The sequence below is a fragment of the Microbulbifer agarilyticus genome (assembly GCF_019800665.1).
Lineage (GTDB): Bacteria > Pseudomonadota > Gammaproteobacteria > Pseudomonadales > Cellvibrionaceae > Microbulbifer > Microbulbifer agarilyticus_C.
The window spans coordinates 748,489-979,174 of sequence record NZ_JAHVKO010000001.1; the positions used below are offsets into that span (position 1 = coordinate 748,489).

Genomic DNA, 230,686 nt, shown 5'->3' on the forward strand with positions numbered 1-230,686 from the left:
TTGTACAACATCATAACCGCTATGTAGAGGCTTCTGCATTGCACACACAAAAATGCCGGGTATCACCGCAATGGATAATACCCGGCAACAGGGCCTGCCGATTCCCGAAGCGCTGCCATCGAATGTCAGGCTCGGGCGCAGGCTGCCAAACCTTACCGATAACTCGCTATTAATAAGTCACAGTCACCGGCATACCTACACGAGAATACTGGTAGAACTTGCGTGCCATATGCGGAGGCATACGTACACAGCCGTGTGAGGCAGGATAGCGCGGTACATGGCCAGACGCATGCAGACCGATACCACCATTGAAGCGAATGTAGTGGTTCATCTTCGCACCGCGATAGTAGGTACCCGCAGGACGACGATGTTTGCGCGTATCAACATCCGCTCTCACTACACGTCCGGTATTGCGATCTACATAGCTGCCATAAATGCTGGAACGGTGGTTGGGACGTTTCGCCAGCACCCGGAATTTACCGGTACCGGTACGAAAACCTTTCTTGCCAGACGAAATGAATGATGAACCCACCAAACGACCGCCTTTGTAGAAATAGGCTTTCTGCTCACTCAGGTTAATACGTATGGAGGGCGCGCCGGAAGAATTCATCGCCGCAGTATCGTCAAACCAGTTGCCTCCGCGGTTGGCTTCGGCAAAGGAAGGCCAGAGCGTACCAACCAAGCCACCAACGAGAAGCATGACCGTGGCAATAAACCGGCGGGAAGCAATTGATACGCCGTCGGCGACACTCACATCCCCTCCCGATTGGTCAAGCAGGTACTGGCTACTTCGCTGGCTGTTTGAATGGGTTACTGGATCGTCGTCGGGAGAGAATTGAAAATGTCTAAGCATGATCACACCTCAGTCAGAACTTGAATCGTTGGCTTCTGCTTCGAATAGGCAGATTTGGATTAACCGCTCTCACGGTCACAAATGACACTTATGTGAGAACTCTTTCGATTCTATTGATGTGAAATTGTGTGCTTAGATTGATTTTATCGGGCGTATAGCAGTTTTATGGAATTTGGCAATTCACTTAGTCTCGCACCTGTATTTCCACAAGGCCTAAGCGGTGAAATGACCACACCCACTATCTTCAAAAGTAGCCATTAGCAGAGAACATTTTCCTAACGGCAAATAACAAAAAAGCGCCTTAAAAAAGGCGCTTTGCTTGAAATTTCCCAATCAGTACGCAAACAGCCGCACAAAAGCTGCGGGAATGCTTACGGGGTATCGCTCTGGTTGGCGAGGTACAGCCAGGTATCAACCGCGGTGTCCGGGTTAAGGGATACGCTGTCAATACCTTCGTCCATCAGCCACTGCGCAAAATCTTTGTGATCTGACGGGCCCTGGCCACAGATACCGACGTATTTACCCGCCTTTTTACAAGCCTGAATCGCACGGGACAACAACATTTTTACCGCCGGGTCACGCTCATCAAACAGCTCCGCGACCAGTCCGGAGTCGCGGTCCAAGCCGAGGGTCAACTGGGTCAGGTCATTGGAGCCAATGGAGAAACCATCGAAGTACTGCAGAAAATCCTCCGCCAGCAAGGCATTTGAAGGAAGTTCACACATCATGATGACTTTCAGCCCATTCTCACCGCGCTTGAGACCGTTCTGTTCCAGCAGCTCGATGACCTGGCGAGCCTCGTCCGGTGTGCGGACGAACGGCACCATGATTTCCACATTGGTAAGGCCCATCTCGTCACGGACCTTCTTCAGCGCCTTACACTCGAGCGCAAAACACTGGCGGAAATCCTTGGAGCGGTAACGTGCAGCACCGCGGAAGCCCAGCATCGGGTTTTCTTCGCTCGGCTCGTACATCTGGCCACCCACCAGGTGCGCATATTCATTGGACTTGAAGTCCGAGAGGCGCACGATGGTGCGATTGGGTGCAAATGCGGCGGCGAGAGTGGAGATGCCTTCCACCAGTTTTTCGACAATAAAGTCTTCCGGGGATGCGTAACCGCCAATGCGATTGCGGATGGTGTGCTGCAATTCCTGCGGCAGGCGGTCCAGCTCCAGCAGTGCGCGTGGGTGGATACCGATCATCCGGTTCAAAATGAACTCCAGGCGCGCGAGACCAACGCCCTGGTTCGGTAGATTGCTAAACGCAAATGCGCGGTCCGGGTTGCCCACATTCAGCATGATTTTGAACGGCAGGTCGGGCATATCCGCGACTTCGGTGAGCGAGCGCTCGAAATCCAATTGCCCGGACATCACGAAACCCGTATCGCCTTCGGCACAGGTCACGGTAACGGGCGTGCCAGTGGACAGCTTTTCGGTGGCGTCACCACAACCAACAACCGCCGGGATACCCAGTTCGCGCGCAATGATTGCCGCGTGGCAAGTACGGCCACCACGATTGGTGACGATGGCACTGGCCTTCTTCAGCACTGGTTCCCAATCCGGGTCCGTCATGTCGGTGACCAAGACGTCGCCGTCTTGCATTTGCGCCATGTCTTCAACCGAGTCCAGTACCCGCACAGGGCCCGCACCAATGCGCTGGCCAATGGCACGCCCCTCACACAGTACTTCACTGCGTTCCTGGAGCTTGTAGCGCTCGATGCTGGTACCCGTGTCGCGCGAGCGCACGGTCTCCGGACGCGCCTGCACGATAAACAGCTTGCCGCTGTCGCCGTCCTTCGCCCACTCAATATCCATCGGACGCTGGTAATGCGCTTCAATCTTGCGCGCCTGATTGGCCAGCTCCGTGAGTTCTTCATCATTCAGGGCAAAACGCAGGCGGTCTTCCTCATCCACTTGCACGGTTTTGACCGAACGGCCACAGTCACCGCTGGCGTCATAGACCATTTTGATGGCCTTACTGCCCCGGTTTCGGCGCAAAATCGCCGGGCGGCCCGCTTCCAGCGCCGGTTTGTACAGGTAGAACTCGTCCGGGTTCACCGCACCCTGCACCACTGTCTCACCCAGGCCGTAGGCGGCGGTGACAAAGATGACATCGCGGAATCCACTTTCGGTATCGAGGGTGAACATTACGCCGGAAGCGCCGGTTTCACTACGCACCATGTGCTGGATGCCCGCGGAGAGATATACGCCGACATCCGCATAGCCAGTGTGTACGCGATAGGCAATAGCGCGGTCGTTGTACAGAGAGGCGAATACTTCGCGCACCGCCTGCAGTACGGACTCAATACCGCGGATGTTCAGGAACGTCTCCTGCTGGCCGGCGAACGAAGCGTCCGGCAAATCTTCGGCAGTCGCCGAGGAGCGTACCGCTACAGCCGTCTCGCCGCCGCCCAGAGCCTCGTAACCTTCGCGGATCTCTTTTTCAAGCTGTGCGGGGAATGGCGTGTCTAGCAGCCACTGGCGTATCTCTTCACCCGCAGCGGCCAGTGCGGTGACATCATCCACATCCAGGTTCTGCAGGCGCTCAGCAATACGTGTGTCCAGGTTCGCGCCGCTCAGGAATTCACGAAATGCCTCCGCAGTGGTGGCGAAACCGCCAGGCACACTCACACCAGCCCCAGACAATGAGGAGATCATTTCACCAAGAGAGGCATTCTTTCCGCCAACCTTGTCGACGTCCGCCATGCCGAGTTTCGCGAAATCGAGAGTATAAGTGGTCAATGATCTGTCCTCTAAGACTGCGTTTCTGGCGGCAAATTATAAGGAAGGGTTTTGTAAATAATACCCCGCAAATACCACTGAAAATCGCCAATATTTGTTGTAATTTTTCTACAAAGTACGCGCATGCAATCGGAATTCGACTACATCAAGTATGTGTATGCATAAAGCACAGCGTCGATTGACTGTTGTATGATTGGATAAACAGGCGGCCGAAGCCGTTCTGCCTAAAGCAGAAAATTTGCGAGTAGCTTCGGGATCGCAATCAATGTATTTGCAAAGACAAAATTATGACGGATTCCACACCGAGCCATGCATCTGCTATTCAGGCGCAGAGCGCAGTAACGGGTAGCACTAAAAAACGTACAGCGTTTTTTATTTCAGATGGTACCGGTCTTACGGTAGAGGGTATTGGCCACAGCCTGCTTGCACAGTTTCGCGACCAGCATGTTGAGCAAGTTACCGTCCCCTACGTGGACTCAGAGGCGCGAGTGAAACAGGTGTTGCAGCGTATAGAGCGTGCCGCCGAGGAGTCCGGCCTGCAGCCGATCATCATTACCAGTATTGTCTCAGACCAGATACGCAACCAGTTGCACGAAAGCTCTGCACTGATGCTGGATGTCTTTGAAAGTTATCTAGCGCCGCTGGCAAACCTGTTCGGAACAAACCCGGCGCGCACGGTAGGCGTTTCCCACGGCATTTCCAACGACAGCCGCTATAGCGCGCGCATGGAGGCCGTGCACTTCGCCATGGATAATGACGATGGCCGCCGCACGCGAGAATTTGAAAGTGCAGACGTGATCCTCGTTGGCGTATCGCGCTCGGGCAAGACACCCACGTGCCTGTATCTTGCCCTGCAGTTCGGGTTGCGTGCAGCAAACTATCCGATCACCGAGGAGGACATGGACTCCACCTCCCTGCCGAAAATCCTGCGCCCCTATCAACACAAACTCTTCGGCCTCACCATCGACCCCCGCCGCCTGATGAGCATCCGCCAGGAACGGCGCGCCAACAGCCGTTACGCGTCCCCTGAGCAGTGCGAATTTGAAGTGCGCCAGGTTGAGCAAATGCTGCGGCGCGCACAGATACCCTACCTCGATGCGACAGAGCTGTCGGTGGAAGAGCTCGCGACCCGACTGATGTCGCAGGCGGGAATTGAGCGCAGAATCAGCTAGATTTTCATAGTGCCCAGTGAACGGACTCAGCTAACGCAGCGTATTACTACCTGTCGCAACACCCTGTGGTGGCGTTTCGATAGGCTCAGCGGGCAAATTGGAGTAAAGTAGCGCCGCCCAAAAGGCTACGCCTATTGCCTGAGAGAAACCTGCGCGGTAAACCCGCCCGGAAGTTTGGTTGACGTTTTGCAGATCATTTCCCTGCCCTATTCCCGAAATCTCGGCGCCGCCTTCGCTGCGCTTGGTGACCTGCCCTGCCCGGTCTGGCTGGATTCGGGGCAACCCCGCGCCAGTGGCGGACGGTTTGACATTATTAGCGCGGATCCCATCGCATCGCTGACTCTGAATGCAGACGACCCGGCCCCCTTCACGGCACTGGATGATTTGCTCTGCGAACTGGCGCCACAGGAAGTGGACCAGCAAATCCCCTTCTGTGGCGGCGCCATCGGCTTTGCCGGCTACGAGCTGGGTAACAACTGTAATTTCTTGCGGCCGGATCTGCGGCCAACCCCCTTGCCGGCAGGTGCATTTGGCCTGTACAGCTGGGCGCTGATCGTCGACCACCAGTTGCGCGCAAGCCATCTGGTTTTCCATCCCGCGTGTACGCGCTACCAAAAACAGGACCTGCAACAGCGCTTTGAAGCCGTTGACTGGGAAAAGCCTGCGCCAAATCTCGATTCGTTCAGGCTCACGACACCATTCCAGCATGAATATGACGCAGGGGAATACGCACGACGTATCGAATCGATCCTCGATTACATCCGTGCCGGTGACATCTATCAGGCTAACTTCACCCAACGCTTTCATGCCACCTGCGAGGGCGACCCGCTAACCGCGTATCTGGCGTTACGGGAAGTCGCCGCAGGACCATTTTCGGCGTACCTCTCTCTTCCCGAAGGTCAGTTGCTTAGCCTTTCGCCCGAACGCTTTATCCTGGCTGACGGCCGCTTCCTGCAGACGGAACCCATCAAAGGAACGGTACCGCGTGGAGAGACCCCCGCCGAAGATGCGGCACTGGCGCAACAATTGCGGGACAGCCCCAAAGACCGCGCCGAGAATCTGATGATTGTGGACCTGCTGCGAAATGACTTTGGCAAAGTCTGTGAGCGCGGCAGCGTGCGGGTGCCAAACCTGTTCGAGCTGCAGAGTTTTGCCAACGTGCATCACCTGGTGAGCACCATCAACGGGCAGCTGCCGCAGGACATCGAGTACTCTGACGTGCTCGCAGCATGCTTCCCCGGTGGCTCAATTACCGGTGCCCCCAAGCGCCGCGCCATGCAGATTATTCGCGAACTCGAGGACAGCCCCCGTGGTGCCTACTGCGGCAGCATTGGTTATCTCAGCAGCTGTGGGCGCGCGGACACGAATATTGCCATTCGTACCCTTACCGCAAGCAATGGCAAGATCAGTTGTGCCGCCGGTGGCGGGATTGTTGCGGACTCAGATCCTGCGGCCGAACATCGCGAGTGTCTGGACAAGGTGCGTATCTTGCTCGACACATTGGAAGACCGCTTTTCCTGATTACCGCCACCGGTTATAGATCTATCGCCCTTCGATATTTCCCACTGTTTCTCTTCTTTGCTAGATTCCGCGCCAATCATTAGATTCACTGGATTTGAGCTGTCCCCGGAACGCGTCAACGAGCATGCCGAGGCGACAGCCCTACACAATAAGGCTGTGTTTCATGCGTATTACGCTGGTAAAGAAAATTCTTGCGGATGGCTCCCCATGTGGGAAATGCCGCGACGTTGAGCAAAAGCTCAAGGAAAACGACCAGGAAAAGTTTCTGGACGAAACGTTGATTGCCGATGAGCGTGACCCAGAAAGTGCCGGTATGGCGCTGGCCCAAAAGCTGAATGTCCAGCGAGCGCCATTTTTCGTGGTGGAAGAGGAAGGCAAGGAACCGGAGGTCTACACGGTGTACTTCAAGTTTGCGAAGGAAGTGTTGGCCAAACTGGCAGCCTGATTGCGATTGTTGCGGCGACCCATTGCCGGTGTCGCCGCGCCAAGCTTTACGACTTAGTAAACCGGCAAATCAATATGTGAAAACAGTTCATCCACCTCCGCACGGGAGGATGCCTGCGCCGCTTGATCAACAAGCTCCCGGGTAAGATGCGGTGCGAACTGCTGGAAGAACTCGTACATAAAGCCGCGCAGGAAAATCCCTTTGCGGAAGCCAATTTTCGTCACGCTCGATTCAAACAGATCACTGGCATCCAGCGCGACAAGGTCACTATCCTCATCCTCAACCGCCGCCATATCCGCGACAATCCCAATGCCTAGGCCGAGGCGCACATAGGTTTTAATGACGTCGGCATCCGCTGCGGTGAACACCACTTTGGGTGACAACCCCTTCTCGAGAAACGCCTCGTCCAGCTTGGATCGACCGGTAAACCCGAATACATAAGTCACGATCGGGTACTTGGCCACCTCTTCCAGCGTCAGCTTGGATACCTGCGCGAGCTCATGGCCCTTGGGCACCAGAATACAGCGGTTCCAGCGGTACACCGGCATCATCACCAGATCACTGAACAGCTCCAGGGCCTCGGTGGCGATGGCAAAATCCGCAGTGCCGTCTGCAGCCATTTCGGAAATTTGCATTGGCGTTCCCTGATGCATATGCAGGGCAACTTCGGGGTAGCGGGAGATAAAGCCTTTAATAACGGTCGGCAGCGCGTAACGTGCCTGGGTATGGGTGGTGGCAATGGCAAGGCTGCCGCGCTTGTCATTACTGAATTCCTGCGCCACCTGCTTAATATTTTCCACCTTGCGCATAATCTCGCCGGCGGTTTTGAGGATGGCTTCCCCTGCCGGGGTCACACGGGTGAGGTGTTTGCCGCTACGCGCAAAAATCTCTACACCGAGTTCGTCTTCGAGCAAACGTATCTGTTTACTGATGCCGGGCTGGGACGTAAACAGGCTTTGCGCGGTGGCCGACACGTTGAGGTCATGGTGCGCCACCTCCCAGATATATCGCAACTGCTGCAGCTTCATAGCCTCTCTCCCTGCCTGCCCTTTCGGTCTCCGGCACTATCCGATCAGCGGTAATGTGATCTTTTTTGCGCCAGTAAATGGTTATAAAAACTGTGCAACTATATGCGCGAAAAGCATAGCAGTGAAAGTGATGAGGAGCCAACTAATCGTGATAAGGCTAGGGAAAAAGTGAACAAATGGTTACGAAAGGTGACCGAAGGCAAGTGAAATTCGTGTGATTTCTGGGCACCCGGGAAGACCAAGGTGTCGGCTGACGCGCTATTTGCCCTGATTGGCGATACCGTGCGGTACATGCCCGGTGGCGACATGGGCACCAGCGGAAGCGCAGTGCACCGGCTGATCGTCGAAAAATACATCGGCACCGAACGCCCGCAGGAACTCTCCCTTGGGTAGGCCACCAAGAAACATGGACTCATCAATTCGAATATTCCATGCCCGCAGTGTGCGAATCACCCGCTCATGTGCGGGCGCGGAACGCGCGGTGACAAGCGCGGTGCGGATTGGACAATCCTCGGGATCGAATTCGGCCTGCAGCTGTTGCAGCGCCTCTAGGAAGCCCTTGAACGGGCCGCCCTGTAAGGGTTTTTTCGCAGATGCACGCTCTGCATTGGTAAACGCGTCGAGGCCATCGCGCTTGAAGATTTGCTCGGCCTCGTCGGAAAACAACACCGCATCGCCATCAAACGCAAAGCGCAGTACCTCATCGCCACGCTGGCGTGCGCCGCCCGGGATCAACGTCGCCGCGGCAACGCCCTGCTCCAGCGCTCTGCGGACATCTTCACCATCGGTCGACAGGAAAAGGTGACAGCCAAACGGAGAGATATAGCGATAGGGACTGCCGCCATTACAAAACGCCGCACGGCTTATGCTTAACCCGTAGTGTTCAATCGAATTAAACACGCGCAGGCCGGTATCAGCACTGTTGCGGGATAGCAGTATCACCTCAACCCTGGGCTCACCGGGCAGCCGCTCGTTGATTTGCAGAAATTTTTCCACGAGAGAAAACGCCTCACCTTTCGGCAAAATATCGTTTTCCCGGTCAATCTGGTAGGCCGAAAACGCCTCTACGCCCTGCTCTTCGAAAATCTGATGACTCTCGCGCAGGTCAAACAATACCCGCGATGAAATCGCGATGATCAAACGATTGGGATGGGATTTTCCTGTCGGGTGCTGTGCGCTGGTCATTTGAACTCCCTACGGAGCCTCAATATCGTCGAGGCCCGATGGCCGTTCATCGTTACGATGCGGCTCAAGCAGAACCATCAGCATGTTAAGTAAGTCTTCGCGGGTCCGCTCCGAACGGACACCCGCCTGATTCACCACAACCAGCAGCATGGCATGGCAGGTTTCCAGCGTGGCGCGCGCCAGGCGATTAGACTCGTTTGGCGGACAGGTAAAGCCGAGTCGACTAAACATCCGCATCAGATGATTGATTACCAGCTCGTCATGACGCTCATCCAGCTCATGCAGTTCCGGTACGCCCCACATGGCCTGAACCAACGGCAACAGACCGCGCTGTTCGCGGTACACGGATAGCCAACGGGACAAGAGTTCGTCGAGGAATTCACGCAGGCTGAGACGTTCGAGGTGGCTTGCAGCGAGCTCGTTCAGACGCTCGGTAAGGCTGGCGAGCCACTGCTCTCCCATCGCATAGAGGATCGCATGCTTATTGGGAAAGTAGTGATATACGGAACCAACGGAAACACCAAGCTCCTTGGCGATCAGAATGGTAGTGAGGTCGTTCAGGCCGACCCGTTCGAGCAAATAGCCGGTGGTGTCCAGAATCTGACGGGCGCGCTCGCGTGCCCTCGCCTGAACGGGCTCTCGGCGCGGTGACAACTGGTTTCTACGGCGTTGATTGTCTGAGCTGGACACTTCCATCTTCCCTGCTACTGAACGTGCTTTTTAACACAATTAGCCAAACCACTCACCAAAAAAAAGGCCGGCATTTCTGCCGACCTTTTATTCCCATCCTGTGAGACGCGAATGGAATCGATTAGAAGCGGTAATCCATGTTGACCCCAACAACGCGACCACGCGAGGGATCGGTCTTGGTGGCCGGCAGGTTATACAGCGCATCTGCGTAACCCCAGTGGTAGAACTCTTCGCCGGTCACGTTCTCGGCGTAGATACCAGCGGTCCAGTTCTCTGCCGGAGAAGTCAGGGCTACACGCAGGTTCACCACGTTGCGGGCATCCAGCTTCACCGCTTCGGTGTTTTCCAGCTCGGACCACTGTTCACCGGTGTAGGTGTATTCACTGGAATAAGACAGCTCACCGAAGCCGGTTGCCTGGGTGTACGTCAGCACGGTGGCGGAGGAGAACTTCGGAGAGAAGGCCATCTCGTTGCCGTTACACGCATCACACAGTTCTTCCGGCGCACCATTGAACTCGGTGTCGAGCAGTGCTGCACCGAAGTACAGATCCAGGTTGTCGGTGATCAGCCAGCGCGCGTCCACTTCCAGGCCGCGACCTTCAGATTCACCCACGTTGCGGGTGATCGCTGCCGCACCTACCCAGAATGCCTGCTGCATGTCTTCATAGGTGTACTGGAACGCGGCGGCGTTCAGGGCCAGGCGGTTGTCCAGCAAGCGAGCTTTCACACCCAGCTCGTAGGACAGCACGGTTTCCTCGTCGAACTTGCTCGGCTCGGCGTTGCCGGCGTTGACCTCGTAACCCTGCTCCCACAGCCAGTCAGCCTGGCTCTCGTAGGTGTCGCCGTACGCCGGGTCGGTAATGTTGTAGGACAGGTAGTCGAAACCACCGGACTTGTAGCCGGTTGCAACGCTGGCGTAGGTGGTCAGCTCGTCGCTCAGCTCGTGGGTCAGGGTTGCACGGCCGGACACGTTGCTCCAGGTGTTGTCTCCGGTAATACCATCCTCATCGGTATACATGGCCTGGTAGTTCCAGCCACCAGTCCAGGTTTCCGGCCACGGAGAAACTACGGTGTAGGTCTTCTGGTCTTCGGTGTAACGCACACCCAGGCCAAGCGTGGTTGCTTCGGTGATATCGAAGGTGGTGTTGGCAAATACACCCCAGCCCTTGTAGTCACCGAGGGTGTCGGCGGCTTCGATGGACAGGTTGTCGGTGGCGTACTCCCACGGCTCGCCTTCGAAGCCAAAGGCTTCATCGAGCACGTCCTGCGGCAGTGCATCACAGGTTACAAAACTGTCGAGGCCCTCTTCCCACTCGTCCGCGTAGATACCGTCACAGATGAAGTCTTCGTTATCGATACCGGCAAAATCCGCATCCACTTCTTCCTGGTAGTAGGAAGCACCCAGAACATAATTGAACGGACCGCTGCTGTTGGAAGCGATACGGAATTCCTGGCTGAAGAAATCGCCAGTCTGCTCGCGGGTATAGGTATCGATCGGGTACGGGGTACCGTCGAAGTCCTCGCGGTAGGAGTAGTTGTGGGACTTGTAACCGGTAATGGAAGTGAGGGTGTTACCACCGGCGAGCTCGTGCTCCACGGTGAGGACCACGTCGGCGATCTCAGACTTGTCGAGACCATCCACGTCGTTGTACACCTCGTCGTAGGCACCTTCCGGAATGTCGTAGTTGTAACCGGCATCGTTGTCGAAGGCGCGATAAATGGAGCCATCGCTCTCGCGGTCTTCGTACTGCGCCAGCAGGGTCACCGTGGTGGCCTCGGAGGCTTCGTATACCGCGGTGATACGCGCGGCGTTCAGCTCGCTGGCGCCCAGGTCGCTACCGGTAGTGAGGTTCTTAACGTGACCGTCTTCAGAGAAGTGCTTACCGGCGATACGCACGGAAAAGTCTTCGGTTACCGGAACATCGACACCACCTTCCAGTTCGGTGCGACCGTACTGGCCGGCACCCACGGAGATATCGCCAGCAAAGGCTTCACCAGGCTTCTTGGAAACCATGGAGATAGCACCGGAAGCGGTATTGCGGCCGAACAGGGTGCCCTGCGGGCCCTTGATCACTTCCACGCGCTCGAGGTCATACATGCTTGGAGTGGCACCGGTGCGGCTCTGGTACACACCGTCGAGGAAAATACCCAGCGCCGGATCACTTCCGCTACCGAAGCTGTTGTTGTTGACACCGCGCACGGAGACGGAGTCAAAGTAGGAGTCGTTGGTCTCGCCGGAGATGCCCGGGGTAAGGGCAAACAAGTCCTTAAAGTCGCTCAGGTTGCTGTTCTTAACGGTTTCGCCAGTGAATGCGGTGACCGCTGCGGGAACGTCTTTCAGGGACTCTGCACGCATCTGTGCAGTTACCGTTACTTCTTCAATCTCTGCGGCCACCGCGCCGGCACCGACAGTGAAAACTACTGCGCCGATGGTAGAGGAAAGCAGGTTCTTTTTGGCCATGAAAGACCGGTCTGATAGCGTCATCGTTACTCCCCGTGGGTTATTTTTGTCGGGTTTGTGCCCATAGATACCGCTCGGACGGACCCAGTGCTTGTAAACTGATCGGTCTGTTATTTCATAAACCGAACAATTCTTCAACTTTTATTTGTACCCGCACCCTGCCGAAGCATGGCAATAACGACACAGGATTTTCGCTGTGCCGCACGGCCACAAAGCAAAGAAATCGAGTAAGTCTACCGGCCCAGCTTGTCCATCATGCTGTAGTACAGCATGCCCGCGACAAGCCCAGGCCAACGCAGCAAGGTACCACCCGGGAACCTTGGCGTCGGAATGCGCGACAATATATCAAATCTCTCCTCCGTTCCGGCAATAACTTCCGAAAGAATTTTGCCGGCGAAGGTAGCCGTGGGAACACCGTGACCGGAATACCCCTGGCTGTAGTACACATTTGGCTCCAGACGGCCGATGCTCGGCATCCGGTTCATGGTGATGGCAAGGGTACCGCCCCACCCGTAATCGATACGGGTATCCGCAAGCTGCGGGTAGATTTCCAGCATGTACTTACGCACGAACGCCCTGATGTCCTGAGGGAAGCGCGACGTGTAGTTTTCTCCACCGCCAAACACCAACCGGTTATCACCGGACAGCTTCCAATAATTGATCACAAACAGGGTGTCCTGTAGCGCGTAGTCGTTCGCTATCAATTCCTGTGCCAACCCATCGCTCAGTGGCTCGGTGGCAAGCACAAAGTTGTTGATGGGCATGATGCGTCCGGCCATGCGAGGCTCTAGGCCACCAAGGTAACCGTTGCAGGCCAGCACCACATTCTTGGCATATACCCGTCCACCGGAGGTGCTGACTACGCAGGGGTTGCCGCCGTGATAACTGGTTACGCGACTGTGCTCATAAAATTGCACACCCGCCGCGGCCGCTGCATCGGCGAGACCGAGGGCGAAATTCAATGGATGCAGATGCAGTGACCCGCTATCTACCTGGCCGCCGTAAAACCGTTCAGATCCCACCAGCTCGCCGACCTCGTGGCGGTCTGCATAGCGGATCTGCTCATAGCCGTAGCGTTCATTCAGCAGGTCAACTTCGGATTTCAGCTCGTCATCGTGACTCTCTTTGGCCGCGAGGTGCATGATGCCCCGTTTTAGGTCACATTTGATGTCGTGCTTGTTAATCAGTGACTCGACCAGCTGCACGGCCTCAACGCCCATATCCCAGAGGACCTTGGCCGTATCGAGACCGAGCATCTTCTCCAGGTCTTCCTGACCCTTGCGCTGCCCTACTCCCACGTGGCCTCCGTTGCGGCCGGAGGCGCCCCAGCCAATACGTTCGGCCTCGAGCACGACGACTTTGTAGCCGCGCTCGGCAAGGTGCAACGCAGACGAAAGCCCGGTATAGCCTGCACCAATAATGCACACATCGGCCTCTACATCACCCTGCAAGCGCGGATGGTCACTTGTGGGATTGGCGCTGGCAGCGTAATAGGAATCGGTATGGCCGAGCAGCTTTGAAACGCTTCCGCTAGCGGTCATGAAGGATCTCCAAAGTCAATTAGACGCAACTGGTTCTGTCTTGCACCCGGGCATTATTAAGGACATAGCCCCATTACTAACCACCTGGCGGTTGCGCTGGCGGAAACCCTGCAAAACAAAACCGAATCATTATTCGGTATTTCTTGAATGATAATTCGGTTTTTTGTCATAATCAAAGCCCTGGCGAGAAAAATTGTTGTACGCCGGCTGCCAAACCTTCGCTCACCATAAGAATCTACGCTAATGTTTTGGCGAATTTGGCAAGATACCTATAAACAAGCCTTCCAATCTCAAGGTGTAACATGGACAAGATAACCCAGTGGCTCGCGGAACATTCCATCTCCGAAGTCGAGTGCCTGGTACCGGACATGTCTGGAAATGCACGGGGTAAATTCACCCCTACCGACAAGTTCCTTACCCAAGACAGCCGTCTGCCGGAGAGTATCCTGGTGCAGACCGTAACCGGCGACTACGTTGACGAGCACAACGAACTGGTCGATCCCGCGGATACTGACATGCTGCTTGTGCCTGACCCAGACTCAATCCGCCTCAACCCTTGGGCAAACGAGCCAACCGCGCAGATCATCCACGACTGCTACACCCGCGATGGCAAGCCCCATCCGATTAGCACACGTAACATTCTGAAATTTGTTCTGGATAAATACGCTGAGCAGGGCTGGAAGCCTGTGGTCGCGCCAGAAGTTGAATTCTATCTGGTAAAGAAAAACCTCGACCCCGACGAGAAGCTTTCTGCACCGGTCGGCCGCTCAGGCCGTACCGAGAAAACCCGTCAATCCTACAGTATTGATGCGGCAAACGAGTACGAGTCCATCATCGAGGACATGTATGACTTCTCGGAGGCCCAGGGCCTGGACGTGGACACCCTGATTCACGAATCGGGCACCGCGCAGATGGAAATCAACTTCCTGCATGGCGACCCATTAAAGCTGGCCGACCAGGTATTTACCTTCAAACGTACGGTACGTGAAACCGCCCTGCGCCATGGCATCTATGCCACGTTCATGGCAAAGCCCATGGCCGATGAACCTGGCAGTGCATTGCATTTGCACCAAAGCATTGTGGACGTTAATACCGGCAAGAACATTTTTGTGGACGACGAAGGTGCGGAAAACGAACGCTTCATGCACTTCATCGGCGGCATGCAGAAATATACCCCGGGATTCATGACGTTCTTTGCGCCCAACGTAAACTCGTACCGTCGTTTCACCAAGGAAAACGCGGCACCGATTAGCCTGCATTGGGGCTACGACAACCGCACCACAGGCCTGCGCGTACCGGATAGCTCCCCGCAGGCCAAGCGCCTGGAGAACCGCTTCCCCGGTGCGGACTGTAACCCGTACCTGGCAATTGCCACGTCGCTCGCCTGCGGCTATCTGGGCATGATGAACAAAATTGAGCCCAGCAAGCCTTATGAAGGTGATTGCTCGGTTGAGCCAATCTCCCTGCCCCGCACCCAGGAGCACGCGCTTAGCTTAATGGCCGAATGCCCTGAAGCAGTGGAAATGTTCGGCGACACCTTCGTGCGCGCATGGGCGGCAATCAAACGGGATGAGTACGAAGAATTCAACCGCGTAATCAGTTCGTGGGAGCGTGAGTTTCTGCTACTGAATGTTTGATTACATAGTTATGCGCAAATAAAAAAGCCCGGCATTAGCCGGGCTTTTTTATGCCAGGAATTGATCTCAACCTACTTATGGCTGGGATCTTTCCAGTAGTCCTTCACGGTATCTTTCATTTCCCGGGCAAGGATCGAAATACCGAACAGGTTGGGCAGCGTCATTAATACAATAGCCACCGCCGACAGGTTCCAGATAACCGTTGTATCCTCAATGGCCGCCCAAAAGAAGGCGACAACGTATACCAACCGGTAAGGCATCACCGCCTTCGGCCCGAAAAGGTAAATCATCGAGCGGTCACCGTAATAGGACCAGGCGATAGCGGTGGAGAATGCAAACAGCAAAATCCCCAGCGTAACAATGTAACTACCGTATTCGCCGAAGAAACCTTTCTGGAACGCGCGGTTGGTCAGTGCCACCGAGTGCAGCAGTGAGTTACCCCAGACGTCCACATTCGGGTTTACCAAGCGTCCGTTGTTCACATTCAGAACGCCGGAGAAATTATCACCGGCAACACGGAACTCAACATCTTCCGCGACGGAGCGGGAGTTCAGCACGGTGAATTCATTTTCGTTCAGCGGGCGACCGTCGGCGACAACAATAGCACCGGTGTACGCGGTGACCTCACTGCTCTGGTTGCTCAGGAAACCAAACAGCTGCTTAACGTCGGCCTCGTCCTTGTCCGAGTAGGTGCCGGCAACAACCATCATGTCCGCGCGTTCGAACTGGTTCATGTGCTTCTCGGTCCACACGCCGGAAGACAGGATCACCAGACCAGTCAGCGTACAAATAATCAGGGTATCAATAAACGGTTCCAGCAGAGACACCATGCCCTCGGATACCGGCTCGTCCGCACGGGCCGCGGCGTGCGCAATCGGCGCGGAGCCCTGACCTGCCTCGTTCGAGAACAGGCCGCGGTTTACACCGCGGTTGAATGCGTAAGCGAAGCTCGCGCCCAGGAAACCACCAACAGCCGCGCTGCCGTTAAAGGCACCGGCAAATACCGCCTGGAATGAAGGAATAATGTTCTGGTAGTTGTACAGAATCACCGCGAGAGCGCCGATGATGTACAAGGTTGCCATTACCGGAACAATGGTCGAGGTAACCTTGGCGATACGGGTGATACCACCAATAATCACCATGCCCAGCAGAATCGCCAGCACACCGCCGGTAACCATTTTGCTCAGGCCGAAGGTGTCATGCATTGCCTGGGCAATGTTGTTTACCTGGGGCAGGCTTCCGGTACCGAAGGAGCTGATTACGGTTGCGATCGCAAAAATGACCGCGAGCCATTTCATATTGAGACGGCGCTCCATGTAAAACATGGGGCCACCTGCGTAGAAGCCATCCGCAGCTTTAATACGGTATTTATGGGAAAGGGTTACTTCCACAAATTTTGTGGTCATACCGAGGAAAGCGGTAACCCACATCCAGAACAGTGCCGCGGGGCCACCGAGGAAAATGGCCAGACCAACGCCGCCGATGTTACCGGTACCCACGGTGCCGGAAAGCGCGGTAGAGAGTGCCTGAAAGTGAGAGGTATCACCGGGGTCGCCCGGCTTGTCGTACTTACCACGGACAATCTTGATTGCGTGGCCAAAATAGCGGATCTGGGGAAAGCCCAAATAAAGGGTAAAAAAGAAGCCGACCCCTAACAGCACCCACGGAAACCAGACTGCCGAACCCAGCAGCCCATCCAGGGTCAACAAAAATTGATTGAATGATTCCAAATCAACCCCCACAACTTTATCGTTTTGAATGAAATATCGTCAGAGCCATACATTGGCTGGACGCGCGAGCGGAACTTCCAGAGACAGAGTCACGCACCGCGCAAATCAGAGAATATTTTTATAAACCAGCCCCTGACGTTGGGCGCCAGAGTAGCAGCTTCCATACGAAGTGAACAGTAATCCGCCAATTATCAGCATCAAAGTCCTGTTTTCTGCCAAAAAATCGATTAACCACCAAATTTCTCGCTAAAACAGCAAATCCTGTCGTCGCCCTCACCCGATGTTCGCAAAAGCATTATCGCAACCGCTACATCTAGCCGAACAAATTGACGCCAAATTGCTTATTTATCACCCCAACTGCGCTGAAACCCATCGCGTTGCGGAAACACGCCGAATTGTCCACCGGTATGTACGAATACCAGGTTTTCGCTGTTTTTATAGCGCCCCTTTTCGATATCTTGCAGCATGCCGTAAAACGCCTTGCCGGTGTACACAGGGTCCAACAGTAAACCCTCCTGCTGTGCCAGCATCGCAATCGCCTGATAGATTTCATCGGTGGCGATGGCGTACCCAGGTCCGATGTACTCATCAACCACATTCACCTGGTCTTTATTAAATTCAAACCCTCGCGGAACCATTTCCGGGTAGCGCCTGTTCCAGTCGCATACATCTTCGGCAACTTTGTTTACAAAATACTCTTCGTCATCGCATACCGCGTATCCGGTAACCTGCGCGCTTTCTCCAAGCAACTGGCAGCCCAACGTCATACCTGCTTGCGTCCCCCCGCTACCACTTGCGCACACCAGGTGCTGGGGGGCGAAACCTTCACGCCGACAATCCTGAATAAGCTCTTCAACACCCGCGATATAACCCCACACACCGAGCCCATCACTACCGCCCGTGGGGATGGAAAGCGCTTTGCTGCCTTGCTCCAGATAATGCTGTTCCCATTCTTGGAACAGCTCTGGAAGCCGGGAAAGGTATTCTTGTAATGGATACAAGCTCACCTGGGCACCAGCGAGGTAATCCACCAATAGATTGCCGTCCGGTGCATCACTGAGCTTGCTTTTCGGGCGGCTTTGCCGCAACAGCACGTGGGCACGGAGACCGCACTTTGCGGCGGCAAGTGCAGTGGCTCGGCAGTGATTCGATTGCTCACCACCGCAGGTAATCAGCGTATCCGCTCCAATTCTCTTGGCCTCTGCGACAATGAATTCGAGCTTGCGGAGCTTGTTGCCTGACATGGCACTCTCCGTAAGGTCATCGCGCTTAACCCAAATGCGCGGCCCTCCAAACGGCTTGGAGAACTTCTCGCTAATACGATCAAGTGGCTGTAATGGCGTCGGCAGGTTCGCAAGCCGCTCTCTCGGCGGATAAACAATCGTCACGGTCAACTCCCCTTTCACTCGTGGCCTAGCGGACTACTTACAAAAAAACCCGGCGATCGCCGGGTTTTTTGCGTGAAGCCACACTGCTTTTATAACTGCACTTAGCGAACGACTAAGGCAAAGCATGTGTCTTCAGATGTTTTTAATGGTGCCTTTAGGCAATACCGCGTGTACGGCAACCTTCTGGAACTTCAGCTTCATGTTATCGGCCACTTCCAGAATCAGGTAATCGTCGTCTACTTTCTCGACACGACCCAGCATACCGCTGGTCATTACCACTTCGTCACCTTTTTTCAGCGCGCCAACAAGCTCCTGATGCTCTTTTTGACGCTTGCGCTGCGGACGAATAATGAACAGCCACATGAATACAAACAGGCCGCCGAACATCAGCAGGGTAATCAGCGGGTTACCCTGAGGAGCCGGTGCAGCCTCTTGCGCCATTGCAGCAGGAATAAAGAAATCCATGGTCTAAACCTCGATAGAGTCAGTCAAATTCTGGGGCACAACTCTAACGGCTTTGACAAAATGAGGCAATCCAGAGCACCGCAATTGCGGGCCCTGGATCATGTGATGCGAGGGATCTGTTAGCGCCGATTAATAGCGCTGTCGAACTTGCCGGCGGTATCCTGTCGGTGACATTCCGGTCCAGCGCTTAAATGCACTGGTAAAACTGGTTCTGTCAGAGAAATCGAGGATTCGAGAGATACCGTCAACACTCAATGCAGTGTCTTTCAAAAAGTGAACTGCGTGACGGAAGCGAACGTGATCCCGCAGAGATGCAAAACTGAGGTTATGCTCCTGCAAACGGCGCTGCAGGGTGCGGGTGGACATGCTGAGATCAGAAGCCACCGGGCGAATCGCCAGAGATGCCTTACCAATCCGTTGTTCCAGCACGTCGATTACACGGGCGGCGATACCGAAGCTGGTCGCTTCCGGTGGTGCCAGCAACTGGTCGAGAATGTTCGGATCACCGGACAGACGCGCCTGTTGCAATGGTTTGTCTTCTGACAAAGAAGCCTGATCTGGCTGAATGTGATTCATTAAGCTGCTCCTTTATGGATTCCTTGAGCCGCGGTTATTGTTCTACGCCCGCTTCCTGCGAGACCCTTTATACCACCGCCAGTACTATTGCCGATCTGATTAGCGTTTACAAATCCAGCAATCTCTGACTACAACCTTGGGTGCTGGGCGCACCTGAAAAACAAGCAACGAAGCCTACCCAGAGTGAACGTTTTTTGTACTGCTTCCTCGCACCACACCCAATCGCTCTGGGCAAAACGTTTGAGCGGCGCTCCTTTACACAAGCCAGTATAGACCATCTAGGGATAATGCAAGGGGCGACAGGCAAATTTTTTTAAGCAATGCACAAAAAGAGTACACCGAGCCCGATACCGCCCTCCTTTTATAGCCCCGATATGGCCTCGATATGGCCCCTTGGGGCTAAACGCAAGGTCACCGCGGCCTCAGACCGCCGCGTGTCCCTGATTAAGCCAGGTTTTCGTCAATCCAGTTCAGAACATCGTCATGATGCGTCTTGGTCTTAACCTTATCGATGACGTGTTGCAGACGCCCCGCCTTGTCGATGATAAAAGTGGTGCGAATCAGGCCCATATATTCTTTACCCATAAACTTCTTGAGGCCCCAACAACCATACTTGTCGGCGATCTTGTGGTCCTCATCGGCAAGCAGGTCAAAATTCAATTCATACTTATCATTAAACTTCTGCAGCTTTGCTTCAGGGTCTGGGCTAAGACCGAAGACAACGGTGTCACGCTTGGCAAACTCCTTGGCACTATCGCGGATACCACACGCCTGCGTTGTACAGCCTGGTGTTAATGCCTTGGGATAGAAATACAGCACCACATTTTTGTTATCCCGAAAATCTTTCAAAGCAACCTTCTCGCCGTTTTGATTCTTCAGGGTAAAAACAGGTGCGAGATTGCCGATTTTAGGATGTGCCATGGTGCCTCCCCTTATTGAAATACAAGTAATCGCAAGCGCAGCATTGGAACCTTACCTACAATGCAAGCGCGTATACATCGAGCGCAATATTATATCGAGTTTATCGATGGGCGCGATCTTCCAGAAAATATTTGTTGAATGCGGTCTGATTATTTAAATCCCTTTGGGATCAAAAATCTTGCAAGCGGAAACATTGCTCTTTGCGTGCACGTAAACCGCAAGTGCCGAGCTTTTCCACGAGCGCAGCCTTTTCCGCGTCGGTAAGGAACTCGCCTACTTCCAAACAGCCTTCGGGCCCACTGAAGGTCACCGCCGTAGGTTCGGCAGGTGTGGCTCCCATGCGCACGAGTACCGCCAAGCTGTCGCGATCAAACTCGGTGTGATACACCGGCCGCTTCAGGCTGCCGCGGCTGGTATCGAGGACTACGCGCTCATCGGTTATGCGGATCACTTCCCGGCGTGTTCCTTCCATATATACGTAGCCAAACAGTGCTCCCAGCAACAACATCTCCAGGCCAGCGAATGGAATGACCATCCAGGCCCCCGCAAGCGCGAATGCGATACTGATACCGAGGGACACCGCCACCAGGGAAATGAACACCCAAAGGTTGCCGGCAAAAGACAGGGATTGATTGGGCGCGAGAAGGATACAGGCCCGACGCCCGCGTGCGCCGCCGACTTCTTTGACCATGAGTACATCATCCATCACTGTGACTATTTCAGTGTAGGACAGGGTAAAACTGAACCAAGAGTCAGCTTGTGCCAGCGTGGGCTTCTATACTGTTGCGGCACCGGTGGCCCGTATTCCAATGGCCCATTTTGCCCCCCTCTTCTTATGTACTCTGCCTTCTGGCCCTTCCGGCCGTATCAGGGGTAGATTTTCCCGCACACAGGGGGCAAGATGCGGCGGGAATACGCGTCCAAAAGCCGCGTGCATTAACCGCCTGGCCCGTTTCCGGCAAACCCATGGCCGACACGTAAACTGGCAGGCGCGAACGACAACAAGAGCACCATCATGCAAGTTGAGTCCATCGAAAAACTATTAAAGTCCACTCAGCGGGAAGGTGAAACCGCCCGCATCCAGGGCTGGATCCGCACCCGTCGTGATTCCAAAGCGGGCCTGTCCTTTCTCGCCGTGCACGACGGCAGTTGCTTCGACCCGATTCAGGTGGTGGTTGAAGCCGACATCAACAATTACCAGTCTGAAATTCTGCGCCTGACCACTGGCTGCGCCGTGGATATTGAAGGCACGATCAAGGCCTCCGAGGGCAAGGGACAGTCCATCGAACTGCTGGCCAACAGTGTGACTGTGGTTGGTTGGGTGGAAGACCCAGATACCTATCCGATGTCTCCCAAGCGTCACAGCATGGAACACTTGCGTGAACACGCCCACTTGCGCCCGCGCACCAACGTCAGTGGTGCGGTGGCGCGCGTGCGTAACTGTATTGCGCAGGCCGTGCACCGTTTCTTCCACGAGCGCGGCTTTAACTACATTCACACCCCGATCATTACCGCTTCCGACTGTGAAGGTGCGGGCGAAATGTTCCGCGTGAGCACGCTGGACCAGACCAACCTGCCCCTGACCGACAAGGGTGACGTGGACTACGGCGAGGATTTCTTCGGTGAAGAAACCTTCCTAACGGTATCCGGCCAGCTCAATGTAGAGAGCTACTGCCTCGCGCTCTCCAAGGTCTACACCTTTGGCCCGACCTTCCGCGCGGAAAACTCCAACACTACCCGCCACCTTGCGGAGTTCTGGATGGTGGAGCCAGAGATTGCCTTCGCGGACCTGGCCGACTGCGCCAACCTCGCCGAAGAAATGCTCAAGTACATCTTCCGTGCGGTTCTGACCGAACGTGCCGACGACATGGCATTCTTCGCCCAACGCATCGATAAAGAAGCCATCTCGCGCCTGGAAAACATCGTCGATAACGACTTCGCTCGCATCAATTACAGCGATGCCATTGAGATCCTGGAAAACTGCAAAGAGAAGTTCGAATTCCCGGTTTCCTGGGGCATCGATCTGGCCTCGGAGCACGAGCGTTACCTGGCAGAGAAGCACTTCAAAAAGCCCGTTATCGTGCTGAACTACCCGAAGGACATCAAAGCCTTCTACATGCGCATGAACGACGATGGCAACACCGTCGCTGCCATGGACGTACTGGCACCCGGCATCGGTGAAATTATCGGCGGTTCTCAGCGTGAAGAGCGTCTCGATCGTCTGGATGCGCGTATGGACGAAATGGATATTCCCAAAGAGCACCTGGATTGGTACCGCGACCTGCGTCGCTACGGTACTGTTCCGCACGGTGGCTTTGGACTGGGCTTCGACCGCATCGTGTCCTACGTGACCGGTATGGGCAATATCCGCGACGTAATCCCATTCCCGCGCACACCGCGCAACGCGAAGTTCTAACTTTGCGCTGCCAGCGATTACTGCAGGCAGAAACAAAAAAACCCGCACCAAGGTGCGGGTTTTTTTATGGCTTTTACTCGGTTGAGTAAAAGCTTACGGCAGCAGGTGCGCTACAGCGTCGCGCTCTTCAGCCAGTTCCTGCTCAGTCGCGGTCATCTTCTCACGAGAGAAATCATTGATGTCCACACCCTGAACAATTTCCCAGTCGCCGTTTTTGCAAACAACCGGGAAGGAGTAGATCAGGCCTTTCTCAATACCGTAAGAACCATCGCTGTAAACACCCATGCTGGTCCAGTCGCCTTCGGCGGAACCCAGGGCCCAATCGCGCATGTGGTCGATCGCAGCGTTAGCTGCAGAAGCTGCGGAGGAAGCACCACGTGCTTTAATGATGGCTGCACCGCGCTGCTGAACAGTCGGGATGAAGTCAGTCTCGTACCACTCCTGCTCTACTTTACCCATGGCGTCTTCGCCATTCACCTTGGCCTGGTGCAGGTCAGGGTACTGAGTCGCAGAGTGGTTACCCCAGATGGTCATGTGGGTAATGTCGTTGACGGTGGAATCGGTCTTGTTCGCCAGCTGAGTCAGGGCACGGTTGTGGTCCAGACGGGTCATGGCGGTGAAGTTACGCGGATCCAGGTCAGGCGCATTGCGCTGAGCGATCAGTGCGTTGGTGTTAGCCGGGTTGCCAACAACCAGTACTTTTACGTCGCGGGAAGCTACGTCGTTCAGAGCTTTACCCTGCGCAGAGAAGATTGCAGCGTTGGCTTCCAGCAGGTCCTTACGCTCCATGCCCGGGCCACGCGGACGCGCGCCAACCAGCAGAGCGTAATCGGCGTCTTTAAAGGCAACGGTTGCATCGTCGGACTGAACGATTCCTGCCAGCAGCGGGAAGGCACAGTCTTCCAGTTCCATCGCTACGCCTTTCAGGGCTTCCAGAGCGGGAGTAATTTCCAGCAGCTGAAGAATAACTGGTTGATCCTTACCCAGCATTTCGCCAGAAGCGATGCGGAACAGTAGGGAGTAGCTGATCTGACCGGCGGCGCCGGTAACTGCAACACGAACAGGTGCTTTCACGATGTATCTCCGTTGTTTTCAGGCGCCCGCATTATAGGGCCTTGCAAATTAATTTCATTATCCTTTGGTCTATATCTCTATACAAAAGAGACCAAATTAATCACGCCAAATCCTTTTTCGCGCCCGGATAACGAACTTTTAAGGCCTCATACAACTGAACGCTGAAATTTTCTGCTGCAGCGTCTAAAGATTGAACAATCTCAGCCAGATGCTCGTTGTCTTCCCTGCCCTGCCACTGCTTCTGGTAGCTACCGTCTTGATAACCGTGATCCTGGCGGAACCGATTCAGCACATTTTTGCCGACATAACGACGATAGAGTTCGTCGAGATCCATCGCACAATCGGCTAATAATTGAGCAAATCCGGGCAGGTCAAACTGCTTGGTGGCAAGCGTATTCAGGGTGAATGACTCCAGGTTTTCTCTGAAGTCGCCGGCGGTGACCTCGATAGCGTCGAGCTGCTGCTGCATTTCTTGAGCAACAACCTCGGGGGCACCCTGCTGCAGCTCCAGGCTCAGGCCGAAGTGCCAGATATCCACGAGTTCCAGCTTAACCTGCTCGATTTCCGGCTCCTGTTTCTTCCACCACTTCCAACCGTAATGGTCCAGCAGCTCGGCGCTCTCTACCCAAATTGCCCGGTACCAGGCGAAATTCTGTTCACGCCAATTCTCATTTACGACCGTGTTGATGGCGTCCTGCAGGGCCAGCATGGTCTCCAGTTGTTGTTGAGACATAGTTATTTCCTAAAATCAGCCCGGCCGGATTTATGCAGCGCGCGGGAAAAGTCGGTAAAAATTTTCAGTGGTGATGCGGGCAAGCTCTTCGTAAGGGAGCCCACGCAAATCGGCAATAAATTCGGCCACTTCCCGCACGTAGGCGGGAATATTCGGTTTGCCGCGGTGTGGCACCGGTGCGAGGTACGGAGAATCGGTTTCCACAAGCAGGCGATCCAGCGGCACTTGCTTGGCAACTTCACGAAGCTCTTCCGCATTTTTGAAGGTGACGATGCCAGACAGGGAGATGTAGTAGTTGAGGTCTAACGCGGCCTTCGCCATGTCCCAGGATTCGGTGAAACAGTGCAGAACCCCCGCATGTTCACGGCTGCCATGCTCTTTGATCAGATCGATGGTGTCCTGACGCGCATCGCGGGTATGCACAATGACGGGCAAGCCTATTTGATTGGCGGCCTGCAAATGCGCCACAAAGCTTTCCTGCTGCACTTCTCTGGTTTCGGTGCTGTAGTAGTAATCCAGGCCTGTTTCACCGAGTGCAACTACGTTGGGCTGCGCCGACAGGCTTTTTAGCTTGTCGACATCTGCCAGGCCTGAATCAACGTCCAGCGGGTGTACACCGACGGAACAGACCACATCCGGATAGGTGTTGGCGATGGAAACTACCTGGTCGACGTTATCCAGGCTAATCCCCACACAGAGAAACTTGCTGACGCCGCGGCTACGCGCAAGGTCGAGCACCGCGTCCAGATCACCGTCAAACTTGTCGAGCTTGAGCCTGTCGAGGTGACAATGAGAATCTACCAGCATAAATCACAGCCTATCACCCTGTATTCGAGACAATGAATCAGGGAAAGTGAATCAGGGGAAAATGACGTGGGGATTATACAGACATGGCCAGCGATATGCCTGTCTCGGTAAGCGCTGGTGGCGCGCCGGAATGTGGCTGGCAGCTGCCGGGCCGAAGCGCCCGGCAGGATAAAGACAACGGAAAGTCTTTACAGTGTGTGCGTTGGACGGCTCGACTCCAGAGAGCCTGCCAGCAGCGTTTCAATCTTGTTCTGCGCGGTATTTTCCTTGTCGCTGAACTGGATACCGATACCGGGAGTGCGGTTGCCTTGTGCTCCTCCTGGTGTAATCCAGACCACTTTTCCTGCAACCGGAAGCTTTTCCGGCTCATCCATCAGGCTCAACAGCAAGAAAACTTCGTCGCCCAAGCTGTAAGACTTGTCGGTATTGATAAACAGACCACCGTTTTTCACGAACGGCATATACGCTGCATACAACACGGATTTGTCTTGAATCTTCAGTGACAGGATGCCGTTGCGGGCACCGCCCCCCATACCTTTCATGCTAAACCCCACCGCGGTTGCGTGTAACTCGCCAGCCTTGCAAAGGATAGCTGGCCACACGCCACTTCTTGTACATTATTTAACCGCCGCCTGAATCCCTAACCCTGTGTAGAGCCGACGACCGTATAGGAATTGTCGTGGTAAGTTACCCCGATGGCCAGCGACCTGTCCACATTCCTGTGAAATATCAGCGGAACAGCGCCGCCCAGCGAATCATCAGCTCTTCCAGCAGTAACCGCTTGTTCGGGTTGCTGTTGCCGGATAGCAGCGCGCGGGCTTTGAGCAGGTGATCGTAGAATCCAAATACCGGCCGCATACTCTCCGGTCCCGTGCCAGGCAAACGCTGCAGTAAACCCATAATCTTGGGATCCGCGGCAACGTCGGTACTGCGGGATTTCAGCATCAGTGCCACCCAGCTCTGCCAGAATTGCAGCAGCATATTGAGATCCGCCCCTTCAGCGGGCTTTTCCCATTTGCCTGCCAGCACCACTGGGTTTTCATCACCGCGTGTCAAGCCACTCAGATCCGCAAAAAACGTTTGCCGAGTCTCTTCGGCCTCAGGCTCCATCAGGCGAATAGCCAGCAGCGGCGCACCGCCAGCGAGGTTGAGGGCACTATCAGCATCTTCGTTTTCAATGCCACTTTCGCGCAGCCAGCGCAAAGCAGATTGCTGCGGCGGTATCGGGAAAGCGATGGTCTGGCAGCGGCTGCGAATTGTCGGCAGCAGTCCGGAGGGATGATCCGTGATAAGTAGGAAAATCACCGATCCGGATGGCTCCTCAAGGTTTTTCAGGAGCGCATTTGCCGCATTAACATTCATTGCCTCGGCTGGCGCAAGAAGCACAACACGGGCGCCTTCTCGGCCACTGGTGCGACCAACAAATTCACCCAACTCGCGAATCTGCTCAACCTTTAAAGGCCCCTGCTCTTTCTCCGGTACCACACGGGTAAAGTCTGGATGGGAACCCGCAGCGCGCAACTGACAACCGCGGCACTCGCCGCAGGCCAAACCATGACGAGGCTGGTCGCACAACAGCAGCGCGCTGAACGCTTCCGCAAAACGGCGCTTGCCGAGGCCGGATTGACCACTGATCAACAGCGCATGCGGGCAACGTCCTGCAACCCATTGTGCGCCCAGACGCTGCCACTGCGCCGCCTGCCACGGCAGGGGCGATGGAATCTGAGACTGCGCGAAACCTTCGGATTCTACTGCCACGGATGTCATAACGGGCTCGCAATCTGACGCAACGCCAGCGCCAGGCTCTCCTGAACCTGCTCAAGTGGCACCGAAGCGTCAATTACCGTGTATTGATCCGGGGCGCTTTCCGCACGTTTGAGGTAAGCCGCACGGACCTTGTTAAAGAAGTGAATCTGCTCGCTTTCAAATCGGTCTGCCTCACCGGTACTGGCCGCGCGCTGCAGGCCAATTTCTGGGTCGACATCAAGCAACAGAACCTGATCAGGACGCAGATCACCCTGCACGGTTTGTTCGAGCTGCGCGATCAGGTCCCAGTCCAGTTCACGACCACCTCCCTGATACGCATAGGTCGCGTCGGTAAAGCGGTCACAAACAACCCACTTTCCGTCGGCGAGTGCGGGCAATATCACGCGCTGCAAATGCTGGGCACGAGCGGCAAAAACCATCAGTAGTTCCGCCGTGGGGTCCACGCTTTCCTCGCGTTTTTCCAGCAGCAGGTTCCGCAGTTGTTCGGCGAGGGGGGTACCACCGGGCTCCCGTGTTTGGATAAACGGAATCCCCTGCTCCGTTAGCCACTGGGTGATAAAGCGAAGATTCGTGGACTTACCCACGCCCTCTCCGCCTTCCAGAGTAATAAATTTACCGTTTGGTAGATCGCTCATTGATGTTCCGGCCGTCAAAACGGGCAACCGTTTAATTAATTTTCTTGTACTTTTCCTGGGCTCGAACGGTAATCCGAACGACGCCTCAACTGATACTGGCGCACCGCCTTGTTGTGCTCAGACAGTGTTTCCGAGAAGTAATGCGAGCCATCCCCTTTCGCCACAAAGTACAAACTTTTTCCGGGTTTGGGGTGCAAGGCCGCGTGAATGGCTTCCCGTCCCGGCAGAGCGATAGGTGTCGGCGGCATCCCACTGATCACGTAAGTGTTGTACGGCGTTGGCTGGCGCAAGTCAGCGCGGCGTAAATTACCATCGTATTTAGCGCCCATGCCATAGATAACCGTAGGATCGGTTTGCAGGCGCATGCCCTTGCCCAGGCGTCGGACGAAAACACCGGCAATTTCATCGCGCTCCCAGGGTACACCGGTCTCTTTCTCGACAATGGATGCCATGATCAAAGCATCATAGGGAGAATCATATGGCAGGTCATTTCCGCGTTTTTCCCACTCTTCCGCAAGCACTTTGCTCATACGTTGGTTGGCCTGACGCAACAGGTCTAAATCACTGGTGCCAGAGCGATAGATATACGTATCTGGGAATATCTGACCTTCCGGATTGCCGTCTATGCCCAAGGCTTGCGCAGCGGATTCGACGGTGGCCCCCGCATCCGTTGCTCGAATTTTTTGTGAGGCGCGTATCTGATTGAGCGCCTGCTGGAATGTCCACCCTTCGACCAGGGTGACACGATAACGCGTGACATCACCTCGATTGAGTCGCGCAACCAGATCCATGGCGTTACTGCCAGCTGGGATCATGTATTCGCCAGGGTGAATATGGCCGAGTTTTTTAATTCGGGCATAACCCAGTACGAGGCGCGGGTGTTTTACAACTCCGTCTGCCGCAAGGCCGTGCACCACCCGTGAAAGGTTACTGCCGGCCTCCACATCCATTCGCAACCCCTGCGCCGGAACGGATAAAGGCGCTATGAGAGCACTGTTAATGAACCACAGGGACGCGCCGCCGGATATGACACCGAGCACCAGTAACACGAGTGCACCCCGAACGAACTTGCCAAGCCTGGAGACCTTGGTCGTCTTTCCTTTGCCTGAATTCGCGGAAGCTTTTTTCCGGTTTTCTTTCTTCGCTACCATAACTCTTCCGAAATTAACGCTTGCAGCACGCTTGTTGCACGCCCTGGGCGTACCGGGCTCTGTATCTGGGGATCCATTTGCAAGACTTGTGGAGTGCTTGCCAGCAATCGCGCGGGAATCACGCCCCGCACACTGTTACAGATCGCCAGTTCGTCGGCTCTCGCCAGATCCGATGGATAAAGCGTATCTTCGCTGATTTCGACCTGACCGGCCAGCCAGCGCAACATGACCCCGCGCACTCCAAACTGATCCAGCCTCGGTGTTACCCAATCTGAGCCGATCCGCAGCAACAGGTTGCTACGAATGCCCTCAATCACCGCACCTTTTGGTTCCAGCAGCACCGGCTCGAGCAGTGGCTCGCCGGTGGTTGCGCGTGCCGGCCACTCGGCTGCAGCCCCCGTATAGACATCTCTTACGAGTAATTTACAGCCGTAGAGTTCGGCATGCTCTGAACCACCGCCCAAACTTCGCGTGCCCGGCGCAAACGGCGATCGCGTAGCATCACGGGTGAGTCTGGTGCCGCACAACCCCAACAGCACGCCATTAGTCCATGGAGAGGCTTTCTCTAATGGCTCCACTCGAAAATCCCACACGGGTTTATCGGTGTCGGTATCTTGCAGTACACCGTAACGCAGCCTTACCCGAGCACCTTCCGGCCAATTTTGCGTACGCGACGTCACCTGCTCCAAGGATGCGCTGATTGCATTTAGGTCCTCGGATGGCGGGGAAGCGCTGCGCTGCAAACGCGCACGGTGAAATTCCCACAGCGGGATCTTCCCGTGGCCGGCCCGCATTGTCTCCAGTACGCCAAACTGAAACGCACTATCCGGCACGAGCGTGTGCAGCTCGCCGGCAGCGGAAAAATAGAAAGGGTAGATATCCGTCACGGATCAAGGAGGGCAGCAATAGAGCGGACTGTTAAAACACAGCCGCTCCATCGCGTATTGCACGGTTAAACGCGCTGAAAAATCAGCGAGCCGTTGGTGCCGCCAAATCCAAATGAATTGGATAACGCAGCATCAATTTTCATCTCTTGCGCCTTATGTGGCACCAGGTTAACACCGGTACAGTTCTCATCGACGTTATCGAGATTCACGGTGGGTGGCGCGACCTGATCCTGAATCGATTTAACCGAGAAAATTGCTTCGATTGCACCCGCAGCACCCAGCAGGTGACCGGTCATAGACTTAGTCGAGCTTACCGCCAGCGCATCCAAGGAGTCGGAAAACACGGAACGTACCGCAGCAATCTCTGCCTTATCGCCCAGCGGCGTAGAGGTACCATGCGCGTTAATGTACTGAATAGCCGCAGGTTCGAGGCCCGCGTCATTCAGCGCATTCGACATGGAAAGCGCTGCGCCAGCACCGTCTTCTGGTGGTGACGTCATATGGTGTGCATCACCGCTCATACCAAAGCCACTCAGCTCAGCGTAAATCTTTGCTCCACGTGCCTTGGCATGCTCGTACTCTTCGAGTACCAGTACACCCGCGCCCTCACCCAGTACAAAGCCATCACGGTCTTTATCCCAGGGGCGGCTGGCTGCCTGCGGGTCATCGTTGCGAGTGGAGAGTGCGCGCGCTGCGCAGAAACCACCAAGACCAACCGGCGTGGTAACCATCTCCGCACCACCGCAAACCATCACATCGGCATCACCATATTGAATGGTACGCAAACCGATTCCGATCGCGTGGGTTCCGGTTGTACATGCAGTTGTTGTCGAAAGGTTCGGGCCTTTCATTCCGTATTTGATCGACAGGTTACCGGCAACCATATTAATAATGGCACCGGGAACAAAGAAAGGAGAAACGCGGCGGGGTCCCTTCTCTGCAATCAACATTGCATTATTCTCAATGGCGGCAATACCGCCCATACCAGACCCGATACAGGCACCAACTTTCGAGGCCATTTCCTCGGATACTTCCAAGCCACTATCTTCCATGGCCTGAATAGCGGCGCTCAACCCATACTGCAGAAACACATCCATTTTGCGTGCTTCTTTCGCTGGGATATGAGGCTCCGGTGAAAAATCTTTTACTGTCGCTGCAAAGCGTGTGCTGAATGCAGAAACATCAAATGTGTCAATCGGCACAACACCGCTGGTACCTGCCAACAAAGCAGACCAGGTATCTTCAAGGTTGTTGCCCAGAGGGCTAACCATGCCCATACCGGTAATAACGACTCTTCTTTTCGACACTGATGTCTCCCCGATATAAATGCTATGCGCCGTAACCCTATCGCCGTTATCGGTCGCAAATTTATCAAGTTTCAAATATGCCGAGAGCCGCGCTATGCAACATAGAACGGCTCTCGTAAAGCTTTTATACCGACCAGTGCGCGTGGCACTGGTGGTAAAAGTAACGTGTATTGGTCACGCGCTACTTAAGCTATCCAGCAGGAATCAACCCAGGTTCTGGTTGATGTAATCGATGGCCAGCTGAACAGTGGTAATTTTCTCGGCTTCTTCGTCCGGGATTTCGGTCTCGAATTCCTCTTCCAAAGCCATTACCAGCTCAACAGTGTCGAGGGAGTCAGCGCCCAGATCTTCAACAAAGGATGCTTCAGGTTTTACATCTTCTTCCTTCACGCCCAGTTGTTCAGCAACGATCTTTTTTACGCGCTCTTCAATGCTGCTCATGATTCAATTTAACTCCTAGTGGATAAAAATCTAATTTGGTCACTGCTTAAAATTTATTCGTCATTTTTTGACGATTCAGCAACCGGCTTACACAGCTAACGGTTTATGCGAGGCGGCATTGTACCCTGATTTTTTCGGGATGTAATGCACCGCCTCACCGCAACCATTGAATGATAAATTTTTCTTTACCAATCAATCAGTTATGTTGATTTTCTCGAAAGAAAATCAACCCATATACATGCCACCATTCACCTGAATGGTCTCTCCGGTCACATAACCGCCAGCATCACTGGCCAAAAATGCAACAACGGAGGCAATTTCTTCAGGTGCGCCCAGGCGCCCCAGAGGGATCTTGCTCAGCAGCGCTTCACGCTGTGCTTCCGGCAACACTTTAGTCATATCGGTATCGATAAAACCTGGTGCTACGGTGTTCACCGTAATCCCGCGAGAACCCACCTCTGCGGCAAGAGCCCGAGCAAAACCACCGACACCAGCTTTGGTGGCAGCGTAATTACTCTGGCCAGCATTACCCATGCTGCCGACCACAGAGCTGATATTGATAATACGGCCCCAGCGCGCCTTGGTCATATCACGCAAACACGCCTTGCTGACACGGTAGACAGCGGTCAGGTTCGTATTCAGAACGTCCTCCCACTCGTTATCTTTCATGCGCATCAGCAGGTTGTCTTTGGTAATCCCGGCGTTGTTTACCAGGATGGTCGGCGCACCAAATTCACTTTTTACTGCGTCCAAAACGCCAGCAATACTTTCAGCGTTGGTTACGTCCAGCTCTTTACCAGAACCTTTGATACCTTTTTCTGCAAAACGTGCCGTAATTTTTTCTGCGCCGCCAGCACTGGTCGCAGTGCCGATCACAATGGCACCCTGCGCACCAAGTAGGTCTGCAATCGCCGCGCCAATTCCTCGGCTGGCGCCAGTAACCAGTGCAACTTTCCCTTCCAGTGAAGTTGTAATTGTCATAATTTCTCCAGATCGCCAACAACCGACCCATTAACAAAACGGGGCGGAGGGGCGGGGTTCTTCGTCAACTATTGAGCTGTTTTATGCGGCTATTAGCTGGCCGTAGCGGTAACCGCTGCGGATAGCTGCTCGGATGATTCAATATTGTGCGCGGTAAGGCTGCGGTCAATGCGCTTTGCGAGGCCGGCCAGGACCTTGCCCGGACCGCACTCAACCAGCTGCTGCACCCCAGAGCTCGCCATCGACTGAACACAGGCAGTCCAGCGTACCGGGCTGTAGATCTGTTCGACCATCAAGGCCTTGATCGCAGCTGGGTCACTTTCGGTTTTGGCGTGCACATTATGAATAATCGGTGTTGCGGGCGCGTTAAACGCGGTCGCTTCGATTTGTGGAGCGAGTTTGTCTGCCGCTGGACGCATTAGCGCGGTATGGAACGGTGCGCTCACTGGCAATGGCATGGCGCGCTTGGCACCAGCCGCCTTGCAGGCATCGATGGCGCGACCGACGGCCGCTGCGCTACCGGCGATTACAACCTGACCCGGCGAGTTGTAGTTCACGGCTGCGACTACCTCACCCTGCGCGGACTCGGCGCAGGCCGCTTCGACCGCGGCATCGTCGAGACCGATAACTGCAGCCATGGCGCCTTCGCCTGCAGGAACAGCTTCCTGCATCAGGCGCCCGCGCTCGCGCACCAAACGCACACCGTCTGCGAAATCGAGCACGCCGGAGCATACAAGTGCAGACCATTCGCCAAGGCTGTGGCCCGCCATGAACGCAGGAGCCGCCCCGCCCTGTGCCAACCAGGCGCGGTAAAGCGCAACGCTAGCCGTTAATAGAAGCGGCTGGGTTCTTTCGGTGAGATTGATGTCTTCCTGGGCACCATTTTGGCAAAGGTCCCAAAGATCGTAACCGAGAACGGAGGAAGCTTCAGAAAAGGTCGCAGAGACCTCAGGAAAGGCCTGGGCAGCATCGGCCAGCATGCCAATTTGCTGGGAGCCCTGCCCGGGGAAAACGAACGCCAATACTGAGTTGGTCATTGAACATCCTTTAACCAAATAAATTAAGCCACTAATTCCAGGGATGGCTATACAGCAGGCGCCTGCTGGTCGAACCTTGGGGCGAAAGACCGGGAATCAATCACACCCGGTCTGACGCTGGGCCTGGTAGGCCAGAGCCCGCCCTACAAGATGTGCCAGGTCAGATTCGGCACACTCTTTTGCGGTCAACATAGCGCGGTAAAACGCCTCGCTGCTGGCACCGCCATGACTTTTGATGACGTTGCCTTCCAGCCCTAAAAAGCTGGCGCCATTATAGCGGGACGGCTCCAGCTGTGACCGCCATTTTCGCAACAGATTTATGGCTAATTGGCCAAAATACCGCTTCAGGGGAGCCTTCTTATCGATGGTGAACGTCTTCTGACCAATAAGTCGTATGACGCCCTCAGCGGATTTCATGGCCACATTTCCCATGAGTCCGTTGCACACCACCACGTCCACAACACCCGTGAAGATGTCGTGCCCTTCCACAAAGCCCGCGTACTGAATTGATGGGTCAGCCTGAAGAAGCTGACCGGCGCGGCGAATCTCTTCGGTGCCCTTGTGCTCTTCTGCACCAATATTCAGCAAGGCAACAGAGAGATCCTGCCGACCTGAAAATACCCGCTGCGCCTCAACACCCATACGTGCAAACTGCACCAGATCTTCTGCGCTGCAATCGATATTGGCACCCAAGTCCAATAAAAAGCAGGAGCCTTCCGAGGTGGGCACCGATTTGCCAAGTGCCGGACGACGCACACCCTCAACCGTACCCAGAATGCTACGACCCAACGCCAACAATGCGCCGGTATTACCGGAAGTCACCATGGCACCGCACTCACCGGAGGATACCGACTGCAACGCTTTTGCCATTGATGATTCGCGCTTGTGACGCAAGGCGTGAACCGGGTTACAACCCTGGGTAATCACTTGAACGCAGTCCACCACTTCCACGCGCTCGCGGACAGATGGAGGTTCACTATTCAGGAGGGATTGGAGTTCCGAGCGGGGACCGAACAGCTTGAGCGCTGCACGAGGATAGCGGATAAGAAATCTTGCGCAGGCCGGAACGACAGAGCGGGGACCTAAGTCCCCGCCCATCGCATCCACGGCCAATCGAAATTGGCTGGACAAAACTTACTCTTCTTCGGAAGAGCCGCCAACGTCTACCACTTTGCGACCACGGTAGAAACCGTCTTTGGTCACGTGATGACGGTGGTGCTTCTCACCGGTGGTCGGGTCTACGGACAGAGTTGGTCCGCTCAGGGCGTCGTGAGAGCGACGCATGCCGCGACGGGAACGGGTTTTTTTGCTCTTCTGAACAGCCATTTGGTGCTCCTAAACATAACTAACAGTTTAAACCGGAACCGGGGCGCCTACCGGCGAGCCCAAACCCTTCAAACAGCCCTCAAGACTTGTTTGACGAACCCTTCAACTGTTCCAGTACTTTAAAGGGGTTTTCTCGTTGCTCTTCCGCTTCCGGTTCCTCACTCTGACTTTGGAATGCCTCATGCGCGACGCAATCCCAGTCGTGGTAAGCCACCATTGGCAGATTGAGCAAAATCTCATCTTCCAATACCTGATACAGATCCAGCTCATCGCCATCCTGTATCACCGGGTCCAGAGACTTAGGTAAGGCATTACCCTGCTCTTCAGACCACACAAACCCCAGTGCGACATCCGCTTCAATCAACTCGCTCACCGGCTGTAAACAGCGTTGGCAAAGCAGGTTGACCGTCAATTCAAGATGACCAGTGGCCACCTGATGGCGCTGCAGGTCTCGGGCAAACGCCAGAGAGACCGTTACGTCACCCTCGATCGATTCCGTAGATGCCGTCAGCCGAGGCAGAGCATCGTGGGGCACAATACCGTCCAGTTCTTGCCCGCGCTGCACCAACTTTCGTGCGTCTATGCGGCGTGGCAGCGCGGACTTCTGAGAGGAATTCTGCGCCATTTTTTGACCGGACTTCTGGGGGGGTATCGACATAAGCGCGCAATTCTATGGACTCACCTGAGGCTTGTCAAAACAAATCATCCACCGCATGATCAGCGCCCGAAAACACTCGCTCTCCCATGATTTCCCAGGGAGGGACAACCAGTGGAGAAGCTTCATGCGCAACCTAATTCTAGCGTCCAGTTCGAGCTACCGCCGCGAGCTCCTGTCAAAGCTGCACCTAACGTTTGAAAGCTGCGCACCCCATATAAATGAAGAAGCATTGCCCGGGGAAGCGGCCGGTGATCTCGCCAGCCGGCTCGCGCGCGAAAAGGCACTGGCGTTGGCAGGCAAGTATCCTGACCACCTCATCATCGGCTCCGACCAGGTCGCGGAGTGTCGCGGCACACTACTGGGCAAGCCCGGTACCAAGGAGCGCGCCATAGAGCAGCTCACCCAGAGCTCGGGCTACACGGTAAACTTTCATACTGGCCTATGCCTGGTGGACACGCGCGACATGAGCCACGAGACCGTATGCGAAACCTATTCAGTACACTTTCGCGAGCTCAACAGAGAAGAGATCACCCGCTACGTTGAGCTCGACCAGCCTCTGGATTGTGCGGGTTCGTTTAAGTCGGAAGGTCTAGGGATCACTTTGTTCGAAAAAATGGAAGGAACTGACCCCAATACACTTATCGGGTTACCACTAATTCGATTGGTTGAGCTACTAAGACACAAGGGAATCAACCCCCTCGGCCGATAACCTGGCCGACTCAGGTGCAATTAGCGGGCATCAAGGGACTAACGGTGGCCAGGCGAGAAGCTCGGTAAAGTGATCAATGACCTTTAGTGGGGAACAGTCGTGCAGCCGCTCACGACTGTGCACGCCGTAGCTGACACCTATCGCGGGCATATCAATTGCCGCCGCCATCTTCAGATCAAATTCCGTATCCCCCACCATTACCGCTTCCGAGACGGGCAAATCTGTCTCGGACAATATCTCACGCAACATGGTCGGATTCGGTTTTGAAGCAGTTTCATCCGCACAGCGACTCGTGGCAAACAAGTGCCCTATTCCATGCTCGGCAAATTCGCGATTCAGGCCACGGCGACTCTTCCCGGTCGCAACCGCCAACTGGTGACCAGACCCAAGAAGCTGATCAAGAGTATCCAAAACCCCATCAAACAACGGCAGTGGTTCACCGCGCGCAGCCAACCACTCTTCGGTATAGTACTCGCGTAAGTCTCCGCGCTGCTGGCTATGCGCTTCGGGAAATAACGTGGCAATCGCCTCAGGGAGACCAAGACCGATGATATTGCCGATCGCGGAGGGCTCGAGCACCGGCAAGCCGGCGCGATCAGAAGCGCGCTGCATACAGGCCACAATTCGGGCCTCCGAGTCGCATACCGTCCCATCCCAATCGAGAATAACCAGCATCGGCAACCGCTCCCTATCAAAAACTCTTAGCGCAACTTACCCAGAAGCCCAGCCAGCTCTGCAGGCAGTGGCGCCTCAACACTCACACGAGTACCGTCAGGCAAGCTGCAGCCCACCCGGGCAGAGTGCAAAAATAGGCGCTTGAGACCCAGCTGCCGGAAATGCGCGTTAGCTTCGTCGGGCGTATATTTGGCATCCCCCGCCAATGGGCAACCGACAAACTGTGCGTGCACTCGAATCTGGTGGGTACGCCCGGTCACCGGCTCCGCGCGCAACAAAGTGGCGCCGTTGAGTCGCTCCTCAACCTGAAACCGCGTCGTCGAGGGCTTACCCTCGCCGTCCACGACAACCATGCGCTCGCCGCTCTTCAGCGTGTTTTTACGCAGTGGAGCCTCGACCAGCTTTTGCGCGCGCGGCCATTTACCCACACCGAGTGCCAGATAGGACTTATCCATTTTCCCGGCACGCAATTCACTCTGCACATGTAGCAGAACGGACCGTTTCCGCGCGACGAGGATGGCACCACTGGTATCGCGATCGAGCCGATGCACCAGCTCCATAAACGGGCTTTCGGGATACATCTGGCGCAGCGCCTCAATCAGACCAAGCCGCACACCGCTACCACCGTGGACCGCCAGTCCCGAGGGCTTATTCACCACCAGCAGACCACCCTTATCGTAAAGAATGGCCGCCTCAAGTGTGCGCCGCAGCTGATCCCCCGCCACAGCGGGCGGTGTTTCCTCTGAAACGCGAACCGGGGGTACACGGACGAGATCCCCCGCCTTCAGGCGATATTCCGCCTTTACCCTTCCTTTATTTACCCGCACTTCACCCTTGCGCAGAATGCGGTAGATACGCGAGCGTGGCACACCCTTAAGGCGCGCCTGCAAGAAGTTGTCCACGCGCTGGCCAGCCAGCTCTTCCGGAACGGTAATAAACTGCACACCAGCGCCCCCCTTGGGGGAATTGGCGCCAGAACGAGATTCTTTGGCCTGAGCGGCCTTGTTTGGAGGGGTACTTCGCATGGGGCGCATGATAACGGCATGCACAACCCATTTGAAGCACACAATTGATGCCCAAGATAGGCCATGTTATATTCGGCCCGCCTAAGTTGGGCTGGTTTTCGGCGGTGCACGGTTTTTCTGCTATATAAAAACCCAGGTGCCGTTCTCGAGAAAATACCGCCAATCAGGCCGGTGCGCGGAAAACCGCGTTATCAACAAAACTTTGTCGGTGAGACCCTTCGAGAGCGCGTCGAAAGATGGTGCCAAGGAAGTACAAAGGCAGCGAGGAGCTGTCACTTCCGAAGTTCTCGCCGACACCAACCCGAAGAAACGGGATTTTTGCGAAGGTAAGACGGGCTGACGCCCGCAGCGCTTGGAACAGACTCAACTCGTTACATATCGCTCTGAGAATGCGCGCCAGCGACCGAACTGGCCCCCGGCCCGTGCCTGAGATGGAAAGCCGTCCCTGCACCGCCGGCAACAATTAGACAACACAGGGCCCAGCCACGAGCCGGCCCCAGAGCGGAAAACAATGTAACCCATGCCAGCCCCATATGGCCGGCAGCCAGGAACCGCCCAAAGAAACACACTGGGCCCGGACTGGCAGGACCTGAATACACCCGAACACGAAGGGGTATTCTGAGTTAAATCGGTATGTGCGCCGACCGCCGTGACCACGATTGATGGCACGTGCGCTCTGCAACATATACGAAAGCTGTACGCCCCCGCCCTACCCGGCGCTGGGCCAATACAGCCAAACCACCAACGCCTGCGAGCTTCAGTGGTGTTTTACCTTTGCGTAACGCAAGGAAAATACCAACGCATGAAGAGAATGCTGATTAACGCGACCCAGCCGGAAGAGCTGCGCGTTGCTCTGGTTGATGGCCAATGGCTGTACGACCTGGATATCGAAAATCGCACTCGCGAACAGAAAAAAGCCAATATCTACAAGGGTAAAATTACCCGTGTAGAGCCCTCTCTGGAAGCCGCATTTGTCGACTATGGTGCTGAGCGCCACGGCTTCCTGCCCCTGAAAGAAATTTCCCGCGAATACTTCATCAAACAGCCCAAAGACATTGAGGGCCGCATCAAGATCAAGGATGTGGTCAAAGAGGGCATGGAAGTTATCGTTCAGGTCGACAAAGAAGAGCGCGGCAACAAAGGTGCCGCTCTGACGACCTTTATCAGCCTGGCCGGCCGCTATCTGGTTCTGATGCCAAACAACCCGCGTGCCGGTGGTATTTCTCGCCGTATCGAAGGCGAAGAGCGCAGCGATCTGCGCGATGCCCTGTCCAGCGTGGAAGTTCCTTCCGGCATGGGCATCATCGTCCGCACCGCTGGAGTTGGCCGCAGTGGCGAAGAGCTGCAGTGGGACCTCAACTACCTGCTGCAACTGTGGACCGCCATCAAGAAAGAAGCGGATGAGTCGAAGGCGCCCCACTTCCTGTTCCAGGAAAGCAACGTCATCATCCGTGCGATTCGCGACTATATGCGTGATGACATCGGCGAAGTAATCGTTGATGAAAACGGTGCTTACCAGCTGGCGGCCGAATTTGCCCGCCAGGTCATGCCGAACTACGCCAACAAGGTGAAGTTCTACGATGACAGCATTCCCCTGTTCAATCGCTACCAGATCGAAAGCCAGATCGAGACCGCGTTCGAGCGTGAAGTGAAGCTGCCGTCCGGCGGCTCCATCGTAATCGATGTGACCGAAGCGCTGATCTCTATCGACATCAACTCCTCCCGCGCCACCAAAGGCGGCGACATTGAGGAAACTGCACGCACCATCAACCTGGAAGCCGCAGACGAAATCGCTCGCCAGCTGCGCCTGCGTGACATGGGCGGCCTGGTGGTGATCGACTTTATCGACATGCAGAGCAAGTCGAGCCAGCGCGAAGTTGAAAAGCGCATGGAGAAAGCGCTGGGCATGGACCGTGCCCGGGTACAGGTTGGCCGCATCTCTCGCTTCGGCCTGCTTGAAATGTCTCGTCAGCGCCTGCGCCCATCTCTGGGTGAAACCACGTTCCGTGTGTGCCCGCGCTGTAGCGGTACCGGCACCATTCGCGGCACCAAGTCACTCGCCCTGTCCATCCTGCGACTGGTCGAGGAAGAAGCGAAGAAAGAGCGTAGCGCTGAAATTCGTGCAATTGCACCGGTTAACGTTGCTACCTACCTGCTGAATGAAAAGCGTGGAGCAATTTCCGACATCGAGTCTCGCAACAACACTCGCGTTGTTGTGGTTCCGAATGCTGATCTGGAAACCCCGCACTTTGAAGTACAGCGCTTGCGTGACGACGACTCCGCCACCCTGGAAACCTCTTACAAGATTTCCGGCAGCATCGAGGAATCCCTCGAAAAGGCGGATGAAGAGCCGGCACGTCCGGTAGCACAGCCTGCGGTGCAGCAGATTGCCCATACTGCCCCAGCCCCAACACCACCTGCGAAGCCCAAGGCCAAAGCAAAGACCAAGCCGAAAGCCGAAGCGAAGCCAGGATTGTTCAGCCGCCTAATCAGCGCGATCGCCGGCCTGTTTGGCGGTGAAGATGAAGATAGCCGCAAGAAGCACAAGAAAGGCAAAGGCCGCGGCAAAAACTACCAGCAGCGGAATCGCAGCCAGCGCGGTGGCCGTGGACGCGGCCGCGGAAATCGTGGCAGAGGTCGCGACGATCAGCGCAGCGAAGAGCGCAAAGAAGACAATCGCGGTAAGCGCGGTGACAAACGCCGCGAAGACAGCGATTCGGTCGAAAGCGCGCGCGACAGCAACCGTGAACAAGGCCGCGACAACGCGCGCGGTGGCGAAGGTCGTGAAGGCGGCCAGCGTCGTAGTCGCCGTCGTCGCGGTGGTGATCGCCGCAACGACCAGCAAACTGCGGTTGCGGAAGCCGAAGTAAATAACCTGGAAGTGACCGAAAGCAGCGAATCTGGTGAAGAGCAGCAGCGCCCGTCACGTCGCCCCAGCAACGTACGTGGTCGCCCGCAGCCCCGTCGTCGTGGTCGCCGCGGTAGCGATCAGGCTCAACCGTTTGCTGACGCCACAGCCGCACCAGAAGCTGCAGAATCCAAGCAAGGCGAGGCAGAAGCCGCCAAGCCTGAACAACCTGCACAGGTAGAAAGTAGCACTGAAGCGAAGCCTGAAAGCCGTGGCGCGCGCTCTGATAAGCCGCGTCGTCAGCGCAAGCCTCGCCCGCCGCGTGCCGAACAGGAACAGCAGCCAGAATCGCCTGCAGCGGAAGTAGCAGCGCCCAAGGCCGAACCGGAAGCTATTGCGCCAGCGCCTAAACAGGAAGCCCCCGCAGCACCTGAAGTTGTGGCCCCCAAGGCCGAGCAACCAGCGGTAGAAGCGGTAGCTGAAGTAACCGAGTCTCCCGTCGAGCAAGCGCCAGTTGAGGTTGAAACTGCCAAGGCTGAAGTTCAGGAAACTGCCGCAGCCGAGCAACCAAGCGAGAGCAAACCAGAAACCGCTGAAGCCCCGGCAGAGGCTCAAGAAGCCGCCCCGGTAGCTGACGAAGAAGTTGCGACCACCGTAACGGAAGCACCGGTTCAGGAAGAACCTGTGCAAGAAGCGCCGGTGCAGGAAGCGCCTAGCGCGACTACTGGCGGCAAGCCTTCCCGTGCGAGCAACGACCCGCGTGTTAACCCGAAACCGCTGGTTGATATTCAGGTCGTCACCAAGCAACTGGAAATTGGCGAACTGCGCCCGCTGGATACCGCGCAACCCGCGAACATCGATCACAGCCCTCGCGCACTTGCGCGGCCGGCAAATGATCCGCGTGTTCAACGCAGCAACGAGGTAGCCGAAGGCTAAGTGCTGACGTGACAACAGAGAGTTAGCTGTTCAAAATTGCAGCTAACTCTTTGAAGTTACTAAAAAAATTCGGATCGCACTTGTACCTGCAAAACAGCTCGGTATAATGCGCCGGACAAATTGGTGGGATGGCTGAGTGGTCGAAAGCGGCGGTCTTGAAAACCGTTGAGTGTAACAGCTCCTAGGGTTCGAATCCCTATCCCACCGCCATATTAAAAAGCCCGGCCTCGTGCCGGGCTTTTTTGTGCCTGCAATTCCACTCCTGAAGTACAGACGGAAATTCCTGCAGCAACCTGCTGAGGGTGACGGCTCGCCCTTCGATGGTTTAGCTGATTACCGCGCTGGTCAAATCAAGACTGAAAGCTTCCGCACGCTCACATTGCATGCCCACATAGGTTTACGCCCCACTCCCCTGTTCTGGATGTGCCCGCAAACGAAGCACAAGGCACATCACCAAGACCACTGTTAACCAGACGATGCCATACGGAAGCCAGCCACAGGCAAGAAGGAACGGCACCGCAAGCAACATAATCCAGCACCGACTGTCTTTCGCTGCGAACTGGTCGCGCACAAACCACAACCCCAGGACGTAGACCGATACTGCGACCGATGTGGTAAGCGTTGCAATTTGTGAGACGCCGTGTCCGCCGTGAAGCTGTTCCACCGCGACCACCAGCCCCGCACCCACCGCAGCACCACCTGCAAAAATAAGGAAATGGCCGTACGCCCAAACGAAGACACGTTCAAGTTTCTCGGAGGCCAAGTGGCCATCCACAGAGAAATAGAGCCACCACATGCAAAACGCGAGCACCGCGCCGCAGGCAAACACCAGTAGATAATCCCCCCAAAAGCCGGAATGAATCGCTTCAGAAAGGGCCTCTTTACTGCCGAGCAGCACTTCACCCAATACGATTATGTTCAGCAGCCCGAACCGCTCGACGATATGGTGTCGGTGCCACTGAGTGGTACCGGCCTTCTCTCCCAGAAACGGAATCAGCATTTCTAAGGCAATGCCGACGACAAAGAGCAACGTGAAGTGGTCGTGGTCGCGCGGGACAATAAAGACCAGCCAGGCCCAATAAGCCTGCATCAGTACCTGACCACCCGCGTAAATTAGTGCTGTGTTTCGATATTCATGCTTCGCCCAGGCGACCCTCAGCCATAGAGAAGCAAATGCCAGGCGCATGATCATGTAGCCACTAAACATATAGCGCAGGTCACGATCCTCAAAGAACCCTGGAGCACTGGCAGCGATAAACAATGCTCCCAGCATCAGCACCATCACCGTAATTCGATACCCGACATCGTCGTTGTCAAAACTCGATGCAAACCAGGTAAACAGGTTCCATGGCCACCACACACACCAGAACACCAGCAGGAACTTGATAACACCTTCCTGCCAGTGCCCGTCCGCAATCGCATGCCCTAGCCCATGCGCTGCAGCAGAAATAGCGATGACAAACACCAGGTCAAACAGCAGTTCTAACTGTGTCGCGGCCCTGTGTGCTTCGGCTTTATCCCGCGGCAGCAGTGGCCTTAGGTATTTTGGCGAACGAGATTCCGTCACGTTTTTGAACCTGCATCGAAAGATCCGGCAAGCGGGGCTGAATCACCATCTGGTGTTCAAGATCTCAGCGTCACCTCGGGCGCTGCTACTCAGCACACAGCTGCGTTCAAGAAACTTTAGTTCCAATAGAGAACCGACTGAAATTTTGGCGGTCGCTTATCCCCATTAAGTGATCCAGTCATTTTTCTATCTATTCTCATACACATGTCCCAACAGTCGACCTCCACAAGAGCCGAGCGCCATGCAGCAAGGCTCAATCTCGATTCAGGGATTGCACGAAGTTCTCCCAACTGATGTACAACCGAGTAAGTGGCCCATTCGATGAAACGAAGAAATTTCTGTCAGGCAGCGGTACTCATTCCCGCGACCAATATCATTCTTCCGACTAAATCGGAGGCACAAGCAGCAGACAAGGCGAACGAAGCTAAAAAAGCCAGTAAGCCAGCAGCCCACAAAGCACAGGCCAAGAGCGGCACCATCCGGCAGGGAATTTCAGCGAAAGAAGCGGATGGAATGACCTATTCCGATATGAGCAAACCATCCGGCAAAAGTGTTGTTGCCGGCGGACCGGCAGAAAAGACGGATAGCAAGCCGTATCAAATGCCGCTGACCCAAGAAGAGCAAGACATGCTCGGAGGGTCAAAGGGCCCTGAAATGGCCAAACTCATGAAGATTTTGGTGGCGCACGGCAATGCCTTTGGGGCTGACAAACTCGTAAAGCTGGGCGGGCGACCCCACTCCTCCATGTACTTCGGCACCGAATACATGGCTTCGCTGATTGGCATTTTCGATGAAGTGGCCAAGGCCGGGCTCAAATCCTACGCGCCTTACACGGTTAACCCCCGCCCCTACGATGCTTACAACGTCAACAACAACCCAACCGATATGCAGCTGATTTACGAGGGCTATGCCCGGCAGCGGGATGTTGACTGGGTACATGTACGCCTCGGCTCACCCGACCTCAACTACCGCAGCTGCGCCTGCTACGTACCTGAAATCGGTAATGCGCCGAAACCGGGAACCTATGTCGCCTGGGCGGAATCCTCCGCGGTGAACTACGGAAACTCCGCACTTGGTCTGCGCACCAACCGCAATGCTACCGGCATGGAGTTGCTGTGTGCGATTGTTGGCAAGGCGCCCCGCTTCGGATTAATGACGGATGAGGGGCGCAAGGCGAAATGGCTGATCGATGTAAAAACAAGTAAAGAACCGGACTGGGGTGTGATCGGTACGGCAATCGGCCGTAAATGTGTAGAGGATGTGCCGTTTATTGCCGGGCTGGATAGTTACTTTGGCGGCAAGATCACCAATGAAAATATGCACAAGCTGAAGGCAATGGGTAGTGCCACCGCCTCCAGTGGCGCAGTGGGTCTGTACCATGTGGAAGGCGTCACACCGGACGCACAACAGCACGAACGCAAGCTGTTGCTGGACGGCTATCAAACCTATGTCATCGACGACGCAGAACAAGAGCGCATACGCGACACCTTCGAAAACCAGTGGACCAAAAAAGATCATGCGCCCACCCACTGCTTTATTGGTTGCCCGCACAATACCTATGACGAAATCCTTCAATGGGGAACCAATGTTACAAAGGCATTGGAGAAGAATGGCAAGAAAGAAGCCGCCATCCCCGTCTACCTGTTTTGCGCCAACGTCGTACGCGATCACCTGGTAGAGGAGCACCCGGAGCTCGTCGGGCGCATGAAGCAAGCCGGGATGAAATTTACCAACATGTGCTCGGTTTCCTATGCCGGTATGAAAGGTTTCTCCGAGCGCGTCTTCGGCGTGACGAATTCTGCAAAAACCCGCAACTATTCGACATTGCGATATTTTCCAGACGACGTTCTGCTGGAGATCATTGTTACCGGAGAAATCCCCAAAAACGCCTAGTTGAACCAAACACGATACATCCGTTAAAGCCTACAGATAACGCTGGAGAATGAAATGGCAAAGAAGAAGTTTCAGGGCCGCGCACTATTACCAGGTAAGTTGGAAGGGAAAGCTCTCGTATCAACGGTGCCATTCAACACAAGTAATTCTTACATCAAGAATATGTTTGGTGGTGAGACAGAAACCGCACCCTGTACCGATGCGGCCAACAAAGACCTTTATCAGAAAGACCTTAAGGGAGCCATTATCTGTACCACCCAGACCGTCGGCTCAACTCTCGGGGGCTGCGTGCTGATGGGAATGAGCGAGATTGGTGTGGGCCCACAGGCAATGCTATTCGCATGGCCGATTGATTCCGTTTCCTCAGCCGGACTGTTTATGAACGACATCTGGTATGACCGCAGAATCATCACCGTTGACAAGCTCGGTGACGATTTCCTCAAGTCGGTGAAGTCAGGAGATCCCATTGCGATCTATGAAGACGGTACGGTTGAGGTTGGCTAAAACAATCTTGAATGCATCTCGCTTCGACTGATACAGGGCAGCCAATGAAGTGCATGCGCGCACCCGTGGTCAACTTACTTAGTGTTTGCGTCCTCTGTGTGGCCCCGGCAGCGGTTGCCTCGGGCACCCATACAAACGCAAGCACAAAAGACGCCGTCAGTAGCGACCCAACGGACCCCTCGGTAGTACTGCCGGACATTACTATTCGACGCGCGCAGCGGGACTCCCTACTCGGCATTTCACCTCTCAAGGGTGCCCACGACGCATTCGGCAATTTCTCGGACATGATTTACCGCGAAAATTGCGTACGTGTCGGGGTAACGTTTAATCATGCTTCCCAAGGTATTACCGAATCGGTAGACGATGATTCCAAGAGCGGTAGCACTACGGATATGGATCTCGTCGCTCAATGGGATGCCTATAAGCGTGGCGAACCGACTGCGGGCAAGCTTTACGTGCACATTGAAGGCCGCTGGGACTACGGCACAACCGGGCCACAGGACCTCGGCTTCGTGAGCATGGCGACAGCGGGTGGTACTGCAAACGCATTCTCAGCCTATACCCCGACGTTTCTTCCGTTCAGAAACCTGTATTGGGAGCAAGGCAGTAAAGAGGCTGGCTGGGCGTACCGTATCGGCAAGATTACACCCGATGCCATCCTTGCCACCTCGCAGTACATTGCCCCGGTAACAACCTTTCTGCCGAATGCCGGTACGGGTCTATTTGTCAGTGGTTATTCTGATTCCGGGCTCGGCATTGTTGCGGTAAGGCACCCTAGCCCACGCTGGCGTTTTCTCGGACTCGTTTCAGACGCCAACGGCGACCGCCAGAATTTCGGCGACATTGGTGCTAAGGATTTCTATAAGGCGGTTGAGATAGGTTTCAAGCAATGCCCAAAGACCGATAAAGCCGGATATTCAAAGATAACCTTCTGGCACAATGATGGCACCAAGGACCGACAGCCTATTAATGCCAGTACCGGCCTGCCCGGCCATGGTGTTACCGTAAAGCTGGAACAAGAGCTGGACCCACGCGGGAAGAACGTTGCCGTGCTTCGCTGGGGGCGTTCCTGGAACGATGCGGCCATCTATCGCCAACAGGCGGGGCTCTCTTTTATATTCAACAATCCCAGTGGCCCTCTTGGAATGCAGAACGACATGATGGGTGCCTCCGTCAACTGGATCGAGTCCGTAATGCCCACCGCGCGCGAAGAAGTGAACTTCGAGCTGTTTTATCGCTTTCCGCTATTTGTTGGCCTCGACACAACGTTCAGCATCCAGCACATCAGGAACCCTGCATTTACGGATGAATTCAATGAGGCACAGGCATTTAGCATCCGCATAAGATCAGTATTCTGAACACTCCGCCTCCCAATACGGCGGCTCGCCGTAAAACCCCGCAAGGAAGTCAACAAACGCTTTTACCTTTAACGCAAGTAAACGCGACGAGGGATAGACCGCCCAAATGGACGTGTCTGACAGTGACGGGTAATCGGCCAATACCTCAACCAGCTCCCCGCTGGCTAGCTGCTGGTACACACACCAGACTGAACTCTGCGCAAGCCCTAGACCCGCAACACAGGCATCTCGCACCACCTCGCCGTTATCGGCGCGCAGTGTACCCAGTGTCTTAATGCGGACCGAGCCAGCACCGTCTCCGAACTCCCAGGTATCCAGGCCACTGAGATGAAGACAACGGTGTTGTTCCAAATCCCGCGGAGATTCGGGAGTACCGTATTTTTCGAGGTAGGAAGGCGCCGCACAGACGATCCGTCGATCCGACGCGAGCTTTCTTGCGATCAGTGATGAATCCAGAAGCTTTGCGTTGCGTATCGCAACATCAAAGCCCCCCTCCACCAGATCGACCATCGCATCGGATAAACGTAGATCCACGCGCAGGTTTGGGTACTCCGCCATAAAATCGGCCAGCGCCGGCACCAGGTGCATACGCCCAAAGGATGCGGGCGCGGCAATCCTGAGCACGCCGCTGGGCATGGTGCGCGCGGAGCCGACAGAAGCCTCGGCAGCCGCAACGCTTTCGAGTACGTCCTCGGCATGGGGCAGGAACGCTTCCCCCTCCTCCGTAAGAGATACTTTACGTGTGGTGCGATTAAGCAGCCGCACTCCAACACTCTCTTCCAGTTTGTTCAGATGCGCACTGGCAACCGCTGCCGACAGGCCGAGCTCCTTGCCCGCCTGACTGATATTGCGTGTCGCTGCGACCCGCACGAATAGCTTCAGGTATTGGATATTCATCTTGCCGATTATCAACGAAATCTAAAAGCTGATTACTCAGAGTTAATTATTATCAATTTTTCAATTAAAGACTAATCTTTACCCCATCGACAAATGAAGGGCGTCAGAAGTCGTTTCTGGCGATGACAAGATGGAATTTCCACCAATCAACCGGGCTTACAACCAGACCTATCGCCCAGGCAGGCTCAGCCTGGGACTGGTAGTGCCCATCGAAAATAGTGGCGCTTCTGCGGTCCCGCAAATGCGCGATCACCTGGAGCGGGTACAACTGGCGGAGACGTTGGGCTTTAGTGCCGTCTGGCTGCGCGACGTACCGTTTAACGTCCCCTCCTTCGGCGACGCCGGACAGCTATTCGACCCTTTTGTCTATCTCGGCTATCTAGCCGGCAATACCGAGCGCATCGCATTGGGTGTCGCGAGTATTGTCCTGCCCTTGCGCCACCCGGCCCATGTTGCGAAATCGGCCGCGAGCGTGGACGTACTCTCCAACGGCCGAGTACTGCTCGGCGTTGCCTCCGGCGATCGACCGGAAGAATATCCAGCCTTCAACAAACCATTTGAAAGCCGCGCGGAAAGCTTCCGCTCGAGCATCGACTATATCAATAACGCCTGGAAGGACACCGCCAGCTTCGCCAACGAATTTGGCAACCCAAGTGGTGGCATCGACCTGTTACCGAAACCAATCACCGGGCGGTTGCCGCTGCTGATCACGGGTTCGAGCCGCCAGTCTCCGGAGTGGTTGGCACGCAATGGCGATGGCTGGATCACCTACCCGCGCGGGATCGATGCGCAGGCAAGCATTATCAGTCAGTGGCGTACGGGTATTAAGGAAGCCGGTGGCCGCGACAAACCGGCCACACAATCCCTGTATATCGACCTCGTCGACGAGCCCGACGCGACACCGCAACCGATCCACCTGGGCTTTCGCTCTGGAGTGAATTACCTGCACCGCTATTTATCGTCACTGCAGGGAATCGGCATTAATCACGTCGCGCTCAACCTCCGTTTTAACCAAGCGGATATTGAATCAACCTTGAAACGTCTGGCGGAAGAAGTCTTGCCAGACTTTAGCTAACACGGAATCCACTATGACAAAACGGATATTGATCACCGGCTCTACCGATGGCATCGGCCTGGAAACGGCAAAGCTATTTGCGAAAAATGGCCACGAAGTGATTCTGCACGGTCGCTCTCAGGAAAAGCTGACCGCGGCAGAAGAAGCGATCAAAGCGAGCACACCGGATGCAGTTGTCAGCGGCTTCATTGCCGACTTCTCAAGCGTACCGGCGGTCAACGCGTTTGCGGACAAGATAATCTCCCACTTCGACCACATCGATGTGTTGATCAACAATGCAGGAATATTTCGTACCAGCCACACGACCACCGCAGACGGTCTTGATATCCGCTTTGCGGTAAACACCATCGCCCCATGGGTGCTGACCCAGCGACTACTGCCATTACTTGGCAAAACGGGTCGCGTGGTGAATCTCACTTCCGCCGCTCAGGCCGGTGTGGATGCCGATGCGTTTCTCGGCAAGAAGCCGCTCGATGCGATGGATGCCTACTCGCAAAGCAAACTCGCGCTGATCCAGTGGTCCAGACATCTGGCAAATGCACTCGGCAACGAAGGTCCGGTGATTATTCCCGTCAATCCGGGCTCGCTGCTCGCCACCAAAATGGTGAAAGAAGGCTTCGGCGTCGCTGGTAAATCCACCAGCATTGGCGCGCAGGTGTTGGTCGACGCGGCCCTCTCCGACACCTTTGCTAACGCCTCCGGACGCTACTTCGACAATGACGTAGGCCAGTTTGCCGACCCGCATCCCAGCGCATTAGACGAAGCGCAGGTGCAAGAAACCATGCGCATCCTTAAATCACTGGTTTGAACACACCCAATTACCGCCTCACGGACGAATCAGGAGCCCGACATGAAAGCAATGATTATTAATTCTTACGGCGCGAGCGATGTATTTGAGCTGGCCGAAGTTGCCACGCCCAGCGCTGGCCCGGGACAAGTTTTGGTCAAAATCGCCGCGACGAGTGTCAACACCGTCGATACCATGATCCGGCAGATGGGCAAGGAGCTGCCGCTATCCCCCGACTTGCCCGCCATCCTAGGGATGGATTTTGCTGGAACCGTAGAAGCGGTGGGCGAAGGTGTGGACGCCTTTGCCATTGGCGATGAAGTCTATGGATGCGCAGGCGGGCTTGCGGACATCCCCGGCGCACTCGCCGAATACATGGTTGCAGATGCCAAGCTGATCGCACTGAAACCAAAATCCGCCTCCATGCGTGAGGCAGCCGCCCTGCCGCTGGTCGGCATCACCGCCTACGAAGGTTTAACCCGCGCTGGCGCATCTCAAGGTCAGAAGGTACTGGTGCACGGTGGCTCCGGTGGTGTTGGGCATGTCGCGCTACAAATTGCCAAAGCCTTTGGTGCAGATGTGTACTCCACCGGTGGCGGTTCCAGGCAATTGGCGCTCATCGAGGATCTCGGCGCTACCGGAATCAACTACGTCGACGAGTCGGTGGAAGCCTATGTGGCGAAACACACCGATGGTGTGGGATTTGATGTGGTATTCGACTCCGTGGGTGGGGCTAACCTCACCAATTCCTTCGAAGCGGCCGCGCTGAATGCGCAGGTAGCCACCACCGTGTCGATGGTGGAGCTGGACCTGACACCCATGCACTTTAAAGGGCTGTCGCTGCATGTCGTGTTTATGTTGATCCCAATGCTCCATGATCACAAACGTGAAGAGCACGGAGTGATTCTACAGGAGCTCGCCAAGCTCGTAGACAACGGTAACTTGCGCCCGGTCGTGGATGAAAAGACCTTCACCTTGCAAGAAGCTGGCAAGGCACACGACCATCTGACCAGCGGAAAGGCGATCGGCAAGGTCGTTATCTCGGTTTAAGCGTACTCAGTCCGCCAGGGCAAGATTGACTTGCCCTGGTTACCTTCTGTTGTTCCAGCCCCTACTGCTACACGGCCAACGACGATGGTTAGCCCCTCCGCGCCAACCTGATTCAATATAACGCTGCGTATACGTCGTAAGCATTTCCCTTCTTATTAGACATATTGAAATTCGTGTCAGCCCAACAAAACCCCCGCCCCATATCGTTCAATTTTTAGACTTCCGCCTACGATTAACAGGTAGTCAAAAACTAACCACTAAGTCTTTTGGTGACATCGCTACACCCGTCCCTCGTTTTTCCGTCGCAGCATCGCGAATCGCACTTCACTACATGCCTGGCAAAGGGGAACAAATACATGGGCATGTATGAGGGTGCGGTTTGCCCGCAACGTAACCTTCCAGAAGGGACGTCGTTCGTTTAGAAGTTAAGAAGTACAGAGGTACAAGGAGCAACTCTATGGATAGGACGGATAGATTTCGAAGGCGTGCCCTACTGGCACTGATCTTCAGTATTCCATTAACTAGTCTCAACGCCACCGCCCAAGAAGAATCGGAACAGGTCTTACGGGACCAAGCGCTCAAGCTTTTGGGTAAACATGTGTTTTTCGATTCAGAACTCTCCAATCCAAAAGGTAATCAGGCCTGCGCCAGCTGCCATGAGCCGTTTGCCGGAGGTACGTCCGGCTTTTCGGACGTAAATGAAACAAGCGTGGTCGTGCCAGGCGCAACCGCACCCAATATCGGGAACCGCAAGCCGCCAACAAATACCTATGCATCTTTTACTCCACCGTGGCAACCAGCGGTGCCCGGTTCGCCCTGCAACCTGTTTGCCGGCATACCCTTTTGCGGAGGAAACTTTTGGGATGGCCGTTCACAGGGGAATGAATTCCCGCTGGGCAACACCGCGCCTGCCCCGCACCTGGGCGATGAGGTGTTCTACGACATTGAGAACGCTGCGATTGTGGCGTTCGGACAGTACAAGGGGCCAACCTCTGATCAGGCGTTAAACCCCATGCCGAATCCCGCAGAGCAAAACATTGCGCGCATCGATGTTTGCGAGCGGGTAAAAAACTCAATCTATGCACCGCTGTACAAACTCGCATGGGGTGTGGACCTGGATTGCAGTGCAACACTCGCTTACAACGACAACACCCATTACGACATTTCCTTTAAGCGGCTGATGTTATCGGTTGGTGCTTATCAGCACTCCGAGGACATCAATGCATTCTCATCCAAACGGGATATGGCACTGCGTGCAGAACTCGCCTGTGACGGGAGCAGTTATCCCGAGCATTACGATGCGGAGTTCTGTGCGCTGCTAGCTGAGAGCAATAAGGATGCCGGCCAGTTTCCTCTCTTGTTGCTGACCGAAGAGGAAAACCTGGGCCACGATATCTTCTATCAAAGCCCATTTGGGCCTCCCGGCCCGGTCGCTGCAGGTGCCTGTGCTCTGTGTCACTCTGGCCCTGGAGAGGATGGCTCTGAACCGTTACAGCTATACAGCGATCACAGCTATCACAATATCGGTGTGCCCCACAATCCGCATATCCCAAATACACCCGACCCAGGGCTCAGCAACCATTTGCTGGATGCCCTGCCCGGTCCAGTACGCACGCCGACTTTGCGCAATACCAGTAAAGGCGCGCAACCCGGCGTATTTACCAAGGCATACACACACAATGGCTGGTTTAAAAGCCTGGAAACCCTGGTGCACTTTTACAACACGCGCGACGTAAAAGTCCGTTGCGAGGCACTCATCCCGGAGACGATCCCTGAAGGTACGGAACTCACCGAAGCGGTAGCCCTCGCGAACGATTGCTGGCCGAGTCCGGAATTCCCCGATACCGCGGTGGGTGGACCAATACTTGGTAACCTTGGCCTGACAAGTGACGAAGAAGCCGCACTAGTGGCCTACATACATACACTGAATGATGCGCATACTGCTGAAGCGCCCGTCCTGCTCGATGAGAGCAACATCCGCGCGCGCCGGATCTTTACCATGTTTCAAATGCAGAAATGGGATCGAGAGGTATGTGTAATCGGCGGGGTAACCTCGAGTGCCCAAGCGGCGAGTCATTCACAAAGACCTTGCCTGCCACTCTCGGAGATAATCGAGTTGCTTGAGGAGGACGACTGGCTGATGCAATAAGGCCAGTTACACCCCAGTTACACTAGGGTAGTTGTCTACCTGTCTCATCTTTCTATTACATCTTACCGCTGCCGGTGGTCACAGCCAGTGAGGCCAAGACCCCGGCAGTGCTTTCAGCATAAAAATGTCAGGCCGCAGCTTTCCAGGTCACCACCGTGCCGGCCTTCTGGAAGGTGACGGACTCGGCAGGTGCGAACTTGCCAGACACTTCTCCCGCTGCCTCCAGATCCGAAGCAAGATCAAACATCATCACCGGTGCACCTTCGGATAAGTCCAGCTTGTCCATGTCAATCCACACTACATTTGGCAATCGTGAGAACTCAAAATAGTAACGCTTGTTGGTGAGATCACTGACGGATTGCCACTGGGTGGGAGAAACATTTGGTTGCACAGGATCAACATACCCCAGTGGGGTTGCCATGTTGCGCATGACACTCAACACACCGGCCACCGCCTCCTGATAGTTGGCGGGATGCTCCGGTAACGTCGTCAGGTAGTAGGCACCACGGGCAAATCGATCCTCTGCCTCAGCGCTGCCGGGGAGTGTTTTTTTGCCGCCGAGCCCCTGGTACTGCTTCATAAGAACCAGCTGCTCATCGTACACAGGCGAATTGGTCATCACACGATATTGCGCGCCGTGATGGATAACCGGTTTGCCGTGTAGAATCTCGATGATCGCTGAATCCCCGGATGCGTCGGAAACGCACATATGCATAGGCGAGTCGACATTGTCTCCGCGGTGCACAATCTGTACAGGGCGTATCTGCATTGCACGCGTCGCTGCGACGACCTCATCAACGGTGGCGAAACAATCCAGATAGTACTGGACCCACTCGGAAATAGAGAGTCCTGGCAGGCCCTCTTCACGCGCTCCGTACTCCGCCTCCGCGAGGTACAGTAACCGCACCGAAAGACCCGCTTCATTGAGCCCGTCGGCGGTGGCACAGTCCCAGATGACGGCACCGATGCTTCCGTATTTTGAAGTCCACTTCAACGTGTTACCGTCGGTCAATCCCTCGCGCTCAGCGCCGCGCGGGAAGACATACAACTTTGTTCCCATTTGTTCGGTCCAGTCCATATTGCGACCCACAATGACTGCCTGCCCTTCTTGCGTCCAGAGAATCGTTGAGCACATAAAGTTTCACCCCGTGATCAATCTGGTTGATGTCATTAGAAAGCTGATTCCGCTCGTTGCGGGCGCAGCTTGACTAGGTAAGGTTATTGTCGGGCGCTGGAATAACCAAGCCGCCTTCTAGGACTAAAACAAGGACGAAAAAGGAGTGCAAAAAGGAAGGAGCGAGAAAACTGCCAGCACAAAGCTATTTTTCTGTCTCCTTACTATCGACGGGTCGTGTAAGCAGGAAATCCGGGACATACAAGCGCCAGTGAATCGCGGCACCACGCAGGCAGAATATCAACAGCATGCTGAGGGCGCCTGATATGAGACCGGATCCGGGAAACATCGCCAAAAGAATGACGTAGGTGATACAGCCCAAAGTAACCGGTACTGCATACAACTCTTTGCGCATAAGCAGGGTCTGGTTGCCAGCAAGCACGTCACGCAACAGGCCGCCCCCAATCGCGGTAATGATTCCGAGCAAAATTGGGCCCAACGGCTGCGCGAACGAAAGGTCTATCGTTTTCTGTGTTGCCTGGATAGCGAATAAGGCGACGCCCGCGGCATCCAGGTACAACATTGCCCGATAAACCTGTCGACCAGTCATTCGCTTGTTAGCGATAAAGGCCACTAAACTCGCCGCCAGCGCTACCCAAATGTAATTCAGGTCTTCCGACCAGAAAACGGGCACACCCAAGATGAGGTCGCGCACGGTGCCCCCGCCGATTGCGGTGATAACACCCATAACAAGTGCGCCGAATAAATCGATGCGTTTTGGTGCAACAGCGGCGACTGCGGTCGCTGCAAATGCGACAGTTCCCGCCATGCCAAGTGCATATTGCAGCCCTTCTACTGTCATCAAGTCCTGTTACTCTTTCGCAATTTCGCCACACTAGAGAGCAGAGTTTAGAACGACTGACTCTGTAACCATGCTGTGCGGAACATCGTGTCACGCCGAGCCGCAGGTTACTGGCAAAATATGCGCAAATTTCGACTAGGCTAAGAGAATGACGCGCCTTTGATGGGGCGCGCTCCTCACGGGATCAATATATGAAGGGGAAGCATGCCTCAGCACTCTTTATGGCGGCTTGTATCGCCGGTGTGTGCATTGGCCTGGGACTAATTTACTACTTCGACCTCGACGAGCAGATTCTCGAAATCCTGCAATGGCTTGAAGATCAAGGCTGGCAGGCCAGCCTGTTGTTCATTCTTATTATGGCGGCGGCCATTATCTGCCTGGCACCCGGGGTGATTTTCACCATGGGTGCCGGATTCGTATTCGGGGTAATCAAAGGCACCGTGCTGGTTGTCGCTGGCACTGTCCTGGGTGCCGGTATTGCCTTTTTAATTGCGCGCTACCTGTTTGGAAAACGTCCGTCCGAATGGGTCATGTCCAAGGTCAAGCCAGCCAATATCGGAGACGTCATACGGGATGAAGGCTGGCAGATGATCATGTACACCCGTTTGGTGCCCCTGTTCCCATTCAAGCTTTCAAATTACTTCTTTGGCTTAACACCCGTGCGCTTCAGGGATTTCCTACTGGGCAACTTCCTGGGGGTCATCCCGCTCACCCTCACCAACGTGTACGTCGGGTCGATTGCTTCCGACCTCACCACACTCGGGAGCAGTGAGGTGGAAAGAACCCCGATTGAGTGGGCACTCTACGGAATGGGTTTTGTCCTGGCGATTGTGGCCCTGGTTGGTCTGACCCGTATTGCGCGACGCGCACTTGCTCCGTTGAAGCAATAAGTATCCGCAGGGTGGCACGCCATGCTTTTTATTGATTGTCTAACCTAAACAATGATGCCTGGAGCTATTCAGTGCCACCATCCGCTATTGAGCGGCCAGGAAAATGCGTGGCGAAACTTGAATTTGGCGATGAACGGAGGAGAACTCTCATGCCCTGGATGAAATGGCTTCCCTGGCGGTTCTTCGTGCGCAAGTTTGCGACGTCCCACGGTTTCCTCGATCCTTTGGCGGTCATGGCGCGCATGCAGCGCTTTGCCGAGCCATCGGAAGTCAGCGAGCCAATCGAGCTATTGCGCGCCGGGGTTATCTTCCATGCGCGCGCGCTGATGAACAGCAAGGTGATCCAGCACAATCTCGACTGGGTATGGCCCTACTGGATCGAACGCCAGTTCGACCCGGCGGATATATCCTTCATTCCGCGCGCCTTCTCTATTACCCACTGTAATCTCAGTCACCGCAACTGGACCGCCGTAGGCGTACCCGGCAGTGAGGAAATGCCCATCGTCGACCCTAGGGGGCTATTGACGCCCCACTACGATGGCTGGTCGATTGATGCCTGGGTGATCGGCGACGATGGAGAAAACCTGTATCCGTCCCAACGCGATGACGTTACCCAACGCTTGAGATTGCTCGATGGCGTTGCGGTGGTCACGCAATCCGGGACCGAACAATGCAGCCTGCTAAGCCGCGTCTGGGCGGAACTCGACGATCAAAACAACAATTGCCATATGCGCCTAAAGGCGAGCCACAGTAGCGGCGGCTGGTTGGTGGTGTCCCTCAGGCCATGCAATCCCGAGGGGGTTGCGTTTATCAACAAGATATCGCTGCAGGGCAACCGCGATGAATGGCTGGTGGATGGCAAAGATCGCATACTGTTCGACCGTCCGATGGATAGACATCACGCATCGGATTACAAGAAAGGGGATATTTCCCTGTACCTGCGCGATGACACCAATGAGATACATGCAGAATGTGATGTGGGCATGGCCACTGCCGCCGCGCTGTTTCGTATCGAGCCCGGGCAAACCCTCGACACCCTTGTCACCATTCCGCAACACTGCCCGTTAAACCGCCGCAATGCACCTCCTGGCTGGCGCGCAAATCTCGAAAAGCACTGCGCAATGAGTGTACCCGACGACCAGATGCAGTTCCTCTACGATGCTGCAGTGCGCACACTGATACTGCACTCCCCCCACGACGTGTATCCGGGTCCCTATACCTACAAGCGTTTTTGGTTCCGGGACGCGGCATTCATGATCCAATCGCTGTTGCACGCCGGTTTGCTCGATCGTGCCGCAAAGGCGCTGGAGCGCTTTCCATCGCGGCAGAAACGCAATGGCTATTTCCACTCACAGGATGGCGAATGGGACTCAAACGGCGAAGCACTCTGGATTATCGATCAGTACTGCCGTATCACCGGGCAGAAGCTCAAACCCGAGTGGCTCGACCCTGTGCTGCGTGGCGCACACTGGATTAACAACAAGCGACTGCCAAAAGATGGCAGCATTACCGGAGGCTTACTACCCGCGGGCTTTAGTGCGGAGCATCTGGGTCCAAATGACTGCTACTTCTGGGATGATTTCTGGGGCATCGCCGGCCAACAGGCGGCGGTGGCGATTTGCCAGCGTGAGGGCAACACGCAGGATGCGGAGACCTTTCAAAGTCACGCCGACGATTTTATGCTGACGGTGGATGAGGCCTTGCAAGGCTGCGCAGAACGACTCAAGCGGCCGGCCATGCCTGCTTCGCCCAAGCGGCGGCTCGATGCAGGTGCCATTGGCTCCATTGCCGCGGGCTACCCCCTCAAACTGTATGCCCCGGATGATCCACGATTGCTGGATCTGGCAGACTTCCTGCTGGACGAATGCTTTGTCTCGGGCGGATTCTTTCAGGACATGATCCATTCAGGCATCAATGCCTACCTGACAATCCATGTGGCCCAGGTACTGCTGCGTGCCGGAGACCCTCGCTGCATTGAGCTGATGCGCAATACCGCAAAACTCGCCACACCCACAGGTCAGTGGCCGGAAGCCATACATCCCCACTCGTTCGGCGGGTGCATGGGCGACGGCCAGCACGCCTGGGCGGCCGCAGAATGGGTAACCATGCAGCGCAATTGTTTTGTGCGTGAAGAAGGCGACAAACTGATTCTGGCGTCCGGGCTGCCACCGGAATGGCTGAGTGACACAGAAGCCAAGCGCCCTATTCTCTTTGGCCCGGCGCCCACGCACTTTGGCACCATTTCGCTGGAAATTATGCCCGGCGAAAACCCCCGCGTTTCCTGGAATGGGAAATGGCATGACGTACCGCCAATAATTGAAGTCCGCGCCTTTGGTTACCACCCGCAGGTTGTCGACCCGGATACAGAACAGGTGGAGCTCAAGCCACTGTGAATATCGTTATGCTCACCAACACCTACCTACCCCACGTAGGCGGTGTGGCACGTTCGGTCGCTGCGTTTTGCCGAGAGTATCGAAGGCAAGGCCATCACGTTTTGGTGGTCGCTCCAGAATTTCCGGAAAAGATCGAAAACGAGATGGACGTGGTGCGCATTCCTGCGATCCAGAATTTTAATGGCAGCGATTTTTCAGTTGCTCTGCCACTTTCTGGCGAACTCAGCGAACGGCTGGATTTTTTCGAGCCGGATCTCGTGCATTCTCACCACCCGTTTCTACTGGGTATGACAGCACTCCGCATTGCGCGAAGTCGCGAACTGCCATTGGTATTCACCCATCACACGCTGTACGAGCGTTACACCCATTATGTGCCAGCAGATTCCGATGCCTTGAAACGCTTCGTGATTGAATTGGCCGCCCGCTATAGCAACCTCGCCAGTATGGTCTTTGCACCGAGTGAAAGTGTCGCAGAGTTGTTGCGTGAGCGCGGGGTAAAGTCGCCAATCGGCGTCGTCCCTACCGGCGTGCAATTGGAGGATTACCGTAATGGTGACGGCGCTAAGGCGCGCGCACACTATGGCATTCCAGAGAGCGCATTCGTCATTGGGCACTTGGGAAGGTTGGCGGAAGAAAAAAATCTGGAGTTCCTGTCAGACACGGTGGCGGAATTCATGCAGCGCAACGCCAACACCCATTTTATGGTGGTCGGCAGCGGACCACTGGAAGCGCGCATTACACAAATTTTTGCCGAGAATGGCTTGTCGGATCGACTGCATTTGACCGGTATCCTGCAAGGTGAGGCGCAGCGGGATGCCTACAGCGCGATGGATGTATTTGGCTTCACCTCCACCAGTGAAACACAGGGCATGGTACTTACCGAGGCGATGGCCGCAGGCACCCCGGTAGTAGCGCTGGATGCCAGTGGTGTGCGCGAAGTGGTTGACGACCGGTTCAACGGGCGCTTGGTACTCAAGCACTGCCAGCGAGAGTTGCTTGCCGGATTCCAGTGGATATTCGATCTGGAGCCCCCAGAGCGGCAAGCACTGCATAATGCCGCGTTAGAAACCGCCGAACGATTTTCCATGGAAAACTGTGCGAGCGCGGCGCTCTCCCATTATCAATCTCTGGTCCATCAGCACTGGCCACTGGATGACTCCCTATATGCCCAGTGGATGCGATTACGTAACACCATTGGCGCCCAGTGGGAGATTCTCGAAGGCGTTACTGGTGCTGCCACTGCGGCGCTTGAGAATGCCGGCAAAGGCAAACCCCAGCAGGCCAATGATTAGGGAACCCAGCGCATGTTAACCCGTATCGCCACACGTCTCCGCAACTGGCGCCGCCGCGTCAGCCGCAGCGAGTGGCTGGCGCGCACGCTCAAACTGCAAATCAATGAGCGCGAACCGGAAGCCCCAGCGCTGGTACTCATTCAGATCGATGGACTGGCACGCCTGCAACTGGACCGCGCATTGGCCGAAGGCAAGATGCCCTTTCTGAGTAAGTTGATCAGAGAGGAGCACTACCACCTCGATAACATGTACTCGGGGGTCCCGGCGACGACACCGGCGGTGCAGGCGGAAATTTTTTACGGGGTAAAGTGTGCGGTGCCCGCCTTCGGGTTTATGTCCACGGATTCCCAGGAAATGCTGCGGATGTATGAGTCCAATGCAGCAACCAAGGTCGAAGGCAGCCTCACAGAAACCGGTAACGAACCGCTGCTACAGCACGGCAGTTGCTATGTCAGCGTATTTCGCGCCGGCGCCGAGCATGACGAGGCGCATTTCTGCCCAGCCTCGCAGGGCTGGGGGCCCTCACTCAAGGAAGCTGGCCCCAAAGCCCTGATCCTGATGCTGCTGGTCAACCTGTGGAGCCTTATCCGCACCGCGGGCCTGTTGTTTCTCGAATTCTGCTTATCGGTAGTGGATTTCTTTCGCGGGCTGACCAGTGGTCAGGACTTTTTGCGCGAGCTGATGTTTATACCCACGCGTATTGCCATCACCATCTTGATGCGCGAACTCTCAACCGTCGGTGTAAAGATCGATATCGCGCGCGGCCTGCCAGTTATTTATATCAACTTGCTGGGGTACGACGAGCAGGCACACCGACGCGGCCCCAGCTCGGCGTTCGCACATTGGACCCTGAAAGGTATTGATGATGCGATTGCGCGAATCTGGCGCGCAGCGCACCGCTCCTCCCGTCGTCACTATGACGTCTGGATTTACTCCGATCACGGCCAGGAAGACAGTACGCCTTATGAGACCCTGCATGGACGCAGCTTTGCCGATGCCGTGAGTGATGCCCTGTCGGAACTGCCGGAGAGTCCCAGCGGCTATCGCTCCAGTTCCAACCACGGCATACAGCTGCAACGCGTCCGCCTGTTTGGCGGCCAGTGGGTGCAAAAGCTGTTCCCGGTAAAAGTCACTGAAGATCAGCGCGACGGTGATGCACCTATGGCACTTTCCGCCATGGGGCCACTGGCCCTGCTCTACAACATCCACTGTACCCATACCCCACCCGCGGAAATCGCACGAATTATCATTGAGAAGACCGACGCGCCGATGATTCTTTATGAAGATAAAGAATCCACGGACACCGACGCCGAGGGTAAGCAGGTCACAAAGATTCGCGGCTGGTGGCGGCACGGCGCCTTTGCACTCCCAGAAGATGGGGAAAAAGTCCTTGGTGAGGACCACCCGTTCCTCGACGAAGCCATCGAAGATTTGGCAAACCTGTGCCGACACCCGGATGCCGGTGATTTTGTCGTCAGCGGCTATTGCGCGGGCCTGCCAAGTATCTCGTTTGCCATAGAGTCCGGCAGCCATGGCGGCGCCGGCCCTAACGAAACCCATGCATTTGCATTGATGCCGGGGGACATCCACTTCCCGGAGAACGGCCGCGGCCACTGGCGGCCCCGCGATATTCGCAACGCCGCCCTCGAATTCCTGCGCGCACAGCCTGCGCAAAACCTGAAGTCCCCACCAGCAGTGACCACTGCCGCGGAAGTGGATTCGCCCGAAAGAGATGATCCCCCCGTAACGCCAGCACAAGTTGCGCCAGCCGCACAGCCCGGCACGGACGCTCAGCCGTCCAAGCCGCAAACACTCCGGGTGATGACCTACAACGTGCATATCTGCAAGGGGATGGATGGAAAGCTCTCGCCAGAGCGCATTGCCCGGGTTATCGCGCGCTATTCGCCCGATATTGTCGCGCTGCAGGAAGTGGATGTACGCCGCAAGCGCACCGGAGATGTGGACCAAGCCCAGCAAATCGCCAAGCTGCTGGCGATGGATTTTCACTTTCAGCCGGCCATGCACCTGGAGGACGAGCGTTACGGAGATGCCATCATGACCCATCTTCCCGTGCGCCTGATTAAGAAAGGCATCCTCCCCGGACCGCCGGAAAACTCGCGGTTCCGCAATAGCGCCGAACCCCGCGGTGCTCTGTGGATGGAGATCGACTTCTACGGCACCCCGATCCAGATGTTCAACACGCACCTGGGGCTATCGAAAGGTGAACGACAGCGACAGGTGGATGCGCTACTCGGAGAAGACTGGTTGGGCAGTGCGGAGTGTCGGGATAAGCCCCGCATACTGGTCGGCGACTTCAACGCCCTTCCGGGAGCCGGCGAAATCAAGAAAGTGACCGAGGTACTGGACGACGCACAACTGAAAATGCCTGGCCACAAGCCGAAAGGCACCTTCTTCAGCCGTTTGCCCAAGGCACGCATTGACTATGTGTTTGTGGAGACAGGCCTTCACGTGAGTGATATCCACGTCCCACGCAGCGAATTGACCCGGCTGGCCTCCGATCACCTGCCCCTGATCGTCGACATCAAGGTACCCGGCAGTCATTGAAAATCGCGTCCAATGCCCCCATTACTTGGTTTATGCGGTCTGATTATGCCCCGCAACGCCATTTCCAAGAGCCTGGTATTGCGCGCTAATTTTCCTCAAGTTTCCCCATTTCGGCGAACCTCACGACTACTTGAAGGTCAAAAGCACTGGTTATATGATCGCAACAGATTATCTATTCAATAGCAGGAGACGCTAATGCAGCCCGAAGTCTATACACAGTCCCGAGCGGTAGATCGCTTGGAGTCCGCCAAAGTACTGCGCAACACCTACGCACTACTGGCTATGACTGTTCTATTCAGTGCAGTCACCGCAGGCGTTTCCATGGCAATCGGCATGGGTCGCGGCTTGGGCATCATCTGTTCACTGGGCGCACTGGCCCTGATCTGGCTGGTTCTGCCGCGCACCGCTAACTCCAGCGCCGGCGTGGGCGTTGTGTTTGCGTTCACCGGTCTGCTGGGCGCCTCTCTCGGCCCGATCCTTAACCATTACGTTGCCGCTGGCAGTGGCCAGGTAATCATGCAGGCGCTGGGTACCACCGCGCTGATCTTCTTCGCGCTGTCTGCCTACGTACTGACCACCCGTAAAGACTTCAGCTTTATGGGCGGCTTCCTGTTCGTTGGCCTGATTGCAGTACTGGTATGTGCCATCGGCATGATGATCGCGAGCTTCTTCGGCGTATATATGCCACTGGCGAGCGTAGCCCTGAGCGGCGTGATTGCCCTGCTGTTCTCCGGTTTCATCCTGTACGACACCAGCCGTATCGTGAACGGTGGTGAGACCAACTACATCATGGCGACCACTTCTCTGTACCTGAACATCCTGAACCTGTTCACCAGCCTGCTGCACATCTTCGGCTTCGCTTCCGACGACTAATCAGCACGTTGACCCGGTTCAACCCTCGGTTCAACAAATGCCCCGCTTAGCGGGGCATTTTTTTGCCGGTATGCCACCCTTTACCTAACCTCCAGCCGGAACACGGCCACCAGACTCACACCAGGTACACACGCCCATGCAATTTACCCTTGTGGTTTATGGCGCACCCCACAGCTCGGAAGGTGCCGCCACTGCGCTCCGTTTTGCACGGGCAACCCTTGCCGCGGGCCACAGTATCTACCGGGTGTTTTTCTACGCGGATGGCGTACATAACGGCAGCGCCCTCGCCGCGCCCCCGCAAGATGAGCAGGACTTGCTTGGCCATTGGCAGTCTCTGCAACAGGATCATGCGCTCGATCTCACCGTGTGTATCGCCGCGGCCCAGCGCCGTGGGCTGCTCAGTGAATCGGAAGCAAACCGCCTGGAGAAGCCCAGCGCTAACCTTGCCGCGGGGTTTAGCCTGGCTGGCCTTGGGCAGCTGGCAGAAGCGGCCGCTGTCAGCGACCGACTGATTAGCTTTGGAGGTTAAGGTAATGGCGAACTCTATCCTTGCCCTCTGCCGACACGCCCCCTACGGCAACACCCTCGCCCGTGAAGGTCTCGAGGCCATTCTGGCCTGTGCCGCCATGGACCAGATTCCCGCAGTCCTATTCACCGGTGACGGCGTATACCAGCTACTTGAACAAGCGCCTGAGGCGATTAACGAGAAGAGCCTGCGGCGGAATCTACAAGCCATGCCGATGTTTGGCATAGAGCACATCCATGTATGCGAGAAGAGTGCTGAAACGCGGGGGATTGCCACCGATGCACTACAGCTTGCCGGAGCGGAAATAGTATTGCTGGCCGACACCGGCGCCTTTATTCGCGATTTTGATCAGGTACTGAGCTTTTAACATGACCCTGCACATCGTCAATCAATCCCCGCTGGGGGGAAGCGCCCTCCACGATTGCTTAGCGTCCTTTGCCGAAGGTGATGCCCTGTTGCTGATTGAAGACGCCGTCTATGCAGCGAACGCGCCCACACATCACAAATTGCCTCAAGACAAGATCTACGCCTTGGCAGCCGACGCCCAGGCACGTGGCGTAACACTGGCCCAATCGGTAACAGCCATTGATGAAGCAGCGTGGGTAGATTTGTGCGTAGCGCACACACCCATTGTCAGCTGGTTCAGGTAAGTTAACCATGAACAATCTGGTAATTGCAGGGCGTGAGATCGCGCTCGATAAAGAAGGTTTTCTTCGCGACCTGAATGATTGGACCCCGGACGTGGCTACCGCGCTCGCAACACGAGAAAACATCGAACTCACTCAGGACCACTGGGACGTAATCGCGCTGCTGCGCGACTTCTATCAGGAGTTTGAGCTATCGCCGGCAATGCGACCACTGGTGAAATATGTTGGGCAACACTTGGGACCCGAAAAAGGCCGCAGCATCTTCCTGATGCAACTCTTCCCGCCGAGCCCGGCCAAAATTGGCAGCAAGATCGCAGGGCTCCCCAAACCCACCAATTGTTTGTGAGCGTAAACGCGTTTAACGCAAACGCATCTACGCAGATACGATTTTGGCACCTAAGTTGGTCGTGTTTCCCAAAAGTTAAAAAGTCCCGTATTACACTTTTTACTCAACAGGTATACAAGGAGTTACCTCAAGTGAAAAGGATGTTGAAATTTTTGCCTATCCTGGCGCCGTTAACTTTAGGGTTGAGTGGCGTCGCCTCGGCGGGGCCCCTCGGCCTGACTGGACCACAGGATTTTATTGTCCGTGTAGGCGGATACTATATTTCCCCGGGTGATGACACGGTTAGCTTCGTCGACGAAACGCTCCAGTTCTCCGACGCGTTCCGCGCTAACGTGGACCCTGGTTCCGAATGGGGTTGGTTAATCAATTTCGAATGGAAACCGCATGAGCATTGGGGTATCGAGCTCGCCTATATGGATGGCGACAGCCACTCAAGCAGCCATGCTGACAGCTATTTCACACTCGGCTTCGATGATGTGGAGTACCGCAATGTCACAAATTTTGATGCCGATATCAGTACCCTAAGCCTCAAGTACTACCCACTTGATGAGACGTGCCTGGTTCAGCCCTACATCGGTGGTGGCATTAGCTACACAGAGTTCGGTTCAACCCGCCTTAGCCGTGCCGTACGGCGGGACTTAGCCGACGTTGGTCTGCGTGGCAACTTCGGCTTAGGTTCCTCTTGGGGCTATACGTGGCAAGCAGGTATGGATTTCAACTTCGGGCGCGATAGTGCCTGGCTGGTAAACGTTGCCGCGGTGTATACGCGAGCCGACACCGAAATGCGACTGCGGGTTTTCGATGACGTACCGCCACCCCCGGACCTAGAACCGATTTTTGAGTCCTATTCCGGGGACTACATCTATGATCCATGGATGTTCAATTTGTCAGTGGGCTATAAATTTTCCTTCTGACACCGCTAGTTCGGCAGATTGAATTGGGCGCTTCGGCGCCCTTTCTTTTGCATGCGCAATACAGTGCGCCATGGACTCGCCCAGTGCTAGAGATCCCGCCTGCACTGAAAGCTGTACCGAATCAAACGCTACCACTTAAGCCAGATGCAAAATCACTCGACGTGCGCCCGCATGGTAGCGGTGTTCCCATAGATAGATGCCCTGCCAGGTACCCAGTGCCAGGCGTCCATCGATCACCGGTATGCTCAGGCTGGATGCCGTTAATGCGGCCTTGATATGCGCAGGCATATCATCCGGCCCCTCAAGGGTGTGCGTGTAAAGCGGGTCATTTTCCGGAACCAACCGGTTCAGCCAGTTTTCCAGGTCAACTCGGGCGCTCGGGTCAGCATTTTCCTGAATCAATAAACTGGCTGAGGTGTGCTGTATAAACAGGGTGCACAAACCGTCGCCACCATTGGAATGACTGGATAGCCAGCCCTCTACCTGGCGGGTGAACTCGTGCAGCCCCTGCCCCCGCACTACAATCTCTAGCTGTCCTGTTGCCATAAATATTCCTTTCCGACACCCATCTCACATCGACTGGGGGTTTCCGTTATAATCCGCGCCCCAAAATTGGACACACTCAAAACTGCAATTGTACGGCTGATCCCATGGCACTTCACCGCGTAAATACCGACGAATACCAGCAGCAACTGGACCAGAAAGTGGCCCGGCTGCGGGAGGCCTATACGCCCTTTACCGATCTGGCACCGGAAGTCTTTCCTTCCCCGCCCAGCCACTACCGCCTGCGCGCGGAATTCAAGATGTGGCAAGACGGCGGACGCGTGGATTACGCAATGTACAAACAGGGTGAATACAAAAAGCCGTTCGTGATCCAGGAGTTTACCGTTGGTTCGCGCAGGATCAACGAGCTGATGCCGCCGCTGCTTGATGCCATCAATGCGAGCGAGATGCTGCGCAAACGCCTGTTCTGTACGGAATTCCTGACAACATTGAGCGGTGATGCGCTGATCACCCTGATTTACCACAAACCTCTGGGGGAAGAATGGGAATCAGAGGCGCGCGCCCTGCAGGACCAGCTGGGAGTGCCCATTTTGGGACGCTCGCGCAAACAGAAACTGGTGCTCGAGCGCGACTACGTGATTGAAAAGCTGGATATCGACGGACGCGAATACCAGTACAAGCAGGTTGAAGGTAGTTTCACACAACCCAATGGTGAGATTTGCCGTTCGATGATCAGCTGGGCAAAAAGCTGTTGCCCGCAAACAAGCGAAGACAAAGCCAGTGGCGATTTGCTGGAGCTCTACTGTGGTAATGGTAATTTCACCATTCCACTGGCAGCGCACTTCCGCAAGGTACTGGCGACTGAAATCTCCAAGGTATCGGTGAACGCGGCACAGGAAAACATCGCTGCCAACGGCGTGGATAACCTGGCGATACTGCGCTTATCCAGCGAGGAATTTACCCAGGCGATCGACAAGGTGCGCCCTTTCCGACGCCTGAAGGACTTCGACCTGGACAGTTACGATTTTTCCACTGTACTAGTGGATCCACCCCGTGCCGGCCTGGACCAAGACACCTGCGCGATGATTGCCCGCTTTCCAAGAATTCTATACATCTCCTGCAACCCGGAGACGCAGCTGGAAAACCTGGCGGAACTTACCAAAACCCACCGTATCGAGCGATTTGCGATCTTTGATCAGTTCCCGTACACCGATCATACAGAATCTGGTGTATTACTCGTACGCAAGTAAGTAGCACGACGCTCGCTAGCTGGGGGCACGCCGACCGTGTCAGGCCGCCCCCAATTACGCCGTTAAAAATTCCTACCGAGGATTCGCTTGGCCGCGTCCAGAGCGAAATCGCCCAACTCTTGCTCGACTTTGAACATTTCCTTTTCGTAGGCAAAACGTTCTTTCGGTGAGAGCTTTTTCCATTCAGCAAGGATGGGAATGTGATTGGTCTTATCCGAAATTTGGTAGAAGGCAACAAACTCTTCCTTTACCGACCCATCCACCTGTAAAGAATCCAGCAGTACGCGGATACGGATCGAAGCCTCAGTCAGACCCACGCCATCTTCCAACAGCGTCTTGGCAATAATCTGAATACTGTTGTTTACCCGCTCACGCTGCGCCTCAGCCGCCGCTTCAAGCTCAGCCAATTGCTGTGCCTGACGTTTGCGCGCTGCACGCAGCTCAAGAACGTAGTAAGTGGCTATCGCGGAGAGCACGAGAATAATCAGCCCGGCAATTACCAGAATCCACACGGGTACTTCAGTCATGGGAGGTTTACCTTCAACAGTGCCAGTCCGAGACTGGCGGTAACAATAGAAAAGAGTGTGCTGATCGCGACAATGTTAGCGGCCAACTGGCTGTTGCCACCCAGTGCGCGCGCCATAATAAAGGAAGCCGAGGCCGTTGGCGCGGCTGCCAGCAGAAACAGAATCGCCATGGATTGTCCGTCCAGCTGGAACATCCAGCCGATGGCAACAAGTACCACCGGGACCACGAGCAACTTGAATGCGCTGGCGACCACGGCGCCAAAGGAGCTGCGGCGCAACATGCTCAAGTCCAGGGATGCGCCAATACAAAGCAGCGCCAACGGCAGGGTTACCGAAGCGAGATACTCTCCGGTCTGTACCACCATTTGAGGCAGCTTCAGCCCTACGGCTTTTGCAACCAGCGCCGAAACGATGGCCACAATCAGCGGGTTGCGCGCAACATCGATGGCCAGCTTCCGCCAACTAAACTTCGCCTTTTGCGAATAGACCGCGAACAGGGCAACCGCCGCGATATTGTAAAAAATCGTAATCACCGCCATCAGCAACGCGGCCTGCGCCAGGCCCGACGGGCCGTAGGCATTAACCGCCCATGCCAGCCCAATAATCCCGAGGTTTCCGCGAAATGCCCCCTGGATAAACGCACTGCGGTCCCCATAAGCCAGTGGCCGGGCGCACAACCAGGCCAGTGGCACCGTCAACACAGTACCCAGCAAACCAGCAAGGAGCAGAGGCCACTCGTCCGTTGGAGCGGCATCGGAACCGAAAATATTGAAAAACAACAGCGCCGGCAGCGTGATCAGAAACACCAACCGCGATGCATCATCGACGAACGAGTTACTGAGCAACTTCGCGCGCGCGAGCCCATAGCCCACCAACAGGGTGAGGAAAATGGGTGCGGTAACAGAAAGCGCAAACGAGAAGGTGTCGGCTACAGCGTCCAAGGCTTATTCCACTTCCTCGGCAGTACTTTCCGCAGTAGTAGTTTCCGCGGCAGTCTTCTCCGCATCTAACGCGGGCAATTTGTGGCTGTCCTCCGCCTGCTCACGCAAGTCGGCGGCAATCTGCTTGCGGGTCTTCGCCCCCAGTTTGCGCAGACTGTCGATACGCTTCACCGCATTGCCGCGGCCGGTAGCGAGTCGCTTATAGGTTTCCTGATACGCTTCATCCGCCTGGCGGATACGGCTACCCAGGTTATCCAGCGACTCCAGCACCAGTGCAAACTGGTCGTGCAGCTTGCCCGCCTCGTCGGCAATCTTTTCCGCGTTTTTGTTTTGCTTTTCGTAGCGCCAGATATTCTCAACCGTGCGCAGGGTCGCCATCAACGTCGTCGGGCTCACCAGTACGATCTGGCGCTCGTAGGCGAAACGGAACATTTCCGGGTCCGCCTGCATCGCGAGCATATAGGCGGCCTCAATCGGCACAAAAATAAATACAAAATCGAGGGTGCGCACACCCTCCAGCTGCTCGTAGGCCTTTTTATTCAAGCCGGTGATATGCGCACGCAGTGAGTTCACATGCTGCTTGAGCGCCTGCGTACGCTCTTCGTCGGTCTCTGCCGAGGCGTAGCGTTCGTAATCCACCAGCGAGACCTTGGAATCAATGATCAGGTCCTTGTTTTCTGGCAGACGCACGATCACGTCCGGCTGGCGACGGCGTCCATCGGCGGTAAAGCTAACCTGCGTTTCGTACTCACGCCCTTTCTGCAGGCCAGACTCTTCCAGCAAGCGCTCAAGCACCACCTCACCCCAGTTACCCTGAATCTTGCGGTCGCCTTTCAGCGCCGAAGTCAGGTTCAGGGCCTCGTCACTAATACGCTGGGTTTGTTCGCGCAGCGCCTTGATCTGGCCCAGCAGACTATTGCGCTCGGCATTTTCCCTGTCGTATACGTGTTCTACGCGCTTGCGGAAGTCGCCCAGCTGGCGTTCCAGCGGATCGAGGCTCTTGCGCAGGCTATCTTCGCTGCGGCGCTGGAAGGCCTGCTGTTTCTCTTCAAAAATCCGGTTAGCGAGGTTTTCGAACTGCTGGGTCATGCTCGCGCGCGTCTGTTCCAGCTGCTGCTTCTGCTCGGCGAGCGCAGCTTCGCCCTTCTCCACCAGGACCTGATGCCGCACCAGCTGCTGAGACTTGTCAGAAAGCGCCTCACGCAGCTGCTGGATCTCCACCTGTTGCTGGGTATCACGCTCTTGCACCACCTGTACCTGGGCCTGCTGCACCTGCTGCTCGGCTTGTAGTGACTGGAGCTGACTGATCAGACGCGCCCTACCGGCCCTGCCACCCCAGAATGCGAGAAGCATCAGCGCCAGAATCAGGCCCGTCGCCAGCAGTGACTGCTCCAGGGATATTTGCAGGGGAAACCAGGTCATAAAAATCACTTAAACTTATTAGGTAGTGTTATCGAATGTGCTACACAGGGCGTCGGCTGAGGTATCCTTGCCGGCCAGAGGTACTTAACGGGAGACAGGTTGTCGCATGCCAATAGAAAGCGGCCAACAATCCAGCCGCCATTCTAACAAGGCCCCCAGCGCATTGATATTCGATTCCGGGGTCGGCGCCATCAGTATTGCGCGGGAGATCCGCCGGCAAATGCCCGGTCTCACCCTGCATTTCGGTATCGATAACGGTTTCTACCCCTACGGCACCAAGCCCGAAGATACGCTGGGACCGCGTATCGTCGACATTGCCAGCCGCATGGTAGCCGCCTGTGATGCAGATTTACTGGTCGTCGGCTGCAACACCGCCAGTACCCTGGCCCTTCCCGAGCTGCGGCAAACCTTGCGGCAACCGGTTGTGGGTGTGGTACCTGCGATCAAGCCCGCGGCCGCGGGCAGCCGCACGGGCACCATTGCCCTGATTGCCACCGAAGGTACCGTAAACCGCCGTTACACCCGCGAGCTGATTGATCAGTTCGCCAACAGCAGCCGCGTGATCAACGTGCCGGCACCAGAGCTCGTGGCGCTGGCGGAAGCGAAACTCCGCGGCGAGACCATTGCCGCAGCAGATCTGGCTCCAGTGATTGAAAGGCTGTTTAGTGGGCCACACGGGGAAACCCTCGATACGGCGGTATTGGCCTGCACCCATTTTCCGCTGTTGCGTGACGAACTCAGCGCGGCTTCTCCACGACCACTCACCTGGTTAGACTCCGGTGATGCCATTGCCCGCCGGGTGCGCTGGTGGTTGGACGAACTCAACCTCACACTGCCGAGCGAACCACACAGCAGCCAACTACTCACCAGCAGTGAGCATCAATCTGAGCAGATTCTGCAGGCGTTCGGCGAGTTCGGGCCGACGTATCAGCACCAGGCGATTGCGGTTAGACTGTAGCCCTGTGAAGCCTCGGCTTCTCTGCGCAACACCTGACCATTTCCAGCGTGTACTGCGCCCAATAAAACAGCAATAAACACCCTATTCAGCGTCACACTATATGCTGCAACCTGCATTTCCTTTCCGGCAGATTCTCGACGAACTACCGGTGGGCGGCCTCTTACTCACCCCGACCAACCGCCTGCGCAATCGCTGCTTGCAGGTATTCGGCGCATTCCAGCCGGCCAGCACCAAAAACTGGGCTCCGCCCGCAGTAGAGTCGCTGCAGGGCTGGCTCGACAAACTCTGGTTTGAACTACAGCAAAAGCAATGGCCCCCGGCCATGCAACGGGTACTTAACCGTGAGCAATGCCAGCTGTTATGGCAAGCCTGTATCGATAGCACGCTGGATAAAGGCTTAATCAACACCCAACAGTTGGCAGGCCACTGCGACGGGGCTTTGGCGCAATTGTTTCAGTGGTGTCGAATCGAACAATTGGAAAACGCAGAAGATGTGTTGAAGCCTCACTGGGAAAATACCGGTCTGCAGTCCGGCGACTACCCGCTATTCGAATTATTACCCGCATTCCAGCAAAAGCTTGCGCAGCACAACGCAATTACCCAGGACCAGCGCGACCTGCTCATATTGCAAGCCTTTGAAGAGGGGCAGCTGGCGCGGCTCCCGCAGCTTTCTCTGGCGGGCTTTGTGCAATCCTCGCCACTCAATGACAAGTTATTCGCCGCGGCGGCCGAAAAGATAATGCCGTTCGGGATCCCGGAAGCCGCTGCAAATAGCCTGAAAGTTAGCCGCTGCCATAACCTTGAAGAGGAGCTACAGCAGGCGGCGCGCTGGGCCGCCACGAAACTGGCGCAGAACCCGGACGCGAGCATTGGCATCGTGGTCAATAACCTTGGCCAGTGTCGCGCCCAGGTCGAACAGATCTTCGCGCGGGTACTGGAGCCCCAGTGGTTCTCCCCTACGCAACCCGCGTACACCCTGCCCTTCAACTTTTCCGCGGGCACGCCGCTGGCCAAGACACCAGTCGGTTCGGCATCGCTCGATTTGCTCGAAGCGCTTGTGGACTCGTTTGATTACAGCACCCTGCGCAATCTGCTGTTCAGCCCTTTCTGGGGAGAAGCAGGAGCGCCAGAACAGCATTTGCGCAGCGCCCTGATGCGGCGACTGCAAAAGCTGGAATTGCGCGAGATTCCCGGAAACGTACTGCGTTCCTGGGCGGAAAAGCTCGCCGAAGAGCTTGCCCCCGAAAGCCCGCTTCCCGGGCAACTGAACCAGCTGGGCGACTGGGCCCGACGCTGGCAACGCGCCCCAGCGGAAGTCTGGGCACAGCGCTTTTCTGAACTGCTGCTGAAGCTCGGCTGGCCCGGCGCACGCAATCCCAACAGTCAGGAATACCAGCAGCTGGTGCTGTGGGAACAAGCACTGGAAAGCTTTGCCAATCTCAGCGAATTCACCGGCGCGCTGCCACTGCGAAAGGCGCTGCAGTTGTTGCGACAGATAGCCAGCCGCAGTCCGTTCCAGGCCGAAACCCGCGACGGGCCACTGCAAATTCTCGGGGTACTGGAAGCCGGCGGCCTCGCTTTCGAGCATATACGTCTGGTGGGGTTTGGCCAGCAACAGTGGCCGGCACCGCCATCGCCCAACCCGATGCTGCCCATCCTCTGGCAAAAAGAGTGGAAAATGCCGCGCGCGAGTGCCGAGCGTGAATTGGAGCTTGCGCAACAGCTTACCCAGGACTTGCTAAATAGCAGCAGTGACGTGGTGGTTAGTTATGCCTGTGAGGAAGATGGCGTAGGCCAATCTCTCAGCGCACTATTTGGCAGCCCTGCCCCCGCAGATTGGCTCGATAGCGACCCGCTGCAGGCCTTCTACGAAACGCTAGAGAAAGCCACTGCACTGGAGAAGATCTCCGACGAAGCACTCCCCCCGCTCTCCGCTGATGAATGCGCACAGGTACGCGGCGGCGCAGGTGTATTAAAAGCCCAGGCCCTGTGCCCCCTCAACGCGCAACTTCGTTACCGCCTGGGTGCCGACAGTTTTATGCAGCCAGGCCTCGGCCTGAGCCCCGCCGAGCGCGGCAATCTGATTCATGAAATGCTCGCCGCTTTCTTCGAGAACTGTAAAACGTCTCGCCAGCTTGTCGAAATGACACCAGAGCAGCGCAAACTACAGATCAACACCAGTATTGACACCGCCATCGGGCGACTTAAGCGAAAACATCCGGAGTTGCCGCAGGCATTCTGGTCGCTGGAAAAAAGTCGTCTGGGAGACATCTTCGAACAGTGGCTGCCGCTGGAACTGGCGCGCCCACAATTTGAGGCCGCGCAAATTGAGTCACAAACAACCGTGAATCTCGAGGGCTTGACCCTGACATTACGTCTGGACCGGCTGGACAACCTCACCTCTGCAGATCAGGAAGAACAGCTGGTAATCGACTACAAAACTGGTCAAACCAGTGTCAGCGACTGGCTGCAAGCACGCGTGCGCGAGCCGCAATTACCACTCTATGCCTTGTTCCTGCCAAACGTAAAAGGCATTGCCTACGGCGCGGTAAAAAATGGCGATTGCAAATACCTTGGCACTGGTGAACTTACCCATTCCATCAAAGGCGTAAAAGCGGTTGGCGACAGCCAGAAGAACCCCGAAGTGGAATTCGGCAACTGGGATCAGTTGACCCAGCACTGGGCACAAGCACTGGCAACGCTCGCCTCGGAGTACAAAACCGGGTATGCCGCACTCCGCTTCGACCGCCCCGCGGACAACGAAAACCAAAAGAATTTGTGGCCGCTGAACCGCTGGCCGGAACGCCAATCATGACCAGTACAACACCAGTAGATGCCAGACAGCGTGAACAAGCCCTCGACATCACGCAAAGCTATGCGGTTTCGGCCCCCGCCGGCTCCGGAAAAACCGGCCTGCTGACACAGCGCCTGCTCAAATTGCTCGCAGCCTGCAAACAGCCAGAAGAAGTACTGGCGATTACCTTTACCCGCAAAGCGGCGGGTGAAATGCGCGAGCGCCTGCTCGATGCCTTACTAGACGCGCGGGACAATCCGGAGCCGGACAATCCCCACGCAAAAATTACCTGGCAGCTGGCAAAGAATTTGTTGGCCCACGACCAGACACATCAATGGCATCTACTCGAGAGCCCTCAGCGCCTGCGTATCCAGACCATCGATGGACTATGCCGAAATATCGCCAGCCAATTACCCGTCGACAGTGGACTGGGCGCACCGGGTGAACCCCTGGAGCAGCCCGCAATCGCCTATGAGAAGGCCATTGCCAATCTTTTGCCGAAGCTGGAGCAAGAGCCTCTGGATCAGGATCTTGGTGAACTGCTGCTGCACCTCGACAACAATCTGCCGGAAGTTACCGGGTTGCTGCAGACCCTGCTGGAAAAGCGGGAACAGTGGCTTGAACCACTGCTCGCGGTCCACCAGGAACAGGCGGAGGACTATTTTACCTTCGTAATCAACGAACTGATTGAAGGGCAGCTTGCCGCACTGAAAGCGGGTTTGGGAACACGCCTCGGTGAACTGATTGAACTCGCGGACTACGCGGGTACTAATCTCAGCAAAGACAAGCCCGAGCATCCGATAAGCCAGCTTGCGGGTATCGCAGGCGTGCCGAGCTGTGACGCGGAAGGTCTGCAGCAATGGCTGGCGCTCGCTGAGCTGCTGGTTACCGGTACCGGCACCTATCGCAAGTCGGTCACCAAAACCATTGGCTTTCCCGCCGCCGATAAGAAGTCTCCGAATGCGGAGAAAGCCAAAGAGCAAAAGGCGCGGATTACTGCCCTGCTCGCTTCCTTGGCCGACGATGAGACGCTACTTCAACAGATCGCCGAAGTGCGCACTCTTCCCGGCGGTATGGACGACGGCCAGTGGCAGATTCTGCGCTCGATGGCCCGCATCCTGCCGCTGTTAGTGGCAGAGTTAAAACTGGTATTCCAGCAGATCGGCGGCACCGACTTTACCGAGGTCGCGCAGGCGGCACTGGCGGCACTGGGCAGCAGTGATGATCCCAGTGAAGTCGCGCTCAAGCTGGACGTGCAGATTCAGCACATATTGGTAGATGAATTCCAGGACACGTCCCAATTACAACTGGAATTGCTGCAAAAGCTCACCGCCGGCTGGGAGCCTCAAGACGGGCGCAGCCTGTTTATCGTGGGCGACGGCATGCAATCCTGCTACGGCTTCCGCAATGCCAACGTGGGTATCTTTCTGGACGCGCGCAACGAAGGTATCGGCGAGCTGCCGCTGGTACCACTGAATCTGCAGGTGAATTTCCGCTCCAGTACCGCTGTGGTGGACTGGGTTAATAGCACCTTCGCGCGCGCCTTCCCCAGCAAAGACAATATCAGCCGTGGCGCCGTGCGTTATTTGGAATCCGTCGCGTTCAAGCCGCGCTCCTGGGAAGGTGAACCCGTCACCTTTTATGGCTGCATAGACGATAACGAACGTTTGCTGGAAGCGGAGAAAACGCTGCAGATCGTGCAGGACCTACAGGTACAATCGCCGTCGGCAAGCATCGCCATTCTGGTGCGAAATAAAAAACACCTGCAACAGATCTTGCCGGAACTCACCCGTGCGGGCATTCCTTACCAGGCCCAGGATCTCTCGCCCTTGGCCAGTAAAATGGTGGTGCTGGACTTGCTCAGCCTGACACGCGCCTTGCAAGATCCTTCTGACCGCATCAGCTGGCTATCGGTACTGCGTGCCCCCTGGTGCGGCCTAACCCTGCCCGACCTGCATGCGCTGGCCAACGCCACTGCAAAAACCGACATTCTCGCCGACGACGCAAAGTCACGGGATCCGCGTGACCCGAAAAACGCGCCCCTCCTAAACACCCTGCACAGTGGCCAGACAGTGGCAGGGTTAAGCGAGGACGGCGCGCAGCGCTTGCAGCGAAGCCTACCGGTCATCCTGGAAGCTTGGCAGCAACGTGGCCGCAAGCCTCTGCGGGTTTGGATCGAAGGCCTGTGGCTCGCTCTCGGCGGACCTGCGAGTGTCGCAGACAAGCAGGAACTGAGTAACGCCGCTGACTTTTTCCAGCTCTTGGAAAAATACGACCAGGGCGGCGGAATCGGCGATTGGCCCGCATTCGAACAAGCCCTGGAAAAGTTGTTCGCGCGCCCCGCACAACAGGCCAACGTGCAGGTGATGACGATCCACAAGTCCAAGGGTCTGGAATTTGACCATGTAATCATTCCCGGCCTGGATAAGTCCGGCGGTGCCGGCGGCAGCGACCAGCTTTTGCGCTGGTGCAGCTGGCTAAATGCCGAGGCAGATAACCGTTTTCTGCTCGCGCCCAAAAGCCCGCGCAGCGGCAAAGACCCGCTTTACGCCTACGTCAAACACGACAACAGCGAGCGCGAGCGACTCGAAGGCACGCGACTACTTTACGTTGGCTGCACCCGTGCGATCCACAGCCTGTATCTACTGGCCAACGTAAAGTCTTCCGACAAGAAAAATGAGGACTACAAGGCGCCCACGCCCGCATCACTGCTTGCCAGTCTCTGGCCCACGCTCAGCGAGCAGGACGGCAGTAATTGGTGTCATTGGCTTGAGAGCCCGGAGCCGGTAGCCGATGCCGACGCAACCGATCACAGCTATCTGCTGCAGTTGCCTCTGGGCTGGCAGCCCAGTGCTTACCCGCATGGAAACCTGCTGGCCCGTTACCGGGTGGCAAGCACACAAGCCACACCCGGAGAGGATGCGCAGGACGCGGAGGAAGAACGCAACTTGCCCGAGCTTGGGCAGGTACATCAGCGCTGGTTCCGCCACGCAGGTACCGTTGCCCATGAAACCCTGGCGACACTCACCGAAGCACCGCAACGCTTGCAACGCCCCGCGCCTGAACTGATTAGCGAGTTGCGACCGCTGTGGCAATTGCGGCTCTCGGAGGCTGGCTTAAGCGGACGCAACCTCGAAAACGCGGCCGAAAAAGTTGAACAGGCGATCGCCCGCACACTCAATTGTGAGACCGGCCGCTGGTTACTCGACGCAAATCATCGAGAATCTGCCGCAGAGCTGGAGATTCACACCGGCGGTGGCCAGCTGCGCCGCAATATCATTGATCGTACTTTTATCGATGCCGAAGGCAGCCGCTGGATCGTCGATTACAAGACCGCAGAACCGAGTGCCGGCGAAGCGCCGTCAGACTTTATTGCCGCGCAACTGGAGCAATACCGCTATCAGCTGGATCGCTACCGACGCCTGTTCTACCAGCGCGGCGAAACATCCATACGCTGTGCGCTGTACTTCCCTCTGCTGCAAACACTGGCGGAACTACCACCGGAGTAAGGCTAAAAGCTCAGCCTGGAACCGGCCCTGAATGGGGCCGGACCGACGACCATTCCCGTCCTGGCGCCCGCGCACGCACCATCCTACCCAAATACTGGCAGCCACACGACTGAGCAAACTCATCCCCTGCAGCGCACCAAGACTAGATAAATTTTGCGCACACATTAGAAACTCGTGACAGCTAAAACTGTTTCAAATGAAACCCTAGCCCTACCACCAGTCACTAGGTAGCATTACTGCCCCGCAGCTCTGTGCTGTGGGCAAGGACGCGACCAAATTATCTAAATAAGTAGTGATTTAACCATGACCACGCAGCAGTTCGACGACCTTAACGTCGTCTCCCAGGACATCCTGATTACACCGGAAGCGCTGAAATCAGAACTGCCCGTTAGTGAGGCAGCTGAAGCTTCTGTGGCCGCCGGCCGTGCCGCCGTGCGCGATATTCTCGACCGCAAAGACCACCGCCTGATGGTTGTGATCGGCCCCTGTTCCGTTCACGACGTCGATGCGGCCATCGATTATGCCAAGCGCCTGAAGGCGCTAGCCGATAAGGTCTCCGACACCCTGCTGATCGTGATGCGTGTGTATTTTGAAAAGCCCCGTACCACCGTGGGCTGGAAAGGATTGATTAACGATCCGCACCTGGACGATTCCTTCAAGATTGAAGACGGCCTGCACATTGGCCGCAAGCTTCTGTTGGATGTTGCCGAGCTGGGCCTGCCAACCTCCACTGAGGCACTGGACCCGATCTCTCCGCAGTACCTGCAGGATCTGATTTCCTGGTCTGCGATCGGTGCCCGTACCACCGAATCCCAGACACACCGCGAAATGGCCAGTGGTCTCTCTTCCGCAGTGGGCTTTAAAAACGGTACCGACGGCAGCCTGGAAGTGGCAATCAATGCACTTCAGTCCACCGCCAACCCACACCGCTTCCTGGGTATTAATAAAGAAGGCCAGGTTGCCATCATCCACACCGCCGGCAACAAGTACGGCCACGTGGTGCTTCGCGGTGGTAATGACAAGCCGAACTACGACTCAGTGAGCGTGGCAGTTTGTGAGAAAGAGCTTGAGGCAGCAGGCCTTGTACCCAATATCATGGTGGACTGCAGCCACGCCAACTCCAACAAGAACCACGAATTGCAGCCGCTAGTGGTGGACAACGTGACCCACCAGATTCTGGATGGCAACAAGTCCATTATCGGCATCATGGTGGAAAGTAACCTGAAAGCTGGCAACCAGAAGATCAACAAAGATCGCAGCAAGATGGAATACGGCGTATCCGTTACCGATAAGTGCATCGACTGGGAAACCACCGAATCCCTGCTGCTCGGTATGGCCGAGCAGCTGCGCGAACCGCTTCAGGCCCGCAAAGGCTAAACAGTTTCACGCTTATTACAGGCCGGCTTTGCCGGCCTTTTTTTTGCCCGCCCAAAGTCACTTCACTCTTCTCCCCTCCCACACGCCACCCGATGCGTATATGTGCCAGCGCGTATCCGAGCATGCCCGGAATTCTATCTACACTACTTGGATAGTAACCAAATCCACTGCGCGTACTAGGCAACAGGAGCCGACAATGACTGACGCACAGAGAATGAAATATCTGAAGATCGCCCTTGTCGTCCTTGGCATCTTCTTTATCTTCGGGATCTACATCATGATGATGTGGGTATGGCCGTCGGGCTGGGGCTGGACGCCGCGGCAGCCGGAATACGAGCAGATGATTATGGGGCTCTACGCAACGCTCGGCGTATTCCTGATCAGGGCGGCAAAAAACCCCATGGAAAACCTTAGCCTTATCTGGTTTACCATTTGGTCCAGCATCGTGCACGGCGCCATCATGCTGGTGCAGGCCTTGGTAGACGAGACCGAACGGGCAAACTTACTGGGTGATGTACCGGCACTGTTTCTGGTGGCTGTCGTGCTCTGGTATCTCATGCCCAAGCGACATTCACACTAGCGCACCCTATTCCAACCAGCGCAGCAGAACGAACAGGCAGAGAAACCATACAAGGAGCCAGGCACTGCGGCGATACCAGTTAACCTTGGCCTCCGTGCGCAAGTGGTGACGTATTGCCTGTTCGTATAAATCCGGCTCACCTTCAGCTGCTGCCGCTTCACTTTTCTGCTTGTTGCTGGTCAAGAAAGAGGCCACCACTGCCGCAACAACCGTCACGAAAAAGCCAATCACATTCCACCACAGCCAGGAAATTTCCGGCATAGTCAGCCAACATATGCCATTTACCGCCACCCCGAGTGACAGCCCAACAATGACCTGCGGTCCCGCTACACGCTGCACCAAAAAGCCCAATATGAACACCGCCAGAATTGGCCCATTCGCCAGCGAACCGACTTTGTTGATTGCTTCCAACACCGTAGGCGCAATATCGGCCACGTAAAACGCCATTACCAGCGTAACAACGCCCCAGACCGCAGTTATGCCCCGCGAATACACCAACTCTTTTCGTGCCGTCCAATGCCCACGGTGGAACCGCCGAACATAATCTTCCATAGTCGTGGCACTTAATGAGTTCAGCACCGAATCGAGAGACGACATCGCAGCGGCAAACAACGCCACCAGACTCAGCCCTACCAACCCAACGGGTAACGCGTTGATCATATAGAGCGGTACAGCGAGATTGTATTGAGGCCCCTGCCCGGTCGCCGGCAATGCTGAGACGAATGCCGGGTGTTGTGCGGCGTACACGCCGATACCCACGCCGACCAGGCAGTACAGAAACACCAGAGGGAAACGCAACACGCCATTGATCAGCAGTGCATAATTGGTGGCATCAATATTCCGGGTACTGAGTTGCCTCTGCACCTGGCTCTGATCGCAACCGTAATACGAAACATACAGAAAAAGTCCACCAAACAGCATTGGCCAAAACGCGAACGTCTTGCCATCTCCAAAACCGTGGTGCGCAAAGTCGAGCGTGATTTTCCGCTCACTGTCGAAGGCCTGCCACATCGCATCCATCCCTCCGGCGGCGGTCGTCAGCGAAACCAGAACCACCAGTAGCATGATTGCGAGAATGAGCAACTGCAATACATCGGAATAGATAACGCCACGAATCCCGCCCATCACGTCATATACCACCGTAAAGGCTCCGAGTAGCAACACCGAAGCAAAAAAGCCCAACCCGGTAATCAAATCGATCACCAGCGCAATGCTGTAGACGGTAACGGCAGTAGCAAACGCGCGAACGAATAGAAACAGTCCGCTGAGAGTTAGGCGGGTGGCAAGATCAAAGCGCTGTTCGAGATAGGCATAGACAGATACGAGATTGAGGTGGCGAAACAGCGGCATCACGAACAGAATCAACACCACCATGGCCAAGGGCACTGCCAATTCGTATTGCAGCCACAGCAGGCCACCGCCCGCGGTAAACGCAACAAAAGCCGGCGCACCGAGGATGCTGTTGGTAGAGCACTGGGTGGCCATGATTGACAGGCCTACCGGCCAAGGACCCAGGTTACGCCCCGCCACATAGTAATCTTCCCGGCTGTCCTGGTGCCGCGACAACCAGTAAGCCATGGCCAGCAGGCCAATGCAGTAAGCGGCGATAATCCCCCAATCAATCCCTGATATGTGCTGCGTCATTGCTGTGTACTTTGGTTGCGTACTTTGTACTGTTGTACTGTTGTTCTTTTGTTATTTGGGTGGAAACTCCTTGATCACCCGGTTTCATGACGCCGCTACCTCAGCAGCCAAACGACCTCGTGGGCCGGCACCTTGCCCTTCAAGCCGCCATCTATTTCGGCAGAACCCAGCTGCTCCGTCTTGTAGGCGCTGTCATAAAGCCGGTGAACCTCGGCAGCATCCACACAAAATGGCGGCCCTGGTAATTGGCTCTGGTCGTAATCAATCGCCAGCAACAGCTGATCAGCACCTTCGGTAAGCGCGATCAGGTGCGCCGCGTAGGCTGTGCGCATTGTCTCCGGCAGCGCTACCAGCGCGGCGCGATCGTACACCGCATCGATGAAACCCAGCGCATCGCGCGTCAGTTCGAAAAAATCCCCTACGAAGACCTCCAGCTGCCCCGCACTGTAGAGCTTTGCATTACCCACTTTAGTGACCTGCGGTTCCGCACCAAGCTGCGCAAACAGCTGCTGGATTGCCAGCTCACTCAACTCTGCGCCAACAACGCGGTAGCCGTGTTGTAGCAACCAGGCGATATCCAGTGTTTTGCCGCACAGCGGCAGAAAAACGCGAGCACCGGCCGATAACTCCAGTGCATCCAGATACTCAACCAGTAACGGATGCGCATCCGGGTTGTGGAAGCCAATTTCGTTTTTGTGCCATTTATCCAGCCAGAATTTGTGTTCCATATACCTCGCCCTCGCAGATATTACACCTGTGACGCCAATGATTCGGGCCTAGCCGCACCGCGCCTTTTGCCCGGTATAATACCAGCTATGTCTGAGTTACCTATCCACGAGGTGTTGCCCCAACTGCGTGACCGCCTCAATCAAGCCAACAATGTCGTTCTGCAGGCGCCTCCCGGTGCCGGCAAGACCACCGCGGTGCCACTGGCACTGCTCGATAGCCCGTGGCTTGAGGGCCGCAGAATCATCATGCTGGAGCCCCGGCGCCTGGCGGCCCGGTCCGCTGCCGCCCGTATGGCCGAGCTGCTTGGTGAGCCGGTGGGTAAAACCGTCGGGTATCAGATTCGCGCCGAGCGCAAATACGGCCGCGATACGCGCATCCTCGTGGTGACCGAAGGGATTCTCACCCGCCTGCTGCAATCCGACCCCGAGCTCACCGGTACCGCACTGGTCATTTTCGACGAATTCCATGAACGCAATCTGCAGGGTGACCTTGCACTGGCACTGTGCTTACAGTCTCAGGAGGTATTGCGAGAAGATTTAAAGCTGCTGGTGATGTCGGCAACGCTTGATACGGAAGCCGTCGCCGGCCTGCTCGATAAGGCCCCGGTGATTACCAGCGAAGGCCGCGCCTTCCCGGTCGATATTGAGTACCTCCCCCACCAGCAGGTACCTGAGAACATCCGCCAATTGCCAACAACGGTGGCACGCAGAGTGAACGAGCTGCTGGCGCAGCAAGATGGAAGCGTGCTCGTGTTTCTGCCTGGGGTTGGCGAAATACGCCAGGTAGAAAGTTCACTTCGGGAATCTCTCGGCAATCAGCCAGACGTAGTAATCGCGCCGCTTTATGGCGACCTTAAAAAAGAGCAGCAGGACGCCGCCATCGCGCCCTGCCCCGATGGCGAGCGCAAAGTTGTGCTCGCCACCAATGTTGCCGAGACCTCCCTAACCATCGAAGGTATCCGTGTTGTGGTGGATGCGGGGCTTATGCGGGAATCGCGCTTCGATCCCAATACGGGCATGAATCGACTGGTAACCACACAGATATCCCAGGCCTCTGCTACCCAGCGCACCGGCCGTGCCGGACGACTCAGCGAAGGATATTGCCTGCGCCTGTGGAGCGAATCCACACAACGGGGCATGGCGAAAAAGAACAGTCCGGAAATACTGTTAAGTGACCTGGCCCCGGTGATGCTCGAGCTGGCCCAGTGGGGCGTGAGCGAACCGAGTGAACTGCGCTGGCTAGATCTGCCACCACCGGGACCCACCGCACAGGCACAGGAACTACTGATTGAATTGGGGGCGCTCGACACGCAATTGCGGATTACCCCGCACGGGCAGCAAATACTGCAGCTCGGCACCCACCCCCGACTGGCGCACATGATGTTGCGCAGCGTGGAACTGGGCCTGCAGGAGTCGGCCACCCTGCTCGCCGCACTCTTATCCGAGCGCGATATCTTCCGCGGGGATCAGCGCTGGGATAGAGACATCCACAAACGCATGGAAGTATTGCTCGGACGCACCAAAAACAGCCGCGCCGACTTCGCTTCGATTCAACGCATCCGCCAACAGGCGAAGACCTGGCGCAGCCAACTGACGACGAGCGATACCACTTCAGCGGTAATCGCGGATGCCCGCGACGCTACCGGTGTTTTACTGGGTCTCGCCTATCCCGACAGAATTGCAAAAAATCGACACGACCGCGAACGACGTTTCCTACTTTCGAACGGGCGCGGCGCCCACTTCTCCCATGACGACGATCTGACCCAAGAAGCATTTCTCGTCGTTGCGGATCTTGACGGCCAGGGGCGCGACGCGCGCATTCAACTGGCAGCGCGCATTGATAGAGAACTTCTGCACGAGTACTTTTCCGGGCTTATTGAGCAGCGAGAGGCTGTGCGTTGGGATACTAGTGCTGGCCGCGCTATCGCAAGCAATCAGACCCTACTTGGCAAGCTGATACTGGAGGAAAAGCCCGCGCAGGATATTTTTCCCGAGCTGATCAGCCGGGCATTGCTCGATGCCATTCGCCAGGGTGGCTTGCGACTGCTGCCATGGACGAAAGAGTCGGAGAACCTGCTGGAACGCGTGCGCTTTCTTTACCGCGAGCGGGAACAATATGCCGACTTATTGGATGGGCTTGCATTGCCCGAATGGAGCGAAACCACCCTACTTGAATCCCTTGAGTCGTGGCTGCTCCCGCACCTGAATGGCTTCAGCAAATTGGACCAGCTGAAGCAGCTGGATCTCAAAAGCATTCTGCTTGCACAACTTGAGTGGTCAACACAGCAACAACTCGATGCATTGGCACCGAGCCACATTCAAGTGCCCAGCGGCTCCCGTATCGCCATTGACTATGGAGAAACACCGCCAGTCTTACCCGTTCGCTTACAAGAGATGTTTGGCCTCGGGCAAACCCCGACGATTATTAACGGCCGCTACCCACTGATGATTCACCTACTGTCCCCGGCACGGCGCCCGGTGCAGGTTACGCGCGACCTGGCGAGCTTCTGGAAAAATACGTATCAGGAAGTGAAAAAGGAATTGCGCATTAAGTATCAGAAACACTTCTGGCCCGATGACCCCACCACGGCGCAAGCGACCAGTAAAACCAAAAAGCGGATGAATGGTTAGACCGCGGGTACATCGTACAGACATAAAAAAACGCGGCTCGAGCCGCGTTTTTTGTCTCTGCTTGCAGGGTCAAGCAGGATCAGTAGTAAGCCTGTGATTTGTCAGAGTGGTCGGTAATATCCTTCACACCCTCAAGCTCCGGCACTTTTTCTTTCAGGGTCTTCTCGACACCCTCTTTCAGGGTCATGTCGACCATGCCACAACCCTGGCAACCGCCACCAAACTTCAGTACCGCAAACATGTCTTCGGTAACTTCAACCAGACTCACCTGACCACCGTGGGAAGCCAGACCGGGGTTTATCTCACTGTACAGCACGTAGTTGATGCGATCTTCGATCGGGCTGTCATCGGTAACCTTGGGCATGCGGGAATTGGGTGCACGAATGGTCAGCTGACCACCCATCTTGTCCGCCGAGTAATCAACGCGAGCCTCATCCAGATACGGCACGCTGCGGCCTTCAAAGAACGCTTTGAAGCCATCCAGCTGCATTTCCAGGTCGCCCTCTTTTTCTTCACCGGGGCGGCTGTAGGCGATACAGGTTTCCGCGTTCGGGGTACCCGGGTTGGAGACAAACATACGGATAGCGATACCCTCACAGTCCTGCTTGGACAGGAGGTCCCGCAGGTACTCCTGGGCAGACTCGGTGATGGTAACGTTCAATTCTGACGACTGTTCTGACATAGACCTTCTCAAATCTCAGGGCTTGCAATGGCCGGCACGGAATAACCGAGCTCTATGGTCGGGTATTCTACGCGCTAATCCCCGCAAGTAAAGTCGACCACAAAGGGCATCCCCGGCCGCAGTTACGCGAGCGCCCCCAACAGCGCGCGCGCCGTGGCCTCCGACGACGCGGGGTTCTGCCCCATGATCAGCAAGCCATCGGTGGTGACATGGCTTTGCCAGTCGTCGGTCTTGGAATAGCTGGCACCATTCTGTTTCAGCATATCTTCCACCAGGAATGGGACTACGTCAGTCAGGCCGACCCCCTCCTCTTCACTGTTACTGAACCCGGTGGCCTTGCGACCCTTAACCAGCGGGTCTCCGTGGGAATCTACGGTATGACGAAACACCGCCGGTGCGTGACATACCGCACCCACGGGCTTATCCGAGCGATAAAAGCCCTGAATAAGCGCAATGGAGCGCTGGTCCTCCGCCAGATCCCACAGAGGACCGTGACCGCCGGGATAAAACAGTGCGTCGTAGCCCTCCACATCGACTTCATCCAGAGACTTGGTATTCGCAAGCGCCTGCTGCGCCAAGCCGTCACTCTTGAAGCGGCGTGTTGCCAGCGTCTGGGCATCATCAGCGTCACTTTTCGGGTCGATGGGCGGCTGGCCGCCTTTCGGCGAAGCAAGGGTGATATCTGCCCCCGCATCGACAAATACGTAGTACGGAGCGGCGAACTCCTCGAGCCAGAAGCCGGTTTTTTGCCCGGTATCCCCCAATTGGTCGTGGGAGGTCAATACCATCAGTATCTTCACGCGCGTCTCCTCATACTGTGGGTCATGCTGTGAGCACTCTGAGTGTAGCTCGCAGCGCTATAACCTTTTGTTTGATCAGCATAAAAACAGGATCTTACGAAGTGACCAGAAAGCCGATGCAGAGGGGTATCTGTGCTAATATTGCCGCCCTTTTGATCCCTGGTTTAAGGAAAATCCGATGTCTGAGCAGTCCCGCGATCAACGCCTGAAACAGTTATACGCCGCCCTGGGCGAGCGCATCCTGATTCTGGACGGTGCCATGGGCACCATGATTCAGCGGGCCAAGCTGGAAGAAGCCGACTACCGTGGTGCGCGCTTTGCCGACTACCCCTCCGACATCAAGGGCAACAACGACCTGTTGGTCCTTACCCAGCCCGATCTGATCGAGCGCATCCACGGTGAATACCTGGAAGCCGGCGCGGACATTATTGAAACCAACACCTTCAACGCCACCCGCCTGTCGCAATCCGATTACGACATGGAAGATCTGGTGCCGGAGCTCAACCGCGTCGCGGCCGAGGTCGCACGGCGCGCGGCCGATCAGTACTCCACGCCAGAGAAACCTCGCTACGTGGCTGGCGTGCTCGGCCCAACCTCGCGCACCGCGAGCATCTCACCGGACGTGAACGATCCCGGCGCCCGCAACGTCATCTTCAACGAGCTGGTAGAGAACTACATCGAGTCCACCAACGCGCTGATCGACGGTGGCTCCGATATCATCCTGATCGAAACCATTTTCGACACACTCAACGCCAAGGCGGCGATTTACGCGGTGCAGGAAGTATTTGAACAACGCGGTTTTGAGTTGCCGATCATGATTTCCGGCACCATTACCGACGCCTCTGGGCGCACCCTGTCGGGACAGACCACCGAAGCGTTCTACTACTCCGTTGCCCACGCCAAGCCTATCTCGGTCGGCCTGAACTGCGCCCTGGGCGCCACTGAATTGCGCCCTTACGTCGAGGCGCTGTCCGGCGTCTGCGCCGAGCATGTCTCCGCGCACCCGAATGCAGGGCTGCCGAACGAATTCGGCGAGTACGATGAAACGCCGGCAGAAACCGCGGCCGTGGTATCTGAATTTGCCCGCGCAGGCTTCCTGAACATTCTCGGTGGTTGCTGCGGTACCACACCCGACCATATTCGCGCGATTGCCGACGCGGTCGCCGATGTTGCCCCGCGCAAACTGCCCGAAATCAAGCCCGCCCTGCGCCTGTCTGGCCTCGAGCCCTATGTGGCAGACGAAAACGCGCTGTTCGTGAATGTTGGTGAACGCTGTAACGTTACCGGCTCCGCGCGCTTCAAGCGCCTGATCATGGAAGAGGATTACGATACTGCGCTGCAAATCGCCGCCGCCCAGGTGGAAGACGGCGCTCAGGTGATCGACTTCAACATGGATGAGGCAATGCTGGATTCCGAAGCGGCAATGCGTCGCTTCCTCAATCTATGCGCGACCGAGCCCGATATTGCCAAGGTGCCGTTTATGGTCGACTCCTCCAAGTGGGAGGTGATCGAAGCCGGCCTGCAGTGCATTCAGGGCAAGCCCATCGTGAACTCCATCAGCCTGAAGGAAGGTGAAGAGGAGTTTATCGAGAAAGCGCGTCTGTGCCTGCGCTACGGTGCCGCCGTCGTTGTGATGGCATTTGACGAAACCGGACAGGCCGATACCTTCGAGCGCAAGGTGGAGATCTGTAAACGCAGCTACGACGTGCTGGTAAACAAGGTGGGCTTCAACCCCACGGATATTGTTTTCGACCCGAACATTTTTGCGGTGGCTACCGGGATCGAAGAGCACAACAACTATGCGGTGGACTTTATCGAAGCCACCCGCTGGATTCGTAAAAACCTGCCCGGCGCCAACGTATCCGGCGGTGTTTCCAACGTGTCCTTTTCGTTCCGCGGAAACAACCCGGTGCGCGAAGCCATCCACTCGGTATTCCTCTACCACGCGGTAAAAGCCGGGCTGAACATGGGCATCGTGAATGCCGGCATGCTGGAGGTCTACAGCGACCTGCCCGATGAACTGCGGGACAAAGTAGAGGACGTCATCCTCAACCGCAGCGACGAAGCCACCGAAGCACTGCTGGATATTGCCGAGAAATACCGCGGCGATGGCAGCACCGCCGAGCGCAAGGAAGACCTCGCGTGGCGTGAGTGGCCGGTAAAAAAACGCCTCGAGCACGCCCTGGTAAAAGGTATCAACAACTTTATCGAGGAAGATACCGAGGAAGCCCGCGCGGCCTCGACACGTCCACTGGACGTTATCGAAGGACCGCTGATGGACGGCATGAATGTGGTCGGCGACCTGTTTGGCGAGGGCAAAATGTTCCTGCCACAGGTGGTGAAATCGGCTCGCGTCATGAAACAAGCGGTAGCCTACCTGCAGCCCTATATCGAAGCGGAAAAGACCGCAGACAGTAAATCCAACGGCCGCATCCTGATGGCCACGGTAAAAGGTGATGTGCACGATATCGGCAAGAACATCGTCGGCGTGGTACTTGCGTGTAATAACTTTGAGGTGATTGACCTGGGTGTCATGGTGCCGGCGGAAACCATCCTGCAAACAGCAAAAGAAAAGCAGTGCGACATCATCGGCCTCTCCGGCCTGATCACCCCGTCATTGGATGAAATGGTGCACGTTGCCGCAGAGATGGAACGCCAGGAGTTCGATATTCCGCTGATGATTGGCGGCGCCACCACTTCCAAGGCGCACACTGCAGTAAAAATCGAACCGCAGTTCCAGCGCAACCAGGTGGTTTACGTCGCCGATGCGTCCCGCGCTGTCGGTGTCGCCAGCAACCTGTTGTCGGATGAACTGCGCCCCGGCTTTGTGCAGGGCGTAAAGGATGAATACGTAAAAGTGCGCGAGCGCACCGCGAATCGCAAGCGCAACGACCCTCGCCTCAGCTATGCGAAAGCACTGGAAACCGGCCCGCAGTTCAACTGGAAGAACTTCACCCCCGCCATTCCGAACAAGCCGGGCCTGACCATTCTCGATGACTTCCCGCTGGATAAGCTGGTGGACACCATCGACTGGACACCGTTCTTTATCTCCTGGGATCTCGCCGGCAAATACCCGGCCATTTTGAACGATGAAGTGGTAGGCGAAGCCGCCACCGACCTGTTCAAGAGTGCGCAAACCATGCTCGCCGATATCATCGAGAACAAGCGCCTGAAAGCCCGTGCCGTATTCGGCCTGTGGCCCGCCAACGCCGATGGCGACGACATTGTCGTGTACACCGATGAGAGCCGCACCGAAGAGCGTGCGCGCCTGCATCAGATGCGCCAGCAGGTATTGAAACGCGGTGGCGATGGCTACTGTCGCTCACTGGCGGACTTTGTTGCACCGGTTGGCTCCGGGGTTGCGGATTACGTCGGCGGTTTTGCTGTGACCACCGGTATCGGTGCCGACGAGCTTGCAGCCGAATACGAAGCCAAGCACGATGACTACAGCGCGATCATGGTGAAAGCATTGGCCGACCGTCTGGCCGAGTCTTTCGCGGAGTATCTGCACCGCGAAGTGCGCAAAGAGTACTGGGGCTACCAAGCCGAAGAAGCACTGAGTAATGAAGAGCTGATCAAGGAAGCCTATAGCGGCATCCGCCCTGCGCCCGGCTACCCCGCCTGCCCGGACCACACCGAAAAGGCCACACTGTTCAAACTACTGAGCGCGGAAGATAATGCCGGTATCGAGCTAACCTCGAGCTTTGCCATGATGCCCGCCGCTGCTGTAAGCGGACTCTACTTTGCCCACCCGGAGTCCAAGTATTTCAATGTTGGCAAAATATCGCGGGATCAGCTGGAAAGCTTGGCCGAGCGCAAGGGCATGCAAGTAGATGAACTGGAACGCTGGCTGCGACCCAATCTGGAAGACTGATCAAGGAATCATCGAAGTCGGGTTGTCGGCCATCCCGGATGGAAAGTCCTGGATGGAAAAGTATCGAAAGAAAGTATCAAAAGAAAAATACGCGTTCGCTGGAAAAAGGAATCCGGTATGAATCACACCGACGACAAAGATCAGCAGCAGAAGCCATCGTTCGGCCAGATTGTGCTCAGCACCCTGGCTGCAGCGGTGGGCGTGCAATCAGATAAGAATCGCGAAAGGGACTTCAAGGCAGGCAGCTTCAAGGCCTACATTGCTGCAGGCATTATCTTCACCGCCGCTTTTGTAGCGGTGCTGATCCTGGTGGTGAGAACAGTTCTAAGCAATATGGGGTAAAACCCAGATCGCGCCGCAAACTCGCTCACCCAGCAGCCGCCACCCTACTCCACACCGGCAAACGATCGGAGCGAAGTGGGGTTAGCGCAGCGAGGAAGAGACTTGGATTAGCCTTGAGAGGCAACCCAGTACACGCAGGTTGCAACGAATATGGCCACCAGGGCCACCGCCGCAATGGCGTCTACAGCATTATCGCTATCGTCAGATACAACTACTACTTCTCTTACTACTTGGTCGTTCATCGGAATACTCCGTCACTCAAGAAATCATTATTGTTTTTAAGGTAGCAGCACCGCTAAAAAACGCGGTTTCTCAAGTAGATCAAATCCCTGCAGGCGGTGCAACTGCACGCATATTCACCAGCGCCTGCGACACAGGCTACTTATAACCTTCTGTTACTAAGGTAGCGAAAAAAATTGTTATTTTTTGTATAAGGCGGCTGGTATGTTATGCGCCACTCAGGGTCATAGATAGACTCCAGAAGACCCTCTGGGCGCTGTTGAGCCGGCGCAAAAATGTAATGGAATCAAGCTCTTATGTATCGATACGACGAACAGGACCACAAGCTGATCCGGGAACGGGTGGCCCAGTTTCGCGGCCAGACCGAACGCTATCTCGCCGGTGAGCTGAGCGAAGAAGAATTTTTGCCCCTGCGCCTACAAAATGGCCTGTATGTGCAGCGTCTGGCCCCCATGTTGCGCATTGCAGTGCCCTACGGGCTGATGAACAGCACCCAAGTTCGTCGCTTGGCACACATTACCCGCAAGTACGACAAAGGCTACGCCCACTTCACCACCCGCCAGAACGTTCAGCTGAACTGGCCAAACCTGGAAGATGTACCGGATATCCTGGCGGAACTGGCGGAAGTCGAGATGCACGCGGTGCAAACCAGTGGTAACTGTATCCGTAACACCACCACCGACCAGTTTGCCGGTGTCGCTGGTGATGAGCTGGTCGACCCCCGCCCTTACTGCGAGCTGATCCGTCAGTGGTCCACCTTCCATCCGGAATTCGCGTTCCTGCCACGCAAGTTCAAGATTGCGGTTTGCGGTACTGAAGAAGACCGCGCAGCGATTCGCGCCCACGATATCGGCGTGCAGATCGTTAAAAACGACCAGGGTGAGACCGGGTTCCAGGTATTTGTTGGCGGCGGCCTTGGCCGCACCCCGATCCTGGGCGTTGCCATTCGTGACTTCCTGCCAGAAACCCACCTGCTGTCGTACCTCGAAGCCATCGTGCGCGTGTACAACCAGCTGGGCCGCCGCGACAACAAGTTCAAGGCGCGCATCAAGATTCTGGTAAAAGCCATGGGCCCCGAGGAATTTGCCCGCCGCGTAGAAGCGGAGTGGGAGCAAATCAAAGACGGCGCCGACGAGCTCACCGTAGAGGCCATCCAATGGGCCAAGCGCTTCTTCCCAGAGCAACCGTACAAAAGCTTCAAAGCCGGCCACGGTGAAGCCGTACTGCGCGATCAGGCCGGTGGTGACAAAGCCTTTGCCCGCTGGCTGGAACGCAACACCTTCCCTCATCGCGTAGAGGGCTATCAGGCAGTTACCCTGAGCACCAAGCCCACCGGTATCCCGCCGGGTGACGTGACCGACCGCCAATTGGAGGCAATTGCCGATCTCGCCGACGAATTCAGCTTCGGTGAAGTGCGCGTTACCCACGAGCAAAATGTGGTACTGGCAGACGTGGAGCAGGAAAAACTGTTCGAGCTCTGGCAAGTGGCGCGCAAGCACGGCTTTGCCACTCCGAACATCGGCACCCTGACCGATATGATTTGCTGCCCGGGCGGCGACTACTGCTCCCTGGCCAACGCCAAGTCCATCCCGGTGGCGGAAGCGATCCAGCGCAAGTTCGATGACCTGGATTACCTGTACGACCTGGGTGACCTGGACCTCAATATCTCCGGATGCATGAACGCCTGTGGCCACCACCACATCGGCCATATCGGCATTCTGGGTGTCGATAAAAAAGGCGAAGAGTTCTATCAGGTACAGCTCGGTGGCAGCGCCAACCAAGACGCCAGCCTCGGCAAGGTACTTGGCCCAAGCTTCTCCCGTGACGAAATGCCAGCAACCATCGGCAAGATTCTCGATGTGTTTGTCGAGAACCGCCAGCCAGAAGAATTCTTTATCGATACCTACAACCGTATCGGGCTGCAGCCATTCAAGGAGCGTGTGTATGCCAAAGCCAGCTGAGAAGTCCACGGTGAAGAAGCCGGTAGGTGCACAACCGGAAAATCCCGCACAACTCATAGTTGACGGGAAAGTAGCAGACAACCAATGGAACCTGCTGCCGCTGACTGGTGAAGAAGAAATTACGGCCGACAAGCTGGCCGCAGGCAAAATCATCTTGCCGGCGAGCGTATGGTTGGCACTCCGCGAAGCGCTACAAGACCGCCAACAAGAGATTGGTGTGTGGCTCGACAGCGATGAAACTGCTGACCTCATTGGCGAGTACGCCAGTGAACTGCCGCTCATTGCCGCGCACTTCCCGGCGTTTACCGATGGCCGCGGTTTTACCGCTGCACGCCTGCTGCGTGAGCGCTATGGCTTTACCGGCGAAATGCGCGCGGTCGGCAATTTTATCCGCGACCAGCTCACCTACCTGACCCGCTGTGGCTTTAACGCCTTCGCGTTCCAGGGTGACCAGCCCCTAAGTGGATTAACTGAATCGCTGCGCGACTTCAGTGACAGCTACCAGGCCGCGGTAGACCAGCCGTTGCCAATCCACCGCCGGCGCGCACTCGCCTGAGCGAAGCGGTAACCAAGTCAAAAAAGCCCGGCAGGTTTCTGCCGGGCTTTTTTTGTTTTTAATCAGATGATTCCCTTATCCCGCAGCGCAGCAACTTGTTCCGCGGACAATCCCAGCTCATCGGTCAACACCGCTTGCGTATGCTGGCCTAAGGTGGGTGGCGCATCCTGATAAGCCAGGGGGGATGCGGAAAAGCCCAAAGGATTGCGCACGGTGCGCACACTTCCCGCCTCTGGGTGCGGCTGTTCAACCACCATACCGCGGGCCTGTACCTGCGGATCGGCAAACACCTGCTGCAAATTGTTGATTGGCCCACACGGCACATGGGCATCGCTGAGCTTTTCCAACCACCACGCGGCGGGCTTGGCGGCCGTTGCTGCCTCCACCAAAGGAACGAGAATCTCGCGCGCCTTCACCCGCCCCTGGTTTGTCGCATACGCAGGATCTTGTGCAACCGCGGCGAGACCGGCAATTTGGCAAAACTTCTGGAACTGCGTGTCGTTGCCGACCGCCAGCATGAAGTAGCCATCACTCGCTGGAACGGCCTGATAGGGGACGATGTTTGGGTGTGCAGTACCCTGACGCGCCGGGCTGGTGCCGGACACGAGATAGTTCTGGGCCTGATTCGCCAGCCAGGCGACCTGTGTATCCAGCAGGGCCAGGTCGATTTGCTGCCCCTCTCCGGTTTGTTCACGATGCACCACTGCCGCAAGGATGCCGGAAACGGCATACATCCCGGTCATCAGGTCCGCCACAGCAACGCCCACTTTCTGCGGACCCGCCCCCGGCTGCCCTTCCGGCACCCCGGTAATACTCATCAGGCCACCCATTCCCTGGATCATGGCGTCGTAGCCAGCGCGCTGGGCGTAGGGGCCTGTCTGGCCGAATCCGGTAATCGAGCAATAGATGATGCGCGGGTTAATTGCGCGTATCGACGCGTAATCCAGGCCGTACTTAGCGAGGCCACCCACCTTGTAATTCTCCAGCAAAATATCGCATTGCTGGACGAGCTCCTTTATTAAGGCCTGGCCCTCGGGCTTGGTGATATCGACCGTTATCGACTTTTTGCCGCGGTTCGCGCTCAAGTAGTAGGCGGCATCCGCAGTGTCATTGCCTTCGGCGTCTTGCAGATAGGGAGGGCCCCAATGACGGGTGTCGTCGCCCTTGCCCGGGCGCTCGATCTTGATGACCTCTGCGCCAAAATCTGCCAGCACCTGACTGGCCCAGGGGCCGGCCAGAATTCGACTCAGGTCGAGCACCTTGAGATGAGATAACGGGCCAGACATAAAACTTCCTTATGTATTCGCTCTGACAGCGCTGGAGCGCCAGAGAAAAGTGATCACAAATCTGAGGGCAAGATTATCAGATTTGCTACCCGATGGTCGAAAGCCAGTCAGGATAATTGCGCTCTACCCTTGCTTGTGGGGCACACCGGTGGCCAAAATGGCATGTCCTTTTCCGACCAGCGCAAGCTCCTGCTTGCCGCTAGAATCGGCGATGAACCCGTATCATCCCAACCACCACCCTATAAAAATAAACAACAAACAGGATAGCGAGATGACAGAGAACACTATGCAAACACCGCAAAATGAAGATAAGGCCAGCGAAACCCCGCGCTTTAACTCTTTCCGCGAGTTCTATCCGTTTTACCTGAACGAACACAGCAACCTGACCTGCCGGCGGCTGCACTTTGTGGGCACCGCGCTGGTTATTGGCCTGGTTATTACCGCGATCATCAGCCGCAACTGGACATTGCTATGGGCGGTGCCAGTGGCGGGCTATGGCTTTGCCTGGGTTGGGCACTTCTTTTTTGAGCACAACCGTCCCGCCACCTTTAAAAACCCCTTTTATTCCCTGTGGGGCGATTTCGTCATGTTTAAGGACATCCTGATCGGCAAAATCGAACGCTGAGATGGTCGGGTCCGCGCCCAGTGCACTGGCAAATTGTCAGTGCACTGCCAATTTATACTTGCGCAACTTATTGGCCACAGCCGTATGTGAAATCCCCAGCTGCCGCGCAAGCGCGCGGCTGGAACGCTGCTCGGCGGGCAAACTCTCGAGCAGCTCTTCGAGAATACTCCGCTCCACCTTTTCCAGCTGTTCCGCCAGCGTCAGCCCCCTGCCCCATTCACGCCACGGCAAATTCGTTTCGCTAACCATGCCCACAAAGTCCTCGCGCGCCAAAACACGTCCCGCGCGTGCACGCATATGCGCCAGCGCCGATTCCATTTGCTGGGTAAGCCCTGTGAAGTTTGTCGGCCAGTCGGACAGTTTTAACGCATCCAGCACCCCGTCAAAAGCCGGCCCCTCTGGATCACCGGGCACCGGCACACCCTCGCCATGGGCCACCTGAGACAGGATTAGCCGCACAAACCGCTCTAGAGACGGACGCATCGCACGCAGGGTGGGCAACTGGATATGCTGGGCAGCAAAGGTTTGCTGCAGTGCGGGCAGCAAGGCGGAGAATGCGGTGACCGTAACCATCAACCGCGGCAGAAACCGGGTGCGCAACAGGCTTTCCGCCAATTGACGCTGCACATCCTGCGGCGCGAGCTCCAGATCATCAATTAACACGACGGTATCTGTGGGGAGTTCTGCGAGCCGATTCACTCCATCTACATCCAGCGTCTCGCCATGGCAACGATAAACCTTACCGCCCTCCGCCAGCGGACTCAGATAGTAGGCAGCGTGTAGAAATGTAGTTTTGCCGCTGCCGCGCTCACCGCTAATCAACAGTGGTGCTTGTAGCGGTGCGATCTGTTGCAAGCGCAAGCAACAGGCCCGGCGCGCGTCCAGGTCCCAGAGTACCTGCGGTGTGGGTGGCGTCTGCTCGAGGGGAGAATCCACATCGGGGGCAGCCGCGTGCAAGGTCAACACGGCACCGGCGAGCGACGCGGGCCCGGCCGAGCTGTCACCCAGGGTAATTGGCGACCAGTCGAGGGTAAACGGCTTGCCGCGCACCGACACCGGGAAACCGTAACGGGGCGCAGTCAGACCGCGCAGGAGCTCCTCCAATTGCAGCCTCGGCAGGAAACGCTGCAGCTGCATCCCCGGCACCTGCCCCTCATTCACCCCGAACGCGCGGGCGGCGGCGAGGTTTGCGGCAATGATGCGCCCAGCACTATCCACCGACAGCACCGGGTACGACACATGCCGCAGCAAGGTATCCAGCTCGAAGTGACGGCGCTCGGAGGGAATTAACGCGATGCGGCGCACCTTCTGCACCCCCGGCACCTGCTGGAGGGACTTCTCGATCGACTGAAACTGGGTCAGAAGCAGGCCCGGCGCCCACAGGTAAACCTTGTCTCCGCTATCGCCGCCAATCTCTCCGGTGCGCACATTGACCCGGAAACTGGCAAAGATCGCCATAATTTCCTGCAAAATGCCTACACGGTCGCTACAGGTAATCTCTACTCTCATGCCCCAACTGTAAACTTAAGTTTACAAAAAGTGTAGCCAGCCCGGCCCGAGTGTTCGCTTTTTCGCTCTATCTGCCCTGCCACTCCCCCGCGCTCGTGTCTAAGAATAGAAGGACGATAACAACAGAACTGGCGGCAAACCGTGACCGCCAACCGCGGAGATAGTCATGAGCAGCAAAAAGCCCAGCAAGTATGTGGCCCGTGAACCCAATGCAGAGGGTTTCATTGAATACACCGAGCTTGAGCACCAGACATGGCAGCGCCTGATCGAAAGACAGCTGCAGATTATCCCTGGTCGCGCCTGCGACGAGTACATGCATGGTCTCGACCTGCTGAACCTGCCTGTGGACCGCATTCCCCAGCTGGAAGAAGTAAATAGCGTATTGCGTCGCGAAACCGGCTGGGAAACCGCACGCGTCCCGGCCCTGATCGGCTTCGAAACCTTTTTCCGTCTGCTCTCCGAGCGCAAATTCCCGGTGGCGACCTTTATCCGCACCCCCGAAGAGTTCGACTACCTGCAGGAGCCGGACATCTTCCACGAAATTTTCGGCCACTGCGCCATGCTCACCAACCCCGCGTTTGCCAACTTCACGCAGAAGTACGGTGAATTGGGCCTGAAAGCCAGCCCCAAAGAGCGCGGTTACCTGGCGCGCCTGTATTGGTTCACCGTCGAGTTTGGACTATTGAACACCAAAGACGGCCTGCGTATTTACGGTGGCGGTATCCTGTCATCCCCGAAAGAAACGCTCTACGCTCTGAGTGATGAGCCAGCACGCGTGCCTTTCGAGGTGGTTGATACCCTGCGCACCCCCTACCGCATCGATATTGTGCAGCCGATTTACTATCTGCTGAATGATCTGCAAGACCTGCAACAGCTCACCGAAATTGATTTGATGGCGCGCGTACGTGAAGCCATGGCGGCGGGCCTGTTCGAGCCGATGTTCCCGCCCAAAGAAGCGGCGTAACAGGGCGCAGCGTTTCAAAACAAAGTTCCAACAACCCCCCTGTTGTTTGGCCGGGCATTGCCCGGCTTTTTTGATCCTGAAAATCGGAGAGAAAATTCCACTACTAGTGCATCGATACGGAGATTATCGTTACTAACGAGATACGGGGTACAGCAAAGGATTCTTCCAAGAGCCGCCAACGTCGGATTTCTCAGTACCCTTAAAAAGTACCGGGGTAATTTGTTGCAAGGGAGCGAGTACCGGAGCAAGCAAAGGGAATACAAACCCGCTTTATGGAGCTTTGTAGAACTATGTCTTCACTCGACGCAATTGATCGACAACTTCTTGCCATCTTGCAATCAGATGTTAGCCTCTCCATCGAAGAGCTGGCCGAGCGTGTGGGCCTGACCAAGACCCCGTGCTGGCGCCGGATACAGAAGCTGGAGAAAAGCGGCATCATTCGTCGCAAGGTCGCCCTACTGGATGCCGAGGTACTCGGCCTGCCGGTCTCGGTGTTTGCGCAGGTGAAAGCGAATCAGCACAGTGCTGAATGGGCAGATTCCTTTGCCCGCACCATGGCTGATCTGCCGGAAGTGGTCGAGTGCTATCGTCTTGCAGGCGACTACGATTACATCTTGCGCATCGTAGTCAGCGACGTAGCCGCTTACGATCAGTTTTATAAAAAGCTGATCGCCCACGCCGGCATTGCAGACGTGGCCTCCACCTTCGCCATGGAGCAGATCAAGAGCACCACGGAACTGCCTATACCCACCGGCGAATGACGCCAGCTCAATGACTGATTCAACGATATGCCCGCGGGCTCACCCCGCGGGCGCAGTACATTGAGGTCGCCATGAATCATTCTCGCCAAGCACCCAAAAAAGTACCAAAACAAGTACCACAAATGGGTTCGACCTCCGACACCGTCGAACACTTACTGCAGCGTATTCGCGATAACGTCATCGGCGAGCGCATGCCCATGCGCACGCCTTTCGGCGAACGGCCACTGGTTTATGCGGACTACACGGCCTCGGGCCGCGCACTGCAATTTGTTGAGGACGCCATTCGCAACAAAGTACTGCCGTGGTACGCCAACACCCATACGGAAACCTCGGCGACCGGCCGCCAGACTATGGCATTCCGCGAACAGGCACGCAGTGCAATTCGCACATCCGTAAATGCCAGTGATGAGCACGCAATTATCTTCTGCGGTGCCGGCGCAACCGCAGCGGTTAACCGAATAGTCGATTGCCTTGGCTTGCGAAAAGACCACTACGCGCGCATCGGCGGCACTAGCGGCACCATTTCCGACAGTGCGCGTCCGGTAGTATTTATTGGCCCCTACGAACACCACTCGAATGATTTACCCTGGCGCGAGTCTGTCGCAGAAGTGGTGACCATTCCGCTAAATGCCATGGGGGGTGTCGACCTCGACGCACTGCAGTCTGCTCTCGAACAATATGCCGAGCGCCCACTCAAGATCGGCAGCTTTTCTGCAGCATCCAATGTTACCGGCATTCGCACCGATACCACTGCCGTCACGCGACTTTTGCACCAGCACAATGCCCTCTCCTTTTGGGACTACGCTGCGGCAGCGCCGTACGTCGATATTGATGTACAGGGGCAAGATGCACTCTCCTGCAAAGATGCACTGTTTATCTCACCGCATAAATTTGTCGGTGGCCCGGGTACGCCGGGCATTCTGATCGTGCGCCGCACGCTATTGCCTGAAAACCAGCCGGCGGTTACCGGGGGTGGCACCGTGTCCTGGGTCAGCCCCGGCCGACACACCTACCTGCCCGCTGGAGAGCGACGCGAGGAAGCTGGCACCCCAGCCATCGTGGAATCTGTGCGCGCTGGCATGATCTTCGCACTAAAAGATCAGGTAGGCGCTGACACGATTGAAGCCCGGGAAGCACATTGGCTTGAGCGCGCATTCTCTCGCTGGGCCGACAACCCCAACATAGAAATCCTCGGCGGTACCGACGCGGAGCGTGTGAGCATCGTATCTTTGCATCTACTGCAGGACGGCAAACCACTGCACTACGGATTCGTTGTCGCCCTACTTAACGACCTGTTTGGAATTCAGGTGCGTGGCGGCTGCTCCTGTGCAGGGCCATACGGACACCACTTGTTGCACCTTACCGATGAGCAGAGCACCGCGATTGAAAAGCTGGTCAGTGAAGGTGAAAGTATCTTGAAGCCCGGCTGGGTCCGCCTGAACTTCAATTACTTCCTGGATGAAGAGACCGTGGATTACCTCATCGAAGCGATTGAACTGATCGCTGAGCACGGCCACCGAATGCTGCCTTTCTATCAGTATGATACGGCCGCAGGAGTATGGCGCTATCAGGGACAAGAACCCATTGCACCATTGGACCTTACCCTCGATATGAGCGGTGAAGCGCCAAGCAAGGTAACCTTGCCCCTGCAGGAATATCTCGCGAAAGCGCGGCAGATAATCGCAAATCCGCCCGGGGAAATCTGCGCACAACCAATCCTGTCGAAGGAAGGCGAGGTTCTGCGCTGGTTCAAACTGTAGCCAGTGAAATTTCCCGCGGGCTGGTGTCTTGTGCGCTTTCCAAAGCAAGGCCATTGAAAACCGGTCGTTACAACGCGGATAATACCGAATAGAGTCATTTTCCAGTCTGCTACAAGGATGCGCAGTGCCTGAGACCTCCCTGTTCCAGTCCTTTTTCCTCATATTCAGCGGCGCTGCGGTAGTCGCCTCGCTTGCCCTGTGGGGTCGGCAGCCATTGCTCGTTGCCTACATTGCCCTCGGCTGCCTGCTTGGCCCGTCGGTGTTTGGGGTCATCGACAATGTGGCGTTGATGGCGGAGATGTCGAGCATCGGCATTGTTTTCCTGCTCTTCCTGCTGGGCCTCGATATGCAGCCCAAGGCCCTCATGTCGGTGCTGCGCAAAGCGACCTTCGTGGGCCTGATCAGCTGTGCCGTGTTCCTGGCGCTGGGTTACGGCATTGGGCGTATCTTCGGCTTTACCAGCATCGAGTCCTGGGTAATCGGTATGGCGATGATGTTCTCCAGCACCATCATCGGTATCAAGCTGTTGCCGACCACCGTTCTGCACCACAAGCATCTGGGTGAAATGATGGTGGGCCTGCTGCTGTTTCAGGATTTTGTGGCGATCACCTGCCTCATGATCCTGCTCAGTGGCAGCACCGGTACGGTGGATTTCGCGCGTCTGGGGATTTCCTTCGCGGCACTGCCGCTACTGGTGGGCTTCGCCTGGGCCGCAGTGCGCTACGTGTTGCAGCCGCTACTGGCGAAGTTCGACCGCTTCCACGAATACGTGTTTTTACTCGCGCTCGGCTGGTGCCTGGGCCTCGCCGAGCTCGCAGAGGTGGTGGGGCTGTCCCGAGAGATCGGTGCGTTTATTGCGGGGATTACGCTCGCAACCAGCCCGATCTCGCAGTACATCGCGCTCAGCCTGAAGCCCCTGCGGGACTTCTTCCTGATCCTGTTCTTCTTCAGCCTTGGCGCCCAGTTCCATCTGGATATGGTGCCTGAAATCGCCGTCCCCGCGCTGGTCGCCGCCTCTGCGGTACTGATCATCAAGCCGGTGGTGTTCCGCTACCTACTGGGGCAGCAGAGTGAACGCAAAATACTCGCCTGGGATATCGGCTTTCGCCTGGGGCAGATCAGTGAATTTTCGTTACTGATCGCCTTTCTGGCGGCGAGTCAGCAACTGATTGGCAGCAAGGCATCGCACCTGATTCAGGCGACCGCGATCCTCACCTTCCTGGTTTCGTCTTACATCGTCGTGCTGAATTTCCCCAACCCTATCGCGATCAAAGATCACCTGCGACGGGATTAAACCGCAGTCTGACACAGGACATTAACTGGACGTTCTGCGCAACGCGTGGTTCTTCAGCATGCCAAACAGGGCCGGAATGTCCCGCGAAAACATCAGGTACAGACAGGGAACCAGCAGCAGGGAAATTGCTGTAGCTGCCAGAATTCCGTAGCCGAGGGAAATGGCCATGGGAATCATGAATTTGGCCTGCACCGACTTTTCAAAAATCATCGGCATCAAGCCACAGAAAGTGGTGACCGTGGTCAACACAATCGGGCGGAAACGACGGGCGGCGGCGGCCTTGATGGCATCGGTAACGGCCACACCCTGCATCCGCAAGCGGTTGCAATACTCGATCATCACCAGAGTGTCATTGATCACAACCCCCGCCAGCGCCACCATACCGAGCAAACTCACCATGCTCAGTCCATACCCCATAATCATGTGGCCCAGAATCGCGCCAATAACACCAAATGGGATGGCCACCATCACCGTAAGTGGCTGGATGTAACTTTTTAGCGGAATCGCCAATAGAAAATACAGAACAGCCAGCGTCAGGGTAAACGTCATCCCCAGCGAGGAGAGCCCTTCGCGCTCATCCGCCTGTCGCCCTTCATAGGACAGACTCAGCCCGGGGTAACGGGCCAGCAACTGCGGTACTACCGTCTGATCAAGCTCATTAATCACCAGAGCCGCCTGGTCTGCCGGTTCCACTTCCGCAGTCACCGTCATTACCCGCCGGCCCTCGCGGCGATTGATAGTGGCGTAAGCGCGCCCCTGATCAATCACTACCAGGTCCGGCAGTGGCAACCACAAGCCATTGCCGGCGCGTATCAAAATGTTATTTACATCGTCCAGGGTAACCCGCTCTTCTTCCGGCAGGCGCACCATCACCTTTACCTGATCGCGCCCGCGCTGCTGGCGCAACGCCTCGGCGCCGTATAGGGAGGCGCGCAACTGACGGCCAATTTCTTCAGCGGTCAGGCCAAGACTTTTTGCGGTATCGGTAAGGGTCAAATCGAGCTGGCGCTTGCCCTGGGAAACCCCGGGGTCAATATCACCCACGGAGGGGAAGCCCGTCAGGCCGGCCGCTAACTGCGTCGCCGCCTCTTCCAGCAGATCGGTATCGGTGTGGCGCAATTCAATGGTCAGTGCAGGCCCCGCACCTGGGCCACCGCGGTCACTGGCAAAACTTGAACTGAGCGCGCCGGGCACCGTGCCCACTTGCCGCCGCCAACGGCGCACGAAATCCCCGGTGGACACTTCGCGCTGGTCACCGGGCGTCAGGTAGACATCAACCTGCACCGTATCGTTACGGATCAGGCCACGCATACCGATAAATACACCTTCCCTACCGGTCTCCTCAAGGATCACATCGGCAGCGCTCATAATCTGCGTTCGCGCGCGTTCCAGCTGGGCTTCCGCAGTACCGGGAGGAAAGGTCACCTGTACCCGGCCGGTATCACGCTCAACTCGTGGCATCAGGGTAAACCCCATGCGACCACTGGCGGCGTAGCCACTCATCACAATCAATATGGAAATCGCGACCGATATGGTGAAGTAACGATGGCGCACACAGCTGTCCAGCAAAGGCTTGAAACGGTGTTCAACGAAACGATCCAAACCACGCGCCACCATCTTCTGACGCGCCGCCAAGCGTCGCGCCGAGCGGCTTCTGTGGCCGCGTTTGGAGTGGGCCAAATGCGCAGGAAGAATGAACAGCGCTTCTACCCAGGAAATAACGAATACCGACCCTACTACAAACGGGATAACGCCAAAGATCTTGCCCATAAAACCGGGCAGCTGGGTCAACGGAATAAAGGCGACGATATTGGTAAGAATCGCAAACGTCAGCGGTACCGCCACCTGGCGCGCACCGGCTACCGCTGCATCAAAATTGCTGTAACCGCGCTGGCGCCACTCGTAAATATTTTCGCCAGCGATAATCGCATCATCGACCACGATCCCCAACGCGATAATGAACGCAAACATACTGACCATGTTGATCGATATGTCCATCCAGGGCAGAAACAACAAGGCCCCGAGAAAGCTGATTGGGATACCCAGAGTCACCCAAAACGCGAGACGCAGCTCCAGGAAAATACCCAGAACCACAAACACCAGCAGCAAGCCGATAAAGCCGTTTTTCAGCAGCAGGGACAGACGCTCTTTGAAGATTTCCGAGTCGTCATCGCGCACGGTGACAAACACGCCGGGTGGCAGGCTCTGGCGCACCTCGTCCAGTACCGCATGGGTCGCCTTGCTCACACTCATCGGCGTTTGATCGCCAACGCGAAATACGTCAATACCGGCCGCCGGCTCACCGTTGAATACCATATTGCGCGGCTCATCCACGAGCGCATCGCGGATGGTCGCAATATCCCGCAAACGCACGGTGCCGCCAGCAGGGCTCTGGGCCACAGCAATATCACCAAACTGACGGGCCCAGTCTTTGCGCTCGGTGACCCGCACCAGAATTTCCCCGGCCTCCGACTTTACCCCGCCCGCCGGCACATCAACCGCGGCGTTGCGCACCAACTGAGAGATAAGCGGCAGCGACAGGTTGTAGCGCCGCAGGTCATCGCGATGCACTTCGATAGCGACCTCGTAATCCCGTACTCCGTAGGCTTCCAGTTGAGTAATATCCGGGTGGGCTTCCAGTTTGTCATACACCTGCATGACGAATGCCCGCAAGGTGCGGTCATCCACCTTGCCGTGCACCACAATATCGAGCACATCCCGCTTGCGCTCAACAAGACTCACTTGCGGGCGCTCAATATCCGTTGGGAAGGTCGATATGCGGTCGATCGCCGCCTGTACATCCTGGAAAACTTTATTGGCATCGGCGCCTTCGTCCAATTCCAGGGTCAAGCTTGCGCTGCCTTCGCCTGCGGTACCACGCAACTCCTTGAGCCCGACGAGTCCGGTCACCGCCTGCTCCGCCGGCACCAGCACGCCCCGCTCCACCTCTTCCGGGCTGGCCCCCGGATAAGAAATATTCACCGTCACCAAGTCCAGGCTGAACTCGGGAAACACTTCTTTTTTAATGGTGAGAGAAAAAATCAATCCGCCGATCAGAAAGACCAGCATCAACAGGTTTGCAGTGACGTGATTGTGGGTCATCCATGCGATGGCCCCATGGCCGGTGTCAATCGGAGGGCGCTTGCCACGAAAAAGAGGATCGTTAGGGTTACTCATCCGCGCTCACCGTCGGTGCCTTTCTCAACACTCTCTGGTGTCCGCTCCGGAAGCTCCGGCGGTGCCGATGCGTCACGGGCACCGGCGGCTTTACCGCGACGTCGTAGCTCCGGGTTGACTCGCTGCGCCGCAGGCGCGGCACTTTTCTTGGTGCGAACCGGCATATTTTCGGTAACGGCGGTAAGACGTGTCGTCACCAGCTCTTCCCCACCCTGCAATCCGCTCTGCAACACCGCAAACTCACCGTCGAAATGGGATACGACAACCGGCTGAATATGCAGTTTTCCGTCCTTCACAATCCAAACCCGGTTGCCGTCCTGTAGCGCCGTTAAAGGAATACGTACTTGCTGCCCCGCACTGCGGCCAGTAATTTCCACCCGCGCAAGATCATTCAATAGCAGGCGCGGTTCAGCCGGATTTTCCATGCTAAGAGGATCGGCCAGTTCAATCAGCACACGCCCCAAGCGGCCCTGCTCTTCCAACACAGGAATAACACGCACGAATTCGCCCGCGCGCGACGCACCTAGAGGCCACTGACTGCCATGGATCCGGACCTTGGCACTGGGGGTGTTTAGCTGCGGTAATTGCCGAGCGGGCACTTCGACCTCGATTTGGAAGCGGTCTGCCCCGGCGACGGTATACATTATGGTGCCCGGTGCGACCCGATCACCGACGTCCACGCTGCGGGCCACCAGCAACGCGTTAAAGGGAGCACTAATTTGGGTTAACCTCAGATCGCGCTCTGCCAGTTTCACCTGTGCCTCCGCCGCATCCACCCGCGCACGAGCGGCAGCCAATTGCGGTTCACGAAGCACCAGCGAGAGGTCCGCATCAGGCAGTGAGCTTCCCAGCAACTCGTACTCTTCCTCAGCGACCAGGCGCTGCCCCTGCTCCTGCTGGAGTTCCGCGCGGCGTTCCGCCAGGGCGCTGCGCGCTGACTGCAAAGCAAGCTGATACGGCTCCCGCTCAATTTGCAAAAGTCGCTGACCTTTCTCAACGGTCGAACCGGGACCGAGATCGTAATTCAACCACTCTACCCGACCGTCTACCTGCGGTTGCAGCTCGACCTCTTCACGTGCGGTAACCTTGCCGAGAGCCTGAATTGTGAGGGGAAATTCGCCGCGCTCCGCCTGCGTCACCTCCACCAGTAGCGGCGGTGCCTTGCGCTCCCCCCGCTGCATGGTTGGCTTTTCTCGCAGTAGCCAACTGGAGACAGCAGACGCCAACACGATCAGCAAGATCGGGATGGCTATATTCCAGTTGATTTTGTTTAGCATTACCGCTCCGGCTACTCGGCCACTCAGGGCCGATTGCTTATCCAATGAGTGTCAGGACACTTCGCTCAATCTACCTGAGTGCTATAGACATCCAGCTCCACAGGTAATGGCTCGGGGAGATCTTCAACGGGTAGCCCCCCCGACAATGCGCGATACAACGTGACCCTGTTTTCCAGGAGCTCCCGCCGTGCCGTCAAGATTTCGCGCTGCAATAACTGTTGGTTGTTGGTTGACGACAGTACGTTGAGAAAATCAACAGAGCCCTGGCCATAGGCGCGGCGCTGCCGCAGCGTAATCTGATCAGCCAGCTGGGTGCGGGTTTCCAGATAAGACAAGCGGGTACGAATCGCCTGCTCATTTATCAGCGCCTGCTCAACCTCGGACAACGCTTGCATTACGGTATTTCGAAACAGGGCCCAACGCTCCTGCTCCGCAGCGGCCTGCTCACGTTTGCGCGCGGCCAGATTACCGCCATCAAAAATTACGCCTTCCAGCGCGAGGCTCAAGTTCAGTAACCAATCGTTGGCAATATCCGAAATGGATGTACCGCCGCCGGAGAAAAACATGTCGAAAGACAGCGTCGGCAACCGCTCGGCCCAAGCTTGCGCGGACAAATAGTGTCCCTGCAATACCTCCCGCTGGGCGCGTTGAACATCTGGTCGGCGCAGCAACAGTGCTGTGGGGAAGCCGGTATCCGGCAACGCCGGTAAGACAGGTAACCCGGCATCCACAAATGCGGCTGGCGGCAACGCATCCGCACTCATACCCAGCAAGGCAGCCAGCTGCGTCAGCAGCAGGTCAGCATTCGCCCGACTCTGGGCAAGATCCTGCAGCGATTGCTGAACCAGCTGCCGCTGCTGCAATACATCCGCTGCTGCAATAATCCCGCTACCAAAACGTAACTCCAGCGCGCGCAGGGTTTTTTCGTTTACTTCGAGCTGCGCGCTGAGGAGATGTTCCTGGCCACGCTGCTCCTGCAACTGCAACCAGACACCAGCAACTTCGGCCGCGAGCGTGAGCGCTGCAGTCTGCACATTCATTTCCTGCGCCAGGCGGCCCGCTTCCGCAGCGCGCGCGCCACTGCGCACACGCCCCCACAAGTCCACCTCGTAACTCGCCGCGAGATTGCCGGTCCAGGTATTTCCCTGGTTCTCACCACCGGCAAAATCGAAGCCATCACTGGAAGAGCGCTTCTGCTCCGTGTTTTCCAGCCGCCCGGTCAACCGGGGCCAGAAACCACTGCGCGCCTGCGCCGCCACCGCATCCGCCTGCGCAAGGCGCCAGTAGGTAGCCTGTAAATCCGGGTTTTCCGCCAGCGCATAGTGAACCAAGACATCGAGCCTCGAATCGCCGAAGCTCTGCCACCAACGCTGCGCCATGTGCGCATTGCCGCTGGCCACAAACTGGTTCGGCAGGCCCAGCGATTCCTGTGGCAGCTGCGGTGGTAACGGGGGCGCACTGCTGCATCCAGCAAGACCCAGGGCTGCCGCAAACCCACTTATTCCAATTAATTTCGGCAGCTTGCCCATGAAGTCCGTTTGCCCTAGCAGTTTGCTTTAGAGAAACTCGTTTTAATTATCAAAGCTAATAACGGGTGTACCAAGACGATTTACCTTTGTTTACCCAAACCATGCTTTTTAGGTGGATGACCATTGGGCCATGCACCAGAAACAGCGGCTGACTTCTCGGGTCGAGCCGATTTTCCTGCAAACGGCCCAAATGGCAGGACACTCTTCCGAAATGCCCCACCAAAAAAAGTGATCACAAACGTGAAATTGGCTCTGGGCTCCGCTATGATGGCGCAGCAATTGATCATGCACTGTGCATCCCGTGACTGACTATACGGCCGCAGCCTTTCACGACGGGTATCGCCCATTGAATCTACGGTAATTTGCCTACCATAGACGCGTGCGTGATCGAGAATCCCTTGTTTACTGACCATGTACGGGTTCAACACATGAGCAAAAATCAGCCACTGGCACACTGGGACGACATCCTGCTTCTAGACCGTCAACTGAGCGACGAAGAGCGCATGATCCGCGACACCGCACGCGAATACTGTCAGTCGAGACTGATGCCACGTGTGCTCGAAGCCAACCGCAACGAAATTTTCCATCGCGAAATTATGGAAGAAATGGGCGAGCTTGGCCTGCTGGGATCCACCATCGAAGGCTACGATTGCGCCGGTTTGAACTATGTCTCCTACGGTCTCGTTGCACGAGAAGTAGAACGAGTCGATTCCGGCTACCGTTCTGCGATGAGTGTGCAGTCCAGCCTAGTGATGCACCCTATTTATGCCTACGGCAGTGAAGCGCAAAAGCAGAAGTACCTGCCGAAGCTCGCCTCCGGTGAGTGGGTGGGCTGCTTCGGTCTCACCGAGCCCGACGCCGGCTCCGATCCCGGCGGTATGAAAACCCGCGCCAAGAGTGTGGATGGCGGCTACCGCCTCACCGGCTCCAAGATGTGGATCACCAACAGTCCGATCGCCGACGTGTTTGTGGTTTGGGCCAAAGACGATGATGGCGATATTCGCGGCTTCGTACTGGAAAAAGGTATGGAAGGCCTGAGCGCGCCGAAAATCGAGGGCAAGTTCTCCCTGCGCGCTTCCATCACCGGTGAAATCGTGATGGACAACGTGTTTGTTCCGGAAGAAAACCGCTTCCCCGACATCAAAGGCCTGAGCGGACCTTTCGGCTGTCTGAACCGTGCGCGCTACGGTATTTCCTGGGGCGCCATGGGTGCGGCGGAATACTGCTGGCATGCAGCACGCCAGTACGGCCTGGATCGCAAGCAGTTCAACAAACCGCTGGCACAAACCCAGCTGTTCCAGAAAAAGCTCGCAGACATGCAGACCGAAATTGCTCTGGGCCTGCAGGGCTCCCTGCGTGTTGGACGCCTGATGGACGAGCAGAAAGACTTCGATCCAACAATGATCTCTCTGGTGAAACGCAATAACTGCGGTAAAGCCCTGGACATTGCCCGTATCGCCCGCGACATGCACGGCGGTAACGGTATTGCCGACGAATTCCACGTGATTCGCCACGCGATGAACCTGGAAGCGGTCAATACCTACGAAGGTACCCACGACGTGCACGCACTGATTCTCGGCCGTGCGCAGACCGGCCTGCAGGCATTTTTCTAAGAGCCTGTACTCCGCGCGCCCCTAGGGCCCATAATCTGGGCAACTGAGGGCGCGCGCTACTACCGCCCGGTAGCCAAATTCTGCCGGCACATCCTTACGACGCCAGTGTTTTGGCGCCCTCTTCCCGTTCGACAGGTGCTTTTTAGCCCGCATTACCCCTTACTCTGCACCCACGTGGCCAGGACCGGATGGAACAACTTCTTTACTGGTGTGACCTAATCGGTATCGTCATTTTCGCCTTTACCGGAGTATTGGCCGCGGGTCACAAACAGATGGATCTATTTGGTGCCGTAGTCCTCGCCTGTGTCACCGCCACCGGTGGCGGAACCATTCGCGATATCATTCTGAATGTACCGGTTTTCTGGCTCCACAATAGCCATTATCTGGGTATTGCCGCGGCCACCGGTGTAGCCAGTTTTTACGTGATTCGCTATTTCAGTGTGCCCATGCGGCTGCTGATGATCGCCGACGCAGCGGGCCTGGCGGTTTTCGTCGTGATTGGCACACAAAAAGCGCTAAACCTCGGTTTTTCGCCGGGGATCGCCATTGTGATGGGCGTGATGACCGGCACGTTTGGCGGGCTTATTCGCGATATCCTGTGTGGCGATATTCCCCTATTACTGAGGCGGGAAATTTATGCCACTGCAGCCTTGAGTGGCGCTGCCGCACTGGTGATACTGGACGACCTTGGCATGCTGCCCGGGGAAATCGTGGTAGCCATCGCAATACTGGTCACTCTGTCGATCCGCTTGGCAGCCTTGCGCTGGAACCTGTCCGCGCCAATCGCCCGCTTCGGGCCGGAGTGAGACACCAGCAGTCGTATTATTTGGATTCAGAACTGTCTTATGCCGTTACCCTCTTCCACTTTGTTGCGCCTGTTGCGACGGTCCTCCGCTCGCCGTATCTGCCTCACCGCATTACTGACACTGCCTATCCTACTGAGCGGCTGTACGCGCGAAGATCCAGCGGAGCCCGTATCCCCCAGCCGACTGATCCCAAAGTCCTGCTGGTTTGATACTGAGGCAAGCTGGCCAACTACCCAGTGCTTCATGATGGAAGTGCCTGAAGATCACGCAAAACCCGAGGGCCGTAAGATTCAGTTCCCGGTGGTGCGCTTTTATGCAGAGATCAGTGACCCGGATAAAGAACCGTTATTACACCTGGGTGCCGGCGGTCCAGGAGCTAGCCTGGGACTGGAACCCCAGAATGCCAGTGACTGGCTGTGGGTGAATTACTCGTCCATGACGGTAGAAGATGGTCGCGACCTGATTGTTATGGATCCGCGCGGCACCGGCATGGCGAGCCCCAAACTCTCCTGCGATGAGTTTATTGAAGACGCAGACCTCGCATTTACACGCCGCTTAAGCAGTGATGAAGAAGCGCGGGTATTTACCTATAGCATGGAGCGCTGCTACAGCCGGCTCAGTGCAATAGCCGACCTTTCCCAATACAATAGCGCGGTGGTTGCACAGGATGTGGAAGCCCTGCGTAAAGCGCTCGGCATTCCCAAACTGAACCTGTACGGCGTGTCCTATTCAACCCGCTACGCGTTAACCGTGGCCCGCGACTTCCCTGAATCCGTACGTGCGATGGTGCTGAACAGTGCCGTCTTCCCGGAGATTATCTACACGCAAAAACTGCCCAAAGATGTCACGGCCGCGTATCAGCGCGGAGTTGATTACTGTCGCAAAGACAAGGATTGCAACAAGCGCTACCCCGACCTCGAACAACGTCTGGAAGCACGAGTGCAGGCATTGGATGAGTCTCCGCTCGTGGTGGAGACAGGTAATATCCGCGCGGGCCAGCAGTACCCATTCGTGCTAAGTGGCCAGCGGCTATTACGGGTACTCTTCCAGGCCCTGTACAACGAGGGTTTCTACAAAGAACTTCCGGCGATAATCGAAGAACTGGAATCGGATCAGGCAGAATTACTCAAGCCTTCCATTGCCAGTTTTATGGGATTGGTACTCGACCCCAACTTTGGTGATGCCGCGGGCATTAGCCATTTTTGCTTTGAGGAAGCGCCCTTCGTCGACTTCGACGAGGCAAGCCAACTCGCGGCAAAGAGCGGCATCCTCGGCAGTTCTGTGCGTGCGGACATCGATATGATGCAGATGCAGTGTCGAATCTGGGCCATGCCCGCCGCACCCATGCTGGAATCACAAGCCATTCAAACTTCGGTACCCACACTGGTCATGCACGGCGCCCTGGACCCGGTGCTATCGGTTGACGATGCGAATATTGCGCGCAAGAAGCTGCCCAATCACCAGTGGGTACTCTTCCCCGAACTGTCCCACGATGTCATTTCGGCGAGCGAATGCGCGGAACAAGCCGCGGCGGACTTCCTGGACCACCCGGAATCGTCAATCGCGGAAAGTGTACTCAGCTGTCGAAAAGAAGAGCTTGAGCGGCAAGCGCAGCTGGAGGCAAAAATTGCCGAATTGGAATCTCAGCGCGCGCAAGAGGAAGGTAAGCAGTCCCCGCTCCCCGACGAAGCGTCACGGGCAGAGGGCCAACGGCACACCCCAACCGTAAGTGGAAGTCGCTATACGGAAAACCCATAAGATTTCACCGCAGTGATTAGCGTACCTGTTTGCGTTCCAGGAGTGTCTCTTTAGGCGCTGGACAAATCCGTTCCAGCAGCTTAATTTGAGGCGTTATAAAGACAATAAAAAGCAGTTGATATGAATTATCAGGGTGTGATTGAAGTCGCCGAGCTGGCTGAACTGCAGAAGCAGCAGAGCCTTGGAGATGGCCAGCTGGTCGTCCTGGATTGCCGCTATGACCTGGCTGATACGGAAGCCGGGCAGCAGGCGTTTGAACAAGCACATATCCCCGGCGCTCAGTATGCATGTCTGCACCGGGACCTCTCCGCACCTACCGAGCGCTACGGCGGTCGTCATCCCCTCCCTACCGCACAGCAATTTTCTGAATTTGCCCGCAGCCGGGGTATCAGCGAACACACACAGGTTGTGCTGTACGATGCACAGCGCTTTGCCTTCGCCGCGCGCGCCTGGTGGCTGCTGCGCCATTTTGGCCACACCAATGTTGCAATTTTGAACGGTGGTTTCGGTGCCTGGCAGGCTTCGGGTATGGCAATTGAGGCTGGCGCACCGCCAGCGTCCGCACCCGGCGACTTTACCGCGAAAACTCAGACTGGCGAGCTGCTGAGCTATAGCGATATCTACCCCAACCTGGAAACGCCGCCATGGAAGCTGGTTGACGCCCGTGAGAACAAGCGGTTTCTCGGTAACGAAGAGCCGATTGATCCAATTGCCGGGCATATTCCCGGTGCAATCAATAAGCCGTGGCAGGAAGTAACGGACGAGGAAGGCAAGATTTTGCCACTGAGTGCGCTGCAAGCGCACTGGCAAAGCATCCCGGCGGATGATGCCATCGTGTGTTATTGCGGATCAGGCGTTACCGCCTGTGTAAACCTGTTTTCGCTGCATTTGATTGGCCGCGAGGCCCGCTTGTATGCGGGCAGCTGGAGTGATTGGTGCGCGCACATTCTTCATCCGCGCAACGCACCAGTCAAAGCCTAAAGCTGGAATCAGCGCAGTAGGCAGGCACCCGTTCCCGCCAAGCCACAATAGCCACCGGGATTTTTCGCCAGATACTGCTGGTGATCTTCTTCCGCATAGAAGAACGTTGGGGCAAGCTCGATGGCGGTGGTGATCGCACCAAACCCCTTTTCTCCCAGTGCCTGCTGGAAAGCCGCTTCCGAAGCACGTGCCTGCTCGGCCTGATCGTCGCTGTAGGTGTAGATCACGGAGCGATATTGGGTTCCGAGGTCGTTACCCTGGCGCATACCCTGGGTTGGATCATGCTCTTCCCAGAAGCGACGCAGCAGTTCCCCATAACTGACTTTCGCAGGGTCAAATACCACCAGCACCACTTCCGCGTGGCCTGTGCCACCGGTGCACACCTCGCGGTAATTCGGGTTTGGTGTAACGCCGCCGGCATAGCCTACCGCCGTCACCCAAACGCCCTCTATCTCCCAGAACAGACGCTCGGCACCCCAGAAGCAGCCCATTCCAAACACCGCCTGCTCCATTCCTTCAGGGAATGGCGGCACCATCGCGTTGCCGGAAACAAAGTGCTTACCAGAGATCGGCATAGGCTCCGCGCGACCTGGCAGAGCCTCGTCTGGGGTAGGAATACGGGATTTATCGAACTGCATGGTGTGTACCTCAAATATCCGTTCTCGCCGACGGCTTGAACTATTCGCCTGCGAGCATAATACAGCCGGAGGCCTTCATTGGTTGCGAAGTCTGCCACTCGAAGTATTGCGCGTCGAGTTTTTCTACCGCCCGTTCGCCCAGGCGGCGAAATGGGGAGCGCCCCGGGTCTACCAGCATCACCCGCCCTACCCCCGCACGCAATGCCCGGCGGGTCAGATTAAACAGCAGGGGCTCCAACTGGTCCCAGAAGCAGATATCCGTGCCGATGACCGCGTCAAACTCGCCCAGCGCGGTCTCAGTGACTTTCTCATACCGGCACTGCCAGGTAGTAATCTCGACACCATTGAGTGCCGCATGGTAATTCGCAAATGGAAATACGCTGGGATCGGCGTCCAGGGATGTCACTTTCGCATCAAACGCTTTCGCGCAGAAAATACCACCCAGCCCCCAGCCACATCCCAGATCCAGCACCCGCGCCCCTTTTTTTAGCGGGTGCTTCTTCAGGTAATCCATCGTGAGGCATGAACTCTTCCAGAACTTGTTCCCATGCAAACTGGCGTCGCCCGCCTCCCTGCGCAGTTTGCGCATGTCCGGGTGTGCATTTTTCCGCACCAGCAAACCAAACATGGAACGGCTTAGAGAATCACTTTCAGCCAATGGACTACTCCAGACGGGATTAAGTTAACGATATGGCCGGGCGGAGAAATTCGCGGAAAGAATGTTGCCCCTGCCAAATATGTGCAGTGTACCCATTCCTCGGTACCAGTTCAGCCAGCTGGTCTATTTTTGCTGATGAGCCGCCATAAGGGCGTGCCCTTAAATAGCCTTTGGCGCTTGGCCGGGCACACGCATCACATTCTGTATCAAGAGGCACAGAAATGCATAAACACACTCGCAGACAATTGCTGGCAGCTGCTGCCCTGCTTTTGGTCGGCGAGAGTTACGCCGTACCGATCTATGAAGGCCCTGACGTCACCCTATCGATGACCGGGTACTTTACCGCGCACATGGTGAACTCCTATGGAGAAACCATTATGCAGGATGGTGCGTCGCGAATTGCGTTTAAGCTCGACACCCCTGCCTACGGCGGCTGGGATACGGGATTTCACCTCGAGTGGGGGGTCGCCGCCATTTCATCTGCGCAAGATTTGATTGTACAGGGGGACCAGCAGGTATCCCCGGACAACCGCGACTTGTCCCTGTATCTGCGCCAGGGAAATGCCCACGCGGAGCATGAGAAATGGGGACGATTCTCTGCGGGCAAACAATGGGGCGCCTACTACGAAGTCACCTATATAACTGACTGGTACAACGTATCCGGTGGCCTGGCGAGCGGCACCTATTCATACGGGACCGATGGTGGTAGCACCGGCAGCGGCCGCGCCGACAGCGCGCTCGCCTGGCGCAAGGCCTGGGAGTTCGACAACAGCGAATTCAAGATCGCTATCCAGCGCGCCGCCCATGTAGCTGACCTCAATATCAACATACGCGATGCGTTTGGCCCGAACACCCTATTCGTGTGTCCGCCGCGGGATTGTGAGTTTGGACAAAGCCACGGTATTGCCATGGTTTACCGCGCTAAAGTAGGCAAAGGCATCATGCTGGGAGCCGCCTATAACCGGGTGAAACTCGACATCAGTTCAAATAATGGCGAGGTTTTCGAATTCGTAAATGGTGAAACCATCCTGATCGCGAAGAACGTGCCGATCAATGCGAGCACCAACACCTGGGCGAGTGCCGTTGGGGCCTATTACGGAGGCGATCCGTTTACCAAAGGATGGTACGTCGCCGGCGTCGTGCAACGCTCTCAGAACAACGAGCTGGCTCCGGTTGGTGCGGTAACGGGTATAACGAACTTCTTTGATGCCAAGGGCTCCGAGTCGTTCATCAGCTACACCTGGGGTGCCAACGATTGCTACTCGCTCTATGGCGGACACAACTATTTGGTATCCGACGACCCGTCTTTTGACGCCGCTCTTGTAGAAGATAACCGATTCAAGCTGGCTCAGTACTATTACGGTTTCCAGTATCAGTGGAACAAACGGGTACGTCTGTATATGGAGAATGCGGCCGATGCGAGCAACCGGGTTGCGCGCCCGGTAGCGAGTGACTTTATAGCCGTCGGCTTTCGAATCGACATCTGATACGCTTGCGCTCTGAGTAACTATTCGATGCCGGAGCAGTAGACCTTGGGCCGTATCATCCTGTTAATTGCCGTGGCGATTTTCGCCTGGCTAGCCGTCCAGAAATTCAAATACAGTCCACCGGAGCAACGGCGCAAGCTGGTAATCCAATGGGTACTGATTGCACTGGCGTTGGGGGCGGTGCTGCTCGCGGTTACCGGCCGCCTGCACTGGGTAGGTGCTGCGGTGGCCATCGTCTTACCTATTCTCAATCGCCTGTGGCGCACGTTTGGCCGCCACCTCCCCTGGATTGCACCGCTAATCGCCAAGCACGCGCAGGCGCGCACACAAAAACAGCAGGAGAAATCCCAACGCGCGCGTTCTGAAGAAACTGGTGAAGGTCAGGCACACGCGAAACCAGAATCAGAACCACAGCTCACGCTCGCCGAAGCCCGCAAGATTCTAAGCGTGCCTGCCAATGCCAGCCGCGAAGAAATCATCGGCGCCCATCGCAAGCTGATCCAAAAATTCCACCCGGATCGCGGCGGCAGCGACTACCTGGCCTCGCGCATCAACGCGGCCAAAGCCCTCTTGCTCAAAAACCTGGACGGATAACAAGCGCAGTCGCCGCGCCTAGGCGCGGCGGCACAGTAAGTGCACGTAACGGGCCATTTGGCGGTAAGGATCAATGCGCGAATAGCGCAACTCTTTTTCCACGATGGGCTCGGGTGGCAACTTGTCGCGCATTTCCGGCGTCATAAAATCGTGAAAACAGCGGATACCACTGTGCGCCACGACGCTGAGCCCCGCCTGGGCAACCCAATCCATCACATCTTCCGTTAGCAAAGGATTTTGCGGTGTAAGGCTGCCGGGATGACCACCCCAATTACCGCTTTCGAGGTGTCGGTTTAACTGACGCAAACTGCCGCGCTGTAGCAGGCGAAATTCCAGCGCGCGGCGATTGTAAAACGTGAGGGACAGGTAGCCACCGGGCTTGAGTTTATCGGCCAGGTGGACCAGTGCCTGTTGCGGCTCTGCCAACCACTCCAACACTGCATGGCACAACAGCAGGTCTGCCGCTGGAATTTCCGTTGTATGAGGCAAATCCTGTAGCGCTAACTGTTTTAGGGTGACGCGTTCCTGCAGCCCCTTGGACTCCACCGCAGTATTCGCCAGATCAAGCATTGCCCGGGAAATATCGGTAATCCACACCCGATTGCCGGCCTCTGCCAGATCCAGGGCAAACTGCCCCTGGCCACCGCCGGCATCGATCACCACCATCTCCGGCCTACCGCCCTGCTCTCCCGCTGCGCTCAGATAGGGTGTGAGATCCCGCTGCAGCACCGCCAGACGAATGTCGCCTTTCAACCCACCATAGATACGCTTCTTGAACCGCTCCGCGAGATCGTCGAAATTTCGATCACCCATGGGCAGTTACTTGTCCCGCACCTGATCCAGCGAGCGCCCCTCAGCGGCGAGGATGACCTGCAAAGTACGGGAGCGAAACTCGCGCATATACAAAACCCACACCACAGACAGGAAGCCGAATACAAAAAGCAGCGGGTGCACAAACCAGCCCATCACCGCCATAGAGAAATACACACAGCGCAGCCCGTAGTTATAGCTATGGCCAGCCTGGTCAATCACCTTTGCCGCGCTGATGGCGTAGCGGCGGCGGTCATCGGTGGAAACTTCGTCCTCTTTTACCGCCGGAGCCGCCCCCAGCAACACGTTGGCGAAGGAGTACTGGCGCAGCGACCAGGTAAAATTGAAGAACGCAAAAATGTAGATGAGGATGAGCACCAGGACCTTGAGCTCAAACTGCTCAACCGTTGTCGTCTGGGCAAACGGCAGGCTGCTTAGCACTTCAACCGCGGCAATGTTGGCAGACAGCGCCGTCACCAGACCCGCGAGAATCAGAATGCTGGTCGACGCGAAAAAACCGATCACCCGCTCGAGGTTGCTGAGGATGGCCGCATCCGCCACGCGCATATCCCGCTCCAGCATGCGCAGCATCCACTCGACCCGGTACCACTGCATCGATGAAGCCAGACACCAGGCGGTCTTGGCCTTGCGGCGAGCGAACACGGTGTAGCCTGCCCAGGTAAGGCAAAAGCCCGCAAGACTCGCAAAATCCATCCAGTTCAACGCACAACCCCCTTTGGACTACATTTATGGCGTCATCGAAATATAGGTAAAAACAGGGTGCGAAGTTTCGCACCCGTGGCGCATGTGTCAACAGCGGCCTGTCAACCCTGTCAATTCATTGCCGCTCAGCGCTAAAATGGCCGCCGATTTTACCCCGGGAATCGCCAAGCCCCCGGGGAACGCTAATTACCCACTGGAGCTTTCTTTTGAGCAACGTACACCCCGCATTCGAACCAGTAACCAGTGCCGAGATCGAATCCCTCGGCGTTCGCGTGGAAGAGTACCGTCATCGCGCTACCGGCGCCCAGCATCTGCACATTGCGGCAGACAATTCAGAAAACGTATTCCTGGTGGCCCTGCGCACCGTGCCCCACGACTCCACCGGGGTGGCGCATATCCTCGAGCACACCGCACTGTGTGGCAGTGAGAAGTACCCGGTGCGCGACCCCTTCTTTATGATGATCCGGCGTTCACTGAATACCTTTATGAACGCCTTCACCAGCTCCGACTGGACCGCCTACCCATTTGCCAGCCAGAACCGCAAAGACTTCGACAATCTGCTCGACGTCTATCTGGACGCGGTATTCTTCGCCCGCCTGGACCCTCTGGATTTTGCCCAGGAAGGCCATCGTCTGGAATTCGCCGAAACCGAAAACCCGCAAAGTGATCTGGTGTTCAAAGGCGTCGTCTTCAATGAAATGAAGGGCGCCATGAGCTCGGTGACCTCACAGCTTTGGCAAAAACTCAGCAAATACCTGTTCCCCACCAGCACCTACCACTTCAACTCCGGTGGCGAGCCCGCGGACATCCCCGATCTCAGCTACCAGCAGCTGGTGGACTTCTACCGTACCCACTATCACCCCAGCAACGCGATCTTTATGACCTTCGGGGATATTGATGCAGCGGAGCATCAGGCGGTATTCGAAGAAAAAGCCCTGCATAAATTCGACCAACTCGACGAAAAAATTGCCGTTGAACGGGAGAAATTATACGTAGCGCCGGTGCGCGTCGAAGAAAGTTACCCCTTGCCCGCCGAAGAAGGCGACAAGGAAAAAACTCACATTGTGCTGGGCTGGCTGCTTGGTGATGTTACCGACCTGGAACAATCACTGACTGCACATTTATTGGCCGGTGTATTACTCGACAACAGCGCTTCACCATTGATGCGTCTGCTGGAGACCACGGACCTTGGACAGTCCCCCTCCCCCTTATGCGGGCTGGACGACAGCCAGCGTGAGTTGGTGTTTGTATGTGGCATTGAGGGCAGCGAGCGCGAACGTGCCGATGAGCTGGAGAAACAGGTTCTGAAGGTGCTGGAAGATGTCGCCGAGAATGGCGTGCCCTACGAGCAAGTCTCCGCGGCACTGCACCAGCTGGAGCTGCAACAGCGCGAGATCGGTGGCGACGGCTACCCCTATGGCCTGCAGTTGATTCTTACCGCGCTCACTGGCGCCACCCACCGCGGCGATGCCATTGGCCTCCTCAACATCGACGCGACCCTGGAGAAGCTGCGCGAGCAAATCAAGGACCCTAAATTTATCGCCAACGCGGCGCGCAAACTCCTGCTCGAAAACAACCACCGCATACGCCTGGTGCTCACCCCCGACAGCAACATGGCAGAACGTACTGAGCAGGCCGAGAAAGTCCGTTTGGAAGAGATCAAGGCAGGCCTCAACGAACGCGAAAAAGAACAAATCATTGAGACCGCCAAGGCACTGGCAGATCGCCAGCAGCGCAAGGATGACGAATCCATCCTTCCCAAGGTCGGTGTCGAGGATATCCCCGCGGAATTGCCGCGCGTAGATGGCACCGTAGAAGATCTCAACGGCAACAAGATCAGCCGTTACGGCGCCGGTACCAATGGGCTGGTATACCAGCAACTGGTGGCGGCATTGCCGGAATTCAACGATGAAGAACGTCTGCTGCTGCCCTACTACTGCCAAAGCCTGAGCGAAGTGGGCCTCGGCGACAAAGACTATCTGGAAGTGCAACAGTGGCAAGCCGCCGTAGCCGGTTCACTGCACAGCTTCACCAGCCAGCGTACCGCACTGGATAACCTCGACAGCCAGTCCGGCCACTTCATTCTTTCCGGTAAGGCACTGGCCGCAAATCAGGCCGCGCTGACCGAACTGATGCAGGCCACCATGGAACAGGTGCGCTTTGACGAACTGCCACGCATCAAAGAGCTGCTGCTGCAGACCCTGGCCCGTCGCGAACAGTCCGTAGTGGGCAACGGCCACGCGCTCGCGATGGCCGCAGCCAGTGCCGGCTTTAACCGCGCCGCGGCCGACGGCCACGAGTTTGGCGGCCTGCAGGGGCTCCGCCAGTTGCGTGCGCTGGTCAAAGACCTGGATACCGACAGCGGTCTGGAAAATATCGCGGCTACCTTCAACAGCATCCACCAGAAAATTCTCGGCGCCGAGCGCCAGTTCCTGGTGATTGGTGAGGAAGACAAACTGCCCGAGTTCACCAGTGCGCTCCGCCCGCTGGCGAGCAGCAGCAACGGCAGCGGCGCCTATACCAATGGCGCATTCACACCACGTCGCGTACAGGAAATGTGGATTGCCAACAGCCAGGTAAACTTCTGTGCCAAGGCCTACCCCACCGTTCCCATGTCGCACCCTGATGCGGCGCCGCTGGCGGTGCTCGGTGGCTTCCTGCGCAACGGTTACCTGCACCGCACCATCCGCGAACAAGGCGGGGCTTATGGCGGCGGCGCCAGCCACGATGTCACCATCGGCGCTTTCCGTTTCTATTCCTATCGCGACCCGCGCATGGCAGAAACGCTCAAGGACTTCGATGCATCCGTGGAATGGTTGCTGAACGAATCCCATGAAGACCTACAGGTAGAGGAAGCCATTCTCGGTGTGGTTGGCGGTATGGACAAACCCGGCTCACCCGCAGGCGAAGCGAAAAAGGCATTCCACTCCAACCTGTACGGCCGCACCCACGAAGTGCGCCAGGCTTTCCGTCGCAAGGTCACCAAAGTAACACTGGACGACCTGCAGCGGGTAGGCAAAACCTATCTGCAGGCAGACAAAGCAAACACCGCAGTGGTTACCGGTAATCATGGTCGCGATGCGGGACTCGCCCTGGACCTGCACGAAGAAAAACTGTGAGTAACCGGCGGGAAACAGAGAAGCACGTGAGCAAGAAAGACGATATCTTCGCCAGCCCGCTGGGCCAGGTGGCCGGGTTTAGTTTCGACCAGTCAGTGGTGGAAGTATTCCCGGACATGATCCAGCGCTCGGTACCGGGCTACACCACGATTGTGGCGATGATCGGCACCCTGGCGGAGCGCTATGCCCAGTCCGGAAGCCGCTGTTACGACTTGGGCAGCTCCCTGTGTGCCGCCACGCTGGCCATGCGCCATCGCATCCCTGCGGCGGACTGCGAGATCGTCGCGGTGGACAACTCGCCGGCCATGGTAGAACAGGCGCGCGCGGTACTGGCGGCCGACAGCGGGCAAATCCCCGTGCAACTGGTATGCGACGACTTGCAGAATGTCGACATTGAGAACGCCTCGGTGGTGGTTCTCAACTTCACCCTGCAGTTCATTGCCACCGAACAGCGCGAAGCCATTTTGCAGAAGATATACGACGGCCTGCGCCCGGGCGGTGTACTGATCCTTTCCGAAAAAGTGGCGTTCTCCGATACCGACCATCAGGAGTTGATGATCGATTTGCACCACTCATTCAAGGCGGCAAACGGTTACAGCGCGCTGGAAATTGCGCAGAAACGCAGCGCGCTGGAAAACGTGTTGATCCCGGAAACCCTGTTTGACCACCGCACCCGCCTGAAAAACGTCGGCTTTAGCAGTGTCGATGTATGGTTCCAGTGCTTCAATTTCGCTTCGCTGATTGCGATCAAGCAGCGCAACCCGTAAGCGGAAAGACTGGCATGATTGACTACACCCAGTTGTATGCGGGTATCCAGCACACCCCGGCCCTGCGCTCGTGGCTTACCACCCTGCCCCAGCAAGTTGCAGATGGACTTAACCCTGCGCGTTGGGGGGATCTGGCGGAGTGGCGCGAGGCGCTGGACAACCTCCCCGACATCAACGCGTCAACCTATGTACTCAGGGATGAAGTGCGTATCGGTGCCGCGTCTGATGCTAGCGCTGAGCAGCTCGCCACACTCGAATCTGAGTTGCGCAAGCTGCACCCCTGGCGCAAAGGCCCCTGGACGCTGTTTGATATTTTCATCGATACCGAATGGCGCTCCGACTGGAAGTGGGACCGCGTGGCGCCACACCTGCACGATCTGAAAGATCGGCTGGTACTGGATGTGGGCTGTGGCAGCGGTTACCACTGCTGGCGCCAGTTTGGCGCCGGCGCCCGCCGGGTCATTGGCATTGATCCATCGGCAAAATTCGTGGCCCAGTTTTATGCGCTGAAGAAATACCTCGGGCTGGAAAAACCCGTGGATGTCCTGCCGCTGGGAATCGAGGCCTTGCCACCAGCACTGCGCGCCTTCGACACGACCTTGTCGATGGGCGTGCTGTACCACCGGCGCTCACCACTGGACCACTTACGGGAATTGCGTGACACACTGCGCCCTGGAGGACAGTTGCTGCTGGAAACCCTGGTGATTGCAGGCGGGCTTGGCGAATGCCTGGTCCCAGAGGGACGCTATGCCAAGATGCGCAATGTATGGTTCTTCCCCACCACCGCGACACTGGAAAGCTGGTTGCGCAAGTGCGGATTTACCGATGTAAAAACCGTCGATGTAGACCAGACTTCCACCGAAGAACAGCGCAGCACCGACTGGATGCGGTTTGAGTCGCTGGCAGACTTCCTCGATCCGGACGATCCTAGTAAAACCGTTGAAGGGCATCCTGCGCCACTGCGCGCAACCCTCACCGCAACCGCGACTTAAACACGGCTAAGCGCGGTTATCCGCCGTGGCCAGCCAACCGCTGGCCACACTTCTCTCCCGCTCTTCTCTCCCATCTCCCTCCCCCATCTCCCTCCCCCATCTCTCTCCCACACCAGGCCTTGCCCGCAAAATCCTGTCCGCCAGAGCATCGGCTTCACATGCCTGTGCGTGAAAGTCGCTTGGCCGAATAACTACACTGAAGGCATGTTGCCCGGATATCCGGCGGGTTTGGCAAGAGATATAGCGACCACATGAGCATCAGTGTTTTCGAGCTGTTCAAAATCGGCATAGGCCCATCCAGCTCCCACACGGTCGGGCCGATGGTGGCTGCGCAGCGCTTTGTCTGTGATCTGGAATCCCGCGGTGACCTGGCAAAAGTCGAGCGCGTCGAGGTCCATCTATACGGCTCTCTGGCACTGACCGGCGTGGGCCACGGTACCGACATGGCTATCCTGATGGGGCTCGAAGGGGAGCTGCCCGAGACGATCGATATCGATGGCATTGACGGTCGGATTGCAGCAATCGACAAACACCAACAGCTGATTCTCAATGGGCTGCGTGCCATTCACTTTGAACGCGACCGCGACCTGATTTTCCACAAGGAAGAATTTCTGCCCCAGCACTCCAATGGTCTGACCTGCAGGGCATTTGCCGGTGACGAATGCCTGCTTGAGCGCAGCTATTTTTCCATCGGTGGCGGCTTTGTTTTGTCGGAAGAAGACTTCTCTAACAAAGAGCAAATAGCGACCCTGCTGCCCTACGATTTCAGCTCGGCTGAAGATCTGATGACCATTTGCGACCAGAACCATTGGACCATCGCAGAACTGGCCATGGAGAACGAGAAGGCATTCCGTTCCGATCAGGAGGTCACGGATCTGCTGTGGCATATCTGGGAGGTCATGGAGGCATCGATTGAACGTGGCTGCCACCAAAGCGGCGTTCTGCCCGGCGGACTCGGGGTGCGCCGACGGGCCGAGGAACACTTCCGCGAACTCTCCAAGCAAAGCGATGAAGAACGTCGCCAGGGCCTCGCCATCCTGGACTGGGTCAGCCTGTTTGCCCTGGCAGTCAACGAAGAAAACGCGGCCCGTGGGCGTATTGTCACCGCGCCCACGAATGGCGCTGCCGGTGTTATTCCCGCGACGATTGCCTACTACGTGCAATTCGTACACACGCCGCAAGAGCACGGAGACTTGAAAAACCAGGTAGTGAAATTCCTCCTCACCGCCGGCGCTATCGGCATGCTATTCAAAAAAAATGCCTCAATCTCGGCCGCGGAAGTGGGATGTCAGGGTGAAATCGGCGTGGCCTGTTCCATGGCCTCGGCCGGACTCGCAGCGGTACAGGGAGGTAGTAACGCGCAAATTGAAAATGCAGCTGAGATTGGCATGGAACACAATCTGGGGCTGACCTGTGATCCGATCGGTGGTCTGGTGCAGGTCCCGTGCATTGAGCGCAACACCATGGGTGCGGTCAAGGCGATCAATGCCGCGCGCCTTGCACTGCGCGGCACCGGTGCGCACATCGTGCCTCTCGACAGCGTGATTGAAACAATGCGCCAGACCGGAATCGACATGCAGCACAAATACAAGGAAACCTCGCTCGGAGGACTTGCGGTAAACGCGGTTAACTGCTGATAACCCCCGCCAAAGTACGGGCTTTGTAGAGGGTTTAGCCGGGAATACCGTGACGGGTATAAATATCAAACCGGCCTGACTTGCCCTCAAACCGCAGGCTCGGCGCCTGCCCATTTAGATTCGGTGCCAGTCGTGGGCGCTTGACCACTGTGCGGTAATAGCACGCCGCAAATGCTGGCTCCAGCAAGCCATCGGCATCCTCATCACTGCCGACAATTTCGTGGAACGCGACCATCTCTTTTTTTACCTTGGCACTTTTGTCGCGACTGGGAAACATTGGGTCCAGATAAATAACCGGTATGCTTTCCTGGTCCTGCGCCATCAACCACGCCGCAGCGCTGTCCACCCTGGGCTCCAGGTGCAGTCGTTCGGCAATCGGCCTCAACTCAGGGTCCATTTCTGCCGCCTGACGCAGCCTCCGCACGCCGTCCTCAAGCAGCGCATACACCACGGGGTTACGCTCAAGCATGCGCACTTCACTACCGAGTGACGCGAGCACAAATGCGTCGCGCCCAAGCCCTGCGGTGGCATCGACGATGCGCGGGCAAAAACCACCGCGAATCCCCGCAGCCTTGGCAATCTGCTGCCCCTTGCCACCGCCATACTTGCGACGATGGGCAGCGGCACCACTCACAAAATCCACCACCACCGGACCCGGTGCCTTGCGACCAGTGGCACACAATTGCAGCATATCGCCCCGACGTAAAACGAAGGGATACTGGTCAATAAACTTCTCCGGGGTAATGCCCAGATAGGGAATATCAAGCGCGTTCGCCAGCACTTCTGCCGCTGGTACATGGCTTTCGTCTGCGGCAGTAACAGCCAACTGCATGATAGAAATACACCAAGTCTATTTATTGGATACCGAGATTGATCCCGGCAAATCGACTAGGGCAATTTACCCGTGATGGGCGAGCCATGCCAGTGCCGATTCTTCGGCTTTACTGGGAAATGGCCGCACTTCTGCGGAAACGAAGTGGTTGAGGAGCTGTGGCATAAAAGCCAGTAACGTGTTGTCCGACAGGACGGCTATCCGGTGCAGATGTCGATGTTGGTTACGGGTAAACACGCAGTGGGAAACCAACGCTGCAAAATTCTGCCAGCCACGAAAATTCCGTGCATCAATCAACAACCCGTGCAAAGCACCGTGCTGACAAATCACCGGATCCACCTGCGCAGCCAACGCACGGAATTCTGCGGGTTTCAGCTCCGCGACCGGCCGAATCTCCAGAATATCGTGATCGTGATGCCAGCAATGTTCGATCATGGTCCGTCATACATTCGTCACTTCCCTTTTAAGCGTAGAAAAGAAAAAGGCCGCGAACCAGTCGCGACCTCTTTCTCGATACAGCTTAACCAAGCATCAGCTTACTGCTGTGGCGTGTCCTCGGTTTTGTCTTTGTCCCGCATATCATCGATCGCATCTTCTGCTGCGTCTTTGGCATCTTCTGCGGCATCTTTGGTGGCACGGCCGGCATCTTCCAGCGCGTCCCCGGTGTCTTTAGCGGCATCTTTCAGCACATCACCGGTGTCTCTAGCAGCGTCTTTCACCGCATCACCGGTATCCTCCGCCGCATCCTTAACTGCACCACCCACGTCGCGGGCCGCATCTTTGGTAGCATCCATCATGCGGTCACCGGTCGATTGCGGATCGGCTGTGGATGGCGCCACATCATCACTTTCTTGCGGCATGGTCGGATCGGCAGCTGGGCGGGTTTCCTCCGTCGATGGCGTTTCCATCTTGTCGTAGGCATCGTCAACCGAGTGATCGGATTTCTTCGACATGAAGTAGCCGATAATCAGCAACAAAATAATGAGTGGCAGCAGTAGTTTCTTCATAGTCCCGTGGACCCCTCGTCGGTTAGAAAGAGTTCGAAACGATCAGGCAAGACGCACAGCCTGGCAGCATACGCACACCTAGCAGCTAACCCGCCGTTGCCGGTTGGCGCTGTACTGGACCACCGAGACCCGACTTCATCGAAGAAGCCCACGCCAATACTGATAAGAATAATCCCCAACTGCTGCACTTCAAGGAACATTGTTCCTATGTTCAAGTATTTATGGTTCTAAAAGCGCACGGGTATATTAAGTGGAATGCTATGCCACCAAGTGACGGGGCATAAAACGGTCGGTGCCGGGACTCTGTCCGACGGAGAATAGGTCAACCCTGGTAATACTGATCAAGCTGCGCGAGCACAGCACTCGCATCCGTATCAACGATGGCGGCATCGCAGCCAGAAAGCGCCATGTCACCGAAGGTGTTGCGCCTCGCAAAAATTAAATAGCGCACGCCCAGTGCCAGCTTTTCCTCACAATCGGCAAGATTCAGCTGGAAACTCAATTGCTTGCGTGTCGCTCCTTTCCAGACTTTTCGTGCGACCGCAGAGTAGAGGTACCCGGACACCGCCGCCATTCCAGGCTCAGACAGCGCTCGATCTAACAAGCGATGGACAGCAACAATCTCAACCTGAGCGACGAGCTCCGCCGATTCGAGATGATGCTGGATTTCCCCCGACAGGTCTTCGGGCTGGGTCACTACGTCACTGCCGTGCGCAAATCCGCACCACACGTTGACGGCCGACAAAAACAGCCATTGGCCCAGGGAAAGCCGAATGCGTTTTGCAGAACTTCCCTTGCCAAGTCCAACACCTCTGCCAATACCAGTCATTGTCACTCCCTTGACGACTTACGGCGTCTACGACGCACACAAAAAAGGGCGCCGAAGCGCCCTCTTTCCAATCAACTATTGCAGCGGCAACAGTTCCAGCTCTACGCGACGGTTGGCCTGACGGCCTGCGTCAGAGTCGTTGCTGGCGATTGGGTAACGCTCGCCGTAACCAACGGCCTGAACGCGACCTGCCGCCACACCGCGGGTGGTGAAGAAGTTGGCTACCGACCCGGCGCGACGCTCGCTCAGGTTCTGGTTGGTCACATCTGAGCCAGTGCTGTCAGTATGGCCACTCACGCGAATTGCGGTTTTGTCGAACTCGTTCAGAACCAGTACCACAGAATCCAGCGTGTCATAGAAATCTGAACGGATTTCATATCGGCTGGTGGCGAAGGTGATGTTGCCCGGCATGATCAGACGGATATTGTCGCCTTCACGCTGCACACGAACACCGGTACCTTCCAGACGCTGACGCAAAGCCATTTCCTGACGGTCCATGTAGTAGCCGATACCACCACCGACTGCAGCGCCGCCCAGTGCGCCAGTAATTACGCCTTTCTTGCGATCGTTTTTGCTCGCGGTAGCTGCACCAATGATGGCACCAGCCACAGCACCAGCACCTGCGCCTTTGGCAGCATTACTGGTTTTGCTTTCCTGGGTGTAAGGGTCCAGGGTGGTACAGCCAACCAAAGAACCCAGAGCAAGAATCGCTACCCATTTTTTCATTAAGCTTCTCCTAACGCTTTTACTGATGACGGGTGAAATTTGTTGGCAGTGTCGCTGAGTCAAGCTGACTGCAAGCTGAACTGCGCTCGTCATTGCGCACGAAGACTATGCGGAAAGTCAGCTTAGGTCTACCGCCTACTTCCCAAAATGGCGGCAGAATCGCATGGCGCAGTTTTAATTTTTTGGCTACTGACTCGAATCAGGTACGACGCATATTGCCAGTACAACAATAATCATGGCGCATATTTCGCCTGCGTGTCCGGGGCCGACGGACGCTACCCACAGTCGCACCTCCTTAACCGTGTAATTTGCTGTAATTCGTTCTTCCACAGCTTCTGTGGATAACTCTGTGCATGAATATGCCAAACAGGGCCTGACGTGGCGGCATTCCTCGCTCCCAGCATATTGCACACTTTTTACACCATTAGATTTTTTATTTAAAAATCAACAACTTAGGAGTGAATAGGCGTTTCAATCAGGCACGCTACGGAAACTTGATGCCTCTCACTAATGAGCCGACCCCATGTGGAAAAGAATTGTCAAGGGGAAACAAGAAGGGAAAAATCAAATTTTGCAAAATTTCCAGAAATTGGCGTAGAAAACGGCGCAAAGATGGAAACCTGCTCTGGGCAGGCCGGGAATTAGTAATGCGGTGGGCGCTCGTCGCCGGGCTTGCCGCCCTTGTTCATCTCAAATGCCAGGTCGCGGTATTTCTCCGACACCTCTTTCATATTGCTAACAAGTGCTCGCAGCTGTGCGTCCTGCTTGGCAATGGTGTCGTTAAGCTGGCTCAGGGTGTCCTCCTGAAACGCCAGGCGTGTTTCCAGCTCATCAATGCGTGCGACCAACTGCTCAACTTCATTACTCATCATCGCTCACTCATTACCGCCTACTCATTGCGGTCTGCTCAAGATATTCAGGTTTGTCTCAGTAATTTTTTGCCGGTTTATATCAGCCGATACAGGCAGTCTTTCAGCCCGACCGCGCGCTGATCCATAAACAGGCTCTGCCCCATACGCGAGGTAACATAACCGAAGCCCACTTCAACCTCGGGATCCGCAAAGCCAACGCTGCCGCCGGCACCCGGATGCCCAAAGCCTTTGGCACCACCAAACGCCAGATCTCGCGCGGCACCTGACTTCAGGAAACCACAGCCGAAGGCCACATCTGTTTGTAGTATGGCGTCTTGACCACGGGTTTGTTCTTGCGTCGCGTCCGCGAGCGCTCCCGAAGACAGTAATTGGGGGGCATCACTGGCAAGGTCACCATAAACGGCCGCGAGGTCGCGGGCACTGAAATGGCCGTTGGCTGCTGGTATCAACGCACCTCGCCACGCATCACCGTTTGTACCCATCATGAGTGATACCGGATTGGTAAACGCTGTAGCCACGGGACCCTGACGATCTTCCTTGATTGAGCGGCCGATCGCATTATCACGCAGCTCCGGTAGCGGCTTTTTCAAAGGCCCCACGTCGGCAATATGCGTGGAGCGATGCCCCACTCCACCGAAACCGCCATCCAGTTCAAGCGGATCACCAATTCCACTGCGATACAGGTCACGTACAGTGCGACCACTGGCCGCCTCGATCAGCCCCCCCACGGTCCATCCATACAGAAATGGCGAGTAACCCTGCTGGCTACCCGGTTCCCACCAGGGTGTGGTTGCGGCTACTTGCTGCAACGCGCGGTTCCAATCGTAGATCAGGTCGTCTGCAACTTTCTCGGAAAACGCGATCACTCCGCTGCGATGGCTCAATAATTGGCGGCCTGTGACCAGCGATTTACCCGCTTGCGCAAAGTCCGGCCAATAATGGGCAACGGGCAAGTCGAGATCGAGGTTCCCAGCGGCAACCTGCTGCAGTGCAATCAGGGCAAGAATGCCCTTGGATGACGAGAATACATTAACGAGGGTATCTTCCTCGAAGTCCTGCGTCCCCGCACGATCGGTAGTACCGGCCCAAAGGGACGCAACCACCTCGCCTTCTTGGACTGCACAAAATGATGCCCCTACATCACCATGATCGCGGAAGTTAGACGCAAAAGCGTCGTAGAGGGCCTCAAAGCCCGGGGCACAGTATCCCTGAATATCCATTGAGTGCAGTTACCAGTTGATAGTGGAGGCTAGGTCCAGTCCCGCGGCGGCGCGGCCGGATTCCGGCCTACCTTGAGGATCGATGGGGTAAATCGGGGCGCAAGGATAACGGATACCCCGGTAGCTGTTAAGCGCCGCCCCTAGGACTCTTCGTCGACGGGCTCTTCGAAGTCTTCAAGGCGATAACCGCACTGCTTGCAGTACTCCGCGTCGGCGTCGTGCCCGCTTTTTCCACAGTTGTGACAACGGGCAAGCTGTTTCTCCCGGCCGAGCTCATGTGCCAGTTCCGCGGTCACAATCCCGGTAGGTACCGCGATAATGGAGTAGCCGATCAGCATGGTCATTGCTGCAATGGCTTGCCCCAGTGGCGTATGCGGAGTGATATCGCCATAGCCAACCGTGGTGATGGTGACAATGGTCCAGTAGATACTCTTCGGGATACTGGTAAAGCCATGGCGCGGCCCTTCCACGATAAACATGACGCTGCCAAAGATAATGCAAATCACCAGAACGCTGGTGTAGAACACCAGAATTCGACGGCGCGCTTGCCAGAGTGAGCGCACCAGAAGATTCGCATCCCGCAAATACCGCACCAGCTTGAGTACCCGAAAAATTCGCAGTACCCGCAGCAAGCGGATTACCATCAGATAGGTAGCGCCGGTAAAAATCAGTGCGAGATAGCTGGGCAGGATCGCCAGTAAATCGACAATGCCATAGAAGCTGGTGACATATTCACGGCGATCACGAGCGCAATATATGCGCGCCAAGTATTCCACCGTAAATAGCCCGGTGAAAAACCACTCCAGGACATAGAAAGTCTCGCCAAAACGCACCCATAGAGATTCCACCGACGCGAATAGCACCAGTGCGACACTGAGCAGAATCGCCCAGATCAGGAATACATCAAAATTCTTACCCGCGGGCGAATCGGTGCCGAAGATAATTTCATTCAGCCGTTTGCGGGTCCCGGTAAGCGCCATGAATTCGAGCCTTTCGCCTTATTGAACTAGGTGACATTCTAGCCGACCTCTGGGTCGCAGAATACGCCAGCGCTTTGTCCGCTTCCACTGTATCCGCTATGCTTCGCCACCGGATTCTTCCGGGCACACAATTTTGCCCCCCCCCCTTTCCACTGAATGAGCTGACTGACCGGGAACTGACATGCGCGACAAAAGCCGACTCGTATACTCCACTGACCGCGGCCGGATCAAGGAAGAAAAGCCCGAAGAGAAGCGCCATAGCGGTGATGGTATTGTGCGAATTCAGCGAGAGACCAAGGGACGCAAAGGTAAAGGCGTCACCTGCGTTCGGGGCGTAGAAGGCACTGATAGCGAGCTCAAGCTCTTGCTGGCAGAGCTGAAAAAGCGCTGCGGCTGTGGCGGTGCACTGAAAGATGGCGTGATAGAGATTCAGGGCGACAAGCGAGACGAGATCAAAGCGGTACTCGAAGCAAAAAGCTACAAGGTGAAACTCGCTGGGGGCTAGGCCACAGCACGGGCAGCGCCAAGCTAGCCCTACCCGCCCCCATTTACCCCTTCAGCTAGGCAGATATTGCCGCGAGGCGTAGAGGTTTTACCTTAATTCGCTTCTCTTCTTCGAGGCATAGTTTCAGTAGACGCGCCAGCTCCAATTGGTAGGCTTCCTGCACCACGCCACATACCGTCTTGCAACGCAATTCGAGCGCCTGAAGTCCGCTGGCGAGCTCATCCTTGCGCCCACTGAGCGACAACTCAATAACCCCTTCACCGCAGGCAGACAACTTTTGCTGCTGAGGCGCACTCATTCCCAGACCATGGCTTGCAACCAGCTGGTTCAGTTTGCGCACCTGCTCACAGATGATCTGCGGGTACTTTTGCAACAGGGCTTGCGGCAGCTCCTGTTGCGGCAATCGTTCAATCAGCTCGCACACTACATCACCGTAGCGGCCGAGTACGGTAAGCGGCTCGGCCAGCGCATCAAAGCCACGCAGGCGTGAAACCGCAGCCTCCGCACCCGTGCGAGCCCCCCTGTCCATCGTGGCAATGGTTCTCGTAATACGCTGATAAAACAGGCTGTGAATCAAGTGCCGCTGCTGCTGACACTCTTCGAGACGCACGCGATTGTCGCGGACAGATTCATCCGCAGCAGACGGTGTCGTGCCACTCAGGTCATAACTTCGCGGATCGATACGCAGGTTTGCTCGCACCAGCGCCGCACCAACCTGGATACGCGCACTACTGAGCTGCAGTTGTGCCCGACGCTGCTCCAGTTCCTGCAAGTCCAGCAAGCGCGAACGCAGCCAGTCAATGGACGTCTGCAGATCAAGCTCTGCCAATTCATTGTTGGTGGGGAGTTCAAGGTGCAGGAAATCCCGAGGGATTACCCGGTTGAAATACTCCGTCAAAACCTGCTGTGCCGCTTCACTCTCCTTGTCGGACTCCAGAAGCAAGCGGTTCTCTACAGGACGGCAACTATCGTCGCCATCAGCACGGCTTACCCGACCACAAAGCTCTGCAAAGTCGTCAAAGAGCTTTTGCAGTGAGAAGTCGACGCGCTGCAATTGAGGGGCGCAATCGTGCGCCTCTACTGCAGCAATACGCTGGTGCCCCGCCGGTTCGTCCGTTGGCCAGAACTCCGTCTCCTGCCCCATTGCGGCATCGATTCCGGTCTTGTCTTCGCTGCTCAGATTGTTATACATCCAGCGAACCGCGGCCGGTACTTCGGCCAGTTTCTTACCGATCAGCTGTGCCTCGCGGTTGATCTCGCTGCAGATCAGGTCCGAATGCACCAGGTAATTCCAACGTTCCGCGAAGCCCTGAAAACCGTCACTGCCCAGCAAATACGCCACGGTCCTGTCCGCCTGCGCCTCCAGATACCGGCCTAAACGCCCACTCAGGCGACCGTGGATATTTTGTAGTCGCTCCACAACGGGAATCAGTGCATGACCACACAAAGCAAACATCCGATGCAAGGGACGCACCGGGGTAATTACACTGTCATCGCTACCGAAAATGGTGCGTTCTTGTTCGAATGCTTCCTGCATGTTGTGCAAGCGCTGCGCGGTACCAATGGATAGCTCTGTTGCCAGACGGCTCCAGCGGTCTTGGTAATAACTGAACGCGCGGCCAATTAGCCCGAGAACATCTCCGCCTTGCAAACTGGCGACCGCCGCAAGGCCCAGAGAAAGCCGGAATTGCCCCTGGCCCGCCTTGATCACTTTGACTTGTGCGCCAGGCGTCACTACCACCTGAGTGCCTACCACTGCGCTCGACAGGTTTTGCGGGCCTTTCTGCTTTGTCGCTATACCCAGTCCGCAGGTATCTTCAACAACATCCAATAGCAAGAACAGGCCCGGAGCGTCTTTCTTCAGTAGGCGCAGAGCCTGATTCTCCTGCCCCTCTTCCGCACTTCCTTCCGTGCCACGGGCGGTGTAGAACGGGTAAACCATCACCGCGCCCACAAACAGCACAAGCAGCCCCGTCAGCACTGCACCCAAAATTGTTGCAGCACCAAACTCACCAGCAAGGGCCGCTGCAGGCATTGACCACAATGCCATGCCCAGCTGATACAAACACAGGCACAGCAGCAGCGCGAAGCCCACAGGCACGATGGCCGCCGCCAATATGTGCGGGAACAATGCAATGCGCGATGCCAGCGACGCATTCTGAGGTGCCACCTCGTCCTGGAACAGCGCGCGCAGCTGCTTCCATGCAGTGCCGTTCTTGTGGCTATTTGGCGCCTTCTGGGCAGAGCCTTCGCCCGCTACCGGATTTTTTGCTTGCTGCTGAGCCGCCTCACTTACTACCGGGGCTTTGGAAGGTTTCAGCTCACTAGCCGCCTGCTGGTCGCTGGGTTCCGGTGCAGCCACCTCGGTATGCGGTTTACTTGCGTCGAGCGCGGCTTGGCCACCTTGGCTTTTTCGCGCCTCACGCTGACGGGCAAACTTGAGGCGCGCAAGGATTGCCTGATTATCAAACTTGCCTGCCGGGTGTACTTCGATCTTCAAACCCAATTGCTGCAATTGTGTGCGGTACTGCACCACCTGCGCGGATGAGAGCTGATCTTTAATCACCCAGCCTTTCAGAAACAGCTTTTTGCCCTGTTCAGAACCAATGGAAAAGGTACTGATCAGTTGTTGCAAAACTTCCTGAGGCGCCTTGGCGCGGACGGTTTTTCCCGCAGAGACAATTTGAAACCTTTCCTGGTTCGCCATGAATTCCTCGCCGCCACCCGGGGCTAGATTTATAGTAATACGGCTGAGATTAAGGGATTCCTTCCAGGGCAGATGGGGACTGGTTCTCACTCGAATAAGCTATTAACAGTCGAGCGACCAATTGCCCACTGGTTCACAGCAAGGCCACAAACCGCATCGCATTGTTAGGTGGGGCCCACGTCACAGATTCTATGGGTTAGTTAGGATGCTTGGGCTTGGCGCCCGACGCAGATTCTGGTGACCAAACAGACAACTCAACACCGGGAATATGATGGTCACGCGCATCGAACACGGGCTCCTTAACACCGCGCCGGAGCTGTGCCTCATAATCGGCAACCACTTTCAGAGCCACGCCAGACAACAGTAGGATCGCCAGCAGATTCGCCGACGCCATAAAGCCCATGGACATATCTGCCATATTCCACAACAGTGAAAAATTGTCCGAGCTACCACTGTACGCCACCCAGGCGCCAAACAAGATGAAGCAGATGTAGAGCGCCCGGTAGCAGAAGATGGATACACGGGTATGCCACAGATAGAAGATGTTGGTTTCCGCGTAGTAGTAATTGGCAATGATCGAGGTAAACGCGAAGAACAGCAGCGCTATCGCCAGGAAGCTATTTCCCCAGGGGCCAACCTCACTGGCAAGAGCAGCCTGCGTCAGTGTCACACCTTCCACAACGCCGGCATACTCCACACCACTCAGCAGAATAATACTGGCCGTCGCGGTACAGATCATCATGGTGTCGAGAAACACCGAGGCCATTTGTACGTAACCCTGTACTACCGGGTGCTTAACGTCCGCAGCGGCACCCACGTTAGGCGATGACCCCATCCCTGCCTCGTTCGAGAACAACCCGCGCTTGATGCCGTTCGCAATCACCGCACCAAATGCCCCGGCGCCCATTTCCTGGGCACCGAAGGCACTGCCGATAATGAAACCAAATACCTCGGGCAAGCGCTCGATGTTCAGCACCACAATGGCGAAGGCGATTGCGATATAGCAAAGTGCCATGATGGGCACAACGATACCGGCAAAGCGGCCGATGGAGTGAATACCGCCGAACACAATCACGCCAGCCAGCACTGCGATCACACAACCCATCAAGAGCGGATTGATGCCCCATGCCTCGTGCACCGCGTCTGCCATGGCGTTGGCCTGTACCGCGTTAAAGAAGAAGCCGAAGCAGATCACCAGAAAGATTGAGAACGCCACCGACAACCACTTCCAGTTTCGCCCGAGTCCTTTGTCGATATAGTACGCAGGCCCACCGCGGAAGGTCCCGGGCTCGTCCCCGGTTTCCTTGAAGGTCTGGGCCAGGGTGTTCTCAATCAAGCTTGTCGCCATGCCCACCAGCGCAACAACCCACATCCAGAAAACCGCCCCCGGTCCGCCGGCGGTAATCGCTACCGCCACCCCGGCAATATTGCCTGTGCCAACCCGCGCCGCCGCACTGGTAGCGAATGCCTGAAAGGAAGAAATCGAGTCGTCACTTTCTTTGTGAAAACTGTGTGCCATCACGCGAATCATGTGCCCGAAGCCGCGGATCTGTATGAATCCAGTGCGCACCGTGAAATAGAGACCCGCAGGTAGCAGCGCGGCAATCAAGATGCCGACCCACCAGATACCGCCTACCCCACCCCAGGTAATCTGGTTGCCTATGCTGATGACGGAATGGAAAAAATCTGAAAGTGCCTGCATTCCTATTTTCACTCTTGCGAATACATACGCCACGGCCCTGTGCCGACATCGTGCGCAACAAAAAAGTATCGCGCGACAAGCGACGAAAAATTGTCTATAGAATCAGTAAAGATCAGCCACCGGAAAGCGCCAATGCCACCCTTGTTACCGGCAGGCGCTGACGTACAATATCGCCAAACCAGTCCGCTCAAACGACTGAAAAAAGAACAAGGAACAGACTCAACATTATGTCGTCTCGCAATGTCTCCTCTCCCGATACACCGGCTCGTGGCGATTCCACGACCGCGCCTTATGGCAGCTGGAAATCCCCAATAACCGCAAACCTGCTTACCGGGGGTAACGTCCGCCTCAGTGAGGCTCAGCTCTTTGACGGCAAGGCATATTGGTTAGAGTCGCGCCCAACGGAAAAAGGACGTTCCGCGCTGGTGGAATGTGACTATTCGGACCCGGCAGGCCCTAAAACCAGAGACTTGCTGCCAGCGCCCTTGAGCATTCGTTCCAAGGCGCACGAGTATGGCGGTGGCGTCTACACCATCGGTGGTGGCCACGTTTATTTCGTGCTCGCGGCCGATCAACGTATTTACCGTATGCCACTGGACGGCCATACCCCGGAGGCAATTACCCCGGAAGGCCCGTTCCATTACGCAGACCTGCAACTTGACGCGTCCCGTAACCGGCTTATCTGCGTACAGGAAGATAATTCAGACCCAGCCTCGGAAGCAGTGGCGCGGTTAATAGCCATTGACCTCAAGCACGCGAATGAAAGTGACTCAACGCCCCGGCAAACCGTATTGGCCGAAGGCGCGGACTTTTACGCATCGCCAAGTCTCAGCCCAGACGGTAAACAACTCAGCTTCCTGCAGTGGCATCACCCCAACATGCCATGGGATTCAACAGAACTCTTGATCGCCGAATTCGATAAGGATGGCGGTATCCCGCAGGTGCAGAAAATTGCCGGCGGCCAAGGGGAATCGATCTTTCAGCCCCAGTGGTCCCCCAGTGGGGACCTGTTCTACGTTTCCGACAAAAGCAACTGGTGGAATATTTACTGGGCAGGAAGCGACAAGCCCATCTGGGAGCTCGACGCCGAATTCGCAACACCGCAATGGGTGTTCGGAATGTCGACCTACGGATTCCTGGATGCAAACACTATCTTCTGCACCTATACCCAGCAGGGAATCTGGAAACTTGCGCGCATCGACTTGAAGCGCGGGCAACACGTTCAGCTCGATCACCCCGGTTGCGATTTCGAAAGCATCCGCTGTGCACAAAATCAGGCCGTATTCATTGGCAGCGGCACGACGGACTTCCCGGCGGTTTATCAGTACTCGGGAGCAAGCGACACCTTCCAGACCCTCGCCAGCAGTAGCTCGGTCCCCGTAGATGCCACGTATTTTTCTCCCGCGCAGCCCCTGACCTATGCGGTTGGCGAACGCGAGGTACATGCCTTTTTCTACCCGCCGCATAATCCAGATTACCAGGCACCCGCTGAGGAAAAGCCACCGATCATTGTATTCGGGCACGGTGGCCCCACCGGCGCCACGTCCGCCGGACTCAATCTGAAGGTGCAATACTGGACCAGCCGCGGCTTCGGAGTTCTCGACGTTAATTACTCGGGAAGTACCGGCTACGGACGGAACTATCGCGACCGCCTGGAGAACAGCTGGGGCCTGCTCGATGTGGAAGATGTCTGTGCCGGCGCTGAGTATCTGGTTGAGCAAGGCCTCGCCGACCCCAAACGTATGCTGATAAAAGGCGGCAGCGCCGGCGGCTATACCGTGCTGGCCGCGCTGACGTTCCACAACACCTTTTCCGCAGGCGCGAGCCATTATGGCATTGGCGACCTCACCACCCTCGCCCGGGATACACACAAGTTCGAATCGCGCTATCTGGACAAGCTGGTTGGACCCTGGCCGCAGGCAGAGAATGTTTACCAGCAACGTTCGCCCATCAACCACATTGAACAGTTAGAGTGCCCGGTGATCTTTTTCCAGGGATTGGAGGACAAAGTGGTACCCCCAAACCAGGCGGAGACCATGGTCAATGCGTTGCGCGGGCGCGGCATACCCGTGGCATACATCACCTTTGCGGAAGAAGGGCACGGTTTCCGTGCCGCCAGCAGTATTGAAATGGCTCTTGAAGGTGAGCTCGAATTTTACAGCCGGGTCTTCAACTTCGCCCTGGCAAAAGCCGGGCCGGGTATTCAGATCGACAACCTTGAGGAAAATCGCTGATGGGCCGCTGGCGACCACCCCGCCCCCGCGGCTCCCGCTACATTACGCCCGAGGGCGCCGCAAGTATGCGCGCCCAAGTAAAGCAGTTGTGGGAAGTTGAGCGACCGCGGGTTACCCAGGCAGTCAGTGATGCCGCAAAACTCGGCGATCGCAGTGAGAATGCGGATTATATTTACGGCAAAAAACGCCTGCGGGAAATCGACAGTCGGGTACGCTTCCTAACCAAGCGTCTGGAAGAAATCACCGTCGTAGACCGCATTCCCGACGATCAGGACAAGGTTTTCTTCGGCGCCTGGGTGACACTGGAGGACGAGGACGGCAAGGAAGTGAGATACCGCATTGTCGGGCCCGACGAATTTAACGTGAAAGAGGGACTGATCTCGATGGACAGCCCCGTGGCCCGTGCATTATTGGGAAAGCGGCTCGATGATGAAATCGAGATCCAGCAACATGATGTGTGGGTAACCTATTACATTACAGAAATTGGCTATCCAGAAACTCACTATGGAAGCTCTGGAGCAAGGTAGACTTGAAACGGGGGAACGCTTCTCACCAGCGACGGACTTCCTATCGAGCGGAAATGAGTCGGCGCTACGCGTTAACGCCTATTCATCACTGATCGCCCCCCTCCCCTACTTCTTATGTAAACCTTGCAATTGTCTTTGTGGTACTTTCTGTCTGTGCCGTGGCAAATACAGGCAAACAAGCACAGTTAGGGGCTATTTAATGAAAAGACAGGACAATAAACAGCCCATTTTATTGATATGTGCGTCTTTCATAATGGCACTAACAATAGCTACACCGCTATCCGCAAAGCAGTTCACCGCCCTGGTATTTACCAAAACGGCAGGCTGGCAACACGATAGCATTCCCGCAGCGGTTTCAGCTGTGAATTACTTATCCCAACTACATGACTTTAGCGCAGTACATACCAGCGATGCGAATGCGTTTACCTCAGAGAACCTGGGTCAGTTCGATGTGGTTGTCTTCCTGTTAACCACCGGTGATGTACTGAACGAACAGCAACAGAGCGACTTTCAGAAATTTATCCGTGCAGGAAAGGGTTATGTGGGAGTGCACTCGGCAGCGGATACTGAATACGATTGGCCATGGTATCAAGGATTAGTGGGGCGAAACTTTGTTACTCACCCAGCGGTACAGTCCGCAAAAGTAAATGTTCTTGACCCAGGCTTTCCCGGTTCAGAGTACCTGCCATCTCGTTTTTTATGGACCGAGGAATACTACAACTACGGACCTGAGCACAGTGATTCCCTGAATTACCTTCTCTCTGTGGATGAATCCACCTATCAGCCGCAGGCGGAGTGGGACGAAGTTAAATCGAGCGGAATGGGAGATTTTCATCCGCTTGCTTGGTACCAGGAATATGATGGTGGCCGCGCTTTTTATACCGGCTTTGGTCATTTGTCGACATCGTATACCAATGCCATGTTTCTCTCCCACCTGTATGGGGGGATTTACTGGGCAGCCACCGGCAAAGGCATCGAGTAATGGTCGATAAGCTTTGCTCGCGCAGGAGTACAAGAAAGCGGATGAGTGGCCGCCGGGCTAATCCAGCGGCCCCGTATCCAAACCGCAACGGCCTAACGCATTAACGAACGCCTTCAAGAAGATGCCGGGCAATGATTAGTCGCTGAATCTCGCTGGTCCCCTCGTAGATCGTGGTAATACGCACATCTCGAGCCATTCTCTCCAGCGGATATTCTCTTGTATAACCAACACCACCATGCATTTGCAGCGCGACATAGCAGGCCTCATTGGCCTTCTCGGACGCGTACAGCTTCGCCATGGACGCTGCCGGGCCGAACGGTTGGCCGGCGTCTTTCTGCCAGGCTGCCTGCAGCAGCAACAAGCGTGCGGCTTCCATTTCCGTGTACTTATCCGCGAGCTGCCACTGCAACCCCTGGAACTGAGCGAGCGGCTTGCCAAACTGTTCGCGCTCCTGCAAGTAGGCACGCGCGCAATCTAATGCTTCAAGACCAATTCCCAGCGCTAGGGAACCGATGCCGATCCGGCCGCCGGCCAATTCGCCGGCAGCGATACGGAATCCACGGTTTTCATCGCCGAGCATATTCGCGGCGGGTACACGACAATCTTGAAAGGAAACCTCGTTGGTAACCGAGGCCTTTTGCCCCATCTTCTCTTCGGCTTTACCGATTACCAGCCCGGGGGTGCCGGCTTCGACCAGGAAACAGGAGATCCCCTTCCCTTTCGGCGCTGCCCCATCGGTAACCGCCCAAACAACGAAAACGCCGGCAAATTCGGCGCTACTGATAAACAGCTTACTGCCATTTAACACGTAGTCGTCGCCATCTTTGACCGCGCGCGTGCGCATGGCGGCGGCATCAGATCCGGACCCGGGCTCGGTCAGGCAGAAAGAACCCGCGGGGTATTCGCCACTGCATATTTTTGGCAGAAAGTAGCCTTTTTGTTCCTCAGTACCCTTCGCCTGAATCACTTCCGCAACCATATTGGTTACCGAGGTGGTGGTTGCGGTGGATGCGCAACCGCGCGCAATCTCGGCAATCGCCAGGGCGAATGCAATCGTGCCCGCGCCGGTGCCACCGAAGTCAGGATCGATATTGATCCCCATAAAGCCCAGTTCCGCCAACTGCTTTAGCTTTTGCAACAGCAATTCGCGGTTACCTGTATGATCAAGTTCTGCCGCTACCGGCTTCAGCTCACTCTCCGCGAACTGGCGAGCAGCCTCCTGGATCATTTGTTGTTCATCAGACAATTCAAAATTCATGGCATTTCTCGTTCATCACTCAACGCCCAACGAAAAATTATTCATCGAGTGTCGTTATTGTTATTTATTTGTTTGGTGTTGGCTTGCGCCGCAGCAGTAGACGCCGCGCGGCACCCTGCTGAATGGCTACACCGAGCAGAATAAGCCCGAGGCCGGCCATGGTTGCAGGGTGAATATGCTCGCCCACCAGCAATGCAATCAGCAGTAGTGACAGTGGCGGTGACAGATAGATGTAGTTGCTGATACGCGCCGTGTTGTCACAGTGTAGTAACGCCGCCTGCCACAACAGGAAGGCAATACCCATTTCAAACAAGCCGACATAAACAGCACCAACCCACCCAGCCAGTGGCGGCCACTGCCAGCCGCCCTGCCACCAGACCGCAGCCGCGAGCCAGGGCAAGCCACAGCAGAAGGTCAGGAATAGATTCACCGCAGCGTTGCCGCCGATACGTGTGTTCAGCAGCCAGTAACTGGCCCAGATAACGGTACTGAGAAGCGCCAGAGCGACGCCGAGGGGTTGCTCAAAGCGCAATTCGGAAAGGTTGCCCTGGGTCGCGATCACCAGGACGCCGGAATAACACACGATTCCCGCCACAAGATCCTGGCGCCGCAGGGTTTGCTTCAATACCGGAACGGACAGCAACGCCAGCACGACGCCCCAGGTGTAATTCAACGGCTGCGCCTGTTGTGCCGGCAACAGGTCGTAGGCGTTAAATAAAACCAGGTAATAGAGGAAGGGATTACAGAACCCCAGCGCGATAAACCAACCGCGGGATTGGCGCCAAACACGGGCCACTTGCCCGGTGTGGCCGCGCCACACAATTACGCCCGCCATGAACACGGTAGAAACGGCAGACGCAATGGTCACCAATTGCAGGGGTGAAAGATACTGCAGCGACAGCTTGAAGGCACTGGCCACAGTGGACCAGCAAAGCACCGCCGCCAGCGCAAACAGGGTTGCGCGGCGGTTATCGGCGTCAGCGCTCTGCGTGGCGGTTAGCGCCATAACAGGACCTCCCGGGACTTAAGGGTCAGCGCTTGCCGCTTTTGGGTTCCGGCTCAGGGATGGCAACAGAGGTATCGGTCTTCACCTCCTCGATCACCACATAGGTATGGGTCTCCCGCACACCCGGTACCGAGGCCAGCTTTTCCCCGAGGAATTGGCGATAGCCGAGCATATCCTTAATACGGATTTTGATCAGGTAGTCAAAACCGCCGGCCACCATATGACACTCCTGCACCTCTTCAAGACCAGACAGGTGCTTGTTGAATGCTTCGAGCGCTTCTGTGGCGGTATCGGTCAGAGACACCTGGATATACACCACCAGACCAGCGTGTACCTTCAGCGGGTCCAGCAGTGCGACATATTCTTTGATGAAGCCTTCACGCTCCAAGCGCTTGACCCGTTCAAGACAGGGCGTGGGGCTGAGATTGACTCGGCGCGCCAGCTCCACATTGGGAAGACGGCCTGCATGCTGAAGAATTCGCAGAATCTGGCGGTCGATACGGTCCAGATCTTCCAATTTTCGAGACATAGCAAAATACCCTACTGGTAATTAACCGGATAACCCCTACATTTAACCACACTTTTTTCCAAATTGGAGATTAATTCTGGGATATTTCCCACATAATCCGGTTTTTTATTCTGACCAAATTTTCCCTAGGGAGTTTCGAGGAAATACCTATGCCCACACACTTCTCCGGAGATCTCAAAAGTGCACGCCAGAAAGCACGGGAATACCTGCACGCCGACGAGAACCAATGCGTCAGTGAACTACTGGCCGCCCCGCGTCCTGGCGAAGCACTACGCGAGAAGATTCTGGCAACCGCCAGCGATCTGGTGGTTAAGTCCCGCGAACAGCGCAGCAAGCGCGGTACTCTGGATGCCTTCCTGCAGCAGTTTGGACTCTCTAATAAGGAAGGGGTTGCACTGATGTGCCTGGCGGAGTCCCTGCTACGGGTCCCGGATTCAGACACCGCAGACAAGCTGATCGCCGAAAAGGTGCATTCCGGGAACTGGTCGAGCCATCGCGGTCAGTCTGACTCACTGTTCGTAAACGCGTCGACCTGGGGCCTGATGCTCACCGGCAACATCGTTGAGCTGGACCCGGACATTACCGAAAAACCTTCTACCTGGGTGAAGCGCCTGGTCAGTCGCATGGGTGAACCCATGGTCCGCACCTCCATGATGCAGGCCATGAAAATCATGGGTGGGCAGTACGTTCTCGGTCGCACCATTAAAGAAGCACTGAAGCGCGGCCCGGCCGAAAACAAGCCCGGCACCCGCTTCTCCTTCGACATGCTCGGCGAAGGCGCCCGCACCATGGCAGACGCCCAGCGTTACTTCGATGCCTACATGATGGCCATTGAAGCCATTGGCGCGGATAACACCAAGCGCGATGTTGTGGAAGCCAACGGTATTTCCATCAAGCTTTCTGCCCTGCACCCCCGCTACAGTGAACTGCAACGGCAACGGGTAATGTCCGAACTATTGCCACAGGTGAAAGCCTTGTGTGTGGCGGCAGCCAAATACGACATGGGCCTGAATATCGATGCCGAAGAAGCTGAGCGCCTGGATATTTCACTGGATATCTTCGAGGCTCTCGCCCGCGACGCGGAGCTGAGTAATTGGCAGGGCCTTGGCTTTGTACTTCAGGCCTACCAGAAACGCGCCCCGCACGTAGCCGACTGGCTGATCGCCCTTGGCCGTGACACCGGCCGCAAGCTGATGGTTCGCCTGGTGAAAGGTGCTTACTGGGATACCGAGATCAAGCACGCACAGCAAATGGGCCTTACCGATTACCCGGTCTATACCCGCAAGTGCCACACCGACCTGTCCTACCAGGTTTGTGCGAAGAAACTGCTCGATGGCCGCGACGCCATTTACCCGCAGTTTGCTACGCACAATGCTTACACCGTTGGCCTGATTCTCGAGCTGGCGGGTGACGCAAACAATTACGAGTTCCAGCGCCTTCACGGCATGGGCCACCTGCTGTACGACCAGATCGAGGCGGTACACGGTAAGTCGGTTCCGGTACGGGTTTATGCGCCAGTAGGCGCGCACAAAGACCTGCTTCCCTACCTGGTTCGTCGCCTGCTGGAAAACGGCGCAAACAGTTCTTTCGTCAACCGTTTCATGGACGAGGCAACGCCAGTATCCGAACTGGTACAGGACACTCTCAAGCAAAGTGAAGCCTGCAACCCGTACCGCCACCCGGAAATTCCGGTGCCAGCAGACATCTACCTCGGCCATGAAGGCCTACCGCGAAAAAATTCTCACGGCATCGAACTGACCGATCCAATTGCTGCTGCTCCTCTGCTGCAGACTGTCGCCAACAGCGAGAGCATGATGTGGAGTGGCGGCCCGATTGTAGACGGCGTTGCCGGCAGTGCAGACCTGCCCGTAGTCAATCCGGCGACCGGTTCCCTGGTTGGCTATACGGCAAATACGTCTGCCGAACAGATTCAACAGGCATTCGCATCAGCGGCAGAATCACAGCGCGGCTGGGACCGCCTGGGTGGTAATGCGCGCGCGAAGATCCTCGACAAAGTCGCGGACCTGTATGAGCAACATTCCGACGAGCTGGTGGCGATGATCTGCCGCGAAGCCGGCCGTACCCTAAATGATGGCATTAGCGAAGTGCGCGAAGCCGTCGATTTCTGTCGCTACTACGCCAATGGTGCGCGCAAGCATTTCAGTACCCCCACTACCCTGCCCGGACCTACTGGTGAAAGTAACGAGCTGAGTTTGTGCGGTCGCGGTGTGTTTGTCTGCATCAGCCCGTGGAATTTCCCGCTGGCAATTTTCACCGGCCAGGTGGTTGCAGCTCTGGCTGCCGGCAACGGCGTGCTAGCAAAACCTGCTGAACAAACACCAATTATTGCCGCACGCGCAATCCAGCTGATGCACGAGGCCGGCGTTCCGAGCCAGGTATTGCACCTGATCACCGGTACCGGTGCCGCTGTGGGACAACCACTGCTGGACGATCCACGCGTAGCCGGCGTTGCGTTTACCGGTTCCACCGAAACCGCAAAACACATCAACCGACAGCTGGCGGAGAAAGACGGACCCATCGTACCGCTCATCGCCGAAACCGGTGGCCAGAATGTGATGATCGTGGACTCCACCGCACTGCCGGAGCAGGTAGTGGATGATGTGATTCAGTCTGCCTTCCTGAGCGCCGGTCAGCGTTGTTCCGCCCTGCGCATCCTGTGTGTGCAGGACGTCATCGCAGACAACCTGCTCAACATGCTGAAAGGTGCGTGTGAAGAGCTGACTCTGGGCGATCCAGCCAAACTGGAAACCGACATCGGCCCAGTGATTGACGAGAAGGCACTTGGCCTCTTGGAAGCGCACCGCGAGCGCATGGCGGTAGAAGCCAATCCATTGTTTGCATTTGACCCGGCCAAGCAGCCCAAAGACGGCACCTTCTTTGGCCCACAGGTGGTGGAAATCAAAGACTTCGATCTGCTGAAGCGCGAAGTCTTCGGTCCTTTCCTGCACGTGGTGCGCTTCAAGGCTGAGGAACTGGAAGACGTCATCCACCGCATTAACGCAACGGGTTACGGACTCACCTTTGGCCTGCACTCTCGTATCGAGGGCCGTGCCGGTGCCATCTTCAAGCGTGTGGATGCGGGTAACTGCTATGTAAACCGCGATATGGTGGGCGCCGTGGTTGGGGTAAACCCCTTTGGCGGTATGGGCCTGTCCGGTACCGGCCCCAAGGCTGGCGGTCCGCATTACCTGTTCCGTTTTGGCAACGAAAAAACCAAAACGGTGAACACCGTTGCCACCGGTGGCAACACTCAACTGTTTACCCTCGGGCAGTAAGCGCTCAATCGAGCGCGCATTAACTGCCATCCCAAAATACAAAGGGCGCATTCATAAGAATGCACCCTTTTTTTGGGAATCAGGCCAGAAAATTACTGGACGATCACACCAACGTTTGCGGTACCCGCCTGAAACACGATGGCGGTATCGCCAAAGCCAAACAGCTGAAAGGTACTATGTACGTTGTACTCACCCACCTGCGTGGTCATGGAATTCAGACTGTAACCACCCTGCACCGTTGAGGCATAGTTACCAACACCGACTTGCAAGGTTGCCTGGCTCAAGTCGACACCAATCTGATCCACCATCGCATGGTTGTACTCACCGTCCTGGATAATTAGAGAGTCACTGTAGAAGGCACTCTGAAGCGTAACTGCACTGTTTCCAGTGCCGTATTGGAAGGTGTACGCATCGGAGCCGTGGCTACCTACTTGAAGGGTATAGGCATTGTTGCCCAGACCATATTGCTCGATGTTGATATTGGAATACGATGTACCCCACTGCGAAGCAGCCCCATTGTTGCCGTAGCCATGCTGGATAACCGCAATTTCACTGGAGTTACTCCAGGTTTGATCTGTATTTGCGTAGTTAAATCCACCGTACTGGCGAACCTTCACATAGGTATCGTAGCTAAAGGCCTGATAGGTGGAAGCCTCATTCAGGAAGCCAACCTGGCGCACATTCGCAAGGTTATCGTAGCCATCTTCCTGAACAGAAGTGGCCATATTCAGCTCACCCTCTTGATACTGATAGATTGCACTACCGGTTTCCGTACCGTCCTGAGTGGCATCAGCCATATTCCCAAAACCGTACTGCTTTTGCAGAATGAAATTGTTTGATGAGTCGGGGCTGTGCTGATCTGCAGTGGCACTATTCAAAAACCCTTCCTGCAGCTGGGTAGCCACATTGTTGTCAGCCATAGCTACTGAGCTCACCGCCAACATCACTGCTGCGGCAATCGGGGTATACGCCTTCATGAATATCTCCTTGAACATCTACAAGCCGGAAGTCCATTTCTCGGACAAAGCAAACCGACTAATTCAGGTGTGGTTCGACACCCGGTTTTGGTGATTCACAGATTACCCGCCGAGCCCGCGGCAGATGGAACGAGACATCCAGTCGGCTCAACATCGATACGTAATACCAGTGTCGGATCACGCACATAAGTGCCAGACGTCTCAAACCCAAGCGCCGAAAACTCACTTGTTCGGTGAAACTGCTTGATTAGACAAGGCCCGTGCTAATTAAAACCAACCGGTGTGTGACAGCAAAAACAACATCACAGGATGAATTAGTCGTCTTACCTTGAAAGACTGATCTTATTTCGTACAACCTGATCGAATTACGAACAATCGACTTTGATTTTTGAACGAAGACAACGGGCTCGCCATAGGAGAGAAGTTTTAATTCACTAGGAAGAAAGTGGTAAATCGCGGGGGACGGCGCAACGCTCAACCCAGCATGATGGGGCAAGTGTCAGATGGGCTTGCAGCCATTGCTCAGACTCGAGAAAACGCACTGCGCCAAATACTTCTGAACTAACCGAACAGCTACTTCCCACTTGCACCCAAGCAACTCCTGAAGACACATCGAAATTTGGAATGACACAATAAGGTCACATAGAGCGCAGGCCCTTTTTCTTACAAACTTCGTAGCTTAATTGCGAGCAGAGAAATGACGATAAACACTGATCGCCCTCACATTGGCTCTCACATTGGCTCCCTCATTGGCTCTAAGGGACCCACTGCAATACGCGCTAAAAACACTTACAAAACTGCGGGAAAACATAGTTTCGGCTAAATGCACCGTAAAAATTTCTCAATTTTCCTCAGTCGATTATTGGGAGAATCTCTTCCCTACTCCCCGAAAAAATCTCCGCGCAATGACGTTGCTAACAGCTGTTTTTCATAAAGTTTTTCCCTATTTGCACAGTTTTTCGGTTTTTTCACGGCTTTAAAGGCTGCATTTGGCCATGAGATCAATTTCCCATACGTCCCGGCCACCAGCCGGTACTTCCTTCTCATATCTCGCTCTTTGCCATTACGTAGACATTTGTCATCTGCGCCTCAGAAACCTATTTTTTTAATATTGCCGAAAAAATGATCAGCTTCGGGATGAATGCTGTCGTTTGCTCAGGACGATTTATGCGAAGGGGATCGCGCGGCAATTTACGAATCGATCAGCGTAACTAGCGAGAGGGATCTAGCCATGGCTTGCCGAAAAGGCGATTACCGTCCTCCACAGGATGGACGGTCAAACGCACCACCCGACTCAAACGGATCACCGTTTCCCGGAACGAGAAAATCATTAGCCCGCGCATTTTTGCAAAGAGGCGGGGCCTGGGGCTTATCCCTTTCGCTGATTGCCGGCCCAGCTTTAGCTGACGTCCCCCCGCTCAGCAAGGTCGCTGTGCCCGACGTAAACGTGCTTGGCCTGCTGGACGGCCAGGGCGATGGTTTCAATCCCGCCGAGTGGGAGCAGATCACCAAACCCAATAAGCGCACCGACCTCCAGCAGCTCGGCAAGCTGTTTTTCTTTGATATGCAAGTAGGCAGTGATGGTGTTCAGGCCTGTGCGAGTTGTCACTTCAACTCGGGCGCTGACATTCGCGCGATGAACAGCATGAGCCCAGGTCTGCTACGCGGAGACACATCGCATCAGTTACTGGGGGTTAACAAAAAGCTCAGCGTAATGGACTACGGCGGCCTAAGTTCGCCTCGCGGTTTCCCCATTAGCGAGAGCGCGCTAATCGGTGCTGGGGCAACACCGGATCAAGAAGATGGCACCCCAGGTAATCTCGTGGATACCGCTTTACTCGGCTCTATTGCGGGCCAGGACATAAACGACGTTGTGTCATCTCAAGGGGTTCGTGCGACTGGCTTCGGTGGACTAATCCCGGGTTCCATTCAAGATTCAGGTATTCTCGAAGCTCTTGATGACGGCTTCGATGACAGTGATGACTTATTTGACGGATTCCCAAATAAGGATCTGGACTTCCCCAATACTGTGCGACGCGTGGAACCCCGTAACACACCCACTACCTACAACGCGATCTTTAACCAGAGCAGCTTCTGGGATGGCCGCGCGGATATGTTTTTTAACGGTGTAAACACACTGGGTTTCCGCGACCCGGATGCCAAACTTCGTGTTTACGAGGGTGGTAACTACGCACTTAAACACTCTGTGCTAATTCCTTTCTCTTCCCTAGCCTCCCAGGCCGTAGGCCCGATCGGTAGTGATTTCGAAATGGAATTTATTCATCGCGGCGGCGGTGGCGGCGGCGACTACAATCTTGGTCGCAAAATGGTGAAGCTCACTCCCCTCTATGGGCAGTGGGTGAACTGTAACGACTCCTTACTGGGCCCACTAGCCGGCTGTGATCCTGCTGAAGAACAGGTTCGCGGTATCAACGGCTATCTCTACTCCGACTTTATCAAGGATATTTTCCTCGAGAAATTCTGGGGTGATGGCTCTGGCAACGATGTCTGCCTGACCAAAGCTTCGAATTTCACCCAGAAAGTCGACATGAGCAATTGCAGCTACGGCTCTGGAAACAGAACCCTAATGGAGGTTAACTTCAACCTCTTCTGGGGACTCGCCGTGCAGGCCTACGAGGCGACACTCACTACCGGCAATACCATTGTCGACCTGATGGCGGGAGGAATGATCGATTCCGACCCCGATGGCGACCATGGACCGGAAACCATCATTGAGCACATCAGTTCCGACGGCCGCACCATGGTTCGCCTGGATATAGGTAAAAGCCGCCCACCGGCAGGTACACCGTCACGCAGCTTCAAGATGATTAATGGCCGCTTCATGATCGTCATGGACTGGACTGGTCTGCAGCCCGACGGCGACGGTGTTTCGTTTGAAGACTGCTCGGTAATGCTGCCGCCTTCGTCGACGGAGGTAGAAGCCTCTGCTGCTTATGACTCTTGTGCGATGAAGTTCGCCGAGTTTATCCATCCAAAAGCCGAGACAGGATCGGAAGCCCCCAACGCGCCCAACCAGCCGGAAAGTGGAACGCTGGTGGCTGGCGAGCCTATCGGCGGATGTGCCCCTCCCTACGATTCTCGCGTGTGTGAAGCTGCGGCTGCCACCATCGCGAATATCGACGAAGGTATGGGACGCTTCCAGGCTGGTGCTACAAACTGTGCCGAGTGTCATGCCTCTGCTGAGTTTACCGGCGCGACCATCAGTGGTACTACCGGCTTTGGTGTCGAACCTGTGCCCGCCGGTGAAGAACCGCCGGCGATCATAGAGCGCATGAACACCTTTGAGAACCAGGGCGTTTATGATGCTGGTTTCTACAATCTCGCGATTCGTCCCACTGGCGAAGATTTGAGTGTAGGAGGCAACATCACTACCACCAACGGTGGCCTGATCCCCCTGTCAAAAGCCAAGCTGGCACAGCTGATCGGTATGCTGCCGGGCGACCTGCCCGCGCCGTACAACAGCCCTGAAAGCAAGGCCGTGTTGCAGAAAATTGCAGATAGCCTGCAGGCTGGTGTCGGCGTCGGCGGCGTGCAAATACCAACCGCGCCTGGGGATTTGACAGCCAAACCGTTCGCGATAAACCTGGCCTGTGATCCGGAAATGGGACTGGTGGTTTGTGATCCGACGGTACCGAGCGACGATCTGGTATTGCGCAATGGCTTCTTTAAGACACCGACCATCCGCATGACCAAGTTCACCGGTCCGTTTATGCACAATGGATCGAAGATGAACCTGCGTCAGGTTTTGGAGTTCTACAAAACGGTTGTGGACTTCGACCTCAGCGATGACAAGCGCTTCGGTGTGGCCAACCTTAACCTGCATAATCTGGACGCCGGATTGCGTATTGTGGATGTAGGTGCAGATCGCGAGGCGGCGATGGTGGAAATGATGGAAACCGGCTTGACCGACTGGGGCGCTGCCTACCAGGAAGGCAAGTTCGACCATCCGCAAATTTGTGTTCCTAATGGCCATGACGACAAAGGCCGGACCATACTTGCGAATATTGCCGCCGTCGGTGCAGAAGGCAATTCGACTCGGATCATTACCTTCCAGGAAATCTTGGAAAATGCATCAGGTTTCACCAATGACCTGAGTGATCCGTGCGATATGGACATTGCCGATGGAGATGGTAAGTCCAAAATTGAAGTACCCTTCGCGGCGCCCTGATCGCTAAACCTTATCGCTAAAACTTGAGCAAAGCCCGCACGGAAACGTGCGGGCTTTTTTGTGCATGCTAACGAAAAAAGCCGGAGGATGAATCCCCCGGCGAAAGCCAAGTCCTGTGAGTGCCGAATAGGAGTTGGTTTTAGAAACTCAGTTCAATACCCGGTAACCACGGCCGCGTAAACAGTTTCGGGCGATGTAGCCCTCTTCCGCATGGGCACTGCCGACCCCGCTGACGCCACCGACGATGGCACCAGCCCCTGCGGCCGCAGCAGCGGCGCTACTGCTATCGCCGATGATGGCACCCAGTGCACCACCGAGTAATGCACCGCCTGCAGCGCGCGAGAAGCCACGCCGACCGGCATCATTGCGTGCGGCCATGGACAGTGTTTTGCAATCTGCCAGGTCGAGCTGGTACTGGCGCATATTCACGCCCTGAGTGTCGATGACGATATTGCCGGCACCGTACACCTGTTCCTGCTGGGTGGCACACCCCAGAACAGTTGTCGCGGTAAACATCACGCCGAACACGAGTTGAATCTTCATTGGCGCACCTCACCACATGTTGTCGCCTGTATCCTCTTAGGTTTAGACGAAGGTGGGAATACGCGTCAGGATGGTTCGCTATATCTGGCACTGCGTTTATAGCGAAAGCGAGTGACTTACATGGGATAAAGACCATCACTCGCCTTAAGTAACGGGGAAACTTACGGATAGAGACTTACGGATAGAAGTAGCGGATATCGAGGTTCTGGGATTTCCCGGAGTCGTTCAACAGGTTCACCGTACCGCTGAAACGCAGCAGGCGTGGAGGCTCTGCTGCCTGCCCGTCGGCGGTGGGCGCACCATACTCCAGATAGATTTTGCCGCCGGCGAGCCAGCGCAGGAAGCCACTGGACAACTCCACCTCGATACAAAGATCTGGCCTGCTAGAAACGCATGGAGCCCGGCGCGCGCGCAAGGTGATTACGCGACCATGCAAAGGGGATGCAAAACCAAAATCGAGTGTTTGGCCTTGGGCAAGCGCCGAATAATTGCTGCGCACAAAAGCATCGAAACCGGCATCAACGACATCCACCTTGTTTGCCGCAACCCGCTTTTCCTGCAATCTCGCGCCCTGCTTGGGGCGATACCGCAGCAGCCACTGGTCCTGCTGCTTCACCGCCTCACGGATTTCACCGAGGCGAAAATCTTCCTGAGCCACATTGGGACGCGATGATGCGGGCAAGGTGCCCTGCCCACCCGGTGACGCCACACGCTTTTCCGCGATTTTTCTGCCATTCGGTGAGAAGTAAAGCACTCGCCAGTTATCTTCACCGGGCAGAAAGTACTCGCAATACTGAACCTGCTCACTCCCCGGCAGCGTTGCCCGGCCGACGACTTTGGCTTCAGATAGCACTGCTTGCGGAGCGCTGCAGCCGGTAACAGAGAGAGATAACACGAATATGGAAGCAATCATGAAGCTCGTCCTTCAACTCCATAAGAAAAAACAGCCAGCTATATCGAATCTGTGAGTATGGGTGGCTGGGTGACACGTAACAAACGAATAATCAGCGGTAAAAATACACACCACAATAGCCCCAGAACCAACAAGGTCAGCCATAAAGGCGTTGCCAGCGCGACCTCGCCACCAATTTTTGCACCAATCAAATAACTGAGTGGCCCGCCAAAAAAACCAAACACGGCAGAAAGCCACAGCTTTCCATGCAAAAAGACAAAGGCGTAGCGGACTGCGAGTGCAAAATTCAGCCACAGGCAGGCAAGCCATAGCGGCACCACTGTCGGTGAAGGTTCGGAGATAAATAGCCCGGTGCGGAACAGTATCGCGTCCATGGCGATACCGGCAACGGAGATGGAAATCAGCCACAAAAGCGAGCGAAAAACCGATGGCGGGGTGCCTTGGCTAAGAGCGGAGCTATGGAACAGAAAGAGATGGAAAGCGAAATTAAGCAGTGTGAATGCCACCACCAAAAGCGTTGAGGGATCCAGCACACATAGGAGCCAGATTCCCTCAAATATCAAACCACTGACCAGCATCTTCCAAAACGGAACTGGCCTGCTTTCGGCCTGCTGAACCAAAGGAATAGACATCAGTGCAGCGGGGGTAGCTTACGGCAGCGCGGTTTGGCGAAGGTAAACTGCGCAGTACTGATCACACGTTCCAGGAACCCGCCCTCGCAATAGCACAGGTAGAAGTCCCACATATTGATAAAGCGCTGATCGAACCCCTGCGCACGAATTTCATCGATATGTTCAAAGAACGCGGTGCGCCAGGATGCCAGGGTTTTGGCGTAATCAAAGGTAATATCGTCCAGACCCACAATCTGCATATCGGTATCTTCAGCGATATGCTTGGCCACCACCTGGTTCGATGGCAGACAGCCGCCCGGGAAAATGTACCGCTGAATAAAGTCGACACTGTTTTTGTAGGCATCAAACCGCTGATCCTGAATGGTGATCGCCTGCATCACCATAATGCCGTCTTCCTTGAGCAGAGCGCTACAGCGGCCGAAGAACGTGGAGTAGTACTCGTGCCCTACCGCCTCAATCATTTCGATGGAGACAATTTTGTCGAATTGCCCTTCCAACTCCCGATAGTCTTTGAGCAACAAGGTCACACGATTCTGTAAGCCTTCCCGCTCCACCCATGCCTTGGCGTGCTCATACTGCTCGCGAGAAATGGTGGTTGTGGTGACCTGACAACCGTAATGCTTCGCGGCATATACGGCCATGCCACCCCAGCCGGTACCGATTTCCAGCAGATGGTCAGTTGGCTTCAACTGCAACTTGCGGCAAATGCGGGCCATTTTAAATTCAGAGGCCTCTGCCAGACTGGCACTTTCGGATGGAAATACTGCGCTGGAATACAGCATGGTTGGATCAAGGAACAGACCAAAGAAGTCATTTCCCAGGTCATAGTGGGCCGAAATATTCTTCTTGGAACCATTTAACGAGTTCGCATTCAGCCGGTGCAACACACGCAGTGCAGCCTTCTGCATAAAGCCCCAACGGGAATCCAGATTCTGCAGCAGATCCTGGTTGGCAACCATAAGGCGTATGACCTGCACCAGATCCGGAGAATGCCAATCACCCTCCATATACGCTTCGCCAGAGCCGATGGTGCCGTTCATTAGTACCTGTGTGTAGGTCGCCGGTGAGCGAACATGAAGATGCGCCTCGATATCCGAGAATCCCGGTGTTTGACCATATTGGAAAATTTTATGCTCACCGTAAACTTCGTGCACATACAGTGTGCCGATGCTGATCGCAGAGAGCTTCCCCAATACCAGCTTGCGCGCGAGGCGCTCAAACCAGTTAAGGTCATTGACCTGCTGCCCTCTTCCCGCTTCACCTGCCACCTGAGCCTGCGTATTGCCATTGCTGACCAGACTGATATTTGGCTGGCCCTGTACAGGTGCAGGAGATTCATTCGTCAGGGACTGAGCCTCATCCGCTGATACCGATGGCTGAATGGCTTTCGCGACGTTCTTGTGCATCGAACTCATGATCGAAAATTCTCCCGAAGGCTTTGATTCTTAATTTGGTGAAGAAAATTTCAGGTCTGTGGATGCGAATACAGAGGCACCCTCTTAATCAACAGCTTGAGTGCTTCCCAGTATATGGCGCCAATGACCTTTACGGTAAACAGGGGGTACTGGATCAGTTTCCGAATGAGCGATGAGGCGGAAATTTCTTCTCGTTCTAAGGCCATACACGCGTCAAAAACGCACTCACCTTCTTGGACAGAGCGGATACTAACCGTCAGATGTTTGCCTGGCGTGGTGCTGCGCCAGTGGTACGCTTGATTACAGGGCATAAACGGGGATACGTGAAGCGTCTTATCAAAAATAGCCTTCTGCACCCGACCTCCGGATACCGGCAGCACATATCCATGCCGCTCATTCCATGGCGTATTGTGCACATCAACCAGAAGCGACTCGACCTGCTCTCCAGACCGATCAAAACAGTAATAGATACTGATTGGGTTCATGTTGTAGCCGAGGTACCGCCAGTTCGCGAGAAAGGCAATGGGACCTTGCGGACGCTCGCCCAGCTCCTCTGCAACCCTTGCCCTGACAGCCTCATCCAGGCTTACTTCGGGATCACCATAAAAGTCTTCTCGACAGAATCGCGCCGGGGCCAGTTTTGAACGCGACCAAAGTCGTGTCTGCGCAAGTATCTCGGGCAGTTCATCGAGAAACGCAAACATCATAAAGCCCCGATAACGAAACCGGTGCTCTCTCGGCGCAAAACGTCGATGTTGTATCCAACCGGAGTAGATACCACTACGCATTAAAATCGACTCCCAGTGCCTTCGCGACACGGACAGCACTTACCACACCGTCCTCATGGAAACCATTGGTCCAGTAGGCGCCACAAAACCAGGTACGATTCACGCCATTGATTTCTCCCCAGCGTGCCTGAGCACTATTTCCATTCACGGAAAACTGTGGGTGCTCATATTCGTACTCACCAATAATCTTGTTCTGATCAATCAGATGGTCTGCATTCAGAGTGACACAGTAGGTCTTACTGGTCTCCAAACGCTGCAAAATGTTCATGTTGTAGGTTAGCGCGGGCAAGGCACTATCATCACCTTGCAAGCGATAATTCCAGCTCGCCCAAGCGGACTGCCGCTTGGGAAGCAGGCTGGTATCCGTATGCAGGACTACCGAATTTTTCTCATATGGAATATGCCCCAGTATTTCAGATTCCGGGATGGAAGCATCGCCAAGAATTTTAAGCGCCTGGTCCGAATGACAGGCAAAAATCACCTGATCAAACTCCTGCATGCGCTTTTCACCAGAAGCGCTCAAATACTCTAACTGTACATGCTGGCCTACGCGGGTGACGCGCTGCACCGGGCTGCTCAAATGAATGCGATCTTTGAAGGATTCGATCATCGGTGCAATATAGGACTTGGAACCACCGCGAATCACTCGCCACTGAGGCCGGTTAAAGATATTCAGCAGACCGTGGTTGTAGAAGAACCGCACAAAAAAGTCGACGGAAAAATCCAGCATCCGCGACATACTGGCAGACCAAATGGCAGACCCCATAGGCACCAGATACCGCGATGCAAATTCAGCAGAATAACCATTGGTATCCAGATATGAACCCAGAGTTGTTGCCTCGCTGAGCTCGCCACGCTTCCAGTCGGTGACCGCATCGCGATTGAAACGCACAATATCTCGCAGCATCCGCCAGTGCCCACCATCCAACAGGTTTCGGCGCTGGGCAAAAAGAGAGTTCAGGTTGTTACCCGCGTATTCAAAGTCTTTGGCAAACTCGCCAGATCCGTTCGGCCCAGAGCCCAGGGCGGATACACTAAATCCCATATCCGTAGGCTGATTCTCGACCCCCAACTCTGCCATTAGTTTGATGAAATTCGGATAGGTCCAGTCGTTGAATACGATGAATCCGGTGTCGATGGGGATGGTTCTGTCGCCCTCTTCCACATCGATTGTCGCCGTATGCCCTCCGAGCCGCGAATCCGCTTCGAACAGGGAAATGTCATGCTTCTGATTGAGCAAATAGGCGGATGTAAGCCCTGAGATACCACTACCAATAATTGCAATACGCATTACACCTTCCTCAACGTTCGAATTCTTGTCATACGGGGTGCGATCAGATTGAACCAAACTGGGGACAGTGTCCCCAGAAGTCTCAACGGCCAGCTCAGTCTTTTCGGAAAATCGATCACTGAAGCATTGCCCTTCAGGCCGATCAAAATACGTTTTGCCGCCTGCTCTGCAGTCATCAGGAACGGCATATCAAAGTCGTTCTCTTGTGTGAGCGGAGTGTCGATAAATCCAGGGCGCACCAGCACGGTGCGCAAACAGACGTTAGCGGTATCCGCACGTAACGACTGCATAAAATAATCGACGGCCGCTTTTGAGGCACCATAGGCTTCTGCTCTCGGAAAACCTACGACAGAGGAAAGGCTGCTTACCGCAACAAATACAGGCTTCCGACTGTTGCTCAATAACGGTAATGATTCTCTCAGCGTATTCACCACGCCAAAAAAGTTTGCATCAAATACGCGGCGGTAGCTTTTGATATCCAAGGTTAACCCATCGTCGTACTCACAGGTACCCGCACAGGCAATTACCATGTCCAGTTGATCGGTAATTTCTCGTAAAGATGCGCCCGCTTCTGCAATCGAATCATCCTGGCCAACATCACAGGCAAGTACTCGGATGCGCTTGGGAGAGGCTTTCTGCAGCGTCAGCAATGGCTCGCGACGGCGTCCGCTGATAATGACATAGTGACCCTCTTCCACGAGGAGTCGCACTAACGCTGCACCGATACCCGAACCGGCGCCTGTCACCCAAATATTGAGTTTTGAACACCACTCTTGGGAATCACTCATGATGCGCTCCCGTTCTCTGCGAGTCGTCGCTTAACACCGCGTATAACGCTACCGAGCAGCGGCACATGCTCATACACCATGCCACCGAGATCGTAGACATCCTCATGGCTCACGACTCGATCATTGGCTTCATCGATTTTCACCAGGCTCGCGCCGCGTAATTCCAGCAACTTCCCACCACCAAGGCGTGGATGGCGAAAATACATCGTCCACCACAAAGTGCCCTTACCCTGCTGTTGCGCAGCGAAATCGAACTGAAATCGGCATTCCTGCAGGTTTTGTGACACTCCGGCAAAATATTTCTGCATAGCCTCCAGCCCGCGCACCTCATGCACCGGATCCTTAAACACGACATCCTGCGCATACACGCTGGCGATCGCGGCCGGGTCAGCGGCCAAAAAGTCTGAGTACAGCGATTTGAGACGCTCGATTGCGGCTGTCATTTTCGCCTTCCTTCTGAGTCAAATTACGTCATGAACAATTAGCTTCATCTATTTACGCGTCTTTCTACGGTTCGGATTACCGCACAACAGTCCGTGATTGGCACAGATAGCCTCTTAATTGGCAGAAAATCCTTCTTTTTGGTGATCCAGAGCGGGACCGGCAGCGTAGAAAGGCCGAGGAAACTGCTATTTCGCAGAATATGGAGTCAGGTTTCGCTATCATGGCCGTGAACTACATCAACCGGGGGAGTGCCGCTAAAGTGCAGGCATCTGAGAAAACCAGAGACGACGAATGGAGCAATTTGCTGGTTCGCGTCGGTCGTGACCGTGACCGAGTCTCGTTTGAGCAGCTGTTCAGCCACTTTGCTCCCCTGATTCGAGGCTTTCAGTTCAGCCGCGGCGGGCAGAGCTCTGCCCCTGAAGCAGCTGACGAACTGATCCAGGAAGTAATGTTCCGGGTCTGGACAAAGGCACCCACGTTTAATCCGGAAAAGGCCTCTGCCAGCACCTGGGTGTTCACGATCATGCGCAACTGCCGCATTGATGCACTGAGACGCAACAGCCGGCAGCCGGTGACCGACGAAAGCCTGAGCGTTGAAGACATCTGGGACGATAGTCAGGACGAGCAGCCTCTGGTGTTTTTGCAGCAATCGCGCAATCAGAGCGCGATCGCCCAAGGGCTTCAGAGCTTGCCCCCGGAACAGAGCCATGTGATCGAAAAGGCCTATGTGGAAGGCAAATCCCACAGCGAAATATCAGAAGAGTTGGGGCTACCCCTTGGCACCGTGAAGTCGCGTGTGCGGTTGGCCCTGAAAAAACTTCAAAGCACACTTGTCAGGTAGGGCACCATGATTCATTACCATCCCGACAACAACATGCTGCTTGAGTACGCCAGCGGCAGTCTAAGCTGGGCACAAAGCCTGGCGGTTTCGGCGCATATTCATTTTTGCCCGCAATGTGCGGCGCAAATGAAAATGCTCAATAACGTTGGCGGTAACCTGCTCTCAGCATCCGCACCCGTCGCGTCCGTGGAACGTGAAGATAGCGCGATCTTTGGTGATCTTATGCAGCGCATCGAAGCGCGCGAGAACGAAGAGCATGAGGAGCCAGCGGCACCTGCCAAAGCCGTCAGAGAGCGCACCTCTCGGGACCCGGCTTTCTCTGCGGTACCGCCAGTGGTCAAGAAGTTGCTGGCCCAGAACCCGGTTCTCAAATGGCGCCGACTCTCCAAAGGCCTGAAGGAAGCCCGCCTGAAAACCGGTCAGAACGAACTGGAAGTAGCGTTTCATCGCATTGCTCCCGGCAGCAAGGTGGCGGAGCATGACCACCGCGGCAAGGAAATCACCCTGGTTCTGTACGGTAGTTTTTCTGACGGCGAAGGCGTGTACTCCACAGGCGATTTCCTGGTGCGCGAGCCTGGCCAAGTGCACCGCCCAACCGCGACCCAAGATCAGGAGTGCCTGTGTCTGTCGGTTGTCGAAGCCCCGGTTGCGCTGACCGGACTTCTGGGCAGGATGATGAATCCATTCCTGTCGCTGAAGCCCCAATAAACAACAGGCACACCAGGCAGACTTTACAACGCAAAACGCCCGGCTAATGCCGGGCGTTTTGCGTTAAACATACTGAATTGATCAGCGCTCAGATGTAAGCATACCGGGCGCGCGCAAACCGGCTTTGCCCGCGCTGAAGTGTGATTTCAGCTTGCGCCAACGCTCATTGATTTGATCCATCTTCTGGGCCCGCACATGGCCGTAGCCGCGCACATCTTGTGGCAGTGAAATCAACTCCTGCGCCTGATCGACATTAGCCACCGACAGGTTTCCAGCGACGGCGAGCACGGTATCGTGGACTTCTCGCGCCCAGCGGCGCTCGCCGCGACGCTCCGCGGTATAGCCAAATATATCCAGCATCGTACCGCGCAGGACTTTACCCTTGGCCAATAGTGGCAGCACACGGGTCATCCATGAACCCAGGGCAATCTTGCGAATCCGCCCGCTTGAATCAGGTCGCGCAAGTAGTGGCGGCGCCATCAGGAACTTCAGCTTGTAATCGCCACTAAATGTATTTTCGAGCTGCTGTTTGAAAGTGTCGCTGCTATAGAGGCGGGCCACTTCATATTCATCTTTGTAGGCCATGGCCTTGTACAGGCTCTGCGCGGCGGCTTCGGTAACCGGGAAACCGCTGCCCCCCATGCGTGACTCCGCGCTACGCAGCGCTTCGATTGCGGAGGAATACTTGCGAGCGTAAGCCGCGTTTTGGTATTCGGCCAACTCCGCCGCCAGACGAGCCACCAGCTGCTGGGTGGTTTCCATTGGCTCCACGACTTTCACTGCCTGCTCTGGCACCAACAGCTGCTCAATCGCCGCCGGGTTTTCTGCGAGCAAGCGACCAGCGCGGAAAGCGCGAAGATTGTTCTCCACCGCCACGCCATTCAGCGTCACAGCCTGTTCCAGCGCTGCGCGGCCAACAGGCAACAAACCTTTCTGGCAGGCGTAACCCAGCATCATCAGGTTCGCAGCAACCGCGTCGCCAAACAGCGCTTCGGCGTAGCGGTTCGCATCAAAGGCAAAGTATTCGCCCGCAGCAGAGCGAATACTGTCGGTGGTGGCATCGGCCGGGAAAGCCAGTTCATTGTTACGTACGAACGCCGCCACCGGAACTTCCGCAGTATTCACCAGCGCTTTGATTGAACCGTTAGCAAACTTGGTGCGCTGCCCAGCGGCAGTGACCATGTCACAGCCCAACAACAGGTCGGCGGCACCATCGCGAATTCGCGCGGTGGTAATTTCTTCCGGCGCACCCGCAACTTTTACATGCGCCACAACAGCGCCGTTTTTCTGCGAGAGCCCGGTAAAGTAAAGGGTGGTACTGCCCTTATCTTCAAGATGTGCCGCCATTCCGAGCAGCGCGGCTACGGTAAGCACCCCACTGCCGCCGATACCGGCAACCAGGATGTTCAGCGGCTGCGCCAGTTTCGGCGCAGGTGCGGCTTGCAGGTTTGCACTGGCCGCGTCGATCGCTTCAGCCAGCGCGGTCAACTCGGGCTTCTTAAGCTCACCGCCTTCGACGCTGACAAAGCTTGGGCAAAAGCCGTCCGCGCAGCGCATATCTTTGTTACAGCTCGACTGATTGACCTGGCGCTTGCGTCCAAACGGCGTTTCTAAAGGCTCTACCGCGATACAGCTGGACTGCACACTGCAGTCACCACAGCCCTCGCACACGCGATGATTGATCAGAAGGCGGCGTGCAGGATCATCCATCTGGCCTTTTTTGCGCCGACGGCGCTTCTCCGCCGCACATACCTGCTCATAAATAATTGCGGTAACACCGGCGGTTTCACGCAGTATCCGCTGGACCGCGTCGAGTTCGTCACGGTGAAAGATTTCGAGACCTTCGGGTATCTGATCGTTATGGGTGCGCCAGTGCTGGGGGTTTTCACTGACCAGGCATACGCGCCCTACCCCTTCTGCCAACAACTGGCGAGAGAGTGTGGGCACCGTAACCTCAGCATCGGTGGGCTGTCCGCCGGTCATCGCAACCGCATCGTTCAGCAATATTTTGTAGGTAATATTGATTTTGCTCGCCACCGCCTGACGAATGGCCAGCAGTCCAGAGTGGTTATAGGTACCGTCACCCATATTCTGGAAAATATGCTTGTCGCTGGAGAAGCGGTGCAGCCCCACCCAGTGCGCACCTTCACCGCCCATATGGGAGTAGGTATCGGTACGCAGCCCCTTGCCGAGGGCCATAATGTGGCAGCCAATTCCGGCACTACCCGTGCTTCCTTCCGGCAGTTTGGTCGAGGAATTATGTGGGCAACCCGCACAGAAAATCGGCTCACGGGCCAGCAAGCCGCCCACTTTGCACGGAGTGGAAGCGCCAATTTTTTCCGCGAGTGGAATCAGTTTTTCGGCCAGTTCGGTATCGGCCAGCCAACGTGTGATTGCCTTCGCCACCTGGTCGGGACCAAAGCCCCAGATCGCCGGCAACAGATCGTTGCCTTGCAGATCCTTCTTACCCACCACTTTGGGACGCCGTGCGTCCTCCCAGGCATAAAACAGATTCTTGATCTGATCTTCTACCAGTGGACGTTTCTCTTCCACCACCAGAATACGTTCCATACCTTCCGCAAATTCACTCATGCCGCGCGGCTCGAGTGGCCAAGTCATGGCAATCTTGCGAAGGGAGATTCCCGCATCAAGCAAATCCTGCTCAGTGAGGTTCAATAACTTGAGCGCTTCCAGGAGATCACCGTGGGCTTTACCCACGGTGATAATGCCGAAGCGTTTCTTGGGCGCCTCGACCAGATTCTTGTCCAAGCCGTTCGCGTAGGCGAAAGCCTGTGCCGCCGGCAGGCGCTCCTCCAGCATGCGACGCTCGTATTCCATGCGTTCCGCCGGCCAGTTCAGATGGGGATCATAATTCAGGCCGTGTGCCGGAATGGGGAAACCTTCGGGCGCGCCAAAGCTGGGGAGAGACGGCACCATAATGGAAGCGCCGGACTCTACCGTCTCGGTAATCGTTTTGAACCCAACCCAAAGGCCGGAAAAACGGGAAAGCGCGATGCCCGCAAGCCCGAGCGTGAGGTATTCGTCAATCGTCGCAGGGAACAGCAGCGGCATCATCACCGACTCGAAGATCTGATCGGTGTTGTGGGAGAACATCGAGGATTCGGCGGTATGATCGTCCCCGCACAGGGCCAGAACACCGCCATGTCGGGAGGTACCTTGAATATTTGCCTGGCGAAATACGTCGGCGCTACGGTCGACACCGTGCCCCTTGCCATACCAGAGCGAGAAAACACCGTCACGCGTTGCCTGCTGGCGATAGTGATCCAGCAGCTGAGTGCCCCAGATATTGGTGGCACCGAGGTCTTCGTTGATACCTGGCTCGAAGTGGATGTCCCGGCACGCCAGTAGCTTCTTGTGGCGCCACAGGGACTGGTCGTAACCGCCCAGCGGAGACCCCCGGTAGCCAGAAATGAATCCAGCCGTATTCAGGCCGGCTTGCTCATCCAGGCGCTTCTGCATCAGTGGCAAGCGCACCAGGGCATCAATTCCGGTCAGAAACACGCGCCCGCTATCGCGGGTAAATGCGGCTTTGAGCGAATATTCGCTGTCAAAACCGAGTTCCAGATCGCTCTCAACCATCGCCATCGTGGGGTACCTTCTCTCGTACTGTCGGCTACATTGACCGCGACGCAGGCCCAAATTCGGGTCATCTGCGTCGTTTATTGTTTTTCGTAAACTATCACCGGCAGCAGCGGCAGGTCATACCAAAATCACCAATAAAGCGCGCACAGACGAGCATAAATCACCACATGACATCCATTTTCTGCAATAATTGGGTCCTTTGACCCCAGATAATCAGTCAGGTACCACAATGGCCTATTTACTGGACGCCATCGATAAGCACATTCTGGAAATTCTCCAGGAAGACGCCACCATCCCAAATATCGAGCTGGCGGAAAAAGTATGCCTCTCTCCCTCTCCCTGCTCCCGCCGGGTGAAAAACCTGCACGAGCAGGGATTTATCAAGCGCGCAGTCACGCTGCTGGAGCCAGACAAGGTAGGCCTGCCGGTGAGCGTGTTTATCCAGGTCACTCTGAATCACCAGGTAAAGAAAGAACTGCAGCACTTTGAGTCGACCATTGGCCAATGGCCCGAGGTCATGGAGTGCTACCTGATGACGGGCGATTTCGATTACCTGCTGCGTGTAGTGGTCCCGAACCTGCACGCCTACCAAGAGTTCCTCGACAAAAAACTGACCGAACTCCCGGGCATTGACCACATCAAGAGCAGCTTCTCGCTCAAGCAGGTGCGCTACCGCACCGAGCTACCTCTGGATCAGCTGCTGGAAAAGTAGCGACATGGCGATGTAACTAGCCCGCACAAGCCGGCGCATACAGAAGCCAAATCCAAAACAAAAAAAGGCCGCGATGCTCAACACATCGCGGCCTTTTTTGATCGACGGCAGCTTGGAATTATTCCCCCGCTGCTGCCGTTCCCTCGGATTTCTCGCCAGGCAGCGGGAAACCGCGATCACGCATCAGCGGCTCGATACCCGCATCGCGACCACGGAACAGGCGATACGCCTCTGCCGGATCGATCGCGTTGCGCGGCGCAAACAGATACTTCACCAGTTTGGCAGCCACTTCTTTGTCATAGAAACCACCGTCTGCCTCGGCAAATGCCTCCGACGCATCTGATGTCAGCACGTCGGCCCACATGTAACCGTAGTAACCCGCAGAATAACCTTCACCGGAGAAAATATGCCCGAAGTGCGGCGTGCGGTGACGCATTACCAGCTCGGAGGGCATTCCCAGCGCATTCAAGGTTTCACGCTCGAACTTGTCCGGATCAATACCGGTTGGGTCGGTAGTGTGCAGTTTGATATCGACCAGCGCCGAGGCCAGGTACTCGGTAGTCGCAAAGCCCTGGTTGAAGGTCGCCGCCTGCTTGATCTTCGCTACCAGATCCGCCGGAATGGATTCGCCGGTTTTATAGTGCACCAGATAGTTATCGATGATCGGGTCGGTACTCAACCAACGTTCCAGCAACTGAGACTGGAACTCGGTGTAATCACGTACACCACCGTTCAGCGTCGGATAGGAAACATTCGAAGCTAGGAAGTGCAGCGCGTGGCCAAACTCGTGGAAGAAAGTCTCGGCATCGTCCCAACTTACCAATACGGGCTCACCGGGTGCACCCTTGATAAAGTTGGAGTTATTGGATGCAAGGACGGTCTCCTTACCATCAAAAGTGGTGTGATCGCGATACATGCTCGCCCAGGCACCGGAGCGCTTACCGGAGCGGGCAAACGGATCCAGATACCACAGACCGATGTGCTCACCAGAGGTCTTATCGGTAACTTCCCAGACTTTCACGTCTTCATGGAATACCGCAACACTGCCCTCTTTCACCGGGGTGAATGTGAAATTAAACAGCTCGCCTGCAACATAGAACATACCTTCACGCAGGTTGTCGAGCTGCAAATACTGCTTTACCTCATCAGAATCGAGATCATATTTGGCCTTCCGAACTTTCTCCGCGTAGAAACGATAATCCCACGGGGCAATCTTAATATCGGCGTTCTCGGCATTCGCCACCGCCTGCATGTCCGCAACTTCCTCATGGACACGCGCAACCGCTGCGGGCCATACCGCTTCCATCAGCGCGATCGCACGCAGAGGGGTTTTCGCCATACGGTTCTGCAAACGCCACGCGGCGTAATTATCAAATCCGAGCAAAGCGACGCGCTCATCACGCAGCTGCAGAATTTCCGCAATGATTGCATTGTTGTCGTGCTCGTCACCGTTGTCGCCACGGCTATAGTAATTGTTCCAAACCTTTTCACGCAGCTCACGATTGGTGGAGTACGTCAGGAAAGGATCCATGGAAGAACGGGTATTGGTAATCGCATATTTACCTGACTGGCCTTTCTCAGTAGCCAGGGCTGCAGCTGCCTTGACGAAAGATTCCGGCAAACCCGCCAGTTGATCTTCGGACAGGAAAAGATCGTAGCCCTCTTCGTCCGCAAGGACATTATTCGCAAAGCTCGTGTGCAGCTCGGCAAGGCGGTTATTGATTGCCGCGTAGCGCTCTTTAGCTTCACCGCTCAAGGTTGCACCGTTGGTGGCAAACTCGTCATAAGTCAGTTCGACAACGCGAATTTGCTCGGCGGTGAGGTCCGCATCGTTGCGCGCGTCATACACTGCCTTTACACGCTGGAACAGCTTGTCGTTTTGAATAATTTTGGAGCTAAATGCCGCGAGCTTCGGCGCCATCTCGGCCTGCACCGCACGGAACTCGGGCGATGACATGTTGCCGCTCCAGATTCCCCAATAGGTAAACACACGGCTCAGTGATTTACCGCTGCGCTCCATTTCCGCAATGGTATTTGCAAACGTCGGGGCTTCCGGGTTATTGGCAATCTTATCGATCTCAGCCAGGTTTTCGGCCATGCCGAACTCGAGCGCCGGCTTCAACGCAGCGATATCCATCGCATCAAACGCAGGTACCCCACCAAAAGGACCAGACCATTCGGCCAACAATACGTTATCGACCGGCGCAGTTGCGGCTACGGACTCGGACACCTGGTCAGCTGAGGGTGACTTCGCCACCGGTTCGGACTCCTTGCTGCAACCTGCGACTGCAACCATTGCTGCGGAAATAGATAGGGCGATCAATGTTTGACGCATCGAAAAACGGACCTCGTTATAGTTACTATTTTGGATATCGGACTAATGTTCTCGTCATCACCCAAGTCTACCCCCCTGCAATAGAAGCATCTAGGATTCGACCATAAAGCCACAACTATTCACGTCAAAATACGACTATAGGAGCACTATCCTCTGCTCTTGACTAACATATCGGACATTTCTGTGGATCAAAACTGAACACCTCAATTGATAACGACTTATTACGTGCATTCTTTTTACCTGCGAAAACGATAGAACTGAACCGTAAACAACGAGTAACAGCTCATTAGAGGCACGAAATAAAGGCGCAGAATAGAAATACAGAATAGAGATGCGGGATGAGCGGGTCACAGGAAGTGACCCGCCGCAAGAAAGGTAGCTGCCGAAGAGCGGCTATTTAGCTAGAAGGCTGCGTTTACTGGCGACGATCCTCAACGATAGTGCCAACGGCCTCAAGCTCCTGATCGTGGGCAACTTCGCGCCAGGGCTCCTTGAGCGCCTCCTCGTACCAGGTTTGCATTCCGGGCAGCGCGCGAATGTGCTCGGCGTAAGCCATCGCCTTGTCGCCCAGTGACAATTGATAGCCATACAAACGGAATACCACTGGGGCAAAGAACGCATCCACGGCTGTGAAGGTATCCCCTGCCAGGAAAGGACCACCAAAACGGTCCAGGCCCTGCTCCCACAGTTCCTCCAACCGTGCCAGGTCCTTCTCGAGTGCCGCATCCACCTGATGCATCGATACGGTGACACCACAGTTCATGCTGCACTGGTTGCGCAGCGCGAAAAAGCCAGCATGCATCTCAGCTGCGGCGCAACGTGCCCAGGCGCGCGCCACTTTATCGGCCGGCCATACGGCTGGATTGGCTTCGTACAGATACTCTGCAATCGCCAGAGAATCCCAGACAGTGGCCTCGCCATCAACCAAACATGGCACCAGGCCCGTGGGTGAGAAAGCGCGAAACTTATCCCAGCTGCCGCCCTCGTCAAACGGCACAAGCATTTCCTCAAAAGGAATCTTTAATTCGGTGGCCAACAACCACGGCCGCAATGACCATGAAGAATAGTTTTTATTACCGATATACAGCTGCATGAGCGCCCCTCCCCTTTGCAATTAATTGCAGACAAATGTCAGCCAGTGGCTAACCTCGAACGCAATCAGACTTTTCCATTTCGCCCATCGCGAAGCAGTTCTGAAATGCTGAATGCAAGCTCCAGCACCTGATCCGCATTCAGTCGTGGATCACACTGGGTCTGATAGCAGCTGGCGAGATCCGCTTCGGAAATTTTCCAGGCACCACCAGTACACTCGGTGACATGCTGCCCGGTCATTTCCAGGTGTATACCCCCTGGGTGGGTGCCCTCTGCGCGGTGCACGGCAAAGAAGTCACGGATTTCCCGCAGAATATTGTCAAAATTACGGGTTTTGTAGCCACTGGAGGCTTTTTCCGTATTCCCGTGCATAGGGTCGGTGCTCCACACAACGGAGCGCCCTTCCCTTTCCACCGCACGCACAAGCGCAGGCAGCTTATCCGCCAGGGTATTTGCGCCCATACGGGTAATCAGGGTCAATCGGCCTGGCTCATTATTGGGATTCAGACGATCGATCAGACGGATCAATTCGTCGGTATCCATGTTCGGACCGACTTTCACGCCGATGGGGTTCCACACACCCGCCAAAAACTCCACATGCGCGGCATCCAGTTGGCGAGTGCGCTCTCCGATCCACAGCATATGGGCAGAGCAGTCGTACCATTTACCGGTAAGGCTGTCGGTGCGCGTCAGCGCCTGCTCGTAATTCAGCAACAATGCTTCGTGTGAGGTGTACAGCGTGGTTTCGCGAATCGCCGGTGTATTGCTGGAGTTAACCCCGCACACGGCCATAAATTCCAATGCGTCCTGAAGACGCTCCGCCAATTGCAGATAGCGATCACGCTGCGGATTATTTTCCAGGTAGCTCAGGTTCCAGGCGTGCACCTGATGGAGGTCCGCAAGGCCACCCTGCGCAAAAGCGCGCAGAAGATTCAGGGTTGCTGCAGACTGGTTATAGGCTGTGAGCATCCGTTGGGGATCGGGAACCCGCGCATCTGCAGTGAAATCAATCCCGTTGATGATGTCGCCACGGTAGCTTGGCAGCTCCACGCCCTGAATCGTTTCGGTATCCGCCGAGCGCGGCTTGGCATACTGCCCCGCCATGCGCGCCACTTTGACCACCGGCAGATTGCCGGCAAATGTCAGCACCACCGCCATCTGCAGCAGGACCTTAAAGGTGTCGCGAATGCGATTGGCATTGAAGTCGGTGAAAGACTCCGCGCAGTCACCACCCTGCAGCAGAAATGCTTTGCCCTCGGCCACTTCCGCCAGTTGCCGGCGCAGCTCGCGCGCCTCCTCGGCAAACACCAATGGAGGGTAGCTCGACAGTTGCTGCTCAACAGCTTGTACGTCGCTCGGGGAACGGTATTTAGGCTGCTGGTGCGCCGTGCGTTCGCGCCAGCTCGCGGGGTCCCAGGGTTCAACGACAGATTCTGACACGGTAGCTTCTACCTCAACTTCCATTTTCGGCTAACTCTTCGACTCAATTACGACTTAGCTTTCCAGTACTTCTGCAACGGATGCACAGAAGTACTCCATATTATTTTGACTCAGACCGGCAATGCTGATGCGGCTGGAATCCACCATGTAGATCGAGTAATCCTGCTGCAGCTTCTGCACCTGCTCCGGGGTAATTCCCAAAAATGAGAACATCCCCTTTTGCTGCTGAATAAAGTGGAAATCACCCACAGCGCCCGCCTTTTCCAGGCTCTCGACCAGGCCAGAGCGCAAGCTATTGATGCGCTCGCGCATTTCGGTCAGCTCGGCTTCCCAGTTTGCACGCAGGCCCGCATCGGTCAGGATGGCCTCAACGATTGCGCCACCATGATTGGGCGGCATGGAATAGTTACCACGCACCACATTCAGCAACTGGCTTTGACCGCGGTCGGCTGAATCCGCATCGCGGTAAATGGCCATCGCCATGCCTACGCGCTCACGGTACAGACCAAAATTCTTTGAGCAGGATGCGGCAACCAGCATTTCCGGCACGGACTCTGCCATTAGGCGCAGGCCATAGGCGTCAGCGTCCAGGCTATCGCCAAAACCCTGATAGGCCATATCGATGAATGGGGTGAAGCCCTGCTTCTGGGCCATATCTGCCAGCACCTGCCACTGTTCGCGACTCAGGTCTGCGCCACAGGGGTTATGACAGCAGGCGTGGAACAGCACCAGCTCACCTTCCCCCACTTGTTTAAGGGTTTCCACCATGGCGTCGAATTTCAGGCTACTGGTGGCGCGATCGTAGTACGGGTAGCTCTTGATCTGCAGGCCCGCATTGCCCAACAGCGGCACATGGTTTGCCCAGGTAGGATCGCTCACCCAAATAGTGGCGTGCTCCTTGGCGCGATTGGCAAACTCCGCGAGTACACGCAATGCGCCACAACCACCCGGGGTTTGCGCGGAGCGAACGCGGTTGCCTACCAGCGCCGGGTGACCAGCACCCAGTACAAGCTCCTGCATGGCAGCATTGAAGCCGGCAGTGCCAGCCGGGCCTACATACGCCTTGGTTTCTTCACTGCGCAGCAAACGGGTTTCGGCTTCTTTAACCGCCTGCAACACGGGAGTGTGCCCAGCTTCATCTTTATAAACACCCACCCCCAGATCGATCTTGCGAGGGTTTTCATCGGCCCGGTAAGCCGCCAAAAGGCCGAGAATCGGGTCCGCAGGCAGGCTGCTCAGATGGTCAAACATGGTCACTCCTGGTAGTTCTGAGCGACACGCAGGCAAGGCGTGCCGACCAATGAAATCTATAGATGGAATTTAAGAATGGCAGAAGGAAAGCCGATCAGTCGATCAGTCGATCAGGCCGCGGTTGGCCCAATCCTGCGCACGGGTCATCAGCTTTTCAATAATGCTGTCTAGCTGGCCGCGCTCTTCCGCTGAGAGCGAGCCCATAAGGTCGTTCTCATACTGCTGCGCCAGCGGCACGATTCGGTCGTACACATCACGACCCAACTGGGAAAGGTTCAGCACCTGGCGGCGACGGTCTGCGAGATCTTCACTGCGGGTGATGTAGTCGTTCTTAATCAGAATGGAAACGGCGCGGCTGATCGCCACCTTGTCCATCGCGGTCTGCTCCACCAGATCCGCTGCGGAAAGATTTGGGAAGCGGCCGAGAATCGCCATAACCCGCCATGCAGGAATGGTGAGATCAAAACGCGCGCTGTACGCGTCGGCAATGGCGTTACTCACCCGGTTGGACAGAACTGACAAGCGATATGGCAGGAATTTTTCCAGACGCAGATCATCCGGACGCACGGCATCAATAGGGTCGGAAAATTCCGTAGATGAGCTGTTGGAGTTATCGGTGGTCATCGCGGTCTCTGCACCTGCTAAGGATCGGGTTGTACCAAATTTCAAATGTATCTAAAATTGGTTTCAATTGTAACCACTGCTACAGGTTTTTTTGCCAGTGCGTGCGTTTAATAAGCGCACAGCGTAGCCAGGGGAGCGAAAGAACAGAATTCTTCCAACTGGGCACGCACAGACTGCCCTGAAAAATCGGCAGCGATTATACGGTGTTTGACGTCATTTTTGTCACGATAGACGGCGCACCACGCAAATTATTTGCGCAACGGGTCGATACAGGGGGCAATTCTCCGCCCTGTTGCGCCAATCCCCATACAACCGTTTAAGGATTCATAGAGATGGAGCTTCACGGCTATTTTCGTTCCTCCGCCAGCTATCGGGTGCGTATTGCCCTCAACCTCAAGGGGCTCAGCTACCAGTACCGTGCAGTGAACCTGCTAAAGGGCGAACAGAAAGAGAGCAAGCACCGGCAGCTCAATCCTCAGGGCCTGGTTCCCGCCCTGGTTGATGACGGCAATGTAATGACCCAATCCCTGGCGATCCTGGAATGGCTGGACGAGCAGCACCCCTCACCCGCCCTGCTACCGGCATCCCCACTGGCGCGTGCCCGGGTCCGTGCGCTGGCCTACAACGTAGCGTGCGATATCCAACCGATTCAGAATCTGCGGGTGCTCAAATATCTGCAGAGCGAACTGGGCGCCAGCGACGAGCAGAAGGTCGAGTGGGTACGCCACTGGGTAGGACTGGGCTTTGAAGCGCTGGAAACCCAACTGGCTGCGCATAACGACGCCCAGCACGCGCCGTTTGCTGGCGGCGATACCCCCGGGCTGTTTGAGTGCTGTTTAATACCACAGATTTATAATGCCGAGCGCTTTGGCGTGACGGTTTCCGACTATCCGACCATCAGCGCAATTGCGGATGCCTGTGCCGCCCTGCCCGCATTCCAGCAGGCGCGCCCGGAAAACCAGCCCGACAGTACGCTCTAGCCCCTAGGCGCGATACATCGGATACTCCGCGGTGCGCAGCCACTTGGTCGCGATCCACTTTTCTCCGGCGAGTACAGGACTCCCGCCGTGCAAGCTCTGGAAGTCCAGCTTGCCGTGCTCGCTCATATAGGAAAAGAACAGTGCTGCGCCTTTTTGTGGTTGTACCTCCAGCCCGATATTGGGAAATACCGTTGCCCCACCGGACTCGACATCACTCAAGTACATAATCAAGGTGCCGATTCGCTGCCCACCGCTAGCGAGTACCTCCTGATTACCCGGCTTCTCCGGATCAAAGAAATCATAGTGCGGACGATATTCGGCGCTCACCGGGTAATGCAGGATCTGCAGCGGCTCCCCATGGGTATCCGGCACCCCCAGCAAACGCGCGATGCGCGCTTCGATATCCGCGATCAGCGGCGTTTCACCGCGGGCAAAATGGGTGCCGCCACTGGTACGGCTGGGCTTTAGCTCAAACTCACCGTGCTGAGCATTCACCACACGAGAAGGCGTCAGGTGAGGCCGAGACATCTCGACAAGTGCCTCGCACTCCCATTCTGCGAGGAAGTTGGCGAACAGCACGATATTGGGGTGCCTTATGGCGAAATGCACATCTACCTGCTGCGCGCCCAGCTTTATCTTGCTGGTACCAGCGCTGAACGCGCGAAAGCGGGTATCTGGATTTTGCTGTGAGGAGACTACTACGGGGTTACGCTTCGCATCAGTGCCAGGTACGGCGTCGGTTGGCGGGTAAGCGTGAAAACACTGGTCAACAGCGTTGGCGATGGCTGGCTGGTAACCCGCCTTGAGGAGCGCATCGACGACCGTCGCACGCGACTGGCCACCTTTGATGGCCGAACGCATCCATTGCTGGAGCTCGGGTTCAAGCTCTGCAAATTCCATAGGCGATCCCTGCCTACTCGAATTGTGCTCCGGGCTCGGTGCCCGGAGCGAAAGAATCAGCGGCGCGCCGCGACGATCCCTCCTGTCATAGCGGCAAATGCGCCGAGAATACCGACGCCCACCAGGCTATACAGGCTAATACTGTGCTCTGACATACTCGCCAACAGGTCCTGGAGAGGGAACTGCCAGCACACGATGGCAGATGCAGCGATCACCGCCGCATACTGATAACGGGTGGCACGGCGCTCATCGCGTTTTGCCGGCACCGGCGGCAACTCCGCCATTACGCGGTCACAGAAGCCCGAATCGTCTAAATGCGGCTCGTTAAACTGCAGCTGCTGGGAAAGCCAAGTGTCAAAATCGGGCTCGCCATCCATTGTCGGATGAGTGCCACTTACAACACCGTTTTTTATCACCATACCTGTTGATCCTCCTCTCTTATGAGAGGAATTGCCCTTCTCGGGTTCCATGGACTGTTTATCGAAATCAGCCACTTACTACCTCCTCCTGCCAGGCCTGAAGCAGAGACTGCAACTTGGCCCGCGCACGGTTGACGTGGGATTTTACCGTGCCCAGCGGCAACTTCATAATGCTAGCAGCTTCTTCATGTGAAAAACCACGCTGCATACACAAATGCACTGCCTGTCGCTGGGCGTCGCTTAACTCCCCCAAAGCCGAGTTCAGGTCTCTGGCCATACCCAACTGCTGCGCTTCTTCGACGCTTTCCTGGGCCTGTGCGGAGTCCACCGCATCCTGGTCAACTACCGGAGCATTCTTACGCTTGTGGCTCATGACCAGATTGTAGGCGATACGGTACAACCAGGTGCTAAAGCGGGCATCGCCGCGGAATGCTGGCAGCGCCTTGTAGGCCTTAATAAAGGCCTCCTGCGCCATATCGTCTGCAAGACCCTGGTCGCCATCGCACAGTTGACGGAGCGAGAATCGCAACTGTGACTGATAGCGACGAACCAGCTGGGCGTAAGCCCGCTGGTCCCCGTCTTCGACGACGCGCCTGATCAGATCCTCATCATCGAGGTTCATGACTGGTTGTCCTTAACCCGCTTGCTGTTGATCGTGCTTCCAGTTGATGTAGCGGGCGACCCCAATAAAGAGTGGGATCAGACCGAGGCTACCGACACCGATACCGGCAGAGGCGGAGAGGAAGATGAACACTGCCGCACCCACCGCAATCAGGGTTATGCCTCGGTCCTTGTTGTTGGCGCTGGCAGTTTCACTGTCCAGGGAGTCCAGCAGCTCTGGCGGGATATCGCGACCTTCAGACACCATCCGGTTGATGTTTTCCATCACCAGCTGCTTCTTGCGGTAGCTGTTACGGGTTACCAGCCAGACAATCAGGATCGGTGTACCAAAGACCGCCAGAATGGCCACCACCGGGATCAACCACTCCATATCCGGACCGCGGGGGTGGTGCTCCCGGCGGGATTCCTCGTGCACTTCAAAGGCGCGTTCGTGCATACGCTCGGCATGCTCTCGCGCCCGCTCAGCACGCTCGCGAATACGCTCGGCACGCTCCAGGTCGGCCTTGATGCCGATTTCGACATTGCGCGGCACCGAATCCAGCGCCTGCTCTACCACCAGGCCTTTCTCGTCCAGAATGCCCTTCTCTTCCAGCTGGCGGTAGATACGCTGGGTAACTTCTCCGCCAAAGGCCTCACCCAGATCAATTTCGACGCTGCCACTTTCCCCGTTTTCATCCCGGGTATGAATGCGCAGCGTACCGTCTTCCTGGCGCAGGATTCGCACCTGCTTGGTGGCCTTCTTCTCCGCAGTTTCCACCACGGGCGCCTCGGGCACCGGCGGCGCGGGGGGCGCAGCGCCCTCTTCCTGGGCCAGCAGGCTGCCAGAAATACTCATTCCCAGCGTGGCTGTCAGTGCCAGCAGCCAAGCATTGAATCGGCCGCATTTCTTCATTTCATTCGCTCTCATTACTGTTATCTCGCTCTTACTGATCTGAGGCAAAACAAGTAGTCCCTTGCTCAATCCGCTGCTGACGACGGTCCGGAAGTGACACGTTATCATCAACAGCCACCAATGGCGTGGGATTGTACCTTTTTTGGGCAACGGGTATCAGGGGCTCAACATCCCGCCGCTGGTATCACCTTGCCCCTAAAGGACGCAGACACCAGCAGATTTGGATGCAACCTAACAAAAAAATTTCACGGAGTAACGGGAGTAACGATGCACCAGAGTGACATAACCCCCTCAGACGTCCTGCAGTTCTGGTTCGGCAGTACCGATCTGAGCGCAGCGACCAGCAAGGAGGCGCGCACCCGCTGGTTCCAGCGCAGTGACGACTTTGACCGGGAGATCGCGCGGCGCTTCTCATCCGCCATCAACCAGGCCATTGATGGAAAATTGAGCAGCTGGCATACGTCCCTGGCCGGCCAGCTGGGTCTGATACTGCTGTGTGACCAGTTCCCCCGTAATATCTACCGGGGTTCCGCACAAGCCTTCTCCGGTGACTCGCTGGCACTCAGTATCAGCCAGTCGGTAGTCGCTGGCGGGCAACACCGTCAACTGGGCCTGCACCAGCGCGCGATCGTCGGTATGCCGCTGGAGCACTCGGAAAGACCCGATGTGCAGGACGAGTCCGTAGCCTATTTCCTGCAGCTGCAACAAGACTTTGCCAGCGACAAGCCCGGCGTGTCACAGGAGGATACGCAGGCGGCAGACAGCTATTACCGTTTCGCCCGGGCGCACCAGGACGTGATTGCACAGTTTGGCCGCTACCCCCATCGCAATCAGGCACTGGGCCGGGAAAGCACTCCCGATGAGCAGCGCTGGTTAGAACAGGGTGGCGGCTTCTAACGGTACCCTGGACGCGTCACTACGCGTACACTTACGCGCCATGTACGGATTTGCGGTTGACACTGAATATACATACAGATACTGTACATCCATACAGAAACAACACAGAACCATAAATCACGATACCGATACTCACGATATCAAGACCTTAGGAGGCCCAGTATGGCGGTAGTAGCCGTTTGGAAATGTGATAGAGACGGAGCCATGTTCGACAATAAAAAAGATGCCGAAGAACACGACAAGATGCTGGAGCTCGCCGCCAACATCACCGCTTTGATCGAGCGCAATGTTGAAGGTGTATCAGAAGAAGCCAGTGAGGAAATCGGCCTGATGCTGGCGAAACGCCGCGAAGTACTGGCAAAAGCCTGTAAGGGCAAGCCGGAAGAGCTGCTGGCCGCTGAAGAAGTGAGCGAACAGCAAGAAGCTGAGACTACTGAAGAAAACGTTACCCCACTGGCGGTAAACCAGTAATCCCCCCGGACACCAATATTCTGGTTTCCATCCCTGTACTATGCCCGGCTTGCCGGGCTTTTTTTCGCCCGGCAAACCGCCAAAGTTTCGTGAGCTCTCAGAATACCGAGACGATGTTAATCAACGCCAGAATGGCGATAACCACCCAAGTCAGCAGAGTGCCCCAAAAACGGCCCTTGTGGTAACCACCCTTGCCGCCAACCAGGCCTATCGCATGAATGATGCGCGCAAACACCAGCACGCCACCCAGGCAATGCAGCCAAATGGCCGAAAGGCCATTGATCTCGGCGACCAACAACAGGATCAGGGCCAGCGGAATATACTCAATCGCATTCGCATGGGTGCGTATCAGCACGTTGCCCAACTTGTCGCCACCATCGCCCATGCCGACTTTGTTGCCGCGGCGAAATTTCACCACGTTGAAGGCAAGCGCAAGCACCAGTAACGCACAGAGACCGCTATAAAGCGCCGTGATTTCTACACTCATCATTTTTTGTACCCATGTTCTGTACCCGCTTTCGGGGTTAAGTATCTATCCCGCAAACGGGTTGAACGATTGACCAGAGACTGGGGCTTACCATCGATCATCACCAGTTCTGCGAACGATGTGACTTCCAGTGGATCTCCACTCCACAATACCAATTCCGCGGCGTTGCCGGGCGCCAGTACACCGGCATCCATCCCAAAGGTTTGTGCAACATTTGCGGTGATCGCTCGCACCCCCTCTTCAAACGGCAAACCGTAAGCCACGGCATTACCCGCTGCCTGCCGCGACAGATAGCTATTGTGGGATCCGGCATAACCCGGGCCGCTGATTGCAACGGTTACACCCGCATCATGCAGCAATGCGGCGTTATCCATACGCGCACCCAGTTTTTCGAAGGCATCCGGGGTATTCCCCAGTACATCGATCACAACCGGCACCCGCGCCTTGGCCAATTGATCTGCAACCATCCAGCCTTCCGCAGCGCCCACAAGAACCAGCTTGAGCTGATATTTGTTGGCGAGTGCAAGTAGTTGCAGGATATCGCTTGCGCGGTCTGCATTGATCATCAGCGGTTGCTCGCCGCGCAGCAGCGGCTGCAAAGACTCGAGATCTTCTACCGAGTAATCCAGCTCACGCCACTCACCGCGGCGTACCTGATCCCGGTTTTCTGAATACTCCTTCGCCTGCGCCAGGGCGTTCGCGATTTGCGCATACGCCATGGCGCGGCTGCCACCGGCCAGTTCCGCACCGTATTCGCCGAAGTAAGCGCGCTGTACCAAGTTGGGCTTGGTCACACTGTCGAAGTCACCGGTCAGCTTGATCGCAAAGCCCTGCCCTGCGAATACCTTTTCGCTGCTGTAGGGCAACACCACCGCGCGCGTCAGACCACCGGCCCGGTTAAACGGTATCAGTGTGGAACGCGGATTAAATGCCACCACCGGGTCAAAGCCGGCACCGATAGACTGCTCTTCGATTGCCCCATCGTTGGTGGAGGCCGCAGCCCCAATCTCTGTCAGCCCGAGCTCACTGCTGGGTGCAATCAACCCAGGCGTGACCACCTTGCCGCGACCGTCGATCACCAGGTCAGCGGGAATATCACCCAAATCTTCCGCAATCTGCGCAATCTGCCCGTCACGCACTAACAGGTCGGCACTATCCAGGGTTCCCTGCTCTCCGAGCGTAACGATCTTCGCATCCTTAATCAGAATGGTTTCAGCGTGTGCTGAGCCCATCAGGCACACAAGGCTGAACAGAGAGACTTTTAACTTGGTTTTCACATTCATTGAGATACGCATTACTGCTGCCCTCCTTCCGGCAGACGCTCGCCTTCCGCATCCAGAATTCCCAGTTCAAAATCCGTGTGTGGCTGTCGCGCGGAGTCCGTGCGGTCGTACATTAATACGCCGTCGATAAACACCTTGTCGGCCTTGGAGTACACGCTAAACGGATTGCCAGACCAGACCACAACGTCAGCCATCTTGCCCTTTTCCAAGGTGCCGGTAACTTCGTCGATACCCAGTGCTTTTGCCGGGTTGCTGGTCATCCACGCAACCGCATGGCGAGGTTCAATATGGAAGCCCGCACGCTGTCCGGCGACCATGGCTTTTGCAGTTTCTTCGTTGAGATGCTGAATACCAACGGCAGAATCCGAGTGGATCATGGCACAGGCCTTTGCCTGATCGACGATGGCGATATTGGCTTCGGTCATATCGAAGGCTTCGTGCTTGAAGCCCCACCAGTCCGCCCACATAGCGGCGCACACTTTGTTTTCTGCCAGCAGATCCGCCACTTTGTAGGCCTCTACCGCGTGATGGAAGGTAGAAATCTGGAAATCGTAGTCGCGCGCGATGTCCATCATGATGGCCATCTCTTCGCCGCGATAGCAGTGGTTGTGCACCAGAATATCGCCGTTCAGGACACCAGCAAGAGTCTCGAGCTGGAGGTCTCGCTCGGGCTCATCGCCACCATTCTTATGGAAGTTTTCCCACTTCTCTTTATACGCAGCAGCTTCAGTCCACGCTTTGCGGTATCCCGCGACGTTACCCATGCGGGTGGAGGGCAAGGTGCCCTTGCCACCGTATACGCGCTTAGGGTTCTCACCACAGGCCATCTTCAGGCCGTATGGCGCACCCGGGAACTTCATATCCTGTACGCTGCGGCCAGGTACGTTTTTCAGAGTTACCGCGCGCCCACCGAACAGGTTCGCTGATCCCGGCAAAATCTGCAGGGTGGTAACCCCGCCCGCAAGCGCGAGCGGAAACTGTGGATCTTGCGTCCACACGGAATGCTCTGCCCATACCTGCGCGGTATTCGGAGAGGTCATTTCGTTACCATCTTGGGAAGACTCGATAGACGGCGCCGGGTAGTCACCCAGGTGAGAATGCACATCAATGATGCCCGGCGTTACCCACTTGCCCGCACCTTCAACAACTAGCCCCTTTTTCGGCACCTTCAGGTCCTTGCCGACCTTGGCAATCTTGCCATCCTCGAGCAGCACATCTGAATTGAGCAGTTTTTCACCGGTTCCGGTCAGAACCGTTGCGCCACGAATCAGAACCGGCGCACTCTCCTGTGGGACATAGGTACTCGGGAAGTCACCCTGACGGGCGAAATCCGGCCCATTTGCCGCCTTTTTATCTTCACCGCCGCAGGCAACCAGTGTGGAAACGAGCAGTCCTCCACATACGGCGACACACAGCCGTTCAAACCCTTTAACCGATTCTGAAAATAATCGCATTCCCCTTCCTATCCCCCCAGTTGTTATTAGGAAACCTATCTCAATACTGTCGGATTCAACACCAATACTATGCTATCGGCAATACGGGATTGTACGACTGCCCGAAATTGCCGGTTTACTAGACAATTTGTACAGGCCGTGTTGGAATTTAGACGTGGATACAGGAGCTTTCCCCTCACCGCAGGAAGGGCGGATGAATACCAATAAAAGAACAGGGACCAGAACAGAGAGTGCTGCGGCTGACGATGTCGATTTGCCTCAGTCCTCCGAGGAGATGTACGAGGCCCTGCGCAAAAGTGAAGAGCGCTATCGAGAACTGGTCGAACACGCCAACTCCATTATCCTCCGTTGGGATCGCAACGGTTTAATCACCTTCTTTAATGAGTTCGCCCAGCAGTTCTTTGGTTACTCCGAAGAAGAAATCATCGGCAAACACGTGGTTGGGACAATCGTCCCCGCAAATGAAAGTACCGGCCGCGACCTTCGTCCACTTATGGACCACATCTGCAACAACCCCGATGAACACCGCTATAACATCAATGAAAACATCACCAAAGACGGGAACCGGGTCTGGGTAGCCTGGACCAACAAGCTGCTCACCAACGACAATAATGAGCCCATCGGGGTTTTGAGTATTGGCAGTGACATCACCAAACAGCGGCTACTGGAAGAGGAATTGCGGCAGGCACAGAAAATGCAGGCCATCGGGGAATTGGCCGGGGGGATTGCCCATGACTTCAACAATATGGTGCACGGTATCGCAGGCTTTGCAGAAGTCATCCATCAGACCAGCTACGACGCCAAGGTTTCCGAGTACGCCAACCAGATCTTAAACACTGCCCACCACGCAGCCGAACTCACTGAACAGCTACTGACCTTTGCCCGCAAGGGTTCCTATCAAATCAACGAGTGCAATACCCACGACATCGTGCGCGACGTATGTGCGATGCTGAAGCGTACCATCGACCGTCGAATCGAAATTCGCCAGGACCTCCGGGCAAAATCCCCTCACATCAAGGGGGACTCCGCGCAACTAAAAAGTGCCCTGCTCAATCTCGGCATCAATGCCAAGGACGCAATGCTTTCCGGTGGAGAACTGGTGTTCACCACCAGCGATATGACAGTGGAAAATACCCTGTCTATCTCAGACTTCCAGCTGGAACCCGGGCAGTATCTGCGTATCAACGTCAGTGATACCGGCACAGGGATGACGGAAGAAATCCGCCAACGGATATTCGAACCCTTCTTCACCACCAAGGCCAGTGGTCGCGGTGCCGGGCTCGGACTCGCCGCGGTCTACGGCACCATCCACCTACATAAAGGCGCTATTCGATGCCACTCGGAGCTGGGCGAAGGCACCTGCTTTGACCTTTACCTGCCAATTATTCAAAACAAGGTAAGTCGTAAAAACACCAAGAAACCCGTGCCCTGCGGGAAACCCATTCACATAATGCTGGTGGATGATGAAGCCATCGTGCGGAATTATTCAAAGACCCTGTTTGAAATGCATGGCCACCAAGTGACTACATTCGCTTCAGCACCGGAAGCCATCGAATACTACAAGCACAATTTTGTTGCGGTCGATCTGATACTGCTGGATATGATCATGCCGGACATGGACGGCCAGCAGCTATTTGCCGAACTCAAACAGATCAACCCGACAATCAAGGCAATATTGTCGACCGGTTACAGTGTGGAAAGTAAGGTGCAGGAGCTCCTGGCAGATGGGATTCTGGACTGTATCAAGAAGCCATTTACCTACGAGCAGCTGGAGCAACGCATAGCAATGCTCTTTAGCGACGAGGAAAAGTCACCTGTGCCCGCTAGTAGTGAACAATCTTTATGATTTTTTCTCCGTTATCACACTCCCCGATAATCTCGGGCTTGGAGATGAGTGACCCGGCCTGGACCACCACATTGGATGGGTAGGAAACAAAGCAGGCTAAATTGAAATTAACCGCCCAATTACAGCGGATAATGCCATCGTCTTCTTCATAGAAGCGTTCCTGACAAAAACTCAAATAGGGACTCTGCCCTCCCCCCGGCTGCCCCTGGCCAACCGCTTCCTTATCATCATCTGCATTCGCCGCCAGCGACCACAGCCCAGCAAATAACGTACACGATATTGCCAAACTACTCATGGACAACTTACCGTTGCGCCCCATAGGCAAACCTCTCGGCCATTCACCAAATCGACAACAGATAGGACCCATCCACGCTTTCGTGGATATCTGAGATTAAGCGTAGCAGCTCTGGCGGGCTTTTCATTAGACCGGCACAGACATACACTCGCCATCGCACAATTCGCATACTACTGACCGTAAAGTCGGCGTAGCGACTGTTATGATGTTCGTCCGTCCAGATATGAATCAGCCATGACTACACCCAGCACCCAGACACCCTCAACGTGCCCTTGCGGTTCAGGTAAAGCCTTCGCCCAGTGTTGCGACCTTTATCTGTCGGGGAAAACCTATCCAAACAACGCCGAGTCCCTGATGCGCAGCCGTTACAGCGCTTATGTGACCGGCAACCTGCCGTACCTGAAAAAAAGCTGGCACCCAGACACCTACCCGGGGCTTAGCGAGCAGGATCTACACACGAAGTGGCTACGGTTGGAAGTTGTTAAGGCAAAAAAGGGGCTGAAGAAATCGGTAGTCGAATTTAAGGCGTGGTTTGAAGATGACGATGCGGAACACGCCTTGCACGAGATATCGTTGTTCAAGCTCTACAAGAAGCGTTGGGTGTATGTGGAACCGCTGGAAAGCTGGGACTGATCGAACCAACAGTTTTGCTGTACAGCCGCCTTTTGCCTTACGCGACACCCGGCAACCTATACTCCCAGTAATCGCACATTCCGGTACCTCTCCTCCCGATGACCCCCGAACTGATTTTCGAAGACGACCACCTGATTGCCGCCTATAAACCGGAGGGGTGGCTGGTGCACCGTTCAGATATCGATAAGCATGAAGATCGCATCCTGCTGCAATATCTTCGTGATCTGGTAGGTCAACACCTCTACCCGGTACATAGGCTGGACAAACCAACCTCCGGGGTCATCGTGTTTGGCAAGAGCGGAGATGCCGCGGCAAAGTTGCAAGCACAGCTAGACAGTGACACCTCCGTAAAGCAATACCTGGCGGTGTGCCGGGGGTTTTGTCCCGAACAGGGGGTTATCGACCATCCGCTGCCCCCAGTTGCGGACTTTAAACACCAGCGTAAACGGCCGAAGAGCGAATTACCTCGCCAGGAGGCCATCACCCATTTCCGGCGTGTTGATACCGTGGAGCTGCCGTTTGCCGTGGATCGCTACCCCAGCAGCCGCTACTCCCTGGTACAGGTTGAACTGGTCACTGGACGGCGCCATCAGATTCGCCGACATTTTAAACACCTGTCCCACCCGTTGATTGGCTGTCCGAAATACGGCAAGTCCACCCACAATCGTTTTTTTGCGGAGCAACTGCATTGCGCACGGTTGCTACTACACGCCTATCGGCTGTCGATTCAACACCCTGTTTTGGCGGAAAGACTGGAATTAGTCGCGGCACCTCGAGGATGCTTTATGTCGCTGATTGATCAGTTTGGCTGGCAACTGCCAGCCAACTGACAAACGCGCAACTTCTATTTCCCGCGCTGAAATTCTCTTACTTCTATCAGTTCGCCATCCAGAATGGCCGCCTTAACACCATTGGCATCGGCAAGTAGAAAGGTCGCATTTCGGCGTCTAGCGGGCAGTTCACCCTGCAACCGCTGCGGGTTTACCACCACGGGTAGTTGAGTCTCTTTGACCAGCAGCGCCTCGTCTCCTTCGAAGTAGGCTACCCCTTCACGGAGCAGCGCCAAATAGCGCTCATCAGTAAGCTCGAGTGGTGTTTCCTCATCCAGTAAAAATGCCTTGGGCATCTGATACCGGGCGCCGTCCGCATCGTAGTCCAGGAATCCAGCCAAATTAGATAGATCACCCACATCCGCAACCGAGGTCTGCCCGTAACGCTTACGAATTGCCAAATCCGTGCGGTATGTAAAATCACCTTGCCCGGCACGTACATTGCGAATCTTAAGATCGACTAACGCATCGTCTTCATTCAGCGGAATAGCGTCATAAGTCGCGCGCGAAGCGGACAAATAGGATCCGGAAGCAATACTGTCGATAGCCGTAACCAGCATTTCAAAATTCATGTGCCGCGCAACCTGCCGATTGGGATCATTCGGATGCGCGCCGGATTCAATCAAGATGGTGCTGATCCCCATCTCAGAAAAGGTATCGCCAAAAGCACGCCAGGCGTAGGTGTCGTCATAGCGACCAATATTGGCACCAATGGCCGGCTGAATTTTCTCGACCATGACGCTGATCAGCTGCATCGCGTTCCCGCGACTCTCATTAATGTCTCGGTGCACATTGAATGCAGGCGCCAAAACCGAGATCGTCGCCGCCTCACCACTGTCCCCCACACCGTAGTAACTGCCCTGATCGTGAAGGTTGAAGCCGAATTGTGGTTTGAAATCTTTCGCCAATTGCATCAGCACCCGTCCCTCGGGTGACTGCAGTGCTTTGGCATCGCGATTGATGTCAAAACTCTGCGCATTGTGCCGCGAGTTGCGCTCAGCACCATCGGGGTTCAGCATCGGTACAATCAGCAAGCTAAGCTTGTCCATCCACTGGTCACGCCATGCTGCCTGTTCCGGTGCGGTAATGTAATTCAATAAATCAAATAGAGCAGGAGTTGCTGTGGGTTCGTCGCCATGCATCTGTGACCACAGCATTACCCGGGTCGCCCCCTTACCGAGTGCAATACTGTATAGCGGCCGCTTTTGGTAGGACTCGCCGACTTGCTCTACGGTGAGCAATGGCTCCTGCCGAAGCCCTTCAATCAGCGGCAATATGTCCGACTGACGAATAACAGGCTGGTCTAGCCCGGAGATCTTATATTTTTGATAGGTTTCCATTTCAATCACGCTCTCACCCCGCTCGGCATCTCTGTCACTTTCGACACCTGTAACTTGCTCCTTCTTTGTACACCCAGAAAGCAAGATGCCAGTCAACGCCAGCGACACGCAGGCCAATTGCCAAGCCCGAGAATTGAAATATGTTGTTCTCACTTCGTCCCCCAAATGCCATCGTTTATTCGTACTGACACCGCAGCTAACGGCCATCAGCCGCCACCGGCCACCAACCGATATTTACCGGTCGTTCATTGGTAAATTCGGTGTAATCACGTCGTAAATCAAACGTTTGCGTGTTGTATGGGCGCTGGATGATCAGCGCATCGTGCAAACACCAGCCGGCACCCTCCGCACACCCGGAATCGACTTCCAACGCTAGATATTGAAATATGCCCGGGTAGCGCACTGCCATCGCCTGCATGTCCGCATTGTTAGACGAGCGACTTTCGGTCACTATGTCTTTCGCCGCCACCGCCAGCGCCCGTTCAATCAATTGCAATGCAGGCGACCCCAGAGCCAAATCGCCTCCCACAAGGCCCTCACCAGAACCCCCATCAAGGTTTATATAGGTAACGGCATTTATAAAGCGGGCTCGCAGGGCCGAATGAGCCGCCACCTGATTTAGCCATTGATGAGCCGGAAAACTGCCGCTGGAATGTGCGACAAGCACAATGCGCCGTATCGATGGATCGTTACCCAGTCTGTCGATGCTGGCGGCGATCGGTAACTCCCGCTCTTCATAGAAAACACTTTGCGGCCCAGCAAATACCCAGGCCAAATTCACCGCACGGACCGCCGGCTGCTGAAGCAAGGCGGAACCCCAGCGCTCGGCCCATTCTCGCTCAACGGAGTAGCCGGGAAACAGAACCAGTAAGATGCCCTCTTCCGCGGAGTGCCCGCGGGTTTGTGACCAGAGCGGATCCAGCGGCTGCCAATTCGCTTCTTGTGCTGGCTCAACCGGCTCATGATCGACGCTTTCCGCAACCAGCGGGGCGGTAGGAACCAACAATATCCAAAGCAGCACCTTGTGCAAAATTCGACACATAAGAACCCTTCCTCTCTCCCCTGCTCCAGGGGCGCTCCCGCTCACGTCACACGCAAGTCCGAAAACAAACCACAAATGTCGCTAAGGTCAATAAGCTCAGGTAAGGTAACCACAGGTCGCACGGCAAGAGAAACCACCACCTATCACTACCGCCGATAGGTGAAGCCAGCGTATGAGACCAGGTAAGTCGCCTCGGGGCTACCGGGGTAATCCACCAGAGTTGAAAACTATGAAAAACCTACTGCTTTTCGTCTTTCTATTCGTTGCCGCCCCAGCCTGGGCCGAGAAATTTGGGCTGGTGCTCCACGGTGGCGCTGGCACCATCACCCGCGCCAAGCTCACCGACAAACAGGAGTCCGAAATTCGCGCAAAACTGGCAGAAGCCCGGGATGCCGGTTACAAGGTTTTGGAGAAAGGTGGCTCCTCCATCGAAGCCGTCACCGCCGCCATCATCATTCTGGAAGATTCCCCACTGTTTAACGCCGGGAAAGGTGCGGTGTACACCTATGACGGCCAGCATGAATTGGATGCTTCGATAATGGATGGCAGCAATCGTAATGCGGGTGCCGTCGCAGGGGTAAAAACAGTCAGGAATCCTATCCTGGCTGCACAAGCCGTTATGACCCAGTCTGACCACGTCATGCTCGCAGGGTCAGGGGCTGACGCCTTCGCTCGCCATGTGAAGTTGCCGCAAGTAGAAAACAGCTATTTCGATACCGAATTCCGCCTGCAGCAGCTTGAGAAAGCGAAGCAGAAAATGGAGGCCGAGGGTACCTCCTTCAATATTAAGAATAGCGACTACAAATACGGCACCGTAGGGGTTGCCGCACTGGACAAGGATGGCAACCTCGCCGCCGGCACCTCCACCGGTGGTATGACCGCAAAACGCTGGGGGCGTGTGGGTGACTCTCCCATCATTGGTGCTGGCACCTGGGCAGACAACAATAGCTGTGCCGTATCCGCTACCGGTCATGGGGAATACTTTATCCGTTACCACGTCGCTGCAGATATCTGTAGCAGAAAGCTGTATCGCGAGCTACCGCTGACCACCGCCGCCCGCGAAGTGATCCAAGATATCCTGCTTCCCGCAGGAGGCACCGGTGGCATCGTCGCGATGGATCGTGACGGCAATATCGCAATGGAGTTCAATACCGAGGGCGTGTACCGGGCCTGGCGTCTGTCGGACAAGACCTCAGGTGTGGCAATTTACGACGACGAGATGAAATCTCCCTGAACAACCCCCAAGTATCGACAACGGGTTACGCGCATCGTAACCCATTCGTTCAAACCGTCGCACGGCAGGCACTTAAGATAGGCTCAGCCACTGTTAAACAGCGCAGCCTGTCGCGCCTTTCCTCGCTCTCTTTGACCCCGCAACCTTGAATTGATTTTCGTCAATGTACACATCAAGTGGCTCACTAGTATCACTATAAACACCACGCGCAAGCTGTCTCACGCCTGTTGGTGAAAATACAATTCAATTGGAGGCAGTTATGAAAATTCTCATACTAGGCATGGGCCATGTTGGGCGAGCGCTTGGTAGCAGCTTACGTGCACAGGGGCATCAGGTAATCGGCACCACCACAAACCCCGAAAAAATTGATGAATTGAAGCAATTTGCCGACGGCGTGGCTGTATTAAAGGGGCACGAAGCAGATAAAGTCGCACTTGCCGCTACGGGGTGCGATGCAATCATTGTGACCGTCGCACCCAACGTTAAAAATACCCGCACGCTCGACGAGCGCCACCGTCACTACCACCAGACCCTGGTCGATACCTGCCAGAACGCGGCAGCCAACTGCGAACGACTAATATTCCTGTCCTCCTTTTCAGTTTATGGCGATGGCGGTGAAGGTAGTGATGCAATTACCGAACAAACGCCAACCGGTAATCACGAAGAGCCCTCTTCCCGCTACTATCAGGAAGCGGAGCAGGCCATTCTTTCTCGCAGCGGTGGTTGTGTACTGCGCTTCCCGGATATGTACGGTGCCCCTGGCGATCTATCCTTTCCCCAGCGGGTAAAACTCGCCCATAGTTATTTTGATGGAAAGGCGATATTTGGTGCAAACGCGCTACTCTATGCAATTCATTTTGAAGATGTGGTAGCAGCGGTCACGCACGTGGTAACGGCAGGACTGAAAGGTATTTATAACGTATGTGACAATGAACGGATACCAGCTACAAACAAGACCGTGTTTGATGCAATTTGTGAAGCAGAGGGGCTATCTCCACTCGAATTTACCGGGCACATCAAGGCGCCCACACGCAAGATTTCCGCCGCTCGGATCTATTCCACTGGCTATCGCGTGAAGCATGGTGACCCGAATGCACACTATATCGCTCACACAAAAACAGAAGCATAAACGCACCTATTAATAATTTGGATATTCGTCGCGGCGCAGTATAGCGCCGCGCTCCCCTACCCTTCAGCTCCAATCAAAGCATTGTTGCCTGCTCAATTCTCTGGGTCAGCTCCTCGCCAAACAGCATAACGACCTTATCCCGGTCTGGGTCAGCTTCAATAATGGCCTGCATAATGCGCTCGCGACGTAACTTGCGGGCGAGTGTTTCGGCTGGCTCGTTCTTTTCCGGGCTCGCGCACATATCAAGCCAATCCGCGAGATAGGCCTGTGCATAGCGAGAAAAATCTGGCAAATGCTCGGGGGCAACACCATAGGCGAGCAGGAAATATGGAGAACAACAAGCTCGCATATGTGCCATCCGCGAGGCCTCAATTGCTTCGACGGGCTTATCAAATCGAGCCTCGCGATACGCACTTTCCACTCTGCGATAGTGCCTCTTAAAGTAATCAAGATTCATCATTACATCTAGATCAGGATAAAGATCTATCGATATTTGGCTACCCTTTGGATTAAGCATTCCTTCGAAGCTAAATCGAGGTATATTCAGCTCCGGCTTCGGAATCACATGAATATTGAAGTAGCGCATTCCAGGCATCATCGTTAACGACATAAACGCCGCCTTCTCGATCAAGCCGCTATTGTGCGTATATACCCGGGCGAAGCCCATTTCCGTACCCTGCAGATTCTTAAGTGCCGCAAGATCCGCAAATTCGTCACTCAACTGTAGCCCCAACGCAGACACGATATGCTCTTCAAACTCCGTTGCAAATTCGTCAATCACTCGAGTCTCAGAACCAGCTTCCACCATTTCCATAATGAAATCCTATAATTTGTGACCTGATACAAACGAAAAAGGGGTGCCCAAGGGGCACCCATATACTTCAAGCAGCCTCTATTTACTAGACAACAACACTAGCAAATTCTTTCTCCTAATTGCGCACGGGAGGCGGGTAGGCACTCGGGCCCGGAGAAGGCGCCGCACCATCAACCCACTCCCCGAACAAACCACCTGCGAGGAAATTCTTACCATCACTGGTACACCAACGCTCGACCTCTTCAACATTCAGAGGCGCACCGAAGGGGAAGCCGTAAACCTTGTCACGGGTATGAATAAAGCCCTGGCGACAGGTACCTACCGCAGGCATTACCGCCTGAGGACCAAACTGGAAGTTCACATGTTGTGGTTCCAGAACGTCCGGGCATAGCTGCTCACCATAAGGTCTAGCTGCGCCAAGGAATACGGACTGGAAAGGCGTTACATCAGGGATACCGTCACCGGTAATATCACCGTCGAAGGATGATACTTCACAGGCATCACGCGAGTAGCTCTCAGAACACGCTACAAAAGTACTGGCCAGGCTGGCATCCTCTGGATTATCCAGATTCGGATAGAATCCAGCGTGCACACAAGCACCAGCTTCGTAGGTGATTTGCTCGATCGCCGGGTCTACCAAGAATGCATTGATATATCCATTACCATCGGGGGTGCCAAGATCCGACTTTTGCAGTGCACAACCCGGCTCACCAACCCCACAAGCAGTCTGAATAAACACATCCGCCATAGATACAGATTTGATCTCTGCGAGAGTATCCGCATCGTCCGCATAGTAGAGCTCATACCAGAAACGGTCGGCACTGCGCTTCAGATTGAATTCTCTGGCAATCATTCGTGCCATGGTAGGCGGCAACGGCGAACCATCTACCTTGTCTTCCGCCAACAAACCAAGTAAACCCTCGACGTTATAGACCTTGCGGTAACGCGAACGAAGCTCTTCAGCCACTTCGAGATCCGAAGTGATTTCCAGGAAACACTCGATGGGGTCGTCTGGGTAGAGCAAGTGCCATACACGGCAGCCATCATCGTCGCTGCTTTTCTGATAGATTGTTTTTCCGAGATATTCACCACGCAGACGGTTGAAGTCAGGAACCCCCACCTCACGTGCAGAACGGATATCAATTGCCGCCAAATCAATGCCCGCGTTGATCATACTTTGCGCAGCAACAACGTCCCGGACACTGTCTTCATAAATAAGGTCAATGTTAGCGGTAACCGTTCGGCTCATAGAGCGAATGACGTTGGCGATACCCATACCCTGAGTACTGTGCAGCGCGACGTGGTTTGCTACCGTAAACGGTGGATTTGGACCACTCTGAGAAAGGCCCGGCACATTCTGGGTTCCGAACTCAGGGATAAAGCTCCGGTTTACTACGTCAACAAACTCTGCCACCGGCGGAGCCTGGGGATCCGAATAATCAAGCACCACGTGTGGCGCAATCACATTCTGACCGTTCTCATCGTAAATTAAGAACTCTTTGGGCACAGAACTATGGGCGTAGCGGAAAGCAGAGTTCCACATATTGGTATTACTATCCGGATTCACATCGTCTGCGTAACCGCTGTACTCACCGATCAGGCCATCAAACTGCGACCCGAACAGCGCGGGTAGATACTCATCAAACAAAATATGCTGGTAAACACCGACCACATATCGACGGGCTTTCTGAAACAAGAACTCGTCGGCCTCTTCCGGTGCCATACCGGCGATGTCACCCGAATACTTGAGCGCCATTTGGTCCGCAACACGATTGTGATAGCGGTGGAACGCCAGATGGAAGGTTAATAGTTGCAGGTTCTCGGAAGCCCGGTCATCGCCGGAAAGGAACTCGTCTTGTGGATTGAATGCACGGGTCGGATCATTTGGCCGCGGGTGCGCTGGGATCTTTTCAGCCGTGGGTAGGAATTCGTACAAGTCCGCCTTCAGCTCCGGATTTGGACGATACAAAACAGTTTTTGCATCCGCTCCCACATAATCGTAGGTTGCAAGTTTACCCCCACCAACGGGAATACGTGGCCCGAACGGGTCCTGCGGGTTCGCTTTGGAACGCAGATCTGCGTTTACCGCTGCCGAATCACCGTAGATCTGTGAAAGGTCGAGCCAACTATTAATGCGGTTGCGAATTTCTTTACGGCCGTCATACACCTCATAGATTGCATCTGGGTGTACGATGACAGGGCTAGAAACAGAACCAGTAAAGGGCAAGAGCGGATTGCGCGAAAACATGATACGTGCGATTTCGTTCTCGGGCGCATCCGGATACAGCACAGGGATACCTGGAACCCCATTACTGTCGATGTAGTCCTGCGCCATTTCTATCGAAATATCTCGTGTTGGAATCTTGCTGGCACAAGGTACAAACTGGAAAAATTCATCAAACTGCGGCAAGCACTTTGACGGGTCACTCGGGTGTACACCCAACCATTGGTAGATATCAGCACTGCGGGGATTCTGGGGGTCTGTACCAAAAATTAGCCGCGGTACGGTATCGGTATAATACGGGTGAGATAATCGATCGCGGTCGATCTTCGACGCATCATGGGTAACGAACTGCCCCATCCATAAAACATTGTGAGAAAGCAGTGAGTCACTATTCAGTGAAACACCCGTTTTATTCGCCATCAGATGGTTACTGATCTCGCGTTCATTGATAGCTTCTGCGCTCAGTCCCTTCTCCTCAATCCAGGGAGAAGTGCCATCTTCCGCGTACTCACTACCTTCCGATCCATGCGTATACAGTCGGTCAGCTGCCCCCCACTCGGTCTCAGCCAGGTTATTGCAGGTCCCGTCGTAAGACTGGACGGCACTAGCATCACAGCTTTCCCCCGTATTACCTGACACCGAGTACGCATACACACTGACCACAGCTGCGATCCCGGCGACTACTAATGATTTGTTCATTATTCTCATAGCAGACTCCAAAATTTTTATGCCGAATCCAGCCCGCAATTTCGCGCACTGAAATTCATTGAGATCACCAGACCACAGCAATAGCAAGACACACCTCTGGTGACTTGAAAGTCAATACAATTGACTTCAAAGTCACTATAGGTGGTAAGATTGCAGCAAGAAATGACATTTATCAAAAGATATTTTCCCAGGTCGAGTAGCGCGCCACCCTGTCAATAACGGGATATTGACCACAGAAAGAATGTGGAATAAAACAGGTATCAATTGCGATGTGACACTGGCCCGAAGAACAAAACTAACTTGATTTAGCGTTATGACTAGAGAATCCGATAATTCGACCCCCACCAAACCAGCACGCGCTAAAAAGAGAGCACCAGCTCCTAGGCGAGAGAATACGAAACGCAACCGCCCGGCAACCGAACAGTTGTTAATCGACACTTGTGAACGATTATTGGTTCGCGACGGCCCTGACGGGATCGGTGTCAACAGTGTTGTAGAAGAAGCCGGCGTGGGTAAGGAATTGATCTACCGCTACTTTGGAGGGCTCCCGGGCTTAGTCAAAGCCTGGATCGAGCGCAGTGCCAACTGGCCTACCGCAGAAGAACTCATTGGCGGGGATATCCCGGCTTTTGCAGAGTTATCGGTCAAGGAACAGTTTAGGCTGGTCCAGCATAACTACATTGCGGCACTGCGTGAAAGGCCCGTCATCACGCGAATCATGGCCAGTGAGTTGATGCACCCTAGCGAGATCACCGTCATCCTTGAGGATGCGAGTGATCGTATTGCACGCGAATTGACCGAGATTTTTCGAGAAATCGATACCGACCACAAAGAGGATCTGGTTTCCCTTGCCTTCGTCTTTTATTGCATGACAAATTACTTGTGTATGCGGGAAGTCGCCAGCCCTAACTGCTTTGGCATGGACCTAACCAAGAATTCCAGCTGGAAGCGCATCGCCAAGGTCACCGATATGCTGGTAGATCGATTCCTTGACGATTAAGTGCAAATAAAGGGTTCGGGTTAATACGAAATTTGGTAAGCACGACCAATGGACTGATCATCCTGTACCAGCTGCAAAAGCGCGCGAGCAGTATCACCCGTCGATACTTTCCACCGGATACGTGTGGCGGCCGGTCTTCCCTGCCAGATCTGGTATGGCCGGGTCACGTCCTTACCCAAAAGTTGCGGCGGCCGTAGAATAGTCCAGTCGAGATCGGATTGCTTTACTAACGTCTCTTGCACCTCTTTGTCACGCAGTACGTAAGGGAGGATAAATCGGGTAACCAGAGCCACAACCCAATTGCCCTGCCCACGACTTTCCCCGACGCCCAGAGAAGAGATCATCAGTAATCGCCGCAGCCCCCTCTCTTTCATCGCACGAATGATATTCGCCGTACCATCCGCCAGTGGTGTTTCATTCGTTTTATGAAAAATGCCAAGTGTCAGTACGACCGCATCATGCGTACCTTCAAATGCCTGTGCGACACTTTCCATATCATGAATATCAACATAGACTTTACGCAACCTCTGATGCTCTATATCAATAGCTGTCAGATTTCGCGCACACGCAGTTATGAAATACCCATTTTCCAGAGCCTGTTTTACAAAGTGCTTCCCTGTTCTTCCAGACGCCCCAAATACGATGAGCTTCTGGGCTTCCTCTCCAATTCCTTCTACCAGCTTATCCATAGCTCTTTACCACCAATAAAAATGCCAGGAGACAGAGCTGCGGCACCTCGCAGCCTGCCCTCCTGGCATAGTGGGTTTAGAAGTCGTAGCTAACGGTGGCCCCATATGACGGTCCCATACCGGTAGCGATAATCATCTTGTTAAACTGGCTCAAGACGAAAACACCCCCGACGTACTCTTCGTCGAGAACATTTTTACCCCAGATATTGAATCGCCAGTTCTCCGGTGCTGACAGAGAGACATTAGCATTCGTAATCACCCTATCCCCGGTATGCGCCAAATTCAGGGGCGTAATATATTGCTCAGACTGGTAGTTTGTATCGAGACGCGCCAGAAGTGACCAACCATCAAAGACTTCCGCTTGATAGTTGACTCCCAGGCTGGCCTGCCACTCCGAGGTGCGTGCCAACTGGTTTCCCCCTACTTCAGGGTCACCACAAGCCACGGGCTGATCCGGAGTGGCCATAATCGGCTGGAGACAGCCACTGTTAATAAAGAGTGCGCCCTCTTCATACTCCACACCATCGTCATACTCGGGGTTTGCCCATGCCATGGCGAAATCAGTGCTCCAGTTATCGCCAAGTAGCCAGCGACCGTCAATTTCAAAGCCGATTGACTCTGCATCACCGGTGTTAGCAATCAGGATAGTATCCCCCACCGTACCGGTGGTTGGCGCCTGCGAAGTCTGCAAGTCTTCCCAGTCGATCATGTAGAGCGCCGCATTCAGCTGAAAGGCACCATTGAGGAAGGTATTTTTACTACCAAATTCATAGGTCCAATTTTGCTCTTCGTCATAAGTGAGCTTGGCTACGTCATTGGTATTATTAAACCCTCCAGACTTAACCCCCATCGCCGCAGATACATATACAAACTGATCAGGGTTTACCTGGTACTCAGCGGTTAAGCGTGGGGTGAAATAATGGAAGGTTTCTTGGTCTTCAGGAATTACTACACCAGAAAACGGGAGGCTTGCAGGGACACCGAAGCCATCGGTCAAGCGCTTAATGCCTTTATCTTCCTCGGTGTAACGCATTTCTGCACGCAGTGTGAGATTCTCACTTGGCGAGTACGCCGCCTCAGCGAACAAGGCAAATACATTGTCGTCAAACAACGTATGCTTTGACTCAGCTCCGTGCCACATTCCGAGACGCTGTGAAACCGGGTCGGGCGCCGCCATCAGCGGGGAACCCACACTGCCATCTGCTGGAAGACTACACGCTTCCTCTCCAAATATTCCGTAATCGAAACCCGCGTTAAACGTGGAGCACAGAGGCATATACAGGGTCAGGTCATAGCTTTCATCATCGATGCTACTGTAATAGATACCGGCACCACCTTCCCACGCGTCACCATCGAAATTCACGCGCAACTCGTGCGAATCACTCTCTAGCGTGGAAACAGGCCGGCCACTAAAACTATTGGTATATGCGATCTGCGGAACGACCTGCATACCACCGCCAGGAATTGGGAACATTAGCGTATCCCAAGTAGTACCAACACCGGTGAGTGGATCCCGATCTGCAGAGCCGCCATTAGTCAGCGAGTCACTGCCGGACCGGCCATACAAGTAGGAGAACGAAACGCGATCACTAAGATCATAATTCAACGCAAGGCTGGCAACGTCGGTTTCCGCTACGGCGCCAATTGAACGGGGGTCCACCGTGATTGCGTTATGTCCGGTATCGTCAGGAGCAAAAGGCGCTAAAACATTATCCGTCGCGGTAGTGGGAGCTGAGGGCACCTCGCCGCACCACCAGCTATTCGCGGTCATTGGAAACCCGAGGAATGACATGCGGGTTACCGGATTACAGTTCATATCACTATATGCAGTAAAGCCCCAGGCATTATTGGCAACACCAGTCATCACATAATAAGGCTGTGACTCACGCTCAATTTCGGCGCGATAATAGTCCAGTTTTACTTCCAGGTTTTCCGACGGACGTAATTCCAGTGCGACGGAAATCGTCTGATCTTCCCAGCCCCCGAGCTTGCCATTGGTATGCGGACCCGGCACATCTGCGTCCGCAAATGGATGCGCATTCCGCGTATGACCATCATAAGTCGAATCGGCAATATTGATCTTGCCATATAGTAAATCTTCGATAATCGGTCCACTGACCAGTGCCTTTATATCCCGGCGCTCATCGGAGCCTGCCGTTACCGAGACACTTGCCTCCAGCGAATCGGTGGCAGGGCTAGTAATGTAATTCACCGCACCGGCGAACGCGTTACGGCCATACATAGCGCTCTGCGGTCCCTTGACCACTTCGATACGCTCCATATCAACCAAGCCGAAATTCATCATGCTCTGCCGCTGCAGGTGAATACCGTTCAAGAAGAAGGCCACGTTTTGCGTCCGCGCAGTGGTGAACGTTTGGGCCATCCCCCGAATTACCGCATTCCCGTTTGTACCGCTGGTAGAGAACCCCTCGTAGGTAAAGCCAGAAGTAGCCGCAGCAATGTCTTCTAGACCCGAGTAGGCCCGTTGCTGGATTTCTTCCGATGTTACTGGGGAGATGGAAATTGGAACCTCTTGCAGGCTCTCACTCCGTCGGCGGGCAGTCACGACGACTTCTTCGATACCCTCTACGGATTCGCTCGATGACTGAGCAAGAATTTCGACCGGTGTAATACTCACTGCTACCGCGGCAGCCAGTGCATGTTTCTTAAAGCTATACATCCCAATGCTCCTCTTCTTATAAAAATCGGAACCTCATGTGGGGCATAAAGCAAAACTTCGGCTAAATGCGTCACCTTGTGACTTCAGGTTCACAAATTATTGACTTGTCCAACGCATAACGCAATACTCGATTGAAAATTTATTTCGCATATCTTTAAAACACCGTCTTGCAGTTACAGATTTCACGGCAAATATCGAATGGGAACCATTCAAAGGGCTGAGTATCATGAGCGACTTCTCGAATTTATTGCGGCGGTTTCTGCGAAAAAATGACAAATATCAATTTTCTCCGCGGAGCCAGATTCCACTCACCGCAAAACCTCTCGACTGGAATGACGCCAAAGACAACCTTTATGCATTTGGAAAGTTGTGGGCAACCTATGACGACAAGCCGGTATTTTCAGCTTTTCATGGCTTGATGTTTGGCCTGGTTGGCACCCAAAGGGCGAAGCCATTATTTGGCTACTGCGGTCTCGGGCAGTTTCAGGCGCGCTTGTTAGCCAACGGTAATGTGAGACTTAGGGGAAAAGAAACCGGGTACTTCTACGACCCAGCGAACGGAAAGATACTACGAGACTGGTTAAACTCCTATACCGGAGAACGCGTCGAAGTTTATAACTTTCTCAACGATCGGATTCGCGGCGAACTCACACCGGTGATGCCCAAGTTTAATATGGGAGACGGTGACGATCCCCCTACCCTAATGAATGAAGCCACCGCGATCGTGAACGAAGATGGCTCTGTTCCATTTATCCTTCCGTGGCAGCAGTTTGGGAACAATATCACGCTCGAATGGGATTATACGCATCGCTACCGCAACCCTGTGACACCAGAACTCTGGCCCAAAGCGAGTACAGGGACCTATATAAATCCTTCCGAGCACTTCACCTTTTCATCACCGCTGCACGAAATGTTGGATCGGGATATCCCTTCAGCCTCGTTCTCTTCCGGTTTTTCCAGAATTTCACCATGGTGGCCATGGATGAAGATGGGCCAAAGCGGCATCGATGGAGTGCTTTTTGGGCGAATGAATTCACACAAGTCGAATAACGGATATGCGGATATCCCGCGTTCGGTATTGGAATATACGGAGAAGTATCACCCGGAATATCTAGAGCCCTGCATCGATTGGGATGATGGTTTTCCAATCGGAACCTGGGAGGCATATGCGAGAGATGTTGCCCCTGAGATAGACAAAGAAGCCCAAGACAACAAAGAAGTATTTAGTGATTAAAACGATATAAATACTAACAAACCAGATCATTGCCATCGGGATATAAAAACATGAAAACATCACGATTTCTTTGGCTGAATTTATCGCAAAACACAATACCCCGACACATCATCACATTTTATGTGGCGAGCTTCCTGTTGATTGCAATGGGCACCTTCGCACCGCAAATGTTCGGTTATTTGTTTATCGAGTTCCTTAATATTCCGGAATCGGAGCATGGCCGTCTAGCGGGTGATTTGGGCTTTTGGGGGGAAATTGCCTTAATGATTTCCCTTCTGATATTTGGCCCAATGGCGGACAGGCGCGGTCGACGCGTGGTAATGGTCATTGGATTTTTGCTGACTGCCGTAGGCCTATTTGCGTTCCCGTTGTCCGATTCGTATGCCGGAGTGCTATTGGCCAGAATCATCTGCGCCTGTGGCTTAGCCGCCATAACCTGTATTGTGGTGATGCTCATCGGAGACTACTTTTCAGATGAATCACGTGGCAAAGCAGCAGGTATTCAAGGTTTTATGAATGGCCTTGGTGCCGTATTCACAATTTTTCTTTTGTTGCGCCTGCCAAGCATCTTTCAATCGCAAGGCTATGACCCTATCGTCGCGGGAACCCTGGCATACGCTGCGGGCGCTGCCTTATGTATTGTTGCCGCCATATATATGTGGTTTGGCCTTCGCCGTGACTGGCCAACTTCTGCTCAAAAAAAGCAGCCAGCACTACAGCAATTGAAGCAAGGCTTTGCCGCGGCGAAAGACCCAGCGATTGCTCTCGCGTATGGCGCATCGTTCGTTGCCCGTGGAAACCTGGCAATTGTCGGTACCTTCTTTGCTCTTTGGGGCACCAACTACGGAACACAGGTCATGGACCTGGAAACTTCCGAGGCACTAAAGAAAGCGGCAAATATGGTGGTGATCGCTCAGGGCACGGCGCTAATGACCGCACCGCTATTCGGCATAATGGCGGACAAGCTCAATCGCGTCAGCGCTCTGGTTGTTGCCCTACTGATTTCTGCTCTGGGCTACATGGCGACCGGATTCGTTTCAGACCCCTTCAGCCAAGCCATGATGATTTGCGCGGTGTTTATTGGGATGGGTGAAGTGGGCTGTATTATCGCCAGCGGCGTATTGATTAACGAGCGCTCTTCCGAATCTCTTCGCGGCCCAATTGTTGCGGTGTTCAATTTTACCGGGGCTTTGGGGATCTTAATCGCAACCAAGGTGGGTGGTTACCTGTTCGACGGTTGGCGTGAATCCGGCCCGTTCGTATTGTTTGGTATTTTCGCGCTCATGGTCGCACTTTGGGCGCTGGCCTTGCGTTTACGCACATCTGAACCGGTAGCGGCACCCATCACAACACTGGAAAGCGACCCACAGGCATAGCCTGTGGGCGCGTTATATCACGCGATTAACAGGAAATTCGCCCGCACAAATTACCGGTTTTGAACCAAACTCTGTAAGCCTCATCTACTACGTCCGACAATCATTTGCGACACCCCAGGCGACAGAGCATGGCAGACACCAAAACCCCACTGACTAGATCACAGTTTCTTGGCCTGATGGCCCTTACGTTTGCCATCTTCCTGATTGCCAATGACTTTACCGCTTTCTCTGTGGCACTGCCCGCCATGGAGAAAGAATTCCACTCTGACATTACCACGACGCAGTGGGTTATAAATGGTTACGCTCTGGTATTCGGCGTATTGATTATTTCCGGCGGACGCCTGGCGGATATGTTTGGGCGCCGACGTATGTTCTTTCTCGGCACCTTTATCTTTTGTGTATTTTCTCTGCTTGGCGGCCTGGCGGTCGACATTTCGACGCTACTCGTGTCGCGTGCATTAATGGGTATTGGCGCGGCAATGATCTGGCCGGCGGTGCTCGGGATGACCTACCAAATCATGCCCGACGATCGCGCAGGCCTCGCCGGAGGACTGATCATGACGGTGTGCGGTATTGCCAACGCCATTGGCCCACTGCTTGGGGGCACACTCACCGATTACCTGAGTTGGCGCTGGATTTTCTTTATCAATCTACCCATTGCCGCGCTCGCCCTGTTTGTCTGCTGGAAAGAAATCCCGGACGAGCGCCCCGAAAACAATAATGAGCGTATCGACTACCGCGGTGTTGCCAGCCTCTCCCTGTCACTGTTTGGCCTGCTGCTGGCCCTGGATATGGTGGTAGACGTAGGCTTCAAAAGCCCCCTGATTATCGGTTTGCTCAGCGGTTTTCTCATCTTTATGGCCATTTTCCTGCACGTTGAGAAACGCGCGGGAATGAACGCGCTGATTCCCGAAGATGTTGCAAGCAACCGCAAGTTCTTTGCCGCAGGCCTCGCGACATTACTGCTATCCGTGGTGTTCTTCGCGGCGCTGTTGTATATCCCACAGTTCCTTACAAAAGTCCGTGATTACTCCGCCATGCGTGCGGGCGCGGGCCTGCTGCCGATGATGGTCACCTTCGGCCTCATGTCGTTTATCTCCGGGCATTTGTATGAAAAGCTGGGGGCGAAAATGATCGTTTCGGCGGGGGCGATCTGTCTGGGAGGTGGCATGTATTTGCTCTCCCATTTAACCAAAGATACCCAGTATTCTTCCCTGATCTTTGGCATGGTGGTGCTGGGTGCCGGCATCGGCCTGTTCTACTCGACCATCACAACCGCCGCCATCACCGTGGTACATCCGAGTCGCGCGAGTCTCGCCGGTGCCATCCTGTATATGTTCCAGATTGCCGGCGGTGCCATCGGGCTCGGCATGAATACCACAATCGTGGCTATGGCACCCGATATTGCCACCGGGATCGACCGTGCGTTTACCGTTAACGCTTATCTCGCGCTGGCCGGGCTAATTGTGTGCCTGCTGTATGTGGGTGGAGAGCGCGGAAAGCCCGACCCGAAGCCCATCCAATAAGCATCACTGCGACCGTTGACTACCCAATCTCTGCTCTGGGTATGGCGTACAACCTCGAAATAGTCGCGGCGCCATATACCAATCCGATCCAACAGCCGCCCCGTACTATCCTGAAATGACAGCGCTTTTTGGGAGGTAGCCATCATGTGGCACCTGGTACGTCTCGGTATTGCCCTGATCGGATTTTTGGGAGCAACCATGGCTTCGGCAATAGAAACACCTCAGCACACGGTGGTTGAGACACATTCGGACTTTGAACTGCGACGTTACGCCCCGCAGATCGTCGCCGAAGTCGAAGTCGAATCTACCTTCGAAAATGCCAGTGGCTTGGCCTTCCGGGTGCTGGCGGACTATATCTTCGGTAATAATTTAAGCCAGAAGAAAATGTCGATGACAGCGCCAGTGCAACAACAGGCCAGCGAGAAAATCGCGATGACCGCACCGGTGGCACAGCAACCCACTGCAGAAGTCACAGGAGAACCGAGCACAAACGGCAAGCAACGCTACCGGGTGAACTTTTTTATGCCCGCAGAGTACACCATGGAAACCCTGCCGAAGCCGAATAATCAGGCAGTCACTCTAAGACAGATACCGGAACGATTAATGGCGGTTCGCCGTTATCGCGGTGGCTGGAGCCAGGAGCGCTATCGTGCAGAAGAGCGCAGCCTATTAGAGGCATTGCGGGCAGCAGGGCTTACCACAAAAGGAACGCCGATTTTCAACCGCTATAATTCCCCCTTCTCTCTGCCATTGATGCGCGTCAATGAAGTTGCGATTGAAGTCGAGCCAAAAGCGTAGCGAGCACATTGATGAAGGCACCTACTCTCGCACCAGTATCGTCAATATCGAGCGGGTAGCTGCGCGACATGCCAGCCACGGATCGCACGCTCTCCCAAGCTGACAATCGGCGGGCCACCTGGCTCGAACTGTTCTTTGATCTGGTTTTTGTCGCCGTTATCAGCGCCGTCTCCAACGACCTGGCACACACGGTGCACGGCCACCTGACCGTTGAGCAGCTACTCCGCTTTCCACTGGTATTCATTCCCGTGTGGTGGATATGGATGACCCACACCCTCTACGCGAACCGCTTCGACCAGGATGACCGTACCCATCGGATCATCGCACTGCTCATCATGGCGCTTGTTGTGCTGCTCTCCACCTACTCGGAACGGAGTTTGTCAGGAGAATTTGATGCATATGTGATGACGTATGTGGTGATCCGCTTGATTTTGGCGGGCATGTATTTCGCGGTGTACAACAAACAAAAGCACGAGCTGCGCTGCGCCCGGAAACTTGCCCAGTCGATCACTTGTGGTGCCCTGGTGAGCGGCTTCGCATTTTTCCTGGACGGCCCAATACAGTACATCGTGTTTTACTTGGGTATCGTCATCGACATTTGCTGGCAGGGGTATTTGCGTCACAACGCCTGTCAACACCCGGTGCACCGCTCTCATCTGGTTGAACGCATTGGACTGATGATCATCATTTTGCTGGGAGAGTCCGTCATCTCCATCGTCGGCAGCCTCTCCCAAGTCGACTGGACCCCACTGCGGGTCGGCGCCGCGGTCAGTGGTTTCGCTATGGCCTGGGGGTTCTGGTGGATCTACTACGACGCTTTCCCATTGCTTGAGCGCGCTTCGCGATTGTCCTCCGGCAACCTGCTAACCCTTTCCCACCTTTTACTGTGCATGGGGCTTCTGCTGCTATCAGAAATGATCAAGTACACCATTGTCGACGACATGAACCGCACGACATTCAATCGACTGGCAATATGCGGCATGGTGGCATTTTATATCGGCAAGCAGCTGCCTTACTGGCAACTCTTTCCGCCGTGGCGACCAGGGATCATCCTCAATTCAACGGTGTGCCTGGCGATTACCGTGGGCAGTACTTTCCTGCCGAATATACAGTACTCGCTGATGGGGATCAGTGCAGGGTCATTGATCTATGTGGTGATGTCGTTTCGCATGTTCCGACGTCATCCGGTGACGGATTACCTCGTACCGCGAAACCAGTAAGGCGCTCAGCGAATGGAGCACACAGGGGAAAGAAAAAGGCCGCGCATTTCTGCGCGGCCTTGGTGAATTACTCTCCGGCTTGTGGGCTCAAGCCACGGCGAATCAGTAACGCATCTGTAGTCGGCTCTTGGCCACGGAACTTCTTGTATGATTCCATCGGCGGACGAGAGTTACCCACCTCAAGAATGTTCTTACGGTACCAGTCGCCATTCTTGCGGGTCAGACCGCCACGCTCTTTCACGTAAGCGAACGCATCCGCCGCCAGAATTTCACTCCACATGTAAGCGTAGTAACCCGCCGAGTAACCACCACCGATGGAGTGAGCAAAGTACGTAGACTTGTAGCGCGGCGGTACCGCAGGCAGGTCTACACCGTGCTTCTCAAGCGCCTTGGCTTCAAACTTCGCCACATCTTGCAGTTCGGAATCAGCAGGCAGGGAGTGCCACTCCATATCCAACAGCGCGGCAGACATGTACTCAAGAGTATCGAAGCCCATATTGAAGTTCTTCGCCTTCAACACTTTGGCCAACAGCTCATCAGGAATTCGCTCACCGGTCTTGTAATGGAAAGCGTAGTTTTCCAGAACTTCCGGCGTCGCTGCCCAGTCCTCTTCAAAAGTAGACGGGAACTCAACGAAATCGCGGGAAACGCTGGTACCGGCCAGAGTTGGGTAGCGCACATCGGAGAACATACCGTGAATACCATGGCCCAGCTCGTGGAACATCGTAGTGACATGGTCAAAGCTCACCAGTGTCGGCTCACCTTCCGGGCCTTTAGGGATATTCATCACGTTGACCACAACCGGCTTCTGCTCAAGCAGACCGGACTGACCAACAAATGCACTCATCCAGGCACCGCCACGCTTGCCTTCACGGGCGAAGTAGTCGGCGTAGAAAATTGCCAGGCTCTTGCCATCGTGATCAAACAGTTCAAACGCCTGCACATCCGGGTGGTATACAGGAAGATCCGGGCGGGCTTCAAAACGAATGCCGTACAGACGGTTCATGGTGTAGAACAGGCCATCGTGCAGCACGCGATTGAATTCAAAGTACTCACGCACTTCGTTTTCGTTCAGGTCGTATTTCGCCTGACGTACTTTTTCCGCGTAGTAGGCCCAGTCCCAAGGCTGGACGTCAAAATCGCCGCCCTCTTTTTCGATCATCGCCTGAATCGCGGCCTGTTCAGCCTTGGTGTTGCTGACCACCGCCGGCACCATGGAATTCAGCATGTTCATCACGCTTTCCGGCTTTTCCGCCATGGTGTTAACCAACTGGTACTCGGCCCAGTTGTCGTAACCCAGCAGGCCAGCCTTTTGCGCACGGATCTGTACCAGGCGCTGTACGAGCGGCTGATTATCCAGCTCACCAGAAGTACCACGGTTTGCAGAAGCTTCCCAGATACGCTGACGCAACTCGCGATTTTTCAGCAAGGTGAGTACCGGCTGGCGAGTAGTGTTGGTAATGCTGATCAGGTATTTGTCTTCGTGACCCGCCGCCTTGGCTGCTGCGGCGGCAGACTTGATCTGCGCGTCGGAGAGACCTTCCAGTTCCGCCTTGTCATCAACCACAACAGCGATCGCCTTGCTGAGCTTCAGCAGGTTCTGGCTGAACTGGGTGGTGAGCGTGGAGTGCTCTTCGTTCAGCGCGCGCAGCGTGTCTTTTTGCTCAGCGGAGAGCTTCGCCCCCGCCTTAACAAAGTTATCGTAATAGACTTCCAGCAGGCGCTCGGACTCCGGGTCCATCTCCAATGCTACGCGCTGGTTGTACAGAGATTCCACGCGGGCAAACAGGTCGGCATTCAGGTAGATGCTGTCAGAGTGGGCTGCCAGGCGCGGAGCCATTTTGCTCTGCAGCGCACGACGGGCTTCGTTGCTGTCGGTACCAACCAAGTTAAAGAACACACGGGATACGCGGGTCAGCAGCGCGCCGGCTTCTTCCATCGCCACAATGGTGTTGTTAAAGGTTACCGGCTCGGAGCTTTTAGCAATCGCCTCAATTTGTTGCAGGTGTTCCGCCATACCCTGCTCAAATGCAGGCTCAAAGTGCTCGTCTTTGATACGGCTGAAATCCGGAGCCTGGTATTGCAGCTCACTGGCAGCCAGCAACGGGTTTTCCTGGGTTGCCTGAGCAGTCACGTCGCTCGCCGCCTGAGTTTTTTCTACTTCCGGGGCCTGTGCCGAAGTGGAAGAATCGTTCTTGGGCGATTCGGAACAGGCTGCAATGGCCACGATGGCTACAGCTAGAAGAGATTTGCGCATTTCATTCTCCGATATACATCAAAACGAGTAAGAAAGTCTAAAAACTCGAAATCGGGGCCAAACAGAGCTGCTGGTGCAGCCGTTTAAAGTTTTCTTCGTAGGCCTCACAGACCCTAATTATCTGTTTTTGTTCATATTTTTACAAAAATCAGGAAAGAGGAGTCTGGCATTCTTGAATGGTCAGCAATAGCTCTATTTCAGTCGTTCCAACCCAGAAAGTATTCCATTGACCTCACTGCTTCACTGACCACAGCAGTTTCAATTACCGCTATCACCACAATAGGCACGACGTTTTAATGTGCCGCTGTATTCTGTATCATCGCCCCCCTTCGATTCCGTGACCGACCAGCCGCGGTTCGAAAGCCCCGAAAAATCTGGACACTTTTTGGCCGCCAAATGGCCCCAGATCGCCCCCGAGATACAGGTTACAGAATGAACGATAACGAAATCCTGGCGCTGTTCGATGAATGGAACAATGCGCTGCAGACTGGAAACCCCAAAAACGTCGCTGCGCTGTATGAGAGCAATGGCATCCTGCTACCGACTGTGTCGAACAAGGTTCGTCACAATCACGCAGAGATCGAAGATTACTTCGTGCATTTCCTGGCCAAAGGCCCTCAGGGAAAAATCGACGAAGCGAATATCCGCACCTTTGGTGAGCTCGCCATCAACTCCGGCGTGTACACTTTCACCTTCGCGGACGGCGCGGTTGTGCAGGCCCGGTACACCTTTGTGTACCGCTGGAATGGTCAGCGCTGGCTGATCGTGGAGCACCACTCCTCCGCAATGCCCGAGTAAATTCCGAATTCGCGGAGTGTGCTTCGTCACCCGCCTCCCGGAAAAAAATGAGCCCGCACTTTGCCAACAATGAATGTTGCGCGACAAAGTGCGGGCTCATTGCTTTACAGGGAACCTGCTTAGCTCTCCATGTAGTCTTCAATCGATGGGCAAGAGCAGATCAGATTCTTGTCTCCATACACGTTATCGACCCGCCCAACCGGCGGCCAGTATTTTTCCCGGCGCAAACGCTCTAGCGGGTACACCGCTTCGGCTCGACTGTAGGCGTGGTTCCAGCTTTCCTCAACCAATACTTCCGCGGTATGCGGTGCATTGATTAGTGGGTTGCTCTCCAACGGCCACTCGCCCGCCTCCACCTTGGCAATTTCCGCACGGATCTGAATCATTGCGTCACAGAAGCGGTCCAGCTCCTGCAGGGATTCGCTTTCCGTAGGCTCGATCATCAGCGTGCCGGCAACCGGGAACGACATGGTGGGCGCGTGGAAACCGTAGTCCACCAGGCGTTTGGCCACGTCCTCTCCAGAAATACCACTGGACTCCTTCAGAGGGCGCAGGTCCACAATACATTCGTGGGCCACACGACCATTAGTGCCGCGATACAGAATCGAATAACTGTCTTCCAGACGATGGGCGATGTAGTTGGCGTTGAGAATTGCCAGCTCGGTTGCTGAACGCAGCCCTTCCCGCCCCATCATACGGATGTACGTCCAGGTGATGGGCAGAATGCTCGCCGAGCCCACGCTCGCGGCGGATACCGGCACTCCGGCGCGGCCAGCCGCACCACTGCCGCCGGCAATTGAACCCGGCAGGAATTCCGCCAGATGCTCGCGCACCGCGACCGGACCTACACCGGGGCCACCCCCACCGTGAGGAATGCAGAAGGTTTTATGCAGGTTCAGGTGCGATACATCGCCGCCGAATTTACCGGGCTTACATAAACCCACCATGGCATTTAGGTTGGCGCCATCTATATATACCTGGCCGCCATGGGTATGCACAATTTCGGCAATGTCATTGATGCCCTCTTCAAACACGCCGTGGGTTGAAGGGTAAGTCACCATGATTGCGGCGAGGCGCTCGCTGTGCTCTTCAGCACGCGCGCGCAGGTCTTCCAGGCAAACGTTGCCATTTTCATCGCACTTCACCACCACCACGCGCATGCCACACATCTGGGCGGAAGCCGGATTAGTACCGTGGGCGGAGCTTGGGATCAAACAGATGTTCCGCTCCTCTTCACCACGGCTGGCATGGTAGGCACGAATGGCCAACAGGCCCGCATATTCCCCCTGAGAGCCGGCATTGGGCTGCAGGGAGATAGCATCGTAACCTGTGATCTCACACAACATGGCTTCGAGGGATTCCACCAACTGCAAATAACCAGTTACCTGCTCTGCCGGCACCAGCGGATGCACGTTGGCAAACTCTGGCCAGGTCACCGGGATCATTTCCGCGGTGGCATTTAGCTTCATGGTGCAGGAACCCAGCGGGATCATGGAGCGGTCCAGCGCAATGTCCTTGTCCGCAAGCTTGCGCAGGTAGCGCAGCATTTCGGTCTCGGAGTGGTAGCGGTTGAACACTTCCTGAGTCAACGGCTTGTCACTGCGCAATAGCTCGCCCGGCAACACCGGTGCGACATCGGATTCCAGTGCGTCGAAATCCAAAACGTCCTCGCCCGCAAACAGGGACCAGATTGCTTCCACATCTTCGCGGGTAGAGGTTTCATCCAGCGTAACGCCGACATGAGAGTCATCGACCACACGCAAGTTAAACCCACCCTCACGGGCCTTCTGGTGCAGCGCCTGTGCTTTGCCGTCGACCGCAAGTGTCAAGGTATCGAACCAAGTTGTGTTTGCGATGGAGACGCCGAGCTTGCCCAGACCCAGCGCGGCAACACTGGCCAGGTGGTGTACCCGATTGGCGATATTTTTTAGTCCCGCCGGGCCGTGGTACACCGCATACATGGACGCCATGACCGCCAGCAGCACCTGCGCAGTACAGATGTTGGAGGTGGCTTTCTCACGGCGGATATGTTGCTCACGGGTTTGCAGGGCGAGACGGAATGCGGGATTACCATTGCTGTCGATAGACTGGCCGACGAGGCGACCGGGCAGCGAGCGCTTGTAAGCCTGGCGGGTTGCCATATAAGCCGCGTGCGGGCCGCCGAAACCCATGGGGACACCGAAACGCTGGGTGGAGCCAACGGCTACATCCGCACCCAGCGCACCGGGCGAAGTCAGCATCAACAGGCTCAGGATATCTGCGGCCATTACCACCAGGCCGCGCTGGGCATGCACCGCATCGATCAACGCACGGTGATCCTGCACGGCACCGCTGGTGCCCGGGTATTGCAGCAGCGCCCCAAATACCTCTTGCTCCCCTAAACCTTCATTTGCATCGCCAATTACCAGCTCGATACCCAGTGGCTCGGCGCGGGTGCGCAACACCTCGATGGTCTGCGGCAAACAATCGGTATCCACAAAGAATACATTAGACTTTGACTTGCTCATGCGCTGACACAGGGTCATCGCCTCTGCAGCAGCCGTGGCCTCGTCCAGCATGGAAGCGTTGGCCAGGTCCATCCCGGTCAGCTCACAGACCATAGTCTGAAAATTAAACAAGGCTTCCAGGCGGCCCTGGGAAATCTCCGGCTGGTAAGGGGTATAGGCGGTATACCAGGCAGGGTTTTCCAGAATATTGCGCAGAATCACATTCGGCGTGCGGGTACCGAAATAGCCCTGACCAATAAAGGACTTCAGGGGTTTATTCTGCTCCGCCAGTGCGCGGATTTCTGCCAGCGCTTCGTGCTCACGGATCCCATCTTCAATGGAAAGTGATTCCGTTTCGCGGATATGCGCGGGGACTACTTCACTAATAAAAGCATCCAGGCTCGTGTGGCCGAGGGCGGCGAGCATGGCATTGGTATCCGATACAGCGGGACCGATATGTCGGCGCGAAAACTCCGCGTGGTCTTCCAGCGCGGTCAGGGTGTTTTTTACCTTTAGCATATGCGTTTCTTGCTCCTGTTCTTTTCCTGCTCGCGCTTAGCCTTCAGCCTGCTCGGCGTATTCTTCGGCACTCATCAGTGCATCGAGCGCACTGGGATCTTCGAGACGCACACGGAAAAACCACCCCTCACCTTCCGGATCTTCGTTGACCAACTCAGGGGCTTCTTCCACGGCGGTGTTGACTTCAACCACCGTCGCGGCAAACGGCAGTGAAATATCGCCAGCGGCTTTCACCGATTCAATCACCGCGGCCTCTTCGTCGGCTTCCAGCGCACGCTCTGCCTCGGGCAATTCCACGAACACCACATCTCCCAACTGCGACTGCGCAAAATCGGTAATACCGACAGTGACTAAGTCTCCCTCTGCGCGAAACCACTCGTGGGATTTTGTGTACTTCACATTGCTCATGATGCTTTTTCCTTCTATGCACAGCGTCGTCCGCTGGCGAACCTATCGCTTTATTTGAAACCTTGTGTGATGGGGCCAATCAGCCACGGTAATAGCGCTGGGGAACAAACGGCGTTTTTGCCACAGTGATGGCAATCTGCTTGCCGCGCACCAGTGCGTACAAATCCGTGCCCACTTTTTCATAGCCGCGGTCGAGATAAGCCATACCGATGGACGCACCCAGAGTCGGACCGAAGCCGCCACTGGTTACCTTGCCGACGATATTACCCGCCTCGTCGATAACATCAGCGCCAGCACGTACCGGCACCTTGCCGGCAACGGTAAAACCAACCCGCTTGCGAGAAACGCCCTCTTCCATCTGGGCAAAAACGGTCTCGGCCCCCAAGAAACCACCGGCCTTGTCACCGCCGGCACGACGTGAACGAGCAATACTCCACTGCAGCCCGGCTTCGATCGGTGAGGTGGTGCGATCCATATCATTGCCATACAGGCACAGGCCGGCTTCCAGACGCAGGGTGTCGCGCGCACCGAGACCAATCATGGCGGTGCGAGGGTCTTTCAGCAGCTCGCGGGTAACCGCCTCCACGGCCGTGTCGGCGACAGAAATTTCGAATCCATCTTCGCCGGTGTAACCGGAACGGGTGATGTAACAATCATGATCAAACAGTTTGGTATGCACGCCGTGCATAAACGTCAGCGCGCGGGTTTCAGGGGCCAACTCACCAATCAATTCACCGGCCTTGGGACCCTGCACTGCCAGCAGTGCACGCTGGCCCAGTACACGGATATCACAACCGCGCAGGTGGTTTTGCAGATGCTTCAGGTCCCCTGCGGATGTTGCCGCGTTCACCACCAGGAAAAACTCGTTCTCGGACCAGCGGGTAACAATCAAATCATCCAGAATGCCGCCGCTTTCCGTGGTCAACACGCTATAGCACTGCTGGTTAATTCCCAGACCCGCCACATCAATAGGAAGTAATGCTTCCAGGGCCTCCGCAACACCCTCGCCACTCACCAGCATCTGTCCCATATGGGAGACGTCGAAAATGCCGATGGCATCGCGGGTGTGTTGATGTTCGCGCACAATACCGGCGGCGTATTGTACCGGCATGGCATAACCCGCAAACGGCACCATTTTTCCGCCGAGTTCAACGTGCAAATCGTACAGTGGGGTTTTCAGTGAATCCTTGAGAGAGTGCTTGAGGGAGTTCTGGGCCATGGTCGTCGTCCGTCGTTAACATTCGATCACACTGACAGGCACATCGATCACATTGACCGCCAGCCCGCCACGTGCAGTTTCTTTGTACTTGTCTTGCATATCGCGCCCGGTATCACGCATGGTGCGAATCACCTTGTCGAGGGAAACCAGGTGCTGGCCATCGCCACGTAATGCCATCCGCGCCGCGCTGATTGCCTTGATGGAGGCCATGGCATTGCGCTCAATACACGGCACCTGTACCAAGCCACCTACCGGGTCGCAGGTAAGCCCAAGGTTGTGCTCCATGGCGATTTCCGCCGCGTTTTCCACTTGCTCCGGGGTGCCGCCCAGCACCTCCGCCAGGCCCGCAGCCGCCATGGAGCAGGCAGAGCCAACCTCACCCTGGCAGCCGACTTCGGCACCACTGATCGAGGCGTTTTTCTTAAACAGAATGCCCACCGCCGCTGCGGTGAGTAGGAAGCGTTCGACATCGCCGGCACTGGGCTGCTTGGAGAAGCGCATGTAATAGTGCAGCACTGCCGGCACGATACCGGCGGCACCATTGGTCGGTGCGGTAACGATGCGCCCACCCGCTGCGTTTTCTTCGTTCACAGCGAGGGCATAAAGGGTTACCCAGTCGAGCGCAGATAAGGGATCGGAAAGACACGCTTCCGGTCGGCTCAGTAGCTGTTGATTGAGTGCTGCCGCACGGCGCTTCACGTCGAGGCCGCCCGGCAGCACACCTTCATTGCGAATACCGTTGGTTACACATTCCTGCATAACGGACCAGATCTGCTGCAGGCCAGCGGTGGTTTCCGCATCGCCGCGCCAGGCAGACTCGTTCGCGCGCATGATTTCGCTGATGGACAGCCCTTCACGCTTGCAAAGCGCCAACAGCTCCTCCCCGCTAGAGAAATCAAACGGTACTTGCACCTTACTCTGCTCTAGGGACTGGTCTGCAGCCGCCTCGGCTTCGGTGACAACGAAACCGCCGCCCACCGAGTAATAGGTTTCTTCCAGCAGCAACTGTCCGCCGTCTGCAAATGCGGCAAAGCGCATGCCGTTGGCGTGATGCGCCAATTCCTCTTCCCCGTGCAGCTGCATATCCACATCGCGGTCGAACGGGATGGTCCGTTCCCCGGCCAGCATCAGCTGGCCCCGGGCTTCAATTTCCGCAACCCGCGTATCTACTTGCGCGGTATCGATGGTTTCTGGTTGTGCACCTTCCAGACCCAGCAGCACGGCCTTAGTCGTACCGTGGCCAACACCAGTTGCCCCCAGGGACCCAAACAACAGGGATTGCACCCGGCCGGTCTTGGCGAGCAGCCCCTGGGCCTTGAGCAATTGCAGGAACTGCCCCGCGGCCTTCATTGGGCCTACGGTGTGCGAACTGGACGGGCCGATACCAATCTTGAACAGATCAAAAACACTCAGTGACATGGCGGTTTAACCTGCTAGTCCAAAGGTGGTGAGAGGGAACGAGATCCCCAAGGTATGTCCGAACGGTCATAGGGGCCCCGAATTAGCATTTATTGAGCGATGCTAGCCCGGCTGATAGACTTTTAAAAATTTATAGTTCTGATTCTTCTATAAGAATTTCTTATGCAACAACCCCACAAGAACATTCCCATGGAGTGGCTGAGAACCCTGGTCACGGTGATCGATACCGGGGGATTCAGTCAGGCTGGCGAGCTGCTCTCCCGGACACAGCCGGCCATCAGCCGGCAGATCAAGGAGTTGGAGGAGCGCCTGGGACGGCAGCTACTACTGCGTTCCGGACGCACGCTCAATGTGACCGAAAGCGGTTTACGGGTCTATGACCAGGCAAAGAGAATCCTCGCCCTGAACGACGAGCTGCTTTTGGAGTTCTCCGGCAGTTCGGTTACCGGCAAGCTACACCTGGGCATTCCCAGCGAGTTCGCATCGGTACTGCTGCCGCGCATTATTGGCAGCTTCTCGCAGAATTACCCGGATGTGTCACTGGAAGTCACCAGTGACCTGAGCCGCAACCTGCTGGCCAAGGGCAAACGGGATCAGTTCGACCTAATTTTGGCCCTGCAGGAAGACTCGCAAACTTTTGATGAAAACATCGTCTTGAAAGACGATCTGGTGTGGGTGGCGAGCCCCAAGTTCTCGGCACACCTGCTTAAACCCCTGCCCCTGGTGCTCGCGCCGGATGGCTGCATGTACCGCAAACGGGCGGAGACAGTCCTGCAATCGGCAGATATCCCTTGGCGCAACGTGTTTACCATTCCGGATCTGAATGGAATCCAGTCCGCTCTCGAGGCCGGCCTCGGCATTACCGCCCTCACCCGTAGCACCGTGCCCGAATCGCTGCGTATCCTCAGGCCGTCCGGGAGCCTGCCCAAGCTAGGCGAAATCGGCATTGGGCTGCACTTCAAGAGTAATCGGCCAAGCCCCGCAGCCATGCGTCTGGCAGAGCATCTACAAAGTGGCTTGCTCGCAAACTAACCACCTCCCCGGCTATAAACCGGCTACGACTAAATAAACGATATGGACAACCCTATCGGGCAGTTTGATACTTAATGTGCCGGCGACAAAGGTGCAAGAATGACGACTTTCATTATGTGGCCAAGCGCGAGATAACCAATGACCTACGTACCCTCCAAAAGCCCGATCCTGAAACTCTGGAAAAGCTTCGGCGGCAATGGCTTTGGCCGCTGGCTGGTGAGCAAAATCGTCTGCTTTAATGCACCCTACTTCAGCTCCATCAAACCGCGCTTCACGGAGATAAAGCCGGGCCTGGTCGAGGTGAAATTGAAAAAGCGTCGTGCGGTACAAAACCACATTAAAACCGTGCACGCCATCGCTATGTGTAACGCGGCGGAACTCGCCGGCGGTGTTTGCCTGGACGTGTCGCTAAACAGTAATTTTCGCTGGATTCCCGTGGGTATGACCGTGCAATACCTGAAGATGGCCAAAACCGATTTGCGCGCCGTGTGCAAAGTCGATGATTTTCACTGGGATTCTGCGCAGGACGTGGTGATGCCCGTCAGCGTATTTGATACCAATGGCGAGGAAGTCTTCCACGCGGACATTACGATGCGGATTTCCCCGAAGAAAAGATAAGCCGTCCCAACGGACAGCTGCTTACTACCCATACAATGGCGCCATGACCAAACCAATCCCACCACATCATTTCCGCTGGCTCTCATTCGAGCAGCTTACGGCGGACGAGCTCTACGAAATCCTGCGCGTGCGCCAGCAGGTCTTCGCTGTAGAACAGGAAAGTATTTACCTGGATGTGGACGGTAAAGACCAGCATGCAAAGCACCTGGTGTGCTGGGATACTGAATCTACCACGCCCACCCTACTCGCTTATCTGCGCGTGGTTGCACCCGGAAAGAAATATGCCGAGCCATCTATCGGCCGCGTGCTAACCCGCGAAAGCGCACGGGGTACAGGCATTGGTAAAGAATTAATGCGCCTGGGTGTCGAGCACACCCTGCGGGAACACCCGCAGGCCGCCATCCGTATTTCAGCACAACTGTACTTGAAGCGCTTTTATGAAGAGTTTGGTTTTACCCAGGTCTCCGACGTCTACGACGAAGACGGCATTCCCCATATTGAAATGTTGCGTCAGCCAGAGCCCTGAAAACAAGCTCAAAACCCGCCCAAAAAACACTCACCCCACATGTTTGACTAAAGTCAAAAAACGCAATCTATATCAAAACTTTTTGATATAAAACGCTCACTTTCTGCGTTAAGGTTTCTCAAAACAGAGTAACAATAAAGCGAGAGCCCTCATGAGCAAAGCCTATAACGAGATGTCTTATGTTGAAGTTGCTGCGATTTACAACGACATCAACAATATCCCGCTCGATGCGGCCGCCGACCTCGGTAAAGCAGCCGCAGACCTTGTAGGTGAAGGAGCCAAGATCATGGACTTCGGTGGTGGTGCCGGACGTATCTCCGTGCCTATCGCATCCCACACGGACATGATCGCCATGGATATTGAGCACCACATGCTCAAGGCATCCAAAAAACTAGCCGAAGACCGCAACATTCGCGCGCGCCAGTCTGTTGGCACCGTTCTGCAAACGCCGTTCGCAACCAACACCTTCGACGCGGTGATCACCACCAATGTACTGCACCAGGTTGAATTTTGGCGTGATGCGCTGAAAGAAGCCGCTCGCGTTCTGAAGCCCGAGGGTGTATTCATTATCGGTCGCGATGTACTGGACGAAGAGTCCAATGCGAGCGCCCTGCGCAGCCAGTCCCGTATGTTCACCGTGGATATCGCCCCCGAAATGCGCCCCACCGATGCCGCTGGCCCCACTCTGTTCCAGGAAATTCAAAAACTCGGCGGTCAGATGACCCGCCCGGTTGTTGGATGCAAGTGGATCGAAAAGGTTTCCATTGCGGAAATTATGGATCGCATGGAAAACGGGGTTCATAACGAAACCTGGAGCCTGAGCCGCGAGCAAATTGATGCGCTGATGGCCAAGGTACGCCCGTGGGCAGAGTCGCATTTCGACGATATTCACGCAGTCGAAGACGTTCAATGGGAGTTCCACCTCTACCCAATTAACGGTATTGGCAAGTAAGGTATACGGGGGACGCCAATCCCCCGCTCTCTCCGAACTCGAATAATGATAACGACTGCAAGAGTACCGTATGGACAAGCGCCTTCTGATATTAAAAGCATTTCAGCTTACCCTGCCGCGCGCTGCGGCTGGCTGGCTATTCGCGCTGCTCACAAGTAATTTCAATCGTATTGCTATTTACGACCTCGGGATCACCGCCGTTGTAATTACCAGCCTGCTGGGGCTCTACCATTTCCTCTCCCCATTCCAGGTTATTTACGGCCGTATCGCAGACAGGATTCCGATCTTTGGTCTGCATCGAACACCCTATGTAATGATTGGCATGACGGTCTCCGCAATCGCGGTCGCCACACTGCCCTACATTGTGGTTCCCATGTCGCAAACGCCCAACGAATTTCTCGGGGTGACTTTTCCATACATCACGTATATCGCTGCATTTATCGTTCTGGTTATCTTCGGTATTGGTTTTGCCGGGGCCGGCGCCAACCACCTGGCACTGGTTGCCGAAGTGATTCCCGAGCGCAGCCGCGGGCTCGTGACCGCGCTGATCTGGACCATGCTTATCGTCGGCATGATCGTGTCGCTGCAGTTCATTCGCCACTATATGCCCATCTACGATGAGCAAACTATGCGTGAGCTGTATCTGCTTTCTATTCCGGTAGTGGCAATCACCACACTGCTTGGTTTGATCGGCGTCGACAAACCTCGCACAGCAGAATCCGCTGCCGCATCAGATAGCAAACTGGACGCGGAAGAACACGCTAGCCTGAAAGACTTCGCAGTGGATGTGGCCAGTAACTCGACGGTTAGAAACTTCTTCGCCTTCATCTTTCTGTTTATGTTTGGCTACAGCCTGCAGGACAACATTCTGGAAGTCTTTGGTGCTGAAGTACTCCAGATGACGGTCGGCGAAACGGGCCGCTTCCAGCAAATTTGGGGCACCGGTGCAATCATCGGCATGTTCTTGATGGGATCCCTGGTGTTCCGCGTTGGCATATCCAAGATCGCCGCCATCACCTTTGGTATCACCGGCATCGGTTTCTCGATGTTCGCACTGGCCGTAGGCGCCTACCTACCTTCAGAAACCCTGGTTAACTATTCGCTTGCCAGCATGGGATTCTTCAATGGATTTGCCCTGGTAGGCACGCTCACCAGCATGATGGAGTTCACGACGGACAAAGAACGCGGTGCATATATCGGCCTTTGGGGGCTGGCCATCGCATTTGCCAACGGGCTCGCCTCCATGGCTGGTGGCCAGCTGGTGACCTCGTTGATCGAAAGCGGCATGTTCAGCCCCTCAGACGGCTTCGCCATCATCTTCTTCGTTGAAGGACTTATCAGCCTGTACAGCCTGTACTTCCTGTGGCGAGTGAATGTTGAGAGCTTCCACAAGCGCATCAGCAAAGATGGTCTCAGTAACGCCATGGCGTCTGACCTTGGTTAACCCTGCAAATAATTCAAATAAAGGTGTATCGAAATGAAAGTAAGTGAGGGTCAGGCAAAATTGCAGTTTACCCTGCAGAAGATCGCCATCGCCTGGAGCTTTTGCATGGTGGTGACGAGCTTCAACCGCATCGCCATTATTGAAATGGGGCTGCCTGCAGCAATCATCTCCCTGCTCATCGGGGTTTACACGCTGTTCGGCCCCATCCAGCCAATTATCGGCCGTATGTGTGAGCGCTGGCCGATCTTCGGCTATCGTCGTACCCCATACATGCTACTGGGCACCCTGCTCGGCAGCTTTGCATTCCCGCTGATGCCCGGCGTACTTGTTGATATGCAAGCGGGCAGCACCCTGGCGTATTTCTACTGTCTACTGCTGTTCTGCGCCTTTGGTATCTGTATTGCCATGCAGGCAAATGTGTTCCTCGATCTGCTCAACGACGTTACCACCAAGGAAAGTCGCTCACGCGTGGTTACCCTCACCTGGACCGTACAGGCCCTGGCCATGGCGGGATGGGCATGGGTATTTGGTGCACTGATGCCGGTGTACAGCCTGGAGGCCATGCAGGATCTCTACAATCTGACCCCGATCGTAATGATCAGCATTACGATTCTTGGCCTGATCAAACTGGAAACCCGACTGACACCGGAACAGCTTCAGGAAATTAAGACCAACCCGCCCAAGCCGGTAAAGCTGCTTGAGCCGATGAAGGAGTCTATGGCGGTACTCGCCTACAACCGTCAGGCACTGCTCTTCTTTGTCTTTATTATCTTTTCCCTGCTGTCGGTATTCCTACAAGACATGCTACAGGAACTGTGGGCGGCGGACCTGTTTGGCTTAGCCGCGGGTGAGTCCACTATTTATCAGCGCTTCTACAACGGTATTCAGACCGTTGGTATGGCGGCCTGCGGAATCTTTGTCGGCGTAACGGCGAAGAAACGCTTACAAGCAAAGAAAGCTGCTGGTCTTTCCGTTGAAGATGAAAAAACCCTGCCACTAGATTTCGGCAAAAAGCTGATGCTGATTGGTGCATCGCTTTCCATTATCGGATTCGGCCTGCTGGCCTGGGCCGCCTGGCTGCAAAACCTGACCCTGTTCAACGTGTTTTACTGCTACAGCGCCTTTGCACTCGGACTGCTGGTATTCCCCTCCATTAGCTTTATGGCTGACATGACCGTCGAGGGTCAGGAAAGCCGCTACCTCGGACTGTGGAGCCTCGGACAAGTAATTGGTTTGTTCCTTTCCTTTACCGTCAGTGGCTGCCTGTATTCCCTGCTGGTAGAAAGCCAAGTACTGACCGCCAATATTGCTTTCGCTCTCATCTTTGTCTTGCAGGCACTGATGGTTGTCTTCAGCTACCTGGTTGTACGCAATGTAACCATCGAAGGCCTCAACGAGGCAGCAGAACAAGAACCTGATGCTCCGATTACGGCCGACTTACAACCAACTACCAAATAACACCGAATAAGTAATACCCAAAAACGGGAGAGACATAATGAACATTCAAGATTACCTGGACATTCTCCGCTGCCCTCACTGTACCGCTGAAAACAAGGGCCTCCTGTCTGAAGTGAAAAGTGATTGGCTGGGCTGCAGCGACTGTGGCCGCCAATATCCGATGGTTGAAGGCATCCCAGTTATGCTTCCTGAAGAAGGCGATAAGTGGCGCGGCGTTGCGGCAAGCGAACTCCCCACCATTTCGTCGCACGATCGCTTCGTTAACAGCGCTGACTGAAATCCTGGCACCAAGGTGATGGAGTAGATCTGCCACGATCGCTCCATTTACCTTTAAGACCGCGCGAGAAATAACAACGAATAAACACAAACGTGACTGACAACAGTCGCGTCCGGTTGAGGTATTGAGATATGTGGAAGACAGACCTGTTTCCAACGCAGCTCGTGGGCAGCTATGTAAAACCCCGCTGGCTCGCAGACCATAACAAGGTTTACCAGAAAGAAGGCACCTGGTGGAACGTAGAACAAGATCTACTTCCTGAAGCCATCGATGATGCTGTGCGCTTGGCCGTCTACGATCAGAACATGGCCGGCATGACATTCGCCACCGACGGTGAAGTACGCCGACAAACCTTTAGCGGCCACTTCTACGGCCTGAAAGGTATCGATCAGGAAAACCCGGAAGAATTTACCAACTTCCACAATGATATTACCGAATATCTGAAAATGAAGCAGAAGGCCACCAATGTCGGTGCCGATCTAAAAAAAGAAGAAGCTCCCAAGCAGACCCACAAGGTTTTGTTCCCCGCAGTACGGGAGAAAATCCAGTGGCCTGGCCCGATGGTTGTCAGTGACATTCCATTCCTGAAGCGCTATGCCGCAAACCGCAGCAAAATCACCGTAATTGGCCCTGTTACCCTCTCCTACCGACTGGTAGATGCAGGCGTGTATCCAGATCAGGCGGCTTTGTGCTTTGCGATTGCCGATGCGCTGAATCAGGAACTAAAAGCCCTGGCAGCGGCCGGTGTGGATCTGATCCAGATCGACGAGCCGGAAGTGCACTTCCGTTACAGCCAGTGTCAGGACTTTGCCGTCGAAGCCATCAACCGCATGGTTCGCGGCGTAGACTGCCTCACTTCTGTGCACGTTTGCTACGGCTACTCAAAGAATATCGCACTCAAAGAACCAAGCCCTATCTACCCGAAAGCGGTATCGCTGGTTGCCGAGTCCGACATCGATGCCATCCATACAGAATACGCACAACCCGGCCATACGCCAGACTTCCTGCAGTCTGTTGGTAACAAGCTGGTTGCCATCGGTGTTCTCAATCTGGACCCACAGGGTCAGGTAGAGGAAGTGGAATCCATCCGCAAGATGATCATTGAGGCGATAGAAGTCATCCCGAAAGAGCGCATCAGCCTGGCACCGGATTGCGGTATGTGGTTCCTCGAGCGCGACTTTGCCTTCCGCAAAATCCAATCAATGTGTCTTGCTGCAAGCTCCCTCCGAAACCAGTTTGGTTGATATTGGAGGAATTGTGGGAACCCGAAAAACCCTTGCGGATCTGGTTCGGCAACTGCAGCTGCAACTGAACCCTGCTGTATCAGTGGACCCGGAGAATGTGAAGAGCATCCGGGTTCACTGTTACAGAGATGCGGCTGATCCTGCAGTATTAGACAACCTGAATAATTGCTTTCAACAGCAACTCCCTATTCCTCAGCACACACCGGAAAGCTACACCGCTTTTATTCTATCTAAACCGTCTTTCAACGACGGCGTGATTGAAATCCATGCGTTGGAATGCCTCGACAACGATAGTCATCCAAATGGCGAGCTTTGGGTAAAATTAAAGTCGGGGGCGGCCCTGGCAGCTGCTTATGACCTTCCGCAGGAGAAGCCAGCGTTACCGCTGGCAGAGCTGCAGACTACCCTGCTTGGGGCCGTCGAATTACCCAATGTAACGCCCGCCATTCAATCCAGCGGCCCCGAGTGGCTGTGCAGCCCAATGGTATGTGACGAAGACTCTTGGTTGTTACCAGCCATCGAAACACCCCTAGATGTTCCTGAGCGTTTCGCCGGGCACTGCTACATCAAACTCGTTACCGAAAACCACCCTGCCGGGCGAACGATACGCACAGCAGCAGAAGAGACAAATAAATGAGTAACTATCATGTGTATGGACTGGGCGCAGCCCTGGTCGATACGGAAATTGAAGTATCCGATCAAGATCTGCAGACGCTCAAGCTTGAGAAAGGCCTGATGACACTGGCAGATCGCGAACAGCAACAGCAACTGCTCGGCCAGTTGGAAGACCATCTGATCGCCGCGAAGCGCGCCAGTGGTGGCTCCGCGGCAAATACCGTGATCGCCGCCAGCTACTTTGGCAGCAACACCTTTTACAGCTGCAAAGTTGCGGCCGACGACAATGGCGATTTCTATCTCAACGACCTGGACTCTGCCGGTGTCGACTATCACCGTACCCTCCAGCGGGAGTCCGGCGACACCGGGAAATGCCTGGTAATGATTACCCCAGATGCGGAACGCACCATGGTGACCTATCTGGGCATCAGTGAAACGCTTTCTTCCGTAGAGCTGCACCCAGAGGCGATTGCCGCTGCGGATTACCTCTACTTGGAGGGTTACCTGGTAACCTCCCCAACCGGGCGCGCTGCGGCCATTGAGGCCAGCCGAATCGCGAAAGCCAACGGCACTAAGGTGGCCATCAGTCTGTCCGACCCGGGTATCGTGCAGTACTTCCATGACGGACTGCTTGAAATGATTGGTGAAGGCGTCGACCTGCTCTTCTGCAACCAAGACGAAGCAACAGCCTTTACCAAGGTGGACTCCCTGGACGCAGCAGCTAAACAGCTCAAGCAATACGCAAATTGCTTTGCCATTACCCTGGGCGCCGAGGGCGCGCTGGTGTTTGACGGCAACGAAGCGGTAAAAGTTGCCTCCAGCCCAGTGAAGGCCGTCGACACTAACGGGGCCGGAGACATGTTCGCGGGAGCGTTTCTTTACGCTATCACCCATGGACACGATTTCACCTATGCCGCAACGCTGGCAAATCGCGCCGCAGGCACCGTGGTATCTCAGTTCGGCCCGCGCCTGAAGGCTGAGCAGCACAAGGAGATTTTGCAGGAGCCGGTTGCCGTCTAACGGCAAGTCCGCACAAGGGGTATTCCTGAGCAGTCAGGATACCCCTGTTACTTCTTCCTCAATTCTCTCTAAGCTCTCTCCTATCCTCGCCGCTTTCCTCTTTTCTACCTCACCGCTGTCCTTTCTCATATTCACACAACTTCCCTACTCTTAACTTCATGGTTTCCATGCTGGCACCGTGGCCATTAAAAATTACTAAATCGACACAACACAGAATTGTTGTCGTCGACACAAAGCAATCCGCGAAGTAGATAGCTAAAGGGATACAAATGAGAAAAGCTGGGAAGGTGTGAGCAACAAACGGGCATAAAAATGCCCGCCGAAGCGGGCAAAGTCACACTCAATAAGGCGAGAACGATTAGAAGCGGTAGCCTACTGTCAGGCTGCTCATACGGCCCATACGGTTAACGATGGACGGGGCCTGATTCTGGGTCCAGATAAACGGACGGTAGGCACTGGAGGGCGTGTCATCATCCATCAGGTTTTTCACGCTGAGCTGGCCATACCAGTTGTCACCCTCGATACCGGTTACCAGATTGGTATCCCAGTGATCGTCGATCCACAGGGTGTTCACGGTGTTGATGTAGCGCTTGTCCTTCCATACGGAGCTCAGGTCCATATAAAACTCGGCACCGTTGGCCATGTCGCGCGAGTAGCGCACGCCCGCATTGAAGGTATTCCGGTAGTTGTTGATCATCGTCTTGCCGGACAGATCACCATCGGAAACCATCAGGTTGCTCATGACTTCACAGCCGCCGCCCAGAACTGGCAAACAGTATGGGTAAGCGGTTGCATCAAGCCCCATCGCTTCGTAATCCACGTAACCGAAGGTCACACTTTGCACACCCTTAACCACTTCCGCATCGTTGAAGGTATAGGCTGAGTGGAAGGCCCAGTTATCGCTGATCTGGAAGGCAGTCTCGATTTCGATACCGCGGATTTCTACCGCACCCAGGTTAGTGGTGATCGCCGCAGGAATGGTGGCGCCGTTACTGAACTGGGAGAACTGACGAATATGCTGGTCATCCCAATCGATACGGTAGGCGGCGATATTCATGTAACCGCGGCCATCCAGAACCGTGCGCTTAGCGCCCAGCTCGAAGGTAAGGTTGGTTTCCGGATCGTAGAGCATTTCGGACTCTACCGGAGTACCACCATTGATGCCTCCAGACTTGGTACCCTTGGCGATATTCAGATAGAAGTTGGTGTATTCATCGTAGGTGTACGTCGCAATCAGACGCGGAGACACCCAATCCCAATCACCTTGAACCTCACCCTGAGCACCGGTGAAGTGCAGAACATTGTTCGCAACCTTGTCTTCACGGGTATAACGCGCTTCCACACCCACGTTCAGCTTGTCGGTCACGTCATACGCGAGCGCCGCAAATGCCGAGGTTACTTCAGTGCTGTGGTTGGTCTGGGTAATCTTGGTTGCATTACCGTTCTCATCTACCGCCAGAATGGAAGATGCAATAGACGCGGAGTTAATCTCATCGCCGAACGGACTGCCGCTCGCCGGCAGTGCACTGGAGGTCAGCCACTGATCAAGCTCCACTTCTGAATACAGCAAGCCTGCGCTCCACTGCAGCGGGCCAGCATCGTTGGACTGAATGCGGAATTCCTGGCTGAACGCGGTGCGATCATCATTGGGCTGACCGCCGTAGTTGTAGGCCATGACATTCAGCAGATAGGCGTTGGTGCCACCCAAATTGACGGTGGCAACATGGTTGGGCATGTCCTCAGTGGGCGTTACCGGGGAAAAACCGTTGCTTACCGGAATCACCGGGGCAAACACCATGGTAGGCGCCATATAAGCGTTGGCATAGCCTTGCAGGGAGCGGGTCACGGTATCCGATGCCGCGGTGATGGAAGTCAGGGTAACGTCGGCAATATCCCAATTCACGCGCAGGCTGTACAAATCGGATTCATTGGTAACCCCGAACGCATTGCCAGCGAAACCGTCCGGGTCGGCCGCCTTAGCTTCCCCGTAGTAGGCGCTGGGAGCGCCAGTCACCGCCGCCATGCCGGCTGGCGTCAGAGTGTTCGCGCCCGGAATATAGTGCACACTCGGAATCAGGAAAGGCGCACCGCCGGTAGCCATGGGATTGATCTCAGCGGCGTGCTCAGCGTTGGGGGTTACTTCGTAGCCCGCGTTGTGATGCTCGTGCACATCCACATGCGCCACAGAGAGGTCAAGTTCGAGGGAGTCGGTCGGGGTAAACAACACGCGCAGGCGCTGCGCTTCGTTGTCGATACCGCCCAGATAGGTATCACCCTGCTTGAAGGTAGAACCAGACTCGGAGTCCACCAAATCCAGGCTGACCGCCAGTTTGTCGCCAATGGCGCTGGCGATACGGGCCTCGACGCCGGACTGGCCTTCCGCACCGGTGGTGGCTTCGATCTTGGCCTCAAATTCTTCGGTAGGCTTGGTGGTGATGTAATTCATGGCGCCGGAAAAGGCGTTGCGACCATAGATCGCAGACTGGGGGCCGCGCACCACTTCCACGCGTTCCAGGCCCATCATCGGCATGAAGGTAGAAGCACGGCCGGAGACATACACACCATCGACAAACATAGCCACGTTGGTGTCGTCACCGATAAGGCCCGGCTGGCTCATACCGCGAATGGTAATAGCGCCGGTAGCGATGGTGCCTGAGGAGTCATAAACAAGACCCGGTGAACTGCGCACCACATCGCGCAAGTCCTGCATGGCAGAGCGCTCAATGTCTTTCTCTGAGAAGGCATTGATGGCCACAGGAATTTCCTGAAGGCTCTCAGTCCGGTTACGGGCGGTGACCGTGACTTCTTCTAATACTGGCTGTCCTCGATTGATGTCACCGTCTTGTTTGACCGCTTCATCAGAAGCCGCCATAGCGGTTGATGCGAGGCTTCCGGCCACTACCGCAATGTAGAGCGGCTGCTGCTTGAATTTGGACATTAGTCCCTCCGAGGCTCAATTATCTTTTTATTAATGCCTGAGTGGTCTGCAACAACTTCAAGGGTAAATGCATGAACTGGAGTAATCCAAAGTCCCTTTGCTGACGTAACCCGTATATGGCTTTTTGTTTACATCGAGAACACAGTAACAAGCAGCAAATGTACTATCAATATAACATTTAACCCGAACTCGCGGATAAATTGAGAAAAGTCAATTTTCACAGATGTCCAATATCCGGTATTTCCCCCACCTACTGATTCCGCCCAAACAACGGGCGCAACCTGCCCCAAAATCAGCTCTGGAGCACCAAAATAGGCATCCTTCCCTAACGGTGGTGGCGGCAAAATAAACCAACCTATAAAACTAAACCCCCGCCGCGACAATCGCAACGGGGGTTTTGATACCAGAGAGAAGATATCGCCTTAGTATTTGTAGCTGTCAGGCTTGTAAGGCCCCTCAACATCCACGTTAATGTACTCGGCTTGAGTATTAGTCAAGCGGGTTACCACACCACCAAAGCCTTCCACCATGTCTTTTGCTACCTCTTCATCCAGCTTCTTGGGCAGCACCTTCACGTACAGTTGTGCCGACTTCTCCGCTTGCGGAAGGTCTGCAAACTTGCGCTCCCACAGGTAGATTTGGGCCAGAACCTGGTTAGCAAAGGACCCATCCATAATGCGTGAAGGGTGACCAGTCGCGTTGCCAAGGTTTACCAGACGACCTTCGGACAGCAGGATCAGGTGATCGTTGCTTGCGCGATCGCGGTAGATCTTGTGCACTTGCGGTTTTACTTCTTCCCACTCGTAGTGCTCGCGCATAAAGGCTGTGTCGATTTCGTTGTCGAAGTGACCGATGTTACAAACCACTGCACCATTTTTCAGAGTCTGCAGCATGGCTGCGTCACACACGTTAACGTTGCCGGTAGTGGTAACCAGCAGATCTGTGGTGCCGAGTACCGCGGTATCAATATCGGCGATTTCACCGGTGTTCACGCCATCTTTGTAGGCGGAAACCACCTCAAAGCCGTCCATACAGGCCTGCATCGCGCAGATTGGGTCGATCTCGGTCACCTTTACGATCATGCCCTCTTGGCGCAAGGACGCGGCAGATCCTTTACCCACATCACCGTAGCCAATAACCAGCGCTTTCTTGCCGGACAACAGGTGGTCGGTACCGCGCTTGATCGCATCGTTCAAAGAGTGACGACACCCGTACTTGTTGTCGTTTTTGGACTTGGTTACCGCATCGTTTACGTTGATCGCCGGCACCTTCAGCTCGCCTTTGTCCAGCATCTCAATAAGGCGATGCACCCCGGTAGTGGTCTCTTCACTGATACCGTGGATGCGATCCAGCAGCGCCGGGTACTTTTCATGGCACAGCTGAGTCAGGTCGCCGCCGTCATCCAGAATCATGTTTGCGTCCCAAACATCACTGCCATCTTTTTCGGCCAGTACGGTTTGCTCGATGCACCACCAGAATTCGTCTTCGGTTTCACCCTTCCAGGCAAATACCGGAATACCGGCCGCAGCAATCGCCGCGGCAGCGTGATCCTGAGTAGAGAAGATATTGCAGGAAGACCAGCGCACATCTGCCCCAAGCTCCACCAGAGTCTCAATCAGTACCGCAGTCTGGATGGTCATGTGGATACAACCCATGATCTTGGCGCCTGCCAGCGGCTGCGACTGCTTGTACTTGCGGCGCAACGCCATCAGTGCGGGCATCTCCCCTTCTGCGATCGCAATTTCCTTGCGTCCCCACTCCGCCAAGTTGATATCGGCAACTTTGTAGTCTGTAAAATTTGTCATTTGTATTTCCACATTCGCTGGTCGGCGAAGGTAAATCGCACACCTCATCCGACCGGCTTGAATAGTATTTTGAGAGAATAAAACCCCGGCACGCGTCGTGCCGGAGAAACTCAGTTATTCGCCCACCGCACGCTGCAGGGCTTCTACCTTGTCGGTCTTTTCCCAGCTGAAAGCGGTAAAGGTTGCTGATTTTTCCTCACCACCCTCTTTCCAGGTGTAGGTGTGCTCAAACGGCTCGCGACCAAAGTGCCCGTAAGAAGCCGTCAGCTGATACATCGGATGCTGAAGGTCCAGCACGCGGGTAATCGCGTATGGACGCAGGTCGAATACCTCGCGAATTGCCTGGATCAGCTGCGCATCAGAAACCTTACCGGTACCAAATGTGTTAACGGATACCGAAGTGGGCTCAGCAACACCAATCGCATAAGAAACCTGTACTTCACAGCGATCGGCGAGGCCCGCGGCAACGACGTTCTTGGCAACATAACGGCCAGCATAGGCAGCAGAACGGTCTACTTTTGAAGGGTCTTTACCGGAGAAGGCCCCACCGCCGTGACGAGCCATACCACCGTAGGTGTCTACAATAATTTTACGGCCGGTAACGCCTGCATCACCTACCGGGCCACCAATCACAAAATTACCCGTTGGGTTGATGTGGTACTGGGTACCTTCATGCAGAAGCTCGCTCGGCAGCACCTCGAGGATGATGTTCTCCATCACCGCAGCCTTGAGTTCTTCTTGAGAAATGTCTGGTGAATGTTGAGTAGACAGTACTACCGCATCAATCGCTTCCGGCTTGCCGTCTTCGCCATAGCGGAAAGTCACCTGGCTTTTCGCATCAGGACGCAACCACGGCAGGATATTTTTCTTTCTCAGGTAAGACTGACGCTCCACCAGACGGTGCGAGTAATACACTGGTGCGGGCATCAGGGTCGGGGTTTCGTTAGTGGCATAACCAAACATCAAACCCTGGTCGCCAGCACCCTGATCTTCCGGCTTCGCACGGTCAACGCCCTGGTTGATATCGACAGACTGCTTGCCAATGGCATTGATCACTGCACAGGTTGAACCGTCATAGCCCACATCGGAGCTGTTGTAGCCGATGCCCGTAATCACATCCCGCACCACGTCTTCCAGGTCGACATAGCAGCTGGTGGTCACCTCACCTACCAACATGGCAAGTCCGGTTTTCACTACGGATTCAACCGCCACACGGGCGTCCGGATCCCGCGCAATAATTGCATCCAGTACGGCATCGGAAATTTGATCGGCCATTTTGTCCGGGTGACCCTCGGATACAGACTCCGAGGTAAAAACGGAATATTCAGACATAGGTGCATCTACCTTATTAATTGCTTTAATGCGGGCGCCGACAACCAGCGGTGAAGACGCCATACACCCAGTCTACCCACACAGATCTACATCAAAATATTTTGATATAGCTATTTTTGATAAATCGCAATTTCCCTCCATATCTCACACTTAGGGGCATGTAATCGGCGTGGAAACCTGAGATATTCACTTCGTCCAATACCAATAAAACCAACGCATCGTAGGCCCTGCATGGATATTTCCGTCGCCCTGTACACCCTGGTAATTTACAAAGTACTGCTGCTATTGATCGGTTTTTGGTCGCAGCGGCGCACCAGCAATACCAAGGACTATTTTCTCGGTGGGCGCAATCTTGGACCTGTTGTTGCCGCCATCAGCTACGGCGCGAGCAGCGCTTCGGCGTGGACATTACTCGGTATGAGTGGCGTGGCCTTTGTACTCGGCGTATCCGCGATCTGGATCGCTGCCGGTGCGGTGTTGGGGTGCATCTTTTCCTGGATATGGATCGCGCCCCGCTTGATGCGCTACACCCGCGACAAGGACCAGATCACCCTCACCAACTTCCTTGCAGAAGATCAACGCCAGCAAAAATCGGATGCACATCAGGGCGTACGACTGGTCGCTTCCATCGTGATTTTGCTGTCGTTCGTGGTTTACATCGCCGCGCAATTCCAGGGGGCTGCCACCACATTCTCTTCTGCTTTCGACATGCCGCTTATCGAGAGCCTGATACTGGGGGCTGCGATCATCACCATTTACACCTACCTCGGTGGCTTCTGGGCGGCCAGTATCACCGACACCGTGCAAGGCGGGCTGATGCTGTTTGCAGCGGTATTACTACCCACCGTTGCATTTATGAATATCGGTGGCTGGGAGGCGATCCGTCAATCCACGCTGTTCACCCCGGAAGCATGGTCATTGACTGGGAAGAATGTCGGGCTTTCCGCGGTTGGATTTATCGCCGGCAGCCTGGCTATCGGCATCGGCACATTGGGGCAGCCTCACCTCCTGCACCGCTTTATGGCCCTAAGAGATGCGCGGGCACTTAAGCAGGCGCGGGTGATATCAATCAGCTGGTTCTCCATCGTATTTCTGAGCATGTTCAGCCTGGGCCTTATGGGCAAGATATTGCTGCCCGACCTGCAAGATCCGGAAACACTGTTCTTCGAGCTTTCCTCTTTACTCCTGAATCCGTTAGTAGCCGCGGTATTACTCGCCGCAGTGCTGTCCGCAATTATGTCTACTGCCGATAGCATGCTACTCGTAGTAGCCTCAACAATTTCCTACGACCTCCGGTTGCAACGGCTTATGCCGCAGCGGGCGCTACTGGTATCACGCCTGTCTATGCTGGCGGTCACCGTCGTCGCCGTGCTAATCGCGCTCTTCTTACCTGCCACTATTTTCGAGCGCGTGCTATTCGCATGGATCGCAATTGGCTCCGCCTTTGGCCCCACCATTTTGGCTCGGCTGGCGGGGATGCAACTCGCGTCTGCGAGCGTGATGCGTTCCATTGCCACCGGCTTCATACTCGCCGTGGTTCTCTCACTTTTCCCGAATACCACCGGCGATTGGGCGGAGCGCTTGATCCCGTTTACCGCGGCCACACTGGTACTTTTACTCCCTTTTTTCGCTATGGGGTTGTCCGCACGCGTTAACCGTAAAGAAGCGATTGAATAACGCGTTAATCGGCTACAAGCGCACTCCAGACACTCCCCTACTCCGGGTTTGATGTGATCTAGCCGCTGTCATACGCACAAAAAAAGCCGCGCAAATGCGCGGCTTTTTTGTGTTCTAACTTTATGCTCTAGCTTTTGTGCTCTGGCCGTGTTGTCTAAGCTTAGGCGACGCGAGTTGTCGCCCTTGTTTTATCAGACCGGTTCCGTTGACGCAGGCTCCCCAGCCGGCGCAGCGGCAGCACGTCGGGTCGGCGCAATCAGCGGTACCGTATCCAAAGCCCACTTAAAGTGTGGGTTCAGGCGGCGCGCCGGTGAAGGAATGGTAAACACCTTTTCTCCTTCGTACGGCTTCATCGCCTTGGTATCGATTTTCCAGCCTTTCTCTTCGATATGCTTGCGGCGAATCATTCGCCAGGCGCCCATAAACTTGTCCTGCTCTACGGAGACTTCGTTCTCCAGCGACTCTGGCAGATAGTTGGGAGAAAGCTGCGAAACAATATCGCCGTCCTCACCGAATACCCGCTTGGTACGCTTTTTCGCACCGCCATCGAAAATAGGCCACTTGAAGAAGTTACGCACCTGCACCGCAAATGAACGTGTGGTGTTTTCATCGATCGGCGTGTTCGCATCAAAGATGATCATCTCCATCCAGGAGTTAACCTTGATGTGCAGGCGCACACAGTGCCCTGGCAGATAAAACGCCGGGGTTACGTAGGTCGCTGCTTTATCCGCGCGGAAAAGCTTGTTCAGGCCGAAGTTGCCTTCCAGTTGCGGTGGGTAAAGCACATTGTCGGAGGAACCCCAATACTCACCGCGGTTGACCTTGAGAATTTCATTCTTGTCGGCCATTTCCGGGTAACCGAATCCGGGGTGTACAAATGCGGTATGGGCAATATCGATACCGTTCTCTACTACCCGATCAACGGAGCCTTCCCAGTTGTACTCTACTTCGACCGGACGCCAGTTTTCCTTGTCTTCATACTCAGGGAAGTCTGGGATCGGATAGCGCTCTTCTTCTGGAAGATCACCGAGAAACACCCAAATCATTCCGTAGCGTTCTTCTGTGGGGTAGGCGTCGATACGCGCGCGTTCCGGGATCGCAGATCCTTCGCCACGGGAGGGAATGAATTGCACCTTACCTTCGGCATCAAACTCCCAGCCATGATACGGGCAGGCAACACAATCACGTTTGGTGGTCCAACCCTTCGACAGTGAACCCCCGCGGTGGATACAAACATCGCTGAGGCAATTTACCTTGCCGGCTTTGTCCCGAAAAAGGACAAAGTTCTGGCCAAGCATTTTCACCCGAACAGGTTTGTCTTTTACCGTTTTGGACCACTCCGCCACGTACCAAAGGTTCGTCAACATGATTAGCACCTCAGTGTGTTATTGATCTCGACATTTTTACGTAATGCTGTGCGTCAAAGATCACTTATTTTTCTGATAAGGGTTACGTTTTGTCACGCATTTTCGTGTCAGGCTTCCAGACCTGTATTAAGTAAACTTTCATTGTGCTCACCCAGTTCAGGCAACCGCGTGTTTACTTGTGCAGGCTCATCAAGAAACTTGATTGGCACCCCAAGGTGCCGGTTCCCCTGATCATCTTCAAAAACCATTTCACGGCTTTTCAAGTGCGGCTCGTCCAGTGCTTCATGCAATTGACGTACCGGCGACCAGCAAACATCCAGACCATCAAACCAGGCCTCCCATTCCGCCAGGGTACGGCGGGAAAACTCAGCCTGCAGGAAAGCAATCGCCTCACTCTGCTCACCGGGCGCACGCTTGCAGATTTCTGCGAGCTCTGGACGCCCTAATTTGGCAAACAGGTTTTCCGCAAACTTCACTTCGCTGCCGCCCAGTGTCAAATAGCAGTCATCACTGGTGCGATAAATTCGATACATGGCATTCCCGCCCCAGGAACGCTCATCTTTGACCACCGGGGAGCGGCCTTCGACGAAGACCGGCCCCACCGCATTGGGCAGCCATGCAATCAGGCTGTCTTGCATGGAGATATCCAGATAGTCGCCTTTCCCGGTCTCGCTACGACGCACTAACGCCATCAGTATGCCCGATAACGCCATCAATGACCCGGCAATATCGGCCACAGGCATCGCAGGAGAACACGGCTCACCATTACTCCCCTCATTGAGGAATACCGTTCCGGATTCGGCCTGGATACTGAGATCATGCGCAGGCTTTAAGCGTTTTTCTCCGGTCTGGCCAAAGGCGGAAATCGAGCAATAGACCAGTCGAGGATTGCGGGCAATGAGGGTCTCGTAGTCCAGCCCCAAGCGAGCCATTGCCCCGGGACGGAACCCTTCGACAAACACATCGGCGCTATCGATGAGCGCAAGAAGTTGCGCCTTTTGCTCCGGGTCTTTCAGGTTCAGGCAGAGGCTCTTCTTGCCACGATGGGTGTTTCTGAACCAGACCGCTTCGCCATTTTTGCGCAGCCCAATGTTGCGGGTTGGCTCGCCACTAGGTGGCTCTACCTTGATCACTTCGGCTCCGTGATCCGCCATCATCATGGTGAGGTGCGGTCCCGGTAGAAAGAGAGAAAGGTCGACGACGCGGATACCTTGTAACTTCATAAAAAGACTATCTCTTGTCAGTGCCGATGCGCGCCCTACTCAGATAACTCGATCAGCCGCCAATCGCTCGACGTCTTCCGCTGAGTATCCAAGTCCATCAAGAAGGTCTTTGGTGTCTGCACCTAGCGCCGAGCAACCGATACCTGAGGGCCTGTTTCCGTCAAATTTTAACGGGCTTGCCAGCACTCTGAATTGACTATTATCAACATGTCCCACCGGCTGCAGCATCTGGGTTTGCGCCAACCAGGGGTTATCCATGGCCTCGGCAAAGGTATTTACCGGTGCAATGGGTAACTTGCCGGCAAAACGTTCTATCCAATAGGCGTTCGGCTGTCTGGCAAACTCGGCATCGAATATTTCGGATAGCACCTCACGATGCTGCCTGCGATCGGCCGGTGAGCTAAAGCGGGCGTCCGCCAGCAGATCCTTTCTGTCCAGGCCTTCGGCCAGAATCTGCCAAAACTTTTCCGTCATCGCCATGACGAAGACCCAACCATCGGCGCTGCGATAAATCTGGCAAGGTACCGTGGACGGGTGACCCGAGCGCGCGACACGCTCCGTTTCATGGCCTCGGTTCAAATACCAGGTAGCAGGGTATGTGAGTTGGGTCACCGCGACATCAAACAGGTTGACGTCCACATCGCGCCCCCTCCCGCCACGCAAGGTACCCACCAAGGCACCCAACACCGCCATCGCCAGCGTCACGCCGCTCATAAAGTCGACCATCGACAGACCAAAGCGCGCAGGTGGCGTTCCCGGCTCACCGGTAAGGTCCATAAAACCGGCTTCCGCCTGCATCAGATAGTCGTAGCCCGGCCAGTTGGCGCGGTCATTATCTCGGCCATATGCCGATAAATGGCCACAAATTATTTCGGGTTTAATCGCGCCCAAGTGATCGTAATCCAACCCGAGCTTCGCGGGCTGATCCCCGCGGAGGTTGTTCATTACTACATCCGCACTGCGCACCAGACGCTCAAAGATTTCACGCCCCTGCGGGCTTTTCAGGTCCAGTGTCAGGCTCTTCTTACTGCGATTGAAGGTCTGAAAGAAGTCGCTGTCGTTGTCACCCAGAAAATACGGACCGGACTTGCGTGCAATATCGCCACCGGTCGCGGGGTTTTCAATCTTGATGACTTCAGCCCCCATGTCCGCCAGCTGCATTGAGCCGAACGGACCGGCGCCGTACTGCTCAACAGCAATGACACGGATACCAGCCAGGGGTTTTGTCGCTTCCATCAGATGCCCTCACGCGCCGCCAGTTGCTTGGCAATAATGATGCGCTGCATTTCGTTGGTACCCTCGCCCACACACATCAGCATGGCATCCCGGTAATAGCGCTCTATCTCGTACTCGGTAGAGAAGCCATAGCCGCCAAAAATCCGCATCGCTTCCTGAGAACAGAAAACACCCGCTTCACTGGCAAAATACTTGGCCATACCAGCTTCCAGGTCGCAGCGTTGGCCGCTGTCATACATGCGCGCTGCCTGGTCTACCAGCAGCTTGGCCGCCTCAACCTTGGCCGCCATTTCGCCGAGCTTCAGCTGAATTGCCTGATGCTTAATGATTGGCTTGCCGAAGGTTTCGCGCTCCTGGGCATAGCGCAATGCCAGCTTCAGCGCGCCCTGTGCAATACCTGCTCCGCGAGCGGCGACGTTTATGCGCCCGAGTTCAAGACCGC

At 55.5% G+C, this 230,686-nt stretch carries 191 protein-coding genes and 1 tRNA gene (1 of these 192 cut by a window edge); 86 read left to right on the plus strand and 106 right to left on the minus strand.

Going from position 1 to position 230,686, the window contains the following annotated elements; genetic code table 11:
• Positions 1-169 precede the first annotated feature (169 nt).
• Both KUV22_RS03090 and ppsA read right to left on the minus strand, forming a co-directional pair.
• Positions 170-853 carry a L,D-transpeptidase family protein gene (locus KUV22_RS03090; protein WP_261319082.1) on the minus strand — a complete coding sequence of 228 codons (684 nt, stop codon included), beginning with the start codon at positions 851-853 and terminating at the stop codon, positions 170-172.
• 371 nt (positions 854-1,224) lie between these two features.
• Positions 1,225-3,594: a phosphoenolpyruvate synthase gene (ppsA, locus tag KUV22_RS03095; RefSeq protein ID WP_222228281.1), complete on the minus strand. Its 2,370-nt coding sequence runs from the start codon at positions 3,592-3,594 to the stop codon at positions 1,225-1,227.
• Positions 3,595-3,881: 287 nt separating this feature from the next.
• On the opposite strand from ppsA, the gene ppsR reads away from it, so the two are divergent.
• The 3 genes from ppsR (at position 3,882) to KUV22_RS03110 (ending at position 6,732) form a co-directional block, all read left to right on the plus strand.
• Complete coding sequence (gene ppsR, locus KUV22_RS03100) at positions 3,882-4,766, plus strand: posphoenolpyruvate synthetase regulatory kinase/phosphorylase PpsR (RefSeq protein WP_222228283.1); 885 nt, start codon at positions 3,882-3,884, stop codon at positions 4,764-4,766.
• Between the two features lie 186 nt (positions 4,767-4,952).
• Entirely contained in the window at positions 4,953-6,287 is a 1,335-nt protein-coding gene (gene pabB, locus KUV22_RS03105) for an aminodeoxychorismate synthase component I (RefSeq protein WP_261319083.1), read from the plus strand.
• Positions 6,288-6,450: 163 nt separating this feature from the next.
• Complete coding sequence (locus tag KUV22_RS03110) at positions 6,451-6,732, plus strand: hypothetical protein (RefSeq protein WP_222228287.1); 282 nt, start codon at positions 6,451-6,453, stop codon at positions 6,730-6,732.
• A gap of 53 nt (positions 6,733-6,785) precedes the next feature.
• On the opposite strand, the gene cysB is transcribed toward KUV22_RS03110, so the two are convergent.
• The 5 genes from cysB to KUV22_RS03135 form a co-directional block, all read right to left on the minus strand.
• A complete protein-coding gene (cysB, locus tag KUV22_RS03115) occupies positions 6,786-7,760 on the minus strand; it encodes an HTH-type transcriptional regulator CysB (RefSeq protein ID WP_222228289.1) in 975 nt (324 codons plus the stop codon).
• Positions 7,761-8,018: 258 nt separating this feature from the next.
• Positions 8,019-8,945 carry a 5'-nucleotidase gene (locus KUV22_RS03120; protein ID WP_222228291.1) on the minus strand — a complete coding sequence of 309 codons (927 nt, stop codon included), beginning with the start codon at positions 8,943-8,945 and terminating at the stop codon, positions 8,019-8,021.
• A 9-nt stretch (positions 8,946-8,954) separates the two neighbouring features.
• Complete coding sequence (locus KUV22_RS03125) at positions 8,955-9,641, minus strand: TetR/AcrR family transcriptional regulator (RefSeq protein ID WP_222228293.1); 687 nt, start codon at positions 9,639-9,641, stop codon at positions 8,955-8,957.
• Positions 9,642-9,756: 115 nt separating this feature from the next.
• Positions 9,757-12,120: a TonB-dependent receptor gene (locus KUV22_RS03130; RefSeq protein WP_222228295.1), complete on the minus strand. Its 2,364-nt coding sequence runs from the start codon at positions 12,118-12,120 to the stop codon at positions 9,757-9,759.
• Between the two features lie 209 nt (positions 12,121-12,329).
• On the minus strand, positions 12,330-13,637 hold the full coding sequence (locus KUV22_RS03135; RefSeq protein WP_222228297.1) for an NAD(P)/FAD-dependent oxidoreductase: 1,308 nt from the start codon (positions 13,635-13,637) through the stop codon (positions 12,330-12,332).
• A 302-nt stretch (positions 13,638-13,939) separates the two neighbouring features.
• Between KUV22_RS03135 and KUV22_RS03140 the strand changes: the two genes are divergently transcribed.
• Positions 13,940-15,274, plus strand: a complete 1,335-nt coding sequence (locus tag KUV22_RS03140) for a glutamine synthetase family protein (RefSeq protein WP_222228299.1) — start codon at positions 13,940-13,942, stop codon at positions 15,272-15,274.
• 71 nt (positions 15,275-15,345) lie between these two features.
• On the opposite strand, the gene KUV22_RS03145 is transcribed toward KUV22_RS03140, so the two are convergent.
• The 6 genes from KUV22_RS03145 to KUV22_RS03170 form a co-directional block, all read right to left on the minus strand.
• Positions 15,346-17,004, minus strand: a complete 1,659-nt coding sequence (locus KUV22_RS03145) for an alanine/glycine:cation symporter family protein (protein WP_224916748.1) — start codon at positions 17,002-17,004, stop codon at positions 15,346-15,348.
• A gap of 341 nt (positions 17,005-17,345) precedes the next feature.
• Entirely contained in the window at positions 17,346-18,392 is a 1,047-nt protein-coding gene (locus tag KUV22_RS03150) for a D-cysteine desulfhydrase family protein (protein ID WP_222228303.1), read from the minus strand.
• 132 nt (positions 18,393-18,524) lie between these two features.
• A complete protein-coding gene (gene yajC / locus KUV22_RS03155; protein WP_010130736.1) occupies positions 18,525-18,857 on the minus strand; it encodes a preprotein translocase subunit YajC in 333 nt (110 codons plus the stop codon).
• A gap of 129 nt (positions 18,858-18,986) precedes the next feature.
• Positions 18,987-19,433, minus strand: a complete 447-nt coding sequence (locus tag KUV22_RS03160) for a helix-turn-helix domain-containing protein (RefSeq protein ID WP_010130737.1) — start codon at positions 19,431-19,433, stop codon at positions 18,987-18,989.
• 444 nt (positions 19,434-19,877) lie between these two features.
• Positions 19,878-20,354: a thioredoxin-dependent thiol peroxidase gene (gene bcp, locus KUV22_RS03165; protein ID WP_222228305.1), complete on the minus strand. Its 477-nt coding sequence runs from the start codon at positions 20,352-20,354 to the stop codon at positions 19,878-19,880.
• Between the two features lie 169 nt (positions 20,355-20,523).
• Positions 20,524-21,060 (minus strand): DUF2244 domain-containing protein, encoded by a 537-nt coding sequence (locus KUV22_RS03170; RefSeq protein WP_222228307.1) that lies wholly within the window; start codon positions 21,058-21,060, stop codon positions 20,524-20,526.
• A gap of 309 nt (positions 21,061-21,369) precedes the next feature.
• Between KUV22_RS03170 and asnS the strand changes: the two genes are divergently transcribed.
• Complete coding sequence (gene asnS, locus KUV22_RS03175) at positions 21,370-22,770, plus strand: asparagine--tRNA ligase (protein WP_222228309.1); 1,401 nt, start codon at positions 21,370-21,372, stop codon at positions 22,768-22,770.
• A gap of 93 nt (positions 22,771-22,863) precedes the next feature.
• Here asnS and KUV22_RS03180 read toward each other — a convergent pair whose 3' ends face one another.
• The 15 genes from KUV22_RS03180 to KUV22_RS03250 all read right to left on the minus strand — a co-directional run bounded on the left by KUV22_RS03180 (position 22,864) and on the right by KUV22_RS03250 (position 35,574).
• Entirely contained in the window at positions 22,864-23,844 is a 981-nt protein-coding gene (locus KUV22_RS03180) for a malate dehydrogenase (RefSeq protein WP_010130741.1), read from the minus strand.
• A 100-nt stretch (positions 23,845-23,944) separates the two neighbouring features.
• A complete protein-coding gene (locus KUV22_RS03185; protein WP_222228311.1) occupies positions 23,945-24,577 on the minus strand; it encodes a dUTP diphosphatase in 633 nt (210 codons plus the stop codon).
• A gap of 30 nt (positions 24,578-24,607) precedes the next feature.
• Positions 24,608-25,384: a TatD family hydrolase gene (locus tag KUV22_RS03190; protein ID WP_222228313.1), complete on the minus strand. Its 777-nt coding sequence runs from the start codon at positions 25,382-25,384 to the stop codon at positions 24,608-24,610.
• A gap of 188 nt (positions 25,385-25,572) precedes the next feature.
• Complete coding sequence (locus KUV22_RS03195; protein WP_010130745.1) at positions 25,573-25,926, minus strand: PilZ domain-containing protein; 354 nt, start codon at positions 25,924-25,926, stop codon at positions 25,573-25,575.
• Positions 25,927-26,113: 187 nt separating this feature from the next.
• Positions 26,114-27,151: a DNA polymerase III subunit delta' gene (locus KUV22_RS03200; RefSeq protein WP_222228315.1), complete on the minus strand. Its 1,038-nt coding sequence runs from the start codon at positions 27,149-27,151 to the stop codon at positions 26,114-26,116.
• Positions 27,148-27,786 (minus strand): dTMP kinase, encoded by a 639-nt coding sequence (tmk, locus tag KUV22_RS03205; protein ID WP_222228317.1) that lies wholly within the window; start codon positions 27,784-27,786, stop codon positions 27,148-27,150. Before tmk ends, KUV22_RS03200 begins: the two co-directional genes overlap by 4 nt.
• 35 nt (positions 27,787-27,821) lie before the next feature.
• Entirely contained in the window at positions 27,822-28,937 is a 1,116-nt protein-coding gene (gene mltG / locus KUV22_RS03210; protein WP_261319084.1) for an endolytic transglycosylase MltG, read from the minus strand.
• Complete coding sequence (locus tag KUV22_RS03215) at positions 28,931-29,824, minus strand: aminotransferase class IV (protein ID WP_222228319.1); 894 nt, start codon at positions 29,822-29,824, stop codon at positions 28,931-28,933. Before KUV22_RS03215 ends, mltG begins: the two co-directional genes overlap by 7 nt.
• 65 nt (positions 29,825-29,889) lie before the next feature.
• Positions 29,890-31,131 carry a beta-ketoacyl-ACP synthase II gene (fabF, locus tag KUV22_RS03220; RefSeq protein WP_222228321.1) on the minus strand — a complete coding sequence of 414 codons (1,242 nt, stop codon included), beginning with the start codon at positions 31,129-31,131 and terminating at the stop codon, positions 29,890-29,892.
• 204 nt (positions 31,132-31,335) lie between these two features.
• On the minus strand, positions 31,336-31,572 hold the full coding sequence (acpP, locus tag KUV22_RS03225; RefSeq protein ID WP_010130751.1) for an acyl carrier protein: 237 nt from the start codon (positions 31,570-31,572) through the stop codon (positions 31,336-31,338).
• A gap of 225 nt (positions 31,573-31,797) precedes the next feature.
• A complete protein-coding gene (fabG, locus tag KUV22_RS03230; RefSeq protein ID WP_222228323.1) occupies positions 31,798-32,553 on the minus strand; it encodes a 3-oxoacyl-ACP reductase FabG in 756 nt (251 codons plus the stop codon).
• Positions 32,554-32,645: 92 nt separating this feature from the next.
• On the minus strand, positions 32,646-33,590 hold the full coding sequence (gene fabD, locus KUV22_RS03235) for an ACP S-malonyltransferase (protein WP_222228325.1): 945 nt from the start codon (positions 33,588-33,590) through the stop codon (positions 32,646-32,648).
• Between the two features lie 96 nt (positions 33,591-33,686).
• A complete protein-coding gene (plsX, locus tag KUV22_RS03240) occupies positions 33,687-34,697 on the minus strand; it encodes a phosphate acyltransferase PlsX (protein WP_224917197.1) in 1,011 nt (336 codons plus the stop codon).
• 27 nt (positions 34,698-34,724) lie between these two features.
• Positions 34,725-34,916, minus strand: coding sequence for a 50S ribosomal protein L32 (rpmF, locus tag KUV22_RS03245; RefSeq protein WP_077403652.1), 192 nt, complete (start codon positions 34,914-34,916; stop codon positions 34,725-34,727).
• Positions 34,917-34,995: 79 nt separating this feature from the next.
• Complete coding sequence (locus tag KUV22_RS03250) at positions 34,996-35,574, minus strand: YceD family protein (RefSeq protein WP_224916757.1); 579 nt, start codon at positions 35,572-35,574, stop codon at positions 34,996-34,998.
• 124 nt (positions 35,575-35,698) lie between these two features.
• On the opposite strand from KUV22_RS03250, the gene KUV22_RS03255 reads away from it, so the two are divergent.
• Positions 35,699-36,283, plus strand: a complete 585-nt coding sequence (locus KUV22_RS03255; protein ID WP_222228329.1) for a Maf family protein — start codon at positions 35,699-35,701, stop codon at positions 36,281-36,283.
• Between the two features lie 30 nt (positions 36,284-36,313).
• On the opposite strand, the gene KUV22_RS03260 is transcribed toward KUV22_RS03255, so the two are convergent.
• Together KUV22_RS03260 and rluC are read right to left on the minus strand one after the other, a co-directional pair.
• The gene (locus tag KUV22_RS03260) at positions 36,314-36,958 is read right to left on the minus strand and encodes an HAD-IA family hydrolase (protein ID WP_222228331.1); all 645 of its coding nucleotides are present in this window, start codon (positions 36,956-36,958) and stop codon (positions 36,314-36,316) included.
• A 26-nt stretch (positions 36,959-36,984) separates the two neighbouring features.
• Positions 36,985-37,893, minus strand: coding sequence for a 23S rRNA pseudouridine(955/2504/2580) synthase RluC (gene rluC / locus KUV22_RS03265; RefSeq protein ID WP_222228791.1), 909 nt, complete (start codon positions 37,891-37,893; stop codon positions 36,985-36,987).
• Between the two features lie 892 nt (positions 37,894-38,785).
• Here rluC and rne point away from each other — a divergent pair.
• Both rne and KUV22_RS03275 read left to right on the plus strand, forming a co-directional pair.
• Positions 38,786-41,767, plus strand: a complete 2,982-nt coding sequence (gene rne, locus KUV22_RS03270) for a ribonuclease E (RefSeq protein ID WP_222228333.1) — start codon at positions 38,786-38,788, stop codon at positions 41,765-41,767.
• Between the two features lie 122 nt (positions 41,768-41,889).
• Positions 41,890-41,977: transfer RNA gene (locus tag KUV22_RS03275), tRNA-Ser, on the plus strand.
• Between the two features lie 187 nt (positions 41,978-42,164).
• Here KUV22_RS03275 and KUV22_RS03280 read toward each other — a convergent pair.
• On the minus strand, positions 42,165-43,334 hold the full coding sequence (locus KUV22_RS03280; RefSeq protein WP_222228335.1) for a low temperature requirement protein A: 1,170 nt from the start codon (positions 43,332-43,334) through the stop codon (positions 42,165-42,167).
• Positions 43,335-43,655: 321 nt separating this feature from the next.
• On the opposite strand from KUV22_RS03280, the gene KUV22_RS03285 reads away from it, so the two are divergent.
• From KUV22_RS03285 to KUV22_RS03295, 3 genes are all read left to right on the plus strand, one after another.
• Positions 43,656-45,227: an aconitase X gene (locus tag KUV22_RS03285; RefSeq protein WP_222228337.1), complete on the plus strand. Its 1,572-nt coding sequence runs from the start codon at positions 43,656-43,658 to the stop codon at positions 45,225-45,227.
• A gap of 54 nt (positions 45,228-45,281) precedes the next feature.
• Entirely contained in the window at positions 45,282-45,731 is a 450-nt protein-coding gene (locus tag KUV22_RS03290; protein WP_222228339.1) for an aconitase X swivel domain-containing protein, read from the plus strand.
• A 98-nt stretch (positions 45,732-45,829) separates the two neighbouring features.
• Positions 45,830-47,089 carry a hypothetical protein gene (locus KUV22_RS03295; protein WP_222228341.1) on the plus strand — a complete coding sequence of 420 codons (1,260 nt, stop codon included), beginning with the start codon at positions 45,830-45,832 and terminating at the stop codon, positions 47,087-47,089.
• Here KUV22_RS03295 and KUV22_RS03300 read toward each other — a convergent pair.
• Entirely contained in the window at positions 47,078-47,986 is a 909-nt protein-coding gene (locus KUV22_RS03300; protein WP_222228343.1) for a LysR family transcriptional regulator, read from the minus strand. The genes KUV22_RS03295 and KUV22_RS03300 overlap by 12 nt on opposite strands.
• Positions 47,987-48,116: 130 nt before the next feature.
• Here KUV22_RS03300 and KUV22_RS03305 point away from each other — a divergent pair, with 130 nt between their 5' ends.
• The 4 genes from KUV22_RS03305 (at position 48,117) to KUV22_RS03320 (ending at position 53,047) form a co-directional block, all read left to right on the plus strand.
• Complete coding sequence (locus tag KUV22_RS03305) at positions 48,117-49,061, plus strand: LLM class oxidoreductase (protein WP_222228346.1); 945 nt, start codon at positions 48,117-48,119, stop codon at positions 49,059-49,061.
• A 13-nt stretch (positions 49,062-49,074) separates the two neighbouring features.
• Positions 49,075-49,869, plus strand: coding sequence for an SDR family NAD(P)-dependent oxidoreductase (locus KUV22_RS03310; protein WP_222228348.1), 795 nt, complete (start codon positions 49,075-49,077; stop codon positions 49,867-49,869).
• Between the two features lie 42 nt (positions 49,870-49,911).
• On the plus strand, positions 49,912-50,898 hold the full coding sequence (locus KUV22_RS03315) for a zinc-dependent alcohol dehydrogenase family protein (RefSeq protein ID WP_222228350.1): 987 nt from the start codon (positions 49,912-49,914) through the stop codon (positions 50,896-50,898).
• Between the two features lie 457 nt (positions 50,899-51,355).
• Positions 51,356-53,047: a cytochrome-c peroxidase gene (locus KUV22_RS03320; RefSeq protein WP_222228352.1), complete on the plus strand. Its 1,692-nt coding sequence runs from the start codon at positions 51,356-51,358 to the stop codon at positions 53,045-53,047.
• A gap of 127 nt (positions 53,048-53,174) precedes the next feature.
• On the opposite strand, the gene KUV22_RS03325 is transcribed toward KUV22_RS03320, so the two are convergent.
• Together KUV22_RS03325 and KUV22_RS03330 are read right to left on the minus strand one after the other, a co-directional pair.
• Entirely contained in the window at positions 53,175-54,182 is a 1,008-nt protein-coding gene (locus KUV22_RS03325; protein WP_222228354.1) for a linear amide C-N hydrolase, read from the minus strand.
• A gap of 184 nt (positions 54,183-54,366) precedes the next feature.
• Complete coding sequence (locus tag KUV22_RS03330; protein WP_222228793.1) at positions 54,367-55,023, minus strand: trimeric intracellular cation channel family protein; 657 nt, start codon at positions 55,021-55,023, stop codon at positions 54,367-54,369.
• Positions 55,024-55,214: 191 nt separating this feature from the next.
• Between KUV22_RS03330 and KUV22_RS03335 the strand changes: the two genes are divergently transcribed.
• The 10 genes from KUV22_RS03335 (at position 55,215) to KUV22_RS03380 (ending at position 65,469) form a co-directional block, all read left to right on the plus strand.
• On the plus strand, positions 55,215-55,913 hold the full coding sequence (locus KUV22_RS03335; protein WP_222228356.1) for a TVP38/TMEM64 family protein: 699 nt from the start codon (positions 55,215-55,217) through the stop codon (positions 55,911-55,913).
• A gap of 149 nt (positions 55,914-56,062) precedes the next feature.
• Positions 56,063-58,306, plus strand: a complete 2,244-nt coding sequence (locus tag KUV22_RS03340) for a hypothetical protein (RefSeq protein WP_222228358.1) — start codon at positions 56,063-56,065, stop codon at positions 58,304-58,306.
• Positions 58,303-59,598 carry a glycosyltransferase gene (locus KUV22_RS03345; protein ID WP_222228359.1) on the plus strand — a complete coding sequence of 432 codons (1,296 nt, stop codon included), beginning with the start codon at positions 58,303-58,305 and terminating at the stop codon, positions 59,596-59,598. The genes KUV22_RS03340 and KUV22_RS03345 overlap by 4 nt, the downstream gene beginning before the upstream one ends.
• 12 nt (positions 59,599-59,610) lie before the next feature.
• Entirely contained in the window at positions 59,611-62,163 is a 2,553-nt protein-coding gene (locus tag KUV22_RS03350) for an endonuclease/exonuclease/phosphatase family protein (protein WP_222228360.1), read from the plus strand.
• Positions 62,164-62,358: 195 nt separating this feature from the next.
• Positions 62,359-63,036, plus strand: a complete 678-nt coding sequence (locus KUV22_RS03355) for a Bax inhibitor-1/YccA family protein (RefSeq protein ID WP_222228361.1) — start codon at positions 62,359-62,361, stop codon at positions 63,034-63,036.
• Positions 63,037-63,172: 136 nt separating this feature from the next.
• Positions 63,173-63,565 carry a sulfurtransferase complex subunit TusD gene (tusD, locus tag KUV22_RS03360; RefSeq protein WP_222228362.1) on the plus strand — a complete coding sequence of 131 codons (393 nt, stop codon included), beginning with the start codon at positions 63,173-63,175 and terminating at the stop codon, positions 63,563-63,565.
• Between the two features lie 4 nt (positions 63,566-63,569).
• Entirely contained in the window at positions 63,570-63,929 is a 360-nt protein-coding gene (gene tusC / locus KUV22_RS03365; RefSeq protein WP_222228363.1) for a sulfurtransferase complex subunit TusC, read from the plus strand.
• A 1-nt stretch (position 63,930) separates the two neighbouring features.
• Positions 63,931-64,212, plus strand: coding sequence for a sulfurtransferase complex subunit TusB (gene tusB, locus KUV22_RS03370; RefSeq protein ID WP_222228364.1), 282 nt, complete (start codon positions 63,931-63,933; stop codon positions 64,210-64,212).
• Between the two features lie 7 nt (positions 64,213-64,219).
• On the plus strand, positions 64,220-64,555 hold the full coding sequence (locus KUV22_RS03375) for a TusE/DsrC/DsvC family sulfur relay protein (protein ID WP_222228365.1): 336 nt from the start codon (positions 64,220-64,222) through the stop codon (positions 64,553-64,555).
• A 140-nt stretch (positions 64,556-64,695) separates the two neighbouring features.
• Entirely contained in the window at positions 64,696-65,469 is a 774-nt protein-coding gene (locus KUV22_RS03380; protein ID WP_224917201.1) for an OmpW/AlkL family protein, read from the plus strand.
• 135 nt (positions 65,470-65,604) lie between these two features.
• Here the strand turns inward: KUV22_RS03380 and KUV22_RS03385 are convergent, their stop codons facing one another.
• Positions 65,605-66,015: a secondary thiamine-phosphate synthase enzyme YjbQ gene (locus KUV22_RS03385; RefSeq protein WP_222228368.1), complete on the minus strand. Its 411-nt coding sequence runs from the start codon at positions 66,013-66,015 to the stop codon at positions 65,605-65,607.
• Between the two features lie 104 nt (positions 66,016-66,119).
• Here KUV22_RS03385 and trmA point away from each other — a divergent pair, with 104 nt between their 5' ends.
• Positions 66,120-67,223 carry a tRNA (uridine(54)-C5)-methyltransferase TrmA gene (trmA, locus tag KUV22_RS03390; RefSeq protein WP_222228370.1) on the plus strand — a complete coding sequence of 368 codons (1,104 nt, stop codon included), beginning with the start codon at positions 66,120-66,122 and terminating at the stop codon, positions 67,221-67,223.
• Between the two features lie 62 nt (positions 67,224-67,285).
• Here the strand turns inward: trmA and KUV22_RS03395 are convergent, their stop codons facing one another.
• The 3 genes from KUV22_RS03395 to KUV22_RS03405 are packed head-to-tail and all read right to left on the minus strand — an operon-like array spanning position 67,286 to position 70,113.
• Positions 67,286-67,750, minus strand: a complete 465-nt coding sequence (locus KUV22_RS03395; RefSeq protein ID WP_222228372.1) for a DUF2489 domain-containing protein — start codon at positions 67,748-67,750, stop codon at positions 67,286-67,288.
• Positions 67,747-68,691, minus strand: a complete 945-nt coding sequence (locus KUV22_RS03400) for an AEC family transporter (protein WP_222228374.1) — start codon at positions 68,689-68,691, stop codon at positions 67,747-67,749. Before KUV22_RS03400 ends, KUV22_RS03395 begins: the two co-directional genes overlap by 4 nt.
• A gap of 3 nt (positions 68,692-68,694) precedes the next feature.
• Complete coding sequence (locus KUV22_RS03405; protein ID WP_222228376.1) at positions 68,695-70,113, minus strand: DNA recombination protein RmuC; 1,419 nt, start codon at positions 70,111-70,113, stop codon at positions 68,695-68,697.
• 106 nt (positions 70,114-70,219) lie between these two features.
• Here KUV22_RS03405 and murI point away from each other — a divergent pair, with 106 nt between their 5' ends.
• The 5 genes from murI to KUV22_RS03430 all read left to right on the plus strand — a co-directional run bounded on the left by murI (position 70,220) and on the right by KUV22_RS03430 (position 79,331).
• Positions 70,220-71,071: a glutamate racemase gene (murI, locus tag KUV22_RS03410; RefSeq protein WP_222228377.1), complete on the plus strand. Its 852-nt coding sequence runs from the start codon at positions 70,220-70,222 to the stop codon at positions 71,069-71,071.
• Between the two features lie 100 nt (positions 71,072-71,171).
• Positions 71,172-73,886: a PD-(D/E)XK nuclease family protein gene (locus KUV22_RS03415; RefSeq protein WP_222228379.1), complete on the plus strand. Its 2,715-nt coding sequence runs from the start codon at positions 71,172-71,174 to the stop codon at positions 73,884-73,886.
• Positions 73,883-77,374 (plus strand): UvrD-helicase domain-containing protein, encoded by a 3,492-nt coding sequence (locus KUV22_RS03420; RefSeq protein ID WP_222228381.1) that lies wholly within the window; start codon positions 73,883-73,885, stop codon positions 77,372-77,374. The genes KUV22_RS03415 and KUV22_RS03420 overlap by 4 nt, the downstream gene beginning before the upstream one ends.
• Positions 77,375-77,677: 303 nt before the next feature.
• Entirely contained in the window at positions 77,678-78,751 is a 1,074-nt protein-coding gene (locus tag KUV22_RS03425; RefSeq protein ID WP_222228383.1) for a 3-deoxy-7-phosphoheptulonate synthase, read from the plus strand.
• Between the two features lie 196 nt (positions 78,752-78,947).
• Entirely contained in the window at positions 78,948-79,331 is a 384-nt protein-coding gene (locus tag KUV22_RS03430; protein WP_222228385.1) for a DUF6632 domain-containing protein, read from the plus strand.
• 6 nt (positions 79,332-79,337) lie between these two features.
• Here KUV22_RS03430 and KUV22_RS03435 read toward each other — a convergent pair whose 3' ends face one another.
• Positions 79,338-80,975, minus strand: coding sequence for a sodium:solute symporter (locus KUV22_RS03435; protein WP_222228387.1), 1,638 nt, complete (start codon positions 80,973-80,975; stop codon positions 79,338-79,340).
• 95 nt (positions 80,976-81,070) lie between these two features.
• Complete coding sequence (gene tmpT, locus KUV22_RS03440; RefSeq protein ID WP_222228389.1) at positions 81,071-81,703, minus strand: thiopurine S-methyltransferase; 633 nt, start codon at positions 81,701-81,703, stop codon at positions 81,071-81,073.
• An 87-nt stretch (positions 81,704-81,790) separates the two neighbouring features.
• On the opposite strand from tmpT, the gene hrpB reads away from it, so the two are divergent.
• Entirely contained in the window at positions 81,791-84,334 is a 2,544-nt protein-coding gene (gene hrpB, locus KUV22_RS03445) for an ATP-dependent helicase HrpB (RefSeq protein ID WP_222228391.1), read from the plus strand.
• A 79-nt stretch (positions 84,335-84,413) separates the two neighbouring features.
• Here the strand turns inward: hrpB and nfuA are convergent, their stop codons facing one another.
• The gene (gene nfuA / locus KUV22_RS03450; RefSeq protein WP_222228393.1) at positions 84,414-85,016 is read right to left on the minus strand and encodes a Fe-S biogenesis protein NfuA; all 603 of its coding nucleotides are present in this window, start codon (positions 85,014-85,016) and stop codon (positions 84,414-84,416) included.
• 122 nt (positions 85,017-85,138) lie between these two features.
• Positions 85,139-85,816: a type 1 glutamine amidotransferase domain-containing protein gene (locus KUV22_RS03455; RefSeq protein WP_222228395.1), complete on the minus strand. Its 678-nt coding sequence runs from the start codon at positions 85,814-85,816 to the stop codon at positions 85,139-85,141.
• A gap of 178 nt (positions 85,817-85,994) precedes the next feature.
• Here KUV22_RS03455 and metH point away from each other — a divergent pair, with 178 nt between their 5' ends.
• Positions 85,995-89,690 (plus strand): methionine synthase, encoded by a 3,696-nt coding sequence (gene metH, locus KUV22_RS03460; RefSeq protein ID WP_222228396.1) that lies wholly within the window; start codon positions 85,995-85,997, stop codon positions 89,688-89,690.
• Between the two features lie 117 nt (positions 89,691-89,807).
• On the plus strand, positions 89,808-90,032 hold the full coding sequence (locus KUV22_RS03465; protein WP_222228397.1) for a DUF2970 domain-containing protein: 225 nt from the start codon (positions 89,808-89,810) through the stop codon (positions 90,030-90,032).
• A 107-nt stretch (positions 90,033-90,139) separates the two neighbouring features.
• Here the strand turns inward: KUV22_RS03465 and KUV22_RS17275 are convergent, their stop codons facing one another.
• Positions 90,140-90,274: a hypothetical protein gene (locus tag KUV22_RS17275; RefSeq protein ID WP_257787922.1), complete on the minus strand. Its 135-nt coding sequence runs from the start codon at positions 90,272-90,274 to the stop codon at positions 90,140-90,142.
• Positions 90,275-90,568: 294 nt separating this feature from the next.
• On the opposite strand from KUV22_RS17275, the gene KUV22_RS03470 reads away from it, so the two are divergent.
• Together KUV22_RS03470 and KUV22_RS03475 are read left to right on the plus strand one after the other, a co-directional pair.
• Positions 90,569-92,233 (plus strand): nitrite/sulfite reductase, encoded by a 1,665-nt coding sequence (locus KUV22_RS03470; RefSeq protein WP_222228398.1) that lies wholly within the window; start codon positions 90,569-90,571, stop codon positions 92,231-92,233.
• Complete coding sequence (locus tag KUV22_RS03475) at positions 92,217-92,789, plus strand: DUF934 domain-containing protein (protein ID WP_222228400.1); 573 nt, start codon at positions 92,217-92,219, stop codon at positions 92,787-92,789. Before KUV22_RS03470 ends, KUV22_RS03475 begins: the two co-directional genes overlap by 17 nt.
• 62 nt (positions 92,790-92,851) lie before the next feature.
• On the opposite strand, the gene KUV22_RS03480 is transcribed toward KUV22_RS03475, so the two are convergent.
• Positions 92,852-94,075 carry a CaiB/BaiF CoA transferase family protein gene (locus KUV22_RS03480; RefSeq protein ID WP_222228402.1) on the minus strand — a complete coding sequence of 408 codons (1,224 nt, stop codon included), beginning with the start codon at positions 94,073-94,075 and terminating at the stop codon, positions 92,852-92,854.
• Positions 94,076-94,346: 271 nt separating this feature from the next.
• On the opposite strand from KUV22_RS03480, the gene KUV22_RS03485 reads away from it, so the two are divergent.
• Complete coding sequence (locus KUV22_RS03485) at positions 94,347-94,700, plus strand: DUF962 domain-containing protein (protein WP_222228403.1); 354 nt, start codon at positions 94,347-94,349, stop codon at positions 94,698-94,700.
• 36 nt (positions 94,701-94,736) lie between these two features.
• On the opposite strand, the gene KUV22_RS03490 is transcribed toward KUV22_RS03485, so the two are convergent.
• Positions 94,737-96,209 carry a TyrR/PhhR family helix-turn-helix DNA-binding protein gene (locus KUV22_RS03490; RefSeq protein ID WP_222228404.1) on the minus strand — a complete coding sequence of 491 codons (1,473 nt, stop codon included), beginning with the start codon at positions 96,207-96,209 and terminating at the stop codon, positions 94,737-94,739.
• Positions 96,210-96,375: 166 nt separating this feature from the next.
• Here KUV22_RS03490 and phhA point away from each other — a divergent pair, with 166 nt between their 5' ends.
• From phhA to KUV22_RS03510, 4 genes are all read left to right on the plus strand, one after another.
• The gene (gene phhA / locus KUV22_RS03495; RefSeq protein WP_222228405.1) at positions 96,376-97,173 is read left to right on the plus strand and encodes a phenylalanine 4-monooxygenase; all 798 of its coding nucleotides are present in this window, start codon (positions 96,376-96,378) and stop codon (positions 97,171-97,173) included.
• Positions 97,174-97,463: 290 nt separating this feature from the next.
• Positions 97,464-97,934 carry an Lrp/AsnC family transcriptional regulator gene (locus KUV22_RS03500; RefSeq protein ID WP_222228406.1) on the plus strand — a complete coding sequence of 157 codons (471 nt, stop codon included), beginning with the start codon at positions 97,464-97,466 and terminating at the stop codon, positions 97,932-97,934.
• Between the two features lie 122 nt (positions 97,935-98,056).
• Positions 98,057-99,694, plus strand: coding sequence for an aminotransferase class V-fold PLP-dependent enzyme (locus KUV22_RS03505; protein ID WP_222228407.1), 1,638 nt, complete (start codon positions 98,057-98,059; stop codon positions 99,692-99,694).
• Positions 99,695-99,818: 124 nt separating this feature from the next.
• Positions 99,819-100,988 carry a cation:proton antiporter gene (locus KUV22_RS03510; RefSeq protein ID WP_222228408.1) on the plus strand — a complete coding sequence of 390 codons (1,170 nt, stop codon included), beginning with the start codon at positions 99,819-99,821 and terminating at the stop codon, positions 100,986-100,988.
• Between the two features lie 21 nt (positions 100,989-101,009).
• Here the strand turns inward: KUV22_RS03510 and KUV22_RS03515 are convergent, their stop codons facing one another.
• The 3 genes from KUV22_RS03515 to KUV22_RS03525 all read right to left on the minus strand — a co-directional run bounded on the left by KUV22_RS03515 (position 101,010) and on the right by KUV22_RS03525 (position 106,971).
• Positions 101,010-104,165 (minus strand): efflux RND transporter permease subunit, encoded by a 3,156-nt coding sequence (locus KUV22_RS03515; RefSeq protein ID WP_222228409.1) that lies wholly within the window; start codon positions 104,163-104,165, stop codon positions 101,010-101,012.
• Positions 104,162-105,442, minus strand: a complete 1,281-nt coding sequence (locus KUV22_RS03520; RefSeq protein WP_222228410.1) for an efflux RND transporter periplasmic adaptor subunit — start codon at positions 105,440-105,442, stop codon at positions 104,162-104,164. Before KUV22_RS03520 ends, KUV22_RS03515 begins: the two co-directional genes overlap by 4 nt.
• Before the next feature lie 65 nt (positions 105,443-105,507).
• A complete protein-coding gene (locus tag KUV22_RS03525) occupies positions 105,508-106,971 on the minus strand; it encodes an efflux transporter outer membrane subunit (RefSeq protein WP_222228412.1) in 1,464 nt (487 codons plus the stop codon).
• Positions 106,972-107,399: 428 nt separating this feature from the next.
• Here KUV22_RS03525 and KUV22_RS03530 point away from each other — a divergent pair, with 428 nt between their 5' ends.
• The 4 genes from KUV22_RS03530 to KUV22_RS03545 all read left to right on the plus strand — a co-directional run bounded on the left by KUV22_RS03530 (position 107,400) and on the right by KUV22_RS03545 (position 112,129).
• Positions 107,400-108,584 carry an acyl-CoA dehydrogenase gene (locus tag KUV22_RS03530; RefSeq protein ID WP_222228414.1) on the plus strand — a complete coding sequence of 395 codons (1,185 nt, stop codon included), beginning with the start codon at positions 107,400-107,402 and terminating at the stop codon, positions 108,582-108,584.
• 188 nt (positions 108,585-108,772) lie between these two features.
• Positions 108,773-109,390 (plus strand): trimeric intracellular cation channel family protein, encoded by a 618-nt coding sequence (locus KUV22_RS03535; RefSeq protein ID WP_222228416.1) that lies wholly within the window; start codon positions 108,773-108,775, stop codon positions 109,388-109,390.
• A 39-nt stretch (positions 109,391-109,429) separates the two neighbouring features.
• Positions 109,430-111,148, plus strand: coding sequence for an alpha/beta hydrolase (locus KUV22_RS03540; protein ID WP_261319086.1), 1,719 nt, complete (start codon positions 109,430-109,432; stop codon positions 111,146-111,148).
• 120 nt (positions 111,149-111,268) lie between these two features.
• Entirely contained in the window at positions 111,269-112,129 is an 861-nt protein-coding gene (locus KUV22_RS03545; RefSeq protein WP_222228417.1) for a sulfurtransferase, read from the plus strand.
• Positions 112,130-112,137: 8 nt separating this feature from the next.
• On the opposite strand, the gene msrA is transcribed toward KUV22_RS03545, so the two are convergent.
• Both msrA and KUV22_RS03555 read right to left on the minus strand, forming a co-directional pair.
• The gene (msrA, locus tag KUV22_RS03550) at positions 112,138-112,767 is read right to left on the minus strand and encodes a peptide-methionine (S)-S-oxide reductase MsrA (RefSeq protein ID WP_222228419.1); all 630 of its coding nucleotides are present in this window, start codon (positions 112,765-112,767) and stop codon (positions 112,138-112,140) included.
• A gap of 40 nt (positions 112,768-112,807) precedes the next feature.
• Positions 112,808-113,425 carry a class I SAM-dependent methyltransferase gene (locus tag KUV22_RS03555; protein WP_222228421.1) on the minus strand — a complete coding sequence of 206 codons (618 nt, stop codon included), beginning with the start codon at positions 113,423-113,425 and terminating at the stop codon, positions 112,808-112,810.
• A 221-nt stretch (positions 113,426-113,646) separates the two neighbouring features.
• Here KUV22_RS03555 and KUV22_RS03560 point away from each other — a divergent pair, with 221 nt between their 5' ends.
• Entirely contained in the window at positions 113,647-114,912 is a 1,266-nt protein-coding gene (locus KUV22_RS03560; RefSeq protein WP_222228423.1) for a porin, read from the plus strand.
• Positions 114,913-114,957: 45 nt separating this feature from the next.
• Positions 114,958-115,506: a molecular chaperone DnaJ gene (locus KUV22_RS03565; RefSeq protein ID WP_222228425.1), complete on the plus strand. Its 549-nt coding sequence runs from the start codon at positions 114,958-114,960 to the stop codon at positions 115,504-115,506.
• Positions 115,507-115,524: 18 nt separating this feature from the next.
• Here the strand turns inward: KUV22_RS03565 and KUV22_RS03570 are convergent, their stop codons facing one another.
• Both KUV22_RS03570 and KUV22_RS03575 read right to left on the minus strand, forming a co-directional pair.
• Positions 115,525-116,319, minus strand: a complete 795-nt coding sequence (locus KUV22_RS03570) for a methyltransferase domain-containing protein (RefSeq protein ID WP_222228427.1) — start codon at positions 116,317-116,319, stop codon at positions 115,525-115,527.
• 6 nt (positions 116,320-116,325) lie between these two features.
• Positions 116,326-117,030, minus strand: coding sequence for a DUF599 domain-containing protein (locus KUV22_RS03575; protein WP_222228795.1), 705 nt, complete (start codon positions 117,028-117,030; stop codon positions 116,326-116,328).
• A gap of 215 nt (positions 117,031-117,245) precedes the next feature.
• On the opposite strand from KUV22_RS03575, the gene KUV22_RS03580 reads away from it, so the two are divergent.
• From KUV22_RS03580 to KUV22_RS03595, 4 genes are all read left to right on the plus strand, one after another.
• A complete protein-coding gene (locus KUV22_RS03580; RefSeq protein WP_222228428.1) occupies positions 117,246-120,158 on the plus strand; it encodes an insulinase family protein in 2,913 nt (970 codons plus the stop codon).
• A 26-nt stretch (positions 120,159-120,184) separates the two neighbouring features.
• A complete protein-coding gene (gene cmoA / locus KUV22_RS03585) occupies positions 120,185-120,925 on the plus strand; it encodes a carboxy-S-adenosyl-L-methionine synthase CmoA (RefSeq protein ID WP_029249741.1) in 741 nt (246 codons plus the stop codon).
• 14 nt (positions 120,926-120,939) lie between these two features.
• On the plus strand, positions 120,940-121,917 hold the full coding sequence (gene cmoB / locus KUV22_RS03590) for a tRNA 5-methoxyuridine(34)/uridine 5-oxyacetic acid(34) synthase CmoB (RefSeq protein WP_222228431.1): 978 nt from the start codon (positions 120,940-120,942) through the stop codon (positions 121,915-121,917).
• Positions 121,918-122,168: 251 nt separating this feature from the next.
• Positions 122,169-123,554 (plus strand): L-serine ammonia-lyase, encoded by a 1,386-nt coding sequence (locus tag KUV22_RS03595; RefSeq protein WP_222228432.1) that lies wholly within the window; start codon positions 122,169-122,171, stop codon positions 123,552-123,554.
• A gap of 34 nt (positions 123,555-123,588) precedes the next feature.
• Here KUV22_RS03595 and KUV22_RS03600 read toward each other — a convergent pair whose 3' ends face one another.
• The 8 genes from KUV22_RS03600 to KUV22_RS03635 all read right to left on the minus strand — a co-directional run bounded on the left by KUV22_RS03600 (position 123,589) and on the right by KUV22_RS03635 (position 130,020).
• On the minus strand, positions 123,589-124,386 hold the full coding sequence (locus KUV22_RS03600; RefSeq protein ID WP_222228434.1) for a class I SAM-dependent methyltransferase: 798 nt from the start codon (positions 124,384-124,386) through the stop codon (positions 123,589-123,591).
• Positions 124,387-124,452: 66 nt separating this feature from the next.
• Complete coding sequence (locus KUV22_RS03605; RefSeq protein ID WP_222228436.1) at positions 124,453-124,821, minus strand: SpoIIAA family protein; 369 nt, start codon at positions 124,819-124,821, stop codon at positions 124,453-124,455.
• A 101-nt stretch (positions 124,822-124,922) separates the two neighbouring features.
• Complete coding sequence (locus tag KUV22_RS03610; protein ID WP_222228438.1) at positions 124,923-125,393, minus strand: hypothetical protein; 471 nt, start codon at positions 125,391-125,393, stop codon at positions 124,923-124,925.
• Between the two features lie 322 nt (positions 125,394-125,715).
• Positions 125,716-126,222, minus strand: a complete 507-nt coding sequence (locus KUV22_RS03615) for a hypothetical protein (protein ID WP_222228440.1) — start codon at positions 126,220-126,222, stop codon at positions 125,716-125,718.
• 75 nt (positions 126,223-126,297) lie between these two features.
• Positions 126,298-126,948, minus strand: coding sequence for an OmpA family protein (locus KUV22_RS03620; protein WP_222228442.1), 651 nt, complete (start codon positions 126,946-126,948; stop codon positions 126,298-126,300).
• Positions 126,949-127,589: 641 nt separating this feature from the next.
• Complete coding sequence (locus tag KUV22_RS03625) at positions 127,590-127,820, minus strand: SlyX family protein (protein WP_261319087.1); 231 nt, start codon at positions 127,818-127,820, stop codon at positions 127,590-127,592.
• 74 nt (positions 127,821-127,894) lie between these two features.
• Positions 127,895-129,040, minus strand: a complete 1,146-nt coding sequence (locus tag KUV22_RS03630) for a serine hydrolase domain-containing protein (RefSeq protein ID WP_222228444.1) — start codon at positions 129,038-129,040, stop codon at positions 127,895-127,897.
• 140 nt (positions 129,041-129,180) lie between these two features.
• Positions 129,181-130,020 (minus strand): ion transporter, encoded by an 840-nt coding sequence (locus tag KUV22_RS03635; RefSeq protein ID WP_222228446.1) that lies wholly within the window; start codon positions 130,018-130,020, stop codon positions 129,181-129,183.
• 181 nt (positions 130,021-130,201) lie between these two features.
• Here KUV22_RS03635 and yciH point away from each other — a divergent pair, with 181 nt between their 5' ends.
• Complete coding sequence (gene yciH, locus KUV22_RS03640) at positions 130,202-130,525, plus strand: stress response translation initiation inhibitor YciH (protein WP_222228448.1); 324 nt, start codon at positions 130,202-130,204, stop codon at positions 130,523-130,525.
• A gap of 55 nt (positions 130,526-130,580) precedes the next feature.
• Here yciH and KUV22_RS03645 read toward each other — a convergent pair whose 3' ends face one another.
• Both KUV22_RS03645 and KUV22_RS03650 read right to left on the minus strand, forming a co-directional pair.
• The gene (locus KUV22_RS03645; protein WP_222228450.1) at positions 130,581-133,232 is read right to left on the minus strand and encodes a hypothetical protein; all 2,652 of its coding nucleotides are present in this window, start codon (positions 133,230-133,232) and stop codon (positions 130,581-130,583) included.
• A 196-nt stretch (positions 133,233-133,428) separates the two neighbouring features.
• Positions 133,429-134,934, minus strand: a complete 1,506-nt coding sequence (locus KUV22_RS03650; protein ID WP_222228452.1) for an alanine/glycine:cation symporter family protein — start codon at positions 134,932-134,934, stop codon at positions 133,429-133,431.
• A gap of 227 nt (positions 134,935-135,161) precedes the next feature.
• Here KUV22_RS03650 and KUV22_RS03655 point away from each other — a divergent pair, with 227 nt between their 5' ends.
• From KUV22_RS03655 to KUV22_RS03665, 3 genes are all read left to right on the plus strand, one after another.
• Entirely contained in the window at positions 135,162-137,168 is a 2,007-nt protein-coding gene (locus KUV22_RS03655) for a S9 family peptidase (protein ID WP_261319088.1), read from the plus strand.
• Positions 137,168-137,695: a transcription elongation factor GreB gene (greB, locus tag KUV22_RS03660; RefSeq protein ID WP_222228454.1), complete on the plus strand. Its 528-nt coding sequence runs from the start codon at positions 137,168-137,170 to the stop codon at positions 137,693-137,695. The genes KUV22_RS03655 and greB overlap by 1 nt, the downstream gene beginning before the upstream one ends.
• 199 nt (positions 137,696-137,894) lie before the next feature.
• Positions 137,895-138,677: a ThuA domain-containing protein gene (locus KUV22_RS03665; protein WP_222228456.1), complete on the plus strand. Its 783-nt coding sequence runs from the start codon at positions 137,895-137,897 to the stop codon at positions 138,675-138,677.
• Positions 138,678-138,777: 100 nt separating this feature from the next.
• Here KUV22_RS03665 and KUV22_RS03670 read toward each other — a convergent pair whose 3' ends face one another.
• The 3 genes from KUV22_RS03670 to KUV22_RS03680 form a co-directional block, all read right to left on the minus strand.
• A complete protein-coding gene (locus KUV22_RS03670; protein ID WP_222228458.1) occupies positions 138,778-139,935 on the minus strand; it encodes an acyl-CoA dehydrogenase family protein in 1,158 nt (385 codons plus the stop codon).
• A gap of 64 nt (positions 139,936-139,999) precedes the next feature.
• Entirely contained in the window at positions 140,000-140,941 is a 942-nt protein-coding gene (locus KUV22_RS03675) for a DMT family transporter (RefSeq protein ID WP_222228460.1), read from the minus strand.
• 25 nt (positions 140,942-140,966) lie between these two features.
• Complete coding sequence (locus KUV22_RS03680) at positions 140,967-141,470, minus strand: Lrp/AsnC ligand binding domain-containing protein (RefSeq protein WP_222228462.1); 504 nt, start codon at positions 141,468-141,470, stop codon at positions 140,967-140,969.
• Between the two features lie 149 nt (positions 141,471-141,619).
• Between KUV22_RS03680 and putA the strand changes: the two genes are divergently transcribed.
• A complete protein-coding gene (gene putA / locus KUV22_RS03685) occupies positions 141,620-144,766 on the plus strand; it encodes a bifunctional proline dehydrogenase/L-glutamate gamma-semialdehyde dehydrogenase PutA (protein WP_222228463.1) in 3,147 nt (1,048 codons plus the stop codon).
• Positions 144,767-144,858: 92 nt separating this feature from the next.
• On the opposite strand, the gene KUV22_RS03690 is transcribed toward putA, so the two are convergent.
• Positions 144,859-145,743: a hypothetical protein gene (locus KUV22_RS03690; RefSeq protein ID WP_222228464.1), complete on the minus strand. Its 885-nt coding sequence runs from the start codon at positions 145,741-145,743 to the stop codon at positions 144,859-144,861.
• Positions 145,744-147,175: 1,432 nt separating this feature from the next.
• Here KUV22_RS03690 and KUV22_RS03695 point away from each other — a divergent pair.
• Complete coding sequence (locus KUV22_RS03695) at positions 147,176-149,932, plus strand: cytochrome c peroxidase (RefSeq protein ID WP_222228465.1); 2,757 nt, start codon at positions 147,176-147,178, stop codon at positions 149,930-149,932.
• A 147-nt stretch (positions 149,933-150,079) separates the two neighbouring features.
• Here the strand turns inward: KUV22_RS03695 and KUV22_RS03700 are convergent, their stop codons facing one another.
• From KUV22_RS03700 to KUV22_RS03735, 8 genes are all read right to left on the minus strand, one after another.
• Positions 150,080-150,475 carry a glycine zipper family protein gene (locus KUV22_RS03700; protein ID WP_222228466.1) on the minus strand — a complete coding sequence of 132 codons (396 nt, stop codon included), beginning with the start codon at positions 150,473-150,475 and terminating at the stop codon, positions 150,080-150,082.
• 175 nt (positions 150,476-150,650) lie between these two features.
• Complete coding sequence (locus KUV22_RS03705) at positions 150,651-151,388, minus strand: hypothetical protein (protein ID WP_222228467.1); 738 nt, start codon at positions 151,386-151,388, stop codon at positions 150,651-150,653.
• Between the two features lie 38 nt (positions 151,389-151,426).
• Entirely contained in the window at positions 151,427-152,020 is a 594-nt protein-coding gene (locus KUV22_RS03710; RefSeq protein ID WP_222228468.1) for a DUF2878 domain-containing protein, read from the minus strand.
• Entirely contained in the window at positions 152,020-153,435 is a 1,416-nt protein-coding gene (locus tag KUV22_RS03715; RefSeq protein ID WP_222228469.1) for an SAM-dependent methyltransferase, read from the minus strand. The genes KUV22_RS03710 and KUV22_RS03715 overlap by 1 nt, the downstream gene beginning before the upstream one ends.
• 50 nt (positions 153,436-153,485) lie before the next feature.
• Entirely contained in the window at positions 153,486-154,223 is a 738-nt protein-coding gene (locus KUV22_RS03720; RefSeq protein WP_222228470.1) for a DUF1365 domain-containing protein, read from the minus strand.
• Positions 154,216-155,514 carry an NAD(P)/FAD-dependent oxidoreductase gene (locus tag KUV22_RS03725; protein WP_222228472.1) on the minus strand — a complete coding sequence of 433 codons (1,299 nt, stop codon included), beginning with the start codon at positions 155,512-155,514 and terminating at the stop codon, positions 154,216-154,218. The genes KUV22_RS03720 and KUV22_RS03725 overlap by 8 nt, the downstream gene beginning before the upstream one ends.
• Entirely contained in the window at positions 155,514-156,302 is a 789-nt protein-coding gene (locus tag KUV22_RS03730; protein WP_222228474.1) for an SDR family NAD(P)-dependent oxidoreductase, read from the minus strand. The genes KUV22_RS03725 and KUV22_RS03730 overlap by 1 nt, the downstream gene beginning before the upstream one ends.
• On the minus strand, positions 156,299-156,745 hold the full coding sequence (locus tag KUV22_RS03735) for a nuclear transport factor 2 family protein (RefSeq protein ID WP_222228476.1): 447 nt from the start codon (positions 156,743-156,745) through the stop codon (positions 156,299-156,301). The genes KUV22_RS03730 and KUV22_RS03735 overlap by 4 nt, the downstream gene beginning before the upstream one ends.
• Before the next feature lie 221 nt (positions 156,746-156,966).
• Between KUV22_RS03735 and KUV22_RS03740 the strand changes: the two genes are divergently transcribed.
• Positions 156,967-157,587, plus strand: coding sequence for a sigma-70 family RNA polymerase sigma factor (locus KUV22_RS03740; protein WP_261319090.1), 621 nt, complete (start codon positions 156,967-156,969; stop codon positions 157,585-157,587).
• A 6-nt stretch (positions 157,588-157,593) separates the two neighbouring features.
• On the plus strand, positions 157,594-158,295 hold the full coding sequence (locus KUV22_RS03745; protein ID WP_222228480.1) for a ChrR family anti-sigma-E factor: 702 nt from the start codon (positions 157,594-157,596) through the stop codon (positions 158,293-158,295).
• A gap of 81 nt (positions 158,296-158,376) precedes the next feature.
• Here the strand turns inward: KUV22_RS03745 and KUV22_RS03750 are convergent, their stop codons facing one another.
• Positions 158,377-161,901 (minus strand): indolepyruvate ferredoxin oxidoreductase family protein, encoded by a 3,525-nt coding sequence (locus tag KUV22_RS03750; RefSeq protein ID WP_222228482.1) that lies wholly within the window; start codon positions 161,899-161,901, stop codon positions 158,377-158,379.
• A 226-nt stretch (positions 161,902-162,127) separates the two neighbouring features.
• Here KUV22_RS03750 and KUV22_RS03755 point away from each other — a divergent pair, with 226 nt between their 5' ends.
• A complete protein-coding gene (locus KUV22_RS03755) occupies positions 162,128-162,610 on the plus strand; it encodes an Lrp/AsnC family transcriptional regulator (RefSeq protein ID WP_010130896.1) in 483 nt (160 codons plus the stop codon).
• A gap of 118 nt (positions 162,611-162,728) precedes the next feature.
• Here the strand turns inward: KUV22_RS03755 and KUV22_RS03760 are convergent, their stop codons facing one another.
• The 5 genes from KUV22_RS03760 to KUV22_RS03780 all read right to left on the minus strand — a co-directional run bounded on the left by KUV22_RS03760 (position 162,729) and on the right by KUV22_RS03780 (position 169,352).
• A complete protein-coding gene (locus KUV22_RS03760) occupies positions 162,729-164,945 on the minus strand; it encodes a M3 family metallopeptidase (RefSeq protein ID WP_261319091.1) in 2,217 nt (738 codons plus the stop codon).
• Positions 164,946-165,360: 415 nt separating this feature from the next.
• On the minus strand, positions 165,361-166,038 hold the full coding sequence (locus KUV22_RS03765) for a glutathione S-transferase family protein (protein ID WP_222228484.1): 678 nt from the start codon (positions 166,036-166,038) through the stop codon (positions 165,361-165,363).
• 65 nt (positions 166,039-166,103) lie between these two features.
• Positions 166,104-167,501, minus strand: coding sequence for a class II 3-deoxy-7-phosphoheptulonate synthase (locus KUV22_RS03770; protein ID WP_222228486.1), 1,398 nt, complete (start codon positions 167,499-167,501; stop codon positions 166,104-166,106).
• A 30-nt stretch (positions 167,502-167,531) separates the two neighbouring features.
• Positions 167,532-168,728, minus strand: a complete 1,197-nt coding sequence (locus tag KUV22_RS03775; protein ID WP_222228488.1) for an amino acid aminotransferase — start codon at positions 168,726-168,728, stop codon at positions 167,532-167,534.
• 102 nt (positions 168,729-168,830) lie between these two features.
• Entirely contained in the window at positions 168,831-169,352 is a 522-nt protein-coding gene (locus KUV22_RS03780) for a MarR family winged helix-turn-helix transcriptional regulator (RefSeq protein WP_222228489.1), read from the minus strand.
• Positions 169,353-169,684: 332 nt separating this feature from the next.
• Between KUV22_RS03780 and maiA the strand changes: the two genes are divergently transcribed.
• A complete protein-coding gene (gene maiA, locus KUV22_RS03785) occupies positions 169,685-170,332 on the plus strand; it encodes a maleylacetoacetate isomerase (protein ID WP_222228491.1) in 648 nt (215 codons plus the stop codon).
• Positions 170,333-170,335: 3 nt separating this feature from the next.
• Here the strand turns inward: maiA and KUV22_RS03790 are convergent, their stop codons facing one another.
• From KUV22_RS03790 to KUV22_RS03805, 4 genes are all read right to left on the minus strand, one after another.
• A complete protein-coding gene (locus tag KUV22_RS03790; protein ID WP_222228494.1) occupies positions 170,336-171,232 on the minus strand; it encodes a 2OG-Fe(II) oxygenase in 897 nt (298 codons plus the stop codon).
• 56 nt (positions 171,233-171,288) lie between these two features.
• Positions 171,289-171,651 (minus strand): hypothetical protein, encoded by a 363-nt coding sequence (locus KUV22_RS03795; RefSeq protein WP_261319092.1) that lies wholly within the window; start codon positions 171,649-171,651, stop codon positions 171,289-171,291.
• 67 nt (positions 171,652-171,718) lie between these two features.
• The gene (locus tag KUV22_RS03800) at positions 171,719-172,273 is read right to left on the minus strand and encodes a sigma-70 family RNA polymerase sigma factor (protein WP_222228497.1); all 555 of its coding nucleotides are present in this window, start codon (positions 172,271-172,273) and stop codon (positions 171,719-171,721) included.
• A gap of 12 nt (positions 172,274-172,285) precedes the next feature.
• On the minus strand, positions 172,286-173,164 hold the full coding sequence (locus tag KUV22_RS03805) for a DUF6249 domain-containing protein (protein WP_222228499.1): 879 nt from the start codon (positions 173,162-173,164) through the stop codon (positions 172,286-172,288).
• 267 nt (positions 173,165-173,431) lie between these two features.
• Here KUV22_RS03805 and KUV22_RS03810 point away from each other — a divergent pair, with 267 nt between their 5' ends.
• Both KUV22_RS03810 and KUV22_RS03815 read left to right on the plus strand, forming a co-directional pair.
• Positions 173,432-174,061, plus strand: coding sequence for a DUF924 family protein (locus KUV22_RS03810; protein WP_222228501.1), 630 nt, complete (start codon positions 173,432-173,434; stop codon positions 174,059-174,061).
• Between the two features lie 162 nt (positions 174,062-174,223).
• Positions 174,224-174,532 carry a YebG family protein gene (locus tag KUV22_RS03815; protein ID WP_222228503.1) on the plus strand — a complete coding sequence of 103 codons (309 nt, stop codon included), beginning with the start codon at positions 174,224-174,226 and terminating at the stop codon, positions 174,530-174,532.
• Between the two features lie 97 nt (positions 174,533-174,629).
• On the opposite strand, the gene KUV22_RS03820 is transcribed toward KUV22_RS03815, so the two are convergent.
• From KUV22_RS03820 to KUV22_RS03830, 3 genes are read right to left on the minus strand one after another with little or no spacing between them, the layout of a single operon-like run.
• Entirely contained in the window at positions 174,630-175,022 is a 393-nt protein-coding gene (locus KUV22_RS03820) for an MAPEG family protein (RefSeq protein ID WP_224916836.1), read from the minus strand.
• Positions 175,019-176,314, minus strand: coding sequence for an amidohydrolase family protein (locus KUV22_RS03825; RefSeq protein ID WP_222228505.1), 1,296 nt, complete (start codon positions 176,312-176,314; stop codon positions 175,019-175,021). The genes KUV22_RS03820 and KUV22_RS03825 overlap by 4 nt, the downstream gene beginning before the upstream one ends.
• Positions 176,314-177,756, minus strand: a complete 1,443-nt coding sequence (locus tag KUV22_RS03830) for an amidohydrolase (protein WP_222228507.1) — start codon at positions 177,754-177,756, stop codon at positions 176,314-176,316. Before KUV22_RS03830 ends, KUV22_RS03825 begins: the two co-directional genes overlap by 1 nt.
• Before the next feature lie 193 nt (positions 177,757-177,949).
• Between KUV22_RS03830 and KUV22_RS03835 the strand changes: the two genes are divergently transcribed.
• Positions 177,950-179,602 (plus strand): hybrid sensor histidine kinase/response regulator, encoded by a 1,653-nt coding sequence (locus KUV22_RS03835; protein ID WP_222228509.1) that lies wholly within the window; start codon positions 177,950-177,952, stop codon positions 179,600-179,602.
• Here the strand turns inward: KUV22_RS03835 and KUV22_RS03840 are convergent.
• Positions 179,580-179,897, minus strand: coding sequence for a hypothetical protein (locus tag KUV22_RS03840; RefSeq protein ID WP_222228511.1), 318 nt, complete (start codon positions 179,895-179,897; stop codon positions 179,580-179,582). The genes KUV22_RS03835 and KUV22_RS03840 overlap by 23 nt on opposite strands.
• A 234-nt stretch (positions 179,898-180,131) precedes the next feature.
• Here KUV22_RS03840 and KUV22_RS03845 point away from each other — a divergent pair, with 234 nt between their 5' ends.
• Both KUV22_RS03845 and KUV22_RS03850 read left to right on the plus strand, forming a co-directional pair.
• Positions 180,132-180,530, plus strand: coding sequence for a YchJ family protein (locus KUV22_RS03845; protein ID WP_222228513.1), 399 nt, complete (start codon positions 180,132-180,134; stop codon positions 180,528-180,530).
• A 98-nt stretch (positions 180,531-180,628) separates the two neighbouring features.
• Positions 180,629-181,360, plus strand: coding sequence for a pseudouridine synthase (locus KUV22_RS03850; RefSeq protein ID WP_222228515.1), 732 nt, complete (start codon positions 180,629-180,631; stop codon positions 181,358-181,360).
• A gap of 14 nt (positions 181,361-181,374) precedes the next feature.
• Here the strand turns inward: KUV22_RS03850 and KUV22_RS03855 are convergent, their stop codons facing one another.
• Together KUV22_RS03855 and KUV22_RS03860 are read right to left on the minus strand one after the other, a co-directional pair.
• A complete protein-coding gene (locus KUV22_RS03855; RefSeq protein ID WP_222228517.1) occupies positions 181,375-182,808 on the minus strand; it encodes a M14 family metallopeptidase in 1,434 nt (477 codons plus the stop codon).
• An 88-nt stretch (positions 182,809-182,896) separates the two neighbouring features.
• Positions 182,897-183,742 carry a hypothetical protein gene (locus tag KUV22_RS03860; protein WP_222228518.1) on the minus strand — a complete coding sequence of 282 codons (846 nt, stop codon included), beginning with the start codon at positions 183,740-183,742 and terminating at the stop codon, positions 182,897-182,899.
• 229 nt (positions 183,743-183,971) lie between these two features.
• Here KUV22_RS03860 and KUV22_RS03865 point away from each other — a divergent pair, with 229 nt between their 5' ends.
• The gene (locus KUV22_RS03865) at positions 183,972-184,976 is read left to right on the plus strand and encodes an isoaspartyl peptidase/L-asparaginase family protein (protein ID WP_222228520.1); all 1,005 of its coding nucleotides are present in this window, start codon (positions 183,972-183,974) and stop codon (positions 184,974-184,976) included.
• 259 nt (positions 184,977-185,235) lie between these two features.
• Positions 185,236-186,105, plus strand: coding sequence for an NAD-dependent epimerase/dehydratase family protein (locus KUV22_RS03870; protein WP_222228522.1), 870 nt, complete (start codon positions 185,236-185,238; stop codon positions 186,103-186,105).
• Positions 186,106-186,178: 73 nt separating this feature from the next.
• Here KUV22_RS03870 and KUV22_RS03875 read toward each other — a convergent pair whose 3' ends face one another.
• Both KUV22_RS03875 and KUV22_RS03880 read right to left on the minus strand, forming a co-directional pair.
• Positions 186,179-186,919, minus strand: coding sequence for a hypothetical protein (locus tag KUV22_RS03875; RefSeq protein ID WP_222228524.1), 741 nt, complete (start codon positions 186,917-186,919; stop codon positions 186,179-186,181).
• A 115-nt stretch (positions 186,920-187,034) separates the two neighbouring features.
• Positions 187,035-189,842 (minus strand): peroxidase family protein, encoded by a 2,808-nt coding sequence (locus tag KUV22_RS03880; protein ID WP_222228526.1) that lies wholly within the window; start codon positions 189,840-189,842, stop codon positions 187,035-187,037.
• A gap of 322 nt (positions 189,843-190,164) precedes the next feature.
• Here KUV22_RS03880 and KUV22_RS03885 point away from each other — a divergent pair, with 322 nt between their 5' ends.
• The gene (locus KUV22_RS03885) at positions 190,165-190,851 is read left to right on the plus strand and encodes a TetR/AcrR family transcriptional regulator (RefSeq protein ID WP_222228528.1); all 687 of its coding nucleotides are present in this window, start codon (positions 190,165-190,167) and stop codon (positions 190,849-190,851) included.
• Between the two features lie 20 nt (positions 190,852-190,871).
• Here the strand turns inward: KUV22_RS03885 and KUV22_RS03890 are convergent, their stop codons facing one another.
• Positions 190,872-191,540, minus strand: a complete 669-nt coding sequence (locus KUV22_RS03890; protein ID WP_222228531.1) for an NAD(P)-dependent oxidoreductase — start codon at positions 191,538-191,540, stop codon at positions 190,872-190,874.
• 76 nt (positions 191,541-191,616) lie between these two features.
• Complete coding sequence (locus KUV22_RS03895; protein WP_222228533.1) at positions 191,617-194,220, minus strand: TonB-dependent receptor; 2,604 nt, start codon at positions 194,218-194,220, stop codon at positions 191,617-191,619.
• Between the two features lie 226 nt (positions 194,221-194,446).
• Between KUV22_RS03895 and KUV22_RS03900 the strand changes: the two genes are divergently transcribed.
• The 5 genes from KUV22_RS03900 (at position 194,447) to KUV22_RS03920 (ending at position 200,374) form a co-directional block, all read left to right on the plus strand.
• Positions 194,447-195,454, plus strand: coding sequence for a DUF1838 family protein (locus KUV22_RS03900; RefSeq protein WP_222228535.1), 1,008 nt, complete (start codon positions 194,447-194,449; stop codon positions 195,452-195,454).
• 50 nt (positions 195,455-195,504) lie between these two features.
• Entirely contained in the window at positions 195,505-196,830 is a 1,326-nt protein-coding gene (locus KUV22_RS03905) for an MFS transporter (RefSeq protein ID WP_222228537.1), read from the plus strand.
• Positions 196,831-196,958: 128 nt separating this feature from the next.
• Complete coding sequence (locus KUV22_RS03910; RefSeq protein ID WP_222228539.1) at positions 196,959-198,356, plus strand: MFS transporter; 1,398 nt, start codon at positions 196,959-196,961, stop codon at positions 198,354-198,356.
• Between the two features lie 144 nt (positions 198,357-198,500).
• Entirely contained in the window at positions 198,501-199,154 is a 654-nt protein-coding gene (locus tag KUV22_RS03915) for an SOUL family heme-binding protein (protein ID WP_222228541.1), read from the plus strand.
• A 68-nt stretch (positions 199,155-199,222) separates the two neighbouring features.
• On the plus strand, positions 199,223-200,374 hold the full coding sequence (locus KUV22_RS03920) for a low temperature requirement protein A (RefSeq protein ID WP_222228542.1): 1,152 nt from the start codon (positions 199,223-199,225) through the stop codon (positions 200,372-200,374).
• A gap of 67 nt (positions 200,375-200,441) precedes the next feature.
• On the opposite strand, the gene KUV22_RS03925 is transcribed toward KUV22_RS03920, so the two are convergent.
• The gene (locus tag KUV22_RS03925) at positions 200,442-202,631 is read right to left on the minus strand and encodes a M3 family metallopeptidase (protein WP_222228543.1); all 2,190 of its coding nucleotides are present in this window, start codon (positions 202,629-202,631) and stop codon (positions 200,442-200,444) included.
• 432 nt (positions 202,632-203,063) lie between these two features.
• Here KUV22_RS03925 and KUV22_RS03930 point away from each other — a divergent pair, with 432 nt between their 5' ends.
• Positions 203,064-203,429 carry an SgcJ/EcaC family oxidoreductase gene (locus KUV22_RS03930; RefSeq protein ID WP_222228545.1) on the plus strand — a complete coding sequence of 122 codons (366 nt, stop codon included), beginning with the start codon at positions 203,064-203,066 and terminating at the stop codon, positions 203,427-203,429.
• A 119-nt stretch (positions 203,430-203,548) separates the two neighbouring features.
• On the opposite strand, the gene gcvP is transcribed toward KUV22_RS03930, so the two are convergent.
• The 4 genes from gcvP to KUV22_RS03950 all read right to left on the minus strand — a co-directional run bounded on the left by gcvP (position 203,549) and on the right by KUV22_RS03950 (position 209,480).
• The gene (gene gcvP, locus KUV22_RS03935; RefSeq protein ID WP_222228547.1) at positions 203,549-206,434 is read right to left on the minus strand and encodes an aminomethyl-transferring glycine dehydrogenase; all 2,886 of its coding nucleotides are present in this window, start codon (positions 206,432-206,434) and stop codon (positions 203,549-203,551) included.
• A 36-nt stretch (positions 206,435-206,470) separates the two neighbouring features.
• Positions 206,471-206,842 (minus strand): glycine cleavage system protein GcvH, encoded by a 372-nt coding sequence (gene gcvH / locus KUV22_RS03940; protein WP_222228549.1) that lies wholly within the window; start codon positions 206,840-206,842, stop codon positions 206,471-206,473.
• A gap of 79 nt (positions 206,843-206,921) precedes the next feature.
• Entirely contained in the window at positions 206,922-208,061 is a 1,140-nt protein-coding gene (gene gcvT / locus KUV22_RS03945) for a glycine cleavage system aminomethyltransferase GcvT (protein ID WP_222228551.1), read from the minus strand.
• Positions 208,062-208,076: 15 nt separating this feature from the next.
• Positions 208,077-209,480, minus strand: coding sequence for an L-serine ammonia-lyase (locus KUV22_RS03950; protein ID WP_222228553.1), 1,404 nt, complete (start codon positions 209,478-209,480; stop codon positions 208,077-208,079).
• Positions 209,481-209,642: 162 nt separating this feature from the next.
• Between KUV22_RS03950 and KUV22_RS03955 the strand changes: the two genes are divergently transcribed.
• The 10 genes from KUV22_RS03955 to KUV22_RS04000 all read left to right on the plus strand — a co-directional run bounded on the left by KUV22_RS03955 (position 209,643) and on the right by KUV22_RS04000 (position 218,666).
• Positions 209,643-210,512 (plus strand): LysR family transcriptional regulator, encoded by an 870-nt coding sequence (locus tag KUV22_RS03955; RefSeq protein ID WP_222228555.1) that lies wholly within the window; start codon positions 209,643-209,645, stop codon positions 210,510-210,512.
• Between the two features lie 138 nt (positions 210,513-210,650).
• Positions 210,651-211,130, plus strand: coding sequence for a hotdog fold domain-containing protein (locus KUV22_RS03960; RefSeq protein ID WP_222228557.1), 480 nt, complete (start codon positions 210,651-210,653; stop codon positions 211,128-211,130).
• A 43-nt stretch (positions 211,131-211,173) separates the two neighbouring features.
• Positions 211,174-211,656: a GNAT family N-acetyltransferase gene (locus KUV22_RS03965; protein WP_222228559.1), complete on the plus strand. Its 483-nt coding sequence runs from the start codon at positions 211,174-211,176 to the stop codon at positions 211,654-211,656.
• Between the two features lie 151 nt (positions 211,657-211,807).
• Complete coding sequence (locus KUV22_RS03970) at positions 211,808-212,608, plus strand: class I SAM-dependent methyltransferase (RefSeq protein ID WP_222228561.1); 801 nt, start codon at positions 211,808-211,810, stop codon at positions 212,606-212,608.
• A 70-nt stretch (positions 212,609-212,678) separates the two neighbouring features.
• On the plus strand, positions 212,679-214,052 hold the full coding sequence (locus tag KUV22_RS03975; RefSeq protein ID WP_222228562.1) for a BCD family MFS transporter: 1,374 nt from the start codon (positions 212,679-212,681) through the stop codon (positions 214,050-214,052).
• 33 nt (positions 214,053-214,085) lie between these two features.
• Entirely contained in the window at positions 214,086-215,510 is a 1,425-nt protein-coding gene (locus tag KUV22_RS03980; RefSeq protein WP_222228564.1) for a BCD family MFS transporter, read from the plus strand.
• A 37-nt stretch (positions 215,511-215,547) separates the two neighbouring features.
• Entirely contained in the window at positions 215,548-215,787 is a 240-nt protein-coding gene (locus tag KUV22_RS03985) for a Trm112 family protein (protein ID WP_222228566.1), read from the plus strand.
• Between the two features lie 131 nt (positions 215,788-215,918).
• Positions 215,919-217,031 carry a cobalamin-independent methionine synthase II family protein gene (locus tag KUV22_RS03990; RefSeq protein ID WP_222228568.1) on the plus strand — a complete coding sequence of 371 codons (1,113 nt, stop codon included), beginning with the start codon at positions 215,919-215,921 and terminating at the stop codon, positions 217,029-217,031.
• The gene (locus KUV22_RS03995; protein ID WP_222228570.1) at positions 217,024-217,668 is read left to right on the plus strand and encodes a hypothetical protein; all 645 of its coding nucleotides are present in this window, start codon (positions 217,024-217,026) and stop codon (positions 217,666-217,668) included. The genes KUV22_RS03990 and KUV22_RS03995 overlap by 8 nt, the downstream gene beginning before the upstream one ends.
• On the plus strand, positions 217,665-218,666 hold the full coding sequence (locus tag KUV22_RS04000) for an adenosine kinase (protein ID WP_222228572.1): 1,002 nt from the start codon (positions 217,665-217,667) through the stop codon (positions 218,664-218,666). The genes KUV22_RS03995 and KUV22_RS04000 overlap by 4 nt, the downstream gene beginning before the upstream one ends.
• A gap of 358 nt (positions 218,667-219,024) precedes the next feature.
• On the opposite strand, the gene KUV22_RS04005 is transcribed toward KUV22_RS04000, so the two are convergent.
• From KUV22_RS04005 to metK, 3 genes are all read right to left on the minus strand, one after another.
• Positions 219,025-221,604: a TonB-dependent receptor gene (locus tag KUV22_RS04005; RefSeq protein WP_222228574.1), complete on the minus strand. Its 2,580-nt coding sequence runs from the start codon at positions 221,602-221,604 to the stop codon at positions 219,025-219,027.
• 422 nt (positions 221,605-222,026) lie between these two features.
• Complete coding sequence (gene ahcY / locus KUV22_RS04010) at positions 222,027-223,409, minus strand: adenosylhomocysteinase (protein WP_261319094.1); 1,383 nt, start codon at positions 223,407-223,409, stop codon at positions 222,027-222,029.
• 114 nt (positions 223,410-223,523) lie between these two features.
• On the minus strand, positions 223,524-224,741 hold the full coding sequence (gene metK / locus KUV22_RS04015; protein ID WP_222228578.1) for a methionine adenosyltransferase: 1,218 nt from the start codon (positions 224,739-224,741) through the stop codon (positions 223,524-223,526).
• Positions 224,742-224,972: 231 nt separating this feature from the next.
• Here metK and KUV22_RS04020 point away from each other — a divergent pair, with 231 nt between their 5' ends.
• Positions 224,973-226,418, plus strand: coding sequence for a sodium/proline symporter (locus KUV22_RS04020; RefSeq protein ID WP_222228580.1), 1,446 nt, complete (start codon positions 224,973-224,975; stop codon positions 226,416-226,418).
• Between the two features lie 191 nt (positions 226,419-226,609).
• Here the strand turns inward: KUV22_RS04020 and KUV22_RS04025 are convergent, their stop codons facing one another.
• The 4 genes from KUV22_RS04025 to KUV22_RS04040 all read right to left on the minus strand — a co-directional run.
• Positions 226,610-227,785: an aromatic ring-hydroxylating dioxygenase subunit alpha gene (locus tag KUV22_RS04025; protein WP_222228582.1), complete on the minus strand. Its 1,176-nt coding sequence runs from the start codon at positions 227,783-227,785 to the stop codon at positions 226,610-226,612.
• 107 nt (positions 227,786-227,892) lie between these two features.
• Positions 227,893-229,008: a CaiB/BaiF CoA transferase family protein gene (locus tag KUV22_RS04030; RefSeq protein ID WP_261319095.1), complete on the minus strand. Its 1,116-nt coding sequence runs from the start codon at positions 229,006-229,008 to the stop codon at positions 227,893-227,895.
• A gap of 39 nt (positions 229,009-229,047) precedes the next feature.
• A complete protein-coding gene (locus tag KUV22_RS04035) occupies positions 229,048-230,244 on the minus strand; it encodes a CaiB/BaiF CoA transferase family protein (RefSeq protein WP_222228584.1) in 1,197 nt (398 codons plus the stop codon).
• Positions 230,244-230,686 carry the 3' end of an acyl-CoA dehydrogenase family protein gene (locus KUV22_RS04040; RefSeq protein ID WP_222228586.1) on the minus strand. 727 nt of this gene lie beyond the right edge of the window, so 443 of the gene's 1,170 nt are visible here — the last part of the coding sequence; its start codon lies off the right edge, out of view — the gene reads right to left on this strand; it ends in the stop codon at positions 230,244-230,246. The genes KUV22_RS04035 and KUV22_RS04040 overlap by 1 nt, the downstream gene beginning before the upstream one ends.

Excerpts from the sequence above, each read along its gene's own strand:
- KUV22_RS03835 (WP_222228509.1), top strand. The coding sequence starts at position 177,950 with ATGAATACCAATAAAAGAACAGGGACCAGAACAGAGAGTGCTGCGGCT.
- ahcY (WP_261319094.1), bottom strand. The coding sequence starts at position 223,409 with ATGACAAATTTTACAGACTACAAAGTTGCCGATATCAACTTGGCGGAG.
- KUV22_RS03090 (WP_261319082.1), bottom strand. The coding sequence starts at position 853 with ATGCTTAGACATTTTCAATTCTCTCCCGACGACGATCCAGTAACCCAT.
- tusB (WP_222228364.1), top strand. The coding sequence starts at position 63,931 with ATGACCCTGCACATCGTCAATCAATCCCCGCTGGGGGGAAGCGCCCTC.
- KUV22_RS03310 (WP_222228348.1), top strand. The coding sequence starts at position 49,075 with ATGACAAAACGGATATTGATCACCGGCTCTACCGATGGCATCGGCCTG.
- KUV22_RS03185 (WP_222228311.1), bottom strand. The coding sequence starts at position 24,577 with ATGTCTCAACAACAACTGGAGACCATGCTGGCCCTGCAGGACGCCATC.
- KUV22_RS03955 (WP_222228555.1), top strand. The coding sequence starts at position 209,643 with ATGCAACAACCCCACAAGAACATTCCCATGGAGTGGCTGAGAACCCTG.
- KUV22_RS03615 (WP_222228440.1), bottom strand. The coding sequence starts at position 126,222 with ATGACTGGTATTGGCAGAGGTGTTGGACTTGGCAAGGGAAGTTCTGCA.
- KUV22_RS03170 (WP_222228307.1), bottom strand. The coding sequence starts at position 21,060 with ATGGATGATGTACTCATGGTCAAAGAAGTCGGCGGCGCACGCGGGCGT.
- rpmF (WP_077403652.1), bottom strand. The coding sequence starts at position 34,916 with ATGGCTGTTCAGAAGAGCAAAAAAACCCGTTCCCGTCGCGGCATGCGT.
- KUV22_RS03775 (WP_222228488.1), bottom strand. The coding sequence starts at position 168,728 with ATGTTTGACCATCTGAGCAGCCTGCCTGCGGACCCGATTCTCGGCCTT.
- acpP (WP_010130751.1), bottom strand. The coding sequence starts at position 31,572 with ATGAGCAGCATTGAAGAGCGCGTAAAAAAGATCGTTGCTGAACAACTG.
- KUV22_RS03430 (WP_222228385.1), top strand. The coding sequence starts at position 78,948 with ATGACTGACGCACAGAGAATGAAATATCTGAAGATCGCCCTTGTCGTC.
- cysB (WP_222228289.1), bottom strand. The coding sequence starts at position 7,760 with ATGAAGCTGCAGCAGTTGCGATATATCTGGGAGGTGGCGCACCATGAC.
- KUV22_RS03200 (WP_222228315.1), bottom strand. The coding sequence starts at position 27,151 with ATGACATCCGTGGCAGTAGAATCCGAAGGTTTCGCGCAGTCTCAGATT.
- tusC (WP_222228363.1), top strand. The coding sequence starts at position 63,570 with ATGGCGAACTCTATCCTTGCCCTCTGCCGACACGCCCCCTACGGCAAC.
- KUV22_RS03710 (WP_222228468.1), bottom strand. The coding sequence starts at position 152,020 with ATGTCTATTCCTTTGGTTCAGCAGGCCGAAAGCAGGCCAGTTCCGTTT.
- KUV22_RS03485 (WP_222228403.1), top strand. The coding sequence starts at position 94,347 with ATGACAGAGAACACTATGCAAACACCGCAAAATGAAGATAAGGCCAGC.
- KUV22_RS03595 (WP_222228432.1), top strand. The coding sequence starts at position 122,169 with ATGAGCATCAGTGTTTTCGAGCTGTTCAAAATCGGCATAGGCCCATCC.
- msrA (WP_222228419.1), bottom strand. The coding sequence starts at position 112,767 with ATGCAGTTCGATAAATCCCGTATTCCTACCCCAGACGAGGCTCTGCCA.
- bcp (WP_222228305.1), bottom strand. The coding sequence starts at position 20,354 with ATGGCACATCCTAAAATCGGCAATCTCGCACCTGTTTTTACCCTGAAG.
- KUV22_RS03885 (WP_222228528.1), top strand. The coding sequence starts at position 190,165 with ATGACTAGAGAATCCGATAATTCGACCCCCACCAAACCAGCACGCGCT.
- KUV22_RS03425 (WP_222228383.1), top strand. The coding sequence starts at position 77,678 with ATGACCACGCAGCAGTTCGACGACCTTAACGTCGTCTCCCAGGACATC.
- maiA (WP_222228491.1), top strand. The coding sequence starts at position 169,685 with ATGGAGCTTCACGGCTATTTTCGTTCCTCCGCCAGCTATCGGGTGCGT.
- KUV22_RS03160 (WP_010130737.1), bottom strand. The coding sequence starts at position 19,433 with ATGAATCACATTCAGCCAGATCAGGCTTCTTTGTCAGAAGACAAACCA.
- KUV22_RS03960 (WP_222228557.1), top strand. The coding sequence starts at position 210,651 with ATGACCTACGTACCCTCCAAAAGCCCGATCCTGAAACTCTGGAAAAGC.
- KUV22_RS03130 (WP_222228295.1), bottom strand. The coding sequence starts at position 12,120 with ATGACGCTATCAGACCGGTCTTTCATGGCCAAAAAGAACCTGCTTTCC.
- trmA (WP_222228370.1), top strand. The coding sequence starts at position 66,120 with ATGGCACTTCACCGCGTAAATACCGACGAATACCAGCAGCAACTGGAC.
- KUV22_RS03970 (WP_222228561.1), top strand. The coding sequence starts at position 211,808 with ATGAGCAAAGCCTATAACGAGATGTCTTATGTTGAAGTTGCTGCGATT.
- greB (WP_222228454.1), top strand. The coding sequence starts at position 137,168 with ATGGGCCGCTGGCGACCACCCCGCCCCCGCGGCTCCCGCTACATTACG.
- KUV22_RS03140 (WP_222228299.1), top strand. The coding sequence starts at position 13,940 with ATGGACAAGATAACCCAGTGGCTCGCGGAACATTCCATCTCCGAAGTC.
- yciH (WP_222228448.1), top strand. The coding sequence starts at position 130,202 with ATGCGCGACAAAAGCCGACTCGTATACTCCACTGACCGCGGCCGGATC.
- KUV22_RS03505 (WP_222228407.1), top strand. The coding sequence starts at position 98,057 with ATGGGTTCGACCTCCGACACCGTCGAACACTTACTGCAGCGTATTCGC.
- mltG (WP_261319084.1), bottom strand. The coding sequence starts at position 28,937 with ATGGTAGCGAAGAAAGAAAACCGGAAAAAAGCTTCCGCGAATTCAGGC.
- KUV22_RS03725 (WP_222228472.1), bottom strand. The coding sequence starts at position 155,514 with ATGCGTATTGCAATTATTGGTAGTGGTATCTCAGGGCTTACATCCGCC.
- gcvP (WP_222228547.1), bottom strand. The coding sequence starts at position 206,434 with ATGCTAAAGGTAAAAAACACCCTGACCGCGCTGGAAGACCACGCGGAG.
- metK (WP_222228578.1), bottom strand. The coding sequence starts at position 224,741 with ATGTCTGAATATTCCGTTTTTACCTCGGAGTCTGTATCCGAGGGTCAC.
- KUV22_RS03670 (WP_222228458.1), bottom strand. The coding sequence starts at position 139,935 with ATGAATTTTGAATTGTCTGATGAACAACAAATGATCCAGGAGGCTGCT.
- KUV22_RS03525 (WP_222228412.1), bottom strand. The coding sequence starts at position 106,971 with ATGGGCAAGCTGCCGAAATTAATTGGAATAAGTGGGTTTGCGGCAGCC.
- KUV22_RS03630 (WP_222228444.1), bottom strand. The coding sequence starts at position 129,040 with ATGGATATTCAGGGATACTGTGCCCCGGGCTTTGAGGCCCTCTACGAC.
- fabG (WP_222228323.1), bottom strand. The coding sequence starts at position 32,553 with ATGACAATTACAACTTCACTGGAAGGGAAAGTTGCACTGGTTACTGGC.
- KUV22_RS03905 (WP_222228537.1), top strand. The coding sequence starts at position 195,505 with ATGAAAACATCACGATTTCTTTGGCTGAATTTATCGCAAAACACAATA.
- KUV22_RS03515 (WP_222228409.1), bottom strand. The coding sequence starts at position 104,165 with ATGAGTAACCCTAACGATCCTCTTTTTCGTGGCAAGCGCCCTCCGATT.
- KUV22_RS03300 (WP_222228343.1), bottom strand. The coding sequence starts at position 47,986 with ATGAATATCCAATACCTGAAGCTATTCGTGCGGGTCGCAGCGACACGC.
- KUV22_RS03610 (WP_222228438.1), bottom strand. The coding sequence starts at position 125,393 with ATGAAGAAACTACTGCTGCCACTCATTATTTTGTTGCTGATTATCGGC.
- KUV22_RS04020 (WP_222228580.1), top strand. The coding sequence starts at position 224,973 with ATGGATATTTCCGTCGCCCTGTACACCCTGGTAATTTACAAAGTACTG.
- KUV22_RS03355 (WP_222228361.1), top strand. The coding sequence starts at position 62,359 with ATGCAGCCCGAAGTCTATACACAGTCCCGAGCGGTAGATCGCTTGGAG.
- KUV22_RS03975 (WP_222228562.1), top strand. The coding sequence starts at position 212,679 with ATGGACAAGCGCCTTCTGATATTAAAAGCATTTCAGCTTACCCTGCCG.
- ppsR (WP_222228283.1), top strand. The coding sequence starts at position 3,882 with ATGACGGATTCCACACCGAGCCATGCATCTGCTATTCAGGCGCAGAGC.
- KUV22_RS03720 (WP_222228470.1), bottom strand. The coding sequence starts at position 154,223 with ATGCGTAGTGGTATCTACTCCGGTTGGATACAACATCGACGTTTTGCG.
- putA (WP_222228463.1), top strand. The coding sequence starts at position 141,620 with ATGCCCACACACTTCTCCGGAGATCTCAAAAGTGCACGCCAGAAAGCA.
- KUV22_RS03465 (WP_222228397.1), top strand. The coding sequence starts at position 89,808 with ATGAATCACACCGACGACAAAGATCAGCAGCAGAAGCCATCGTTCGGC.
- fabD (WP_222228325.1), bottom strand. The coding sequence starts at position 33,590 with ATGACCAACTCAGTATTGGCGTTCGTTTTCCCCGGGCAGGGCTCCCAG.
- KUV22_RS03285 (WP_222228337.1), top strand. The coding sequence starts at position 43,656 with ATGAAACGAAGAAATTTCTGTCAGGCAGCGGTACTCATTCCCGCGACC.
- KUV22_RS03385 (WP_222228368.1), bottom strand. The coding sequence starts at position 66,015 with ATGGCAACAGGACAGCTAGAGATTGTAGTGCGGGGGCAGGGGCTGCAC.
- KUV22_RS03655 (WP_261319088.1), top strand. The coding sequence starts at position 135,162 with ATGTCGTCTCGCAATGTCTCCTCTCCCGATACACCGGCTCGTGGCGAT.
- KUV22_RS03195 (WP_010130745.1), bottom strand. The coding sequence starts at position 25,926 with ATGAAAGGTATGGGGGGCGGTGCCCGCAACGGCATCCTGTCACTGAAG.
- KUV22_RS03860 (WP_222228518.1), bottom strand. The coding sequence starts at position 183,742 with ATGTGTCGAATTTTGCACAAGGTGCTGCTTTGGATATTGTTGGTTCCT.
- KUV22_RS04000 (WP_222228572.1), top strand. The coding sequence starts at position 217,665 with ATGAGTAACTATCATGTGTATGGACTGGGCGCAGCCCTGGTCGATACG.
- KUV22_RS03715 (WP_222228469.1), bottom strand. The coding sequence starts at position 153,435 with ATGAGTTCGATGCACAAGAACGTCGCGAAAGCCATTCAGCCATCGGTA.
- KUV22_RS03665 (WP_222228456.1), top strand. The coding sequence starts at position 137,895 with ATGAAAAGACAGGACAATAAACAGCCCATTTTATTGATATGTGCGTCT.
- tusD (WP_222228362.1), top strand. The coding sequence starts at position 63,173 with ATGCAATTTACCCTTGTGGTTTATGGCGCACCCCACAGCTCGGAAGGT.
- KUV22_RS03770 (WP_222228486.1), bottom strand. The coding sequence starts at position 167,501 with ATGGAAGTTGAGGTAGAAGCTACCGTGTCAGAATCTGTCGTTGAACCC.
- KUV22_RS03865 (WP_222228520.1), top strand. The coding sequence starts at position 183,972 with ATGAAAAACCTACTGCTTTTCGTCTTTCTATTCGTTGCCGCCCCAGCC.
- KUV22_RS03335 (WP_222228356.1), top strand. The coding sequence starts at position 55,215 with ATGAAGGGGAAGCATGCCTCAGCACTCTTTATGGCGGCTTGTATCGCC.
- gcvH (WP_222228549.1), bottom strand. The coding sequence starts at position 206,842 with ATGAGCAATGTGAAGTACACAAAATCCCACGAGTGGTTTCGCGCAGAG.
- KUV22_RS03125 (WP_222228293.1), bottom strand. The coding sequence starts at position 9,641 with ATGGAAGTGTCCAGCTCAGACAATCAACGCCGTAGAAACCAGTTGTCA.
- KUV22_RS03135 (WP_222228297.1), bottom strand. The coding sequence starts at position 13,637 with ATGACCGCTAGCGGAAGCGTTTCAAAGCTGCTCGGCCATACCGATTCC.
- KUV22_RS03925 (WP_222228543.1), bottom strand. The coding sequence starts at position 202,631 with ATGCGCAAATCTCTTCTAGCTGTAGCCATCGTGGCCATTGCAGCCTGT.
- KUV22_RS03480 (WP_222228402.1), bottom strand. The coding sequence starts at position 94,075 with ATGTCTGGCCCGTTATCTCATCTCAAGGTGCTCGACCTGAGTCGAATT.
- KUV22_RS03110 (WP_222228287.1), top strand. The coding sequence starts at position 6,451 with ATGCGTATTACGCTGGTAAAGAAAATTCTTGCGGATGGCTCCCCATGT.
- KUV22_RS03755 (WP_010130896.1), top strand. The coding sequence starts at position 162,128 with ATGGCCTATTTACTGGACGCCATCGATAAGCACATTCTGGAAATTCTC.
- KUV22_RS03985 (WP_222228566.1), top strand. The coding sequence starts at position 215,548 with ATGAACATTCAAGATTACCTGGACATTCTCCGCTGCCCTCACTGTACC.
- KUV22_RS03535 (WP_222228416.1), top strand. The coding sequence starts at position 108,773 with ATGGAACAACTTCTTTACTGGTGTGACCTAATCGGTATCGTCATTTTC.
- KUV22_RS03760 (WP_261319091.1), bottom strand. The coding sequence starts at position 164,945 with ATGCGTCAAACATTGATCGCCCTATCTATTTCCGCAGCAATGGTTGCA.
- KUV22_RS03600 (WP_222228434.1), bottom strand. The coding sequence starts at position 124,386 with ATGCAGTTGGCTGTTACTGCCGCAGACGAAAGCCATGTACCAGCGGCA.
- KUV22_RS03845 (WP_222228513.1), top strand. The coding sequence starts at position 180,132 with ATGACTACACCCAGCACCCAGACACCCTCAACGTGCCCTTGCGGTTCA.
- KUV22_RS03790 (WP_222228494.1), bottom strand. The coding sequence starts at position 171,232 with ATGGAATTTGCAGAGCTTGAACCCGAGCTCCAGCAATGGATGCGTTCG.
- KUV22_RS04035 (WP_222228584.1), bottom strand. The coding sequence starts at position 230,244 with ATGGAAGCGACAAAACCCCTGGCTGGTATCCGTGTCATTGCTGTTGAG.
- KUV22_RS03320 (WP_222228352.1), top strand. The coding sequence starts at position 51,356 with ATGGATAGGACGGATAGATTTCGAAGGCGTGCCCTACTGGCACTGATC.
- KUV22_RS03820 (WP_224916836.1), bottom strand. The coding sequence starts at position 175,022 with ATGATGAGTGTAGAAATCACGGCGCTTTATAGCGGTCTCTGTGCGTTA.
- KUV22_RS03705 (WP_222228467.1), bottom strand. The coding sequence starts at position 151,388 with ATGATTGCTTCCATATTCGTGTTATCTCTCTCTGTTACCGGCTGCAGC.
- KUV22_RS04005 (WP_222228574.1), bottom strand. The coding sequence starts at position 221,604 with ATGTCCAAATTCAAGCAGCAGCCGCTCTACATTGCGGTAGTGGCCGGA.
- KUV22_RS03900 (WP_222228535.1), top strand. The coding sequence starts at position 194,447 with ATGAGCGACTTCTCGAATTTATTGCGGCGGTTTCTGCGAAAAAATGAC.
- KUV22_RS03795 (WP_261319092.1), bottom strand. The coding sequence starts at position 171,651 with ATGGTGATAAAAAACGGTGTTGTAAGTGGCACTCATCCGACAATGGAT.
- KUV22_RS03490 (WP_222228404.1), bottom strand. The coding sequence starts at position 96,209 with ATGAGAGTAGAGATTACCTGTAGCGACCGTGTAGGCATTTTGCAGGAA.
- KUV22_RS03645 (WP_222228450.1), bottom strand. The coding sequence starts at position 133,232 with ATGGCGAACCAGGAAAGGTTTCAAATTGTCTCTGCGGGAAAAACCGTC.
- KUV22_RS03350 (WP_222228360.1), top strand. The coding sequence starts at position 59,611 with ATGTTAACCCGTATCGCCACACGTCTCCGCAACTGGCGCCGCCGCGTC.
- KUV22_RS03990 (WP_222228568.1), top strand. The coding sequence starts at position 215,919 with ATGTGGAAGACAGACCTGTTTCCAACGCAGCTCGTGGGCAGCTATGTA.
- KUV22_RS03415 (WP_222228379.1), top strand. The coding sequence starts at position 71,172 with ATGCTGCAACCTGCATTTCCTTTCCGGCAGATTCTCGACGAACTACCG.
- KUV22_RS03675 (WP_222228460.1), bottom strand. The coding sequence starts at position 140,941 with ATGGCGCTAACCGCCACGCAGAGCGCTGACGCCGATAACCGCCGCGCA.
- KUV22_RS03375 (WP_222228365.1), top strand. The coding sequence starts at position 64,220 with ATGAACAATCTGGTAATTGCAGGGCGTGAGATCGCGCTCGATAAAGAA.
- KUV22_RS03890 (WP_222228531.1), bottom strand. The coding sequence starts at position 191,540 with ATGGATAAGCTGGTAGAAGGAATTGGAGAGGAAGCCCAGAAGCTCATC.
- KUV22_RS03340 (WP_222228358.1), top strand. The coding sequence starts at position 56,063 with ATGCCCTGGATGAAATGGCTTCCCTGGCGGTTCTTCGTGCGCAAGTTT.
- KUV22_RS03250 (WP_224916757.1), bottom strand. The coding sequence starts at position 35,574 with ATGTCGATACCCCCCCAGAAGTCCGGTCAAAAAATGGCGCAGAATTCC.
- KUV22_RS03780 (WP_222228489.1), bottom strand. The coding sequence starts at position 169,352 with ATGACCACCGATAACTCCAACAGCTCATCTACGGAATTTTCCGACCCT.
- KUV22_RS03405 (WP_222228376.1), bottom strand. The coding sequence starts at position 70,113 with ATGACCTGGTTTCCCCTGCAAATATCCCTGGAGCAGTCACTGCTGGCG.
- KUV22_RS03915 (WP_222228541.1), top strand. The coding sequence starts at position 198,501 with ATGTGGCACCTGGTACGTCTCGGTATTGCCCTGATCGGATTTTTGGGA.
- yajC (WP_010130736.1), bottom strand. The coding sequence starts at position 18,857 with ATGGATTTCTTTATTCCTGCTGCAATGGCGCAAGAGGCTGCACCGGCT.
- KUV22_RS03395 (WP_222228372.1), bottom strand. The coding sequence starts at position 67,750 with ATGACTGAAGTACCCGTGTGGATTCTGGTAATTGCCGGGCTGATTATT.
- KUV22_RS03500 (WP_222228406.1), top strand. The coding sequence starts at position 97,464 with ATGTCTTCACTCGACGCAATTGATCGACAACTTCTTGCCATCTTGCAA.
- KUV22_RS03765 (WP_222228484.1), bottom strand. The coding sequence starts at position 166,038 with ATGCAGCTGTATATCGGTAATAAAAACTATTCTTCATGGTCATTGCGG.
- KUV22_RS03325 (WP_222228354.1), bottom strand. The coding sequence starts at position 54,182 with ATGTGCTCAACGATTCTCTGGACGCAAGAAGGGCAGGCAGTCATTGTG.
- KUV22_RS03815 (WP_222228503.1), top strand. The coding sequence starts at position 174,224 with ATGGCGGTAGTAGCCGTTTGGAAATGTGATAGAGACGGAGCCATGTTC.
- KUV22_RS03435 (WP_222228387.1), bottom strand. The coding sequence starts at position 80,975 with ATGACGCAGCACATATCAGGGATTGATTGGGGGATTATCGCCGCTTAC.
- KUV22_RS03635 (WP_222228446.1), bottom strand. The coding sequence starts at position 130,020 with ATGGCGCTTACCGGGACCCGCAAACGGCTGAATGAAATTATCTTCGGC.
- KUV22_RS03735 (WP_222228476.1), bottom strand. The coding sequence starts at position 156,745 with ATGACAGCCGCAATCGAGCGTCTCAAATCGCTGTACTCAGACTTTTTG.
- KUV22_RS03800 (WP_222228497.1), bottom strand. The coding sequence starts at position 172,273 with ATGAACCTCGATGATGAGGATCTGATCAGGCGCGTCGTCGAAGACGGG.
- KUV22_RS03540 (WP_261319086.1), top strand. The coding sequence starts at position 109,430 with ATGCCGTTACCCTCTTCCACTTTGTTGCGCCTGTTGCGACGGTCCTCC.
- KUV22_RS03650 (WP_222228452.1), bottom strand. The coding sequence starts at position 134,934 with ATGCAGGCACTTTCAGATTTTTTCCATTCCGTCATCAGCATAGGCAAC.
- gcvT (WP_222228551.1), bottom strand. The coding sequence starts at position 208,061 with ATGGCCCAGAACTCCCTCAAGCACTCTCTCAAGGATTCACTGAAAACC.
- KUV22_RS03930 (WP_222228545.1), top strand. The coding sequence starts at position 203,064 with ATGAACGATAACGAAATCCTGGCGCTGTTCGATGAATGGAACAATGCG.
- KUV22_RS03740 (WP_261319090.1), top strand. The coding sequence starts at position 156,967 with ATGGCCGTGAACTACATCAACCGGGGGAGTGCCGCTAAAGTGCAGGCA.
- tmpT (WP_222228389.1), bottom strand. The coding sequence starts at position 81,703 with ATGGAACACAAATTCTGGCTGGATAAATGGCACAAAAACGAAATTGGC.
- KUV22_RS03120 (WP_222228291.1), bottom strand. The coding sequence starts at position 8,945 with ATGACCAGCGCACAGCACCCGACAGGAAAATCCCATCCCAATCGTTTG.
- KUV22_RS03750 (WP_222228482.1), bottom strand. The coding sequence starts at position 161,901 with ATGGCGATGGTTGAGAGCGATCTGGAACTCGGTTTTGACAGCGAATAT.
- KUV22_RS03380 (WP_224917201.1), top strand. The coding sequence starts at position 64,696 with ATGTTGAAATTTTTGCCTATCCTGGCGCCGTTAACTTTAGGGTTGAGT.
- KUV22_RS03475 (WP_222228400.1), top strand. The coding sequence starts at position 92,217 with ATGCCAAAGCCAGCTGAGAAGTCCACGGTGAAGAAGCCGGTAGGTGCA.
- KUV22_RS03255 (WP_222228329.1), top strand. The coding sequence starts at position 35,699 with ATGCGCAACCTAATTCTAGCGTCCAGTTCGAGCTACCGCCGCGAGCTC.
- hrpB (WP_222228391.1), top strand. The coding sequence starts at position 81,791 with ATGTCTGAGTTACCTATCCACGAGGTGTTGCCCCAACTGCGTGACCGC.
- KUV22_RS03920 (WP_222228542.1), top strand. The coding sequence starts at position 199,223 with ATGCCAGCCACGGATCGCACGCTCTCCCAAGCTGACAATCGGCGGGCC.
- tmk (WP_222228317.1), bottom strand. The coding sequence starts at position 27,786 with ATGAGCGATCTACCAAACGGTAAATTTATTACTCTGGAAGGCGGAGAG.
- KUV22_RS03690 (WP_222228464.1), bottom strand. The coding sequence starts at position 145,743 with ATGAAGGCGTATACCCCGATTGCCGCAGCAGTGATGTTGGCGGTGAGC.
- KUV22_RS03810 (WP_222228501.1), top strand. The coding sequence starts at position 173,432 with ATGCACCAGAGTGACATAACCCCCTCAGACGTCCTGCAGTTCTGGTTC.
- metH (WP_222228396.1), top strand. The coding sequence starts at position 85,995 with ATGTCTGAGCAGTCCCGCGATCAACGCCTGAAACAGTTATACGCCGCC.
- KUV22_RS03560 (WP_222228423.1), top strand. The coding sequence starts at position 113,647 with ATGCATAAACACACTCGCAGACAATTGCTGGCAGCTGCTGCCCTGCTT.
- KUV22_RS03420 (WP_222228381.1), top strand. The coding sequence starts at position 73,883 with ATGACCAGTACAACACCAGTAGATGCCAGACAGCGTGAACAAGCCCTC.
- KUV22_RS03880 (WP_222228526.1), bottom strand. The coding sequence starts at position 189,842 with ATGAACAAATCATTAGTAGTCGCCGGGATCGCAGCTGTGGTCAGTGTG.
- KUV22_RS03575 (WP_222228795.1), bottom strand. The coding sequence starts at position 117,030 with ATGGATTTTGCGAGTCTTGCGGGCTTTTGCCTTACCTGGGCAGGCTAC.
- KUV22_RS04030 (WP_261319095.1), bottom strand. The coding sequence starts at position 229,008 with ATGAAGTTACAAGGTATCCGCGTCGTCGACCTTTCTCTCTTTCTACCG.
- KUV22_RS03680 (WP_222228462.1), bottom strand. The coding sequence starts at position 141,470 with ATGTCTCGAAAATTGGAAGATCTGGACCGTATCGACCGCCAGATTCTG.
- KUV22_RS03850 (WP_222228515.1), top strand. The coding sequence starts at position 180,629 with ATGACCCCCGAACTGATTTTCGAAGACGACCACCTGATTGCCGCCTAT.
- KUV22_RS04025 (WP_222228582.1), bottom strand. The coding sequence starts at position 227,785 with ATGTTGACGAACCTTTGGTACGTGGCGGAGTGGTCCAAAACGGTAAAA.
- KUV22_RS03305 (WP_222228346.1), top strand. The coding sequence starts at position 48,117 with ATGGAATTTCCACCAATCAACCGGGCTTACAACCAGACCTATCGCCCA.
- KUV22_RS03870 (WP_222228522.1), top strand. The coding sequence starts at position 185,236 with ATGAAAATTCTCATACTAGGCATGGGCCATGTTGGGCGAGCGCTTGGT.
- KUV22_RS03315 (WP_222228350.1), top strand. The coding sequence starts at position 49,912 with ATGAAAGCAATGATTATTAATTCTTACGGCGCGAGCGATGTATTTGAG.
- KUV22_RS03605 (WP_222228436.1), bottom strand. The coding sequence starts at position 124,821 with ATGATCGAACATTGCTGGCATCACGATCACGATATTCTGGAGATTCGG.
- KUV22_RS03190 (WP_222228313.1), bottom strand. The coding sequence starts at position 25,384 with ATGCTGGTAGATTCTCATTGTCACCTCGACAGGCTCAAGCTCGACAAG.
- asnS (WP_222228309.1), top strand. The coding sequence starts at position 21,370 with ATGCAAGTTGAGTCCATCGAAAAACTATTAAAGTCCACTCAGCGGGAA.
- phhA (WP_222228405.1), top strand. The coding sequence starts at position 96,376 with ATGAGCAGCAAAAAGCCCAGCAAGTATGTGGCCCGTGAACCCAATGCA.
- KUV22_RS03545 (WP_222228417.1), top strand. The coding sequence starts at position 111,269 with ATGAATTATCAGGGTGTGATTGAAGTCGCCGAGCTGGCTGAACTGCAG.
- KUV22_RS03830 (WP_222228507.1), bottom strand. The coding sequence starts at position 177,756 with ATGCGATTATTTTCAGAATCGGTTAAAGGGTTTGAACGGCTGTGTGTC.
- KUV22_RS03520 (WP_222228410.1), bottom strand. The coding sequence starts at position 105,442 with ATGCTAAACAAAATCAACTGGAATATAGCCATCCCGATCTTGCTGATC.
- KUV22_RS17275 (WP_257787922.1), bottom strand. The coding sequence starts at position 90,274 with ATGAACGACCAAGTAGTAAGAGAAGTAGTAGTTGTATCTGACGATAGC.
- KUV22_RS03330 (WP_222228793.1), bottom strand. The coding sequence starts at position 55,023 with ATGACAGTAGAAGGGCTGCAATATGCACTTGGCATGGCGGGAACTGTC.
- murI (WP_222228377.1), top strand. The coding sequence starts at position 70,220 with ATGCCAATAGAAAGCGGCCAACAATCCAGCCGCCATTCTAACAAGGCC.
- KUV22_RS03825 (WP_222228505.1), bottom strand. The coding sequence starts at position 176,314 with ATGCGTATCTCAATGAATGTGAAAACCAAGTTAAAAGTCTCTCTGTTC.
- KUV22_RS03805 (WP_222228499.1), bottom strand. The coding sequence starts at position 173,164 with ATGAAGAAATGCGGCCGATTCAATGCTTGGCTGCTGGCACTGACAGCC.
- KUV22_RS03980 (WP_222228564.1), top strand. The coding sequence starts at position 214,086 with ATGAAAGTAAGTGAGGGTCAGGCAAAATTGCAGTTTACCCTGCAGAAG.
- KUV22_RS03290 (WP_222228339.1), top strand. The coding sequence starts at position 45,282 with ATGGCAAAGAAGAAGTTTCAGGGCCGCGCACTATTACCAGGTAAGTTG.
- KUV22_RS03260 (WP_222228331.1), bottom strand. The coding sequence starts at position 36,958 with ATGCTGGTTATTCTCGATTGGGATGGGACGGTATGCGACTCGGAGGCC.
- KUV22_RS03730 (WP_222228474.1), bottom strand. The coding sequence starts at position 156,302 with ATGAGTGATTCCCAAGAGTGGTGTTCAAAACTCAATATTTGGGTGACA.
- KUV22_RS03625 (WP_261319087.1), bottom strand. The coding sequence starts at position 127,820 with ATGATGAGTAATGAAGTTGAGCAGTTGGTCGCACGCATTGATGAGCTG.
- KUV22_RS03950 (WP_222228553.1), bottom strand. The coding sequence starts at position 209,480 with ATGTCACTGAGTGTTTTTGATCTGTTCAAGATTGGTATCGGCCCGTCC.
- KUV22_RS03895 (WP_222228533.1), bottom strand. The coding sequence starts at position 194,220 with ATGTATAGCTTTAAGAAACATGCACTGGCTGCCGCGGTAGCAGTGAGT.
- KUV22_RS03700 (WP_222228466.1), bottom strand. The coding sequence starts at position 150,475 with ATGAAGATTCAACTCGTGTTCGGCGTGATGTTTACCGCGACAACTGTT.
- KUV22_RS03965 (WP_222228559.1), top strand. The coding sequence starts at position 211,174 with ATGACCAAACCAATCCCACCACATCATTTCCGCTGGCTCTCATTCGAG.
- KUV22_RS03745 (WP_222228480.1), top strand. The coding sequence starts at position 157,594 with ATGATTCATTACCATCCCGACAACAACATGCTGCTTGAGTACGCCAGC.
- KUV22_RS03840 (WP_222228511.1), bottom strand. The coding sequence starts at position 179,897 with ATGAGTAGTTTGGCAATATCGTGTACGTTATTTGCTGGGCTGTGGTCG.
- KUV22_RS03620 (WP_222228442.1), bottom strand. The coding sequence starts at position 126,948 with ATGAAAAAATGGGTAGCGATTCTTGCTCTGGGTTCTTTGGTTGGCTGT.
- nfuA (WP_222228393.1), bottom strand. The coding sequence starts at position 85,016 with ATGTCAGAACAGTCGTCAGAATTGAACGTTACCATCACCGAGTCTGCC.
- KUV22_RS03570 (WP_222228427.1), bottom strand. The coding sequence starts at position 116,319 with ATGGGTGATCGAAATTTCGACGATCTCGCGGAGCGGTTCAAGAAGCGT.
- KUV22_RS03875 (WP_222228524.1), bottom strand. The coding sequence starts at position 186,919 with ATGGAAATGGTGGAAGCTGGTTCTGAGACTCGAGTGATTGACGAATTT.
- KUV22_RS03470 (WP_222228398.1), top strand. The coding sequence starts at position 90,569 with ATGTATCGATACGACGAACAGGACCACAAGCTGATCCGGGAACGGGTG.
- rne (WP_222228333.1), top strand. The coding sequence starts at position 38,786 with ATGAAGAGAATGCTGATTAACGCGACCCAGCCGGAAGAGCTGCGCGTT.
- KUV22_RS03530 (WP_222228414.1), top strand. The coding sequence starts at position 107,400 with ATGAGCAAAAATCAGCCACTGGCACACTGGGACGACATCCTGCTTCTA.
- cmoB (WP_222228431.1), top strand. The coding sequence starts at position 120,940 with ATGATTGACTACACCCAGTTGTATGCGGGTATCCAGCACACCCCGGCC.
- KUV22_RS03910 (WP_222228539.1), top strand. The coding sequence starts at position 196,959 with ATGGCAGACACCAAAACCCCACTGACTAGATCACAGTTTCTTGGCCTG.